At 66.0% G+C, this 164,544-nt stretch carries 168 protein-coding genes, 1 tRNA gene, 1 other RNA gene, 1 pseudogene and 1 riboswitch (1 of these 172 cut by a window edge); of the genes and pseudogenes, 87 read left to right on the top strand and 84 right to left on the bottom strand.

The genetic code is table 11. From position 1 onward, the window contains the following. Positions 1 to 275: recombinase family protein (locus tag BUA54_RS13975; protein ID WP_245810681.1), on the bottom strand; the 275-nt coding region annotated here is incomplete at its 3' end. 66 nt (positions 276 to 341) lie between these two features. Between BUA54_RS13975 and BUA54_RS21560 the strand changes: the two are divergent. Together BUA54_RS21560 and BUA54_RS21555 are read left to right on the top strand one after the other, a co-directional pair. Continuing rightward, positions 342 to 843, top strand: a pseudogene (locus BUA54_RS21560) (transposase); the annotation flags it as partial. 64 nt (positions 844 to 907) lie between these two features. After that, positions 908 to 1,117 carry a hypothetical protein gene (locus BUA54_RS21555; RefSeq protein WP_245810680.1) on the top strand — a complete coding sequence of 70 codons (210 nt, stop codon included), beginning with the start codon at positions 908 to 910 and terminating at the stop codon, positions 1,115 to 1,117. Between the two features lie 200 nt (positions 1,118 to 1,317). On the opposite strand, the gene BUA54_RS13965 is transcribed toward BUA54_RS21555, so the two are convergent. The 14 genes from BUA54_RS13965 to BUA54_RS13900 form a co-directional block, all read right to left on the bottom strand. Then, positions 1,318 to 3,744 (bottom strand): ligase-associated DNA damage response DEXH box helicase, encoded by a 2,427-nt coding sequence (locus BUA54_RS13965; protein WP_245810679.1) that lies wholly within the window; start codon positions 3,742 to 3,744, stop codon positions 1,318 to 1,320. Between the two features lie 9 nt (positions 3,745 to 3,753). Then, a complete protein-coding gene (locus BUA54_RS13960) occupies positions 3,754 to 5,064 on the bottom strand; it encodes a P-loop NTPase family protein (protein WP_072857863.1) in 1,311 nt (436 codons plus the stop codon). 119 nt (positions 5,065 to 5,183) lie between these two features. Next, on the bottom strand, positions 5,184 to 5,633 hold the full coding sequence (locus BUA54_RS13955) for a prepilin peptidase (protein WP_425434971.1): 450 nt from the start codon (positions 5,631 to 5,633) through the stop codon (positions 5,184 to 5,186). A 49-nt stretch (positions 5,634 to 5,682) separates the two neighbouring features. Further along, positions 5,683 to 6,528: a tetratricopeptide repeat protein gene (locus BUA54_RS13950; protein WP_072857861.1), complete on the bottom strand. Its 846-nt coding sequence runs from the start codon at positions 6,526 to 6,528 to the stop codon at positions 5,683 to 5,685. Positions 6,529 to 6,555: 27 nt separating this feature from the next. Continuing rightward, positions 6,556 to 7,113 carry a tetratricopeptide repeat protein gene (locus tag BUA54_RS13945; protein ID WP_072857860.1) on the bottom strand — a complete coding sequence of 186 codons (558 nt, stop codon included), beginning with the start codon at positions 7,111 to 7,113 and terminating at the stop codon, positions 6,556 to 6,558. A 4-nt stretch (positions 7,114 to 7,117) separates the two neighbouring features. Then, the gene (locus BUA54_RS13940; RefSeq protein WP_072857859.1) at positions 7,118 to 8,101 is read right to left on the bottom strand and encodes a type II secretion system F family protein; all 984 of its coding nucleotides are present in this window, start codon (positions 8,099 to 8,101) and stop codon (positions 7,118 to 7,120) included. A gap of 9 nt (positions 8,102 to 8,110) precedes the next feature. Then, positions 8,111 to 9,076: a type II secretion system F family protein gene (locus tag BUA54_RS13935; RefSeq protein WP_072857858.1), complete on the bottom strand. Its 966-nt coding sequence runs from the start codon at positions 9,074 to 9,076 to the stop codon at positions 8,111 to 8,113. Positions 9,077 to 9,080: 4 nt separating this feature from the next. Continuing rightward, positions 9,081 to 10,541 (bottom strand): TadA family conjugal transfer-associated ATPase, encoded by a 1,461-nt coding sequence (locus BUA54_RS13930; protein WP_072857857.1) that lies wholly within the window; start codon positions 10,539 to 10,541, stop codon positions 9,081 to 9,083. Between the two features lie 15 nt (positions 10,542 to 10,556). Beyond that, positions 10,557 to 11,804, bottom strand: a complete 1,248-nt coding sequence (locus BUA54_RS13925; RefSeq protein ID WP_072857856.1) for a CpaE/TadZ family protein — start codon at positions 11,802 to 11,804, stop codon at positions 10,557 to 10,559. Positions 11,805 to 12,051: 247 nt separating this feature from the next. Then, a complete protein-coding gene (locus BUA54_RS13920; RefSeq protein ID WP_072857881.1) occupies positions 12,052 to 12,705 on the bottom strand; it encodes an OmpA family protein in 654 nt (217 codons plus the stop codon). Between the two features lie 14 nt (positions 12,706 to 12,719). Next, a complete protein-coding gene (locus BUA54_RS13915) occupies positions 12,720 to 14,141 on the bottom strand; it encodes a type II and III secretion system protein family protein (RefSeq protein WP_072857855.1) in 1,422 nt (473 codons plus the stop codon). 222 nt (positions 14,142 to 14,363) lie between these two features. Further along, the gene (gene cpaB / locus BUA54_RS13910) at positions 14,364 to 15,227 is read right to left on the bottom strand and encodes a Flp pilus assembly protein CpaB (RefSeq protein ID WP_072857854.1); all 864 of its coding nucleotides are present in this window, start codon (positions 15,225 to 15,227) and stop codon (positions 14,364 to 14,366) included. A 72-nt stretch (positions 15,228 to 15,299) separates the two neighbouring features. Further along, complete coding sequence (locus BUA54_RS13905; RefSeq protein WP_072857853.1) at positions 15,300 to 15,482, bottom strand: hypothetical protein; 183 nt, start codon at positions 15,480 to 15,482, stop codon at positions 15,300 to 15,302. Between the two features lie 147 nt (positions 15,483 to 15,629). Continuing rightward, positions 15,630 to 15,839, bottom strand: a complete 210-nt coding sequence (locus tag BUA54_RS13900) for a Flp family type IVb pilin (RefSeq protein WP_072857852.1) — start codon at positions 15,837 to 15,839, stop codon at positions 15,630 to 15,632. A gap of 363 nt (positions 15,840 to 16,202) precedes the next feature. On the opposite strand from BUA54_RS13900, the gene BUA54_RS13895 reads away from it, so the two are divergent. Then, positions 16,203 to 17,024: a lytic transglycosylase domain-containing protein gene (locus BUA54_RS13895; protein WP_072857880.1), complete on the top strand. Its 822-nt coding sequence runs from the start codon at positions 16,203 to 16,205 to the stop codon at positions 17,022 to 17,024. On the opposite strand, the gene BUA54_RS13890 is transcribed toward BUA54_RS13895, so the two are convergent. The 6 genes from BUA54_RS13890 to tldD form a co-directional block, all read right to left on the bottom strand. Further along, positions 17,021 to 17,308 (bottom strand): GNAT family N-acetyltransferase, encoded by a 288-nt coding sequence (locus tag BUA54_RS13890; protein WP_072857851.1) that lies wholly within the window; start codon positions 17,306 to 17,308, stop codon positions 17,021 to 17,023. The genes BUA54_RS13895 and BUA54_RS13890 overlap by 4 nt on opposite strands. Further along, entirely contained in the window at positions 17,298 to 17,927 is a 630-nt protein-coding gene (locus tag BUA54_RS13885) for a 3-oxoacid CoA-transferase subunit B (RefSeq protein ID WP_072857850.1), read from the bottom strand. Before BUA54_RS13885 ends, BUA54_RS13890 begins: the two co-directional genes overlap by 11 nt. Then, on the bottom strand, positions 17,927 to 18,631 hold the full coding sequence (locus BUA54_RS13880; RefSeq protein ID WP_072857849.1) for a CoA transferase subunit A: 705 nt from the start codon (positions 18,629 to 18,631) through the stop codon (positions 17,927 to 17,929). The genes BUA54_RS13885 and BUA54_RS13880 overlap by 1 nt, the downstream gene beginning before the upstream one ends. A 77-nt stretch (positions 18,632 to 18,708) precedes the next feature. Then, positions 18,709 to 21,432 (bottom strand): type I DNA topoisomerase, encoded by a 2,724-nt coding sequence (topA, locus tag BUA54_RS13875; RefSeq protein WP_072857848.1) that lies wholly within the window; start codon positions 21,430 to 21,432, stop codon positions 18,709 to 18,711. Positions 21,433 to 21,587: 155 nt separating this feature from the next. Further along, on the bottom strand, positions 21,588 to 22,712 hold the full coding sequence (gene dprA / locus BUA54_RS13870) for a DNA-processing protein DprA (RefSeq protein ID WP_072857847.1): 1,125 nt from the start codon (positions 22,710 to 22,712) through the stop codon (positions 21,588 to 21,590). A 95-nt stretch (positions 22,713 to 22,807) separates the two neighbouring features. Then, the gene (tldD, locus tag BUA54_RS13865) at positions 22,808 to 24,226 is read right to left on the bottom strand and encodes a metalloprotease TldD (RefSeq protein WP_072857846.1); all 1,419 of its coding nucleotides are present in this window, start codon (positions 24,224 to 24,226) and stop codon (positions 22,808 to 22,810) included. Positions 24,227 to 24,433: 207 nt separating this feature from the next. Here tldD and coxB point away from each other — a divergent pair, with 207 nt between their 5' ends. From coxB to BUA54_RS13810, 11 genes are all read left to right on the top strand, one after another. Beyond that, on the top strand, positions 24,434 to 25,264 hold the full coding sequence (gene coxB, locus BUA54_RS13860) for a cytochrome c oxidase subunit II (protein WP_072857845.1): 831 nt from the start codon (positions 24,434 to 24,436) through the stop codon (positions 25,262 to 25,264). A 94-nt stretch (positions 25,265 to 25,358) separates the two neighbouring features. Then, positions 25,359 to 26,303 (top strand): heme o synthase, encoded by a 945-nt coding sequence (cyoE, locus tag BUA54_RS13855; protein WP_072857844.1) that lies wholly within the window; start codon positions 25,359 to 25,361, stop codon positions 26,301 to 26,303. Position 26,304: 1 nt separating this feature from the next. Further along, positions 26,305 to 26,538: a hypothetical protein gene (locus BUA54_RS13850; RefSeq protein ID WP_072857843.1), complete on the top strand. Its 234-nt coding sequence runs from the start codon at positions 26,305 to 26,307 to the stop codon at positions 26,536 to 26,538. Further along, complete coding sequence (locus BUA54_RS13845; RefSeq protein WP_072857842.1) at positions 26,538 to 27,149, top strand: cytochrome c oxidase assembly protein; 612 nt, start codon at positions 26,538 to 26,540, stop codon at positions 27,147 to 27,149. Before BUA54_RS13850 ends, BUA54_RS13845 begins: the two co-directional genes overlap by 1 nt. 33 nt (positions 27,150 to 27,182) lie before the next feature. Beyond that, a complete protein-coding gene (locus tag BUA54_RS13840; RefSeq protein ID WP_072857841.1) occupies positions 27,183 to 27,983 on the top strand; it encodes a cytochrome c oxidase subunit 3 in 801 nt (266 codons plus the stop codon). Positions 27,984 to 28,109: 126 nt separating this feature from the next. After that, complete coding sequence (locus BUA54_RS13835; protein WP_072857840.1) at positions 28,110 to 28,784, top strand: SURF1 family protein; 675 nt, start codon at positions 28,110 to 28,112, stop codon at positions 28,782 to 28,784. Between the two features lies 1 nt (position 28,785). After that, positions 28,786 to 30,171: a threonine synthase gene (gene thrC / locus BUA54_RS13830; RefSeq protein ID WP_072857839.1), complete on the top strand. Its 1,386-nt coding sequence runs from the start codon at positions 28,786 to 28,788 to the stop codon at positions 30,169 to 30,171. Beyond that, a complete protein-coding gene (locus BUA54_RS13825; protein WP_072857838.1) occupies positions 30,168 to 31,430 on the top strand; it encodes a M16 family metallopeptidase in 1,263 nt (420 codons plus the stop codon). The genes thrC and BUA54_RS13825 overlap by 4 nt, the downstream gene beginning before the upstream one ends. After that, on the top strand, positions 31,430 to 32,014 hold the full coding sequence (locus tag BUA54_RS13820) for a GNAT family N-acetyltransferase (protein ID WP_072857837.1): 585 nt from the start codon (positions 31,430 to 31,432) through the stop codon (positions 32,012 to 32,014). Before BUA54_RS13825 ends, BUA54_RS13820 begins: the two co-directional genes overlap by 1 nt. A 66-nt stretch (positions 32,015 to 32,080) precedes the next feature. Next, a complete protein-coding gene (locus tag BUA54_RS13815) occupies positions 32,081 to 32,974 on the top strand; it encodes an alpha/beta fold hydrolase (RefSeq protein WP_084114409.1) in 894 nt (297 codons plus the stop codon). A 108-nt stretch (positions 32,975 to 33,082) separates the two neighbouring features. After that, positions 33,083 to 34,504: an FAD-binding oxidoreductase gene (locus BUA54_RS13810; protein WP_072857836.1), complete on the top strand. Its 1,422-nt coding sequence runs from the start codon at positions 33,083 to 33,085 to the stop codon at positions 34,502 to 34,504. A 168-nt stretch (positions 34,505 to 34,672) separates the two neighbouring features. Here the strand turns inward: BUA54_RS13810 and BUA54_RS13805 are convergent, their stop codons facing one another. Together BUA54_RS13805 and BUA54_RS13800 are read right to left on the bottom strand one after the other, a co-directional pair. Further along, on the bottom strand, positions 34,673 to 35,203 hold the full coding sequence (locus tag BUA54_RS13805) for an adenine phosphoribosyltransferase (RefSeq protein WP_072857835.1): 531 nt from the start codon (positions 35,201 to 35,203) through the stop codon (positions 34,673 to 34,675). Beyond that, positions 35,200 to 36,075 carry an S-methyl-5'-thioadenosine phosphorylase gene (locus BUA54_RS13800; protein WP_072857834.1) on the bottom strand — a complete coding sequence of 292 codons (876 nt, stop codon included), beginning with the start codon at positions 36,073 to 36,075 and terminating at the stop codon, positions 35,200 to 35,202. The genes BUA54_RS13805 and BUA54_RS13800 overlap by 4 nt, the downstream gene beginning before the upstream one ends. 134 nt (positions 36,076 to 36,209) lie before the next feature. Between BUA54_RS13800 and BUA54_RS13795 the strand changes: the two genes are divergently transcribed. From BUA54_RS13795 to BUA54_RS13780, 4 genes are all read left to right on the top strand, one after another. Continuing rightward, positions 36,210 to 37,826, top strand: a complete 1,617-nt coding sequence (locus BUA54_RS13795; RefSeq protein WP_072857833.1) for a SulP family inorganic anion transporter — start codon at positions 36,210 to 36,212, stop codon at positions 37,824 to 37,826. A gap of 118 nt (positions 37,827 to 37,944) precedes the next feature. After that, positions 37,945 to 38,943, top strand: a complete 999-nt coding sequence (locus BUA54_RS13790) for an ABC transporter substrate-binding protein (RefSeq protein WP_072857832.1) — start codon at positions 37,945 to 37,947, stop codon at positions 38,941 to 38,943. A 3-nt stretch (positions 38,944 to 38,946) separates the two neighbouring features. Further along, positions 38,947 to 39,801: an ABC transporter ATP-binding protein gene (locus tag BUA54_RS13785; RefSeq protein WP_084114407.1), complete on the top strand. Its 855-nt coding sequence runs from the start codon at positions 38,947 to 38,949 to the stop codon at positions 39,799 to 39,801. Continuing rightward, a complete protein-coding gene (locus BUA54_RS13780) occupies positions 39,798 to 40,556 on the top strand; it encodes an ABC transporter permease (RefSeq protein WP_072857831.1) in 759 nt (252 codons plus the stop codon). Before BUA54_RS13785 ends, BUA54_RS13780 begins: the two co-directional genes overlap by 4 nt. 10 nt (positions 40,557 to 40,566) lie before the next feature. Here BUA54_RS13780 and BUA54_RS13775 read toward each other — a convergent pair whose 3' ends face one another. Then, positions 40,567 to 41,187: a flavin reductase family protein gene (locus BUA54_RS13775; protein ID WP_072857830.1), complete on the bottom strand. Its 621-nt coding sequence runs from the start codon at positions 41,185 to 41,187 to the stop codon at positions 40,567 to 40,569. Between the two features lie 80 nt (positions 41,188 to 41,267). Here BUA54_RS13775 and BUA54_RS13770 point away from each other — a divergent pair, with 80 nt between their 5' ends. Together BUA54_RS13770 and BUA54_RS13765 are read left to right on the top strand one after the other, a co-directional pair. Continuing rightward, entirely contained in the window at positions 41,268 to 41,759 is a 492-nt protein-coding gene (locus BUA54_RS13770; RefSeq protein WP_072857829.1) for a GNAT family N-acetyltransferase, read from the top strand. Positions 41,760 to 41,813: 54 nt separating this feature from the next. Continuing rightward, complete coding sequence (locus BUA54_RS13765; protein WP_072857828.1) at positions 41,814 to 42,602, top strand: EcsC family protein; 789 nt, start codon at positions 41,814 to 41,816, stop codon at positions 42,600 to 42,602. Here BUA54_RS13765 and ptsP read toward each other — a convergent pair. Continuing rightward, entirely contained in the window at positions 42,578 to 44,842 is a 2,265-nt protein-coding gene (gene ptsP / locus BUA54_RS13760; RefSeq protein ID WP_072857827.1) for a phosphoenolpyruvate--protein phosphotransferase, read from the bottom strand. The two genes, BUA54_RS13765 and ptsP, sit on opposite strands and share 25 nt — an antisense overlap. Positions 44,843 to 45,030: 188 nt before the next feature. On the opposite strand from ptsP, the gene BUA54_RS13755 reads away from it, so the two are divergent. Then, positions 45,031 to 45,765, top strand: a complete 735-nt coding sequence (locus BUA54_RS13755) for a carbonic anhydrase (RefSeq protein WP_072857826.1) — start codon at positions 45,031 to 45,033, stop codon at positions 45,763 to 45,765. A 46-nt stretch (positions 45,766 to 45,811) separates the two neighbouring features. On the opposite strand, the gene BUA54_RS13750 is transcribed toward BUA54_RS13755, so the two are convergent. The 4 genes from BUA54_RS13750 to BUA54_RS13735 all read right to left on the bottom strand — a co-directional run bounded on the left by BUA54_RS13750 (position 45,812) and on the right by BUA54_RS13735 (position 48,796). After that, positions 45,812 to 47,050 (bottom strand): aspartate kinase, encoded by a 1,239-nt coding sequence (locus tag BUA54_RS13750; protein ID WP_072857825.1) that lies wholly within the window; start codon positions 47,048 to 47,050, stop codon positions 45,812 to 45,814. A 149-nt stretch (positions 47,051 to 47,199) separates the two neighbouring features. Beyond that, positions 47,200 to 47,844, bottom strand: a complete 645-nt coding sequence (locus BUA54_RS13745; protein ID WP_072857824.1) for an SDR family oxidoreductase — start codon at positions 47,842 to 47,844, stop codon at positions 47,200 to 47,202. Between the two features lie 12 nt (positions 47,845 to 47,856). After that, positions 47,857 to 48,243: a DUF1178 family protein gene (locus BUA54_RS13740; RefSeq protein WP_072857823.1), complete on the bottom strand. Its 387-nt coding sequence runs from the start codon at positions 48,241 to 48,243 to the stop codon at positions 47,857 to 47,859. Positions 48,244 to 48,304: 61 nt separating this feature from the next. Beyond that, complete coding sequence (locus tag BUA54_RS13735) at positions 48,305 to 48,796, bottom strand: NUDIX hydrolase (protein ID WP_072857822.1); 492 nt, start codon at positions 48,794 to 48,796, stop codon at positions 48,305 to 48,307. A gap of 28 nt (positions 48,797 to 48,824) precedes the next feature. Here BUA54_RS13735 and BUA54_RS13730 point away from each other — a divergent pair, with 28 nt between their 5' ends. From BUA54_RS13730 to modC, 3 genes are all read left to right on the top strand, one after another. Beyond that, entirely contained in the window at positions 48,825 to 49,973 is a 1,149-nt protein-coding gene (locus tag BUA54_RS13730) for an acetoin utilization protein AcuC (RefSeq protein ID WP_245810677.1), read from the top strand. A 114-nt stretch (positions 49,974 to 50,087) separates the two neighbouring features. Continuing rightward, on the top strand, positions 50,088 to 50,780 hold the full coding sequence (modB, locus tag BUA54_RS13725; protein WP_072857820.1) for a molybdate ABC transporter permease subunit: 693 nt from the start codon (positions 50,088 to 50,090) through the stop codon (positions 50,778 to 50,780). Then, complete coding sequence (gene modC, locus BUA54_RS13720; RefSeq protein ID WP_072857819.1) at positions 50,777 to 51,826, top strand: molybdenum ABC transporter ATP-binding protein; 1,050 nt, start codon at positions 50,777 to 50,779, stop codon at positions 51,824 to 51,826. Before modB ends, modC begins: the two co-directional genes overlap by 4 nt. Here the strand turns inward: modC and BUA54_RS13715 are convergent. From BUA54_RS13715 to BUA54_RS13705, 3 genes are all read right to left on the bottom strand, one after another. Further along, entirely contained in the window at positions 51,823 to 52,926 is a 1,104-nt protein-coding gene (locus tag BUA54_RS13715; RefSeq protein ID WP_072857818.1) for a THUMP domain-containing class I SAM-dependent RNA methyltransferase, read from the bottom strand. The two genes, modC and BUA54_RS13715, sit on opposite strands and share 4 nt — an antisense overlap. A gap of 57 nt (positions 52,927 to 52,983) precedes the next feature. Next, positions 52,984 to 54,636 (bottom strand): amidohydrolase, encoded by a 1,653-nt coding sequence (locus BUA54_RS13710; RefSeq protein ID WP_178352750.1) that lies wholly within the window; start codon positions 54,634 to 54,636, stop codon positions 52,984 to 52,986. A gap of 112 nt (positions 54,637 to 54,748) precedes the next feature. Continuing rightward, positions 54,749 to 57,247 carry a sensor domain-containing protein gene (locus BUA54_RS13705; RefSeq protein ID WP_143155426.1) on the bottom strand — a complete coding sequence of 833 codons (2,499 nt, stop codon included), beginning with the start codon at positions 57,245 to 57,247 and terminating at the stop codon, positions 54,749 to 54,751. A 497-nt stretch (positions 57,248 to 57,744) separates the two neighbouring features. On the opposite strand from BUA54_RS13705, the gene BUA54_RS13700 reads away from it, so the two are divergent. Beyond that, on the top strand, positions 57,745 to 58,497 hold the full coding sequence (locus tag BUA54_RS13700; RefSeq protein ID WP_072857815.1) for an NYN domain-containing protein: 753 nt from the start codon (positions 57,745 to 57,747) through the stop codon (positions 58,495 to 58,497). 59 nt (positions 58,498 to 58,556) lie between these two features. Then, positions 58,557 to 59,534 carry an iron exporter MbfA gene (mbfA, locus tag BUA54_RS13695; RefSeq protein WP_072857814.1) on the top strand — a complete coding sequence of 326 codons (978 nt, stop codon included), beginning with the start codon at positions 58,557 to 58,559 and terminating at the stop codon, positions 59,532 to 59,534. 86 nt (positions 59,535 to 59,620) lie between these two features. Here mbfA and BUA54_RS13690 read toward each other — a convergent pair whose 3' ends face one another. The 5 genes from BUA54_RS13690 to BUA54_RS13670 form a co-directional block, all read right to left on the bottom strand. Next, positions 59,621 to 60,199 carry a GNAT family N-acetyltransferase gene (locus tag BUA54_RS13690; RefSeq protein WP_072857813.1) on the bottom strand — a complete coding sequence of 193 codons (579 nt, stop codon included), beginning with the start codon at positions 60,197 to 60,199 and terminating at the stop codon, positions 59,621 to 59,623. After that, a complete protein-coding gene (locus BUA54_RS13685; protein ID WP_072857812.1) occupies positions 60,196 to 62,292 on the bottom strand; it encodes a molybdenum cofactor synthesis domain-containing protein in 2,097 nt (698 codons plus the stop codon). Before BUA54_RS13685 ends, BUA54_RS13690 begins: the two co-directional genes overlap by 4 nt. Continuing rightward, complete coding sequence (mobB, locus tag BUA54_RS13680) at positions 62,289 to 62,792, bottom strand: molybdopterin-guanine dinucleotide biosynthesis protein B (protein ID WP_072857811.1); 504 nt, start codon at positions 62,790 to 62,792, stop codon at positions 62,289 to 62,291. Before mobB ends, BUA54_RS13685 begins: the two co-directional genes overlap by 4 nt. Beyond that, positions 62,789 to 63,370 carry a molybdenum cofactor guanylyltransferase MobA gene (mobA, locus tag BUA54_RS13675; RefSeq protein ID WP_072857810.1) on the bottom strand — a complete coding sequence of 194 codons (582 nt, stop codon included), beginning with the start codon at positions 63,368 to 63,370 and terminating at the stop codon, positions 62,789 to 62,791. The genes mobB and mobA overlap by 4 nt, the downstream gene beginning before the upstream one ends. A gap of 151 nt (positions 63,371 to 63,521) precedes the next feature. After that, positions 63,522 to 64,400 (bottom strand): formate dehydrogenase accessory sulfurtransferase FdhD, encoded by an 879-nt coding sequence (locus tag BUA54_RS13670; RefSeq protein ID WP_072857809.1) that lies wholly within the window; start codon positions 64,398 to 64,400, stop codon positions 63,522 to 63,524. A gap of 62 nt (positions 64,401 to 64,462) precedes the next feature. Here BUA54_RS13670 and BUA54_RS13665 point away from each other — a divergent pair, with 62 nt between their 5' ends. Further along, entirely contained in the window at positions 64,463 to 65,158 is a 696-nt protein-coding gene (locus tag BUA54_RS13665) for an AzlC family ABC transporter permease (RefSeq protein ID WP_072857808.1), read from the top strand. Beyond that, on the top strand, positions 65,155 to 65,490 hold the full coding sequence (locus tag BUA54_RS13660; RefSeq protein ID WP_072857807.1) for an AzlD domain-containing protein: 336 nt from the start codon (positions 65,155 to 65,157) through the stop codon (positions 65,488 to 65,490). The genes BUA54_RS13665 and BUA54_RS13660 overlap by 4 nt, the downstream gene beginning before the upstream one ends. Before the next feature lie 18 nt (positions 65,491 to 65,508). On the opposite strand, the gene BUA54_RS13655 is transcribed toward BUA54_RS13660, so the two are convergent. From BUA54_RS13655 to BUA54_RS13640, 4 genes are all read right to left on the bottom strand, one after another. Then, complete coding sequence (locus BUA54_RS13655) at positions 65,509 to 66,123, bottom strand: hypothetical protein (RefSeq protein WP_072857806.1); 615 nt, start codon at positions 66,121 to 66,123, stop codon at positions 65,509 to 65,511. Beyond that, on the bottom strand, positions 66,123 to 66,257 hold the full coding sequence (locus BUA54_RS13650; RefSeq protein ID WP_072857805.1) for an aa3-type cytochrome c oxidase subunit IV: 135 nt from the start codon (positions 66,255 to 66,257) through the stop codon (positions 66,123 to 66,125). Before BUA54_RS13650 ends, BUA54_RS13655 begins: the two co-directional genes overlap by 1 nt. Positions 66,258 to 66,476: 219 nt before the next feature. Continuing rightward, on the bottom strand, positions 66,477 to 67,502 hold the full coding sequence (locus BUA54_RS13645; protein ID WP_245810675.1) for an MBL fold metallo-hydrolase: 1,026 nt from the start codon (positions 67,500 to 67,502) through the stop codon (positions 66,477 to 66,479). A gap of 170 nt (positions 67,503 to 67,672) precedes the next feature. After that, positions 67,673 to 69,376, bottom strand: coding sequence for an acyl-CoA dehydrogenase (locus tag BUA54_RS13640; RefSeq protein WP_072857803.1), 1,704 nt, complete (start codon positions 69,374 to 69,376; stop codon positions 67,673 to 67,675). Positions 69,377 to 69,456: 80 nt separating this feature from the next. Between BUA54_RS13640 and BUA54_RS13635 the strand changes: the two genes are divergently transcribed. Both BUA54_RS13635 and BUA54_RS13630 read left to right on the top strand, forming a co-directional pair. Next, on the top strand, positions 69,457 to 70,425 hold the full coding sequence (locus BUA54_RS13635; protein ID WP_072857802.1) for an L-threonylcarbamoyladenylate synthase: 969 nt from the start codon (positions 69,457 to 69,459) through the stop codon (positions 70,423 to 70,425). Positions 70,426 to 70,468: 43 nt separating this feature from the next. Continuing rightward, positions 70,469 to 71,407 carry a cation diffusion facilitator family transporter gene (locus tag BUA54_RS13630; protein WP_072857801.1) on the top strand — a complete coding sequence of 313 codons (939 nt, stop codon included), beginning with the start codon at positions 70,469 to 70,471 and terminating at the stop codon, positions 71,405 to 71,407. Between the two features lie 155 nt (positions 71,408 to 71,562). On the opposite strand, the gene BUA54_RS13625 is transcribed toward BUA54_RS13630, so the two are convergent. The 3 genes from BUA54_RS13625 to ubiA form a co-directional block, all read right to left on the bottom strand. Next, positions 71,563 to 71,889: a hypothetical protein gene (locus BUA54_RS13625; RefSeq protein ID WP_072857800.1), complete on the bottom strand. Its 327-nt coding sequence runs from the start codon at positions 71,887 to 71,889 to the stop codon at positions 71,563 to 71,565. Positions 71,890 to 71,906: 17 nt separating this feature from the next. Beyond that, entirely contained in the window at positions 71,907 to 73,799 is a 1,893-nt protein-coding gene (locus BUA54_RS13620) for an OmpA family protein (protein ID WP_072857799.1), read from the bottom strand. Positions 73,800 to 73,866: 67 nt separating this feature from the next. Beyond that, the gene (gene ubiA / locus BUA54_RS13615; protein WP_084114405.1) at positions 73,867 to 74,838 is read right to left on the bottom strand and encodes a 4-hydroxybenzoate octaprenyltransferase; all 972 of its coding nucleotides are present in this window, start codon (positions 74,836 to 74,838) and stop codon (positions 73,867 to 73,869) included. 11 nt (positions 74,839 to 74,849) lie between these two features. On the opposite strand from ubiA, the gene BUA54_RS13610 reads away from it, so the two are divergent. The 4 genes from BUA54_RS13610 to BUA54_RS13595 all read left to right on the top strand — a co-directional run bounded on the left by BUA54_RS13610 (position 74,850) and on the right by BUA54_RS13595 (position 78,402). Further along, complete coding sequence (locus tag BUA54_RS13610; RefSeq protein WP_072857798.1) at positions 74,850 to 75,566, top strand: 16S rRNA (uracil(1498)-N(3))-methyltransferase; 717 nt, start codon at positions 74,850 to 74,852, stop codon at positions 75,564 to 75,566. Between the two features lie 67 nt (positions 75,567 to 75,633). Beyond that, positions 75,634 to 76,461 carry a GNAT family N-acetyltransferase gene (locus BUA54_RS13605; RefSeq protein WP_072857797.1) on the top strand — a complete coding sequence of 276 codons (828 nt, stop codon included), beginning with the start codon at positions 75,634 to 75,636 and terminating at the stop codon, positions 76,459 to 76,461. After that, entirely contained in the window at positions 76,454 to 76,972 is a 519-nt protein-coding gene (locus tag BUA54_RS13600) for a hypothetical protein (protein ID WP_072857796.1), read from the top strand. Before BUA54_RS13605 ends, BUA54_RS13600 begins: the two co-directional genes overlap by 8 nt. A 59-nt stretch (positions 76,973 to 77,031) precedes the next feature. Then, positions 77,032 to 78,402 carry a glutamate--cysteine ligase gene (locus BUA54_RS13595; RefSeq protein WP_072857795.1) on the top strand — a complete coding sequence of 457 codons (1,371 nt, stop codon included), beginning with the start codon at positions 77,032 to 77,034 and terminating at the stop codon, positions 78,400 to 78,402. A 153-nt stretch (positions 78,403 to 78,555) separates the two neighbouring features. Here the strand turns inward: BUA54_RS13595 and BUA54_RS13590 are convergent, their stop codons facing one another. Next, entirely contained in the window at positions 78,556 to 78,699 is a 144-nt protein-coding gene (locus BUA54_RS13590; RefSeq protein WP_425434969.1) for a hypothetical protein, read from the bottom strand. A gap of 204 nt (positions 78,700 to 78,903) precedes the next feature. On the opposite strand from BUA54_RS13590, the gene BUA54_RS13585 reads away from it, so the two are divergent. Then, complete coding sequence (locus BUA54_RS13585) at positions 78,904 to 82,416, top strand: chemotaxis protein CheB (RefSeq protein WP_072857794.1); 3,513 nt, start codon at positions 78,904 to 78,906, stop codon at positions 82,414 to 82,416. Beyond that, a complete protein-coding gene (locus BUA54_RS13580; protein ID WP_072857793.1) occupies positions 82,416 to 82,784 on the top strand; it encodes a response regulator in 369 nt (122 codons plus the stop codon). Before BUA54_RS13585 ends, BUA54_RS13580 begins: the two co-directional genes overlap by 1 nt. Positions 82,785 to 82,828: 44 nt before the next feature. Here the strand turns inward: BUA54_RS13580 and BUA54_RS13575 are convergent, their stop codons facing one another. The 3 genes from BUA54_RS13575 to BUA54_RS13565 are packed head-to-tail and all read right to left on the bottom strand — an operon-like array spanning position 82,829 to position 87,208. Continuing rightward, positions 82,829 to 84,886: an NADH:flavin oxidoreductase gene (locus BUA54_RS13575; RefSeq protein ID WP_072857792.1), complete on the bottom strand. Its 2,058-nt coding sequence runs from the start codon at positions 84,884 to 84,886 to the stop codon at positions 82,829 to 82,831. Positions 84,887 to 84,896: 10 nt separating this feature from the next. Further along, positions 84,897 to 85,949, bottom strand: coding sequence for a flavin reductase family protein (locus tag BUA54_RS13570; RefSeq protein WP_072857791.1), 1,053 nt, complete (start codon positions 85,947 to 85,949; stop codon positions 84,897 to 84,899). Beyond that, positions 85,946 to 87,208, bottom strand: coding sequence for an aromatic ring-hydroxylating oxygenase subunit alpha (locus BUA54_RS13565; protein WP_072857877.1), 1,263 nt, complete (start codon positions 87,206 to 87,208; stop codon positions 85,946 to 85,948). The genes BUA54_RS13570 and BUA54_RS13565 overlap by 4 nt, the downstream gene beginning before the upstream one ends. A 257-nt stretch (positions 87,209 to 87,465) precedes the next feature. Here BUA54_RS13565 and BUA54_RS13560 point away from each other — a divergent pair, with 257 nt between their 5' ends. The 3 genes from BUA54_RS13560 to BUA54_RS13550 all read left to right on the top strand — a co-directional run bounded on the left by BUA54_RS13560 (position 87,466) and on the right by BUA54_RS13550 (position 89,760). Continuing rightward, positions 87,466 to 88,353 (top strand): polysaccharide deacetylase family protein, encoded by an 888-nt coding sequence (locus BUA54_RS13560; protein WP_072857790.1) that lies wholly within the window; start codon positions 87,466 to 87,468, stop codon positions 88,351 to 88,353. A 135-nt stretch (positions 88,354 to 88,488) separates the two neighbouring features. Then, entirely contained in the window at positions 88,489 to 89,301 is an 813-nt protein-coding gene (gene modA / locus BUA54_RS13555; protein ID WP_072857789.1) for a molybdate ABC transporter substrate-binding protein, read from the top strand. Positions 89,302 to 89,340: 39 nt separating this feature from the next. Beyond that, complete coding sequence (locus tag BUA54_RS13550; protein WP_072857788.1) at positions 89,341 to 89,760, top strand: PPC domain-containing DNA-binding protein; 420 nt, start codon at positions 89,341 to 89,343, stop codon at positions 89,758 to 89,760. Between the two features lie 19 nt (positions 89,761 to 89,779). Here BUA54_RS13550 and BUA54_RS13545 read toward each other — a convergent pair. After that, positions 89,780 to 89,856 (bottom strand) — tRNA-Arg (locus BUA54_RS13545). Between the two features lie 172 nt (positions 89,857 to 90,028). Between BUA54_RS13545 and BUA54_RS13540 the strand changes: the two genes are divergently transcribed. The 5 genes from BUA54_RS13540 (at position 90,029) to BUA54_RS13520 (ending at position 96,069) form a co-directional block, all read left to right on the top strand. Next, positions 90,029 to 90,877, top strand: a complete 849-nt coding sequence (locus BUA54_RS13540; RefSeq protein WP_072857787.1) for a putative selenate ABC transporter substrate-binding protein — start codon at positions 90,029 to 90,031, stop codon at positions 90,875 to 90,877. Beyond that, positions 90,877 to 91,536: an ATP-binding cassette domain-containing protein gene (locus tag BUA54_RS13535; protein ID WP_072857786.1), complete on the top strand. Its 660-nt coding sequence runs from the start codon at positions 90,877 to 90,879 to the stop codon at positions 91,534 to 91,536. The genes BUA54_RS13540 and BUA54_RS13535 overlap by 1 nt, the downstream gene beginning before the upstream one ends. After that, positions 91,533 to 93,005, top strand: a complete 1,473-nt coding sequence (locus tag BUA54_RS13530; RefSeq protein ID WP_072857785.1) for a PhnE/PtxC family ABC transporter permease — start codon at positions 91,533 to 91,535, stop codon at positions 93,003 to 93,005. Before BUA54_RS13535 ends, BUA54_RS13530 begins: the two co-directional genes overlap by 4 nt. 219 nt (positions 93,006 to 93,224) lie before the next feature. Then, positions 93,225 to 95,516, top strand: coding sequence for a catalase/peroxidase HPI (katG, locus tag BUA54_RS13525; protein ID WP_072857784.1), 2,292 nt, complete (start codon positions 93,225 to 93,227; stop codon positions 95,514 to 95,516). A 157-nt stretch (positions 95,517 to 95,673) separates the two neighbouring features. Further along, positions 95,674 to 96,069, top strand: a complete 396-nt coding sequence (locus BUA54_RS13520) for a (R)-mandelonitrile lyase (protein WP_072857783.1) — start codon at positions 95,674 to 95,676, stop codon at positions 96,067 to 96,069. Positions 96,070 to 96,198: 129 nt separating this feature from the next. Here the strand turns inward: BUA54_RS13520 and BUA54_RS13515 are convergent, their stop codons facing one another. From BUA54_RS13515 to BUA54_RS13495, 5 genes are all read right to left on the bottom strand, one after another. After that, positions 96,199 to 97,281, bottom strand: a complete 1,083-nt coding sequence (locus tag BUA54_RS13515; RefSeq protein ID WP_072857782.1) for an alcohol dehydrogenase catalytic domain-containing protein — start codon at positions 97,279 to 97,281, stop codon at positions 96,199 to 96,201. 83 nt (positions 97,282 to 97,364) lie between these two features. Then, on the bottom strand, positions 97,365 to 98,168 hold the full coding sequence (gene pcaD, locus BUA54_RS13510; protein WP_072857781.1) for a 3-oxoadipate enol-lactonase: 804 nt from the start codon (positions 98,166 to 98,168) through the stop codon (positions 97,365 to 97,367). 88 nt (positions 98,169 to 98,256) lie between these two features. Next, a complete protein-coding gene (locus BUA54_RS13505) occupies positions 98,257 to 99,231 on the bottom strand; it encodes a threonine ammonia-lyase (protein ID WP_072857780.1) in 975 nt (324 codons plus the stop codon). Further along, the gene (locus BUA54_RS13500; protein WP_072857779.1) at positions 99,228 to 100,043 is read right to left on the bottom strand and encodes an alpha/beta fold hydrolase; all 816 of its coding nucleotides are present in this window, start codon (positions 100,041 to 100,043) and stop codon (positions 99,228 to 99,230) included. Before BUA54_RS13500 ends, BUA54_RS13505 begins: the two co-directional genes overlap by 4 nt. Next, on the bottom strand, positions 100,043 to 100,720 hold the full coding sequence (locus BUA54_RS13495) for a haloacid dehalogenase type II (RefSeq protein ID WP_072857778.1): 678 nt from the start codon (positions 100,718 to 100,720) through the stop codon (positions 100,043 to 100,045). Before BUA54_RS13495 ends, BUA54_RS13500 begins: the two co-directional genes overlap by 1 nt. Positions 100,721 to 100,838: 118 nt before the next feature. Here BUA54_RS13495 and BUA54_RS13490 point away from each other — a divergent pair, with 118 nt between their 5' ends. Continuing rightward, a complete protein-coding gene (locus tag BUA54_RS13490) occupies positions 100,839 to 101,273 on the top strand; it encodes an FKBP-type peptidyl-prolyl cis-trans isomerase (protein ID WP_072857777.1) in 435 nt (144 codons plus the stop codon). Here BUA54_RS13490 and BUA54_RS13485 read toward each other — a convergent pair. The 3 genes from BUA54_RS13485 to BUA54_RS13475 all read right to left on the bottom strand — a co-directional run bounded on the left by BUA54_RS13485 (position 101,270) and on the right by BUA54_RS13475 (position 103,867). After that, positions 101,270 to 101,683 carry a VOC family protein gene (locus BUA54_RS13485; RefSeq protein ID WP_072857776.1) on the bottom strand — a complete coding sequence of 138 codons (414 nt, stop codon included), beginning with the start codon at positions 101,681 to 101,683 and terminating at the stop codon, positions 101,270 to 101,272. The genes BUA54_RS13490 and BUA54_RS13485 overlap by 4 nt on opposite strands. Positions 101,684 to 101,845: 162 nt before the next feature. Then, positions 101,846 to 102,631 carry an enoyl-ACP reductase FabI gene (locus BUA54_RS13480; RefSeq protein ID WP_072857775.1) on the bottom strand — a complete coding sequence of 262 codons (786 nt, stop codon included), beginning with the start codon at positions 102,629 to 102,631 and terminating at the stop codon, positions 101,846 to 101,848. 6 nt (positions 102,632 to 102,637) lie between these two features. Then, positions 102,638 to 103,867 carry a beta-ketoacyl synthase N-terminal-like domain-containing protein gene (locus BUA54_RS13475; protein WP_072857774.1) on the bottom strand — a complete coding sequence of 410 codons (1,230 nt, stop codon included), beginning with the start codon at positions 103,865 to 103,867 and terminating at the stop codon, positions 102,638 to 102,640. Between the two features lie 213 nt (positions 103,868 to 104,080). On the opposite strand from BUA54_RS13475, the gene BUA54_RS13470 reads away from it, so the two are divergent. Beyond that, a complete protein-coding gene (locus BUA54_RS13470) occupies positions 104,081 to 104,764 on the top strand; it encodes a glutathione S-transferase family protein (RefSeq protein ID WP_072857773.1) in 684 nt (227 codons plus the stop codon). 64 nt (positions 104,765 to 104,828) lie between these two features. Here the strand turns inward: BUA54_RS13470 and fabA are convergent, their stop codons facing one another. Next, the gene (gene fabA, locus BUA54_RS13465) at positions 104,829 to 105,338 is read right to left on the bottom strand and encodes a bifunctional 3-hydroxydecanoyl-ACP dehydratase/trans-2-decenoyl-ACP isomerase (protein ID WP_072857772.1); all 510 of its coding nucleotides are present in this window, start codon (positions 105,336 to 105,338) and stop codon (positions 104,829 to 104,831) included. Positions 105,339 to 105,515: 177 nt separating this feature from the next. On the opposite strand from fabA, the gene irr reads away from it, so the two are divergent. Next, on the top strand, positions 105,516 to 105,950 hold the full coding sequence (irr, locus tag BUA54_RS13460; protein WP_072857771.1) for a Fur family transcriptional regulator Irr: 435 nt from the start codon (positions 105,516 to 105,518) through the stop codon (positions 105,948 to 105,950). 107 nt (positions 105,951 to 106,057) lie between these two features. Further along, positions 106,058 to 106,519: an REP-associated tyrosine transposase gene (locus tag BUA54_RS13455; protein WP_072857770.1), complete on the top strand. Its 462-nt coding sequence runs from the start codon at positions 106,058 to 106,060 to the stop codon at positions 106,517 to 106,519. Between the two features lie 48 nt (positions 106,520 to 106,567). Here BUA54_RS13455 and BUA54_RS13450 read toward each other — a convergent pair whose 3' ends face one another. Beyond that, positions 106,568 to 107,431 (bottom strand): hypothetical protein, encoded by an 864-nt coding sequence (locus BUA54_RS13450; protein WP_072857769.1) that lies wholly within the window; start codon positions 107,429 to 107,431, stop codon positions 106,568 to 106,570. Between the two features lie 119 nt (positions 107,432 to 107,550). Here BUA54_RS13450 and miaB point away from each other — a divergent pair, with 119 nt between their 5' ends. The 19 genes from miaB (at position 107,551) to trpB (ending at position 125,299) form a co-directional block, all read left to right on the top strand. Then, on the top strand, positions 107,551 to 108,861 hold the full coding sequence (miaB, locus tag BUA54_RS13445; RefSeq protein ID WP_072857768.1) for a tRNA (N6-isopentenyl adenosine(37)-C2)-methylthiotransferase MiaB: 1,311 nt from the start codon (positions 107,551 to 107,553) through the stop codon (positions 108,859 to 108,861). A 256-nt stretch (positions 108,862 to 109,117) separates the two neighbouring features. Then, positions 109,118 to 109,618: an OmpA family protein gene (locus BUA54_RS13440; protein WP_072857767.1), complete on the top strand. Its 501-nt coding sequence runs from the start codon at positions 109,118 to 109,120 to the stop codon at positions 109,616 to 109,618. Between the two features lie 12 nt (positions 109,619 to 109,630). Next, on the top strand, positions 109,631 to 109,957 hold the full coding sequence (locus BUA54_RS13435) for a hypothetical protein (protein ID WP_072857766.1): 327 nt from the start codon (positions 109,631 to 109,633) through the stop codon (positions 109,955 to 109,957). Between the two features lie 145 nt (positions 109,958 to 110,102). Further along, positions 110,103 to 111,116 carry a PhoH family protein gene (locus tag BUA54_RS13430; protein ID WP_072857765.1) on the top strand — a complete coding sequence of 338 codons (1,014 nt, stop codon included), beginning with the start codon at positions 110,103 to 110,105 and terminating at the stop codon, positions 111,114 to 111,116. Continuing rightward, positions 111,113 to 111,919 carry an ORF6N domain-containing protein gene (locus BUA54_RS13425; RefSeq protein ID WP_072857764.1) on the top strand — a complete coding sequence of 269 codons (807 nt, stop codon included), beginning with the start codon at positions 111,113 to 111,115 and terminating at the stop codon, positions 111,917 to 111,919. The genes BUA54_RS13430 and BUA54_RS13425 overlap by 4 nt, the downstream gene beginning before the upstream one ends. After that, on the top strand, positions 111,916 to 112,407 hold the full coding sequence (gene ybeY, locus BUA54_RS13420; RefSeq protein ID WP_072857763.1) for an rRNA maturation RNase YbeY: 492 nt from the start codon (positions 111,916 to 111,918) through the stop codon (positions 112,405 to 112,407). The genes BUA54_RS13425 and ybeY overlap by 4 nt, the downstream gene beginning before the upstream one ends. A 31-nt stretch (positions 112,408 to 112,438) precedes the next feature. Next, entirely contained in the window at positions 112,439 to 113,332 is an 894-nt protein-coding gene (locus BUA54_RS13415; RefSeq protein WP_072857762.1) for a hemolysin family protein, read from the top strand. A 12-nt stretch (positions 113,333 to 113,344) separates the two neighbouring features. Further along, a complete protein-coding gene (gene lnt, locus BUA54_RS13410; RefSeq protein ID WP_072857761.1) occupies positions 113,345 to 114,844 on the top strand; it encodes an apolipoprotein N-acyltransferase in 1,500 nt (499 codons plus the stop codon). Between the two features lie 32 nt (positions 114,845 to 114,876). Continuing rightward, positions 114,877 to 114,926, top strand: a riboswitch (SAM-SAH riboswitch). A 7-nt stretch (positions 114,927 to 114,933) separates the two neighbouring features. Beyond that, positions 114,934 to 116,115: a methionine adenosyltransferase gene (gene metK / locus BUA54_RS13405; protein ID WP_072857760.1), complete on the top strand. Its 1,182-nt coding sequence runs from the start codon at positions 114,934 to 114,936 to the stop codon at positions 116,113 to 116,115. Between the two features lie 95 nt (positions 116,116 to 116,210). Continuing rightward, positions 116,211 to 116,927 (top strand): tRNA (guanine(46)-N(7))-methyltransferase TrmB, encoded by a 717-nt coding sequence (gene trmB / locus BUA54_RS13400; RefSeq protein WP_072857759.1) that lies wholly within the window; start codon positions 116,211 to 116,213, stop codon positions 116,925 to 116,927. Positions 116,928 to 117,048: 121 nt separating this feature from the next. Beyond that, complete coding sequence (gene aroA, locus BUA54_RS13395; RefSeq protein ID WP_072857758.1) at positions 117,049 to 118,401, top strand: 3-phosphoshikimate 1-carboxyvinyltransferase; 1,353 nt, start codon at positions 117,049 to 117,051, stop codon at positions 118,399 to 118,401. Further along, a complete protein-coding gene (locus BUA54_RS13390; protein ID WP_072857757.1) occupies positions 118,398 to 119,006 on the top strand; it encodes a (d)CMP kinase in 609 nt (202 codons plus the stop codon). The genes aroA and BUA54_RS13390 overlap by 4 nt, the downstream gene beginning before the upstream one ends. Positions 119,007 to 119,163: 157 nt before the next feature. Beyond that, positions 119,164 to 119,682, top strand: coding sequence for a glutathione peroxidase (locus BUA54_RS13385; protein ID WP_072857756.1), 519 nt, complete (start codon positions 119,164 to 119,166; stop codon positions 119,680 to 119,682). Positions 119,683 to 119,863: 181 nt separating this feature from the next. Continuing rightward, positions 119,864 to 120,496, top strand: a complete 633-nt coding sequence (locus BUA54_RS13380) for an NAD(P)H-dependent oxidoreductase (RefSeq protein ID WP_072857755.1) — start codon at positions 119,864 to 119,866, stop codon at positions 120,494 to 120,496. Between the two features lie 214 nt (positions 120,497 to 120,710). Beyond that, positions 120,711 to 122,390 carry a 30S ribosomal protein S1 gene (gene rpsA, locus BUA54_RS13375; RefSeq protein ID WP_072857754.1) on the top strand — a complete coding sequence of 560 codons (1,680 nt, stop codon included), beginning with the start codon at positions 120,711 to 120,713 and terminating at the stop codon, positions 122,388 to 122,390. Positions 122,391 to 122,676: 286 nt separating this feature from the next. Continuing rightward, positions 122,677 to 122,958, top strand: a complete 282-nt coding sequence (ihfB, locus tag BUA54_RS13370; RefSeq protein WP_072857753.1) for an integration host factor subunit beta — start codon at positions 122,677 to 122,679, stop codon at positions 122,956 to 122,958. A gap of 36 nt (positions 122,959 to 122,994) precedes the next feature. Then, positions 122,995 to 123,363 carry a LapA family protein gene (locus BUA54_RS13365; protein ID WP_072857752.1) on the top strand — a complete coding sequence of 123 codons (369 nt, stop codon included), beginning with the start codon at positions 122,995 to 122,997 and terminating at the stop codon, positions 123,361 to 123,363. Positions 123,364 to 123,366: 3 nt separating this feature from the next. Beyond that, the gene (locus tag BUA54_RS13360) at positions 123,367 to 124,008 is read left to right on the top strand and encodes a phosphoribosylanthranilate isomerase (protein ID WP_072857751.1); all 642 of its coding nucleotides are present in this window, start codon (positions 123,367 to 123,369) and stop codon (positions 124,006 to 124,008) included. A gap of 64 nt (positions 124,009 to 124,072) precedes the next feature. After that, positions 124,073 to 125,299: a tryptophan synthase subunit beta gene (gene trpB, locus BUA54_RS13355; RefSeq protein WP_072857750.1), complete on the top strand. Its 1,227-nt coding sequence runs from the start codon at positions 124,073 to 124,075 to the stop codon at positions 125,297 to 125,299. A 15-nt stretch (positions 125,300 to 125,314) separates the two neighbouring features. Here the strand turns inward: trpB and BUA54_RS13350 are convergent, their stop codons facing one another. From BUA54_RS13350 to BUA54_RS13330, 5 genes are all read right to left on the bottom strand, one after another. Beyond that, a complete protein-coding gene (locus tag BUA54_RS13350; RefSeq protein WP_072857749.1) occupies positions 125,315 to 125,971 on the bottom strand; it encodes a DUF4893 domain-containing protein in 657 nt (218 codons plus the stop codon). Continuing rightward, a complete protein-coding gene (locus tag BUA54_RS13345) occupies positions 125,968 to 126,342 on the bottom strand; it encodes a DUF2237 family protein (RefSeq protein WP_072857876.1) in 375 nt (124 codons plus the stop codon). Before BUA54_RS13345 ends, BUA54_RS13350 begins: the two co-directional genes overlap by 4 nt. Positions 126,343 to 126,381: 39 nt before the next feature. After that, a complete protein-coding gene (locus BUA54_RS13340) occupies positions 126,382 to 127,410 on the bottom strand; it encodes a DUF2332 domain-containing protein (protein ID WP_072857875.1) in 1,029 nt (342 codons plus the stop codon). A 5-nt stretch (positions 127,411 to 127,415) separates the two neighbouring features. After that, a complete protein-coding gene (gene pth, locus BUA54_RS13335; RefSeq protein ID WP_072857748.1) occupies positions 127,416 to 128,087 on the bottom strand; it encodes an aminoacyl-tRNA hydrolase in 672 nt (223 codons plus the stop codon). A 75-nt stretch (positions 128,088 to 128,162) separates the two neighbouring features. Beyond that, positions 128,163 to 128,831, bottom strand: coding sequence for a 50S ribosomal protein L25/general stress protein Ctc (locus BUA54_RS13330; RefSeq protein WP_072857747.1), 669 nt, complete (start codon positions 128,829 to 128,831; stop codon positions 128,163 to 128,165). A 153-nt stretch (positions 128,832 to 128,984) separates the two neighbouring features. Here BUA54_RS13330 and BUA54_RS13325 point away from each other — a divergent pair, with 153 nt between their 5' ends. Further along, positions 128,985 to 129,608 carry a YdeI/OmpD-associated family protein gene (locus BUA54_RS13325; protein WP_218588283.1) on the top strand — a complete coding sequence of 208 codons (624 nt, stop codon included), beginning with the start codon at positions 128,985 to 128,987 and terminating at the stop codon, positions 129,606 to 129,608. Here the strand turns inward: BUA54_RS13325 and BUA54_RS13320 are convergent. The 12 genes from BUA54_RS13320 to BUA54_RS13265 all read right to left on the bottom strand — a co-directional run bounded on the left by BUA54_RS13320 (position 129,605) and on the right by BUA54_RS13265 (position 141,121). Beyond that, positions 129,605 to 131,485, bottom strand: coding sequence for an alpha-amylase family glycosyl hydrolase (locus BUA54_RS13320; RefSeq protein WP_072857746.1), 1,881 nt, complete (start codon positions 131,483 to 131,485; stop codon positions 129,605 to 129,607). The two genes, BUA54_RS13325 and BUA54_RS13320, sit on opposite strands and share 4 nt — an antisense overlap. A gap of 159 nt (positions 131,486 to 131,644) precedes the next feature. After that, on the bottom strand, positions 131,645 to 132,808 hold the full coding sequence (locus BUA54_RS13315) for an alpha-hydroxy acid oxidase (RefSeq protein ID WP_072857745.1): 1,164 nt from the start codon (positions 132,806 to 132,808) through the stop codon (positions 131,645 to 131,647). A 61-nt stretch (positions 132,809 to 132,869) separates the two neighbouring features. Next, on the bottom strand, positions 132,870 to 133,307 hold the full coding sequence (gene dtd, locus BUA54_RS13310; RefSeq protein WP_072857744.1) for a D-aminoacyl-tRNA deacylase: 438 nt from the start codon (positions 133,305 to 133,307) through the stop codon (positions 132,870 to 132,872). Position 133,308: 1 nt separating this feature from the next. Further along, complete coding sequence (locus tag BUA54_RS13305; protein ID WP_072857743.1) at positions 133,309 to 134,214, bottom strand: carbohydrate kinase family protein; 906 nt, start codon at positions 134,212 to 134,214, stop codon at positions 133,309 to 133,311. 13 nt (positions 134,215 to 134,227) lie between these two features. Beyond that, a complete protein-coding gene (locus BUA54_RS13300) occupies positions 134,228 to 135,328 on the bottom strand; it encodes a TFIIB-type zinc finger domain-containing protein (protein WP_072857742.1) in 1,101 nt (366 codons plus the stop codon). A 69-nt stretch (positions 135,329 to 135,397) separates the two neighbouring features. Further along, positions 135,398 to 135,817 carry a cytochrome b gene (locus BUA54_RS13295; protein WP_072857741.1) on the bottom strand — a complete coding sequence of 140 codons (420 nt, stop codon included), beginning with the start codon at positions 135,815 to 135,817 and terminating at the stop codon, positions 135,398 to 135,400. Between the two features lie 15 nt (positions 135,818 to 135,832). Continuing rightward, positions 135,833 to 136,939 carry an SPFH domain-containing protein gene (locus BUA54_RS13290; RefSeq protein WP_072857740.1) on the bottom strand — a complete coding sequence of 369 codons (1,107 nt, stop codon included), beginning with the start codon at positions 136,937 to 136,939 and terminating at the stop codon, positions 135,833 to 135,835. A gap of 22 nt (positions 136,940 to 136,961) precedes the next feature. Beyond that, on the bottom strand, positions 136,962 to 137,927 hold the full coding sequence (locus BUA54_RS13285) for a DUF2927 domain-containing protein (protein WP_072857739.1): 966 nt from the start codon (positions 137,925 to 137,927) through the stop codon (positions 136,962 to 136,964). A 3-nt stretch (positions 137,928 to 137,930) separates the two neighbouring features. Next, the gene (locus BUA54_RS13280; RefSeq protein WP_072857738.1) at positions 137,931 to 139,100 is read right to left on the bottom strand and encodes a toxic anion resistance protein; all 1,170 of its coding nucleotides are present in this window, start codon (positions 139,098 to 139,100) and stop codon (positions 137,931 to 137,933) included. Between the two features lie 9 nt (positions 139,101 to 139,109). Further along, on the bottom strand, positions 139,110 to 139,976 hold the full coding sequence (locus tag BUA54_RS13275) for a 5-bromo-4-chloroindolyl phosphate hydrolysis family protein (RefSeq protein WP_072857737.1): 867 nt from the start codon (positions 139,974 to 139,976) through the stop codon (positions 139,110 to 139,112). Continuing rightward, a complete protein-coding gene (locus BUA54_RS13270; protein ID WP_072857736.1) occupies positions 139,976 to 140,182 on the bottom strand; it encodes a hypothetical protein in 207 nt (68 codons plus the stop codon). Before BUA54_RS13270 ends, BUA54_RS13275 begins: the two co-directional genes overlap by 1 nt. An 87-nt stretch (positions 140,183 to 140,269) precedes the next feature. Then, positions 140,270 to 141,121 carry a pseudouridine synthase gene (locus BUA54_RS13265; protein ID WP_084114400.1) on the bottom strand — a complete coding sequence of 284 codons (852 nt, stop codon included), beginning with the start codon at positions 141,119 to 141,121 and terminating at the stop codon, positions 140,270 to 140,272. Positions 141,122 to 141,185: 64 nt separating this feature from the next. Here BUA54_RS13265 and BUA54_RS13260 point away from each other — a divergent pair, with 64 nt between their 5' ends. After that, positions 141,186 to 141,632 carry a nucleoside deaminase gene (locus tag BUA54_RS13260; RefSeq protein ID WP_072857734.1) on the top strand — a complete coding sequence of 149 codons (447 nt, stop codon included), beginning with the start codon at positions 141,186 to 141,188 and terminating at the stop codon, positions 141,630 to 141,632. A 52-nt stretch (positions 141,633 to 141,684) separates the two neighbouring features. On the opposite strand, the gene BUA54_RS13255 is transcribed toward BUA54_RS13260, so the two are convergent. Beyond that, a complete protein-coding gene (locus BUA54_RS13255) occupies positions 141,685 to 142,374 on the bottom strand; it encodes a metal-dependent hydrolase (protein ID WP_072857733.1) in 690 nt (229 codons plus the stop codon). A 198-nt stretch (positions 142,375 to 142,572) separates the two neighbouring features. Between BUA54_RS13255 and gatC the strand changes: the two genes are divergently transcribed. The 6 genes from gatC to rpmG all read left to right on the top strand — a co-directional run bounded on the left by gatC (position 142,573) and on the right by rpmG (position 146,533). Continuing rightward, complete coding sequence (gatC, locus tag BUA54_RS13250; protein ID WP_072857873.1) at positions 142,573 to 142,860, top strand: Asp-tRNA(Asn)/Glu-tRNA(Gln) amidotransferase subunit GatC; 288 nt, start codon at positions 142,573 to 142,575, stop codon at positions 142,858 to 142,860. Continuing rightward, positions 142,860 to 144,341, top strand: coding sequence for an Asp-tRNA(Asn)/Glu-tRNA(Gln) amidotransferase subunit GatA (gene gatA / locus BUA54_RS13245; RefSeq protein WP_072857871.1), 1,482 nt, complete (start codon positions 142,860 to 142,862; stop codon positions 144,339 to 144,341). The genes gatC and gatA overlap by 1 nt, the downstream gene beginning before the upstream one ends. A gap of 33 nt (positions 144,342 to 144,374) precedes the next feature. After that, positions 144,375 to 145,145, top strand: coding sequence for a hypothetical protein (locus tag BUA54_RS13240; protein ID WP_072857732.1), 771 nt, complete (start codon positions 144,375 to 144,377; stop codon positions 145,143 to 145,145). A 65-nt stretch (positions 145,146 to 145,210) separates the two neighbouring features. Beyond that, positions 145,211 to 145,828 carry an N-acetylmuramoyl-L-alanine amidase gene (locus BUA54_RS13235; protein WP_483869215.1) on the top strand — a complete coding sequence of 206 codons (618 nt, stop codon included), beginning with the start codon at positions 145,211 to 145,213 and terminating at the stop codon, positions 145,826 to 145,828. A gap of 12 nt (positions 145,829 to 145,840) precedes the next feature. Beyond that, positions 145,841 to 146,231, top strand: an RNA gene (gene rnpB, locus BUA54_RS13230) — RNase P RNA component class A. Between the two features lie 134 nt (positions 146,232 to 146,365). Then, on the top strand, positions 146,366 to 146,533 hold the full coding sequence (gene rpmG, locus BUA54_RS13225; protein WP_072857731.1) for a 50S ribosomal protein L33: 168 nt from the start codon (positions 146,366 to 146,368) through the stop codon (positions 146,531 to 146,533). A 55-nt stretch (positions 146,534 to 146,588) separates the two neighbouring features. Here the strand turns inward: rpmG and BUA54_RS13220 are convergent, their stop codons facing one another. From BUA54_RS13220 to BUA54_RS13210, 3 genes are all read right to left on the bottom strand, one after another. After that, the gene (locus tag BUA54_RS13220; RefSeq protein WP_072857730.1) at positions 146,589 to 147,473 is read right to left on the bottom strand and encodes a DMT family transporter; all 885 of its coding nucleotides are present in this window, start codon (positions 147,471 to 147,473) and stop codon (positions 146,589 to 146,591) included. A 116-nt stretch (positions 147,474 to 147,589) separates the two neighbouring features. Then, entirely contained in the window at positions 147,590 to 148,360 is a 771-nt protein-coding gene (locus BUA54_RS13215; RefSeq protein WP_072857729.1) for a Bax inhibitor-1/YccA family protein, read from the bottom strand. 134 nt (positions 148,361 to 148,494) lie between these two features. Then, complete coding sequence (locus BUA54_RS13210; RefSeq protein ID WP_072857728.1) at positions 148,495 to 149,466, bottom strand: NADPH:quinone oxidoreductase family protein; 972 nt, start codon at positions 149,464 to 149,466, stop codon at positions 148,495 to 148,497. A gap of 302 nt (positions 149,467 to 149,768) precedes the next feature. On the opposite strand from BUA54_RS13210, the gene BUA54_RS13205 reads away from it, so the two are divergent. The 4 genes from BUA54_RS13205 (at position 149,769) to BUA54_RS13190 (ending at position 152,992) form a co-directional block, all read left to right on the top strand. After that, on the top strand, positions 149,769 to 150,140 hold the full coding sequence (locus BUA54_RS13205) for a helix-turn-helix domain-containing protein (RefSeq protein WP_072857727.1): 372 nt from the start codon (positions 149,769 to 149,771) through the stop codon (positions 150,138 to 150,140). 93 nt (positions 150,141 to 150,233) lie between these two features. Then, on the top strand, positions 150,234 to 151,064 hold the full coding sequence (locus BUA54_RS13200) for an inositol monophosphatase family protein (protein WP_072857726.1): 831 nt from the start codon (positions 150,234 to 150,236) through the stop codon (positions 151,062 to 151,064). Beyond that, entirely contained in the window at positions 151,057 to 152,391 is a 1,335-nt protein-coding gene (locus tag BUA54_RS13195; protein ID WP_072857725.1) for an 8-oxoguanine deaminase, read from the top strand. Before BUA54_RS13200 ends, BUA54_RS13195 begins: the two co-directional genes overlap by 8 nt. Before the next feature lie 58 nt (positions 152,392 to 152,449). Continuing rightward, positions 152,450 to 152,992: a CAP domain-containing protein gene (locus tag BUA54_RS13190; RefSeq protein ID WP_072857724.1), complete on the top strand. Its 543-nt coding sequence runs from the start codon at positions 152,450 to 152,452 to the stop codon at positions 152,990 to 152,992. Here the strand turns inward: BUA54_RS13190 and guaD are convergent. Further along, on the bottom strand, positions 152,908 to 154,278 hold the full coding sequence (guaD, locus tag BUA54_RS13185) for a guanine deaminase (protein ID WP_084114398.1): 1,371 nt from the start codon (positions 154,276 to 154,278) through the stop codon (positions 152,908 to 152,910). The genes BUA54_RS13190 and guaD overlap by 85 nt on opposite strands. Positions 154,279 to 154,386: 108 nt before the next feature. On the opposite strand from guaD, the gene mgtE reads away from it, so the two are divergent. The 6 genes from mgtE (at position 154,387) to BUA54_RS13155 (ending at position 160,754) form a co-directional block, all read left to right on the top strand. Next, positions 154,387 to 155,775 (top strand): magnesium transporter, encoded by a 1,389-nt coding sequence (gene mgtE, locus BUA54_RS13180; protein WP_072857723.1) that lies wholly within the window; start codon positions 154,387 to 154,389, stop codon positions 155,773 to 155,775. After that, positions 155,763 to 156,323 (top strand): 5-formyltetrahydrofolate cyclo-ligase, encoded by a 561-nt coding sequence (locus BUA54_RS13175; RefSeq protein ID WP_072857722.1) that lies wholly within the window; start codon positions 155,763 to 155,765, stop codon positions 156,321 to 156,323. The genes mgtE and BUA54_RS13175 overlap by 13 nt, the downstream gene beginning before the upstream one ends. 73 nt (positions 156,324 to 156,396) lie before the next feature. Beyond that, positions 156,397 to 157,215, top strand: coding sequence for a TIGR00282 family metallophosphoesterase (locus BUA54_RS13170; RefSeq protein WP_072857721.1), 819 nt, complete (start codon positions 156,397 to 156,399; stop codon positions 157,213 to 157,215). Continuing rightward, complete coding sequence (locus BUA54_RS13165; RefSeq protein WP_245810670.1) at positions 157,212 to 158,138, top strand: DMT family transporter; 927 nt, start codon at positions 157,212 to 157,214, stop codon at positions 158,136 to 158,138. Before BUA54_RS13170 ends, BUA54_RS13165 begins: the two co-directional genes overlap by 4 nt. A gap of 10 nt (positions 158,139 to 158,148) precedes the next feature. Then, on the top strand, positions 158,149 to 159,927 hold the full coding sequence (locus BUA54_RS13160) for an SLC13 family permease (RefSeq protein WP_072857720.1): 1,779 nt from the start codon (positions 158,149 to 158,151) through the stop codon (positions 159,925 to 159,927). Positions 159,928 to 160,004: 77 nt separating this feature from the next. Continuing rightward, complete coding sequence (locus BUA54_RS13155; protein WP_072857719.1) at positions 160,005 to 160,754, top strand: YebC/PmpR family DNA-binding transcriptional regulator; 750 nt, start codon at positions 160,005 to 160,007, stop codon at positions 160,752 to 160,754. Between the two features lie 59 nt (positions 160,755 to 160,813). On the opposite strand, the gene choV is transcribed toward BUA54_RS13155, so the two are convergent. The 3 genes from choV to choX form a co-directional block, all read right to left on the bottom strand. Continuing rightward, positions 160,814 to 161,842 carry a choline ABC transporter ATP-binding protein gene (gene choV / locus BUA54_RS13150; RefSeq protein ID WP_072857718.1) on the bottom strand — a complete coding sequence of 343 codons (1,029 nt, stop codon included), beginning with the start codon at positions 161,840 to 161,842 and terminating at the stop codon, positions 160,814 to 160,816. Next, positions 161,839 to 162,672, bottom strand: a complete 834-nt coding sequence (gene choW, locus BUA54_RS13145; protein ID WP_072857717.1) for a choline ABC transporter permease subunit — start codon at positions 162,670 to 162,672, stop codon at positions 161,839 to 161,841. The genes choV and choW overlap by 4 nt, the downstream gene beginning before the upstream one ends. A 92-nt stretch (positions 162,673 to 162,764) precedes the next feature. Beyond that, entirely contained in the window at positions 162,765 to 163,685 is a 921-nt protein-coding gene (gene choX, locus BUA54_RS13140; protein WP_143155430.1) for a choline ABC transporter substrate-binding protein, read from the bottom strand. A gap of 80 nt (positions 163,686 to 163,765) precedes the next feature. Between choX and betI the strand changes: the two genes are divergently transcribed. Next, positions 163,766 to 164,323, top strand: coding sequence for a transcriptional regulator BetI (betI, locus tag BUA54_RS13135; RefSeq protein WP_072857715.1), 558 nt, complete (start codon positions 163,766 to 163,768; stop codon positions 164,321 to 164,323). Then, positions 164,320 to 164,544: the 5' end (the start) of a choline-sulfatase gene (gene betC / locus BUA54_RS13130; RefSeq protein ID WP_072857714.1), read on the top strand. Its footprint extends 1,278 nt past the window's final position; 225 of the gene's 1,503 nt are visible here — the first part of the coding sequence; its start codon is at positions 164,320 to 164,322; the stop codon falls past the right edge of the window. The genes betI and betC overlap by 4 nt, the downstream gene beginning before the upstream one ends.

Below are 164,544 nucleotides of genomic sequence, written 5' to 3'. Positions count from 1 at the left end.
AGCCCGGTCTCCGGGTCGCGCTTGAACGTGTTCCGGCCGTAGACGATGACCCCGACGTAGGTCTCGTTGCGCAGCATGCCGTCGCGCTTCTTGGCGTTGCCGCGAATGGTGCTGTCGTTCCAGCCCGCGCCGGACGGGGAGGGAATCCCTTCCGCGTTCAGATCCGCTGCGATCTTGCGGGGCGACAGGCCGTCCGCATAGTCCGCAAAGATGCGGCGCACGACAGCGGCCTGGTCCGGATCGATCTCGCGGTTCAGCCCACTCGTGCCGGGCACAATGCGGTATCTTGCTAAGAAAATTCTACGGTCCCATCCCCTTGGTTTTGGGGAGGATTACCCGTGGACATCATTTACCTGCCGATGCGCCGCGGGTTCCTCTATCTGGTCGCGATCATGGACTGGCATACCCGGATGGTTCTGTCGTGGCGGATATCGAACACGCTCGACACCGACTTCTGCGTCCTTCTGCGTCGAGGCACTGAATGAGGCCATCTATCGGTTCGGGCCTCCTGACATCATGAATAGCGACCAGGGATCGCAGTTCACGTCGTTCGCTTGGACAGACCGCCTGCTGCGGTCGGGCGTGCGCATCTCGATGGATGGGGAGGGTCGCTACCTGGACAACAACTTCATCGAACGCCTGTGGCGGACGCTGAAATACGAGTGCGTCTAGCTGCACGCTTGGGAGACCGGGTCACAGGCCCGCGTTGGTGTTCGGCGATGGATGGAGTATTACAATCGCCGCCGCCCGCACAAAGCCTTTGGCGGACAACCACCAGCAGTGGTCTACTCGCTGGAAATCGAAGCAACGCAACCCGATCAGCAGGAACAGATCAGAGCTTAAAAAGCGCCAGATCCTGTCCAAGGAATGGGGAGCACCTCACTCCGCCAAAGCCGGCCAAGTCCAGGTGACCGAATTGCCGACGCGGGACGAAATGGCGACAGGAAAGTTTCATCAGATTACCTACGCCTGTCAGCGAGGTGCTGGATGCTTCGACGAGCTGTTCAACGACGTTATTGACGGCAGGGTCCAAGCTCTTTGCCGTTCCGATAAAATTGGCATCGGTGCTATTGTAGTTGATAACCGCTCATTGGCTTCGATAGAGAAATTCGCCTGAATATCGTAAAATTCGTAGACACCAAGCTCGCCTTGGCGGGCTTTTTTTCGTCTTGATTCAGTCCGCGGAATCTTACGTCGATTTCAGTGGGATCTTTGTCGGGACTTCTACTCGGATGAAAATAAGTCACTGTTTCAAATCGCATTTTCGAGCTCTTCCGAGTCAACTTCGCCCCGATTTACAGACGGCCCGAGGACAGGTCAGAGGGCCGAAAGGCCGGCATCTTCCATCAGTCGCGCGGCGGCATCTTCCATCAGGCGTTCGCGCCCGGCGCCGGCAATCGGCACGCGACCGGCTTCCAGCAGCATCGGTGCGGCGAGGGGGCTGACGCGGGGGAGGATGACGTGGTCGACGCGGCCCGCGGTGCGGGTCAGCATCTCCTCTACCCGGCCGAAATCGACGAGGCCGCGCAGCGCCTCTTCTCGCGTGACCTGCATGATCAGGTGGTCGGGGTCGTATTTGGCGAGGGTGTCGTAGAGGATGTCGGAGGAAAAGGTCGCCTGCCGTCCGGACTTGCGGGCCTGCGGCAGGTTGCGCTGAATCAGCCCCGCAATGGTGGCGGAGGCGCGGAAGGTCCGCTTCATCACGGCGTTCCCGGCCAGCCAGTCGGCAAAGCCGTCGTGCAGGGCGCCGGCGTCGAAGAGCGGGCCGGGATCCTCGACCGGGGTCAACCCCCAGACCAGCGTGGCGTAGTCGGTGGAGACGAAGCCGAGGGGATCGAGGCCCAGCTCCTCCATCCGCTTGGTCAGCAGCAGGCCGAGGGTCTGCTGCGCGTTGCGACCCGCGAAGCCGTAGAAGCAGGTATGCGCGCGGCCGTCGTGGGGGAAGGATTCGACGAGAATGCGGTCGGCTTCGGGCAGTTTCGACCACTCGCGTTGCAGGTGCAGCCATTCTGCGGTGTGCATCGGCAGGTCGGGCCAGTCGTCCTGCAGGAACATGCGCAGGATGCGTTGCGACAATTGGGTGGAGGTGGCGAATTTCGTGCCCATGAAGGTTGCGATCCGGGGCGGCTTGTCGGCGCGGCGTGTGACCTCGACCGACATCTCGCGCAGGCTTTCGTAGCGGACGATCTCTCCGCCGATCAGGAAGGTGTCGCCGGGGGTGAGGGTAGCGGCGAAAGCCTCCTCGATCTCGCCCAGCGGCTTGAAGCCGCCTTTCAGGCGCACCTTCAGCGTGTCGGTGTCCTGGATGGTGCCGATGTTCATGCGCAGGTCGCGGGTGGCGCGGGGGTCGCGCAGGTGCCAGAGGCCGTCGCGCAGTTGCAGACGCTTCCAGCGATCGTAGGCGGCGAGTGCGTAGCCGCCGGTGGCGCAGAAATCGAGGCAGGCGTCGAAGCTGTCGCGGGTGAGGGTGCTGTAGGCACCGACGGTGCGCACCTCTTCGTACAGATCGTCGGCGGAGAAGGGCCCGGCGCAGGCCCGGATCAGGATGTGCTGGCACAGCACGTCACGGGGGCCGGGGCCGGGCGGGTCGCCGTCGAGTTCGTGGTCGCGGGCGGCCTGCAGGGCGGCGACGCATTCGACGACCTCGAACCGGTTGGCGGGGACAAGCAGTGCCTTTGACGGCGCGTTGTAGCGGTGGTTGGCGCGGCCGATGCGCTGGATCAGGCGCTTGACGTTCTTGGGCGCACCGACCTGGATGACCAGATCGACGTCGCCCCAGTCGATGCCGAGGTCGAGCGAGCCGGTGCAGACGATGGCGCGCAAGGACCCTGCGACCATCGCGGCTTCCACCCTCTGCCGCTGGTCGCGGTCGAGGCTGCCATGATGGATGCCGATCGGCAGGTCGGTGTCGTTGGCGAGCCAGAGGTTGTGAAAGAAGATTTCGGCCTGCGCCCGCGTGTTGTGAAAGATCAGCGTCGTCTTGTGCTGCTTGACCTGCTCGATGACCGCGGGGATCGCGTATTTTGCGCCGCCGCCGGCCCAGGGCGGACGTTCCTCCGTCACGAGCATCGAGATGTCGGGGTTCGGACCGGGATCGGCGTAGAGGATGTCGCAGGGGTCGGGGTGGCAGGCGAGGCCGCTGGCGATGCGGCCGGGGTTCTCGACCGTGGCCGAGAGGCCGACGCGGCGCAGCCCCGGGGCCATGGCCTGCACTCGACTGAGGGCCAGCATCAGCTGATCGCCGCGCTTGGATTCGGCCAGCGCGTGAATCTCGTCGACGATGATCCGTTGCACGCCGGCGAACATGCGCGGCGCATCCTCGTAGGAGGTCAGCAGGGCGAGGCTTTCCGGCGTCGTCAGCAGGATATGCGGCGGGTCGGCGCGTTGGCGTTTTTTTTGCGTGGCGGTGGTGTCGCCGGTGCGGTCCTCGATCCGGATCGGAAGGCCCATGTCGGTAACGGGTGTCGTCAGATTGCGTCGGATGTCGGCGGCCAGCGCCTTGAGCGGCGAAACGTAGAGGGTATGTAGGCCCTGGTGTGACCCGTCCGCCAGTTCCGCCAGCGTCGGCAGGAACCCGGCCAGCGTCTTGCCGCCGCCGGTCGGCGCGATCAGCAGCAGGGCAGGGGCATCGCTGCGATCCAGCATCGCTTGCTGGTGGGGGTGGATGGACCAGCCGCGTGCGGCAAACCATTCGCTGATGACGGGGGGCAGGTCCATGCGGGTGATGTGGGTCGAAACCCGCATCGGGTCAAGTCAGCGGACGATGTCCTCGTCCGTGACGAACATGTTGGCCCATGCGCGGTCCATCATATCCGGCGTCATCTGATAGGGTATCCCCTCGAACTCGCAGATTGCGATCATCTGGTCGATCAGGAACACAGGCTGATAGTTGGCATAGACGTTGTCGATCGTGGGGTAGAGGTTCTGCAGCAGGTGGACGAGCGTGCCCTCGTCGAGGGGAATCTTCTTCTTGCGGGCGACGAGGGCGAAGATCTTGAGGAAGTCGTCCTGGCTCGGCCCGTCGATCTTGATCTTGTAGAAGATGCGGCGCAGGGCGGCCTGATCGAAGATCTGGTTGGGGTGGAAGTTGGTGGAGAATATGACGAGCGTGTCGAACGGCACCTCGAACTTCTCTCCTGACTGCAGGGCGAGGATGTCCTTCGATTCCTCCAACGGGACGATCCAGCGGTTCACGAGGCTTTGCGGCGGTTCCGCCTGCCGGCCAAGGTCGTCGACGATGAAGATGCCGCCCGTGGATTTCATCTGCAGCGGCGCCTGATAGGTCCGCGCGACAGGGTTGTAGACGAGGTCCAGCATGTCGAGCGAGAGTTCGCCCCCGGTGATGACGGTGGGCCGTTCGCAGCGGACGTAGCGGGTGTCGAAGCGACCGGTGGTGCGGCGCAGGGAGTTGGGATCCTGTTCCTCGTCCTCTGCCGCGGCGTGGACGATGGGGTCGTAGACGGTGATGACCTGCCCCGCATATTCGATGGCACGGGGGACGTAGATCTTGTCCCCCAGCGCATCGCGTATCCCGTTGGAGATCGAGGATTTGCCGTTGCCCGGCGGGCCGTACATCAGGATCGAGCGCCCCGACGACACGGCCGGGCCGAGGTTGGAGATCAGCGCGGGCGGCAGGATCAGATGGCCCATCGCGGTCGTCAGCTGGTCGCGGGTGATCTGGATGTTGCGGATCGACTGCCGCTTGATCTGGTCGCGGTAGACGTCGAGGGGCACCGGCATCGGGCCAAAGTATTCGGACTGGGCCAACGCTTCGTTCGCGCGCTTGCGGCCGGCGTCGGTGAGCTGATAGCCCATTTCCGTGCTGCCCGTGGACGACAGGCTGCCGGTCGCTTCGACCAGAAGCTGGCTGCGGGCGATGTCCATCAGTTCCTGCGTCACGTTGACCGGCAGGCAGATCGACTTGGCCAGTCGCGTCACCAGCGTCAGATTCATGCGGAACATGGTCTTGATCAGGATGTCGCGCATCATCGGCAGCGGCAGGGCCATGCCGTCGAGGGATCGGGGGCTGGGCGGGGCCAGGACCCCCGAGCTTTGCATGTTCAAAATGATCGCCCCCTGACAGCCAGCAATTGGCGGAGCCCGGTCCCCGCCAGTTGCCGCTATGCCGGATGTTTATGGCGAAATGATGGACGACGGGTTTCGACCCCTCGGCGCCCCCCCGTTCAGATCCCGCCGTGCGCCGCCAGCGCCAGATAGGCGACGAGGGTCATCGACAGGGGAAGCCCCATGGGAAAACGGCGGCCAGAGGTCCAGCTGGCCCAGTCCGGGGCCAGCCGGCGCAGGGGCGTCAGCCGCGCGATGCGGTGCAACGCCCAGCCGAGCAGAAGCGACAGGCCGAAGAGGTAGAGGACAATGCCGGCGTCCGCCAGCGCGATCATCGGCGCAGCGGCGGCCGCGAATTTCGCATCGCCCGCGCCAACGCCGCCGATGGCGTTCAGCGCGATGCCGATGACCAGCACGACGGCCAGATGCGCATAGCCCCAGAGGTAGTCCTGAAGCGGCAGGGCCAGCAGGCCAAGCACGGCGTAGCCTGCGAACAGCGTCGCGACGGCGGCATTGGTGATCTTCATCCGCGACAGGTCGGTATAGGCGACCCAAAGCCCGACCGGCACGGCGATGAGCAGGAACCACCACGCGGCGGACGCGGGCAGGGCCATGGGATCAGGCCTCTTCCAGCGCGCGCAGGGACCGGGCCGCTTCCTCGAAGTGCTGCGGGTGGGTGTCGATGGCGTCGCGCAACAGGCCCTTGCCGGTGCTGACGTCGTTCTGCTTGATCGCCGTCAGTGCCATCGTGTAAAGCAGCTGCGCCCGTTCGGTCTGGTTCATCGGGATCACCGGCAGGTCATACTTGCGCTGCGCGCCGCGCGCCATGACAAGGTTGTTCTTGGCGGTAAACAGGGTGCTGTCCTGCCGCAGGGCGTCGATGAACAGACGTTCCGCCCCCGGGTAGTCGCCGCGCGTCAGCTTGGAATAGCCCCAGTTGTTCAGGGTGCTTGCGGGCGTCGTCGTCAGGCCCACGGCGGTCTGGTAGAAGCTGTCGGACTTGGCCCATTGCTGCTTGCTGTCGGCGATCATCGCCTCGAGCTTGTAGCGGTTGTAGGTCTCGTGGGTGGGCGGAATCGTGTTCAGGGTGGCGGCGGCGTTGTCCCACTGGTTCGACCGGATCTGCGCATCGGCCAGATCGACGCGGTCGTCGAGTGTCGATGACGGATTGGCGACGACGGTCTGCCAAGCGGCCACCGCCTCTGTCGCGCGGCTGCCGCGGATCAGGGATTTCGCCAGACCGCGCTGCAGGTCGACGCGGCCCGGATCGTTGGCCAGCGCGCCGGTAAAGTATTTCACGGCCTCGTCCGGATCGCCCACGGTCATCATCACGTCGTTCAGATTCGAGCCTTCGATCGAGTTGATGTCCTGCATCGCGCGCTGCACCTCGGCGTCGCCGTTGCGGCTGCCACAGGCGGACAGGGCCAGCGTGCCGGCCAGACAAAGAATGACGGTATGGCGCATCGGTGTGCGTCCTTTCCTGCTGCTGCCTCAGAGCGGTTCGATGGTGTCCCCATCGGCACGCCGGACCAGTTCAAGGTTCTGGTTCTCTTGCGCAGGATCGTAGATAAGGGCGTCGCGTTTGGATAGCGCCAAGCGCAGGTTCTCTCTGATCTGGTCGGAATTCCCGTTGTCCGTGGCATATGCGCGACGGAAAACCTCTGCCGCTTCGCCGAAATCGCCCTTTTCCATCAGCAGAACGCCAAGGTTGTTCCAGGCGGGGGCGAAATCCGGCGCCTCTTTTGCGGCGCGGCGCAGCAGGCTTTCGGCCTGTCCCAGACGCCCCAGCCGCAGGTTTGCGGACCCCAGCGCCGACAGGGTGTCGACGTTCAGTCCCTGCTGGGCGGCGGCGCGGGTGTAGGCGTCCAGCGCCAGTTCGTATTCGCCGGCCGCCATCAGGCGATGGCCCACGATCAGGCCGTCGGTGTCCGCCTTGCCAGCCAGACCGGGTGCGTAGACGCCATCGCCATCAGCAAGATGGCCGCCCGTCGAACAGGCGGCCAGTGCAAGGACGAGGGCGACAGCAAGGCCGTGGCCGGGTGGGTTCATCAGTTCAGTTTCCGCTGCCCATCATCTGGGTGATGCCATAGATCGAGGGTCCGATCAGGATCAACAAAAGCGGCGGCACCGTCAACATCATCGTGGCCAGCGTCATCTTGGTGGGCAGCTTGTTCGCGGCCTCTTCCGCCCGCATCACGCGCTTGTCGCGCATCTCTGCCGCATAGACGCGGAGGGCCTCTGCGATCGAGGTGCCGAACTGCTGGCTTTGGATCAGGACTGTCGTGAAGCTGGAGATGTCCTGCACCCCGCAGCGTTCGGACATGTCGCGCAGGACCGCCTCCTTGCCCTTGCCGGCCTTCATCTCCTGGCTGACGGTCTCGAATTCCAGCGCGAGGTCGGGAAAGCCTGCCTTCAACTCTCGCGCGACCCGCAGGATCGACTGGTCGAGCGATTGGCCGGCCTCGACGCAGACCAGCATCATGTCGAGGCTGTCGGGAAAGCCGTTCGTGATCGCCTCCTTGCGGGCGGCGACGCGGCGCGTCACCCAGTATTTCGGCAGCATGTAACCGACGACGCCGGGCGTCAGCAGCATGATCATCAGATCCTGTGAGGACAGGTCCTGCACCTGCATCTTCAGCAGCGCGTAGAGCCCGCCGAGTGCCAGGCCGAGGATGCCGAGGGCGAATTGCGAGAAGTGGAAGATCCGCACGGCGTTCTTGGACTTGTAGCCGGCCCGCAACAGCTTGAGCTTGGCGGCGGTGTATTCTTCCGCGTCCTGCGGTTCGAGGAAGTTGGCGTATTTTTCCAGCTTGTCCTTGCGGCTGGGGGCGCGCAGGCGTTCGGTCTTTTCGCTGGCCTTGGCGGCGGGGGCGCGGACCGAAGCCTTCAGCCGGTCCAGCGGATCGTCCGGCCGCTTCAGCACCGTGGGCAGGGTGACGAGGATCATGACCACGCCGAGAAAGCCCAACAGCAGGATGCCGCCGAAGGGGCCAAGCATGTCGGTGATCATCGTGTTGAGGTCCTGGAAGATATTCATGACGGGGTCCTAGACCTTGATGTTCACGAGGGCGCGCATGACGATGAGGTTCAGGATCAGGAACCCTGCCACGACCAGACAGGCCGGAATGAAGATCGGCTTGTCCATCACGTCGTCAAAGTAGTTCGGCTGGATCATGTTGATCACGACGAGGGCGCCGATGGGAAAGCCGGACAGAAGCTTGCCGGACCATTTCGCTTCTGCCGTGATCGCCTTGACGCGGCGGAACAGGCGGAACCGGGACCGGATGACCTTGGCCAGACCGTCGAGAATCTCTGCCAGATTGCCGCCGGAGGTTTGCTGGATCGTCACCGCCACGGCGAGGAAGCGCAGATCCTGCATGTCGAGGCGTTCGGCCATCGCCTTCAGCGTCTCGCCCATGTCGCGGCCATAGGCGGCCTCGTCGGAGATGACGCCCATCTCGGTTCCGAGCGGGTCGGCGATTTCCTTGGCCACGATCTGCACGGCAGAGGAAAACGGATGACCCACGCGCAGGGAGCGCACCATCAGTTCCACCGCCTCTGGCAGCTGTTCCTCCAACAGGGCCATGCGCTTGCTGGCCTTGCCGCTGATCCAGACGTAGACGCCACCGATGCCCATGCCGACGGCGATCACGGTGCGCGTCGGCAGGGCGACGGCGGTCATCAACGTCAGCGCCGCGAAGGCCAGCACGCTGACGCCCGCCATGACCATCAGCAGCTGCGGCGGGGTGAAGGCGATGTTCGCGCGCTGAGCCTTGGCGGCGAGAATGGAATAGAGCGGGATGCTTTGCGACTTCATGTGCTGCGTCATCTCCTTGCGGAGTTGTTCCAGCACCTGTTCGCGGTTGCCGCCTTTTTCCAGCAGCTCCAGCCGGCGGTTCACCTTGCCGTTCTGACTGATCGACTTGCCGAAGAGCACCAGATAGGCGCCCTGCACCAGCGCGATGACGGCGGCGAAGATGACGATGTAGATGATCGGCTGTGCGGAAATCATAGTGTTACTCCGCAACGAGGGGTTCGAAGATCTGCGGCGGCAGATCGTAGCCCCACAGTTTGAAGCGGTCCGAGAAGTGGCTGCGCACCCCCGTCGCCGTGAAATGCCCGATGATCTTGTTGTCGGGCGTCAGGCCGACGCGTTGGAACTTGAAGATTTCCTGCATCGAGATGACGTCGCCTTCCATCCCCGTGATTTCGGTGATCGAGGTCATGCGACGCGAACCGTCCTGCAGGCGCGACGCCTGCACGATCAGGTTCACGGCCGAGGAGATCTGGCTGCGCATCGCCTTGATCGGCATTTCGATCCCCGCCATCGCGATCATGTTTTCCAGACGCGACACCCCGTCGCGGGCCGAGTTGGCGTGGATCGTCGTCATGGATCCGTCGTGGCCGGTGTTCATCGCCTGCAGCATGTCGATCACTTCCTCGCCGCGCGTCTCGCCGACGATGATGCGGTCGGGACGCATCCGCAGCGCGTTCTTGAGGCAATCGCGCTGGGTGACGGCACCCTTGCCTTCGACGTTGGGCGGACGGCTTTCCATGCGGCCGACGTGGGTCTGCTGCAGCTGAAGTTCGGCGGTATCCTCGATCGTGAGGATGCGTTCGTCGTTGGCGATGAAAGACGACAGGGCGTTCAGCGTCGTCGTCTTTCCCGAACCCGTCCCGCCCGAGACGATGACATTCAGACGGGTCGCGACGGCGGCTTGCAGATATGCGGCCATCTCTTCTGAGAAGGCGCCGAAACGCACCAGATCTTCGATGGCGAGCTTGTCCTTTTTGAACTTCCGGATCGAGACGAGGCTGCCGTCCACGGCAATCGGACCGACCATGGCGTTGAAGCGCGAGCCGTCCGCCAGACGGGCGTCGACGTAGGGATTGCTTTCGTCGACGCGACGACCGACGGCGGACACGATCTTGTCAATGATCCGCAGCAGGTGCTTTTCGTCCTTGAAGGTGATGTCGGTCAGTTCCAGTTTGCCGTTGCGTTCGACGAAGATCTGCCGCGGGCCGTTCACGAGGATGTCGTTGACCGTGTCGTCCTTCAGCAACACCTCGAGCGGGCCAAGGCCCGTCACTTCGAAGAAGAGATCCTGCGCCAGCGCGCTGCGCTCGTCCCGGTTCAGGACAATGCCCATCTCTTCCAGCGTTTCGTTGGCGATGGCGTTGATTTCGTTGCGCAGGTCCGTCTCGCTCGCGTTTTCGAGCGCGGCGAGGTTCAGGTTGTCGAGCAGGGCCTTGTGCAGTTCAAGCTTGATCTCGCCCAGACGCTCCTTGCGCTTCTTGTCGCGGTCGGCGGGCGCAACCTCTGCGGCGCGGTTTGGCATTGCCTTCAGAAGCGACTTGCGCGGCGGTTCCTCGACGGCGGGGACGGCGGCGATGGCGGGCTTGGCGGCGGGCTGGGCGCCGGGTCGGGGGGCTGCAACAGCAGAGCCGGGAGCCGGCTTCTTGTACTTGGAAAACATGGCGAACCCTTTCCCTTAACCCCTGGCTTCCGCGTTCTCGGCCTGATTAACGGCGTGGACCGAGGCTGCGAGCTTGGCGATGTCCTTGCGCATGGCGTTCTTGGGCGCGTTCACCGCCAGCGGGGCGCCATGATCGCCGGCCTGCGCCACCTGCTTGCCGCCCTCGGACAACTGCACCTCGATCGAGATGCCGAGGCTTTCCGCCAGACGCTTGACCCGCGCCTTGCCCGACAGGTCCGTGAAGCCCGGTGCGCGGTTCAGCACGAAGCGCAACTTGTCGAAGGGCAGGTCTTCGGATTGCAGCGCCCGCTTCAGGCGCAACGTGTTCTGCGCCGACCGCATGTCGAGCTCTAGCGTGGCGAAGTAGACATGCGCCGCCTCGAGCACGGTCTGGGACCATTCGACCATCGTCGACGGCATGTCGATGATGACATAGTCGAAGTTGGTCCGCGCCATTTCCATCACGCGGCTTACATCGGCGGCGGTGATCAGGTCGAGGGGGATCATATCGGTCGGTGCGGTCAGCACGTGCAGTTTCTGGTCGTAGGACAGCAGCGCCTGCATGAAGGACGTGCTGTCCATTGATTCCGTGTCGGACAGCAGTTCCAGCACCGCCTCTCGGCGGGGCAGGTCAAGATAGGTCGAGGCGGTGCCGAACTGCAGGTCGAAATCCAGCAGGCAGACGCGCGGCGGCGCGGTCTTGTCCGCCATGACCAGTTCCCAGGCGAGGTTGACGGCCAGCGTGGTGGCACCGGTGCCGCCGGCCATGCCGTGCACCGCAATGACGACGCCGTCGTGTGTCCCGGTCGCCTTGAGCTTGTTCTGCAGTTCCGGCGCGACGGGCATTTCCGCCGCGGGTGTCAGCACCCGTTCAATGGCATTGGCCAGCTCGTTTTCCGGTAGCGGGTAGGGGACGAATTCGTCGCCACCCTCGCGCAGAAGCTGGTGCAGGGCGCCGGGGCTGACGTCCTCTGTGATCAGGATGACCTTGATGTCGCGACGCTTGGCCGCACCGATGATCGAGGCGATCTGTTCAAGGTTGTCCTCGTCGGCGTGGTCCATGGCCACGGCCAGAAACTCCAGTTCCGCCGCTTCGGGCTGCCGCAGGAAGGTCAGCGCATCCGTGAAGCTGAGGTCGCCCCAGCGTTCGCCAAGGGCTGCTTCCATGTCTTCGATCAGCAGATCGAAGATCTGCACGTCACGGCTGACGGTGCAGGCGATCAGGGCCGGGCTTTCGGATTTCAGAACTGCGTTGCTACTCATACCGACGTCCTTTGCATGGGGGCGCCGCGCGGGTGAGGTCAGGGACCCGCGAGGGGCCCGTCGCAATCACCCGGTGCTTTCGCCCTGCCTGCATCCTGCAGAACAGGGCTCGCCCGTTGCTGCGGTTGTGCCGTCTAATCGTGTCCAGATTGGGACGAAATCCGCGTGATTGTGCGATATGGCACAACGGTGGGGACGATAAGGCCGGACTGTCGATGCACACCGCACGATGCGCATCGCAATCGCGTTACTCGCCTCCCGCGGTCGACGTCACGGTGGCCGAGATGTTCGGTGCAGGAACGGCGCTGGCGATATATTCGCGGAAGATCACCTGCGCATACTTGCCGTTCAGCAGCATCGGCGAGCCCTTCACGAAGCCGGACACTTCTGTCACGGCACGTCGGTTCTGGCGTTCGGGGGCGGCGGTTGGAATGACCGGGCGCGTCTCTCCGTAGGACACCAACGCCTCGAGCCGGGAACGGCTGATGCCCTGACTGGCAAGGTAGGCGACGACGGCGTTGGCGCGGGCGAGGCCCAGCCGCTTGTTGTAGGCAGCCGAACCGACCAGGTCGGTGAAGCCGTAGACCCGGAAGCGAATTTCCGGGAACTGGCGGATCCAGTTTGCCTGCGTCGCCAGCACGGTCTGCGCGGTTGCGTCCAGTTGGGCGGAGTTGAAGGCGAAGTTCACGGTGCTGTCGACCTCTGCCGCGAAGCGTGCCCCGAGGGCCGAGGTGGCACCGGCGGCATCGGTCATAGCCTGAGCGTTCAACGCGGTCGCGCTGCCGAACGCGGGGTCGAGATAGGCCGCACCGGCGCTTGCCGACACATTCGGCGTGCCCGCCTCTTGGGCGCAGCCCATCAGGGACAGGGCGGCGGCTGTCGTCGTCACAATGGTCTTCATCGCGCCTGCTCCCGTCATTCCATCACATAGCCGTAGGAGCCGCTGAAGTCCTGTCTTGCGACTTCACCCGCGCCGCCGGCCTTGGGCGCGTTGGAGGCGGCAACGCGACCAAAAAGGAACAGGTCCTTCTCTGACGGCGGCTGAACGCGGTCCGTAGGCAGGGCCAGCGCCTGCCCGCGGGTCGGCGTGACGAGGTGCGGTGTCACGATGATGACCAGTTCGGTCTGTCGGCGGCTGTATTCGACGCTGCGGAACAGGGCGCCCAGCACGGGGACATCGCCCAGCCACGGCACCTGACCGTTCAGGTCGGTGAAATCGTCGGACAGCAGGCCCGCGATGGCGAAGCTCTCGCCGTCGCGCATCTCGACCGTGGTCGAGGTTTCCCGCCGCTTGAAGGCGTTCACGGTAAAGCCGTTCGAGGTGAAGCCGTTGGCCGGATCGATGGATGACACCGCCGCCATCAGTTCGAGATTGATGATGTCGCCGTCGACGACACGGGGCACGAAGGTCAGTTCCACACCAAAGGGCTTGAATTCGACAGAGATCTGGCCGCCGTCCTGCGCGACCGGGACGGGATATTCGCCACCGGCGAGGAACTTCGCTTCTTGCCCCGACAGGGCCGTCAGGTTGGGTTCGGCCAGCGTGCGCACGACGCCGCGGGATTCCAGTGCTTCAAGCAGGATGCCAACCTCCAGCCCGCCGGCATTGAAGCCGAAGAGAAAGGCGCCGTTGTTGGCGTTCGTGGCGGGGACCGACCCGTTGAAGGTGTTGCCGATGGCGCCGGACGAGACAAGATTGCCGGTGCCGCCGGTCGTGCCGAGGTTGCCGTTCAGCGTCGTGCCCTGCGCCGCGACGGAGGAGGACAGCGACTTGCTGACGCTGCGCTGCATTTCCGCGAAGCGGACCTTCAGCATGACCTGCTGGGTGCCGCCGACGCTCATCAGGTTGGACACGCGTTCCGGCGCGTAACGCTCTGCCAGTTCCAGCGCCCGGTCCAGACGGGCAGTGCTGCTGACGGTGCCCGACAGCACGATGCCGTTATTGGCGGTGCGGACTTCGATCGGTTCGCCCGGCAGGATCTGTTCCAGACGTTCCTTGAATTCCGCGATGTCGGGCGTGACCTGCACCTCGACGTTGCTGATCAGGCGGCCGTCGGCGCCGAGGATCGTCATCGTCGTGCGCCCCGGCTCCTTGCCCAGCAGATAGATCGTCCGGTCCGACAGCGAAGAGATGTCGGCAATCCCGGGATTGGCGATCGAGATTTCAGTGAAGGGTTCGTCGCTTTCGACTACGATCGCGCGGTTCATCGGAACGGCGAGGGGGGCGGATGCGGACCCGGTGACAACGCGAAGGGTCTCGGCCCCGGCCGGTGCTGCCGTCGCAAGGGCGAGCATCAGGCTCGCCAGGGCGGCCTTCATGAATCTGTCATAGCTCATTGTGACCTGCCTCTCCGATCACGCGTCAGCGGAAATTGTTTCCGTCATTGTGCCCACCATGACCCGGCCCCGCGATCATTGCAAGAATCAATGGTTTGCGGGGCGGGCTTGATGTGGGTATCGGGCAACAGGTCGCAATTTTTGCGGGGTGCCCCACGGCATCGGGCCGGCGTTACCACCGGCCCTGAAACCCTTGTACCTTATGGTGCGGACTGATCTGGATCAGTTCGTGCAGGCGATTTCCATCTGCACCTTCTCGGTCCCGCGACGCACGGTGGTGTAGCAGCTTTTCGGGGCGGCGGGGGCTTCGGCGGGAACCTCTGCCACCACGACGGGGGCCTCGGGCGCCTTGGGCAGGGTGATCGCCTGCTCGCCATCCGCCACCACGTTCTGCGCCGAGTCTGATCCGACCAGCGACAGGCTCAGCTTGCCTTCGGATTGCGCTTGGGCCAGTCGGGCCACGTCGTCGGCGCTGACCTGAACGGTCACAGTGCTGGGGATCGCAGTGTCGATCTTGTTGCGGTCTGTGCTCTGGTCGATGGCGATCAGCTCAATGGAGCTACCGATTAGATGCGTCTCGTCCGCGGCGTTCGGGCTGACCTTGCCGGTCCAGTAGATGTCCACGCGGTTGCCGGGTCGCAGGAAGCCAGATACGGCGGTGGAGGCGTCGACGCGGATCGTGAAAGCGCGCATCATCGGCCGCAGTTGCTGCGTGATGCTGGCGATCTGACCGGGTGCAGTGACGTTCGAGGCCAAGACGACCTCGTTCACCTCCATCGGGCGCAGCACGCTGCGGGACTGGTCCAGACCTTCTGGAAAGAGGTCTTCCTTCGTGGCGAAGGTGCCTTGCGGGAGAAAGGATTTGGCATACTTGACGACGACGATATCGTCGGTAGACAGGGTGTCGCCGAAGGCAAGCGGTTTCGACACTGCCAAGACATCAACGGTTTCGACCACCTGCGCTGTGCGGGCCCGTTCGGCGAGCAGGGCGCTTTCGGTGTCGGCCACATAGCCCTTGACCATGTAGACAGCAAAGCCTGCTAGTGCAATGCCAAGGGCCAGGACCAAACTAAAAACTAAGCGCATTAATTTATTCCTGATGATAAAGCGGAGTGAAATCCGGCGAAGCTACCGAGCCGGACGTGGATTTAGACAGCCTTATGGATATGTTGCTGCTATAGCCAAACTATCTGCGATTTCATTCGATTTATTTTCTACGCTCGGTTTTACTGCAAGACCTGCCATAAGTCCTAGGCCGACAACCGCGGCCGTCAGAACCACCCAATCGACGGTCACGGCACCATCGTCAGATTTCAAGAAATATGTTAAAATATCCTGCATGGTCTATTCCTTTGCCGTCCCTTTGCCGTCGGTTTCGGCATGGCATTAAGAGCATGTTGTGGCGAACAAATGGTCATCTTGGACAGCGGTTGAATGTGATCGGCCGCGTCACACTGTGACGCGGCCGACGAGATCAGTCGTGATTAATTATGAGCCGCCGTTCGTACCGGTAGCGGTAGAGGTGGAGTCCGTTTTCGTCATCTCAGACGCGATCACACCAGTCTTCGCGGTGATGGCGGTTTTCATTTGCGTGCCGACCAGCAGGCCCAGCGCGACGATGGCGGCGGTCAGGACGACCCAGTCGACGGTCACGGCACCGTCTTCGTCGTTGCGGAAGTTTTTGATGAAGTTCAGCATGTGTGTTCCCTCCTCAGGGTATCGCTTGCATTAGCATCCCTCGCCGGATCGTCACGTGCCGGCCTCGTCATGGCCCGCTCCCCGTCTTGGATGGACTCATATAGCCGTCCGATTGCGTCGTAAGTTTGGCCTGATTCGTTCGATTTTGCGTGCGGCGGGCCATTTGTCCCGATACGTCCCAAGGTATTGAGCAAACGGATTTATTCGCTTTGGTGCAGGTCAAGACGAGCGGCCCGGCGTTGCGCGTTTGCGTCGAATGGCGACGAAATTTGCGGATTGTGCACGGAGACGTGGTCCTGCCGCCTTCAACCTGACACGATCACTGCAAACAAGGTGTCGAGCAGGACCCGGACGATGATCACGATGACCAGAGGACTGGCGGCGGTCGGGCTTTGTCTGTGGGCCGTGTCGGCGCAGGCCGAGGATCGGCTGCAGCCGGACTTCACCTTCAAGCGGATCGGCGTGCCCCGGTCGCAGGGCGCGCGCATCACGGTGCAGGTCGATCCCACGGCGACGCCGGCCACATTGCGCCCGAGCCGACCGAAGCCCGTAGCGACGCCGGACGGGGCGATCGCCATCGCACCGCAACCGTCCGGCCTTGACTGGTTCTGGTCGACGATCTCTCCCGATCTGGCGGCGACCGGGCCGGGGCGGCTGCAGCAGGCGTTGGGCGTCATCGCGGAACCGCCGAGCGGCAAGGCGGTGCCGACGCCGCGGCTGCAGACGCTGCAGGACATCGCCGCCCTGCATGGGATCGAGATCCTCAAGGCGACCGTCGGCACCAAGGTCAGCCCGGCGCTGGTGCTGGCGCTGATCAGCGTGGAAAGCGCCGGCAATGCGCAGGCGGTCAGCCGTTCCGGCGCGCAGGGGCTGATGCAGCTGATGCCCGACACCGCCGCGCGATTCAGCGTGGCCGACAGCATGTCGCCCGCGCAGAACATCAGGGGCGGGGTGGCCTACCTTGACTGGCTGATGAACAAGTTCAACGACGATCCGATTCTTGTGCTGGCCGGCTACAATGCGGGCGAGGGATCGGTGCGTGACGCGAAGGGCGTGCCGCCCTTTCCGGAAACCCGCGGCTATGTGCCGAAGGTGCTGGCCGCCTTCGCCGTGGCGAGGGGCCTGTGCCTGACGCCGCCGGAACTGGTGTCCGACGGCTGCGTCTTTGCGGTCAACCGGTCCTAGACCGCGAAGACGTCCGCCCATTCGGGGTGCTTGCGCCGCTGCGCGTTCACAAAGGGGCAAAGCGGCACGATCCGGTAGCCCCGCGCGCGGGCATCGGCGATGAAGGCTTCGAGCATCTTCAGCCCGATGCCCTGACCCTCGTGTCCGGAGGCCACTTCGGTGTGGTCGGCGATGACCTGATCCGGCGAAAGGATGGAATAGGTCAGTTCGCTGATGCCGTCCCCGTGGTCGATGAACCAGCGGCCCTTGCTGCCGCTGGTCTCGTGCCCGACCTCAGGCGACAATCGTCGCCTCCGTCGCGTCGCGCAGCTCCTGCTCGCTCACGCCGTCGGCGGTTTCGACGATGCGCAAGCCACCCTCGACGACATCGAGCACGCCGAGGTTGGTGATGATCCGGTCCACCACGCCCGCCCCGGTCAGGGGCAGGGTGCAGGACTTCAGCACCTTCGACTCGCCGTGCTTGTTGGCGTGGTCCATGACAACGACCACACGTTGCACGCCGGCGACGAGGTCCATGGCGCCGCCCATGCCCTTGACCAGCTTGCCGGGGATCATCCAGTTCGCGAGATCGCCGTTTTCGGCCACTTCCATCGCGCCAAGGATCGCCATCGCGATCTTGCCGCCGCGGATCATGCCGAAAGAGGTCGCGGAATCGAAGAACGCGGTCTGCGGCAGTTCTGTGATCGTCTGCTTGCCGGCGTTGATGAGGTCGGCATCCTCTTCGCCCTCGATCGGGAAGGCGCCCATGCCCAGCATGCCGTTTTCGGACTGCAACGTCACCTCGACCCCGTCGGGGATGTAGTTGCTGACCATGGTCGGGATGCCGATGCCAAGGTTGACGTACCAGCCGTCCTGCAGTTCCTGCGCGGCCCGTGCCGCCATCTGGTTGCGATCCCAAGGCATTATGCGGACTCCTTCTTGCGGGTGGTGCGCTGTTCGATGCGCTTTTCGTGCTCGCCCTGAATGATGCGGTGGACGTAGACGCCGGGCAGGTGGATCTCGTCGCCGCCGAGGCTGCCGGTCGGGACGATCTCCTCGACCTCTGCCACGCAGACGCGGCCACACATGGCGGCGGGCGGGTTGAAGTTGCGGGCCGTCTTGCGGAAGACGAGGTTGCCGGTCGCATCGGCCTTCCACGCCTTCACGATGGACAGTTCAGCGACGATACCGCGTTCGAGGATATAGGTCTGGCCGTCGAAATCCTTGTGCTCCTTGCCCTCTGCGATCTGGGTGCCGACGCCGGTCTTGGTGTAGAAGCCCGGAATGCCGGCACCGCCGGCGCGCATCCGCTCCGCCAGCGTGCCTTGCGGGTTGAACTCGACCTCCAGCTCTCCTGCCAGATACTGGCGCATAAATTCGGCGTTTTCACCGACGTAGGAAGATATCATCTTCTTGACCTGCTTGGTCTGCAACAGGATGCCGATGCCGAAATCGTCCACGCCCGCGTTGTTGGACGCGAATGTCAGACCCTTGACGCCGGAGTCCTTGATGGCGGCCAGCAGCAGCTCGGGGATGCCACACAGGCCAAAGCCCCCCGCAGCGATCAGCATGTCATCGGTCAGCAGACCGTCCAGCGCCTCGGCGGCAGAGCCATAGACTTTCTTCATCTCGCACCCTCAAAAATGAATTGCCCGGCGAGCCTGCAAGGCGCACCGGGCAATGTCAATCTGATGAGGCCGCGCGTCTATTCGAAGACGTCGCCATCGCTGTCATCGGGGGCCGCAGACCCGGCCTTGGCCTTCGCCGCGGTTTTCCTGGGCGCAGCCTTTCTGGCTGTGGTCGCCTTGGCGGCCGGTTTCTTGGCCGCGGTCTTCGTGGCGGTCTTTGCAGTCCCGGTCGCCTTCTTGGCAGCAGTCTTCTTCGGCGCGGCCTTTTTCTTGGCACCGGGCTTCGGCTTCCCGGCTTTGGCGGCGCGTTCATCCAGCAGATCGACCGCCTGCGCGAGCGTCAGGTCGTCCGGTGCGACGGTGTCGGGGATCGTCGCGTTCAGCTTGTCCCATTTCACGTAGGGCCCGTATTTGCCGTCGTAGATGTTGACGGGGCCACCGGCCTGCGGGTGTTCGCCCAGCTCGCGCAACGGCGTCGCCGCCTTGCCGCGCGACCCCCGGCTGGCGACCTTTTCGGCCAGCAATTGCACGGCGTGATTCATGCCGACGGTCCAGACATCCTCCAGCCCCTCGAGGTTGGCATTCGTGCCGCCCCGGTCCGAGGTCGTCTCGGCGTGTTTCAGGTAGGGGCCGTAGCGTCCGATGTTGGCCCAGACGTTCACGCCGTCCTCCGGGTGGGGGCCGATCAGGCGGGGCAGGGCGAGCAGGCGGACGGCCTGTTCCAGCGTGACCTCCTCCGGCTCCCACGCGGCGGGCACGGACTGGCGCGGCGGCTTCGGCTGTTCCTCGGTCGCGGCACCACGCTGGGCGAAGGGACCGAAACGGCCCTTGAAGATGCGTATCTCGTCGCCCTGATCCTCGCCCAGCAGCTTGCCGTCGGGCGGGATCGCGGACTTCTCGGCCTCGGGATCGGGTGGGCCGAAGGGGCGGGTGTAGCGGCATTCGGGGTAGTTCGAACAACCGATGAAGGCCCCGCCGGAACGTGCGGTGCGCATCGACAGACGCCCCTCGCCGCAGTTCGGGCAGAGGCGCGGGTCGGTGCCGTCGCCGGGATCGGGGAAGAGGTGCGGTTCCAGCACCTCGTTGATCTTGTCCAATACCTCGCCGATGCGCAGGTCGGCGGTTTCGGCGATGGCGGCGGAAAAATCGCGCCAGAACCGTTCGAGCAGCTTCTTGTAGTCCGCGTCGCCGGCGCTGACCTTGTCGAGCTGATCCTCGAGATCGGCGGTGAAGTCGTATTCGACGTAGCGGTGGAAGTAGTTCGACAGGAACGCCGTCACCAGCCGCCCCTTGTCCTGCGGGATCAGGCGATTCTTGTCCTTCTCGACGTAGCCGCGATCCTGGATCGTCGTGACGATGCTGGCATAGGTCGACGGCCGGCCGATGCCGAGCTCTTCCATCCGCTTGACCAGCGTCGCCTCGGTGTAGCGGGGCGGGGGCTGGGTGAAGTGCTGTTCGCTGTCCACCGACTGCTTCTTCGCCGCCTCGCCCTGTTCGATCTGCGGCAGGCGCTTGCTGTCCTCGTCCTCGGTGTCGTCGCGGCCTTCCTCGTAGACGCGCAGGAAGCCGTCGAAAAGCATGACCTGACCGTTGGCGCGCAGCATGACCTGCCCGTCCTTGGACCCGACGTCGACGGTCGTCCGCTCCATCCGGGCCGCTTCCATCTGGCTGGCCAGTGTCCGCTTCCAGATCAGATCGTAGAGCTTGCGCTGGTCTGCGTCCTTGATGTCGGCCTGGCTCGCATCGACCATCATGTCGGTCGGGCGGACGCATTCGTGCGCCTCCTGCGCGTTCTTGGCCTTGTTCTTGTAGACGCGCGGGTCCTTCGGGACGTATTTGTCGCCGAACTTCGCCTTGATCGCGTCGCGCGCGCCGGTCACCGCCTCTGGCGCCATGTCGATGCCGTCGGTCCGCATGTAGGTGATGAGGCCGGATTCATAGAGCCGCTGCGCCACGCTCATGCACTGCTTGGCGCCCATCCCGAACTTGCGGCTTGCCTCCTGCTGGAGGGTGGATGTCATGAACGGCGGGCTGGGGTTGCGCGATGCGGGCTTGGCTTCGACGTTCTGGACGGTCAGATCGCGGCTGTTGATCGCCTGCACGGCCATTTCCGCCTGCGTGGCGTTCGACAGGTCGAACTTGTCCAGCCGCTTGCCGCCCAGCACGGTCAGGCGCGCCTCGTATTCGGCGCCGCGCGGGTTCTGCAGGATCGCCCGGACCGTCCAGTATTCCTGATTGCGGAAGGCCTCGATCTCCATCTCGCGCTCGACGATCAGGCGCAGACAGACCGATTGCACGCGGCCGGCAGACTTTGCCCCCGGCAGCTTGCGCCATAGCACCGGAGAGAGGTTGAAGCCGACGAGGTAGTCCAGCGCGCGGCGGGCGAGGTACGCGTCGACCAACGGCTTGTCGACCTGCCGCGGCGCCTTCATCGCCTCCGTCACAGCGGATTTGGTGATCGCGTTGAAGACGACGCGGCTGGCGGTCTGGATCTTCAGGCCGCGCTTGTTGTTCAGTTCCTCCTGCAGATGCCAGGAGATCGCCTCGCCCTCTCGGTCAGGGTCGGTGGCGAGGATCAGGTTGGGGTCTTCCTTCAGTGCGTCGACGATCGCCTTGATGTGTTTCTTGCTGTCGCTAGCGACCTCCCAGATCATGGTAAAGTCGTCGTCGGGCAGGACGGATCCATTCTTGGGCGGCAGGTCGCGGACGTGGCCGTAGGATGCCAGCACGGTGTAGTCGCTGCCCAGATACTTGTTGATCGTCTTGGCTTTCGCCGGGGATTCGACAACGACGACGGGCATGGGGAAACCTTGCTTTGACTGGGGTGCGCACTGGCCGCGCAACATGGGCGGCTTGGCCCTAAGTTGTCAATGCGGGCTTCGTTCGCCAGTCCGAAGATCGGCGGTTTCCTTCAAGTAATTGCTATCGCACATAAAAATTTTTGAAAGATGCACCGTCAACTGACACGGGACAGCAGACCGCCCGCCGATCGTGCGATCCGTCCGTCGAGTTCGAGGTCGATCAGGACCGGTGCGACGAGCGGCGCCGGGCTTCCCAGATCGCGGATCAGCTGGTCTTCCGCCACCGGCGCGGACCCGAGGCGATCGAGGATCTGACTGTGCAGGGCCGCAGACTCTTGCAGGGTGCGGCGGGGGGCGGGGGGATGGTCCGGCAAGGTCAGCGGCGGCGCGACCCGCGCGGGCAGGGTGCCCAAAGCCTCGATCACGTCGGCGGCGGAGCGGACGAGCAGTGCGCCGTCCCGGATCAGCATGTTGCAGCCAGCGGCGCGGGCGTCGAACGGGTGGCCGGGCACCGCCAGCACGTCCCGGTGCTGGTCCAGCGCGTTCCGGGCCGTTATGAGGCTGCCGGACTTGGCCGCAGCCTCGACCACGATGACGGCGCGGGACAGGCCGGCGATGATGCGGTTGCGCGCGGGAAAGTGCCGCGCCTGCGGTTGCAGCCCCATCGGCATTTCCGACAGGCGCAGACCCTGCACCGCGATTCGGTGGGCGAGGTCGGCGTTTTCGGCCGGGTAGATCACGTCGACGCCGCCGGCGAGAACGGCGACGGTGCCGCCGGCCAAAGCGGCATCGTGGGCGGCGGCATCGATGCCCCGGGCAAGTCCCGAGACGACGACGAAGCCCGCAGCCGTAAGGTCGGCCGCCATCGCCCGTGCCATGCGCGTGCCGAGCGATGACGCATTGCGCGCGCCCACCATGGCGATCATCGGACGCGACAGCAGGTCGGTCCGGCCAAGGCCCCAGAGCAGGGGCGGCGCGTCCGTAAGGTCGTCGATCCCCGACGGCCAGTCCGGATCGCCCTGCAGCAGCAGCCGGGCGCCTGCGGCATGACCGGCCTTCATCTCTGCCGCGACGACACCCGGCGGACAGACCTCGTAATCGGTGACGCCGGCGGCGGCGGCGATGGCGGGCAGCGCGGCCAGGGCCGCGGCGGCGGACCCGTGTTCGGCGATCAGCCGGCGATAGGTCGTGGGGCCGACGCGCCGGGACCGCAACAGGCGAAGGTTCTGAAGCCGCGGGTCATCCCGGGGGGGTACGTTGGGGAGCGGGTGAGACGCCACTTTCAATCCGAACCTTCGCCTAGCTGCAGAAGCAGACTAGAATCGAAAGCGTTAACGGAAGCTGAATCAATGTCGGGGAGGGCACGTGCAGGGCGTCAGGCCGAACCGCCGACCGTCAGGCCGCCGATCAGCAGGCTGGGCTGGCCGACGCCGACAGGCACCCACTGGCCGGCCTTGCCGCAGTTGCCGATGCCGGGATCGAGCGCCAGATCGTTGCCGATTCCGCGGATCTTTCGCAGCGCCGTCGCCCCGTCGCCGATCAGCGTGGCCCCCTTGATGGGGCGACCGACGACGCCGTCCTTCACGCGGTAGGCTTCGGTGCAGGAAAACACGAACTTGCCGTTCGTGATGTCGACCTGACCGCCGCCGAATCCCACGGCGTAGATCCCGTCCCTGAGGTCGGCCACGAGGCTTTCGGGCGCCGTATCGCCCGCCAGCATGTAGGTGTTCGTCATCCGCGGCATCGGCGCATGGGCGTAGGATTCGCGGCGCCCGTTGCCGGTCGGTGCGACGCCCATCAGGCGCGCGTTCTGGCGGTCCTGCATGTAGCCGGTCAGCACGCCGTCCTCGATCAGCACGTTGCGGGCCGATGGCGTGCCTTCGTCGTCGACGGTGATCGACCCGCGGCGATCCGGAATCGTGCCGTCGTCCAGCACGGTGACGCCCTTCGCCGCGATCTGCTGGCCCATCAGGCCGGCAAAGGCACTGGACCCCTTGCGGTTGAAATCGCCCTCCAGCCCATGGCCGATCGCCTCGTGCAACAGGATGCCGGGCCAGCCGGGGCCGAGGACGACGTCCATCACGCCGGCGGGGGCGGGCTCTGCTTCGAGGTTGACGAGGGCGATGCGCAGCGCCTCGCGGGCGACGCCCTGCCAGTGCGCCGTCTCGATCAGTCCGATCAGGGAGGCGCGCCCTCCGCCGCCCATGCTGCCGCTTTCGCGTTGGCCATTCTGTTCGACGATGATGCTGATGTTGATGCGGCTCATCGGGCGGATGTCTGTGACAAGCGTGCCTTCGGGGCGCAGGATCACGACCTCTTGCTGGGATGCGGCGAGCGAGGCGCTGACCTGCACGACCCGGGGGTCGAGATCGCGGGCGAAGGAATCGATCTGGCGCAGCAGATCGATCTTGGCCGGAAAGCTCGCCTCGGCCACCGGGTCGACATCGCTGTAAAGCTTGAGGTTCGTGCCCTGCGGGCCCTCTGCCAACGTTCCGCCGCCGTCGCCCACGGCCAGCCGCGCGGTGCCGACCGCGCGGCGCAGGGCGGCCTCGTCGATCGTGGTGGCATGGGCATAGCCCGCCCGCTCGCCGCAGACGGCGCGCAGACCGAAACCTTCGGAGGCGTCGTAGCCTGCAGTCCTTACCCGGCCATCGTCAAGCAGCAGGCTTTCCGAACGCCTGCGTTCGATGAAGAGCTCTCCGTCGTCGGCGCCGAACGTCGCCTCGCGCAGCAGGGCGAGGGCCGTGTCCTGATCGAGATGCGTGTCGAAGGGGCGAAAGCGGTCGTCTGTCATGGAGGGCATCCTAGGATCGGGACGTTATGACCACGCAGCCGCGCCAAAGCGTCCCTTTGCCGCAATCGTGGTTCTTGAGTTGTCCTTCAGGATATGGGACACGCACGGCAGGATACAACGGGATTGTGCGGCGGCCGCCATGGCACCGACGTCGCACCGTCGTCACGCCGCAGGGCAAAACCCGGCGCGATATCATAAGGGAATGACATGCGATTGAGCAATTTCGCCAAGACGGCCTGGGCCACCACCTGTCTGACACTGGCCGGTGCCGCGGCCCGCGCGCAGGACGTGAACGTGGAACTGCCCGTGATCGGCGCGCCGCACCAGGGCGGAATCGGCTTTCAGGAAGCGGCGACCAGCATCGCGCGCGACGTGCACTGGCTGGATGGCATGCTGCTGTGGATCATCACGGCGATCGTGCTGTTCGTGACCGGCCTGATGATCTGGGTCTTCATCAAGTTCAACCGCAAGTCCAACCCCAATCCCGCCGGCTTCACCCACAACAGCCCGCTGGAAATCGCCTGGACCGTGGTGCCGATCATCGTCCTGGTCTTCATCGGTGCATTTTCCCTTCCGGTGCTGTTCAACCAGCAGGAAATTCCGGAAGGTGACATCACCATCAAGGTGACGGGCTACCAGTGGTACTGGGGCTACGAATACGTCGACGACGGCGTGGCGTTCGAAAGCTTCATGCTCGCCCCCGAGGAACTGGCCGACTATGGCTATTCCGACGACCTGTACAAGCTGGCGACAAACCAGCCGATCGTCCTGCCGGTCGGCAAGACCGTCGTGATGCAATTGACCGGCGCCGACGTGATCCACTCTTGGACGGTGCCCGCCTTCGGCGTGAAGCAGGACGCCGTGCCGGGCCGTCTGGCGCAGCTGTGGTTCAACCCCGACAAGGAAGGCATCTACTTCGGTCAATGCTCCGAACTTTGCGGCAAGGACCATGCCTTCATGCCGATCACGGTGAAGGTCGTCAGCCAGGAGGCCTACGATGCCTGGCTGGAAGAGGCGAAGGTCCAGAACGGCGTCTGATTGCCGCGCGGTCCGCAGGGACGTCCGAACCATTGTCCGACCCGGCTGACGCCGGGTCGCGACATCTTTTTCAGAGCTGCCGAAGGCGCCAACCATGTCCGACATGAGCCTGCACGAAACCACACCGGATACCGTCTACGAGGCGCAGATGGGCGATTACTTCGCCCTGCTGAAACCGCGCGTGATGTCGCTGGTGGTGTTCACGGCCCTGGTCGGCCTGCTGGTTGCGCCCGTGCCCGTGCACCCCTTCATCGGCTTCGTCGCGATCCTGTGCATCGCGGTCGGGGCAGGGGCGTCGGGCGCGCTGAACATGTGGTGGGATGCCGACATCGACGCCGCCATGCGCCGGACGGCGAAGCGCCCGATTCCCGACGGTCGGGTCCAGCCGGGCGAGGCGCTGGGTCTGGGCCTTGCGCTGTCCTTCTTCGCGATCCTGCTGCTGGGGCTGGCGACGAATGCCGTGGCGACGGGACTGTTGGCCTTTACCATCTTCTTCTACGCCGTGATCTATTCGATGTGGCTGAAGCGGGCGACGCCGCAGAACATCGTGATCGGCGGCGCCGCAGGCGCATTTCCCCCGATGATCGGCTGGGCCGTCGCCACGGGCGGGGTCAGCATCGAATCGGTGCTGATGTTCGGGCTGATCTTCATGTGGACGCCGCCGCACTTCTGGGCGCTGGCCCTGTTCGTCAAGACCGACTACGGCGACGCCGGCGTGCCGATGCTGACCGAAACCCACGGTCGCCGCGTCACCCGCAACCATGTCCTCGCCTATTGCCTGCCGCTTGTGGCCGTGGCGCTGGGCCTGGGCTTCACCTCCATCGGCGGACCGGTCTATCTGGCCGTCGCCGTGGTCTTCAATGCCTGGTTCCTGAAGGGCTGCTACGACATCTGGCGCCGGGACGAGGCACAGGCCGAGGCGGACAAGTACAAGGTCGAGATCAAGACCTTCAAGGTTTCGCTCTACTACCTCTTCGCGCATTTCGGCGCCCTCCTGATCGAGGCCGCGCTGCGCGCCAATCACATCGGGGGCCTTTGACATGGCAATTCAGGTCGAACACGAGATCCATACCCGCCGCCGGGGCCGTAACATCGGTGTGGGTCTGTTGCTGCTGGGGTTCATTGCCATCGTCTTTGGCCTGACCGTGGTGAAGGTCCTGCAACTGGGTGACCTGCGCAGTTTCGAGACCTTCGATCATGTCGTCCGCCCCCAGATCCTGCCGGAAAACCTGCCCGAGACAGCCCCCGAGGCCGCACCGGAGGGCACGAACTGATGCTGTTCCCGCGTCTGAAGGGTCCAAACCGCACGCTGGCTCAACTCGTCGGCGTCGTTCTGGTGATGGGCGGGCTCGCCTGGGCCTCCGTGCCGTTCTATTCGTGGTTCTGCAAGGTGACGGGCTTCGGCGGCATCACCAACGTGGCAGAGGCGGGGTCCGACACGATCCTCGACCAGACCATCAAGATCCGCTTCGACGCCTCGACCGACCGCGAGATGCCGTGGACCTTCAAGCCCGTTCAGCGCGAGATGACGCTGCGCATCGGCGAGACCGGGCTCGCCTTCTACGAGGCGCACAACCCGACCGATCGCGTCATCGCGGGGCAGGCGGCCTACAACGTGACGCCCTACGAGGCTGGCGGCTTCTTCGACAAGATCGATTGCTTCTGCTTTACCGAACAGGTCCTGCAACCGGGAGAGACGGTGCAGATGCCGGTCAGTTTCTACGTCGACCCGGCCATCGTGGACGACCGGGACGCGAAATACGCCCATACGATCACACTCGGTTATACTTTCTATGAAATCGATTTGCCCGAAGGCAGCCAGCAGGCCGCTGTCGATGCTAATCTTTTGACAACCGATCCCGCCCCCGCCATAGACAGCAACTAGCGACAGCGACCAGCCTCAGGGAAAATTCGAGACATGGCCCACGAAAAGAACCACGACTTCCATATCCTTCCGCCGTCCATCTGGCCGTTTGCCGGCGCGCTGGGTGGTTTCATCATGCTGTTCGGCGCGGTGCTCTGGATGCACGACCACGGGCCCTATGCCTTTTTCGTGGGTCTGGCACTGGTGCTGTACACGATGTACGCGTGGTGGTCCGAAGTCGTGACCGAAAGCCAGGTCGGCGATCACACGCCCGCCGTGCGGATCGGCCTGCGCTACGGCTTCATCATGTTCATCATGTCCGAAGTCATGTTCTTCGCCGCGTGGTTCTGGTCGTTCTTCAAGAACGCGATGTATCCGCTGGGGCCGAACTATCCGGCCGTCGATGGCGTCTGGCCGCCCGTCGGGATCGAGACCTTCGACCCCTGGCACCTGCCTCTGATCAATACGCTGATCCTGCTGTGTTCCGGTGCTGCGGCAACCTGGGCGCACCACGCGCTGGTGCACGAAAACAACCGTCAGGACATGAAGTGGGGCCTGATGCTGGCCGTGGCGCTGGGCGCGCTCTTCACCCTCTTTCAAGCCTACGAATACTCCCACGCGGCCTTTGGCCTTGCGGGCAACGTCTATGGCGCGAACTTCTTTATGGCGACGGGCTTTCACGGCTTCCACGTCATCATCGGCACGATCTTCCTGCTGGTCTGCCTGTTCCGCGTCTATGCCGGACACTTCACCCCTGAAAAGCACGTCGGGTTCGAGGCCGCGGCCTGGTACTGGCACTTCGTCGACGTTGTGTGGCTGTTCCTCTTCGCCTCCGTCTACATCTGGGGTGGCTGAACGGCCCGGCATGACATCATGAAAAGGCGGCCCCGACGGGCCGCCTTTTTTGTGCCTGCCCGCACCTTCACCCCGTCCGGCAAACCGGATAAGGCAACGTGGTCTGACCAGAGGTTGATCCCGCCCATGCTGCGCCGCATCTTCTTTCCCCTGTTGATGGGCGTCGTCGGCTGCGGCGTGCTGATCGCGCTGGGCGTCTGGCAGGTGCAGCGGCTGGCGTGGAAGACAGAGATCTTAGACCAGATCACCGCGACCATCGTGGCGCCGCCGGTCCCGCTGCCGGATGACGCTGACCCGGTGGCGGACGAATACCTGCCCGTCGTCGCGACGGGACATATCACGGGGCAAACACTCTCGGTCCTTGTCAGCACGGCAGAGAACGGGGCGGGCTACCGTACGATCACCGGGTTCCGCACGGACGACGGTCACAAGATCGTCGTCGATCTGGGATTTCTGAGCCTCGACGACCGCGGCGCCGCATTGCCCACGGGCGACCTGACCGTCACCGGCAACCTGCTGTGGCCGGACGAGGCAGACAGCTGGACGCCGGCGCCGGACGAGAAGACGGGGATCTGGTTTGCCCGCGACCTGCCGGCGATGGCAGAGGTCCTGCAGGCGGAACCGCTGCTGCTAGTGGCCCGCCGCATCTTGCCCGAGAGTCCGACAGTGCCGATGCCCGTCGGGACCGAAGGTATCCCGAACGATCACCTCGGCTATGCCATCACATGGTTCATGCTGGCCATCGGCTGGGCGCTGATGACCGGACTGCTGATCCATCGCACGACCAGAAAGGACGCCTGACATGCGCTACATCTCCACTCGCGGACGGGCCCCGGTGCTGTCCTTCGAGGACACGATGCTGACCGGCCTCGCACGCGACGGCGGCCTCTATGTCCCGGAAAGCATCCCGTCGCTGACCGCGGATCAGATCGCCGCGATGGCGGGGCAAAGCTACGAGGAGGTGGCATTCACCGTCATGCGCCCCTTTATCGGCGACACCTTCACCGATGCGGAATTCCGTGACCTCATCGCCAAGGCCTACGCGGGTTTCGGCCACGCGGCCCGGGCGCCTTTGGTGCAGCTTGATGCGAACCATTTCCTGCTGGAGCTGTTCCACGGCCCGACGCTGGCGTTCAAGGACTTTGCCATGCAGCTGATCGGTCAGATGTTCCAGGCGGCCCTTGCCCGGTCCGGCAGTCGCGTGACCATCGTGGGCGCCACCTCTGGCGATACCGGGTCGGCGGCGATCGAGGCGTTCCGCGGGCTGGATGCGGTCGATGTTTTCATCCTCTACCCGCATGGCCGCGTCAGCGAGGTGCAACGGCGCCAGATGACGACGCCGACCGAATCCAATGTCCACGCCATTGCGGTGGACGGTGACTTCGACGGCTGTCAGGCTCTGGTCAAGGACATGTTCAACGACTTCGCCTTCCGCGAGGAGGTGCGGCTCGCGGGCGTGAACTCGATCAACTGGGGCCGGGTGCTGGCGCAGGTCGTCTATTACTTCACGGCCGCCGTCAGCCTTGGGGCCCCGCACCGCACCGTCAGCTTTACCGTGCCGACCGGAAATTTCGGAGACATCTTCGCCGGTTACATCGCGAAGCGGATGGGCCTGCCGATCGATCAACTGATCGTTGCGACCAATTCCAACGACATCCTGCACCGGACACTGGAAACCGGAGCCTATACCAAGGACAGCGTTACGCCGACCATCAGCCCGTCGATGGACATTCAGGTCTCGTCGAACTTCGAACGCGCGCTCTTTTACGCCTATGGGCAGGACGGCGCCGCCGTTGCGGACCAGATGGACGACCTGAAGCGGGGCGGTTTCACCGTCAGTCAGGGCGCCATCGACGCGCTGAGAGAGACCTACGCCTCTGGCCGGGTGTCAGAGCAGGAGACGTCCGACACCATTGCCCGCTATCTGGCGCAACATGGCGAATTGCTGTGTCCCCACACCGCGGTCGGCGTGCATGTCGGCGAAAGGCACCTGGGTCCGGTGCCGATGGTCACGCTCGCCACCGCGCACCCGGCGAAGTTTCCGGCAGCGGTGGAGCGGGCGACCGGCATCCACCCCCCCTTGCCCCCGCGCATGGCGGACCTGTATGACCGCCCGGAACGGATCACGCGCAGCGTCCACGACCTCGCGGCGATTCAAGGCATCATCAAGGACCGGATCAAGATTTGACCATCGAACTGCACACGTTGTCCAACGGCTTTCGCGTCGTCACCGAACACATGCCGGGGCTGGCCAGCGCGTCCGTCGGGATCTGGGTGAACGCCGGCGGCCGGCACGAGGAAGAAACCCAGAACGGCATCGCGCATTTTCTGGAGCATATGGCCTTCAAGGGCACAGAAACCCGCACCTCCCTGCAGATCGCCGAGGCGATCGAAGACGTGGGCGGCTATATCAATGCCTACACCAGCCGCGAGGCCACGGCCTATTACGCGCGCGTACTGGAATCGGATGTGGGCCTCGGGCTCGACGTGATCGCGGACATCCTGCTGAACCCCCTGTTCGAGGACCACGAGATCGAGACCGAGCGCGGTGTGATCCTGCAGGAGATCGGTCAGGCGCTGGACACGCCCGACGACATCATCTTCGACTGGCTGCAGGAGGTCGCCTATCCGGACCAGCCCATTGGCCGCACCATCCTCGGCCCCGAGGAACGGGTCGAGAAGTTCACGCGCGACGACCTGACCGGCTTCGTCGGCACGCATTATGGCCCGAACCAGATGATCCTTGCCGCCGCCGGGGCCGTCGATCACGACGCGCTGGTGGCGCAGGCGGAAAAGCTCTTTGGCCACCTGCCGGCACGGCCCCGCGACGGGCTGATCAAGCCCGCGCGTTTCGTCGGCGGAGAGCGGCGCGAGACCAAGAAGCTGGAGCAGGTGCATTTCGCGCTGGCCTTCGAGGGGCCGGACTACCGCGACCCCGCGATCTACACCGCGCAGATCTATGCCACCGCCCTTGGCGGCGGCATGTCGTCCCGCCTGTTCCAGGAAATCCGTGAAAAGCGCGGGCTGTGCTACACGATCTTCGCGCAGGCCGGGGCCTTCGAGGATACCGGGCTCACCACGATCTACGCCGGCACCAGTGCTGAGGAGATCGAGGAACTGGCCAACGTCACGATGGACGAGATGAAGCGTGCCGCCGACGACATGACGGCGGCAGAGGTTGCGCGGGCGCGGGCCCAGATGAAGGCCGGGTTGCTGATGGGGCTGGAAAGCCCGTCGAACCGGGCGGAACGCCTCGCCCGGCTGCTGGCGATCTGGGATCGCATCCCGAGCGTGGCCGAGACGGTGGAGAGCATCGACGCCGTCACCACCGGCGACGTCAAGGATTTCGCGACGCGCACGGCGCAAGCCGGTGCCGCCCTGACGCTTTACGGTCCGGCCGAAGCGGCCCCGACGCTGGAGGCGCTGCGCGCGCGTCTGGTCGCCTGATGCTGGGACGGGGGCGCAAGGTCCGGCTGGAAACGGAACGCCTGACCCTGCGCCTGCCGCTGCACGCGGACTACCGCCCCTGGTGCGCCCTGCGGCAGGACAGCCGCGACTTCCTTCAGCCGTGGGAGCCGACCTGGGCACCGGACCACTTCAGCCGCAAGTCCTTTACCAACAGGGTCTATTGGTCGCAGCGGTCTGTCCAGACCGGTAGCGGCGTTCCGCTGTTCATGATCCGGCGCAGCGACAGCGCCCTGGTGGGCGCGATCACGCTGGATCATATCCGCCGGGGGCCGGCACAGTCGGCGACCACGGGCTACTGGATTGGCCAGCCTTTCGCGCGCCAGGGTTACATGCGCGAGGCGATCAAGGCGCTGGTGCACTACGCCTTCACCACGCTCGACCTCAGCCGGATCGAAGCGGGGTGCCTGCCGGAAAACACGCCTTCGCGCCGGTTGCTGGAAAGTTGCGGCTACAAGTACGAGGGTGTGGCGCAGAGCTATCTGCAGATCGACGGGCGCTGGCGTAACCACGTGCTCTTTGCCAACCTGCGCAGCGACCGGCGCGGGCGCACGGACGTGGGCTAGGCCGACCGCCACCGATGGCGCAGGCCGCGCCTTGACGGGGCAGTCCGTTCACTGAAGGTATCGCACATGCGTTTTGTCCTCGTTCTCATGCTTTGTGCCGGGTGCAGTCCGGCCCTGATGAAGACCCGCGGTGCGGAGGATCCGATGATCTATGACCGGGCCCGGGTGGAGCGCGCGGACCGTGTCGCGATCTTCATCCCCGGCGCGCTGTCGTCCATCGCCGTCTTCAAGGAGACGGCCGACTGGGAGGACGAGGGTTTTGCCCGCGCCTTCTATCGCTACCCCGGTCTGGACGGTCTGCCGGTGGATCACCGGCTGGACCCCGCCACGGCGGCGGCCGAGGTGGCGGCCTTCGCCAATACGCTGGAGGCCAGCGAGGTGACGCTGGTCGGCTATTCCACCGGCGCGCTGATCGCGCTGCAGGCCGCCCCCCGGATCGATCCCTCGCATCATGTCCGTGTCGCCGCCATGTCGCCTGCGGTGGAACACGCGGGCGGGCTGCGCACCATCCTGCGCGGCGCGCGGGACATGGGGCGTGCCATGGTGGCGACGCGGTCCGTCGCCAAGGCAAAGGTCTGGCCGCGGTTCTGGGCAGGCCTGCTGTTTGGTCCCGATGCACTGGAGGCGCCGACGCCATCGCCCGAACTGCAGGCGGCCGTTGTCGCCGGATCGAAGATCAGCACGCCGCTCAGCACGCAGACCGCCATCGCCCATACGCTGGCATTGCCCGGTTGGCGGTTGCCGGACGACCTCGATCTGACCGGTATTCCGGTCAGCTTCTTCATCGGTCTCAACGATCCCGTGTTCTCTACCTTGCAGACCACCGATTTTTCTAGAAAAATCGGGGGCGTCCCGATCCTTGGATACCCGGGGCAGGGGCATCTGCTGTTCTTCACGCGACCGGACGTCTTTGACGACATCAAGGATTTCGCCCTCGGCCGCCCGCCGCGCCTGCGTTGACTGGGGCGCCGATTTTTCTAGAAAAATCGGAAGCTTCCTGACAGGCGGTTTGCGCTGGACAGCCCTATGGGCAGGCTTACCATCGCATCGACCCAAGCAGGAGACGTCATGTATACCGCCGCCACGACCGATACCCTGGCCGACCTGCGGGCCGTCCTTCCGGACGACAGCTTTCGCACCGATACCAACCCCTACCTGACAGAGCCGCGCGGGCGGTTTGCCGGGTCCGGGATCGTCGTGGCGCCGCGCGATACGGCAGAGGTGGCGCGGATCCTTGGCTATTGCAACGCGCGGCGTATCGGCGTCGTGCCCTACGGCGGCGGCACGGGGCTGGTCGGCGGGCAGTTGATGAACGGCGGTGCCGCACCGCTGGTGCTGTCGCTGGAGAGGATGACCGCGATCCGCGCCACCTATCCCAGCGAGTCGGTGCTGGTGGCCGAGGCGGGTGCGATCCTCGCCGATGTGCAGCGCGCGGCTGAGGACATCGGTCGCCTGTTTCCGCTGTCGCTGGCCTCCGAAGGGTCGGCGCGGATCGGGGGGCTGCTGTCGACGAATGCCGGCGGCGTCAATGTCCTGCGTTACGGCAATGCCCGCGCCCAGTGCCTCGGGCTGGAGGTGGTCCGTCCTGACGGAACGGTCTGGAACGGGCTCAGCCGCCTGCGCAAGGACAATACCGGCTATGACCTGCGGGACCTGATGATCGGGGCCGAAGGGACGCTGGGTATCATGACCGCCGCCGCATTGCGCCTCGTGCCGAAACCTGCGGGGGTGGGGGCCGCAATGCTGGCGGTGCCGTCGCCCGCTGCGGCGCTGGATCTGCTGGCGCTGGCGCAGGACCGTCTCGGCGACGGCGTCTCTGCCTTCGAGCTGATCCACCGGCAGGGCCTTGATTTCCTGACCGAGGTGGGGCCGGATTTTCGGGCGCCTTTTGCGCAGACACCCGAGTGGATGGTGCTGATCGACATCGGCCTGCCTGCCGGGCTGGAACCCGATGCGGCGCTGGAAACGGTGTTCGAGGCGGCGGCGGAGGCCGGTCTGGTCACTGACGGAATCATCGCACGCTCGGGGGCCGACCGCGATGCCCTGTGGCACATCCGTGAAAGCATCCCGGAGGCGAACCGACGGATCGGGTCCGTATCATCGCAGGACATTTCCTTGCCACTGAGCCAGGTGCCCGCATTCATCGCGCAGGCGGGCCCCCAGCTGGCGCGGATCGGTGACTTTCGGATCAACTGTTTCGGCCATCTGGGCGACGGGAACCTGCACTACAACGTCTTTCCGCTGAAGGGCGAGACGCGGACCGATCACGACGACAAGCGGGCGGCGGTCAAGACCTGCCTGCACGACCTGACCGACGCTCTTGGCGGGTCGGTCAGTGCGGAGCACGGGATCGGACGACTGAAGGTCGGGGACCTCGAACGCTACGGCGATCCCGCGAAGCTTGCGATGATGCGGGCGATCAAGGACGCCCTCGACCCCAACGGCATCATGAATCCCGGTGCAGTGTTGCGGAATTTAACCGATGATTAGGCTTTATCGCGTTTAAGCGTTGGCGGAGAGGCGGCGAAAGGCCAATCCCACCGGGTCAGAAGACCTCTTGCTGCGGCCCTCGAAGGGGCTTGCCGGAAAATCCGGCGCAGCGATCTGACGCTCCGGTCGCGGCGGCGCGGGCCCGAACGGCCCTGGCCGCCGCAACCCTCAGTGGCCGTCGTAGGCACAAAGGGCATGGACATCCATCCCCAGCTCTTCCAGTTTCGCACGCCCGCCAAGTTCAGGCAGGTCGATGATGAAGGCGCAGCCGGTCACGACGGCGCCCAGACGTTCGATCAGCTTGATGCCGGCCTCGGCCGTGCCGCCCGTGGCCAGCAGGTCGTCGACCATCAGGACGCGTTCGCCCGGCTGCAGGGCGTCGTCATGGATTTCGACCACCGCCTCGCCGTATTCCAGCGTGTAGGCCTGTTCGATGGTCTTTGCCGGCAGTTTGCCCTTCTTGCGGATCGGCACGAAGCCGACGGACAACTGGTGAGCGATGGCACCGCCGAGGATGAAGCCGCGTGCTTCCAGCCCGACGACGCGATCGATGGGCTGGCCGGCGTAGGGGTGCAGCAGCTGGTCGATCGCCATGCGAAACCCGCGCGGATCGGCGAAGAGCGTCGTCACGTCGCGGAACATGATCCCTTCGTGCGGGAAATCGGGGATCGTGCGGATATAGTCCTGAACGGTTTTCATGTGGGGTCCTTCGGTATCAGAACGCGGCCCGCGACCGCGTCCAATTTGGCTGTCAGCGCGGGGTCGCGCTGGTCGGGAGAGGTCATGACGGCATGGGTCAGGGCGGTTGCGCAGCCGGCGGTGCACCTCCGGGGCAGGGACCGTGCCAGCGCGACGACCAAGTCGCGCGCCTTGGTGCCGTTGCCCTGCAGCGTCCGGATCACGTCGGCCACGTCGACCGCGCCGTGGTCCGGGTGCCAGCTGTCGTAATCGGTGATCATCGCGACGGAGGCGTAGTGCAGCTCCGCCTCGCGGGCCAGCTTTGCCTCTGGCATGTTGGTCATGCCGATCACGTCGCAGCCCCAGGCGCGATACATCAGGCTTTCGGCGCGGGTGGAAAACTGCGGGCCTTCCATCGCAAGGTAGGTGCCGCCGTCGTGCATGGTAATCCCGGCGCCACGCCCGGCCGTGACGCAGGCGGCGGAGAGATCGGGGCAGACCGGATCGGCGAGGCTGACATGCGCGACGCAGCCGGTGCCGAAGAAGGACTTTTCTCGTGCGAAGGTGCGGTCGATAAACTGGTCCACAACGACGAAATCACCGGGGGCCATATCCTCGCGGAACGATCCACAGGCGCTGATGCTGACAAGGTGGGTGACGCCCAGACGCTTCATCGCGTCGATATTGGCGCGGTCGGGGACGGTGGTCGGCGCGTGGACATGGCCGCGGCCGTGGCGCGGTAAAAAGGCCAGCGGCACCCCGTCGAGGGTGCCGGTCAGGATGGCGTCCGAGGGCACGCCCCAGGGGCTTTCGACCGTCGTCCAGCTAGCATCCGAAAGGCCCGGAATGTCGTAGAGGCCCGATCCGCCGATGATGCCAAATCTGCCGTCCATGCCGCCTCCGTCTGCATCATCGCTTTGTGACGTCTGCCGCGCCGGGGTGCAACCGTTCTGCACAGGGCAGGGGTGACATTCGACCCCGGCTGGCTTAGGGGCCGCGGGTACAGATGATGTAACAGGATAATTCAATGGCCAAACGCGCCCTTCTGGCGAATTTCGCCGACAGCATCGCCCTTACCGACCCCAGCGCGCCCTTGAACGCAGGCCGGTTGCGGATCGAGTTGCTGTCCGGGTTGACCGTGGCCCTTGCACTCGTACCGGAAGCCGTGGCCTTTGCCTTCGTCGCGGGCGTGCCGCCGCTGGTCGGGCTTTACGCGGCCTTCATCGTCGGACTGGTTACGGCATTGATCGGCGGGCGGCCCGGCATGATCTCGGGGGCAACGGGTGCGCTTGCGGTCGTGATGGTAAGCCTTGTGGCTCAGCATGGCGTCGAATACCTGTTCGCGACGGTCGTTCTGATGGGGCTGATCCAGATCGTCGTGGGGGTGATGCGCTGGGGCAAGTTCATCCGCCTTGTGCCGCATCCGGTGATGCTTGGCTTCGTCAACGGGCTTGCCATCGTGATCTTCCTTGCACAGTTGGGCCAGTTCAAGGTGCCGGGGGGCGAGGTTTCGGGCCACGGCGTCGGTGGCGGTGTCTGGCTGTCGGGGCCACCGCTGATCTGGATGCTGGCGCTGACCGCGCTGACCATGTTCATCATCTGGGCCGCGCCCAAGGTCACCAACCTGATCCCGGCCCCATTGGCGGGCATCGGCATCGTCGCGGCCATCGTCATCGTCTTCGGCATCGACGTGCCGGTGGTCGGCGACCTCGCGTCGATCGAGGGCACGCTGCCGCCGTTCCACCTGCCGATGGTGCCCCTGACGTGGGAGACATTTCAGATCATCGCGCCCTACGCCGTGATCCTGGCCGCCATCGGGCTGATCGAGAGCCTGCTGACGCTGAACCTCGTGTCAGAGATGACGAACCAGCGCGGCGGGGCCAGTCAGGAGTGCATCGCGCAGGGCGTGGCCAATACCGTCACCGGCTTTTTCGGCGGGATGGGCGGCTGTGCCATGATCGGGCAGAGCATGATCAACGTGAAATCCGGCGGGCGCACGCGGGTCGCGGGGATCGCGGCGGCACTGTTTCTGCTGGCCTTCATCCTCTTCGCTTCGGGCCTTATCGCGCAGATCCCGCTGGCGGCGCTGGTGGGCGTGATGTTCATGGTGGTGATCGGGACCTTCGCCTGGAACAGCTTCAGCATCCTGCGCAAGGTGCCGCGGACCGATGCGGTGGTCATCGTGCTTGTCACGGCCGTCACCGTCGTTACGGACCTCGCGACCGCCGTGCTGGTCGGCGTCGTCGTCTCGGCACTCGCCTATGCCTGGAACAATGCGACCCGCATCCATGCCAGAACCGATACCACGCCCGATGGCGCCAAGGTCTACAAGGTGCAGGGGCCGCTGTTCTTCGGCTCTGCCGAAGGCTTCAACGAGTTGTTCGAGGTCGACACCGACCCGTCGCTGGTCATCGTCGATTTCGCGGGCAGCCGGGTGGTCGATCAGTCGGCACTGGCTGCCATCGAGGCCGTTGCCGGCAAGTACGAGGCGGCCGGCAAATCGATCCAGTTGCGCCACCTGTCGCGGGATTGTCACCGGCTGCTGTCGCGGGCCGGGCACCTGATGGTCGACAGTGACGACGACCCAGACTACGCGCTGGCGGTGGACTATGGCGTGCGGACGGGGGTACTGGGCGGTCACTGATGCCTTGAAAGCAGGCAGTTGCATGAAGGCGGGGCGACGGCATTCGTTTCCGACTCGCCAAACCGGGTGCGCGCTTCGATACTTGTCGTGAACAACGCATCGACGAGGACCCGCCACCATGTTCTATCGCACCCTTGCCGCCACCGTCCTGCTGGCCTCTGCCGCGCAGGCACAGACCGATTTGCCCTTCGCGCTCGACTGGAAATTCGAGGGGCCGGCCGCACCCTATTTCGCCGCCGTCGACAACGGTCATTTCGCGGAAGCGGGTTTGAACGTGACGATCGAGGCGGGGAACGGCTCGCTCGACGCCATTCCCAAGGTCGCGACCGGGGCCTTCCCCGTGGGCTTCGCCGACATCAACAGCCTGATCAAGTTCCTTGACCAGAACCCCGGTGCGCCGGTGATTGCGGCGATGATGATCTACGACAAGCCGCCCTTCGCCGTGATCGGGCGAAAATCTCTCGGCATCAGCGATCCGCAGTCGCTGGAGGGCAAGACGCTGGGCGCCCCGCCGCCCGACGGAGCCTGGGCGCAGTTTCCGATCTTCGCGGCCGAGAACGGGCTCGATATGGACGCGATCACCGTTGAACCGGTCGGCTTTCCAACGCGAGAGCCGATGCTGGCCGAGGGCAATGTCGCCGCGATCACCGGCTTTTCCTTTACATCCACCCTGAACGCCGAACGCCTTGGCGTGCCGGCGGATGACCTCGTGACGCTGCTGATGGCCGACTACGGCGTCGACCTTTACGGCAATGCGGTCATCGTGAACACGGAATACGCGGCGGCGAATCCGGTGGTCATCAAGGGCTTTCTGAAGGCCATTGCCGCAGGCTGGACCGATGCCATCGCCGACCCCGCCGCCGTCATCCCGATGCTGATGAAGCGAAACCCGGCGGCGGATGCGACGCTGGAACAGCGCCGGCTGGAACTGTCGATCCGCGACAATGTGGATACGGACTGGGTCAAGGCGAACGGCTTCGGCATCATCGATCAGGCACGGCTGGAAAGCAGCCTCGACCAGATCGCGACGACCTACGACTTCGTCATGCCGCCGGACCCGGCCGTGTATTTCACGAGCGACTACCTGCCGGAGGGCGGCTTCACGCTGGCGGACTAGGGTTTGGACAACCTTATAAACATCAAGGGGGTGCGGCATGCCTACCACACCGCCACAGGCCCGTTGCCGGTGCTGGACGGGCTGGACGTGCAGGTACCCGAGGGCGGCTTCGTCGCTGTCGTCGGGCCGTCGGGCTGTGGCAAGTCCACGCTGACCCGGCTGATCGCAGGCCTGCTGATCCCTGACGAGGGCACGGTGCAGGTGCACGGCAGCCGCATCACCGGCCCGCGCAGCAACGTCGGGATGGCGTTCCAGAACCCGGTGCTGCTGGAATGGCGCACGATCCTCGAAAACGTCATGCTGCCGTTGGAGATCGTGCCGACGAAACTGAGCAAGGCCGAAGGCCAGGCGCGTGCCCGCAAGCTGCTGGCGCTGGTGGGGCTCGAAGGGTTCGAGGCGAAGCGCCCCTCGGAACTCTCTGGCGGCATGAAGCAGCGCGCATCGCTCTGCCGCGCGCTGATCCACAAACCGGAGGTGCTGATCCTCGACGAACCGTTCGGTGCGCTCGATGCCTTCACGCGCGAAGACCTGTGGCAGACGATGCACAAGGTAAAGGCCGAGGAGCCGTTTACCGGCGTGCTCATCACCCACGACCTGCGCGAGTCGATCTTCCTGGCCGATCAGGTGGTCGTGCTGTCGGGTCGTCCCGCCAGGACGCAGTTCGTCATGGACATTCCCGGGACTGGTCTGCGGACTCTGGACGATCTTTATACGCCAGTTGCCGCCGAACGCCTGAACGTTCTCCGCCACCAGATCGAGGTCGCGCAGGGTCGGGTGCCCGCGGCCGCTGTCGGGCCTGACCTGCCGGAAGGTCCCGGAAGACCGGCCAACGAAACCGTCACGGGGCCGCTGTCATGAAGTCGCGCCAGATCCTCGTCCCGCTCGCGGCCGTGGCGATCTTCCTGATCCTGTGGGAGGCGCTGGTCTTGGTGATGGGGTGGCCGAACTACAAGATGGCCAGCCCTTCCGACCTGATCCCGGCCTACGAAAAATACTGGTCCCTGTTCCTTGTCATGGGTTGGCAGACGCTGTGGCGCACCATCGTGGGGCTGGTGCTGGCGGTCATCTTCGGTGTGGCGCTGGGCATGGTCATGGGCTTCTCGCGCACGATGCGCGATGCGCTCTACCCGCTGCTGGTGGGCTTCAACGCGGTGCCCAAGGCGACGGTGGTGCCCATCGTCGCGCTGATGTTCGTCGGATGGCACGATTTCAACACGGTGCTGATCGCCTTCATCATCAGCTTCTTTCCCATTGCCGTGTCGGTGAGCATCGGGCTGAGTACACTGGAACCTGAATACCGCGACATCCTGCGGTCGCTCGGCGCCTCGCAAAGTCAGGTCTTTTGGAAAATTGCGCTGCCAAAGACCCTGCCGGAGTTCTTCGGCGCGCTGAAGGTCGCGGTCACGCTGGCCTTCATCGGCACCAACCTGATGGAGATCGTCTCGCCGCACGGCCGCGGCCTCGGAGCGCTGTTCGATTCGGGCAAGACAAACTCGGATTACCCGCTGATGTTCGCGGTGCTGATCGCCTTGGCGTTCCTTGGCATCGTGCTCTACTACGTCGTCGTCGCGCTGGAGAAGATTTTTGCCGGCTGGGCCGACCGGACGGTCTAAGGCCCCCGACCTAGGTCTCGCCCGGCCGCTTCAGGCTGTAGACTTCGGTCACAGTGGCGAAGTCGCGGTAGCCAAGGCGCGAGACCGGGTTGAACGACAGCACGTCGAAGATGCCGTCCTTGATGCAGTCGTCGGACAGGCGGATGCCGGTGACCTCGCCCAGCACCATGAGGTTGTGCTCGCCCTCCAGCGTGACGATCTGGGTCATCCGGCATTCCAGAGTGGCGGGGCAGGCGGCGACGAAGCCGCAGTCGATGGTCTCGCACTGGGCCTTGTCCAGCCCGGTCAGGTCGAATTCGTCCGTTTCCTTTTCCCAAGGACCAGAGCTTTGGTTCATCGCGTCGCGCAGGGCGTGGCTGACCACATTGACCGCGAAGACACCCGTCTGCCGGATGTTGGCCACGGAATCCTTCGTGCCATCGCGGTCGGGCTTCGCCCCGGTGCTGGCGAACATGACCTGCGGCGGAAAGTAACTGACGGCGTTGAAGAACGAATAGGGTGCCAGATTGTCCGAACCGTCCGACCCGCGCGTGGAAATCCAGCCGATGGGGCGGGGGGTCACGATGGCGTTGAACGGGTTGTGCGGCAGGCCGTGGCCGGCCCCCGTCTTGCGGTCTGGGCGATAGAACATGTGTGCGGTCCCTTTTATCCGGTCGGTCCAACAGCTAGCGTGCGGCAACGCGCCGGACCAGACGAAAGACACGCCCCGCCATGGATATCACGACCGCACGGGAAAAGCCCGATGACTGGTGGGAGGTCGAGGCGCTTTACGATACCTGTTTTGCGCCCGGGCGCACGGCGCTGTCGTCCTACCGCCTGCGCGACGGCGTCGATCCCATCGCGCAGCTTTGCCTTGTGGCGCGGGACGGTCAGGGACAGATCGCGGGCGCCATCCGCAACTGGCCGGTGCGGGTCGGCGACGCGCAGGTGATCCTGCTGGGCCCCGTCGCGGTCCACCCGACCCATCAGGGCGAGGGCATTGCCGCCCTGCTGATCTGGCGCTGTCTGGAGGTCGCGGCAAAGGCCGGATGGCCCCGCATCATGCTGGTGGGCGACGCGCCCTACTACGGTCGCTTCGGCTTTACGAAGCTCGAGGGTGTCACGATGCCGCCGCCCACGAACCCCGACCGGGTGCTGGGCATTGCCCTGCGCAAGGGAGGCTGGGACGGCGTGGCCGGTGACGTGGTGCGGGCTCACGATTGAAAACGGCGTCGCATCGCATATCTTGAGGGGCATGCACACCACAGCGGGCCCGTCATGACACAGACCGACTCTTCGATCGCCGACCTGTTGCCGCTGACGCCGGAGGATCATGCGCAGATCGCCGCATTGGCCAAGCGGCAGCGCCGCGCCAATGGTCTGCTGATGCGGGCGATCAATTTCGTCGGCACGCAGGTCGAGGACACGTTGAAGCTGCTGCCAAAGGGAGCCCGCAGCCAGATTGACGCCGCTGCCCGCAGTGCGCTGACCCAAAGCTACGAAGTCGCGTCGCGGTCCCGCGCCGGTGCGCTGGGGCAGGCGGTCAATACCGATCGCATGCACAAGGTGATGGCGACGCTGTCAGGTGCGATCGGCGGCTTTGGCGGGCTGCCGACGGCGCTGGCGGAACTGCCAGTGGCAACCACGATGATCTTTCGCGCGGTCCAGGGCGTTGCGGCGCAGTATGGCGAGGATCCGACGGACCCAGAGACGCGGCTGCAGGCACTGGCTGTCTTTGGGGCCGGCGGCGATGCGAAGGACGGGATCGATACGTCGTTCATCGGTGCGCGGCTCGGCCTGTCGGGCGCGGCCGTCCAGACGTTGATCGGCAAGGTCGCGCCCCGCTTCGCCACCGTCCTGACGCAGAAGCTGGCGTCGCAGGCGGTGCCCCTGTTGGGCGCCGCGGCGGGGGCCAGCACGAACTTCGCCTTCACGCAGTATTACGTCGAAATGGCTCATGTCCATTTCGGCCTGCGCCGCATGGCAAGACTGCATGGCGAGGATGCAGTCCTCGACGTCTTCCACGCGGCTTTGCTTGGCAGTCAGGTCCCCGTGCGCGACGCTTGATGGTTATCCACCAGCCAGGCGTTGATGAATTCCCGGATGTCCTGTTCGCCGGCGGCCAGCGCCTCTGACACGGCGGCGCCTGCCTTGCCCAGATCCACCTGACGCAGCAGGTGCTTGACCGGCCCGACGGAAGCGGGACGCATGGACAGGCTGCGGAATCCGATGGCGGCCAGTACAAGCGCCTCAAGCGGGCGGCCGGCGTCCTCGCCGCAAAAGGACAGCGCGGTGCCCAAGGCGTCGCAGCGTGCCACGATGGTCTGCAGGAACGACAGGAAGCTGCCGTTCAGCATGTCGTAGCGGCGGCGGACCAGCTCGTTTTCCCTGTCTGCGGCGTAAAAGAACTGTTTCAGATCGTTCCCACCGACAGAGATGAAGTCGACCTCTCGGAAGAACGCATCGGGGGCATAGGCCAGCGAAGGCGTCTCCAGCATCGCGCCGACCTCCAGCTTGGACGGCAGCGGGTTGCCGAGCCGCTCCTCCCGCGCAATCGCCTTGTCGAGTTCTGCCCGCGCCGCGCGAAATTCGCCGTGCAGCGTGACGAAGGGAAACATGACCGCAAGCGGCCCGCCGTTGGCGGCACGGATCAGGGCCTGCAGTTGCATCCGCAGGATTCCGGGCTTGTCGAGGCCGACGCGGATCGCGCGCCAGCCCATCGCGGGGTTGGGCTCTTCGATCGCCTTCATGTAGGGCAGCACCTTGTCCGACCCGATGTCCAGAGTGCGAAACGCCACGCGCTTGCCCCCTGCGGCATCGATCACCCGGGCATAAAGCGCCGAAAGCTCCTGCCGCTTGGGCATCTGGCTGCGGATCAAGAACTGCAGTTCGGTCCGGAACAGGCCGACGCCCTCTGCGCCAGAGGATGGCAGCGACGGCAGGTCCGCCATCAGGCCCGCGTTCATGTGCAGGGCCACGACGGTGCCGCACAGGGACTGGGCCGGCAGTTCGCGCAGGCTGGCATAGCGTTCCTGCGCCCGTGTCTGCATCGCCAGCTTGTCGGCAAAGGCGTTCTTGACGCTGTCGTCGGGGCGCAGGTGCACGACGCCCTGTTCACCGTCCACGAGGATCGCGTCGCCGTTGAGCGCCTCTGTCGTGATGCCCTTAGCATTGATGACCAGCGGAATGGCCCAGGCGCGGGCGACGACGGTGGCATGACTGCCGACGGAGCCTTCCTCCAGCACGATGCCCCGTAGGGTCTTGCCGTAGTCCAAGAGTTCGCCCGGCCCGATGTTCTTGGCGATCAGGATCGGGTTCTCTGGCATCTCTGCCCCGGTGTTCTTGCCCTGACCGGTCAGGATGCGCAGCAGTCGGTTCGACAGATCGTCGAGATCGTGCAATCGGTCGCGCATGTAGGCATCTTCCGCCTGACCCAGCCGCGACCGCGCCAGCGATTGCTCCTTTTCGACCGCCGCCTCGGCCGACAGGCCCGTGGTCACGTCAGCCTCCATCCGGCGCATCCAGCTGCGCGAATTGGCGAACATGCGGTAGGCCTCGAAGACTTCCACCTGATCGGCCGACATCGCCCGGTTGGACGACAGCAGGTCGTCGACGGTCGTGCGCAAGGTGTCCACCGCGGCCCGCAGACGCTCCAGCTCCGTCTCCGGATCGTCGGAAATGGGATTGGTCACGACCACTCGCGGTTCGTGCAGATAGACATTGCCGGCACTCGCGCCCTCTTGGCCGATCATGCCGCGGAACATCACCGGCTGCTGGTGGCGGGCCGACAGGGCTGCGCCCTCGCCCACGAAGGCGCCGAGTTCCGTCATCTCGGCCAGCACCATGGCCACGACTTCCAGTGCATAGACCTCGTCAGGCGTGAATGCGCGGGCGTCCTTCGACTGCACGACCAGAACGCCAAGCGCATCGCCCAGCCGCTGGATCGGCACGCCGCAGAACGAGGAATACCGTTCCTCGCCGGTTTCCGGCATGTAGCGAAATCCCTTGGCCGAGGGCGCATCGGCGGTGTTGACCACCTGACGGGTGCGCGCGACGCGGCCGACGAGGCCTTCGCCGAGGCGCATCCGGGTCTGGTGCACCGATTCCGCCTGCAGACCTTCAGTCGCGCAAAGCTCCAGCGTATCCGCGTCGCGGAACAGGTAGATAGAGCAGACCTCGGTCAGCATCGAGGTCGCGATCAGTTCCACGATCCGGTCGAGGCGTTCCTGACCAGCCGAATCCTCTGCAAGTGCCCGGCGCAGACGCCCCAGCAGCTTGCGGCTCTCGGTTTCGATCTTTTCGGACATGCTTCCCCCGGGGCGTGGTCGTCCCCCACCCTTAGGCGGTTTTGCGGCGAAAGGGGAGTGCGAATGCTGTGCCACGTCCTCGCGAACGCACTCTGCGGTTGTATCTGCCGTTGGATGTGCGGCTTTTAAGCGGATGTTTACGGCATCGCGTCCAGATAGGGCAGAACCGCGTCTGAAGGAGGCAACCGATGATCAAAAGTGTTTGGCAGCTGACCCTTGCCCTCGTCCTCTCTACCTCGGCCGCTTTGGCCGAGGGGTGGAGTTACGAAGGTGAAAACGGGCCCGACCACTGGGCCGCGTTGTCGGCAGACAACGCGATCTGCGCAACCGGCATGTTCCAGTCGCCCTTCGACATCGTCGCCGATATCGACGCCGATCTGGCAGAGCTCGATATCCACTACGGCCAGATGCCGGTGTCCGTGACCAACAACGGCCATACGCTCGTCGTCGCGGGCGGGGCGGACGATCATGTCCGAATCGGCGATACCGACTACCGCCTGTTGCAGTTTCATTTCCACACGCCCAGCGAATACCTGATCGACGGTCGCAGTTTCCCGATGGAGGTGCACTTCGTCCATCAGTCCGAAGACGGCCGTTTCGCGGTGATCGGCGCCATGATCGACGAGGGACCGGCCAATCCGGCGATTGCGCAGCTGTGGAACGTGGCCCCCTACGACCACGACACGACGGGCAGCGGCGAAGCGGTGATCTCGATCCGCGATCTGCTGCCCAGCAACCAAAGCTACATGCGGTTCATGGGCTCGCTGACCACGCCGCCCTGCACGGAGGGAATCAACTGGCACATGCTGATGACGCCGATCACGGCCTCGGCCGAACAGATCGCCGCCTTCCGGTCTGCCTTCCCCCACAACAACCGTCCGATCCAGCCCCGCAACGGGCGGCTGGTCGTGGCGGAACGCTAGCTCAGGTTCGCCTGGGACATCCGACCGGCGCAGCCCGACGCAAGGTTCAGGCCGCCTTCTCGAGGCCGAAGGCGTCGTGCAAGGCCTGCACTGCCAGTTCCATGTACTTGCGATCGATCAGGACGCTGATCTTGATCTCTGACGTGGTGATGACCTTGATGTTGACGCCCTCGTCGCGCAGCACGGCGAACATCTTGGCCGCCACGCCGGCGTGGCTGCGCATCCCGATCCCGACGATGCTGACCTTTGCGACACCCTCGTCGGCCACCAGATCGTGGAAGTTGATCGTGCCGGCCGCCTTTGCGTCCTCCATCGCCTTCTGGGCGCGCATCACCTGATCCACGGGGCAGGAGAAGGTCATGTCCGTCCGCCCTTCCTCCGAGATGTTCTGAACGATCATGTCGACGTTCACCCCCGATTCCGCCAGCGGGCCGAAGATCGCGGCGGCGATGCCGGGCCGGTCGGCGACCGAGATCAGCGTCATCTTCGCCTCGTCACGGGAATAGGCCACACCGGCCACGACATTGCTTTCCATGATGTCCTCCTCGGCGCACACCAGCGTGCCCGCATTATCCGATGGTTCCTCGAACGACGACAAGACCCGCAGCTTGACGCCGAAGCGCATGGCGAGTTCGACCGAACGGGTCTGCAGCACCTTCGCCCCGAGAGATGCCAGTTCCAGCATCTCCTCGAAGGCGATGCGATCGAGCCTGCGTGCCTTGCGCACGATCCGGGGGTCGGTCGTATAGACACCGTCGACGTCCGTGTAGATGTCGCAGCGTTCTGCGCCGAAGGCCGCGGCGAAGGCGACGGCGGTCGTATCCGACCCGCCCCGGCCCAGCGTCGTGATGCGGCCCTCGGGGCTGATGCCCTGAAAGCCCGCGACGACGGCGACCTTCATCCCTTCGGCGAACTTCGCGCCGATGTTGTCGGTCGGGATCGCGTCGATGCGGGCATTTGCATGGGCCGACGTCGTCTGGACCGGCACCTGCCAGCCCTGCCAGCTGCGTGCGGGGATGTCCATTTCCTGCAACCGCAGCGCCATGAGGCCCGCCGTCACGTTCTCGCCGCTCGCGGTTACCGCGTCGTATTCGCGCGCGTCGTAAAGGGGCGAGGTCTCGTTCACCCAACCCACAAGCTCGTTGGTCTTGCCTGACATGGCCGAGACGACGACGATCACGTCGTAGCCGTTCGCCACCTCCAGTGCCACGCGCTTCGACGCGCGGGCGATCCGGTCGATGTTGGCGACGGATGTGCCGCCGAATTTCATCACGAGTATGGGCATCACGCATCCCTTGCAATTCTGCGCCGCCCTTTACGCGACGCAAGGCGCAAGGGCAATGCCGCCCAAGGCGGCGTCCCGCCTTCTTCTGGTCGCAAATACCTCGAGGGGCCGCGGCACGCGGCGGGGGCAGAGCCGCCTCCCACAGTTACCTAGAAGGGATGGTCCTGCCCGTCCCATGTCTTGAAGCAGCCCGTGGTGGCCAGCGACAGGTCGTCGAACCGGGCGAGCAGTCCACCCGCGGCCTGTTCCGGCGTGATCGCGGCGGCGCTGCCGCCCATGTCGGTCTGCACCCAGCCCGGATGATAGATGCCAACTGCAACGCCGTCACGCTTCAGATCGACGGCAAGGTTGCGCCCCAGGTTCAGCACGGCGGCCTTGGATGCGCGGTAGATGTAGGATCCGCCCGGGGCCTTGGTGTCAGAGGCCATCTGACTGGAGATGATGGCGATCTTGCCCTTCGCGGCCTTCAGGTTCGGCAAAAGCGCCTGAATCGTCAGGAAGACGCCCGTCACGTTGACCGCAAAGGCCTGCGCCCACAGATCTGCGGTCAGATCCTCCAGCGCGATGCCCTTTTCGGGATAGACGCCCGCGTTGCAGACCAGCAGGTCGAGCGGAGTGTCGCCGAAATCCTTCGCCATCTGGTGCACCGATCCCGGATTGGCCACGTCCAGCCGCAGCATGTCCGCCCCAGGGCCGTCGCGATGCGTGCCGGTCACGGCCTCGCTACGGTCGCGAAGGGCCTGAAACATGGCAAGGCCGATGCCCCGGCTGGCGCCGGTGATGAGGGTGGTCATGAAGGGCTTCTCCTAATTGGTGCGCCGGCGCGGCATGAAGGGCAGCGGCAGCACGGGGATGTCGTCGGCGATCAGCGCGCGCACCTGCGCCCCGTTCGCCTGCCCGATGATCGGGCGGTCAGGCGCATCGCCATCGTGAATGGCACGCGCCTCTGCGGCGAAACGGTCGCCTACGTCTTCGGATGTCGCCTCTACATGCGCGCGCAGCCGCTCGAGCGCGGAAGGTTCCGCGCGATCGGTCGCGACGGAGGGCGTCATGACGGATTTCGTCACCTGCGGCGATCCGCAGGTGGCGCAGGACAGATGGCCTTGGTCCGCCAGTGCCTCGAAAGCGGCGGCGGACCTGAACCAGCTATCGAAGCGGTGCGAATTTTCGCAGGTCAATGTGTAACGGATCAAGGATGCACGTCCGGTAAAGTCTGTGCAAAATATAGGCGAGACGGCCCCGGTTGCAACGGCCCTAAAGTCCACTGGGATCGAAGTGTTCGACGATCCGGCGCAATGCCGGTTCGGCGAGTCTGTTCGCGGCCTCTTGCAGCGGAAACCATTTGCGCCGGCGCTCGCGGCGTTCCGGCCAATCGCTCGACACTTGGGTGACTTCCAGCGGATAGACCATGACGACGACGGGCGTGGTCCGCTTCGACAGCGGTTTGACGTAGGAATAGACGCCGAGGCAGCGGTCGACCGGGCGGCCCGTCAGGCCCGCTTCCTCCCAGGCCTCGGTCGCGGCGGCTTCTGCCGGCGTCTGCTTGTGCATCGGCCAGCCCTTGGGGACGATCCAGCGTTTCGTCCGACGCGAGGTGATCAGGCAGATCTCGACCTTACCGTCGGCCGCGCGACGCCAGCACAGGGCGGCGAACTGGCCCCGCACGTCGGTCTTGCCGCCGCGCAGCTTCAGCGGCAACTGTCCAGACGGCGCGGGCCGGCGGGCGGGGGTGGTGTCGTCGGCCAAAGGTCTTACATCCCGAGATATGAACCTCGTGGTCCCATACCCCCATGACGTCCGCAAGACGGAACCTGTGTTCATCGGGTCCGAGATCTATCGCCATTCGTCTTATGGACCGTTCCACCCGCTGCGGGTGCCGCGGGTCAGCACGGTCATGGATCTGTGCCGCGCGATGGGCTGGATCGGGCCGGGGCAGTACCTGACCTCGCCGCGCGCCAAGCCTGCCGCGCTGCTGTCGTTCCATACGCCCGCCTATATCGCCGCGCTGCAACGGGCCGAAGCGGCGCAGGCCGTGACCGAGACGGACCGGCTGCGCCACGGCCTTGGCACCTCGAACAACCCGGTCTTTCCCGAGATGTACCGCCGCCCGGCCACCTCTGCCGGCGCGGCCCTGCTGGCGGGAGAGTTGCTGCGCCGCCCGGGCACGGTCTTTACCCCCGCGGGCGGCACGCATCACGGCTTCCCCGACCGGGCCGGGGGCTTCTGCTACCTCAACGACCCGGTGCTGGGCATCCAGTCGCTGCGCCGCAACGGGGTGGCACGGATCGCCTACCTCGACATCGACGCCCACCATTGCGACGGGGTGGATCATGCCTTTCGCGCCGATCCCGACACGCTGCTGATCTCGACCCACGAGGCCGGGCGCTGGCCCCGCACCGGGCCGCTGGAGGATGCGGGGGCGGGCAATGTCTTCAACGTGCCGCTGGTGCCGGGGGCCTGCGACGACGACATGGCGCTTGTGCGCGATCGGGTGATCCTGCCGGCGCTTGCGGCCTTCCGCCCCGATGCCGTCGTGCTGCAGTGCGGGGCCGATGCGGTGCAGGAGGATCCGCAGTCCCGCCTGTCGCTGTCGAACAACGCTCATTGGGCGATCCTGCGGGCGATCCGGGGGCTGGCCCCGCGCCTGATGGTGCTGGGCGGCGGCGGGTACAATCCGTGGAGCGTCGGCCGCCTGTGGTCCGGCAACTGGGCAATCCTGAACGATCTGCCGATCCCCACCGTGCTGCCGCCGGCCGCGCAGGCAGTGCTGGGCGCCCTGCGGTGGGAGGGACAGCGGCGGGTGACGGTGCCGCCACCGCACTGGATCACGACCCTGCGCGATACGCCCCGCACCGGTCCCGTGCACGATGCGACACGGGCGGCTTGCGACCATCTGTCGGCGCGCCTTGTCGCCTGGGCCTGATGCGGCCTTGCGGTGCGGCGACGCAGGCGGGATAGTCCGCGCCATGACAGACACGCCAGACAAGCTTGGGCCCGAAAGGGCCGTTCGTCGCTGTGACCCGCGGGGCCCGTTCTGATGGGTGCGCTCGATGCCGTCGCCTGGGCCGCTGTCATGCTTTCATTGCGCGTGGCGGTCGTCGCGACCATCATCAGCCTGCCCTTCGCGGTGGTGGTCGCATGGCTGCTGGCGCGCAAGCGGTTCTGGGGCAGGGGGCTGCTGAATGGCCTCGTGCATCTACCGCTGGTGCTGCCGCCGGTCGTCACCGGTTACCTGTTGCTGCTGGCCTTCGGCACGCAGGGACCGATCGGCAGCGTGTTGCGCGATGCCTTCGGCATTACGCTGGCCTTTCGCTGGACCGGTGCCGTTCTGGCAGCGGCGATCATGGCCTTTCCGCTGACCGTCCGCGCGATCCGGCTGGGGTTCGAGGCGGTGCCACCGGGGTTGGAGGATGCGGCCTCGACCCTGGGGGCATCGCGTGTCCGCGTCTTTGCCACCGTCACATTGCCGCTGATCGGCCCCGCGGTCTTGGCGGGGGCGGTGCTCGGCTTTGCCAAGGCGCTGGGCGAATTCGGTGCCACAATCACTTTCGTCGCGGCGATTCCGGGGCAGACGCAGACCATCCCCTCGGCCATCTACGGTCTGCTGCAGGTACCGGGAGAGGACGGGGCGGTGGTGTCACTGGTGGTGATCTCGATCGTGCTGGCGATGACGACGCTGGCGCTGGCCGAATGGCTGTCCCAACGCCTGACCGCGCGGTTGGGCGCATGATCGACATTGCCGTCATGCGCCGTCTGGGCGACTTCACGCTGGATGCGGCGTTCGCGGCGCCGCACGGCGTCACAGCCATCTTCGGCCGGTCGGGGTCTGGCAAGTCGTCGCTGATCAACTGCATCGCCGGACTGATGCGCCCCGATGCGGGCCACGTGCGGATCGGTGGCATGGACCTGACGCAAACGCCCGTCCATCGCCGGCGCATCGGCTATGTCTTCCAGGATGCACGGCTTTTCCCGCATCTCGATGTGGCACGCAACCTCAGCTACGGTGGCACCCACGACCGCGACGCGGTGATCGAGATGCTGGGCCTCGACGATCTGCTGCACCGTCGTCCCGCGACCCTGTCGGGCGGAGAGAAGTCGCGCGTCGCCATCGGGCGGGCGCTGATGTCGAACCCGCAACTGCTGCTGATGGACGAACCCCTCGCCGCGCTGGATGCCGACCGCAAGGCAGAGGTGCTGCATTACCTCGAACGCCTCTGTGCCGCGACACGTGTGCCAGTTATCTATGTCAGCCACGCGATGTCAGAGGTCGCGCGTCTGGCCACGACGCTCGTGCTGATGGAAGCGGGCCGCGTCACCCGCTTTGGCCCGCTCGACCACATCCTGTCCGACCCCGCCGCCGTGCCGCTGGTCGGTGTGCGCGATGCGGGGGCGGTGCTGACAGGCACCGTGCGCGGGCTGAACGCAGCCGATGGGCTGACCGAGGTCGCATTGTCCGCCGGGCGACTGGTGCTGCCCGGGCGGCTGGGCCGCCATGGCGACCGCATCCGACTGCGGATCCCGGCGCAGGACGTGATCCTGTCCCTGCAGGCGCCGCAGGGGTTGTCGGCGCTGAATGTGCTGACCTGCCACATCGCCGCGATCGAGGTCGGACACGGCCCCGGCGTGGCCGTGTCCCTTAACAGCGGCAGCGACCGGCTGCTCGCCCGGATCACCCGGCGGTCCGCCGCCCGGATGGGGCTGGTGGTGGGGCAGGAGGTGCATGCGATCATCAAGGCGACCGCGGTCGCCGCGCAGGACATCGGCGGCGCGGCCTAGAGCGGGTCGGTCCTGAACAGCGTTACCCGCAGGCCGCCATGAGGCACCTGCAGGCGGTCAGGCGTGAAGGGCAGGCCGGTCGCCTTGGCCAGCCCCGGTTCGCTGGTGACGAGGCCGACGCGCCAGCCGCGAAAACGGTCCTTCAGCGTGGCCCCGAGCGCACCGTAGAGCGGGAACAGCAGGTTGCGGTTGCCGATCCGGGCGCCGTAGGGCGGGTTGACGATGACCAGACCCGGCGGACCGGGGGGGCGGGGCAGGTCGCTGATCGCGTGGTGGGCGAAGGTCACGATATCGCCGACACCGGCGCGTTCCGCGTTCGCGGTCGCATTGCGCACCGCCCCGGTGTCCCGGTCGGAGCCATAGAAGCGCAGATCGGTGTCGCGCGGCGTGGTGGCCATGGCGGCGAAGGCGTCCGGATCGTAGCTGGCCAACTGCATGAAGGCGAAATCGCGGCTGCGGCCCGGTTGCAGGGCGCGTGCGATCTCTGCCGCCTCGATCACGAAGGTGCCGGAGCCGCACATCGGGTCGACGACCGGTTCGCTGCCGTCATAGCCGCAGTGGGCAAGGAACAGCGACGCCAGCGTTTCGCGCATCGGGGCCTTGCCGACGGCTTCCTTGTGGCCGCGCTTGTGCAGGCTCTCTCCGCTGGTGTCGACGGACAGGGTCACGGTGTTGTCGAAGATCCGGACCTTCAGCGTCACGGGGGCATCGGCGGCAATGGCGATGCCGGCCTCCTCGCGCAGGGCGGTCTCGATCCGCTGCTGGGCGGCACCGGCGTGGTAGATCCTGGACTTGTGGCAGGACACCTCGACCCGGACGGGTATGTCGCGGCGCAGGGTGTCGGTCCACGGAAACTTGCGCGACCGCTTGTCGAGCTGCGCCAGATGGAACGCGAGGAAGCTGCCGAAGCGGGCGAGGATGTGACCGGCGCCGCGCAGCTCCAGATTGGCGCGCCAGACCTCTGGCCAGCCGCCCGGAAAGGTGACGCCGCCGGGCACGGCTTGCGCACCGGCGAAGCCCGCGGCCTGCACCTGCTGCAGCAGAAGCGGTTCCAGACCCGGCGGGGCGGTGGCGAAGATCTCGAATGCGGTTTCGGTCATCGCCGCGCTTTAGCCGGTTTCGGCTGGCGATGCATCCGCAAACCGCGTTGCAGACGGTCAGAGGCTGTCGGCCCCGTACGTGATCCGCCCGCCGCAGACGGTCAGCGCCACCCGGGCCGCATCCGGTGATTCCGCCAGACCGTCGAGTGATCCGTCGATCAGGACGAGGTCGGCATCCAGACCGGCGGCCAGCGTGCCGCGACGGACTGCGCTGAAATCGGCGTAGGCGCCGCCACGGGTACAGGCCAGCAGGCAGTCATCAAGGCTGATGCGCTGGTCCGGCATGCCGTCCGCCCAAGGCTGCCGCGACAGGCAGGCATGAATTCCGAGCAGCGGATCGATGGGCGAAACCGGCCAGTCGCTGCCGAAGGCGAGCGGCACCCCACGGTCCTTCAGCATCCGCCACGGAAAGGCGGTTGGCCAGCGGTCGCGCCCCATGATGGACACCGTAGGCTGCAGCGGCAGTCCCGCTGCACCGGGGGGATGCAGTGGCTGCATCGATGCGGTGATGCCAAGCGGGGCGAGGCGGTCCAGATCCTGCGGTGTGATCGCCTCGATATGTTCGATCCGGTGGCGGGAATCGCGCGGGCCGTTGGCCCGGCGCGCGGCGGCATAGCCGTCGATGGCCGCACGTACCGCACCGTCGCCCACCGCATGGGTCGCGATCTGCAGCCCGCGCGCATCCGCCGCGATGCAGATGGCGTCGAAGGTGTCCTGCGGGATCAGCGGCTGAGACCGAAAACCGGGCCGGTTCGGATAATCGCTGGTCGTGAGGGCGGTCCATGTATCCCAGACGCCGTCCAGAAACATCTTCACCCGGTCGAAGCGCAGCCAGCCCGGCACCTCGGATCCGAAATCGTCCAGCATGGCCAGTCCCGCCGGCCCGTCGGAGGCGACGAGGCGCAGGGGTAGGCTGACGCGGACGGGCAGGTCGCCCGCCAGTGCGAGGTCGCGCAGCAGCCCGGCCTGATAGGCGTTGCCATCCATATTCACGGCGCTGGTGATCCCGTGCGCGGCGCAGTAGCCCGCCGCCTGTCGGATCACCTCGCAGTCATAGCTGCGATCGGACTCTGCCACCGGCCCTGCCGGGCGATAGTCGAGACCATCACGCCCCTGCAGCCGCGAGAGCATGTTGACCCGGTTCATGGCCGCAAATTCCCGCAACTCTCCCGTCGCCAGCCCATCGGGGCCCATCACGACCTCCGCCTCTGGCCCGACGTCGGCACCGTGAAGGACGCCGGCCTGTGCCAGCGCTGCGGTATTGGCCCAGGTGCAATGCAGGTCCGCCGACATCAGGCTGATCGGGCGGTCGGGGCTGATCCGGTCGAGGATGTGACGGTCCGGCCGCGTGCCCTCGCCGAAAACGGTGTAGTGCACCGAGAAGGCCTGAATCAGATCGTCGCCGGGTCGGTCGGTGGCGGCTCTTGCAAAGGTCTCGGCCACCGCGTCGAAACCAAAGGTTGTCCCGAGGTCGAGCATGGTCAGCGTGGCGCCGCCCATGAAGAGATGCAGGTGGCTTTCCACAAAGCCGGGCATCAGTTCCATGCCCCGCGCATCGATGACCCGCGTTGCGGGACCGGCAAGCGCCCCGACGGCGGCATCGTCGCCCAGAGCGATGACGATCCCGTCGCGCCATGCAACGGCGGTGGTGCCGGGGGCGGCAATGACCGCGCGGGTGCGGGCATTCACGATCAGAATGTCGGCGGTCATGGTTACGCTCCGCTTGGGACTGGCCGGCATCCTGCCGGAAATGGGGGGGCTGTCCAGACGTCGCGGATAATCGCGGGCGTGTGGTCCAGGTCAGCACCCGGTTCACGGCCTGTCAGCGAGAGATCAGCAGGTCCGGCACCTGCCCGGGCGGGACCGGCCGGGCGAGGGCATAGCCCTGCAGAATGTCGCACTTCAGATCCTGAAGAATCCTGACATGATCCGCGCTCTCGACCCCTTCGGCGACCACGTCGATATGCAGCATCCGTCCGATCCGGATGATCGTTTCCAACAGGGCGCGGCGCTGGGGCGAGGTCACGATCGGCTGCACCAGCGCACGGTCGATCTTCAGCCGGCGCGGCGCGATCCGCAGCAGGCTGATGATCGAGGCATGGCCCGAACCGAAGTCGTCAATCTCGATTTCGATACCGAGGTCGGCCAGCATTGCCAGATTTTTGTCGATGGTCGCGTCGGCACCGTCCAGAAAGACCGATTCGAGCAGTTCGAAGACGATCGTGCCCGGAACGATCTGCAACGCCCGCAGCGACGGACCCAGCTGCGGATCAGTCAGGCGCTCGGCCGAGATGTTGACCGACACATGCGGCACGTCGAGGCCGGCAGACGCCCAGGCGCGGGTGTCGCGCAGCACCTGCCGCAGCACGGCATCGTCGAGGCGCGCCATCAGCCCCATGTCGGAAGCGATCCCGAGGAAGTGGTCAGGCATGATCAGCCCGTGCTGCGGGCATTGCCAGCGCACGAGCGCCTCGAGACCGGTCATCTTCAGGCTACGCGCATCGAACTGCGGCTGGTAATGGCAGATGATCTGATCCTGTGCAAAAGCGACGGACAGCGCATCCTCCAGCCGCTTGCGGTGAGCCGACTCCTCCATCATTCCGGGGTGGTAGAAGCGGCAGGTGGCGCGGCCGTCCGTCTTGGCATGGTAAAGCGCCATGTCGGCGATGATGAAGAGGTTGCCGCGCGCCGCGTCGCCGGGGGCGGTACGAGCGATCCCGATGCTCATGTCGGTCCTGATCTGTGCAGCGTGATAGGCGAAGGGCACAGCAAGGGCCGTGGTGATGCGATCGGCGATGCCCTGCAGGACATCCTCCGCCGGCGCATCGACGAAGAGGGTCACGAATTCGTCGCCACCGGCCCGCGCGACGAGGGCACCCGGCGGCATGTGGTCCCGCAGGATCGTCGCGACGTGGCGCAGGGCGACGTCACCGGCGTCGTGGCCGAGGCTGTCGTTGATCTGCTTGAAACGGTCGATGTCGAAATGCATCGCCGCGAGCGGTGTCTCCGGCGCCGTCGCAAGGGCGTTCGCAAAGACCTCGTCAAGGCTGCGACGGTTGGCGAGCCCGGTCAGCGCATCGTGACGGCTTTCGTATTCCAGCTGGCTGCGGGCCTGTTCGAGCGCCCGTGTCTTGCGATACTCCGGCGTCAGGTCGAAATCGACGCCGACATAGGTGCCGCCGCCTTCGGGCGAGGGCAGGAACTTGCCCCGTGTCCGGATATAGCGCTCGGAACCGTCGTCCGTCAGCACCCGGTAGTCATAGGCGATGTCCTCGCGCGCGCGCAGGCGGGCAGCGTTGTAGGCAATGACGCCCTGCCTGTCGTCGGGGTGTATCAGGTCGCTCCAGTGCGGACCGGTCCGTTCGACCGCATCCGCCGTCACGCCCAGCATGGCGGCGGCGCGGGCGTCCCAGGCGGTGCGGCCGCTGTCGATGTCGAATTCCCACTGGCCCATCTCGGCCACTTCCATGGCCAGCGCGAGCCGTTCCGCCAGACGGGTGCGTTCCTGTTCTACCGCCTTGATTTCGGTGATGTCCGTGTCGGTGCCGATGATATGGACCGGAAAGCCGGCCGCATCCCGCCGCATGACGCGCCCCCGGCTGAGGATCCAGATCCAGTGCCCCGCCGCGTGCCGCTGGCGGAAGGTGTAGTTGACGATGTCGGTCAGGCCGGATTCCTGCAGGTGCAGCTGCTCGCGAACTTTCTGGATGTCGTCGCGGTGAATGGTCAGCAGCCAGTCCTCGGTCGATTCCGGGGCCGTCGCGTCCGGTGCGAGGCCGCGCATGGTGCGCCAGGATTCCGACAGGTAATGGCGGTTGCGTTCGAAGTCGTGATCCCAGACGCCTTGGCTCGCGCTCAGCACGGCGGTCTTCCAGCGCAGTTCGGTTTCCGCGAGGACATCGAATCTGCGCCCTGCCGCAACTGCGGCATCATCGGTCTGCGGCAGATCCGGTCCGATGTGCTGGTAAAGAAAGCCGACGACCTTGGCGTAATCGTCCGGCACCGGCTTTACGATCCATGAGGCCGGGCCTGCGGCCTGCTGCAGGTTCACCGTCCAGTCCGGTGCGGTAGCCCTGCCGGAAAGGGTGTCGCGGACCCAGTTCCGCAACCCGTCCAGATCGGTCCCGTCCGTGAAATCCGACACCGGCCTGCCCCGTAACGTCGCGGCATCCGATGTGGCCATCAGGGATTCCGCGGCGGGGCTGACGGACACGATCTCTCCGTTCAGGTCGACGAGAAGGGTCGGCGCGATCAGGCCGCCGATCAGGCTGTCCGCCAAACCGCTGAACAAGAAATCGGACTTGAAATTCAACTCGATCACCAAGAGACATGCCCCGCGAGGGACGCTCGCACTGCGTCAGGTCTTGCATGAACAAGTCAAGGAAATATGTGGTCCGACCTGCGGATCGTTCGCGACGCGGGCGGGAGGATTCAAGGTCTTCGCCGCGACATTTGCGGCCCTGCCATTGTCGCTTTGCGACGTTATTGCCGGTAGCGGTGTATCGCGCGTGACGAACCTGCGCGATGGGGTTGCGCGAGTGGCGGTGCAATACCTTGACGGCGATCGCATTTTCCGCGGCTCGTCGTGTTCGGCCTGCGCGCACCGCACCGCAATGTCCGCTGCCGGCAGGTGCGCACGGCGATCACCGGACCGTCTTGATACGGTGCGGCATGGCGGCACCCTCTCCATCCCGTGTCGCGGCTTTGCAACAGTGGCTGTGTGGTCCCCTTAGGCGATGCGCCGAGGCTGCGGTGCGTCCGGGCTGGTCGGTCACCTCTGGCTGCGGTAGGTCAGGGGGCAACCTGAAAGGACATGACATGCCCGAACAACGCCCCCTGCTGGCCGTGCTGATCGACGCCGACAACACTTCGCCGAAGTTCGCCGCCGCGATCTTCGAGGAGGTGGCGAGTTTCGGCGAGGCAAGCGTGCGCCGCATCTACGGCGATTTCGCCAGCCCGCAACTGGGCGGCTGGAACAAGATCCTGCTGGAGCACGGGCTGAACCCGCAGCAAAGCCCGGCCTATACGACCGGCAAGAATTCCAGCGACATCGCGCTGGTGATCGACGCGATGGACCTGCTGCACACCGGGCGTTTTCAGGGCTTCGTGCTGGTCAGTTCCGACAGCGATTTCACCTCGCTTGCCAGCCGGATCCGCGAACAGGGGCTGGACGTTTACGGCATTGGCCAGAAGAAGACGCCGGACGCCTTCCGCCGGGCCTGCAAGCGGTTCATCTTCGTCGAGAACCTCGGGGCCGACACGGTCGACCCGACGTCGCAGGCCCCCGGCGAAGCGACCGCGCCCCGCGCGCCTCAGTCGACGGAGAGCAACACCAAAGAGCAGCCAAGCAAGGTCGTGCCGCTGGTGATTTCTGCCATGAACAGCATCGATCCCGACGGTGACTGGTATTCGTTGGGCCAGCTGGGGCAGTATCTGGTCAGCGCAAATCCGGAATTCGATCCGCGCACCTACGGCAGCGCCAAGCTGTCGGACCTGCTGCGCAAGTCCGGCCGCTTCGAGGTGACTCAGCGGCAGGGCGGCAACCATCTGGATGTGCGACGGCTCGACTAGTCCTTGCCACGGCGGCAATTCCGCTTAGTTTGGAATCATTCTAAAAAGGATGCGCCAAGATGATTCCGGGTTTCGCCAACCGCCGCCGTTTCTCCGACCTGACAGAGCAGGAGGTGCTGGCGCTCGCGATCTCGTCCGAGGAGGACGACGGTCGGATCTATCGCAGCTACGCCGAGATGCTGCGCGGCGATTATCCCGCTTCTGCCGCAGTCTTCGATGGCATGGCCGCGGAAGAGGACGAACACCGCAGGCGACTGATCGACCTGCACCGGCAGCGGTTCGGCGAGGTGATTCCGCTGATCCGGCGCGAACACGTCTCGGGCTTCTACGCCCGCCGCCCGGTGTGGCTGACGCAAAACCTCGGCCTCGAGCGGATCCGAGAGGAGGCGGGCCAGATGGAGCGGGACGCGGCGCGATTCTATCACGCGGCGGCGCAGGCGACCTCGGATGCAGGCACGCGCAGGCTTCTGGGTGATCTGGCGCAGGCCGAGAGCGGTCATGTGGAGCGGGCGGACCAGTTGATCGAACACAACCTCGGCCCCGCGGCGAAAACCGAGGAGGAGGCCGCCGCCCACCGGCAGTTCGTGCTGACATGGGTGCAGCCGGGACTGGCGGGGCTGATGGACGGATCGGTCAGCACGCTGGCTCCGATCTTTGCCACCGCCTTCGCCACGCAGAACACGCATACGACATTCCTTGTGGGCCTTGCAGCGAGCATCGGCGCCGGCATTTCGATGGGTTTCACCGAAGCGGCTTCTGACGACGGCCAGATCTCGGGCCGAGGGTCGCCGATCAAGCGCGGTATCGCGGCCGGCGTGATGACCACGTTGGGCGGTTTGGGTCATGCGCTGCCCTACCTGATCCCCGATTTCTGGACTGCGACGACCATCGCGATGATCGTGGTCTTCGTGGAACTTTGGGCGATCGCCTGGATTCAGAACCGCTATATGCAGACGCCGTTCCTGCGGGCGGCGTTTCAGGTTGTCGTCGGCGGTGCACTGGTGTTCGGCGCCGGCGCGCTGATCGGGGCGGGGTAGCCGATTTTTCCAGAAAAATCGGAACAGAGGGGGGCCAGCCCCCCGGCCTGCGGCCACCCCCCGAGGTATTTTCGACGAGAAGAAGTTCAGACCGGGCGGACCATCGTGATCGTCCGCCGAAATCCGAAGATGTGCCTTAGGGGGCCGATCGAGGTTTCCTTCTCGATCTCGAAGCCGAGGCGGGTGTAGAGAGCCTGCGCGCGCGGGTTGGTGTCGACGACGTCGAGGCGCAGCCCGGGGTAGCCGCGGCGACGCGCCTCCTGCGAGAGGGCGTCGATCAGGGCGGTGCCGACGCCGTGGCCGCGGGCGGGGGCCGCGACCGCAAGACCGTCGGTCAGCATGCGACGGTTCTCCGTGTCGCGGGCCAGCAGGGACAGCAGGGCGCTGCGCCACAACGCCCCTGCCAAGCCGTAGAAGCGGACGAGATCCCGCAGGCCGCCCGCGACGAAAGCGCCGCGGTGGGTCTTGAAACCGGCGATGCCGATCAGGGTGCCGCCGGCATCGGTGGCGCTGATGACGTGTCCGGGGTCGACGACCTGCGCGATGAAGGCGAGGGCCCGGTCCTCCGGCCCGAGGACCCGGTGCAGCTTGCCGCCGAAGGCCTGCCAGTAGAGGCGCGCGGCGTCCGCGGTCTGGCCAGGCGGCAGGCCGGAGGAGACGATCACAGGCCGAAGCTTCCGAACGGCAGATAGGTGACGGGGGTGCCGGGGCCGATCTCTGCCGCTTCGTCCGGCAGGGCGACGAGGCCACTGGCCCAGCTGAGTCCGCTGACCCGGCCGGAGCCTTCGGAACCGAAGACCTCTGCCGCACCATTGGCGATGCGGGCGCGGAGGTATTCCCGGCGGCCGGCCTTCTTTGATTTCGTGAAGGCGGCAGGCACATCGAAGCCCTGCGGCACCGGCCAGTCGCCGCCGGCGAGAACCGCCAGCGCCGGATGGGCGAAGACCAGGGCGCAGACCTGTGCGGCGACCGGATTTCCCGGCAGGCCAAAGACCGGTCTGCCCTGCCAGAGCCCCAGCGCCAGCGGGCGGCCCGGCTTCATCGCGATACGCCAGAGGGCGAGGCTTCCGGTTCCCTGCAGCAGGGCGGACATGTGATCCTCGTCCCCGGCCGAAGCGCCGCCCGAGGTCAGGATCGCGTCGCAACGGGTGGCTGCGTCGTCGAGGATATTTTGCAGGGTCTGCCGATCGTCGGGGGCGATGCCGAGGTCGACGGGGGTGTGTCCCCAGTACGCGATATCGGACAGCAGCATGGCGCGGTTGGCGTCGAAGATCTGACCGTGGGTGGCCGGCTGGCCGGGCGCCCGGAGTTCGTTGCCGGTGGACAGAACGCCGACGCGCAGCGGCCTGTGGACCGTGACCGTGGCGGTGCCGCAGGCCGCCAATGTGGCGAGGTCGGCGGGGGTCAGGCGGCGGCGGACGGGCAGGACGACGTCGCCTGCGCCCATGTCCTCGCCCGCACGGCGGGCGTTGGCGCGCTGCTTCAGGGGACCGTGCAGGGCGATGTGGGTCGGGCTGGACGTCGTGTCCTCTTGCAGGACAACGGTATCGGTGCCGGCGGGGATGTTGGCGCCGGTGAGGATGCGGAGTGCGTGGCCCGGCGGGACGGTACCGGAGAATGGCTGACCGGCGGCGGCGCGGCCGGGGTGCAGGGGAAGGGTGTGGGGGCCGGCAGGCAGGGGGCCTGCGAAGGCATAACCGTCGACGGCGGCATTGTCATGGGGCGGGTGGCTGCGCGCGGCGGTCACCGGGACGGAGAGGATACGTCCGGCGGCCTGCATAAGGGGGATCGTCTCGGTGCCGGTAATGGGGGCGAGGTGGGCGCGCAGGTGGGCAAGAGCCTCGTCCACCGGCGTCCAGTGTGCGCCCTGAGGCATGGCGAAGCAGTCGTTGCGCAGGGGCGGCGGGGTCAGGGCCGGCCGGGCCGCGCGTGCCAGCAGGTCGGCGTGGCCGAGGCCGAGCACCCAGCCCTCGGGCGTGGGGTCTTGGTCGAGCACGCGATCCCACTCGGACGGCGTGAGCGCCGAGAAGGCACGCGCGTAGAGCGCCACCTGCGCCGCGTCCCGGATCGGATGGTCTGTCAGCAGTGTCGTGGGCAGCAGGGAGAAGTAGCTCTCTGCCAGCACCAGCGGCGTGTCGGGGGGCTGGAATGGCCAGACCGAGAGGGCGGGGCCGAAGTGGCGGCGCAGGCGGGAGAGCGTGGGGAACCCCATGATGACCTGACCGCCGACGGCGCCCGCGCCGGAGAGTTGCCAGGGCGAGAAGGCGCCCGGCGCGGCACGGTCGGTGGCACGGTGCTCGGGCAGGCCGTAACCTGCGCGGTCGCGGCCCTTGCGCGGCAGATGGTCGACGTCGTGATGGGGGCGCCCGTTGCCCCAGAACGGGCCGGTGCCGGGGAACATGGCGTTGATCTGCCCGGCAAGAGCGAAGCGGTTGTTGGCCGCGGGGCTGTCCTCCACGCGGTCGGCGAACCAGTCCCAGAGGACCAACGGGTCGTCGGTGCCGGTCAGGCGTTCCGCGAAACCGGTCGGGTAGGCAAAGCAGAGGTCGAAGGCGGCGAGGGTGCGGCGGCCCGCGGCCAGTTCGGCTGCGAGGGTGTCGCGCAGATAGGTTTCGGCAACCTGCCGGTTGCGGTGATAGACCGGGGCCTCGGCCGTTCCTGCGCGGGCGATGCATGTCCAGATCGCGTCGCGCTTGGGGGTGGCGCCGCGGTCATGGCCGCCGGACCAGTCGACCATGATGACGCTATCGACGATCATGCGCGGTCCGGCAGGCCGACCTGCCGCAGGATGAAGTCTGCAATGGCGACGGTGTCGTCGAGGTGGAACTGCGGGCGGTCCAGGGTGAGGGGGGTGTCGGTGGCGACGGCGCGGATACTGGGGTCGTCCGGCGCGATCAGTGGATTGCCGGTGGCGGCGCGGTGGGCCTCGATCTTGGGGTGGGTGTCGCGCTTGTAGCCTTCGACGAGGATCAGGTCGACGGGGTCGAGTTGCGCGAGGAGATCGGAAAGGGGTGGTTCCGGCGCATCGCGCAGTTCTGTCATCAGCGCCCAGCGGGTGCGGGAGGCGAGCAGGACCTGAGACGCCCCCGCGGTGCGGTGGCGGTGGCTGTCCTTGCCGGGCTGGTCCACGTCGAAGCTGTGGTGCGCGTGTTTCAGAGTGGAGACGGTGAAGCCGCGGGAGGCGATGTCGGTCACGAGCCGTTCCATAAGGCCGGTCTTGCCCGCGTTCTTCCAGCCGGTGACGCCGAAAATCCTCACAGCATGGCCCTCGCCGTCACGAGGTCGTCGGGCGTGTTCACGTTGAAGAAGGCGGCATCGTCGGGGAACGCGGCGGTGCCGGCGCCGTGGGCGCGGGTGAACTGGACGATCTTGCGCAGGCCGTCGTTCAGGGCCGTGCGGAGTGCATCGCGCAGGGCGACGGGCCAGAGGCCGAAGGTCGGCTGGCGGCCGCCGGGGGAGGCGGCGAGGGCGAAGCCTGACCCTCCGCCCGCCAGAAGGAGTTGCGGGACGAGATCGCAGGGCAGGAAGGGCGTGTCCGCGGCGGCGGTGACGATATGCGTCGCCCCGAGAGACGCGGCCCAGTCGAGGCCCGCGAGGGTGCCGGCGAGGGGGCCGGGGTGATCCGGCAGGCCGTCGGGAAGGACGGGCAGGTTCAGGTGTGCAAGGCGTGCGGGGTCGCCGTTGGCGTTGAGCGCGACGCGGTCGACCTGCGGGGCGAGGCGGTCGAGGACATGGCCGAGGATGGTGGTGTCCCCGAGGGGCAGCAGGCCCTTGTCGCCGCCGCCCATGCGGGTCGCGCGCCCGCCCATCAGGATCAGTCCGTGGGGCTGGATCATGGGGCCGCCGTGCGGCGCTGTTTGCGCGATGCGCAAAGGCGCCCCGCCCGCCGTCCCGCGTGCACTGAGCCCCTGGCAGCTGTGGAGGGAGCGCTGCCCCCGCAGTGCCTCCGATCGGGCGAAGGGTGAGCGGCGTGTGTCGTGTGATCCGTCATTCGGCGGCTTTCCGTCCCTGCCGACGCGCCTCGTCCGGCACGCTGGCAGGGTCCATGTCGCGGATCAGGCGGTGATCGCCGGCGAGGCAGATGAATCGCTGGCCTTTCATCCGGCCGACGAGCGTGAGGCCGACCTGCTGCGCGATCTCGACCCCCCAAGCGGTGAAACCGGAGCGGGAGACGAGGGTGGGGATGCCCATCAGCGCGGTCTTGATGACCATCTCCGATGTCAGCCGGCCGGTCGTGTAGAGCAGCTTGTCGTCGGCGGTGATGCCTTCCGCGAACATCCAGCCAGCGATCTTGTCCACCGCGTTGTGGCGGCCGACGTCCTCCATGTAGACGAGGGGGCGTTCACCCTGACAAAGCACCGTGCCGTGGATGGCGCCCGCCTCGAGGTAGAGTGAGGGCGTGCGATTGATGGTGGCGGCGAGCGCGTAGAGATCGGACGTCCTGACCGGGGTCTGCGGCAGCTTCAGACCCGTGAGTCCCGCCATCATGTCGCCGAAGACCGTGCCGACGGCGCAGCCGGAGGTGCGGGTCTTCTTCTGCAGCTTCGCTTCGTGGTCCGAATCGACTTCGGTGCGCACCACGACGACCTCGAGTTCCGCGTCGTAATCGACGGCCGTGACGACGTCGCTGTCCGACAGCATGCCTTGATTGCGCAGGAAGCCCAGCGCCAGATAGGCCGGGTAGTCGCCGATCGTCATCGCCGTGACGATTTCGCGGCTGTTGAGGTAGATGGTCAGCGGGCGTTCTTCCACCACGCGCAGGTCCACCGCGCGCCCGGTCTGATCGGTGCCGGTGACGGCACGGGTCAGGCGCGGCAGGTCCGGTTGCGGGGCGATGGTATAGGGCGTGTCGGTGAGGGTGGCCAATTGTCAATCCCCGGGCACAAGGTTAGGCATTGCGCGATCAACACCAGACCTAGGCCAAAGCCATGACCTCTGCCACAACGAAATCCGTCTATTGGGAGGGGGTCCGGGCCGGTGCGCCCTTCGTGATCGTGGTGGTGCCGTTCTCGCTGCTGTTCGGCGTGGCTGCGACGGATGCGGGCCTGACGCTGGGGCAGGCGATGGGGTTCAGCGTGCTGGTCATTGCCGGCGCCTCGCAGTTCGCGGCCCTGCAGATGATGGTCGATCAGGCCGGTATCGCGCTGGTCCTGCTGGCGGCGCTGGCCGTGAACCTGCGGATGGCGATGTATTCCGCGGCCCTCGTGCCGGCGCTGGGGCAGGCGCCCCTGTGGCAGCGGGCCTGCGTCGCCTACCTGCTGTTCGACCAGACCTATCTGGCGAGCGTGAAGGCCTATGAGGAGCGGCCCGCCATGGGCGTGCGCGCGCGGATCGCCTATTTCTTCGGCGTGGCGACACCGATCACGCCGATCTGGTGCGGCATGACGGCGGTGGGGGTGCTGGTCGGGGCGACGATCCCGCCGGCCATGGCGCTCGACTTCGCGCTGCCGATCACCTTTCTCGCCATGGTGGCGCCGATGCTGCGGACGCTGGCGCATGTTGCGGCGGCCTTCACCTCGGTCGTGGTGGCGCTGGCGCTGAGCGGATTGCCTTCCGGCTTCGGCCTGCTGATCGCAGCGGCCTGCGCCATGGTCGTCGGCGTACTGGTGGAGGACCGGACATGAGCTATAGCACCGCAGAGATCTGGGGCATCATCGCTGCCCTGGCGGTGGCGACCTTTCTGATCCGGTTCTCGTTCCTCGGGCTGATCGGAAACCGGCCGATGCCGCCGATCGTGTTGCGCCTGCTGCGCTATACGCCTGTGGCGGTACTGCCGGGGCTGGTGGCGCCATTGGTGCTGTGGCCGGCGGCGACCGGTGGACATCCCGATGCCGTCAGGCTTGTCGCCGCCGCCGTCGCGCTGGCGGTCGGGCTTTGGACCCGGCAGGTGATCTGGGCAATCCTTGCAGGCTTTGCCGCGCTCTACATCGGACTGTTCCTGTCCGGCGCGTTCTGAGCGCCGCACCGCCGCGCCTCAGCGCAGCTGCATCTCGATTTCCGCGAGCGCCAGCGCCTTGTTGTCCGGGTCGTTTTCGCGCCATTCGCGCGTCGTGACGCCGGGCAGTCGGCCGAAGGCATCGGCCAGCGTGTTGGGGAAGAAGGTCTGCGGCAGGGACGACAGGCCCGGCAGCTTTCGTAGCAGTCCGGAGGTTGCGCTGGTGCAAAATGACCGTGCCACGGGGCCATTGGCGAGGGCCAGTTGCAACGCCTGTTCGGCCACCGCGTCGCTGACCGGAAGGGTCTGGCCCAGCACGTAGTAGGTCTCTCGCGCGTGGTAGCTGATGTAGTAGGCCTCGACCTCGGGCGTAACGCCGAAGAGGACATCATTGCGTTCCGCGATGGTGCTGTGACGGAAGCTGCCGGCAGGGTCGAAGATGATCCTCTCGCCGGGCGCGTCGATCAGCAGGCTGGTGTGCGCGCCGCCGCCGGAGGACACGCTGCGCATCGTGAACAGCCGCAGGACCCGCGGACCGGGACCGGCAAAGCGCTTGGCCGCGATCATGTCCGGTGGGGATGAGGTCTGCGGTGCCGCGCAGGCGGCCATCGCCGCCAGCGGCAGGCCGCAGACGAACGCGCGACGCGAGATCATCAGCCGTTTGCGAGCGCGAGCAGGATCAGCAGGACGACGATCGCGACGGCGCCGCGGGACACGAACCAGATGAAGCTGTCGAAGGTCTTTTCCTGTACGGTGATGTCCATTTCGCCGTGCTTGTGGTCTGCCATCTGCATCGTCCTTGTCTGATGTGTCGGCCCCGTCCTAGCCGATCCCCGACGGTCTGTCACGCCCCCGCGGATCGCCCGGGTTGCGTCAGTTTGCCCTCCGCAGCGGGGGCGGTCCGGAGGCTGCTGTCAGGCCGGAGGCCCGCGATGGCATCGTGCGTGATCGACTTTGACACGGCGCTCGGCGCGAGGGCGAATCGCCGGGCCGGGGGCGGCCCGGCGTCAGGAGACGGCCTGATAATACCAAGCGTCGTCGGCGCCCCTGCTGCGGGTGGCGCGTCCGGTCTGGTGGAGGTGGTTCAGGTGGGCCACTGCCTCTGCAATCGCCAGACCATAGGTTTCCGGGCCGATGGCGCGCTTGAATAGCGGGGCGAAGCAGTCGCCGGCGGTCCGCGGCGTCGCGATATGGTCCTGCAGGCGGTCGAGGGCGGCATCGTGATTCTCGATCATCTGGGTCAGCCGCAGGGGCAGACCGGTGTAGGGCAACTTGTGGCCGCCGAGGACCAGCTGGTCCGGTCGTGCGTGGGGCTGGAAGCGGCGGCAGCTGTCGATCCAGTCGCCGACGGGGTCCGCCCCGGGTTCTGTGGGATATACGCCGAGATTCGGGCTGATCGAGAGGAGCAACTGGTCGCCGCCGATCACGAGGTGATCGTCCCGTGACCAGAATGTCGCGTGTTCGGGCGCGTGGCCCTCGCCCATGCGGATGTCCCAGATGCGTCCACCGATGCGGATCGTGTCGCTTTCGACCAGCCGGGTGTAGCCCGGCGGCAGGGGGTGGACGCAGTCGGAGAAGTTGAAAGGTCGTTCCCGCTGCCGGCGTACGAGCGTTTCGGGGTCCATGCCGGCGGATCGCCAGAAGGCGATCTGCGCCGGGGTCGCCCGGTCCTGGGTGTCGAGGGTCAGCATCCGTGCCATGAGCCAGGCCGTTCGCGTCATCAGAAGTTCCGCGCCACGGGCCATGAACCAGCCGGCGAGGCCGACATGGTCCGGGTGGTGATGAGTCACGATCAGGCGGGTGACGGGCTTGCCCGCGAGGGGACCGTCCATCAGGTCCTGCCAGTGTGCCCGCGTGGTGCGGCTGTCGAAGCCCGTATCGACGACGGTCCAGCCGTCACCTTCGTCGAAGGCGTAGATGTTCACGTGATCCAGCGCCATCGGAAGGGGCAGGCGCATCCAGAGCACGTCTGGGGCCACGGTAATGACGTCACCCGGGGCGGGCGGATCGGGAAAAGGGGTGGTGATCTTCATGTGCATGGCCTGACGCATCGGGGGCGCAGGGGCAAGGGGGGACGGTGGACAACGCTGTTGCCCGCTGCGCGGTCAAGGCGCCCCGCCCACCGTCCCCGACGACCCTCAAGCTGCCTGATCTGCGCGGCCCGCACGGTCCGGGCGGCGAGGCGGGACATGGGAGCGTCCCGTCAGGCCGCGAGATCGTCCGGGGAGATCTCCAGCAGGTTGTCGGCGCCCTCGCGGACCTGGGTCAGGAGGCCCGTGACCTCTGGCAGGAGACGCCTGATGTAGAATGTCGCGAGGCGTGCCCGGCCGCTGTCGCCGTGGATGGCGGCAGCGAGGTGGGCATGGCCCCCGAGGACGCGGGCGAAGGCGGCGAGGTAGGGCACGGCCCCGGCGAACCGTTGCTGCAGGTCGGTCTGCGCCACCAGCCAGTCGGTCGTTTCGCGCAGATCCTCTGCCGCTTGCCAGACGGCCTCTGCCAGATCGGCATGGGTGGCCCGCGCGCCTTCGGCGCCGGTCTGGATTTCCTCGATCAGCAGGCGGGCGGCCTCTCCGCCGTCCATCAGCTTGCGGGCCACGAGGTCTATCGCCTGAATGCCATTGGTCCCCTCGTAGATCGCCGTGACGCGGACGTCGCGCAGGTACTGGGCGGCGCCCGTCTCCTCGACGAAACCCATGCCGCCGTGGACCTGCACCCCGGTCGAGGCGACCTTGATGCCGGTATCGGTGCCGAAGGCCTTGGCGATCGGTGTGAGAAAGGCCGCGCGGGCACGCCAGGCGGCGTCGTCCGTGGCGGTCGTCATGTCGATGGCGCAGGCACACATCAGGGCGATGGCACGGGCGGCAAAGATGTCGGCCTTCATCTCTGCCAGCATCCGGCGCACGTCGGCATGTTCGATAATCGACCCGCTGCCGCCGGCCTTGCCCTGACGCCGGTCCTGCGCGTAGGCCAGCGCATGCTGGTAGGCCCCTTCGGCCACGCCGATGCCCTGCGTTCCGACGCCGAGGCGGGCGTTGTTCATCATGGTAAACATCGCCGCCATGCCGCCATTCTCCGGCCCGACCATCCAGCCGGTGGCGCCGGCGTAGTCCATGACCGCCGTGGGACTGCCGTGCAGGCCGAGCTTGTGTTCGAGGCTGACGACCCGCAGGTCGTTGGCCCTGCCGGGATTGCCGTCTGCGTCTGGAATGAATTTCGGCACGAGGAAGAGGCTGATCCCCTTGGTCCCCGGCACGCCGTCCGGCAGGCGGGCGAGGACGAGGTGGCAGACGTTGTCGGTGAAGTCGTTGTCGGCCCAGGAGATGTAGATCTTCTGGCCCGTGATCGCATAGGTGCCGTCGCCGTTATCCTCTGCCTTCGTGCGCAGGGCGCCGACGTCGGACCCGGCCTGCGGCTCGGTCAGGTTCATCGTGCCGCACCATTCGCCCGAGATGAGCTTCGGGATGTATAGGTCGCGCAGCGCGTCGCTGGCATGATGTTCCAGCGCCTCGATCTGGCCTTGGGTCATCAGGGGGTTGAGTTGCAGCGACAGGCAGGCTGCCGACATCATGTCGTTGACGGCGGTGGTCAGCGCCATCGGCAGGCCCATGCCGCCATTGTCCGGACTGGCGGACATGCCGATCCAGCCGCCCTCGGCGATGGCCCTGTAGCCATCGGCGAAACCGGGGGAGGTCCGCACGATGCCGTTTTCGAGGCGCGCGGGATGCAGGTCACCGGCGCGGTTCAGGGGGGCCAGCACCTCCTCGCACATCTTCGCGGCCTCGGTCAGGATCGCGTCGGTCATGTCCGGCGTGGCCTCTGCGAACCGGTCCGTCGCGGTCACGGCCTTGAAACCGGCCAGATGGTCGAGCAGGAAACGGAAATCGGCGACGGGGGCACGGTACGGCATCAAGGCTCCTCCTCGGGTCTGCTTGGCATTGCGGGCGTGCTGCGTTAAGCACGCGCGATCCTGACCAAGGTAGCCGCCCCATGCAATCGCGCAATGACAACGCCACGTCAGAGACGATCCTGCTGCCGGCGGATGCGGCGGGGCTGACCCGCGCGGCAGAGGTGCTGGGGGCGGGTGGCCTGATCGCCTTTCCGACGGAGACCGTCTACGGCCTTGGAGCCGATGCCCGGCAATCGGATGCGGTCGCAGGGATCTATGCAGCCAAGGGGCGTCCCAGCTTCAACCCGCTGATCGTCCACGTCGCCGATCTTGCGGCGGCAGAGGCGCTGGTGACATTCACCCCGCGGGCCCGCCAGCTGGCGCAGGCGTTCTGGCCTGGCGCCCTGACTTTGGTGCTGCCGTTGCGGGCGGGGGCGGGTGTGTCGTCGCTGGTGACCGCGGGTCTGTCGACGCTGGCAGTGCGGGTGCCGGCGCATCCAATCGCGCAATGCTTGCTGCGCGCCTTCGGCGGACCCGTCGCAGCGCCGAGCGCCAATCCATCGGGACGGATCAGCCCCACGACAGCGGCGCATGTGCTGACGGGACTCGGTGGCCGGATCGCCGGTGTGGTCGACGGGGGACCCTGCGGGGTCGGGGTCGAGTCCACGATCCTCGACCTGACGGGCAAGCCGGTGCTGCTGCGCGCCGGAGGCATACCGGCAGAGGCGCTGGAGGCCGCGATTGGTGCGTCGCTCGATCGTTCGTCTGAGACAGGTGCCATTACAGCGCCCGGCATGATGGCCAGCCATTATGCGCCGCGGGGCACCATGCGGCTGAATGCGACCGCGGCGCGACCGGGTGAGATCCTGCTGGGGTTCGGTGAGGTGCAGGGCGACCTGAGCCTGTCGCGCGCCGGCGATCTGCGGGAGGCGGCGGCGAATCTGTTCGACTGTCTGCACCGGCTGGACGCAATGGCCGCCACAGCGATCGCCGTGGCCCCGGTCCCTGCGCACGGGCTTGGGGCTGCCATCAACGACCGTCTGTCGCGGGCTGCCGCACCACGGGACTGAACCCGAGGCCGTCGACCCGCGTTGTCACGTAAAGGGGACCTTCATGGCCGGACATCATCATCACGTCGACCCAAGCGCGGGTGATCGCCGGATCGCCGCCGCAGTGGGGGTCAACCTGCTGTTGACCGTGGCGCAGATCGTCGGCGGCATCCTGTCGGGCAGCCTCGCGCTGATCGCCGACGCGATCCACAACCTGTCAGACGCGCTGGCGCTGGTCATCGCCTTCGGGGCGCGCAAGATCGCCCGCAGGCCTGCCGACAAGGCGATGACCTTCGGCTATGCCCGGGCAGAGGTCGTGGCGGCGCTGATCAACTATACGACCTTGATCGTGATCGGCGTCTGGCTGGTCTACGAAGGCGTATCGCGCCTGATCTCGCCCGAGGGCGTCGACGGCTGGCTGGTGATCTGGATCGCGGCGATCGCGCTGGTGATCGACCTGATCACGGCGGCGCTGACCTATGCAATGAGCAAGGACAGCATGAATATCCGCGCCGCCTTTCTGCACAACGTCAGCGACGCGCTGGGTTCGGTCGGGGTGATCGTGGCGGGCGTGCTGATCCTGACCTTCGGCTGGACCTGGGTCGACCCGGTCGTGACGCTGGCTATCGCGGGCTACATCCTGTGGCAATCGCTGACGGAGATCGGTCCCGTGATCCGGCTGTTGATGTTGGGCAGCCCCGTCGAATCGGACGCGGATGCCATCGTCGCGGACATGCGCGCCGTGGATGGCGTGCAGGACGTCCACCACGTGCACCTGTGGATGATCGACGAAGGCCGCAACGCAGTCGATGCCCATGTCGTCGTCACCGAGGGTGACTGGGACCGGGCGGATGCGGTGAAGGACGCGGTGCGGTTGGCCCTGAAAGGGCACGACATCTCTCATGCCACGCTGGAAATCGAGTGCAGTCGCCATGCCTGCCATGACCGGCAGCTTTTCGGCGAGAAGACCGCGGTGCATGCGGCGCACAATCACAGTCACTAAGGCTGGAATGGCAGACCGGACTCCGGTCCGGCTTCAGACTTCGCCAGCATTGATCCGACATTTGCTGGCGGCGCGGGCTTTCCGGTATCGCGAGGCGTGCGGTGCAGGGCGGCCACTCCGAATTTTCTAGAAAATTCGGCAGCGCGGAACGCCGGTCAGCCGGCGCTTTGGCGCTCGATGTAGGCGCGATATTCCTCCGCCTCGCGGCGGGCGTCACGCAGACCGTCCATCGCGGCCCGCAGTTCGGCTTCGGTCTGGGACAGCTGGTTGGTGATCTCGGCCTCGCGCTGCTGCAGGTAGGTGATGGCCTCGTCGCGGGTTTCCTCGGCCTCGTGCAGGGCCTGTGCCATGCGGTCCAGTTCGCCGATTTCAGCCTTGGTCACGCGGGTCGCGCGGTTGACCAGCCAGCTGGCGAACCAGCCCATCACGAAGGCGGCGAAGAGGATGATCGCCGTGGCGACGATGAATTCGGTACGGTTCACGGCTCTGTCCTGCTCTGTTATTCGGTGGTCTCGGTCGCCGCATCCGGCGCGGCCTCAGTCTCGGTCGCGGCCTCCACCTCTTCAAGGGCCGTCGGCTCCTCGACCGTCTGGATCAGCGAAAAGGCAATGCGGCGGTTGGCTTCGCGGCCTTCGGGCGTGCCGTTGTCGGCGATGGGATCGGCCTCGCCGTAGCCCACGGAATCGAAGGTGCCGACGGCGACCCTGCGGATGCGCAGCGCATTCAGCACGGCATCGGCGCGGGTCTTGGACAGAGCCTGGTTCATGTCCTCGCCGCCCTGGCTGTCGGTGTACCCGGCGATGCGCATCTGGATGTCGGGGCAGCGTTGCAGGATTTCGGCGATATCGTCCAGCACCGGCTGGCTGTCCGAGGTCAGGGTGGCGGAACCGGGGTCGAACAGGATCTTGCGCCCGTCGGTGACGGTGCCGATGTTGGCGATGCATTCCTCCGGTGTGGGCAGACCCGCGATGGGATCCAGTTCCTTCACATAGGTGATGTCGAGGTCGGCTTCCGCCTCGGGCCCGAGCTTGTCGATCAGCAGGTTCGTGACGATGGCCGGCGCCTTGGTGTCGCCGGTGTTGCCGGTGACGGCGATCCGGTCGGGGGTCACGTTCACCACGCCGTTCGCCAGCTGCGCCAGTGCCTCGATCCCCGCCAGCACGCGGACGTTCCAATCCTGCGGTAGATCCGCGACGACCCTTGTCCCCATGGTGACGTTGGCCGCGCCGAACTTCGCGGCAGCGTAATTCTGGGCCGTGGTGTTGGCCAGATCGTCGGTCACGCGTCCGCGCAGTTGAACGTTGCCCTCGGGGCTGCGCGTGGCGGTGAAGGTCGGTGGGCCCCCTGCCGTGGCTTCGGGCTTGCGGGGCAGATCGACGGTGAGCGCGTAGACATCGGGCAGGGCGTTTTCCAGCACGCCGGCGACGCGGTCGAAGGTATCCTGATCGGTATCCTCTGTCCCGACGAGGGTGACGTCCGTATCGGCCAGCGTCACCGTCCCGCCGCCGATGTCGGCGACGGCCTTGATCGCCAGCGCCACCGCGGTGCCCCATGTCCGCGAGGGCACGCCGAGCGCCTGCACGCAGGTCGACCGGCCCGTGAAGCCCGCGTCGGTCGCGGCGGCCATGATCTTCTGCTCGGTCTCGAGGCTGTCGACGGCGCAGGCGGCGAAACGGGCGCCATCCGCATCGATGGTGAAGCGCGTCGTGTAGGGAGAGATGACCGGCCGCGGCGCAGTGATCCGCACCGTGCGCTTCACACCGTCGGGCACGTTGCGGGCCAGTGCTGTCTCGAAGTTTGCCTTCTGTGCGGCGCTGTCGGCGATCGCGCTGATCGTGACTCGGTCGGCGCCGACCGAAATCTTGGACCGCGGCAACTGGGCGAGGGCGCGCAGGGCATAGGACATCGCATCGCGCCACCGTGGCGGGACGGGATAGTCCGCGGTTTCCAGCAGGTCCGTGACCGCTGCGCCCTTGGCGATCTCTGTAATCCGGGCATCGAGGGCATCGCGGTCCGTCTCTGTCGGGATCAGGCCGATGATCGAGATGCCGGTGTCGCCCCGCAGGATCTCGACTGCAAATTCCGGCGCCGCGATGTCGGCGCTGTCGGCCACGGTCATGTTGTCGATCACGCGGCTGGCATCCACGACACGGCCCGCGGCAGAGATCGCACGGAACCGGCTCGCCTCCGTCGGGGCCTGCCCTTCGAGGATGACCTGCAGGCCGTCGGCCAGCACACTGGCCCAAGGCATGTCGCCGTCGACCAGATCCTCCTGCACGGACACGACGGACACGTCCTCGACGACGGCGACGGTGGCTTGGGCGGCAAGGGTGCAGGCGACGGCGGCGATCAGGAAAACGCCGATGCGTGCGAACAGGTGTGACAGACGCATGGAAGAATCCTCGGGCTGAGTCTGGCGGTTAGTTAAGCGGCGCGGCCGGGCGTGGCAATCGAAGGGGTCATAACAGAAGCGCGCAGGCGAAAAACGGCAAGGGCAGGAGACCGGCATCGCGGTTCGACCGGAACAGGCGCAGCAGCACGGCGCTGTCGTCCGGGGCGAGGCGGGTCAGCTGCCATGTCAGGTGCCAGGCCAGCGCCCAGGGTCCCAGCAGCGCCACCAGCAGGCACGGCAGCGACCGGTCGAGGCCTGCGCCGATCACCGCCAGCGCCATCAGCGCCAGTGTGACCACGAGGAACGCCCGCAGCCAGCGCGGGCTGTCGTCGCCGAAAAGACGGGCCGTCGATTTCACGCCGATCAGGGCGTCGTCCTCGGTATCCTGATGGGCATAGATCGTGTCGTAGAACAGCGTCCAGCTGATACCGCCTAGATAGAGCACGACCGCAGGCCACCCGAGCGACCCGGTATGAGCGGTCCACAGAAGCAGCGCACCCCAGTTGAAGGCAAGACCCAGAAAGACCTGCGGCCACCACGTGAACCGCTTGGCGAAGGGATAGATCGCGACCGGGATCAGTGCTGCAATGCCAAGCGCGATGGCCGCTGGCGGAAAGGTCAGCAGGATCGCGAAGGCGATGCCGCACTGCACGATCATCCAGGCCAGCGCCTGCCTGACGCTCACCTGACCGCTCGGGATCGGCCGCGAGCGCGTCCGCGCCACGCTGCCGTCGATATGCCGGTCGGTGATGTCGTTCCAGGTGCAGCCGGCGCCCCGCATCAGGGCGGCACCGATCGCCGAGCCCACGATCAGCCAGACATCGAACCACGTGAAGCTGTCTGTTGCGAGCGCGGCAAGGGCCACCGCCCACCAGCAGGGCAGCAGAAGCAGCCATGTCCCGATTGGCCGGTCGAGGCGCGACAGTCGCAGGTAGGGCTGCCAGGCGGCGGGCGCGCGGGTGTCGACCCAGTTACCGGCGGAATCGGCCACCTGACCTTTCGCCGATGGCGCCTCTGGCATCCCGGTGGTCTGGGTCATATGTCTGGTCCATGGCTTCCAAAGTTCGCCTTTTTGTAGAGCACCCGCTGGGGGAAGGGCAAACGGTTCCGCTGGACCGGGACAGGGCCATGTATCTCTTTGCCGTGATGCGGCTGACCGTCGGCGACGTGCTGACCCTGATCAACGGGCGCGACGGCGCCTGGGACGCGGTGGTGATCGAAGGATCGAAGCGCGGCGGGACGCTGCGGGTTGACCGGCAGACCGGCCCTCATATCGCGCCGCCGGATCTGTGGCTGATGTTCGCACCGATCAAGAAGGTCCGGACCGATTTCATCGTCGAAAAAGCGGTGGAACTCGGCGTGGCCCGCATTCTGCCGGTGGTGACGGATCATACCAACGAAAAGGCGCGTCAGGACAAGCTGCAGGCCCACGCGGTCGAGGCGGCGGAGCAATGCGGCGGCACCTTCGTGCCGCAGGTGGCGGAGGTCGCGCGGTTGTCCGCCGTGCTGGACAGCTGGGACGACCGGCGGATCCTGTTCTGCGACGAGAGGCTCGCGGGCGCGACTGCGCTGCTGGACGGACTCGCGCCAGGTCCGTGGGCCGTGCTGATCGGGCCGGAAGGCGGCTTTTCCCCCGACGAACGCGACCGGCTGCACGCCATGCCGCAGGCGCAGGCCGTGAGCCTCGGTCCGCGCATCCTGCGGGCGGATACGGCCGCGGTGGCGGCGTTGACGCTATGGCAGGCCAGGTTGGGGGATTGGCGATGATGGAACATCGAAGCCGATTTTTCGACGAAAAATCGGAGACGCCCCGGGCTGGCGTTAGGCGGTCAAGATGCAGCGTGTGAGCCTGCAGGATCTGCCACGGGTCCGGACCCTGCTTGAAGCGGCGCCGCATCTGGCGATGTTCCCGTTGGGCAACCTCGACCGCTATGGCCTCGACGGGGAGGCACCGCGGGCGCCGATGATCTGGACGGACGGTGCCGCCGTGCTGTGCGTCACGCGCGAGGGCATGGTGATGGTGACGGGCGCGCCTGACGCCGCGCCCGCGATGGCCCGCGTGCTGGCGGGGCGCAGGGTGCGCGGGATCATGGGCGCGCGGGACATCGCCCGTGCGGTGCAACGGGCCGCCGGCCTTGGCCGCGCGGCGGCCAAGCTGGACGAGGACGAACCGCAGTTCCTGCTTTCGCTCGACAGGCTTCTTGTCCCCGACGGTCCCGGTGATCTGATCCCGCTGGCGGACGCGCCGCGGGACATGATGGCGCGCTGGCGCGTGGCCTACGACGTCGAGGCGCTGGGTGACACCGAAGCCGCGGCATCGGCGCGGGGCAGCACGGTCCTTGACACCTATCTGGTCGAAGACAGCCACCGGGTCCTGATCGTGGACGGCCAGCCGGTGGCGATGACCGGATTCAACACGACTTTGCCGGCCATCGTTCAGGTCGGTGGCGTCTATACGCCGCCCGACCTGCGCGGGCGCGGTCATGCACGCCGCGCGGTGGCGCTGCATCTGGTGCAGGCGCGCAGGGCCGGGGTGGCGCGGGCGACGCTCTTCGCTTCGGGTGCGGCGGCGGTCCGGGCGTATGAGGCGATCGGGTTCGAACGGGTCGGCGACTGGACTTTGCTGCTGTTCACGGATGACGGGGTGACGGTCGATGGCTGAGTTTCTGCGACCCGCGGCGCGGGCGGCGCTGTGGCGCTGGCGCGAGGTGCTGGTGGCAGGCGCCCTGGCCGCATTAGGGCTGTGGTGGGCGGTGGAGAGCATGGGAATCGTAAGATGGCTGGGCGTGACGCTGGTCGCGATCGCCGCCGGCGCAGGCATTGCCGGGGTGCAGCGGGCGCGGTTCCGACAGGACGGGCAGGGGCCCGGCATCGTCATGCTGGACGAACGGCGGCTTGTCTATATGGGACCTCTGACCGGCGGCGCGATGGATGTGGCGGACATGACGCGCCTGGAGCTGGAGCCCGCCGCCATGCCCGCGCCGCACTGGGTGCTGACGGGTGTCGGTGGTCAGGATCTGGCGATCCCTGTGAATGCCGAAGGGGCGGAGGCGCTGTTTGACGTCTTCGCCGCCCTGCCCGGCATTCGCAGCCGGGCGGTGCTCGAAGTGCTGGAACGCACACCGGGTGCGCGCGTCACGGTCTGGGAAAAGACGCGGACCCTCTTGCATTGACGGCCCGTTCGGGTCACGCCAGATAAGCTGTTGAAACCGACCTTGCAGAAGGCTGCCCCATGTCGATTCCCCAAACCGGTGGCGGCCCCATCGAAAGCCACGCGCAACTGGCAGAAATGCTGTCGAAGGGCTGCAAGCCCAAGGACAAATGGCGCATCGGGACCGAGCACGAGAAGTTCGGCTACATCAAGGCGAACCACCTGCCGCTGCCCTACGATGGCGACATCGGCATCAAGGCGATGCTGGAGGGCATGGCACAGAGGTTCGGCTGGGACCGGGTGGAAGAGGGCGGCAAGATCATCGGCCTGACCAAGGACGGCGCAAACGTCAGCCTGGAGCCGGGTGGACAACTGGAACTGTCCGGCGCCCCGCTGGAGACGATCCATCAGACCTGCGACGAGGTGAACCTGCATCTGGCGCAGGTGAAGGAGATCGCGGACGAGTTGGGAGCGGGCTTCATCGGGCTGGGCGCGGCGCCCGAGTGGACGCACGATCAGATGCCGCTGATGCCCAAGGGCCGCTACAAGCTGATGGACGCCTACATGGGCACCGTCGGGACACACGGGACGCAGATGATGCGCAGGACCTGCACGGTGCAGGTGAACCTCGATTTCAGTTCCGAAGCGGACATGGTGCAGAAGCTGCGGGTCGCCATTGCGCTGCAGCCGGTGGCGACGGCGCTCTTTGCCAACTCGCCGTTCTTCGAGGGCAAGCCGAACGGTCACAAGTCATGGCGCAGCCGGGTGTGGCGCGGGCTCGACAATTCCCGCACCGGCATGCTGCCCTGGGTCTTTGAGGACGGGATGGGCTTCGAGCGCTGGGTGGACTGGGTACTCGATGTGCCGATGTATTTCGTCTACCGCGACGGGAAATACATCGACGCGCTGGGCCAGTCGTTCCGTGATTTCCTGAAAGGTGAACTGCCCGCCCTGCCGGGCGAGAAGCCGCTGCTGTCAGACTGGGCCGACCACCTCACCACGGTCTTTCCCGAGGCGCGGATCAAGCAGTTCATCGAGATGCGGGGCGCCGACGGCGGTCCGTGGCGCAGGCTTTGCGCGCTTCCTGCCTTCTGGGTCGGTCTGACCTACGATCAGGGCGCGCTCGATGCGGCCTGGGACCTGTGCAAGGACTGGACGGCAGAGCAGCGGCAGGCCCTGCTGGTGGCCGCCTCGGTCGATGGCCTGCAGGCGAAGGTCGACGGCATCGACATGCATGCGCTGGCGCGGTCCTGCGTGGACATCGCCCACGCGGGCCTGAAGGCACGGGCGAAGCCGGGGGCCGGTGGCCTCGTGTCGGATGAGACGCATTTCCTGAACGCCCTGCAGGAAAGTGTCGAAACCGGGCAGGTGCCCGCTGATGAACTGCTGGCCAAGTACCATGGCGAGTGGAACGGCGACTTGAGCCGGATCTACCCGGAATACTCCTACTGAAGCCTGCGCCGCGTCGCCGAACTCTACGCGGCGCGGCGACGCGGTGTTGCAGCTGACACAGGACCTGAGCTGGCCGAAGGATCGCGCCCGATTGCTCCGCACAAGCGAGAGAAAGAACGCTTCAATATCTCCGACTGTGCGCAATCAGGGTGCTCAAAGACCCTTGACCGGCAGCTTCAGCACCACGTTACCGTACTTGTCACGCGGCACCTCGCCCGCGCGCATGTTCACCTGCGGCGACGGGATGATCGGCTTTGGTACAGCCAGCGTCGCGTCACGCTCGGTGCGGAATTTCACGAAGTCCTTTCTTGTGGCGCCATTGCCCACCTGGATGCTGTGGGTCCCCGTTGATCGACAGTGATACCCGATCCGACGCCCCGGGGGCGGCGGCCCCTTCCCAACACGCGATTCATAACTTCGAAAGAAAAATTAATTTTGGGGGGACATACACGCATTGCGATTATACGGTCACCCTAACTGACCAGATAAAGATAATCATTCGTGCCAACGCGTTCCACAGTTCCCATCGTCGGTATCGGCGCCTCTGCAGGCGGGCTGGAAGCCCTGCTGGCGATGGTCGGTCACATCGGCCTGCGGACCGGCGCGGCCTATGTCATTGTCCAGCACCTGTCACCCACGCAGAAGTCGATCCTGCACGAACTGCTGCAGGACCATGTCGATGTGCCGGTCGCGCAGATCAGGGACGGCGATCCGATCCTGCCGGATCACATCTACGTCGTGCCGCCCGGCATGGTTTGCGACATCAGGGATGACCGCCTGCACCTGACCGCGCGCAGCCCCGAAGAGGCGCCGCATCGCCCGATCGACATGTTCTTCGACGCCATGGCGCGGGAAAGGGGACGCGATGCCTATTGCGTGGTCCTGTCCGGCACGGGCAACGATGGTTCTTCCGGGCTGCGGACGGTCAAGGCGAACGGCGGCTATGCCTTTGTGCAGGAAAGCACCGGCGCGCGGTTTCCGGGGATGCCTGACAGCGCGATCTCGACCGGGCTGGTGGATTTCATCCTGCCGATCGAACGCATCGCCACGCAACTGGCAGAGATCATCAACCACCGCCAGCGACTGTCCCGAGACAGCATCGCGCCCGACATCAAGCTTGCGATCGAGAAGGCGCTGCCGCGCTTCACCAAGCTTCTGTCGGACCGTGTCGGCCACGACTTCTCGTCCTACAAGCCCGGCACCCTGATCCGGCGGATCGAGCGTCGGATGACGATGCTGCGTCTGACAAATGTGGACGACTTTCTGGACATACTCGCGGACGAGAGCGAGGCACACCTGCTGTCGCAAGAATTCCTGATCGGAGTCACGCAATTCTTCCGCGACCCTGCCGCCTTTGACGCGCTGCGGCAGACCGTCATCCCGACGCTGCTGGACACGACGGACGCAGCCCTGCGCGTCTGGGTCCCCGGCTGTTCTACCGGAGAGGAAGCCTATTCCATCGCCATCCTGTTTCTGGAGGAGATGGCCGCCCGGCGGGACCGGCGGGTCCTGCAGGTGTTCGGCACGGACATCGACACCGCGGCCCTGACGGCCGCGCGCTATGGCCGGTTTTCGACCGGTGCGGTGTCGAGTCTCGACCCGGCGCTGCTGGACAAGTATTTCGTTGAGGAACTTGACGAATATCGTGCGGTGCCAAGGCTGCGGGAGGCCTGCATCTTTGCACCGCACAACATCATCCAGGACCCGCCGTTTTCGCGGATCGACCTGATTTCCTGCCGTAACCTGCTGATCTATCTGTCGTCGGACCTGCAAAAGCAGGTCATTCCGCGGTTCCATTTCGCCCTGCGCGACCGGGGCTACCTGTTCCTTGGCCCGTCCGAGGGGTTGTCGGGCGAAGACAACCTGTTCAGCTTCGTCGACAAGCCGAACCGGATCTTCGAAAAGAACGACACGGCCAGAACCAGCTATTCGGCCTTGCTTGAAATGCCGCGCCGGGCGCTGACGCAGGTCACGACACTGCCCCGGGCACCGCAGCCCGTCAGCATCAGCCGCGAGTTGTCGCGCGAGGCCGGCGTGGAGCGCGAATTCCTGCGCAACCACGCCGCGCCCTTCGCCCTGCTGTCGGCACTTGGAGAGGTTGTCTACCTGTCGCAGCGGATGACCACGCTGGTGCAGCCGTCAAGCGGCACGCCCTCGACGTCGATCGATGCCTTCCTGATGCCGGACCTGCGCATGCCTGTGCGGTCCGCACTGCAGCGCTGCGTGGAATCAGGTGAGGCGCAGAGCGAGGAGAACGTCGTGGTCCCAGCAGACGGCGGGCCCCGCATCTTCGATATCCGGATCGGCCCCGCCGGGGGCGATTACATCCTGACCGTGACGGAGGCCCGCGCGATCGAGGCCGGGCGCATCGGCGATGTGCTCGAACGGCGAGAGGCGATCGACCGGGATATTCTGGAAACGGAAGTCGTCCAGTTGCGCAAGCAGCTGGCCCGGACCTTGCAAGAGACGGAAACGTCCGGCGAGGAACTCAAAAGCTTCAACGAAGAGCTGATGAGCATGAACGAGGAACTGCAGTCCTCCAACGAGGAACTCGAGACCTCGCGCGAGGAGCTGCAGTCGATCAACGAAGAGCTCGAGACCGTCAACGCCGAGCTGCAGGAGAACAACCGCCAGCTGACGCGCGCGAATTCCGACCTCAAGAACCTTTTCGAATCGACCGATCTGGCCGCCCTGTTTCTGGACCGCGATTTCTGCGTCAGGAACTTCACGCCCAGCGTGACAAAGTTGTTCGGCATCCGCATCCGGGATATCGGGCGCCCGATATCGGATCTGGCATCACGGATCGAATATCCCGAGCTGCAGGAAGATGCCGAACGGGTGGACGAAACCCAGACGTCGCTTGAGCGTGAGGTCGTCATACAGGCCACGCAGGAGACCTACATCCTGCGCATCAAGCCGTACCGCACCACGGACAACCTGCTGGACGGCTACGTGCTGTCCTTCGTCGACATCACGCAGCGCAAGAACTACGAGGTGACGCTGAAGCGGAACGAGAGAGCGCTGGAACGGCAGTATGCCGAGCTGGAGAACCTCTACGACACGACGCCAGTGGGCCTCGCGCTGGTCGACAGCGAAATGCGCTGGGTGCGGATCAACGATACGCTGGCCCGCATCAACGGTTTCCCGGCAGAAGATCACATTGGCAAGTCGTTCATGGAACTTCTGCCGGAACTGGCGGAAACCCTGGCGCCGCCTTACCGAGAGGTGTTCGAGACCGGAAAGCCGGTTCAGGGATTGGAAATCGTAGGCCAGACCCATGCCTCTCCCGGAGAAACGCGCCACTGGATCGGCGATTTTTATCCGGTGTGGCAGGGGCGCGATGTCTTTGCGGTCGGTGTCTGCGTGCGCGAGGTGACGGAGCAGGCCCGAATGGTCGAACGCATCCGCACCCAGAATACCCAGCAGAAGACGCTGCTGGCCGAGTTGCAGCACCGGGTCAAGAACACGCTCGCCACGGTCAGCTCGATCTCGAAACTGCTGCTGCAGGGGATTCAGAACCCGTCGGAATACCAAAGCCGTCTGGAAGAGCGACTGGCGGCCATGTCGCGGACCCACGACCTGCTGACTGACGGCGACTGGAAGCTGACGACCTATTCGCAGATCCTCGCCAACGAAACCCTGCCCTATCCGCAGGGAGAGCGTGTCACCATGCGTGGTCCCGACTTGCCGCTGGTGCCGCGCATCGCCACCTCGCTTGGCATGGCAACGCACGAACTGGTCACGAATGCGGTGAAATACGGCGCCCTGTCCGTCGATGCGGGCCGTGTCGAAGTGCGGACCATCCATGACGCCAGCGGCGACGACAACCGCGCCCATATCATCTGGAAGGAACTGGGCGGTCCAGCGATCGCGACACCGCCGGACCGGCAGGGCTTTGGCAGCATCGTCTTGCAGCGGGTCCTGAAAAGCGATCTGAATGCAACCATCGCCGTCGACTACGAGCCGGACGGCCTGCGCTACGAAATCATCTTCGATCTGGAAGAGACCATCTGATGCAATCTCCCGTCCTCATCCTGGAAGACGAGGCCCTCATCGCCCTCGATATCGAATACACGCTTGATACCGGGGGCTATGCTCCGATCGTCGTGTGTAATGGGGTAGAGGAGGCGCTGAAACAGATCGACTTCGCTTTGCCGCGTTTCGCGTTCCTTGACCTGAACCTCGGACATGGGGAAACCAGCCTGCCTGTCGCGCGGCTTCTGAAGGACCGGCAAGTGCCCTTCGTCTTCCTGACGGGCTACACGCGGGCGACGGTCGATCTGCCGGATGATCTGGGGCAGGTGTCGCGCATGTCCAAGCCTTTCAAGAGCACCGATCTGATCGAATGGGCCCGGGACCTGGCGGAAGAGGTGTCGGACTGACCGAAGCTGGTCGCTGACCGCCGGCCAGTCCGAAGCCGACTTATTCAGAGATCCTTGACCAGACGCAATGCGTCGTAGATCGCCGCATGGGTGTTGCGTGACGCTACCGCGTCGCCGATCCGGAACAGCTGATAGGCACCGTCGCTGCGGACAGAGATCGTCTGGGCGCGCCCGGCGATCAGTGCCGCATGATCGACCGCGCCATCATTGACCGAACCTGGACGCAGGGCGTGATACAGCTCGTCGAGGGGGAGTGTGCCGTAGTTCAGCACGACCTGATCGTATTCCGTATGGGTCACGCGTTCGGAATAATCGGTGCCGATCGCGACGCGCAGCCGATTGCCCAGGCGTTCCACCCCCAGCATCCGCTGCGTCACGGTGAAGGTGACGTCGTCGTGCTGCAGCGCCTTCATGTAGGGCACGAGGTTCATTGCCATGACCTCGGGCGCGAAAGTGCGGTCGGGTGTCATAATCTCGACCTTCGCGCCGGCCAGCAGCGCGACCTCGGCGGCCTGAAGTCCTGCGTGATCGCCCGCCTCGTCGTAGATCAGGACGCTGCCGGCAGGTTTTACATCACCGGACAGGATATCCCAGCTCGTGACGACCAAAGCCTGTTCGTGCGATGTTTCGTACAGCTGACGATGCGCCATGCCACCAGTCGCCACGATGACGACATCGGGGTTCAGGGCGGTGACGTCATCTTCTTCGGCGTAGGTGTTGAAGTGGAACGTCACGCCCATGGCCGTGCACTGCGCCATGCGCCAGTCGATGATGCCCATCAGCTCACCGCGCCGCGGCGTGCGGGCGGTCAGGCGGATCTGGCCACCGGGTGCATCGGCGGCCTCGAACACCGTAACGGCGTGACCGCGGGCGGCGGCGACACGCGCGGCCTCCAGCCCCGCAGGGCCGGCACCGACGACCACAATGCGGCGAGGCGTCGGGGCGGGCGCGATGTCGTGGGGCATCGTCTCCTCCCGCCCCGTGGCGGCGTTGTGGATGCACAGCGCCATGCCACCCTGATAGATGCGGTCGAGGCAGTAGTTCGCCCCGGTGCACGGCCGGATGTCATCTTCGCGCCCCTGTTCGATTTTCTGCACGATATGCGGGTCGGCCATGTGGGCGCGGGTCATGCCCACCATGTCGAGCAGCCCATCCGCGATGGCGTGCCGCGCGGTGGCGACATCCTGGATGCGGGAGGCATGGAAGGTCGGCAGCCCGGTCGCCGCACGGATCTGGCCGGCGAAATCCAGATGCGGCGCGCTGCGCATGCCGCCGACGGGGATCATCTGCGTCATCGCGGGATCGGTGTGGATGCGGCCCCGGTTCACGTTGAAGAAATCCACCATCCCGCTGTCCCGCAGCAGGGTGGCGATCTGCACGCCCTCGGCGGCGGTGATCCCGCCTGCCTGCATCTCGTCGGCCGTGCCGCGGATGCCGACGATGAAGTCGGGGCCAGTGCGCTTGCGTACCTCGGCCAGCACGTCGAGGGTGAAGCGGACGCGGTTCTCGATGCTGTCCGCACCGTAGGGACCGGTCAGGGTATTGGTCAGCGGCGACCAGAAACTGTCAAGCAGGTGGCCACCGGCATAGAGCTCGATTCCGTCCATGCCGCCGGCCTGCATCCGCTCTGCCGCGTCGGCGAAGTCGGTGATGATGCGGGCGATGTCCCAATCCTCCATCACCTTGGGAAAGGCGCGGTGGGCGGGTTCGCGGTGCGGGCCGGGGCTGACGGCGGGCAGCCAGTCGCCCTTTGACCATGTCGTGCGGCGCCCAAGGTGCGTCAGCTGGATCATCACCGCGCAGCCGTGTTCGTGGACGGCATCGGTCAGTTCGCGCACCCACGGCACGACCTCGTCGCGGTAGGCCAGCACGTTGTTGAAGACCGGCGGGCTGTCGCGGCTGACGGCAGCAGAGCCTGCCGTCATCGCCAGTGCCACGCCGCCCTTGGCCCGTTCCGCGTGGTAGGCACGGTAACGGCCCTTCGGCATCCCGTCCTCGGGGTAGGCGGGTTCATGGCTCGTGGTCAGGATCCGGTTCTTCAGCGTCAAATGCTTCAACTGGAAGGGCTGCAGCAGCGGATCGGTAGTGGCGCCGTCTTTCATTCGGGTCTTCCTAACAGTCGAGGACGATATCCGTCAGCGGGCGGCTGACGCAGGGCAGGATGAAGCCGCGGTCGATTTCGCGTTGGCGGATGCCGCCCTCGTGGGCCATCGTGACTTCACCGCTATGCTTGAACGTCTTGCAGGTGCCACACATGCCCCGCGCGCAGGACGAAGGTAGCGGCAGTCCTGCCGCCTTCACCGCGCCGAGGATGGTCGAGGTTTCAGGACAGGCAAAGCTCTTGCCGGACTTGGCGAAGGTCACGGTGCGCTGGCGCGTCTCTGCCGTGGGCGTGATCTCTGCCAGTGGAGAGCTGAAGTCGAAGCTTTCCTCGCCGTAGTTGTCGGCGGACACGCCGGCGGCGCGGGCGGCGGTGCGCACCATTTCCATGAAGGGTTGCGGTCCGCAGCACAGCACGGTGCGGTCCGCCATGTCAGGGATCAATCGGGCCAACAGGTCTGCATCCGGCCGTGTGGCGCCGGGTGTCCGTGTCGTGACGGGAATATGCACCAGCCCCGGCAAGCGACGGCTTAGCACGGCGATGTCATCCGCAGCGATCATGTCCGCATGATCGGGCGAAACCTGCACAAGGACAGCATCGAAGGCGATGCCGCGATCCGCCGCCGTGCGCAGCATCGAAAGCATCGGCGTCACACCGCTGCCCGCCGCGATCAATGCGTAGCGACCGCCGGGCCACGACACCGGGCCGAAGCGACCAGAGGGACCGAAGGCCTCGATCGTTGCGCCCGGCCGCAGGTTGTCGTGCAGATCGCCGGACGCGGCGCCGGACTGGCGCTTCACCGTGATCTCGATCCCGCCGTCCCGTGCCGCAGAAGACGCGATGGTATAGCAGCGCTCGACCGTGCCGGACGGCGTCGGAATGCGGAAGGTCATGAACTGGCCGGGATCGTGTTCGATCCGGCTGCCGTCGGCGGGGGCCAGAAGGAAGGTGCGGACATCCGGGGTTTCGTCCCAGACGGCCCGGCAGACCAGCGTCGCCCAAGCCTCGGGCGGAAAGCGCCGCCGCCGCCGGGTGCCCCAGTCGGCCGGATCGACGGCGATCATGCCCCGCTGCCCGCGGTCATGCGGCTGACATACCACGTCGCGAATTCGTCCAGCGCGCGTTCGGTGAAGCGCGAGTAGGGGCCGGGCCGGTAGCCGGGGGACATCGCACCCCGATGGGCCAGCGCCACCAGATGCGCGTCCTCGGCATTGGTCTGTTTCCAGACGGCGGTCAGGTTCTCGAGGTCGTAATCCTCGCCCTCCACCGCGTCGCGGTTCACCAGCCATCTCGTTCGCACCAGCGTCCGGTCCGGCGCCACCGGGAAGGCGGTGAAGATCACCGCGTGGTCCGACATCACGTGGTTCCACGAATTGATCCCCCACAGGTGCACATCACCCATCCCCGGGCGGTCGGTGTCTCCCAGTGGCACGCCGACCGCGGCGCGGGTGTCGGGCGTCTGGCTTTCGCCCAGCCCGGCGATGATCAGCCGCTGAGTGCGAAAGTTCGTGGGCCAGCCGACGGTATGTTCGACGGCCGCATGCGGCAGGCCCTGCGCATCCCAGATCGCGCCGTGCCGGGCGTAGGCATCCAACAGGCCGTTCGCCTCGGCCCGCTCCGTCTCTGTCAGGTTCGCGGGATCATAGCCGAAGTCCGCGGCGTGAAAGGACAGGGACAGTTGCGGATGGTTCGACGCGCAGTGATAGCACTCGCGATTGTTCTCCATCGTCAGCTTCCAGTTGCCCTCCTCGATCACGTCCTGCTCGAACGCGATCTTGGCGTTGCGCAGGTCATAGGGTGCCAGCCGCGGCTCCATCACCGCCGCAAGTTCCGCGATGTCGGCGGGCGGATCGTCGGACAGGCAGGCATAGAGAATGCCGCCCACGTCGCGCAGCGCCACGGGCTTCAGATGGTGCAGGTCGCGGGCAAAGTCGACGCCCATGTGCGGGGCGAGCGCCAGTGCGCCATCGAGGTCATAGGTCCATTGGTGGTAGGGACACACAAGCTTGCCTACGACGGATCGGCCCGGCGGCACCAGCCGTGCCCCGCGATGAGAGCAGACGTTGTGGAAGGCGCGCAAGGCGTCGTCGTCGTCGCGCAGGATCAGGATCGAGGCCGGACCGATGTCTACCGCCATCACGTCGCCGGCTTCTGCCACATCGCAGGCGACCCCGACGGCGATCCAGTGCCGCCCGAAGATCGTGGCGCAATCCGCATCGAAGGCCGCGCGGGAGGTGTAAAGTTCTGCCGGCAAGGTGTGCCCGGGCTGACGCGCGGCCAGCAGGGCCATGACGGGGGACAGGGTGGAACGGTCGTCTAGCATGGCGGTGGCCCTCTGGTTCGGATCCGTTATTGCCGCATTCCGCAGGGGCGAGGCGTCGAAATGCGACGGGCCGGTGTCGTTTCCGCCGCTGTCCTGTCTGCTGTCACCGAAGGAAGCCGTGAACGTGCACGCAAGCATGGCTGACAGGGCCTTCTGTCCTATCCTATTCATTCAGGGATCGCAGACAGCACAGCGCTATGCTTCGTGAAAGGATGAAAGACCATGACCGTTAATACGCCAGCGTTTCCGGGGGACGCATGACCCTCGCGTCGCACGACCGATACGACTACAGCGCCGTGACGGACCGGCCCGCCTTTCTATGGCCAGAGGGCCGGAGGCTGGCGGTCTATCTGGGCGTGAACTTCGAACATTTCGCCTTCGGCGAGGGCCGGGGCGCGCAGATCGGCCATGCCGAGCCACCGCCCGACGTGTTGAACTACGGATGGCGCGACTACGGCAATCGGGTCGGCGCGTGGCGGTTGATCGACCTGCTGGATGCGCTGGACCTGCCGGCCACGGTCCTGCCCAACAGCGCGATGTACGACTATGCGCCAGACCTCATGGCCGCACACCACGCACGGGGGGACGAGATCGCGGGACACGGGCGGACCAATTCCGAAAGTCAGAGCGACATGTCCGAAGGCGAGGAGGCCGCGATGATCGCGGAGGCGACCGCGAAGATCGCCGCCGGAGCCGGCATGCGGCCCAAGGGCTGGCTAAGTCCCTGGATCGCGGAAACGGAGGTTACGCCGGACCTGCTGGTGGAGGCGGGCTACAGCTACACGATGAACTGGTGCATGGACGACCAGCCCGTCTGGATGCGCACCCGGTCCGGCCCTCTGCTGGCAATGCCCTACGGGCAGGAGATCAACGACATCCCTGCGATCGTCGGACGCAAGACCGGGGCCGCGGAATTCGCCGACATGATCATCGACAACTTCGACGAACTGCTGGACCAGAGTGAAGGCCAATCGCTGGTCTTCGGAATCGCGCTGCATCCCTATATCGTCGGCCAGCCGTTCCGCCTGCGCCAGCTGCGGCGTGCGCTGAGGCATATTGCGCGGCATCGCGACCGCGTCTGGCTGACCACGGCGGGCGAGATCGCGGAAGCCTTTGCCGGACAGGTTCCGCCAGATCGGAGCTGAGCGACTGAGGGACTGGTGAGGCGCAGAGCACGGCAAAACCTGCCTGCGTGCGACGTCCGCCAGAATCGGCACTTGCACCGCAGGCACGGGCCGCGCGATCCTTGCCAGATCAAGAAGACTCATCAGGACTTTGCCATGCCGTCGTTTCGTTCGTTCGGTCCCGCCGCCGCGACCCGTCTAGCGCTGATTATGGCTTGCGTCATGGCGGCAACGACCGTCCGTGCCGCGGCGGACGACATCACGGTCTTTGCCGCCGCCAGTCTGAAGACCGCGATGGATACCATTGCCGCCGACTGGACCGCGGCCACGGGTCTTACCGCCGCCGTGTCGCTGGGCGGAAGCTCGGAACTCGCGCGGCAGATCCAGCAGGGTGCGCCCGCCGACGTCTTCGTCTCCGCCAACCCGGAGTGGATGGACTTGCTCGAAGCCGATGGCCTCGTGGTCTCGGGCTCGCGGTTCGATCTTCTGGGCAACCGCCTCGTGCTGATCGCGCATGACCGGGACGCGGCACCGGTCGACATCGCACCGGGATTCGATCTGGCGGGTTTGCTGGGCGAGGATCGCCTTGCGATGGCGATGGTGGATGCCGTGCCGGCCGGCATCTATGGCAAGGCGGCGTTGACCGGCCTCGGGGTCTGGGACGCCGTCGCGCCACATGTCGCGCAGGCCAGCAACGTGCGTGCGGCCCTTGCCTACGTCGCGGCTGGTGAGGCGCCGTTCGGCATCGTCTACGCCACCGATGCGGTGGCAGAGGATCGGGTCAGCGTCGTCGGCACCTTTCCCGAGACGTCCCACCCGGCGATCGTCTACCCGGCCGCAGCATTGACGACAGGTGACAGTTCGCTTGCCGCCGACTTCTTGACCTACCTGCGGGGCGACGCGGCGCGCGACGTCTTCCTGCAGCAGGGTTTTACGGTGCTGACCAGCAAAACGGCGGGCCGCAACTGATACCGCCGGCGCGGCAGGGTAAAAGAAGGATGGTCTGACATGAACTGGCACGCCTCCGATGGCCGTTTCATGGCGGTCCGCCTGAAGCCCGGCGCGAACCTGATCGAAGGCCTGCGAAACATCTTTGCTGAAAGCGCGGCCACGGCCATGGCGGTCGTCAGTTGCGTCGGCAGCCTGACGCAGGTCGACCTGCGGTTCGCCGACCGCCCCGAGGCGACGCGCCTTCGCGGGCGGTTCGAGATCCTGTCGCTGACAGGCACCATGGATGCAGCGCACCAGCATCTGCACCTGAGCGTGGCGGATGAACACGGACAGGTGCGCGGCGGCCATCTGATGGCGTCTGGCAGCGTTGTCTACACCACCGCCGAACTCGTCGTCGCCGTCCTGCCCGGCCTGCACTTCGCCCGCAGGCCCTGCGCCCTGTCCGGCTATGACGAGTTGACCATCGCACCGGTGTGACGTCTCGGGCATACAATGTTGGCGATCCCGGGAGGACTCGAACCCCCAACATCCTGATTAGAAGTCAGGTGCTCTATCCGGTTGAGCTACGGGACCGGTAGGGTCTGATACCCGGTCGAAAATTGCGGTGCAATGCCCCCCTGCGGCCCAAGGCCCTGCCGGGTGCCGCCTCGAGGTCGTCCGCGTGTCCGGAATCGGCGCGGAAGGCATGGTCACGGGCACGGCCTTGCGCTAAGCCGATGGCGAAAAATATCAGGAGTTTCTGAAGATGCGTAAATATCTCGCATGCCTGCTTGCGATCACGGCGGGCCAGTCCGCCGCAGCCCAGACGCTTTATTTCTCGGCCATTCCCGATGACGACGAATCGCGGCTGGTCGAACGTTTCGGCGCGGTGGCGGACTATCTGTCAGAAACACTCGACGTCGACGTGCAGTACGTCCCGGTGAAAAGCTATGCCGCCGCCGTCACCGCCTTTGCCAACGACCAGATCCAGCTGGGCTGGTTCGGCGGTCTGTCCGGCGTGCAGGCGCGCATCGCGGTGCCGGATTCTCATGCCATCGCGCAGGGGGCAGAGGACGAGACCTTCGTCACCTATTTCATCGCCAACAATGACACGGGCCTGACCGAAGGCACGGCATTTCCCGATCTGGCGGGACGCTCCTTTACCTTCGGGGCAGAGACATCGACCTCCGGTCGCCTGATGCCGGAATACTGGATCCGAGAGAAGACTGGCAAGGCACCGTCCGACCTGTTCAGTGCTGTCGGATTTTCCGGCGATCACGGGCAGACCCTGCGGCTGGTCGCTTCCGGCGCCTACGAAGTCGGTGCACTGAACTATTCGGTCTACGACACCGCCGTCGCCGACGGTGCGCCCGAGGCCGCGGCCACCACCGTGATCTGGCAGACGCCGCCCTATCCAGATTACAACTGGACGATCCGCGGCGACGTCGATGACCGCTTTGGCGAAGGCTTTGCCGAAAAGGTGCAGGCGGCGCTGATCGGCATGGACGATCCGGACCTGCTGGCCTCTTTCCCGCGCAGTGCCTTCATTCCCGCCGATGACGCGCTTTACCAGCCCATCGTGGACACGGCGCAGGCGCTGGACCTGATCGACTGATGACGGCACCGCTTGTCGCGCTGACGGACCAGACGCTGGGCTGGGGCGGGCAGGCGGTGCTGCGGGGGGTGACCCTGCAGGTCGCGCCCGGCGAGCGCATCGTGCTTCTGGGACGCAGCGGTGTCGGCAAAAGCACGCTGCTGGCCACCCTGCACGACCGGCTGACCAAGCGCACCGCGCTGGTGCCGCAAGACCACGGGCTGGTCGGAAGTCTGTCGGTCTTCCACAACGTCTGGATGGGCGTGCTGGACGACCACGGCACCGCGGGCAACCTGCGCTGCCTGCTGTGGCCGCGCCGGTCTGAAAGGTCGCGGGTCGAGGGCATCCTCGATGTCGTCGGCTTGGCGGGCATGGGGCGCCACCGGGTGTCCCGACTGTCCGGCGGCCAGCGGCAGCGGGTGGCGCTGGCCCGGGCCCTGCTGCGCGGTGGAGAGGTCGTGCTGGGCGACGAGCCTGTGACAGCGCTGGACCCGGCGCAGGGCGCGGCCCTGCTGGACCACCTGGGCGGGCGGTTCGCGACGTCCATCCTTGCGCTGCACGATGTGGATCAGGCGCTGCGCGTCGCCACACGGATCGTCGGCCTGCGGGCGGGTGGCATCGCCATCGACGCGCCCGCGACAGAGCTTACCGAGGCCGATCTGCTGGCGCTTTACCGATGATCCGCCGCCGCGACGTGCTGGCCGGCTTCGCGCTGGCGACAGTGGCGGCGCTGTGGCTTGCGGACCTGCAGGCCACGCGGCCCGACCCCTGGATGACGCTGGCGGCCATCGGACACGGCTTGCTGCATCCGGATTTCAGCGATCCCGCCGGCATGCTCGGGGCCGCGGCGCTGACCGTGGCATTCGCGTTCTGCGGCGTGGCGCTTGGCGCCGTGACGGGCCTGCTGATGGCGCCGTTCTACGGCGCGACGCCGGTCCGTCTCGCCTGCATCTGCCTGCGTGCGGTGCACGAACTGTTCTGGGCGCTGCTGCTGTTCAGCGTGACCGGCCTGTCGCCGCTGACCGGGGTGCTGGCGATCGGGCTGCCCTATGCCGGGATCTTCGCCAAGGTCTTCTCCGAATACCTTGATGACGCACTAGCCGCCGCGCGATTGCCGCGGGCCGTCCCGCGGCTGACCCAATTGCTGTGGGTGCGCCTGCCGCAGGCCCTGCCGCAGATGCGGACGTATACGCTCTACCGGCTGGAATGCGGGCTGCGTTCGTCCGCAGTGCTGGGCTTCATCGGCCTCCCCACGCTGGGGTTCCAGCTCGAGACGGCCTTCAAGCAGGCGCAGTACGGACAGGCCGTGGCGGTGCTGGCACTATTCCTTGCACTGATCCTGCCATTGCGGATCTGGATGATCTGGCGGTTGGCGCCAGTCTTTCTGCTCGCCTCTGTCGCGGCACTGATGACCATCGTCGTGCCGCCGATGGGGGATGGCGCGGTGCTCCGCTTTCTGGCGGACATCGTGCCGGCCCCCCTGCGCAGCGGGGCGGACTGGGGTGGCTGGCTGGACAAGGTCTTCGTCGCGCAGGCGCTGCCCGGATCCGTCGCGACGCTAATCCTGTCACAGATTGCCCTAGCCGGGGCGGCCGTGCTGGCCGCGCTGGCCTTTCCGGCCATCGTGCCGGGCGTGGTGGGCCGGGCAGGGGCGCTGGTAGGACATGCCGTGCTGGTCGTTCTGCGATCCATCCCGGACTACATGCTGGCTTTCGTGCTGCTGCAGATCCTCGGGCCTTCGATGCTGCCTGCGGCACTGGCGCTCGGGCTGCATAACGGCGCCATCATCGCCCATTTGCTGGGCAGAGAGGCGCGGGGCCTGCCGCAGCGTCCCGACGCGCCGCGTGGCCTGACGCTCTGGGCATGGGACCTGTTGCCGCGCCTGACAGCCTCGTTCTGGGCGCTGTGCCTGTATCGGTGGGAGATCATTCTGCGCGACAGCGCGATCATGGGCCTGCTGGGCATCGGAACCCTCGGCTTCTACATCCAGAGCAATGTGCAGACCCTGAGAATGGACCGGGTGGTGGCATTGCTGGTGGTTTCGGTCCTGCTGACACTGGCGGTCGATACCCTGTCGCGCCGGCTGCGCCGCGCAATGCAGGACGGACCCGTCCTGCGGATCGAGGCCTCTCGCACATTGGCTTCGTAGGCGGTCCGGAACCGGGCCTCGCGGCAGGACCGACCGTCGGACATTGTGTCGCGCCGGCAGGGCATTGGCGCCCGCGCGATGGCATCGGATCGCACGATGGGTTAGCGGGATCGTCAACTGCCGCGACGCTTTGCCGGGTTACGTTTTCCGGCGATCCGGCTAAAGCGGGTGCAGTAGGGTCCGACCCGAAAGCTAAACAGAGATCAGGAAAGCGACATCATGAAAGATCATGCAGCAACACAGGGCGCATGTCCCTTCCGCGGCACCCGCATCGGCGGCGCCCTGGGGTCCGAACCGCAACTGGACCATTGGTGGCCGAACCGTCTGAAGGTCGATCTGCTGCATCAGGACCCGCCCTTCGCCAATCCGCTGAAGGACGAGGACTACGCGTCGCGGTTCCTCGAACTCGACCTCGATGCGATCAAGGCGGACATCAAGGAATTCCTGACCACCTCGGTCGAATGGTGGCCCTCCGACTATCACAACTACGGCCCGCAGATGGTGCGGATGGCCTGGCACTCGGCCGGGACCTACCGGATCGCTGACGGTCGCGGCGGCGCTGCGCAGGGCATGCAGCGTTTCGCGCCGATCAACAGCTGGTGGGACAACGGCAATACCGACAAGTCGCGACGCCTTCTGGCACCGATCAAGATGAAGTACGGGTCCAAGATCAGCTGGGCCGACCTGATGGTCCTGACCGGGAACTGCGCGCTCGAGATCATGAACTTTCCGACATTCGGGTTCGCCGGCGGCCGCATCGACGCATGGGAAGCCGACAAGGCGACCTACTGGGGTCCGGAAGGCTGGAACGGCAAGCGTCCGTCAGAGGCGCCTGCCCAGCAGCTGGAAGGTCACCCCGACCAGATGGTCAACCGCGGCATCCGTTGGAAGGGTGACGTGAAGGAAGAGTATTACGACCTCGAGAACCCCCTTGCTGCGACCAACCAGTCGCTGATCTACGTCGATCCCGAAGGTCCGAACGGCAACGGCGTGCCGATGGACAGCGCCCGCGACATCCGCGAGACCTTCTCTCGCATGGCGATGAACGACGAGGAAACCGTTGCCCTGATCGCCGGTGGCCACGCCTTCGGCAAGTCCCACGGCATGACGCCGGCGGATCAGATCGGCAGTGCGCCCGAAGGCGCGCCGATGGCGGCGATGGGCTTTGGCTGGCACAACCCGCGTGGCAACGGCAACGGGGCCGACACGATGACCAACGGTATCGAGGGGTCGTGGACGCCGAACCCGACGACGTGGGACAATGACTACCTGACCAACCTGTTCAAGTTCGAATGGCAGCAGACGACATCGCCCGCCGGCGCGACGCAGTGGACGCCGATCGATCCGAACGCGCCCAAGACGCCGGACGCGCACGTGCCCGGACAGATGAACGACCTGATGATGATGACCTCTGACATCGCCCTGAAGGTCGATCCGAAATACCGGGAGGTCTGCGAGAAGTTCCTGAACGACTTCGACTACTTTACCGAGGCGTTCAGCAAGGCGTGGTACAAGCTTGTGCACCGCGACATGGGGCCGAAGGTCCGCTATCTCGGCAAGGAAGTGCCTGCGGAAGAGTTCCTGTGGCAGGATCCGATCCCGCGCAACGACGGCTACAGCCTGTCGGACGCCGATGTCGCCACCCTGAAGGACCGTATCCTTGCCACCGGGCTTTCGGTGCAGGAACTGGTGTCGACCGCCTGGGCCTCCGCGTCCACCTTCCGCAAGTCCGACAACCGTGGCGGCGCCAACGGCGCCCGCCTGCGGCTGGAGCCGCAGCGCAGCTGGGAGGTCAACAATCCCGACCGTCTGGGCCGTGTGCTGGACGTGCTGGAGGGCGTAAAGGCGGACTTCGGTCGCGTGTCCATGGCCGACCTGATCGTGCTGGCGGGTTGCGCCGGTGTCGAGAAGGCCGCGCGTGACGCGGGTGTCGAGGTGACCGTGCCGTTCGTCGGTGGCCGCATGGACACCACACAGGAGCTGACGGACGTGGAACAGGTGAACTGGCTGCAGCCTGTCGTCGACGGTTTCCGCAACTACATCAACGAGTCCGTCGGCTATCACGTGGCGCCGGAGCACCTGTTTCTTGACAAGGCGCATCTGCTGGGCCTGACCGCCCCGGAGTGGACCGCCATCACGGGGGGCCTGAAGGTGCTGGCCGGAAACTACGACGGCGCCTCTGCCGGCGTCTTCACCGACCGCCCCGGCGTGTTGACCAACGATTTCTTCAAGACGTTGTGCAGCATGGACTACACGTGGGAACCGCAGGGGGAGGACGAGATGACGTTCGCCCTCGTGACGCGCGAGGGCGGTGAGTCGCGCTATACCGCGACCCGCTGCGATCTGGTCTTCGGCGCCAACGCGCAGCTGCGTCAGGTGGCCGAAGTCTATGCCGCCGACGACGGTCACGCCCGTCTGGTCAAGGACTTCGTGAAGGCGTGGCACAAGGTGATGATGCTCGACCGGTTCGATGTGCCGGCAGAGCGCGCGAAGGCCGTCGCCGTCTGCTGATAAGGTGGCGTGACAGGAAAACCGGCCCCGCGGGGCCGGTTTTTTCATGCGCCCCGCGTGCTGGCGGGGCTTTGATCCTGCGAATCCGATCCTGCGCAGGGTTTACAATCCGCTGCTGCGGTGCCGATGATGCTGGACGTTGCGAAGGGACAGGACCATGAAGATCACGCCGCATGCCGATTTGCCCATCAAGACCGCCGACCCTGCGTGGTTTACCGGCGCTGTCACGATGTCGCCGCTGTTCCACGACGAGGCACCGTCACGGGCTGCCGGTGCCGAGGTTACGTTCCAGCCCGGCGCCCGCACCCACTGGCATACCCATCCGCTGGGACAGGTGCTGATCGTCACGGCGGGCGAGGGCCGCGTGCAGCGCGACGGCGGACCCGTGACGGCGATCCACGCGGGCGACGTGGTGCGCTTCGATCCCGATGAACGGCACTGGCACGGCGCCGCCCCCGACAGCGCGATGACTCATATCGCGATCCACGAGGCGGTGGACGGCAGCGCCGTTACCTGGGGCGACCCCGTGACGGATGCGGACTACGCCGGATAGCACCGCCATGCGACGGGTCGGGCGACCAGTGTCGTAGTGATGACGGAGCCTTCGGCAGGCGTTTACTGACCAGGTAAATGCGGAACGCGGCGCGTCGGTGCGATCCGTTCCCATCGGGGGCCGGGCGGTTCAGTCGAAGAGGATGACGTTGCGCTTCGCGGCACCGGTGCGGGTGTCGGCGATCGCATCGTTGATCTGGTCCAGCGACCATGTCCGACTGATCAATTCGTCGAGCTTCAGCCGGTCCTGACGGTAAAGATCGACGAGCCAGGGGATATCGCGGGCGATGACGACGTCGCCCATCTTCGACCCGATCATGCCCTGACCGGTGGCGGCGATCATCACCGGCTCGTAGCTGGATGTGGCCCCGGAATGCGGCATGCCCACCATGATGAGCCTGCCACCCATCGCGAGGTATTGCGGCGCCGTGTCATAGGCGGGGATCGCGCCGACGGTGACGATGACGACGTCGGCCCCCTTGCCGAGCGCCTTCTTGGCGGCGCGCCACGGCTTTTCGTCCGTCGCAAGCACGCCGTCGGTGGCGCCGAAGTCGCGGGCGATGGCCAGCTTGTCCTCTGTCATGTCGACGGCGACGATGCGGCGGGCGCCGGCGATCCGGGCGCCCTGAATCGCGTTCAGGCCGACGCCGCCGGCCCCGATCACCACGACATCCTGACCCGCGCGCAGCCCGGCGGCATTGACCACGGCACCGACGCCCGTGATGACGCCGCAGGCCAACAGCGCCGCGGCGGCGAGGTCCATGTCCGCCGGCAGCTTCACCACCTGGCTCTGGTCCACGACCACACGCTCTGCGAAGGCGCCGCTGTCCATCGCCTGCACGATGGGCCCGCCGTCCAGCGTCGTCAGCGGGCCGTCGTGCTGCGGCGGTGCCGCGCACAGCACCGGCCTGCCGCTGCCGCAGGTGGGGCAGGTGCCGCAGGCGCGGATCAGGGTCACGACGACAGGATCGCCGACGGCGACACCGCGGATGCCTGCCCCGACGGCGGACACATGGCCCGCAGCCTCGTGACCGAAGATCGCAGGCAACTTGCCGCCCCAGGCGCCGTCGGCGAAATGGATGTCCGAATGGCAGATGGCGCAGGCTTTCAAGGTGACCTCGACTTCGCCCATGTCGGGGGCGCGCAGGTTCACGGTCTCGATCTGCAGGGGGGCGCCATGGGCATGGCAGACGGCAGCCTTGATCTGGGTCATCGGTTTCTCGCGCTTTGTGTCCTGAGGCATCCTGTGCCGTGCCCGCGGGGCCTGCAACCCCTGTCGCGGGTCGGGCGGCATGCTTACGCGACGGTGCCCGTCCGCGTCAGGAAGTCCGTCAACAATCGGGCATAGGCCTCGGGTTGTTCGACGCAGGGCAGGTGCCCCGCGCGGCGAATGATATGAAAGCTGCTGCCGGGGATCAGGTCGACGGTCTCTCGGACGAGGTCCGGCGGTGTGGACCCGTCCTCGCTGCCCGCGATGCCCATGGTGGGCAGGCGCAGCCCGCTGGTGGGCGTCATGAAATCGGTGCCGGAGATTGCGGCGCAAACGCCCGTGTAGCCCTTCACCGGCGTCGCCTCCAGCATCGCCTGCCACGGGGCCATCGCCGGGGTGCCGTAGAAGTCGCGACCGAACCATCGCTGCATGACACTGTCGGCGACCGGCCCCATGCCGTCGCGGGTCACGGCGGCGATCCGGTCGGACCAGAGCTTCGGATTGCCGATCTTGGCCGCCGTGTTTGACAGGACCATGGCGCGCACGATGTCCATGCGCTTGACCGCCAGCCCCTGCGCGATCATGCCGCCGACGCTGAGCCCCACGAAGACGCAGTTGCGGACCTGCAGGTGATCACAGACAGCCTCTGCGTCGGAAACGAGCTGTCCCATGGCGTAGGGCGCGTCAGGGCAGTCGGACTGTCCGTGCCCGCGCTTGTCCCACCGCACATAGCGCAGGCCTTGCGGCAGCAGATCCATGATCGGATCCCACAGATGCAGCGTGGTCCCGAGAGAGTTGGCGAAGACGACCGTGGGGGCATCCGCGCTGTCGGCGCCGTCCGTGCGGGCGTGCAGCGTGATGCCGTCGCGGGTGATGCGGTGTTCTGTCATGGTGGCCTCCTGTCGCGATACCGCAGACAGACCCGCTATGGGCCGCGCGGTCAAGCGGTGACGGGCGGCCGGCCCCCCTTCTGCGGAACTAGCCCGGATACCGCCGGATCGCATCGGCGAAAAGGTCCGGGTCCACGTTGCCGCCGGTCGTGATGGCGATCACGGCGTCACCCTGCGCGGCATCGGGATGGAACAGGGCCGCGGCAAGGGCCGCGGCGCCCCCCGGCTCCACCACGATGCGCAGGCGGTGGAAGGCCAGCGCCAGGGCGCGCAGGCAGTCTTCGTCGCTGACTGCGATGCCCGGACCGCACAGCGCCTGCATGATCGGGAAGGTCAGCTCTCCCGGTTGCGGCGTCACGATGGCGTCGCAGATCGATCCTTCGGCGCGGGCGTTGCGCTGGATCGTCCCGGTGGCAAGGCTGCGGGTCGCATCGTCGAACCCCTCCGGCTCGCAGGGGCGGGCGCGCAGGCCGGGTGCCTCGGCCTGCAGGGCCAGCGCCACACCGGACGTGAGGCCGCCACCGCCGCAACAGACCAGCACGTCAGCCTGCGTAACGCCCGACTCATGCGCCTGCGCCGCGATTTCCAGCCCGCAGGTGCCTTGTCCGGCGATGACCTGCGGGTCGTCGTAGGGGCGGATCAGGGTCAGGCCGCGATCCGTTGCAAGGCGGTCGCCGATCGCCTCTCGGCTTTCGGTGGCGCGATCATAGAGCACGACCTCCGCCCCCAGCGCACGGGTGTTCGCGATCTTCACCGCCGGCGCATTCGACGGCATGATGATGACGGCGGGTGCACCGTGCATCCGCGCCGCCAGCGCCACGCCCTGCGCATGGTTGCCGGAAGAGAACGCGATGACACCGGCGTGCCGCTGCGCGTCCGTCAGGGCAGAGACTGCTGACCAGCCGCCGCGGAACTTGAAGCTGCCGGTGTGCTGCAGGCATTCGGCCTTGACCAGCACCCGACGCCCCGCGATCTCGTCGAGGAAAGGCGACGACAGCATCGGCGTCCGCCGGACGTGACCGTCGAGGCGGTCGGCAGCTGCACGGATCATGTCGATATTCATTGCATCGCCTCCAGCCAGCGCGTCAGGGCATCGGTTGCCTGTCGTTCGTCGAGGAAGGGGACGTGGCCCCGGTCCGGCACCTCGGCAAAGATGCCGTCGGGGCGGCGGCGCTGCATCTCGGCCCATGTCGCCACGGACAGCAAGTCGCTGTTCGCTCCCCGGATCGCGGCCAGCGGCAGGCCGGCGGTCGCGTCAAAGATCGGCCACAGGTCCGGCATGCCGGTCTTGCCATCGCCCAGCGTCGTCGCGAGCGCCGGATCGTAGCGGATCACGAGGCCGTCGTCGGTCTGTTCATAGTGCTGCGCGACCTCTGCCAGCCAGCGGTCCAGCGGCACGCCCTTGAAGGCAGCCCATGTGCGCGCGCGGAAGTCCGCCGCCTCGGCATGGGTCTTCTGCGGCGGGTTGTGCCCGACGTATCCGGTGATGACCTTCAGCCCCGCCGGGTCGATGACCGGGCCGATGTCGTTCAGCGCCACGCCCAGCAGCCGGTGGTGTGCCGTGGCGGCCAGCATCATCGCGATCAGACCTCCGCGGGACGTGCCGAGGACTGCGGCCTTGTCGAGCCCAAGATGATCCAGCAGGGCCAGTGCATCGGCAGCCTCGGTCGGCACGGTGTAAGTTGCGGGCGCGGCCCAGTCTGACCGACCCCGACCGCGATAGTCCAGTCGGATCAGCCGGCAGGACAGGTGCGGCGCAACATGATCGAAATCCGTTCCGTTGCGCGTCAGCCCCGCCAGCGCGAGGACCGGAAGCCCGTCGCCGGCTTCTTCGTAATAGAGGGACGTGCCGTCGGGGGCGTCGAAACGGGGCATCAGATGATCTCCGGTAGTCTGGAAAGGTCGGGCATGATGTGCTCCGGTCGGGCATAGAGCCGGTCGACCGGCGCATCGCTGCGATTCGCCCAGACCGTGTGAAAGCCGTAACCGGCGCCCCCCGCCGCGTCCCACCCGTTGGACGAGACGAACAGCACCTCGTCGCGCCGGCAACCGAACCGCTTGCCCACCATGTCGTAGACAAGCGTATGCGGCTTGAAGATGCCGACGTCCTCGACCGACAGGGCATCGTCCAGCAGGTCGGTCAGTCCGGCCAGCGTGATCGCCGCCCGCAGCATGTCGGGCGCGCCGTTCGACAGGATCGCCGTCTGCAGGCCGCGGGTCTTCAGCGTCCGCAGCATCTGCGGCACCTCCGGGTAGGCCTCAAGCTCCCAATAGAGCGCCAGAAGACGTTTGCGCAGGTCCGCATCGTCCAGCCCTGCGGCCTCCATCGCCCAATCGAGACCGTCCTGCGTCACTTGCCAGAAGTCGCAGTGCCGGTCGGCAATGGCCCGCAGCCAGCTGTATTCCAGCTGCTTTTGCCGCCAGTCGCGGGCCAGCTGCGGCCAGACGGCGGCCAGCCTGTCCTGCCCGGGTTCTTCGGCGGCGCGGCGGGCTGCGGAATTGACGTCGAACAGCGTGCCGTAGGCGTCGAAGATGCAGGTCGTGATGGTCATGAAGGCCTCTTGGTATGCGCGCCGACAGTGGCACGACGCGGCGGCGGGGGCAAAGCGGTTTGCATCCCGGCTGTTGATTCGTTACCTTCGGCGGGATTTTGAAACGAAAGGACGCAACATGACGACTGCAAAACAGGGCGACACGGTCCGCATCCACTACAAGGGCACCCTCGACGACGGGACGGTCTTCGACACATCCGAAGGGCGCGACCCCCTCGAATTCGAGGTCGGCTCCGGCACGATTATCCCCGGTCTCGACGCCGCGATCCCCGGCATGACGGTGGGTGACGCGAAAACCGTGAACGTGCCCGCCGATCAGGCCTATGGCCCGGTCAACGATCAGGCGCGTCAGGCCATCCCGCGCACCGACATTCCCGCGGACATCCCCGTCGAGGTCGGCACGCAACTGCAGATGCAGACGCCGCAGGGACAGGTCGTGCCGGTGACCGTGGCCGACGTCAGCGAGAAGGAAGTCACGCTCGATGCGAACCATCCGCTGGCAGGCAAGGACCTGACCTTCGCCATTCAGATGGTCGAGATCAAGGCAGCCTAAGCCGGCTGGCCCTCGACGGCCGCGGGGTTCATCCAGAAGGGTTCGAACACGTGGCCGTCGGGATCGCGGATCGTGCGGGCATACATGAAGCCATCGATGTCCTGCACCTTCCCGGTATCGCTGCCGCCATGGGCGACAGCCGCTGCAACCACCGCATCGACACCTGCGCGATCGTCGCAGGTCAGTGCGAACATGGCGCCGGTCGTGGCCAGCGTGTCGGCGATCGGCTGCGGTGAGAATCCGCCGAACTTTTCATGTTCGAGGATCATGACGTAGATCGCATCGGAAATGACGACGCAGGCCGAGGTTTCATCGGAAAACTGCGGGTTGATGTTGAACCCCAGGCCTTCGTACAACGCGCGGCTTCGCGCGAGGCTGGTGATCGGCAGGTTGACGAAGATCATGCGCATGGGAACCCTCCCGTGATAGCGTGACCTAGGGGTATCACGACTTTCGTCTAGTCGGAAATACCTTGGCGGAAGTCCGCGCCCTGTGCGGACGGGGGGCTTGGCCCCCGCCAAATTTTCTAGAAAATTTGGAGACTCCGATTTTTCCAGAAAAATCGGCTGGCGCTACAGATGGTCCGGCTGCGGCATACCCAGAACATGGAACCCGCCGTCGACCCGGATGATTTCGCCGTTGGTGAACCTGCCGACATCGGATGCGAGGTAGACCGCCGTGCCGCCGACCGCCTCCAGCGTCGCGTTGGATCGGGCTGGCGTATTCTGTTCTGTATGCTTGAAGGTGCGGCGCGCGCCGGCGATGGCCGACCCGGCAAGGGTCTTCATCGGGCCGGGGCTGATCGCGTTCACCCGGATGCCCTGCGGACCGAGGTCGTTGGCAAGATAGCGCACCGCCGATTCCAGCGCTGCCTTGGCGACCCCCATCACGTTGTAGAAGGGGGTGACGCGATTGCTGCCCTGATAGGTCAGCGTCAGGATCGTCCCGCCCTCCGGCATCAGCTCTGACGCGCGTTTCGCCACGTCGATCAGAGAATAGCAGGAGATCGTCATCGAATTCTTGAAATTGGCCCGCGTCGTGTTGATGAAGCGCCCCGCCAGTTCCGACTTGTCCGAATAGGCGATGGCATGGACCACGAAGTCGAGGCTGCCCCAGCGTTCCTTCAGGGTGGCGAAGGCCGCATCCATGCTGTCGTCGTCGGTCACGTCGACATCGATCATGATGTCCGACCCGACGCTTTCCGCCAATGGCGACAACCGCTTGCCGAACGCCTCGCCCTGATAGGTAAAGGCCAGTTCCGCGCCCGCCGCCGACATCGCCTTTGCGATGCCCCATGCGATGGACCGGTCGTTCGCGACGCCCATGATCAGCCCGCGTTTGCCATTCAGTTCGATCATGTCACCTTACCCCTTGAACCGCGACAGCAGCATCGACCCGTTGGTCCCGCCAAATCCGAAAGAATTCGTCATGATCGTGTCCAGATCCGCATTGTCGACGCGCACCGTCGCGATCTCCGCCGGGTCCAGCGCCTCGTCCAGAGTCTCTACGTTGATCGAGGGCGCGATGAAGTCGTCCTGCAGCATCAGCAGGCAGTAAATCGCCTCCTGCGCGCCGGTGGCGCCCTGGCTATGACCGGTCATCGACTTGGTCGAACTGATCGGCGGCGTGCTGCCCTGTCCGAACACCCGGCGTACCGCCTCAACCTCTCCGACGTCCCCGACCGGCGTGCTGGTCCCGTGGGCGTTGATGTAACTGATCTTTCGCCCGTCTGGCAGGGTGGTCAGCGCCTGTCGCATCGCCCGTTCGCCGCCTTCGCCAGAGGGTGCGACCATGTCCGCCCCGTCGGAGGTGGCGGAAAACCCGGTCACTTCCGCGTAAATCTTTGCGCCGCGGGCCAGAGCGCCTTCCAGCGACTCCAGCACGACGATCCCGCCGCCGCCTGCGATGACGAAGCCGTCGCGGCCCGCGTCGAAGGCGCGCGATGCCTTGGTCGGCGTGTCGTTGTACTTGCTGCTCATCGCGCCCATCGCGTCGAAGAGGCAGGACAGCGTCCAGTCCAACTCCTCTCCGCCGCCGGCGAACATGATGTCCTGCGTGCCAAGCGCCACCTGCTGGGCCGCCATGCCGATGCAGTGCAGCGAGGTGGAGCAGGCGGAGGTGATCGAGAAGTTCATGCCCTTGATCCGGTGCGCCGTCGCGAGGTTGGCGCTGATTGTCGAGGACATGGTCTTGGGCACCGCAAAGGGTCCGATTCGCTTCGTGGCGCCGGTGGACAGCACCGACTGATGGGCTGTGAACATGGCCGAGGTCGACGGCCCGCCAGAGCCTGCGATGACTCCGGTCATCGGGCTCACTATCTGGTCTTCGGTCAGTCCGGCATCGGCGATCGCCTGCGTCATCGCGATATGGGCATAGGCGGCCCCCGGTCCCATGAATCGCAGCGTTCGCTTGTCGACATGGTCGGACACGTCGATCTTCAGCGTGCCGGCGACGCGGCTGCGAAAGCCATGTTCCGCCATTTCGGGCGAGGCCTCGATCCCGCTGGTCCCGGCCTTCAGGGCGGCTGTGACTTCCTCGGCGTTGTTCCCGATCGGCGAGACGATGCCCAGCCCGGTGATGACGACGCGACGCATGGGCGCACTCCTTCGGTTGTTGGACCCTGTTTAGGCCAGTGGGGGGATGCGCCGCAACCATATAGGGCCGCGGCACGGAATGCAGGGCGCAGATTTTGGGGTGCACACGGCGCTTTCGCGCTAGATGAAGGGTGCGTCCACCACTGGCGAATTTCTTTGCCGGGCAGTGTCAGCGATCCTAATGTGTGGTGAACGCTTCATACGGGTCCCCTCATGGTTCTTCGCCTGCACGCCCACCCATTGTCATCTTCCTGTCATAAGGTGCTCACCGCCCTCTACGAAGCCGGTACGGAGTTCGAGCAGGTCCTCGTCGATTTCGGCAACCCGGAATCACACGCCGCTTTCGTGGCGCTTTGGCCCGTCGGCAAGATGCCGGTGCTGCACGACGTGGACCGCGACGCCACCGTGGCGGAAACATCGATCATTATCGAATACCTCGATACCCACTACCCGGGGCTGCATCCTCTGCTGCCAGCAGATCCCGATGCGCAGTTGCAGGCGCGGCTGTGGGACCGGATCTTCGACCTTTACGTGCATCACCCGATGCAGCGGCTTGTGGCGAACCACATGCGCCCCGACACCGAGAAGGATATCCGCGGTGCCGCGGAGGACGAGGCGCGGATCGGTGCGACCTACGATATGATCGAGGCGCACATGGCCGGTCGGCATTGGGCCGCGGCAGAGACTTTCTCGCTCGCCGATTGCGCCGCGGCCCCGGCGCTGTTCTACGCCGGGATCATCGTGCCTTTCGGGAACAGGCCAAATCTGACGGCATATTTCGAGCGCCTGCTGGCCCGCCCGTCCTATCGACGCGCTCTTGTCGAGGCACAGCCGTGGTATCAATATTATCCGTACCGCGACCGGATACCGGACCGGTTTCTTGCCCTGAAGCTGTAGGTCTGTCGATCAGGGACGCTTCGCGCACTGACAAGCAAGGACAGAGAGCCGCGACAGCGACCGTTCAGCTTTCGCTGAGCGCGACCTTCATGTCCTTGACCTGATAGATCACGTCACCGTCCGCCTCGACGATGCCGTCGGCCACGCCCATCGTCAGGCGACGCGTCTGGACGGCCTTCGTAAAGTCGATCTTGTAGGTCAGCAGCTTGCGATCCGGGCGGACCATGCCGGTCAGCTTCACCTCGCCGACGCCAAGCGCGTAGCCGCGCCCCTGCCAGCCGCGCCAGCCCAGGTTGAAACCCGTCAGCTGCCACAAACCGTCAAGGCCGAGGCAGCCGGGCATGATCGGGTTGCCGGGAAAGTGGCAGTCGAAGAACCACAGGTCCGGCGTGATGTCGAATTCCGCCACGACGTGCCCCTTGCCATGGGCGCCGCCATCGCCAGAGATATCGGTGATACGGTCCATCATCAGCATCGGCGGCGCGGGCAGCTGTGCGTTGCCCGGCCCGAAGAGTTCGCCGCGGGCGCAGGCCAGCAGGGCGTCTTTGTCGAAATGCGTAGGGAAATCGGCCATGGCGGTCCTTCTGATCCGGGTCCGGGGCCTTGTGGGGCCGCCGGCTTTGCTGCGCGCGACCTCTAGCACCGGCGGCTTCGTTCGTGCAAGCCTGCCGCCCCCGCCGCCGCCGCGTTGCGGGGCCCCGGCGGGGAAAAGCCATTGATCCACGGCCCGTCCATCCCATATGTATGCGACATGACCGATTTCGCCACGCTCTCATCCGACGCGACCGATCACGGCAGCCGCTGGCTGGCGGCCGCCGGTCTGCGCCCGACACGGCAGCGTCTGACTCTTGCCGCGCTACTGATCGGCGACGGCATGGATCGTCATGCGACGGCAGAGGGGCTTTTCGCCGCCGCCGCCCTGCGCGACGAACGCGTGTCGCTTGCCACTGTCTACAATACCCTGCGCGCCTTCTGCGACGCAGGGCTGCTGCGCGAGATCACGGTCGATGGCGCCAAGAGCTATTTCGACACGGACATGGGTGATCACCCCCATTTCTATTGGGAAGACACCGCCGAGCTGACGGACGCGCCGCGCGAGGCGCTTGAAATCCGGCGCCTGCCGCATGCGCCGGAGGGGGCCGAGGTGGTGGCCGTCGACGTCGTGATCCGCCTGCGCCGCGTCTGACGGGCCTCTTGAACGGCGTTATCGTGTTAATCGCGCATTAACCCTTTTGCATGCAGGGTCGTGTCATGATGCAGACATACCCTTCGCCGACACCGGCCCCTCGATCGATGTTCTTTACCGTTCGGCTTCGCGATGAAGGTGCCGATCTGCTCGTCCGGCATGTCGAGATCCTGCGCCTCGCCGTGCGGCTTTGCCAGTTCAGGTATCCGTTCGCCATCGACGACGCTGTCATCCTGCCGAACCGGTTGCACATGATCTGGTCCCTGCCGCCCGACGATCAGGACTACACGAAGCGGTGGAAGGCGATCAAGGCGACCTTTGCCCAGCATCTGCCCCCAGACGCGACGCACGGTGGACCGCAAGGCAGCATCTGGCAGCGCCGGTTCTGGGAACAGCCGATCGAGACGCGCGAGGCGTTGAAGGAATGTCGAGAGATGATCCGCATGGCGCCTGTGCAGGCCGGGCTGGTCGATGATCCTTCCGTCTGGCCCTACAGCCGCGATGCACGCCTGACGGCCCAGTTCCGCCGCCCCTCCGGTGCGCCGGTCCTTCGCCTCGTCAAGGACTGACCGGGGCAAGGCAGGGGCGGCCCTTGCAGCGCGGGGCGGGAGTCCCGATCAGAACCACTGCCCCGGCTCCATCAGCCCCAGTTCCAGCAATTGCTGGGAGTGCCAGCGGAAAGGCGCGGTATTGAGCCACCGGAAGGTTTTGATATGCGGGGCCGATCCGGCATTGCGGCGCAAGGCCTTGGCCGTCCGGAAAGAGCAGAGGCTGGCCGTCAGGCTGTTGTGCCAAGGGCAGGCAAACGTGTTGTATTCGGGGTCCGAAAAGGTGTGATCCGGCCTTAGCTGCAGGCCAGGCCGGGCACGAAAGAGGGCGACGCGGTCGATCCGGCGTCGTGGCGGCGGGACATGCTCTTCGAACCGCCAGCGCAGGCCGCCGAAGAAATCCAGCTGCCGGTCCAGCAGGGCGCCGTTCTCGTCCTTGCGGGCCAGCGCGTAATAGCCCGACTTGTCCAGATGCGCGTCCGTCAGGCTGACCGCCGTTGGATGCGCGTCCAGATCCCCGGCGTAAAGGTCCACGACGAAGGTCAGCAGGCTGTCACGCCGCTCCTCGGTGGAAAATGCCAGCATCTCGCCCACGGTTCGCGTCTCGCAGAAGGGATAGAACAAATATTCCGAGTTGTAGGCGTAATGAATCCACTGCCCCGGGGCGGCGGCGATCACGCCATTGATCACATCCTCCAGCGCGCCGGGGATCAGCATGTCGTGATGCACCCGAATGACCGGTTCTGCCAGATCGTCCGCGACCGCAATGTCCGGCGCACCGACGGCGACGACGCGGTGGAAGCCGCAGTTGATGACGTGCCGCAGGGTGCTGTCGACCTCGACCTGATCCTCGATCAGGATCAACGCGAGCGGACCCTTGGCCAGCAGGCCGCGGCCGTTGGCCAGAAAGTCGCGCAGGCTGGGAAAGGTCATGGCAGGGGCGTCCGGATCGGGTCGCGCGCACGCTCCGCGAAATTGCATCGCATTGCAAGCCCGGCCCCTGCGGGATAAGGACAGGGCCGTCCCTTTCCCGTCAGTCAGGCTGCCTTATCATGACCGCGCCCCGTAAGCTTTTCGTCAAGACCTATGGCTGCCAGATGAATGTCTACGACTCCGAACGGATGACCGAGGCACTGGGGGGCGAGGGCTACGTTGCCACGGACAAGGCCGATGACGCGGACATGATCCTGTTGAACACCTGCCACATCCGCGAAAAGGCGGCAGAGAAGGTCTATTCCGAGCTTGGGCGTCTGCGGGCTTTAAAGGACATCAATCCCGACCTGAAGATCGGTGTCGCCGGCTGCGTGGCGCAGGCCGAGGGGGAAGAGATCATGCGCCGCGCGCCGCTGGTCGATCTGGTGGTCGGACCGCAAAGCTATCACCGTCTGCCGGCGATGGACCGGGCCGTCCGGGCGGGAGAGCGCGCCCTCGACACCGATTTTCCGCTCGACGACAAGTTCGACACGCTGACCGACCGCCCCAAGGCCCGCCGCGCGCCCGCGGCCTTTCTGACGGTGCAGGAAGGCTGCGACAAGTTCTGCGCCTTCTGCGTCGTGCCCTACACCCGCGGGGCAGAGGTCAGCCGCCCCGCCGACCGCGTGCTGCGCGAGGCGCGCGATCTGGTCGAGGCGGGCGTCGTCGAGATCACGCTGCTGGGGCAGAACGTGAATGCCTATCACGGTCACGACGGCGGGCTTGCCGGTCTGATCCGCGATCTTGCGAAGATCGACGGGCTGGAGCGGATCCGCTTCACCACCAGCCATCCCAATGACATGGATGACGCGCTGATCGCCGCGCACGGTGACTGCGAAAAGCTGATGCCCTACCTGCACCTGCCGGTGCAGTCGGGGTCGGATCGGATGCTGAAGGCGATGAACCGCAAGCACACCGCCGAACAATATCTGAAGCTGGTCGAACGCATCCGTGCCGCGCGGCCGGACCTTCTGCTGTCGTCGGACTTCATCGTTGGATTCCCGGGAGAGACCGATGCCGATTTCGAGGCGACCATGGATCTGATCCGGGCTGTCGAATTCGGGCAGGCCTATTCGTTCAAATACTCCACCCGCCCCGGCACGCCCGCCGCGGAAAAGCCACAATTGCCGGAGGGGGTGATGGCAGAGCGTCTGGCCCGGTTGCAGGCTTTGCTGACGCAGCAGCAGCACGCCATTCAGGACGGCATGGTCGGCCGGACGGTCAAGGTATTGTTCGAAAAGCCGGGCCGCATCGCCGGGCAGATGATTGGCAAGTCTGACTATTTGCACGCCGTCCATGCCGTGGCCCCGGCCGCTGCGGTGGGGCAGGTCCTGCCGGTCAGAATCACCAGCGCGGGACCGAACTCGCTTGGCGGCGAGCTGATCGCCTGACGTGCACCCGTGCCGACCTGCGTTGCGGGCCGCGCGGCAATTCCTGCCAGTTACGGTGATTGTTTCCGGCCAAACTACAATATGTGGTGTTTTTTTCTTTCGGTTGTGGTGTAGCTTGCTAAGGTCCGATGTATTGAGTGTTATCGCATCGACCTCGCATCCCCGGGGTGCGCCGTTCAATCAAGAGGAATTCGCCGTGGCTACCACACCGTCCCATTTTGCAAGGACCGCATTTGCGGGCGTTCTGGCTTTGACCATGGCCGCAGGGTCCGCCGTGTCTGCCCAGCAGACCAGCCGGCCCGAGATCTACGAACCGACCATCTGGATCGATCCCGACGGCTGCGAACACTGGGCGATGGACGACGGCGCCGAAGGCTTCATGTCGCCGCACCGCCGTCGCGACGGCAGTGCCGTCTGCCACCGGTCAGAGATCTGCGGTGTCTTCCCCACCGACCAACTGTTCGCGACCGACAGGTATGCCCTCAGCGCGCAGGCCCGTGCGACACTCGCGAACTTCTTTCAGTCGGCAAATGCCTTCGGGTTCCTGATCTACGGACACACGGACAGCCGCGCCTCTGACGAGTACAACATCCGCCTGTCGAACAACCGGGCCGCCTCTGTCGCCAGCGTGGCGCAGGGCATCGGCGCGCGCGTCGTGGACATCAAGGGCTTCGGAGAGCGGATGCCCCGCGCCACGAATGACACCGCCGCCGGGATGCAGCAGAACCGCCGCGTCGAAATCTACTGCATCCGCTGAAGGGGACCTGACATGAACACGATGAAACTGCTCGGCCTTCTGGGTGCCGGTCTGGCGCTGACCGCCTGCGATCAGGCCGTCGGGCCGAACAAGGGCTATGACCGCGGCATCAACGCCCACCACTTGTCCACCATGGTCGCCGGCATCTGGGTCGATCCCGAAGGCTGCGATCACTGGATCATCGACGACGGCCTCGAAGGCTATCTGTCCGAACGTCTGACACCCGATGGCCGCCCGGTCTGTTCTGGCGTCGCGCCGCCCAACACGGTCGTGGGGCCGTTCAAGTCCGGGTCGCCGATCTACGACCCGACACGACCCGATGACTTCCCCCCCGCCTGATCCCTTTAAGAAGCCGCAGATCACCTCTGCGGCTTCTTTCTTGGGCGGGTCCCGGTCAAATGCCGCGCAATGTCACCCCGAGGGTTGTCATTGACCGCCCCGGTCGCCACTTTGGACCCAACGACGCTTCACCCCGGAGACTTGATTGCCCACAGGCGCGCTGACCCCCACCGCTGAAAATGTTTCGGAATCCGTTCTGGAATTTCCCGACAACTTCCTGCTGATCGACCTGTGCGGCCAGTACGACCGCAACCTGACCGCCATCGAAAGCGCGCTGGGTGTGCAGGTGCTGCGCCGGGGCAACCGGCTGGAAGTGATCGGCGAAGAGGTGCCGCGCAAGGATGCGCTCGATATCCTGAAGGCGCTTTATCAGCGGCTGGAGGCCGGCAAGACGCTGGAACCGGGGGATATCGACCGCGAATTGCGGATGCACCCGGACGAAAGCCTGATGACCGGCGAGCAGAAAGAACTGTTCAAGGGCGAACTGGCCAACCGGGTCGAGATCAAGACCCGCAAGAAGCTGGTGGAGCCCCGGACGGAGGCGCAGAAGGCTTATGTCCGCGCGTTGTTCGAGAACGAGCTTTGCTTCGGCATCGGGCCTGCGGGTACCGGCAAGACCTACCTTGCCGTGGCCGTGGCCGTGAACCATTTCATCAGTGGCAACGTCGACCGGATCATCCTGTCGCGCCCCGCCGTCGAGGCGGGCGAGAAGCTGGGCTACCTGCCGGGCGACATGAAGGACAAGGTCGATCCCTACATGCAGCCGCTGTACGACGCGCTGAACGACTTCTTCCCGGCCAAGCAGGTGCAGAAGCTGATTGAGGAGAAGCGGATCGAGATCGCACCGCTGGCCTTCATGCGGGGCCGCACGCTGGCCAATGCCGCCGTCGTGCTGGACGAGGCGCAGAACGCCACGACCATGCAGATGAAGATGTTCCTGACCCGCCTTGGCGAGGGGTCCCGCATGGCAATCACCGGCGACCGTACGCAGATCGACCTGCCGCGCGGCGTCAATTCCGGCCTGTGGGAGGCGGAGCGCCTTCTCAAGAACATCCCCAAGATCAGCTTCAACTACTTCACCTCCAAGGACGTCGTGCGGCACCCGCTGGTCGCCCGCATCATCGAGGCCTACGAGGCGGACGCGGAAAAGTCGGGATGACGGACGACCTTGCGGCGGGCGTGGCGCGGGCGATCTTTCGCCTGCGTGGCGTGGCCGTCATTCTTGATGCGGACGTCGCCGCGATCTTCGGGCGCACGACCTCTGCGGTGAACCAGCACCGCAGCCGCAACGCCGGGCGGTTCCTCGACGACTACGCCTTTCAGCTGACGCCAGACGAATGGGACGACTTGAAATCACAGAATGTGATTTCAAGTGCCCATGGCGGGCGGCGGGGCAGGCCATGGGCCTATTCCGAACAGGGCTTCATCATGCTGGCCACGGGTTTTCGCGGGCCCGAGGCGGACCGCATCGCGCGCACCGTGGCGGAAACCTTTGTCGCCTACCGGCGCGGAGAGTTACCGATGGAACGGGTGTTCGACAAGTCGGACAAGGGCTTGCGCAATTCCCTGCGCAGCCAGTTGTCGGACATGCTGTCCGCCATCGCATCAATGCCGATGCCCGGCGGATCAACGGTTCTGGAGGAACTCGACCAGACCACGCAGGCCGCGCTGGGCCGCGTGCGGGCGTGGATGGATCAGCCGGGCAAGCAGAACACGAAACTGGATGCGGAAATCGCAAAGCTCGCTGCCGATACGCAAAGGGCCTACGCCGAAGTGCGGCGCACGGATGCGGAAACGGCGAACCTCTGGGCGGATACGGTGCTGAAACGACTCGACGCGGTGCGGCAGTTGCGCCTGATGGTGCAGCAGATCGAACGTGACGACCTCAGCGGTCTGCTGGATGAAAGCTTCGGTCAGGCGGTTCCGCTGGCGGTGCTGCCGTTGAAGGACGATGACCGATGACCGTCGATTGCCTGATCGAGGACGACCGCTGGGACGCGCTCGACCTTGCTGCGCTGGCCGAAGCCGCGTCGGACGCGGCGCTCTCCGAGCTCGGGCTGGAACCCTCGGTCTGGGAGATCAGCCTAATGGGCTGCGACGACGCGCGCATAGCGGCGCTGAACGCGGATTTCCGCGGCAAGCCGACACCCACAAACGTGCTTTCATGGCCATCGGACGAACGCGGCGTCGCGGTGGCCGGCGAAATGCCGCTGGCACCCGATCCCGCCGACCCGGAACTCGGGGATATTGCCATCGCGTACCAGACCTGCGAAGCGGAAGCGCGCGCGGCGGACAAGCCGCTGGCGGACCATGTCACGCATCTGATCGTCCACGCGACGCTTCATCTGCTGGGCTTCGATCACGACCGCGAAGCCGATGCCACCCTGATGGAGGGGCTGGAGGCGCAGATACTTGGCAAGATGGGTCTGGATGATCCATACCGGACATGACGCCGCAAGGCACAACATAGGCAGGGAGACGATGGGCGATACCGACGACGGGTCCAGAGGGGCAGCGCAGGGCGCGCAGTCCGAAGAGGCACCAGACCAGAGCGACGAACAGAAAGGCAATTTCTTCAGCCGGCTGTTCGAAGCGTTGTCACCCAACGGTGAAGGCGACGACGACGGCAACGATAGCGCGCGACCGGCCCCGCCGACGATTCCGATGCCCGGCATGCTGAACCTGCGGCGGATGCGGGTCGAGGATGTTTCCGTTCCCAAGGCCGATATCGTGGCCGCCCCCGTCACCACCAGCAAGGACGACCTCGTGGCCACCTTTCGCGACAGCGGCCTGACGCGTCTGCCGGTCTACGACGGCACGCTGGACACGCCGATGGGCTTCGTGAACCTCAAGGATTTCGCGCTGAAGTACGGGTTCGAGGGCGACGCGATGGCCTTCGACCTGCGTGCATTGCTGCGGCCGCTGCTGTTCGTGCCGCCCTCCATGACGCTTGGCATCCTGCTGCAGAAGATGCAGGCGGACCGCACCCACATGGCGCTGGTGATCGACGAATACGGCGGCACAGACGGGCTGGTCACGATCGAGGATCTGATCGAGCAGGTCGTCGGCGCCATCGAGGACGAGCATGACGTCGACGAGGTGAAGAGCTTCTCGCTGGAAAGCCCCGGGGTCTACATCGCGCAGGCCAAGACCGCGCTGGAGGATTTCGAGGCCGAGATCGGCATGGACCTGACCCGCCACGAGGATATCGACGAGGAGGAGATCGACAGCCTCGGCGGGCTTGTGATGATGCTGTCGGGCCACGTGCCAGTCCGCGGAGAGGTGATCATCCACCCCGACGGACCGGAGTTCGAGGTGCTCGACGCCGACCCGCGCCGGATCAAGCGGCTGCGCGTGCGCCTGTCGCAGGCATGACCCGGGGCTGACATGACACCACTGACGGATCGCCTGTGGCGGCTGGGCCGCTGGCCGCGCGCCTTTGCGCTGGTGCTGCTGGGCGTCGTCGTCGCGCTGGGCATGGCGCCGCTTGACTGGTGGTGGATCGCCGTCCCGGCATGGGCCGTCGTGCTGGCAGTCCTGACGACCGAGCCCGCGCTGCGGTCCGCCCTCTGGGCGGCCTTGCTGATCGGTCTGGGCTATTTCGGCCTCACCCTGCGCTGGCTGGTCGATCCGTTCCTCGTGGATGCCGCGACATGGGGCTGGGCCGCGCCGCTGGCGGTCAGCCTGATGGCGCTGCGCGAAAGCCTGTTCTGGGTCGCCGGCACGCTGGTCGCGCGGCTGATCGCGCCGCAGCGCCTGTCGGCGCTGGTCCTGTGCCTGACATTGGCAGAGGCGCTGCGCGGCTATCTCTTTACCGGCTTTCCCTGGGCGCTGATCGGTCACGTCCTGATCCCGACGCCCTGGGCGCAACTGGCGGCCTTCGGCGGGCCGCACCTGCTGACACTGCTGGCGCTGACCGTGGCGGCGGGGCTGGTCTGGATGGCGCAACGGCGCTGGACAGGGGCCATTCCGCTGATCGTGGCAGCCGCCGCGGCCCCTCTGCTGGTGCCGGGGCCGGACCCGGTCAATCCCGACGCGCCGGTGATCCGCATCGTGCAGCCGAACGCGCCGCAGGACCAGAAATGGGACCCGACCCAGAACCTGATCTTCTTCCAGCGCATGATCGCCTATACGCAGGCCGCGCCGCGCCCCGCGCTGATCGTCTGGCCGGAAACCGCCGTGCCCGACCTGCTGGACTATGCCCAGCCGGAGCTCGAGGCGATTTCGGAGGCGGCGCAAGGCACGCCGCTGGTCACCGGCATCAACCGCAGCCAGAACGGGCTTTACTACAATTCCCTGATCCTGCTGGGCCGGATGGGGCTGGTGGAGCAGACGTACGACAAGGCGCATCTGGTGCCCTTCGGGGAATATACCCCGTTCGGTGAACTGCTGAAGCAGTTCGGCGTGCACGGCATCGCCACCTCCGAAGGCGGCGGCTTTGCCAAGGGGCCCGTGCCGCAGCCGCTGATCGATCTGCCGGGCATCGGCAAGGCCCGCGCGCTGATCTGCTACGAAGGCATCTTTGCCGAGGAGATCGCGACACCGGAACGTCCCCGCCTGTTGATGATGATCACCAACGACGCGTGGTTCGGCAAGGGGGCGGGGCCGACGCAGCACCTGTTGCAGGCTCGTCTGCGTGCGATCGAGCAGGGGTTGCCGATGGTGCGGTCGGCCAACACCGGAATCAGCGCGATGATCGACGCGCGGGGCCGGGTCAGGGCAATGATCCCGCTCGACCGGGCGGGCTATGTCGACGCCCCCCTGCCGCCGGCGCGGGCCGCAACCCTCTACGTGCGCTGGGGCGACTGGCCCGTGATGATTTTCGTTGTGCTGGGTCTGATCCTGATCGCCCTGCGCAACCGTCGGATGCGGCACGAATTGCGTTGACCCCGATGGGCGGCCTGCGTAACCAAGCCCTTGACCCGCCACAACGGCTTCCTGACGTGGCGGAGTATTTTTGACTGGAGCACATCCCCATGGCACGACAAGACTACATATTCACCTCTGAATCCGTGTCGGAGGGGCATCCTGACAAGGTCTGCGACCGCATCTCCGACAGCATCCTCGACGCCTTTCTGACCGAAGAGCCGGAGGCCCGCGTCGCCTGCGAGACCTTCGCCACCACCAACCGCGTCGTCATCGGCGGAGAGGTCGGGCTGAGCACGCTGGACAAGACGCATGCCTTCCTGACCGGTGTGCCGGACATCGCCCGCGCCGCGATCAGGGACATCGGCTACGAGCAGGACAAGTTCCACCACGCCACCTGCGAAATCACCAACCTGCTGCACGAACAGTCCGCCCACATCAAGCAGGGCGTCGATGCCGGCGACAACAAGCCGGAAGGGGCCGGCGATCAGGGCATCATGTTCGGCTTCGCCACGCGCGAGACGCCCGACCTGATGCCAGCACCCATCCAGTATGCCCACGCGATCCTGCGCCGTCTGGCAGAGGTGCGCAAATCGGGCGCCGAACCCACCCTGCGCCCCGACGCAAAAAGCCAGATCAGCCTGCGCTACGCGGGCGGCAAGCCGGTCGAGGCGACATCGATCGTCCTGTCCACCCAGCACGCGGATGAGACCCAGTCGAGCGCGGACATCCGCGCCATCGTGGAGCCCTACATCCGCGAGGTCCTGCCGGACGGCTTCATCACCGATGCGACCGAATGGTGGGTGAACCCTACGGGGACCTTCGTCATCGGCGGCCCGGACGGCGATGCCGGCCTGACCGGGCGCAAGATCATCGTGGACACCTACGGCGGCGCCGCGCCCCACGGCGGCGGCGCGTTCTCCGGCAAGGATCCGACCAAGGTCGACCGTTCCGCCGCCTATGTGGCGCGCTATCTGGCGAAGAACGTCGTAGCCTCCGGCATGGCGGACAAATGCACGCTGCAGCTGTCCTATGCCATCGGCATCGCGCAGCCGCTGTCGGTCTACGTCGATCTGCACGACACCGGCGATGTCGACCCGGCGGCGGTGGAAAAGGCGATCCGCCAGACCATCGACCTGACGCCGCAGGGCATCCGCACCCACCTTGGCCTGAACCGCCCGATCTATGCCCGCACCGCGGCCTATGGCCACTTCGGCCGGGCGCCGGAGGCCGATGGCGGCTTCAGCTGGGAGCGGACGGACCTCGTGGATGCGCTGACACGCGCTGTCTGATGCGACCCCTGCGGGGGGCGGGCGGTCTGGCCCGCCCCCCGCAGCGCAGTCAAGGCATGGTTGCAGGGCGGGGCGTCTGACGCTAAAGCGCGCCCATGCAGAATGACAGACATCCCTCCGGCGCCCCGTGGCGCAACTTCTACGGTCGGTTCCGCGGCAAGACGATCCGGTCGAGCCAGAAGGACTATCTCGACAACGATCTCGACGCCCTGTCGCCGGGCCCCGTCGGTTGGGACGTGAATCCGGACCGGGTGCCTCTCGATCCGGCAACCATCCTCGGAGGTCGGCCGCTCTGGCTTGAAATCGGTTTTGGGGCCGGAGAGCACATGGTCGCGATGGCGCAACGCTATCCGGACATCGGCCTGATCGGCTGCGAGCCCTTCATCAACGGCGTGGCGATGCTGCTGGGCAAGATCCGCAGGGCTGAAGTGTCGAACCTCGCGGTCCATCCCGGCGACGTGCGCGATCTCTTCGATGTCCTGCCGGAGGGCTGCATCGAGAAGGCGTTCCTCAACTACCCGGACCCCTGGCCCAAGACCCGCCACCACCGGCGGCGGTTCGTGACGGCAGAGCATCTCGATCCGCTGTATCGTGTGCTGAGGCCCGGTGCGGCGTTTCGCGTGGCGACGGACATACCCGACTACGTCCGCCAGACGCTGGCCGAGGTACCGAAGGCGGGCTTCGTCCTGCAGACGGAGCTGCCGGACGGCATGGGCGTCCCCTGGGACGACTGGATTTCGACCCGCTACGAGATGAAGGCGCTGCGCGAGGGGCGCCGGCCGCACTACCTGACCTTCCGCAAGCCTGCGTGACGCCGTGCGGCGCTGTTGGCCCGTGCCGGGCCAAGGCGCCCCGCCCGCCGTCCCCAGAGGTCTCGACCCGGACCGGCGGCTGCGCTAAAGCGATCCCAGCATCCACGAAGGAAACCACCCTATGTCCGGCCATGGCACCCCCGTTCCGATGACGTCCCGCGCCTGCGGGCCGCTGACCGGTGTCGCGGAGGTGCCGGGCGACAAGTCGATCTCTCACCGGTCGTTGATCCTGGGGGCGCTGAGCGTCGGCGAGACGCGGATCACCGGCCTGCTGGAGGGTGACGACGTCCTTGACACGGCCCGTGCCATGCGCGCCTTCGGGGCGACCGTCACCGATCACGGCGGCGGCGCGTGGAGTGTGCAGGGCGTCGGCGTGGGCGGATTTGCGGAGCCGTCCGGCGTGATCGACTGCGGCAACTCCGGCACCGGCGTCAGGCTGATCATGGGCGCGATGGCCACCACGGGGATCACCGCGACGTTCACGGGGGATGCATCCCTTTGCGGTCGGCCCATGGGGCGCGTCACCGATCCGCTGGCGCTGTTTGGCTGCCGCGCCCACGGGCGGCAGGGCGGACGGCTGCCGATGACGCTGGTCGGCGCGGCGGATCCGGTACCGGTGCGATACGTCGTGCCGGTCCCGTCTGCACAGGTGAAGTCCGCAGTGCTGCTGGCCGGCCTGAATGCCCCGGGCGAAACCGTCGTGATCGAGCGCGAGGCGACGCGCGACCATACGGAGCGGATGCTGGCGGGCTTCGGCGCCGAGATCGATGTCGAACAGACCGACGAAGGCCGGGTCATCACCCTGCAGGGCCGCCCGGAGTTGCAGGCGCAGGTCATCGCGGTGCCCCGCGACCCCAGCAGCGCCGCCTTTCCGGTCTGTGCCGCGCTGATCGTGCCGGGGTCCGACGTGCTGGTGCCGGGCATCGGCCTCAACCCGACCCGTGCGGGTCTCTTCACGACACTGCGTGAGATGGGCGCCGATCTGACCTACGAGAATGAGCGCGAGGAGGGCGGCGAGCCGGTCGCCGACCTGCGGGCGCGGTTCTCGCCCGATCTGCACGGCGTCGTCGTCCCGCCCGCACGGGCGGCCAGCATGATCGATGAATACCCGGTGCTGTCCGTGGTGGCTGCCTTCGCGCAAGGCAAGACCGAGATGCGCGGCGTAAAGGAGCTGCGCGTCAAGGAAAGTGACCGGATCGACGCGATGGCCAAGGGCCTGCGCGCCGCAGGGGTGACGGTCGACGAAGGCGAGGACTGGTGGGTCGTGACCGGCCTCGGTCATGGTCAGGTCCCGGGCGGCAACACCGCCGAGAGCCGGCTCGATCACCGCATCGCAATGGCCTTCATGGTCATGGGCATGGCCACACAGCAACCCGTCAGCGTCGATGACGGCAGTCCCATCACCACATCCTTCCCTATTTTCGGCCCCCTCATGGCCAGTCTTGGCGCCCTTATCGACGGGTCAAAGGCATGAACTTTACCGTCGCCATCGATGGGCCGGCGGCAGCTGGCAAGGGCACCCTTGCGCGGGCGCTGGCGGCGCACTTCGGCTTCGCCTATCTCGATACGGGCCTGCTGTACCGCGCGGTTGGGGCAGGGGTGCTGGCAGGCGGGACGCCGATTGCCGTGGCGCGCGCACTGGACCCCGCCGATCTGGAAAACGACGCCCTGCGGACACAGGCGGTGGCCGATGCAGCCAGCCAGGTCGCCGTCATACCAGAGGTGCGTGCGGCGCTGGTCGCGTTTCAGCGCGACTTCGCCCGCCGTGACGGCGGCGTCGTCCTCGACGGACGCGACATTGGCACGGTGATCTGCCCCGACGCGGCGGTGAAGCTCTTCGTCACCGCCAGCCCGGACGTCCGGGCCGAGCGCCGATATCTGGAACTCGTCGCGCGCGGCATCACCGCCGACCGCACCGCCATCCTGGCAGAGGTGCTGGCCCGCGACGCCCGGGATCAGGACCGCGCCACGGCACCGCTCGTCGCGGCCGCCGATGCGACCCTCATCGACACGTCGGACCTTTCGGCGGAAGCTGCGGCGCGTCAGGCGATCGCGGTGGTGGAAACCCGCAGGCTCTGACCCGGCTGCCTTTCTTCAGTCGAAGAGATATCGCGGAGGACAGGAGCTGTGACCTCCTCGGTCCGGCCATGTCCCGAAGCAACCTGCGACGAACGACCCGCTTTCCTTCGCGCCGACCGGCGCTAGAATTGGGGTATGGTCAAAACATGAGGGTGCCATGCGATTGACGATGTCTGTGGTGCTGATGTGCGTCGCCGGGCCGCTTTGGGCGGCGTCGGATGCGGTGACGTTCCCGTCCATCGACGGCGGCACCCTGTCACTCGACGACTGGAAGGGGCAGCCGATCCTTGTCGTGAACACCGCGTCGATGTGCGGCTACACCCCGCAGTTCACGGCCTTGCAGGATCTGTACGACACCTATCGCGACCGCGGCCTCGTGGTGCTGGCGGTGCCGTCCGACGACTTCAACCAGGAACTCGGCACGGCTGCAGAGGTGAAGGATTTCTGCGAGATCCAGTATGGCATCGACCTGCCGATGACGGACATCACGCATGTGCGTGGCGACGCGGCGCATCCGTTCTACAAGGCGGTGGCCGCCAGCACCGGCTTCGCTCCGGGCTGGAATTTCAACAAGATCCTGCTGGACGGGCAGGGCAAGGTGGTGGGGACATGGGGCTCTCCCGTTGGCCCGATGTCGCAGGCCATCACCGCCCCGGTCGAGGCGTTGCTGAACTAGACCCGACCAAACGTAGATATTGCCGGCACATCTCTGAGGCCATCTGCTGATCGCCGGTACCGGGTGCAGCGTCGCACAGGCGGTGTGCGGCGCCGGGCTCTTTCGATCCGTCTGGGGGCCTTTAAGTGGGTGTCAGCGCCGCCCGCAGCGGGCGGCAATGACACTCAGAAAGAGACCTCACATGTTGAACGACCTGCTGAACTGGCGCTACGCCACCAAGAAGATGGACGCGGACAGATCCGTGCCGGAGGACAAGGTCGAGGCGATCCTCGACGCGATACGGCTGGCGCCGACCTCCAGCGGGTTGCAGCCCTTCGAGGTGCTGGTCATCACCGACCGGGACATCCGCGAAAGGCTGAAGGACGCCGCCTACGGTCAGGAACAGCTCGTCGACGGCAGCCACCTTCTCGTATTCGCGGCCTGGGACACCTATACCGACGCCCGGATCGACATGGTCCGCGACGAGACGGGTGCGGCCCGCGGCGGCGTGACCGAACGCCTGATGGACTACTACAAGACGCTGAAGGGCAACTACACCGCCCGCGACGCCGAGGTAAACTTTCAGCATGCGGCGCGTCAGGCCTATATTGCGCTTGGCGTGGCGATGGTCGCCGCGGCGGAACAGCAGGTCGATGCCACACCGATGGAAGGCTTCGATCCCGACACCTTCGATGCGGTGCTGGGCCTGCGCGACAAGGGCCTGCGGTCCGTGGTGATCCTGCCTCTGGGCTACCGCGCGACAGAGGGTGATTGGCTGAAGGACGCGCCGAAGGTGCGCCGCGATCGCGACCGGCTTTTCACGCGAATCGATTGACCCCCGCGGGGCTTGCGATAGCCGGCCCCACAGGATATAAAAACCGTGCTGAAGCGCCGAGACAGGTGCGGGCATGAGACTCGAGCAGGGTCGGTATTGCACCGGCCCTGTTGTTTTATGTTCGACTCGTCGCCGATGCCAAACCGCAATCCAAAGACCGGCGGAGACAACCGCTCGGCCCGTATAAAGCTCAAGATTAGGAAAACAGCGCCACATGGCAAGCAACACAAGCATGGAAGAATTCGAAGCCCTTCTGAACGAAAGCTTCGAAATCGATACGCCCGCAGAGGGCTCGGTCGTCAAGGGCAAGGTCATCGCGATCGAAGCCGGTCAGGCCATCATCGACGTCGGCTACAAGATGGAAGGCCGCATCGATCTCAAGGAATTTGCGGAACCCGGCGAAGAGCCCAACATCAAGGTTGGCGACGAAGTCGAAGTGTTCCTGCGTCAGGTGGAAAACGCCCGTGGCGAAGCCGTCATTTCCCGTGAAATGGCCCGTCGCGAAGAAGCGTGGGACCGTCTGGAAAAAGCCTACGCCGACGAAGAACGTGTCGATGGCGCGATCTTTGGCCGCGTGAAGGGTGGCTTCACCGTCGATCTGGGCGGCGCGGTTGCGTTCCTGCCCGGCTCTCAGGTTGACGTCCGCCCCGTGCGCGATGCCGGCCCGCTGATGGGTCTCAAGCAGCCGTTCCAGATCCTGAAGATGGACCGCCGCCGGGGCAACATCGTCGTGTCGCGCCGTGCCATCCTCGAAGAATCCCGTGCCGAACAGCGTGCCGAAGTCATCGGCAACCTGACCGAAGGTCAGGAAGTCGACGGCGTGGTCAAGAACATCACCGAATACGGTGCGTTCGTTGATCTGGGCGGTGTCGATGGCCTGCTGCACGTCACCGACATGGCATGGCGCCGTGTGAACCACCCGTCCGAGATCCTCTCGATCGGCGAGACGATCAAGGTGCAGGTCATCAAGATCAACAAGGAAACCCACCGCATCAGCCTTGGCATGAAGCAGCTGCAGGCCGATCCGTGGGATGCCGTCGAACAGAAGTACACGCTTGAATCCACCCATACGGGCCGCGTGACCAACATCACGGACTACGGCGCATTCGTGGAACTGGAACCGGGCGTCGAAGGTCTGGTCCACGTGTCCGAGATGTCCTGGACCAAGAAGAACGTCCACCCCGGCAAGATCGTCTCGACCTCTCAGGAAGTCGAAGTGATGGTGCTGGAGATCGACTCTGCCAAGCGTCGCGTCTCGCTCGGTCTCAAGCAGACCCAGCGCAACCCGTGGGAGGTGTTCGCTGAAACGCACCCCGAGGGCACCGAGGTCGAAGGCGAGGTCAAGAACATCACCGAATTCGGTCTGTTCATCGGCCTGCCGGGCGACATCGACGGCATGGTCCACCTGTCCGACCTGACCTGGGACGGCCGTGGCGAGGACGTCATCGGCGACTTCCGCAAGGGCGACATTGTCAAGGCCAAGGTCTCCGAAGTCGACGTCGAGAAGGAGCGCATCTCGCTCTCGATCAAGGCGCTGGACGGTGATCCGTTTGCCGACGCCATCGGCGGCGTGAAGCGCGGCTCGATCATCACGGTCGAAGTGACCAAGATCGAGGACGGCGGCATCGAGGTCGAATACGAGGGCATGAAGAGCTTCATCCGTCGCTCCGACCTGTCCCGTGACCGGGCCGAGCAGCGCCCCGAGCGGTTCGGCGTGGGCGACAAGGTCGACGTGCGCGTGACCAACATCGACTCCAAGACCCGCAAGCTGGGCCTTTCGATCAAGGCGCGCGAGATTGCGGAAGAGAAGGAAGCCATCGACCAGTACGGCTCCTCCGACTCCGGCGCGTCGCTGGGCGATATCCTCGGCGCCGCTTTGAAGGGCGACAACTGATCACGCTGTTCTGACGAACGGAAACGATTTAGGGCCCCGCCGGAGCAATCCTGCGGGGCCTTTTCGCGTCGAATCGCGCAATCGGCGGGGCGGGGGACTGCGCCGTGCATCGGCCGCCTGCGGGCGTCGACCCTCGTCGGCGGCAGATGGTTCGATTTATGCAATCGAGGCGGCGGCTTTTTGCACAATCACGGCGCCGCGACCTATTTCGTGAACCGCCGTTCCACCCTATAGTCCGGCAAGGGCGTGACTGCCCGTTCTGCTGTTTAGGCCTGCGGGGTTTCCTATGATTCGTTCCGAACTGATCCAGAAGATTGCAGAGGATAATCCCCATCTGTTCCAGCGCGATGTCGAGCGGATCGTCAGCACCATCTTCGACGAAATCACCGGCGCACTGGTGCGGGGCGATCGTGTGGAACTGCGCGGTTTCGGCGCGTTCTCCGTCAAGAAGCGTGACGGGCGCACCGGACGGAACCCGCGGACGGGCGAAGCGGTTGAAGTGGAAGAGAAACATGTGCCATTCTTCAAGACGGGCAAGCTGTTGCGCGACCGTCTGAATGGCGCTTAACCTTCGCCCAACCGACCCAACAAGGATCACGCCCCGATGAAAACTCTGAAATACGTCTTCTGGGCCATCGTGGCTGTGCTGCTGGTGCTGGTGGGTCTGGCCAACCGCGACGCAACGACGCTGCAGGCGATGCCTACGGCCTTCGCGAACCTTTTCAACATTTCGCCGGAAATCACGCTGCCGCTGTTCATCGTCATCTTCCTGTCGGTCGGTGCCGGCATGCTGCTGGGGCTGATTTGGGAATGGATCCGCGAATACCCCGAGCGGGTCGAAGCACGCGCGCGGGCGCGTGAGATCGACAGCCTGCGCAAGGAAGTGGCGCAGCTGCGTCTTGCTGCTGGCAGCCCGAAGAAAGGTGACGATGTCATCGCGCTTCTCGACTCGCCCAACCGTCGGATCGCCTGATCCTTGCCCGTTCGTATCAAGATCTGCGGCTTGCGCACCGCGCAAGACGTCGCCGCAGCCGTTGCCTGCGGTGCGGATGACATCGGTCTGGTATTCTTCGACCGCTCGCCGCGTCACCTGACGCTCGACGACGCGGCCGAATTGGCCCTGACCGTGCCGGTCGGGATCCGCAAGGTGGCGCTGACCGTGGACGCTGACGATGCCACGCTCGACGCACTTCTGGCGCGTGTTCCAATTGATCTGCTGCAGTTGCACGGCCACGAAACCCCGGACCGTGTGCAAGAGATCAGGCAGGGCACCGGGATTCCCGTGATGAAGGCCGTCGGCATCGCCGAGGCCGCGGACCTCGACGAGCTGGACGCCTACATGGCCGTGTGCGAGCAGGTGCTGGTCGATGCCAAGCCGCCACGCGGCGGCGTCCTGCCCGGGGGCAACGGTCTGGCGTTCGACTGGACGCTGCTGGAAGGGCGATCGTGGCCGGTGCCATGGATGCTGGCCGGCGGCCTGCGGCCGTCCAACGTGGCAGAGGCGATCCGCCTGACCGGGGCACCGCAGGTCGATGTCTCGTCCGGCGTCGAAAGCGCGCCGGGCGTGAAGGATCCTGACATGATCCGCGACTTCTGCGCCGCCGTCCGCGGCGTCTGACCGCCTTTACCCGGCGACGTGCCGGGTCTACTGCTATTGCGACACTTTTCACGGGGGACCGACGATGCCTGACGATCTTTTCAACAGCTTCATGAACGGCCCCGACGAAAAGGGCCGCTTCGGCAATTACGGCGGCCGTTTCGTGTCCGAAACGCTGATGCCACTGATCCTGTCTCTGGAAGAGGAATACGAGAAGGCCAAGACCGACGACAGCTTCTGGGCAGAGATGCACGATCTGTGGACCCACTACGTCGGCCGTCCCAGCCCCCTTTACTTTGCCGAACGGCTGACTGACCACCTCGGCGGTGCCAAGGTCTATATGAAGCGTGATGAACTGAACCATACCGGCGCGCACAAGATCAACAACGTGTTGGGGCAGATCATCCTTGCCCGCCGCATGGGCAAGACCCGGATCATCGCCGAGACAGGCGCTGGCCAGCATGGCGTCGCGACCGCCACCGTCTGCGCGAAGTTCGGCCTGCAATGCGTTGTTTACATGGGCGCACATGACGTCGAGCGCCAGGCGCCGAACGTCTTTCGGATGCGCCTTCTGGGGGCAGAGGTGATTCCCGTCACGTCCGGCCGCGGCACGCTGAAGGACGCAATGAACGACGCGCTGCGTGACTGGGTCACGAACGTGCGCGATACATTCTACTGCATCGGCACCGTAGCGGGGCCGCACCCCTATCCAGCGATGGTCCGCGACTTCCAGTCGATCATCGGCAAGGAAGTGCGCGATCAGATGCACGAGGCCGAGGGCCGTCTGCCCGATACGCTGATCGCCGCCATCGGCGGCGGATCGAATGCGATGGGGCTGTTCTTCCCCTTCCTCGACGACAAGAGTGTCAACATCATCGGGGTCGAGGCTGGCGGCAAGGGCGTCAACGCCAAGATGGAGCATTGCGCCTCCCTCACCGGCGGACGCCCGGGCGTGCTGCATGGCAACCGCACCTACCTTCTGCAGGACGACGACGGCCAGATCCTCGAGGGATTCAGCATCTCCGCCGGTCTCGACTATCCCGGCATCGGGCCGGAACACGCCTGGCTGCATGACATCGGCCGGGCGCAATATGTCTCGATCACGGATGTCGAGGCGCTGGAGGCGTTCCAGCTGTCCTGCGCGCTGGAAGGGATCATTCCTGCGCTGGAACCGTCGCACGCGCTGGCACACGTGATGAAGATCGCGCCCACGCTGCCGAAGGATCACCTGCTGGTGATGAACATGTGCGGTCGCGGCGACAAGGACATCTTCACCGTGGCCAAGCACCTCGGCTTCGACATGAAGATCTGAATCGACCGCTGCGGTCTAGCCGTCCGTCGGTGTCGGCGCGTCCGGCACCGTATCCGCCGGGATGTCAGGCGCCGGTTCTGCCGCAGGTCTGCGCCGCAGGTCGAGGATGTCGAGGTCGGATTCGAGCACCGGCTGCGGCATCAGGATGCGAACCCGGTCCGGCCCGACCTGCTCCGCGGCTCCCACGACGGGCCAGATCGTGCCGTCACCGCCCGCATCGGGCGGGAGGTCGGCGTAGGGCACCGGTGGCGTGTCCGCGACGTAACCGGTCCCGGTCAGCACCATTCTGCCATCCAGCAAGGATATCCGCCCGGTCAGGCGCTGCGATCCCGTGACCTTGTCCAGCGTGAACCCGCTTCCGTCCGGGGCGATCGTGCAGTCGAAGGGCGCGTAGACGACAAGCGGGTTCAGATTGCCGCCCAGCTTGAACATCCGACAGCTCCAGTCGCCCGGCAGCGTGGTTTCCAACGGTGCGACCGGTTGCCCCGACAGCACCTCCTGCAGCATATCGACATCGCCCAGACGGCCCCCGGCGAAAGCCTGCAGCAGGGCGGGCCCGACGGTGGCCTCGAAGGCATCAAGCCGTGCCCGATCCGCAGGGCGCAGCGCGACGTCCTGCGCCGTGGCCGGTCCGGGCAGACACAGGACTGCAAGGCAGGCGGCGCGGATCATTCCCGCGTGGCGTAGCGGCGCAGCACGTCCACCGGCACGATTTCCAGCGCCCGGACGTGGGTGGCGTGCAGGCTGACCTGCGGCGCGCAGCCTTCGTCATGGGCCTGCAGGAACCTGCTAGCGCACAGACACCAGCTGTCGCCCGGCTGCAGCCCCGCAAACCCGAATTCGGGCCGCGGTGTCGACAGATCGTTGCCGACGTATTTCGAGTAGGCCAGGAATTCCGCCGTCATCACGGCGCAGACCGTATGGCTGCCCTGATCGGCGGCGCAGGTGTCGCAGGCCCCGTTGCGAAAGAACCCGGTCATGGGCGCCGTGGAACAGGGTTGCAGCGTGCTGCCGAGGACGTTGAAGGAGGGGTCTTTTTCCATACCCCGGACCATAACGTGCCGGGCTTCGGTGCGAAAGGGTCAGTCGGGGGCGGTCCAGTCGATCCAGCGCCCGTGGAAGTCCATCCGCGCCAGCTGCACGGTGATGTCCCCCGGCCAAATCCGCAGGGTCAGCGCCGCACCCGGCGCATCGGTGCCGTCCGCCTCCATCCCCAGCCAGGCCAGCGGGTTGTAGGCGGTGGCAGCCGCACCGGCGGCCGCGATCCTGTCACGCCCCATGGCCTGCCGTTCGAAAGGAAAATACTGCCAGGCGATGGTGTGGTAGATCAGATGAAGCTGCCCCGGCACGTGGGTCAGGCGCGGGGTAAGGCCGTCGATCGCGTCCGCGCGGATCACCGGCCCGGTGGCAACCTTCATCGCCGCGCGGGTCAGGTCCATCCGGTGGGGCTGATCGGCCCAAAGGTAGGCTTGAAGCCGCAGGGCATCGTCCGGGACTGCGGGATTCAAAGGGTTCAGGTCAAAACCCGTGCGCTCGACGATCTGCGGGGCAGAGTCCGGCGGCAGCGGTCCCGTCCACGTGGGGGTCAGCGTCAACGCGGGCACCTGCGGTCCGAGGGTCTTGCCTGGCAATGCCAGCGCGAAATGGTCGAACATCAGGTTCAGCCCGCCGCTGGCGCCGAGTTCCGTCAGGCGGAAGGGCAAGGGGTGGCGGGCATGCAGCCAATGCGCCGCTGCGATGATCCCGCCAGCCCGTCGTACCTCGTTCGTCTGGGGCGGGCTGTCGATGAAGCGGTCGATTTCCGCAGCATGATCGGTCAGCGCGGCACCGACCGCGCGCCAAAGGTCCTCGTCGCTGACGTCATGCGGCGGATAGGCCAGCATCAGCGCGGCATCGCCTTTCAGGCGCAGGGCGTGCAGTGCGCCGCACAGGCGCAGAGGCACTGCGTCGGCCCGGTGTGACGGGTTTCCCGGCCAGGAAAAGATGCGATCTCGGATAGGGCCCGCCGGCCACTCCCGCGTGGCCAGAAGGGTGCAGAGGCGGGCAAGGAACGGCGAATCCAGATTGGCGCAGTGGGCGGCCTGCGCCGTGAAGGCCTGAACAACAGCCACCGGCGTCACCGGAAGCGGTCCCGGAGCTTTTCCATCGCGCTGCGCGTATCATCCGGTTCCGGCGCGGCCTCCGGTATCGGTTTTGCGGTCTTCGTGGTCGATGATCGCGCCGGCGCCGTGCGCAGGGCGATGGCATTCAGGAAACGATCGCCGTGGCCTGACACTAGCTCTGCAATGCCGTCCGAGATGCCGCGCAATTCGTCGTCCAGCCAGTCCTGATCGGCCTTGGAGAAGTCGTGCAGCACGTAGCCCGGCACCCGGTCCTTGTGCCCCGGATGGCCGACACCCAGCCGCACGCGGTCATAGTCCGGCCCGATGTGGGCATGGATCGACCGCAGCCCGTTGTGGCCGGCGTGGCCGCCGCCGGTCTTCAGCCTGACCTTGCCGGGGGCAAGATCGATCTCGTCATGAAAGACGACGACCTCGGCGGGGGCGACCTTGTGAAAGGCGCAGGCTGCCTGCACCGACCGTCCCGAATCGTTCATGAACGTGGTGGGCTTAAGAAGCAGGACCTTGTCGCTGCCGAACCGGCCCTCGGCAAGCTCGCCGTTGAACTTGGCGCGCCAGGGGCCGAAGCCGTGATCGGACGCGATCCGGTCAAGTGCCATGAATCCGATGTTGTGACGGTGACCCGCATATTGCGAGCCGGGATTGCCGAGGCCTACGAGAAGTTTCATGCACCCCAGATAGCCCGCACGCGGCACCGCGAAAAGGGCCGGATATGAAAAGGGGCCCCGCAGGGCCCCGATCCATCAGTTCTCTTCGTTCTCGGGATCGGCCGGCGGGCCCATCTCGGTCGTCGGGACCTCGTCCACCGCGACATCCTCGTCGTCGTCGGCTGCGATCGTCTTGGGCGCCGCGATGTTGGCGATGACGAAGTCGCGGTCGCTGATGACCGGCTTGATGTCGCCCGGCAGCGCGATGTCGCTGAAGTGGATGACGTCGCCCATCTTGCGGCCCGCCAGATCGACGGTGATGTGGTCCGGAATGTCACCGGCCAGCACGTTCATCTCGACTTCGTTACGGACCACGGTCAGCGTGCCGCCGCCGGATTTCAGCGCCTTGCACTCTTCCTCGTTGATGAACTCGACGGGGATGAAGATGTCGACGCGGCTCGTGCGCTTCAGGCGCATGAAATCGACGTGCGTCGGCAGGTCCTTGACCACGTGGCGCTGGACACCGCGGCAGATGATCCGCACGTCGTCATGGCCGTCGACCTTCAGGTTGAAGAGCGTCGACATGAAGCGGCCCTTGCGCAGGCGCGTCAGCAGTTTGTTGAAATCGAGGTTGATGGGCAGCGGATCGGCGCCCCCACCGTAAACGATTCCCGGAACCATTCCGTTACGACGAGCTGTGCGGGCGGCCCCCTTGCCTGTCCCCGCGCGAACCTCGGCGTGCAGATCAGGGATCTTGTCAGCCATTGGTAATTCTCCGATTGTAGTGGGACCGCCCTCCAAGGGTGTGCGGCCCGATGAAGTCGCCCCTATAGGGCCAGTCGCGCGGTTTTGGAAGGGGGCATCGCAGGGTTTCGCGCGGATCGCGGTGACGGTCCGTCGTCGGGCAGGACGTTCGCCATGATGATCACGGATGTCGAGGATTACTTCACGCAAGGTTGCGGTCGCTGTGACCGCTTCGCGACGCCGGACTGTTCCGCGCGCCGATGGATCGAAGGTCTGAACGATCTGCGTCGCATCTGTCGCGACACGGGGTTGAAGGAGACGGTGAAGTGGGCGCATCCCTGCTATGTGCACGCCGGACGCAACATCGCGCTGATCGGCGCGTTCCGCGAGGATTTTCGACTGAACTTCATGAACCCGGCGCTTTTGGACGACACGGCGGGGGTGCTGGAAAGGCAGGGCGACAACAGCCAGACCGCCGGATCGCTGAAGTTCACCGACAGCGCGCAGGTGGCCGAGAGGGAACCGATCATCCGTGACTACCTTGGACAGTTGATGCGCCACGCAGAGGCCGGGACGAAACCCGAGAAGATACCGGTCAGCTTTACGCTGCCGGACGAACTTGTTGCCACGCTCGACGACGACCCCGAGATGGCAGAGGCCTTCGTCCGCCTGACGCCGGGACGCCAGCGGTCATGGGTGCTGCATCTGGAAAGCACAAAGGTGCCGGCCACCCGCGTCGCGCGGATTGCGAAGGGGCGCGACAGGATCCTTGCGGGCAAGGGCGCGCAGGAACGCTAGCGCAGCCAGAGGCAGCCGTAGGGCGGCACGGTGATTTGGGCGTCGCCGATCTGCGGGACCTCGCCCGTCAGCAGGTCGATCCCGCCGCCGTCCAGTCCCGTGTCTGCCGCCGAAAGCGACTGCGGGTAAGCGGTGAAGTTGGCGACGCAGGTGACGGTGCGATCGTCGCCAAGACGCTGCCAGACGAAAAGCGCCCGGTTGCCCGTCTCGACCACCCGGGTCGGCACGTCACCCGCCAGCTGCGGGGTCGCCTTGCGTGTGGCCATGATGTGTTTCAGGTCGGCGCGGATGCGGGCGGCGGGGCCAGTCCCGGCCTCGGCCGCCTTCCAATCCATCACGGGCCGTTGCATCCAGCGTCCGTCGTCAGCCAGCGCCGGATCTATTAGGTAGGAATGATCGTTCGTCATGCCGATCTCGTCCCCCATGTAGATCAGGGGGATGCCGCCGTAGCTTGCGATCAGCGCGTGACCCAGCCGGATGCGGGCGACGGCCGCCGTGATCAGGGCCGTGTCCTGCGCTTCCATCGCCTGTTCCAGCCCGGCAAGGCTGGCAAAGCTGCCGTTGGTGCGCCGGTCGCCGGTCTCCTCGTTCACCTGAAAGTCGGCCCCGCGGGCCCAGCTACCCGGAAAGCTGCCATTGTAGAAATCCGACAGATACGCCCGGTGGGCCCTCGCCTCCATATTCGGGATATGGGCCGTATCCTCTGGCGTGATCGCCCAGCCGATGTCGTCGTGGCAGCGGATGTAGGGGGCGAAGGACGCGCGGCGGAAGCTTTCGGGGAAATGGGTCTTCAGCACATGGGTCATCAGCCGCGTGTCGCCGGAGGCGAGCGAGGACCAGAACTGCACCATCAGGTTGTTGTGGTAGGCCAGCTGGCTGACCTTGCCCGCATGGGTCCCGGTGCCGAGGTAGGGCACGAGATCCGAGGGGCCCACGATCGCCTCAGCCTTGCAGATCACCGCCGGGGCACTGATGCGGATCGACTGGGTCAGCAGCTGCAGCAGGTCGTGAACCTCGGGCAGGTTCTGGCAACCGGTGCCCATCCTCTTCCACATGAAGGCCACGGCGTCGAGGCGGAAGACCTCCACCCCCTGGTTGGCGAGGAAGAGGATGGTGTCGAGGACGGCGAGGAAGACCTCCGGGTTTTCCCAGTTCAGGTCCCACTGGTATTCGTTGAAGGTCGTCCAGACCCATTTGCCCATGTCTGGGTAGAAGGTGAAGTTGCCGGGGGCCTGGGCAGGAAAGATCTCGACCAGCGTTTCCTCGTATTGTCTTGGCAGGGTGTCGTCGTCGAACATGCGATAGAAGGCCTGGTAGACCGGATCGCCGGCACGGGCCCTTTGCGCCCAGTCGTGTTCCTTGGCCGTGTGGTTCAGCACCATGTCTATGACCGGACTGATGCCGGCGGCGCGGAACTTCAGCATTGCCTGCTGGAAATCCGCCATGGTGCCAAGCTTGGGGTCGATCTCTCGATAGTCCATCACCGCGTAGCCGCCGTCGTTGGCGCCGGGGCGTGGCTTCAAGCAGGGCATCATGTGGGCATAGGTGACGCCAAAGTCCTGCAGATAGGGGATGCGGGCGGGCAGATCCGTCATCCTGCCGGCGAACCTGTCGATGTAGAAGACGTAGGCGACCATTTTCTCGGACAGGAACCAGTCGGGGTCCAGGTCGCGCTTCAGGTCGAGCAGGCGCAGGTCGGCGGGGCGGTCCTGCCAGCGGGTTTGCAGCAATGCCTTCAACCGGTCGAGGAAAACCTCCGCGTCGATCGTGTCGCCATAGAGCCTGCGGATTGGTCCCGTCAGGTCCCGACGGCCGCGGTCCCAGCGCAGCGCGAAAAGCTCGTCGTCGGTGATCGTCTTGCGCGGCGTGCGGGCCATGCTGTCCTCCTGTCTTTCGACTATGGCGGGCCTGCGCGCCACGGCAAGGGTGGGATGCGGGGGCGAGGGCGGGACGCCTCCCGCGGGGGAGTATTTGGGAAAAAGCGAGGATGGGCGATGATCGTCCTAGTCGGGTGCGCGCGCCAGGAAGGGGGGGCGTCAGGCCCAGTCGCCCTCGAAGTCCCTGGGCACCAGCAGGATATCGCGGTTCACGTCGGCGATGTCGCGCTTGCCGCAGAGCGCCATGGTCAGGTCCATTTCCCTTTGCAGGATCTCCAGAGCGGTGGTGACGCCCTTCTGGCCCATGGCCCCCAGCCCGTAGATGTAGGCCCGGCCGATCATCACACCGTGCGCCCCCAACGCGCGGGCCTTCAGGATGTCCTGGCCGGAGCGGATCCCCGAATCCATCAGCACCTCGACCCGGTCGCCGACGGCGGCGACGATGGCGGGCAGCATCCGGATTGCCGACAGCGCGCCGTCGAGCTGCCGCCCGCCGTGGTTCGATACGACGATGGCATCGCAGCCGAGGTCGGCCGCCTTCTTCGCATCCTCCACGTCGAGGATGCCTTTCAGGATCAACTTGCCGCCCCACTTCTCCTTCAGCCGGGCGACCATGTCCCAGTCGAGCTTCGGCTCGAACTGCTCGGCCGTCCAGGACGACAGGGACGACATGTCGGTGGCGGATTTCGCGTGACCCACGATGTTGCCGAAGTTGCGGTTCCTGGTCTGCAGCATCTCCCATCCCCAGGACCACTTGGTGGCGAGGTTCAGGATCGTCTTCGGCGTCAGCTTCGGCGGGGCCGAGAGGCCGTTCTTGAGATCCTTGTGCCGCTGCCCCAGCAATTGTAGGTCGAGCGTCAGCACCAGCGCGTCGCAGCCCGCATTCTTCGCCCGCTGGATGATGTTGTCCACGAATTCCTCGTCGCGCATGACGTAAAGCTGGAACCAGAACGGGGCCTTCGTCGCCTTGGCCACATCCTCGATCGAGCAGATCGACATGGTGGACAGCGTATAGGGCACGCCGAAATCGCGAGCGGCGCGGGCGGCCTTGATCTCGCCGTCCGCATTCTGCATCCCCGTCATGCCGACGGGGGCAAGGGCGACGGGGATCGTCACGTCCTGCCCGATCATGGTGCTGCGCAGGGTGCGGTCCGACATGTCGACGGCGATGCGCTGGCGCAGGCGCAGCTTGTCGAAGTCGGAGGTGTTCTCGCGGAAGGTCTGTTCGGTCCAGCTGCCGCTTTCGCAGTAGTCGAAGAACATCTTGGGCGCGCGGCGGCGGTGCATCCGCTTGAGGTCGTCGATGGTCGTGATCACGGGCATGGGGCGCCACCTGTCTGAATGGGTCGGCCTACCTTGCCGGTTGCGGCACAGGGGTGCAATCCTAGACCTCGAGCATCAGCGTCACGGGTCCGTCGTTGACGAGGCTGACCGCCATGTCGGCGCCGAACTGCCCCGTGGCGGTCGCGATGCCCAGCTTGCCCACCTCTGCGACGAACGTCTCGTAGGCGGCTCGTCCTTCGTCCGGCGGGGCGGCAGACGAAAACCCGGGACGGTTGCCACGGCTGGTGTCGCCGGCGAGGGTGAACTGCGAGACGATCAGCGCGCTGCGGTGGGTGTCCAGCAGCGACAGGTTCATCTTGCCCGCGTCGTCCTTGAAGATGCGTAGCCTGGCGATCTTTGCGGCCATCTTCGCGGGCGCATCGGGCGCATCGCCACCCATGGCGCAGATCAGGATCAGCAGGCCGGGGCCAGTCTCGCCCACCATATCGCCGTCGATGGCGACGGAGGCCGCGCTGACCCGCTGGATGAGGGCGCGCATCCTAGAGCTCGTGAGCCCAGGGTGGGTTGGCCCCGGCGCGGGCGACGGTGATCGCGGCAGCCTTTGCCCCCAGCTCGGCGGCGCTGCGCAACTGGTTATCGGTCGCGCCCGCGACGCCGGCCTTGGTCAGCAGACCGGCGCGGTCCAGACCGGCCAGGAAGCCCGCGTTGAAAGTGTCGCCGGCGCCGACCGTATCCACGACCTGCGCCCGCTGCGCGGCGACGTCGAAGCGGCCACGCCGGGTGATGATGGTCACGCCGTCGGCACCGCGGGTCAGCAGCACGACCTGCGTGGCTTCGTTGTCCAGCAGCCCGGCGCCGTCGCTGTCGCCGGTCAGCCACTGCAGATCCTCGTCCGAGATCTTCACCACGTCGGCCACCGCCAGCATCGCATTCAGGCGGGCGCGATAAGCGTTTTCATCGGTGATGAAGCCTGGGCGGATGTTGGGGTCGATCATCGTCAGTTTCGCTGGTGCTTCGCGCAGCATCAGCGCCTTGTAGGCCTCGCCGCAGGGCTCGACGACAAGGCTTATGCCACCGAAGAACAGGGCGTCGGCGGTGACGTCGGGCAGATCGGCGGGGGTCAGCATCCGGCCCGCCGTGTTTTCATCGTAGAAGGCATAGCTGGCGTGGCCGTCAGTCAGCCGCACGAAAGCAAGAGTGGTGGGCCGGTCCGAGACATGCGCCGGGCCGCTGTCGACCTTGCTGTCGGCCAGAACGCTGCGCAGCTGCTCTCCGAAGAGGTCCGACGACAGGCCGCTGAAGAACTGGACCGGCGCGCCCAGCCGTCCCAGCGCGATCGCCGTATTGAAGACGGCACCGCCGGCGTAGGGGGCAAAGGCCGCCTCTCCTGCCGGTGTGTCGCGCGGCAGCATGTCGATCAGCGCCTCGCCGCAACAGATGATCATGTGCCGGTCTCCCTCATTGGCTCATCGCGTAGAAATAACCGACCGTTAGCGCAATCACCAGCCCGAGGAGGACGGCGAAGCCGATCTTCCATTTGGAGTAAGGCCTCTCGCCCTGCACACGCCCGGTCCGGCCGTTGACGACGAAGCGGTAGGTCTGCCCATTGTACTTGTAGGCGGCCAGCCAGACCGGCAGCAGGATATGTTTGAAGGTCACGGCGGAAACCTGCGTCTGCACGTCCGTCACCCGCTGCTCGTCGCCGCCGATATCGAAACGCACGTCGCGCAGGATCATCCGGTCCATGTAACCGCGTGCCTCGGCAAAGCCGTCCTGCAGCTCGACCTGATAGCCTTCAGCCCGGAAACCGGCGAGGTATTGCGGCTGGTAAGGCTCCAGTTCCGACAGGTCCCAGGGTTCCAGCCCGTCGGTATACTGCTTTGGCAGGCTGTGGGACGCGAGGACCAGCACATCGTCGAAGAACCGCTGCACGCGGCCCGACACGCCGCGCCAGCGGGTATGGCGCTGCTGGACCGTGTGCGGCTTGCCGTCACGCATGACGGTGTGGGTGGTGTAGTAATAGGTGCCGCGCTGGCCGGTGTAGGCGCTTTGGGTCTGGGCGTCGAAGGTCCAGTAGGGCACGTAGATGCCGTCCATCGCCCGGCCCTTGCGGGCATAATCGGTCAGACCGTTCGGCGCGAACCACAGGCTGCCCAGCCAGTCGGTCATCGCGTCCCGCGCGCGGGACTGGTCCAGCGCAAAGGGAAGAAGGCCGCGCGGCTTGATATGGCGGTGGGTGCCGGTACCGGTGACGACCGGCGTCGCGCAGAAGGGGCATTCGGCGGCGTGGGTGTCACCCTGCAGCTCGAACTGTGCGCCGCAGTTGGGGCAGGACTGGACACGGGTCTCCTCGATCTCGGCCTCGGGCAGGGCGGCGTTCAGGGCCTGCCGAAAATCCAGCTCGGCCACGGTGGCGAAGGGACCCGCCGCATTGCCGATCGACTCGGTATTGCCGCAATGGTCGCATACCAACTGGCCTGCCGCCGGATCGAAGCGCAGGTCCGATCCGCAGGTGTCGCAGGGGAAACGGTGTTCGGTCTGGGCGGCGTCGGTCGGCATCGGGCCCTCGGGCTGGGGGGACGGTCAGCCCAAGGGATAGCGGGGGGCCGCGCGGGACACCAGCACCGTTCAGGCGGTGGCGCCGCGGGTCATGCGCCGCAGTGTGCCGTCCTTCAGCGCATAGTGATGGTAAAGCGCCACGAGTGCATGGCCCAGCGCCACGATCATCAGGCCATTGGCGACGACCGCATGGGGATCGCCGAGCGCCCCGATCTTGAAGTACCAGGTAAGCGCCCCCAACACCGGGACGAGAAGCATCAGCAGATACAGCAGCCGATGCCCCCAGATGCCCGCCCTGTGCAGCAATGGCGGCGTGTCGTTGACCGGCGCGGGGGCGCCTTGGGTGCGGCGCACGATCATGCGGATCAGCACCAGCAGCAGCACGGCCGTGCCCAGCCAGACGTGCCAGGTGTTACCCTCGAATCCCGTCTGATCCTGTCGAAACCGGGTGCGCAGGGCGCGACCAGCGTCAGCACAGGACCGTCGCAACCGTCCAACGAAAACTCAGGCGCCCGGGGGCGGGGGCGGCATCACGGTGAACAGCTGCGCCAGCTCCGTGTCGACCGCGGGTTTCCATCCGTCCTGTCCCTGCGTCCAGACCATGCTGTCGCGGGACAGACCGCCGTCGGTGACTTTGCGGCCCATCGCGGCCTTCGAGAACGGGCCGGACACCTGACCCGCATCGGCGATATGCCAGACCTTCTCGGTCACGGGCGGCGGTGGCGGTGCCGCGACCGGAACTGCCTGCGGCGCCGGACCCCATGGTCCGCCCTGCATCATGTTGCCCATCTGCATGCCAAGACCGGCACCCATGCCCATGCCCATCGCCTGACCGGCAGCGCTGCCGGGTTGGGTCATCGCCTCTGCCGCCTTCCACTTCATGTGGTCGTCGAGGTTGCCCGTGATCCCGCGCGACGTGCGGGCGTCGAGCGCCTTCTCGACCTCCGCCGGCAGGCTCACGTTCTCGATGTAAAGCTCGGGAATGTCGATGCCGTAGGCGGTCATGGTGGCGTCGATGGCCTTGGCGACCAGATCGCCTAGATCCTTCGTGTTCGCCGCCATGTCGAGCGCCGGGATCCCCGAGGCCGCGATGGCGCGGGAGAATTCCTGCACGATCACGTTGCGGACCTGAAAGCTGATCTCGTCCGCGGTGAATTCGCCGTCCGTGCCCACGATCTCGCGCATGAAGATAGCCGGATCGCTGACCTTCATCGCATAGGTGCCGTAGGCGCGCAGGCGGATCAGCCCGAACTCCGGGTCGCGCAGCATGATCGGGTTCTTGGTGCCCCACTTCAGGTCGGTGAACCGCGTCGTGTTGATGAAGTAGATTTCCGACTTGAACGGGCTCTGGAACCCGTGGTCCCAGTGCTGCAGCGACGTCATGATCGGCATGTTGTTGGTTTCCAGCATGTACATGCCGGGGGTGAAGACATCGGCGAGCTGTCCTTCGTGGACGAAGACCGCGGCCTGTCCCTCGCGCACCGTCAGCTTGGCGCCGTACTTGATCTCGTGGCCCTGCCGCTCGAACCGCCAGACCATGGTGTCGCGGGTATCGTCGGTCCATGCGATGACGTCGATGAACTGGCCGGACAGGAAATCGAGAATACCCATGGTCGTGCCTCCTTTGAATGTGTCAGCTGTTGCCGCCTACCAGCTCCGTCGCGATCTGGCGGGCGATGGGGGCGGCTTCGGCGGCGGTCATGCCGGTGGTGAAACGCTTGTCGTAAAGCATCTTCAGCAGCAGTTCGTCGTGGTTCGTCAGCAGCCCGAATTCCTCGTCGTCGTTGAAGATCGAGGGACGGGCCTGAGGGCTGTCGTTGGCCAGACCAAGGCCCTGCGACAACTCCTCGTGGATGCAGGACGTCGTCAGCAGGTCCGGATGCTCCGCACGGATGACGGCGATGGCCTTGGCATAGCTGCTCGATCCGCCTTCGGAAAAGGCGATGACGATGCACAGCTGATCGCGCGGCAGGTTCATGATGGCGCGCAGGCTGCTGCCGCCGATGCCCGGCACCAGTTCGCGCAGACGCGCTTCGTACCCGGCGCGGTCGTCTTCAGACAGGAAGAGGACGTGATAGTTCGGATTGCTGTCCGTCATGCGGATCGGCAGGCCGGAAATCCGCGACAGCCGCGCCGCGTAGGCTGTCACGCTGGTCCGGTCACGGTCGCGCTGCGCCGCCGGTACCGAGGCGCCGAACTCCACGGACATGCGGACCGGCTGGTCCCAGCGCCGCAACTTCGATTCCGTCGCCTCGGCGCGCAGCATGTCACCGTCGCTGACGTATTCATCGTAAAGCGCGATGCGGATGAAATCGCGCGCCAGCATGGTGTCGGTAAAGGGCGTGTCGGGTCCACCTCCATCGCCGCGCAGCAGGCCCTGCGCCAGCAGGTCGTTCTGAAGGCGCCGGTAATAGATGCGCAGCGCCTCGCTTTCCGCGCTCGGCACCGGCACTTCGTCCGGCGGCGGGGTCACGACGCGGCTGACCGGGCGCGCCACGATGGACGGCGCGACGGGCGCCACCACCGGTGGCGGCGGTGCGGCGCAGGCCGACAGGCCCAGCAGGGCCGCGACCGGCAGCGACAGGGCCCGACGGACCATGGTTCAGGCGGTCCCCGCCGGAGTGGTTCGCGACTTCGCGGCGGACAGGGTGGCCTTCAGGTCGCCCTCCATCCGCTGAAGCTCTTCCTCCGCGGCGGCTCGCTTGCGCTTGCCTTCGTCCGCGATGGCAAGGCTTTCGTCGATGGTGGCGATCAGATCGGCGTTCGCCGCCTGAATCGCCGCGATGTCGAAGGCGCCGCGCTCGACCTCCGTCCGGATCGCGGTATTCGAATCCCGCAGGTTCTTGGCATTGGCACGCAGCAGGTCGTTGGTCAGATCACTCGCCTCGCGCACGGCGCCCGCCGCCTCTGCCGACCGCTGGATCGTCAGCGCCTGCGCCAGCTGGTTCTCCCACAGCGGCACGGTGTTCAGCAGGGTAGAGTTGATCTTGGTGACAAGACTCTTGTCGTTTTCCTGCACAAGCCGGATCGAGGGCAGGGACTGCATCGTCACCTGTCGCGTCAGCTTCAGGTCATGGACGCGCCGTTCCAGATCATCGCGCGCGGTGCGCAGGTCGCGCAGCTCCTGCGCTTCCATGACACCGTCGCCCTCGGACGAGGCGGCGGCCTCGCGTTCCTTGGCGGGGATCTCCTCGGCATCGATGCGGGCCAGACGCGCTTCGCCTGCGGCAATGTAAAGACCCAGCTCGTCGTAGAACGCCAATGTCTTCGCATACAGTCGGTCGAGGGATTCGATATCCTTCATCAGCGTCGTCTCGTGCCCCAGCAGGTCGTCGGTGATCTTGTCGATCTGGGTCTGCACATCCTCGAACCGCGCCACGAACTTCGACAGGGGGGTGGCACGCCCCAGCAGCTTGTCGAACCACCCGCGCTTGGCTTCGGGGTTCAACTCGTTCGCCGAAAAGCCGCGGATCGTGCTGACGATACTGCGCAGGGAATCGCCCGCCGGCCCCACGTCCTTGTTGCGTACGCCGGCCAGCATGTCCTGAGAGATTTGCTGCAGGCCCGACTGCGCCGCCGTGCCGAACTTCACGATGGAATTGGTATCGGTCAGGTCGATCTCCGCCATGCGGCGGGTGATCGCCTCGCTGGTGGACCGGTCGGCGGTTTCCAGTGTCACCGCATCGCCGGCAGGTTCCGGCAGCACCACTGCGGTCATGCGCTCGACCTCGGCAAGGGTCGCCTGTGCGCGGTCGCGGGTCTTGTCGGCCATTGTCCTGTCCTACTCGTCTGCGATGCCGTCCCGCGCCAACCGGTCGCGAAGCACCTTGATTTCGATATCCATATCACTGCGGTCATCACGTAACAAACGTGTCGTGTGGGCGGCAAAGTTCCGATCCAGATCGTCCAGCAGCGCCATGTAGTCATCGCGCGCATCCGGTGCGTCACCGCGCAGCGCGACATCGGCGTATTTCTCCGTCGCGTCGCGGGCACCCTGCAGATAGACGCCCAGATACTTCCGCGCGCCGGTCAGATCGCGCGGATCTTCCTCGACCGTATCGATCATGCGGCGCGCCGTCGTCTGGAAGGCGGCAACGCGGGCCTGCAGGGGCCGGTCGTCCAGTCGGGAGGCCTGCGACGACATCGCGGTCAACAGCGCCTCCGCTTCCTCGACCACGCGCGCGACGCGGTCCTGCTGGAAGGCATCGACGCCGGCCGCCCGCTTGTCCTGCATCGGATCGATGCCGAAGGCCGCCAGATGCGCCAGCATCGCCACGAGGCCGTAGACCACGCAGCCGACAGGGCCGGCCCCCGTGACTGTCGCCAGCGCCACACCGGCGCCAGTCAGCAGCGCAGCGAGGATCTTGCGCGGCACAGGCGGGCGACGTGCCACCGTGCGCGCCCGCCACGCCGCATCCGCCCGCAGCCCACCGCGCAGCAGCCAGGCGCCCAGGCCCAAAGCCACCGCACCCGCCAGCCCCGTTGCCAGCAGCGCGGGGCCGCCCGTCAGGGACCTGAACAGCAGGATGACCGGCGGCAACAGCATCAGGTTCGCCCGCGCGCCCACCGGATCGACCACCGGCCGCGTGCCCGCATCCGGCACGGCGGTGGCACCGGGGCTGTATTTGCCGCCGTAGGGTTTCGCCATCAGCCCGCTCCGACCAGACCGGTGCTGACACCCAGCAACAGCAGGATCATGAAGCCGAAGGAAATCATGCGCACCGGCCCCGGCAGGCCCGTCACCGGCGTCGCCGCGTGCTCTGAATCGCTCAGATTACGAAGGGCCGCCAGTGCCGCCATCGCGGCCAGCGCCAGACCTGTCAGCAGGGCGAAGAAAAGGATCAGTCGTGCCATGTCGCAGTCGTCTCTCGTTCCGGATCGTCAGGGACAAGGTAGGTGCGACCGCACCGCATTGCGAGCGTCCATCCTGCCGATATTAGCTCACCGGGGACCGCGCTTCGGTCCGGCGGGCTTGCCCGGACCCTTGCGGGCAGGGGCGGCGCCTTCGGATTTCATCACACGCGTGATCGGCTTGCGCGCCTTCGCCTTCTGCGGGGCCGGCGTCTCCAGCCCAAGCTGCTCGCGCAGGACACGGCCCTTGACCTCCTCCACCGCGCCGGGCTCCAGCTTGCCCAGCTGGAACGGGCCGTAGCTGACGCGGATCAAGCGGTTCACGGTGGCGTTCACCGCCTCCATCGCGCGGCGGATCTCGCGGTTCTTGCCTTCACGGATGCTGATCGTCAGCCAGGCGTTGGCGCCCTGCTGCCGGTCGAAGGTCACGATCATCGGCTGATACTTCACGCCATCGACGGTGATTCCCTTGCGCAATTCGTCCAGCCGCGCCTCTGACACCGATCCGTTGATCCGCACGCGGTAGCGGCGCAGCCAGCCGGTCGATGGCAGCTCCAGCTTGCGCTTGATCCCGCCGTCGTTTGTCAGCAGCAGAAGCCCTTCGGAATTGATGTCGAGCCGCCCCACCGACATCACCCGCGGCATGTCATCGGGCAAGGCGTCGAAGACCGTCTCGCGGTCCTTTTCGTCCCTGGCCGAGGTCACGAGGCCCGCCGGCTTGTGATAGAGCCAGAGGCGCGCCGCCTCCGGCTGGCCGACAGGCTTGCCGTCGACGACGATGCGGTCGCGGTCGGTCACGTTCAGGGCGGGGCTGGTGATGGTCTTGCCGTTCACCGACACGCGCCCTTCCTCGATCATGCGTTCGGCGTCGCGACGCGACGCGATGCCGGCGCGCGACAGGACTTTGGCGATTCGGTCGCCGTCAGGGGGGGTATCGGTCATGCCCTTCGCATAGCCCCTTTCGTGGGGGCTTGCCAGAGCGGGGCAGGTCCGGGCATCAGGGGCCATGACATTCCGCAGTTTCATGCAGTTGGCGCTGGCAGAGGCGCAGGCCGCGGGTGGCCGCGGCGAGGTGCCGGTCGGCGCTGTCGTCGTCGGCCCGGACGGCGTCCTGGCCCGCGCCGGCAACCGCACACGAGAGCTGCACGACCCCACGGCCCACGCGGAGGTTCTGGCGATCCGCGCCGCCTGCGCCGCCCTCGGGCAGGAGAGGCTGGCCGGCTGCGATCTTTACGTCACCCTCGAACCGTGCCCGATGTGCGCCGCGGCCATCGCCAACGCGCGCATCGCGCGGCTCTACTACGGCGCCGCCGATCCGAAATCCGGTGGCGTCGCCCAGGGGCCGCGCATCTTCGCGCAGCCCCAGTGCCATCATGTACCGCAGGTCTACGACGGCATCGACGCCACCGCGTCAGAGGCGCTGCTGAAGACATTCTTCGCGCAACGCCGCTGACGATTTTTCTCGAAAAATCGCATGCTCCGAATTTTCTGGAAAATTCGGCGACCTAGAGGCTGACGGTCTCCATCACCGCCGGCGTCCTGACATCGACACCGGGCAGGCCGTCAATCAGGATTTGTGCGTCTTGCGCCAGCGCCGGGAAGGTCTTGTAGTGACAGGGGATCACCGTCCCGAACTTGAAATAGCGCTTCGCCGCATAGGCCGCCCGCGCCATGTCCATCGTGTAATGCCCGCCGGCGCAGAGGATGCCGATGTCCGGTTTGTGCAGGTCGCCCATCCATTCCATGTCGGCCATGATGTCCGTATCGCCGGACAGATAGATCGTGTGACCCTCGCCGGCGATCATGTAGCCCGCCTCGTGCCCGGCATAGCGCGGGCCGTCGTCGGTGCCGATAGAGGACGAATGCGTCGCGTTCACCATCGTCACCTTGGCGCCGTTCAGATCGACGGTACCGCCCTTGTTGAATTCGACCGTCTCGATCCCGTCGCCGCCCAGCAGGCCGCACAGCTCCGGGATGCCGACCAGCGTGGCGCCGGTCTCGCGTGCGATCGCACCCGCGTTGGCGGCATGGTCGCCGTGGCCATGGGTCAGCACGACATGGGTCGCACCTTTCAGCGCATCGTCGCGCCGGTCTTGCGGGAACGATGGATTGCCCTCCAGCCAGGGGTCGATCAGCAGGATGGCGTCCTCGATCTCGATGCGAAAGCTGGCATGGCCGAGCCAGATGATGTTCATGGGACTTCTCCGAAAAAGGGATCGGGCGACCCGGACCGGGCCGCCCCGTGTCCGTTGTTGTAGGGCGCGCCGCCGCGCCGTCCCGCGGAATTCCATACGCGGCGCCATTACATCCCGCGCGGGCAGACGGTTGTAGCCGCGGCAAGGCCGGGGTAAATGCGGGCGCAACAACCCCGCAACGATCCGATCGGAGTGCGCATGGCCATCGATACAGACACCGCCCGCCGCGTGGCGAAACTAGCCCGCATCAAGGTCGAGGACGAGGCTCTGCCCGCACTGGCGCAGGAATTCAGCGCGATCCTGGGCTTCATCGAGCAGTTGAACGAGGTCGATGTCGACGGCATCGACCCCATGACCAGCGTCACGCCGCAGCGGCTCTATCGTCGCGACGATGTCGTGAATGACGGCGATCAGCAGGCGCGGGTGCTGGCCAATGCCCCCGACGCCCGAGAGGGATTCTTTGCCGTGCCGAAAGTGGTGGAATGATGACCGACCTGACCAAGCTGACCATTGCCGCCGCCCGCGACGCCCTGCGCAAGGGCGAGGTCACGAGTGCCGAACTGACCACCGCCTGCCTGACCGCGATCGACGCGGCGGACGCGCTGAACGCCTTCGTCCACAAGACGCCGGATGTGGCGCAGGCTCAGTCCGCGGCTGCAGATCAGCGCCTTCAGGCGGGCGATGCGCCCGACCTGTGCGGCATCCCTCTGGGGATCAAGGACCTTTTCTGTACCAAGGGCGTGCCGAGCCAGGCCGCCAGTCGCATCCTCGAAGGATTCCGGCCGGAATACGAATCCACCGTGACGACGCAGCTCTTCGATGCGGGCGCGGTCATGCTGGGCAAGCTCAACATGGACGAATTCGCCATGGGCTCGTCGAACGAAACCTCTGTCTACGGCGACGCCGTGAACCCGTGGAAGGTCGACGACCGCAAGCTGACGCCAGGCGGCTCCTCCGGCGGCTCTGCGAGCGCCGTGGCTGCCGATCTTTGCCTCGGGGCCACCGGCACCGACACCGGCGGATCGATCCGCCAGCCCGCCGCCTTCACCGGCATCACCGGCATCAAGCCGACCTATGGCCGCGTCAGCCGCTGGGGCATCGTGGCCTTCGCCTCGTCGCTCGATCAGGCCGGCCCGATGACCAAGGACGTGCGCGACAGCGCGATCCTGCTGCGCGCCATGTCGGGCTTCGATCCGAAGGACAGCACCTCTGCCGACATCGCCGTCCCGGATTTCGAGGCCGCGCTGACCGGCGACATCCGCGGCAAGGTCATCGGCATCCCCAGGGAATACCGCATGGACGGGATGCCGGCGGAGATCGAGAAGCTCTGGTCCGACGGCACCGCCATGCTGAAGGACGCAGGCGCAGAGATCCGCGACATCACCCTGCCGCATACGAAATACGCGCTGCCCGCCTATTACGTCATCGCCCCGGCAGAGGCATCGTCGAACCTTGCCCGCTACGACGGCGTCCGCTTCGGGCATCGCGCCAGGATCGCGCAGGGCGACGGCATCACAGAGATGTACGAGAAGACCCGCGCCGAAGGCTTCGGGCCGGAAGTGCAGCGCCGCGTCATGGTCGGGACCTACGTGCTGTCCGCGGGCTTCTACGACGCCTACTACAACCGCGCCCGCAAGGTCCGCGCGCTGATCAAGCGCGATTTCGACCAGGTTTTCGCCGACGGCGTCGATGCGATCCTGACGCCCGCCACCCCCTCCGCCGCCTTCGGGCTGGGAGAGATGGCGGATGCGGACCCGATCAAGATGTATCTCAACGACGTCTTCACGGTCACGGTCAATCTGGCAGGCCTGCCGGGCATCGCGGTGCCGACAGGAACCGACGCCACCGGTCTGCCGCTCGGCCTCCAGCTGATCGGACGGCCATGGGAAGAAGGCGATCTGCTGAACGTCGCGTATTCACTTGAACGTGCAGCCGGTTTTGTCGCAAAGCCGGACCGTTGGTGGTAACACCGCCTTAACCTCTGCAAAGGGCTTTCTGCCGTGATCCGTTCCGTCGTCCTTCTGTCCCTTCTGACCGCTGCGGCCTGCGCGCCGAAAGTGCCCGACAGCGGGCGCCCCGCGGCGATTGCCGCAGCCCAGCGCGAACAGGCCGCCCGCGACGCGGAACGCGCCAGCCAGACCGCGACCTTCGCACCGCCCGCACCGGTGCAGGCGGCCAGCCTGCCGCAGCCGGATGCCGGGCCCGCGCCTGTCGTCGCCACGTCCGAACTGGCGGCACTGGGCATCGGCGGCGGGCCGGTGGGTCTGGCACAGGATCAGGCGATGCAGCAGCCGCTCGACACTTCCGGCGATATCCTGCGCGTGCAAGGGGTAGAGGCGTCGCCCGCCAACGCGGCACCGATCATTCCGAACAATCCCGGCCTGTCGGACGAACAGTCGTTCGAGGCCGTGTCCAACCGGGAAAGCATCGAGAGCGATGCCGAGCGCCGGGCGCGGCAGGCGGCCGCCCGTCAGATCGTGATGCCGTCGGCCCTGCCGGAGCGTCCCTCCGATACCGGCCCGAACATCGTGCAATATGCCCTGAACGCCCCAAACAAGATGGGGCAGGAGTGGTATTCTCGCTCGATCTTCGCCGGCAAGGGCAAGTTCGAGCGCAACTGTGCCGCCTACAACTCCCCCGACGCCGCCCAGCGCGATTTCCTTGCGCGCGGCGGGCCCGAGAAGGATCCCCGCGGTCTCGATCCCGATGGCGACGGCTTTGCCTGCGGCTGGGACCCGGCGCCCTTCCTGCTGGCGGCGGGCGGCAACTGATCCTGACCGACCGCACCTCGCCCAATCAGGGGCCCCGCCGCGACGAGGCGCGGCCCGATCTGGTCGTGATCCATTACACCGCCATGCGGACGGCCGCCGCCGCCTGCGACACGCTGTGCAATCCTGACACGCAGGTCTCGGCCCACTACCTGATTGCCGAGGACGGTTGCGTGCTGAACCTCGTCCCGGAGGAGATGCGGGCATGGCATGCGGGGGCAGGGCAGTGGGGCGACGTCACCGACGTCAACAGCCGGTCCATCGGCATCGAACTGGCCAATCCCGGCCATTGTCCCTTTGCCGCATCGCAGATGGACGCACTCTGCGACCTGCTGGATGGCATCCGGGACCGCTGGGCGATCCTGCCGGAGCGGATCATCGGCCATTCCGACATGGCACCGGGGCGCAAGATCGATCCCGGCGCACGTTTCGACTGGCGCAGGCTGGCGCGGCTGGGTCTTTCGGTCTGGCCCTCTTCGGTTGCTGACGCGCCCTCATCGGATATGTTCATCCCGCTGATGCGGAGCGTCGGCTATACCGCCGACGTGGCCGACGAGGTGCTGCTCTCTGCCTTCCGCATGCGGTTCCGGCCCCGCGCGACGGGGCCCTTGTGTCCGGCGGACATGGCGCTGATCGCCGATCTGGCGGAACGCTTTCCCGTTGACGCTTCGCCCGCCACCGCTTAGGCGATGGCCCGTGCGGATGGCTGGACGGTCGCGGGCGGCAACGCTCGAGGAAAGTCCGGACTCCATGACGGCAACGGTGCCGGGTAACACCCGGCGGGGGCAACCCCAGGGAAAGCGCCACAGAGAAGAGACTACCCTGCGTGCAGGGGAAAGGTGAAACGGTGGGGTAAGAGCCCACCGCGCGACCGGCAACGGAAGCGGCACGGCAAGCCCCACCGGGAGCAATGCCAAATAGGGGCCTTGCGCCGGTGTGATCCAGCGATGGATATCCCGGCAGGGACGCCTGACCCGAAAGGCCCGGGTTGGCAGCTAGAGGGTCGTCGGCAACGGCGGCTTTAGATGAATGATCGTCCAGCCGCCGCAAGGCGGTGGACAGAATCCGGCTTACAGGCCATCCGCACATGACCTGCCGGTGACACGACGGGCCGCCGCAACGACGGCTTTTGTGGTTGACTCGGGCCCGCCGGTGGTTAGAAGGCAGACTTCAAGAGATTTGATGCGCAGCACGCATTCCGCGCCGCGAACAGGAGACGACACATGGCGAAGCCAACCACCATCAAGATCCGCCTGAACTCCAGCGCGGGCACCGGGCACTTCTACGTCACCAAGAAGAACGCCCGCACCATGACCGAGAAGATGGTCATCAAGAAATACGATCCCGTCGTGCGCAAGCACGTCGAATACAAGGAAGGCAAGATCAAGTAATTGATCCGACCCCGATCCTTTCGCTGGGCCTCGCATCTGCGGGGCCTTTTGCGTTTCAGCGTCGGCCGCCGCGCCACATGATGAACAGGCCCGACAGCACGATCAGCCCTGACCCCATCCATATCGCGGGACCGGGGGATTCGCCGAACAGCGCGACGCCCAGCGTGACGCCGAACAGCAGCCGGGTATAGCGGAACGGCGTCACGGCAGAGACGTCACCGCTGCGCATCGCTTTCATTAGACTGGCGTATGCCATGGTGCCCGCGGTGACCGCGCCCAGCAGGAACAGCGCTGCCGGAGGAGTCGGCACCAGAAAGGCCGATCCGTCCCAAAGGGCAAAGATCACGCCGGCCACGACGATGGCGGCAAAGCCGGTGATCCCAAGGCGCAGCGTCCCTACCGTGACCGGTGCCGCGCGGCTGGCAAGGTCTCGCCCCGCAAAGCCGATCATGCCCGCGACGGCAAGGATCGACACCGCAGAGAACCCTTCCGTTCCCGGCCTGACGATGACCACGACGCCGGCCAGACCGATCAGGATCGCGGTCCAGCGCCGCCAGCCCACCCGTTCCCCGAACAACAGCGCAGCGCCCGCCACGACGACCAGCGGCGTCGCCTGCAGGATCACCGTCGCGACCGACAGCGGGATCATGGCGATGGCAAGGGTATAGAACAGGCGACCCGTCACTTCGAACACCACGCGGATGCGCATGGGGCGGGACAGGATGTCGGGCACGAAAAGTGGCAGGCTCTGGGCCCGCACCAGCGCGGCAAAGACCAGCGCGCCGCCAAGGCCGAATAGCACCAGCACCTCGCCCACCGGCAATATCTGCGCCGCCGCCTTGATGAATGTATCCTCGACCGCGAACAGCGCCATGGCGAGGACCATGAACGCACTGCCGATCAGGTCTGCGCGGCGGGCGGCTTTCGTCATTGCGGTCATCGGTCGGGTCCAGGGTCAGGCGATCTTGGCTCGATGCCTGCGCCGAACGACGGGGATTGGCAACGAAAAAGGCCGGTCGCGGGGACCGGCCTTGATGCCTTGAACTTTTGTGCGGCTTATTCGCGGTTGCCGAACAGTTGCAGCATGAACATGAACATGTTGATGAAGTCGAGGTAGAGGTTCAGCGCCCCCATGATCGCCGACTTGCCCAGCCACTCCGCATCGCCATGGGCGGCGTGCGAGATGTAGTCGGTCTTGATCTTCTGCGTGTCATAGGCGGTCAGGCCCGCGAAGATCAGCACGCCGATGGCCGAGATCGCCAGTTGCACGACGGGCGAACCGAGGAAGATGTTCACGATCGAGGCGACGATCAGACCGATCACGCCCATGATCAGGAAGCTGCCCCAGCCGCTGATGTCCTTCTTCGTGGTGTAGCCGTAAAGCGACAGGCCCGCAAAGGACACGGCGGTGATCAGGAAGACCTGAATGATCGAGAAGCCGGTATAGACCGCGAAGATCCACGACAGCGACAGGCCCATCAGCGCCGCGAAGGCGTAGAAGAACGTCTGCGCGCCGGCGACCGACAACTTGTTGATCATGGCTCCCATGGCGAACACCATCGCGAGCGGCGCGAACATGACGACCCATTTCAGCGGGCTGGTGTACAGCAGGACGCCGAAGTCGGTCAGGTAGGTATTGGCACCGATCTGTGCGCCGGTCGGCACGGGGGACAGGGCAAGGCCCGAGATCGCCCATGCGGCAGCCGCCGTGATCAGCATGCCGACCGACATGATGCCGTAGACCTTGTTCATATGGGCGCGCAGCCCTTCGTCGATTGCCGCGCCACGGACAGTGCCCGTGGTCCGGATCGTTTGATATTCAGCCATCAGGACCTCCGTTAGAAAAATGCGCGCCAGTCGTCCGACGCTTGCGCCCAATATCGGGACGGATGCCTTGCATATCAAGAGGCCGCCGCATGCCGAAGACCGCTTGCCGCATCATCTTTCGGGTGCCGCAAGGGTCACGGCGTGATGACGACCTTCCCGGTCGCCGCGCGCGATGCGATAAGGTCGAGCCCCTCCTGCGCGCGGTCCAGCGGCAGAACCTCGCTGATGTGGGGATGCAGGAGCCCCTGTGCGTACCATTTCATCAATTCCGCAAGACTTTCGGTCAGCGCCTCCGGGTGGAACTTCAGGTAGCCGCCCCAATAAAATCCGATCACGGAAATATTCTTGACCAGTAGAATGTTGGCCGGGATCTGCGGCACTGTGCCGCTGGCAAAGCCGATCGCGATCACGCGCGCCTCCGGATTGCAGACGGACAGGGTCGCCATGAAGGCATCGCCGCCGACCGGGTCGTAGACCACGTCGACGCCACCGATTCCGGCGCAGAGCGCCTTCAGACGGGCCTTCAGGTCGCCATCGGTGGAATCGATCAGGTAGTCGGCGCCGGCCTTGCGGGCGACCTCCAGCTTGTCGGCGCCGCGGGCGACCGCGATCACAGTGGCCCCCAGTGCCTTGCCGATCTCGACCGCGGTCAGCCCGACGCCACCCGCCGCGCCCAGCACCAGAAGGGTCTCGCGCCGCCGCAGGCCCGCCCGCCGGGTCAGTGCGAGGTGAGAGGTGCCGTAGGCCACCTGGAACCCGGCCGCGACCGTATCCGGCATGTCGTCTGGCACCGGCCGGCAGAGGACCGCCGGAAAGACGCCCGTTTCCGCCATGCCGCCCCGACCACCGAAGACGCAGACGCGGGTCCCCACGGGGGGTGTCGTCACCCCGTCGCCCAGAGCCGTCACCGTGCCGCAGACCTCCATCCCGAGGGTAAAGGGCAGGGGCGGCGTGTCCTGATATTTTCCTTGCGCCATCAGCATGTCCGCGAAATTGATGCCGCAGGCTCCGATCCGCAGCGCGACCTCACCCGGTCCGGGGACGGGGACGGGACAGGTCACGATCTGCGGTGGAGCGGTGAAGGATTGAACCTGAAACGCGCGCATGGGATGAGCAACCTTTCGCCATGGAAATTTCGCCTTATCCGGCCGAAACGGCTTTCATTTGTCAAGTTATCCCCTTAAGCACCTGACCAAGCGTCAGATTTGGCCTTTTGGCTAATGGTGCCGCGGCAAAACTGTCCTTTAGTCAAGGCAATGACGTGCAACCGTTGCGTGTTTCGATTACAATGGGATACCCCATGGCACCAGATATTGGTAGCTACGTTCGACACCATCGGGTCCGTTCGAAGGCGCGCGTTCCGTCAATGTCGTTAACGAGCCTCCCTTTTATTGCAAGGATACGATAGATGAAGCACGAAGTAGACGTTCACGTCGGCAAGCGGATCCGTCAGCGGCGCTGGATGAACGGCACGACCCAGCAGCAGCTGGCAGAGGCCGTCGGCATCAAGTTTCAGCAGATCCAGAAGTACGAGACCGGGATGAACCGCGTCAGTGCCTCTCGGCTGTGGGATATCGCGAACGTCCTCGGCGTACCCGTCGCATTCTTCTTCGAAGGGCTCGACAACGGCGTCGCCACGGCGCCCAAGACCGGCGACCTGCCGGGCGACATCCTCGCCGACAAGGAGGCGCTGGATCTGCTGCGCTCCTACTATGCGATCCCCGAACACCAGCGCCGCCGGCTCTTTGACCTGGCCCGGGTATTGAGCGAAGCCGCCTGACCGGGGCGAACCGTGGCACGCCAGGGTTGCGCGCCGCGGTTCGCCGTTTCCATTCGACCCGGAAGGCGCTAACGTCGGGCCGGACTGGTACAGATGGCCGCACGGGCCGGGGACGCTGACGTGAACGACGAACTGAAGGCGGATCTGGTCCGCGTCGCCCATCTTGTAGCGGATGCCGCACGACCCGAAACCCTGCGCCTGTTCCGCACCGCCGGCCTGATGGCGGACGACAAGGGACAGGATCGCTTTGACCCCGTCACCGCCGCCGACCGGGCGGCAGAGGCCGCGATGCGCGCGGTCATCAGTCGCGAACGCCCTTCCGACGGCATTCTTGGCGAGGAGATGGGCGCTACCGACGGCAGCAGCGGCCTGACATGGGTCCTCGACCCGATAGACGGCACCCGCGGCTTTTTGTGCGGCACGCCGACATGGGGGGTTCTGGTGTCCGTCGCGGATGCCACGGGACCGCTGTTCGGGCTGATCGACCAGCCCTTCATCGGGGAACGCTTCATCGGCGGCTTCGGTCAGGCCGAGGTGCGCGGCCCGCACGGGGCCCGTCCACTCGCGACACGCCCCGGCCGCCCGCTCGACAGTGCGATCGTGCTGACCACCTTTCCCGAGGTCGGCACCGACATCGAGGGCCGCGCCTTTCACGCCGTTGCGTCGCGCATGCAGCTGACCCGCTACGGCATGGACTGCTACGGCTATGCCCTGCTGGCGGCCGGCCAGGTCGATCTGGTGATCGAGGCCGGGCTGCAGCCCTATGACGTCCATGCCCCGATCTGCGTCGTGCAGGCGGCGGGCGGCATCGTGACGGACTGGCGGGGCGGACCTGCGCATCACGGCGGGCGGGTGATCGCCGCCGCGAACGGCGACATCCACGCACAGGCGCTGTTGATCCTGCGGGACGTGGTCGATGCCTGAGACACTGCTGCGCGGCGCCGATGTCGTCGTCACCATGGACGATGCGGGGACCGAACTGGCGCGGGCCGACATCCTGATCCGCGACGGCGTCATCGCGGCGGTAGGGCAGGGGTTGGCCACCACCGGCACGGTGCACGATATGGCCGGCTGCGTCGTGACGCCGGGTCTGATCAACACCCACCACCACCTCTATCAGTCGCTGACCCGTGCCGTGCCCGGCGCGCAGGACGCGCTGTTGTTCGGCTGGCTGCGCACGCTCTACCCGATCTGGGCCCGCTTCGGACCGGAGGAGATGTTCTCCTCGGCCCTGACCGGCCTCGTCGAACTGGCGCTGTCGGGCTGCACGCTCACGTCCGACCACCTCTACCTTTACCCCAATGGCGCGCGGCTGGACGACACCATCGCCGCCGCGACAGAGGTCGGTCTGCGGTTTCACCCCACCCGCGGGTCGATGAGCATCGGCGAATCCGCAGGTGGCCTGCCTCCCGACAGCCTGGTAGAGGCGGAATCTAAGATCCTGAAGGACAGCATCCGGGTCATCGACGCCTTCCACGATCCCCGCCCGGGCGCCATGGTGCGCGTGGGTCTGGCACCCTGTTCGCCCTTTTCGGTCAGCCGCGAGCTGATGCGCGACACGGCCCTCTTGGCCCGCGACAAGGGTGTCATGCTGCACACCCACCTGGCAGAGAATGACGAGGACGTCGCCTATTCGCTGGCCCGTTTCGGCTGCCGCCCCGGACAATACGCGGAAGATCTGGGGTGGACCGGGGCGGACGTCTGGCACGCCCATTGCGTGAAACTCGACGCAGGCGAGATCGACCTCTTCGCGCGCAGCCGCACGGGGATCAGTCATTGCCCCTGCTCGAACTGCCGGCTCGGTTCCGGCATCGCGCCGGTCCGGCGGATGCGGGATGCGGGCGTCAATGTCGGCCTTGGCGTCGACGGATCGGCCAGCAACGACAGCGGAAACCTGATATCTGAGGCGCGTCAGGCCATGTTGCTGAGCCGCGTGGCTTACGGTGCCGACAGCATGAGCGCACGCGCCGCCCTGCGGCTGGCCACGCGCGGCGGTGCCGCCGTGCTGGGCCGTGACGATCTGGGGCAGATCACCGTAGGCAAGCGTGCCGATCTGGCGGTCTGGGACGTGTCCGGTATCGACAGCGCAGGCAGCTGGGATGCCGCGGCATTGGTCCTTGCCGGACCGACCCACGTGCGCGACCTCTTTGTCGAGGGTCGGCAGGTCGTGGCGCAGGGGCGGATGACGACGGTGGAGACCGGGGCGCTGGCGGCCCGGCAGCGGCGGCTGGCGCTGGCACTCGCCGGTTGACAGCGGCCCCCTGTTGCGGCGCTTATGAAACCAGACCCCAGCATGACAGGTGCCCTCGATGTCAATTCGCGCTTTTGCCCTCTCCACCCTTGCGGCCGGATTCCTGTCGGCCTGCGTTCCGGTGCCGATCCCGATCGTCGTGCCGCTCAGCCCCGCGGGCCAGCCCATCGACGGCCAGCCGGTCGTGCGGCTGGGCCAGACGCCGCCGCAATCCGCGACGGTCGACGCGACCCTGAACAAGGCGCGGACGGATGCGGGCGCCGGGCCGCTCGTGTCCAACAGCGGCCTCGACCGGGTTGCCGCGCAATATGCGGCGGACCTGGCACAGGGGGACAAGCTGATGATGGGCACCCCCACCGGCGCAAAGGCCACAGCGCGGATCAAGGCTGCGGGCGTGTCCGACTGCCCGGCGGGCGAGGTGATCTCGCAGGGCTTCCCCTCCGACTCCGCCGCGATCACCTCTTGGCTGTCGAACGCGGACCAGCGCAAGACCCTGCTGAACCCGCGCTATGCGAACTACGGCTTCGGCCACGCCGCCGACCGGTCCGGGCGCGGCGCCGACGTCTGGGTCGTGGTCCTGCTGATGCCTTGCGTTCCCTGACGCAAGACCCTGCGGCCCGCGACCCACGTGTCGCGGACCGCCCGATCGTCGCCCATCATGATCGTCGGGAACACAGCGTCCCAGATATCGCCAGCCTGTGCCGCGCGCTGCGCGATCGCGGGGGTGGAGGCGAGGTCGAGCACAACCAGATCCGCCGCGGCCCCCGCACCCAGATGGCCGATCCGGCCACCCATGTGCAGGCTGCGTGCCGAACCTTCGGTCGCCAGCCACAGCAGCTGCGCCGGGTGCAGTGCCGTGCCCCGCAACTGGCCGATCTCGTAGGCGGCGGCCATCGTCCGCAGCATCGAAAAGCTGGATCCACCCCCCGTGTCCGTCGCCAGCCCGATCCGCAGGCCCCGCGCCGCCAGCCCCGCCATGTCGAACAGCCCCGATCCGATGAAGGTGTTCGACGTCGGGCAATGCACGACGGCGGCCGCTACCTCCTGCAGCCGCTCGGTCTCGCGCGGTTCCAGATGGATCGCGTGACCATAAAGGCCGCGCGCCCCGAGCAATCCGAAAGCCTCGTAGGTGTCGAGGTAGTCGCGCGCCTGCGGAAACAGACCGCGCACCCAGTCGATCTCCGGCAACTGCTCTGACAGATGCGTCTGCATCAGGACCTCGGGCCGCTCGGCCCAGAGCGCCCCGAGCGCCGCCAGTTGGTCCGGCGTCGATGTGGGCGAGAACCGCGGCGTGATGGCATAGGTCGCGCGCCCCCGCCCGTGCCAGCGGTCCAGCAGGGCCTTGCTGTCGTCGTAGGCCGTTCGTGCCGTATCCCGCAGCCCCTCGGGCGCGTTGCGGTCCATGCAGGTCTTGCCGCCGACGACGGCCATGCCGCGGGCCTCTGCCGCCGCGAACCACGCGTCGACGCTGCCCGGATGGATCGTGCAGAAGCTGCACACCGTTGTCGTGCCATGCGCCAGAGCAAGATCCAGCGTGGTGTCCGCGACCTGCCGGGCATAATCCGCGTCCGCCAGCCGCATCTCCTGCGGGAAGGTATAGGTGTTCAGCCAGTCGATCAGCTGCTTGCCCCATGACGCGATCATCGGCGTCTGGGAATAGTGCATGTGCGCATCGACGAAGCCCGCGGTAATCAGCGAGTCGCCGTAGTCCGTGACCGCGGCATCCGGGTGATCGGACCGCAGCGCGGCGCCCGGGCCGGTCGTGACGATCCGGCCGTCCTGCACCAGCACGCCGCCCGCGCTGTCGTGCCGCACAGCCCCCTGCCAGTCGTGCATCGCATTGCCGTCGAAAGCCAGCGTCTGGCCAAGAAGAAGATGTTTTTCCATGCGCGCACCTTATGGTTCCGCGCCCGCGTCCACAATCGGCCGCAACGCGGTTGTGGTGGGCCATGGACCGTCTATGTTGCCCCTCGCAACACATCCCGGGGGACCGCCATGACCGACGACCAGACGATCCCCGACGTCGCCGACGCCGACGACGAAGCCTTCGGCATCACCGACCGCGTCGTCAGCGACGTCCTGCAGGCGATCGACGACCGCAATGTCGAGGATATCTCGGCGCTTCTCGAACCGCTGCACCCCGCGGACATCGCCCACCTGATCGAGTTGATCGACGACCGGCAGCGGCGCGAGCTGCTGACCTTGTGGAAAGGGGGCCTCGACGGCGAGATCCTGTCGGAACTCGACGAGCGCCTGCGCGAGGAGATCATCGCCTCTCTGGCCCCTGCCGAACTGGCCGACGCCGTGCGCGATCTGGACAGCGACGATGTGGTGGACCTCGTCGAATACCTCGACGAGGAACAGCAGGAGGCGGTGCTCGACGCCCTCGACCCCGGCGACCGGGTCGTGGTGGAACAGTCGCTGTCCTACCCCGAGGAATCCGCCGGCCGCCACATGCAGGTGGAGCTGGTGCGCGCGCCGGAACACTGGACTGTAGGCGACACCATCGACTTCCTGCGGTCCGACGTGGTGCTGCCGGACCAGTTCTACCACATCATCCTCGTCGATCCGCGGCTCAAGGCGGTGGGCTACGTCACGCTGGGCCGCGTCCTCAGCCATCCGCGCGGCACGAAACTGCGCGACATCATGGAAGACACCTTCCGCACCTTCCATGTCGAACAGGACGTGGAGGAAGTCGCCCAGGCGATCAACCACTACCACATGATCACCGCCCCCGTCGTGGATGACGACGACCGCATCGTCGGCGTCATCACCATCGACGACGCCATGGCCTTCCTCGAAGAGGAAGCCGAGGAGGATCTTCTGCGCCTCGCCGGTGTGGGCGAGGGGTCGCTGTCCGACCGGGTGATCGAGACGACAAAGCAGCGTCTGCCGTGGCTGGCGGTGAACCTCTTTACCGCGATCATGGCCTCTTTGGTGATCTCGCTCTTCGAGGGGACGATCTCCTCCCTCGTGGCCCTTGCCGTGCTGATGCCCATCGTGGCGTCTATGGGCGGCAACGCCGGCACCCAAAGCCTGACCGTCGCCGTGCGCGCGCTGGCCACCCGCGATCTGACCGGATCGAACGTCTGGCGCGTCATCCGGCGTGAGGTGCTGGTGGGCCTGATCAACGGCATGCTCTTTGCCGTCGTCATGGGCATCGTCGGCGTGGTCTGGTTCGGCTCGCCGATGCTGGGCATCGTGATCGGCTGCGCCATGGTCATCAACATGGTCGTCGCGGGTCTGGCAGGCACCGGCGTGCCCATCGTGCTGGAGCGCATGGGCGTGGACCCGGCGCTTGCCTCCGGCGCCTTCGTCACCACGGTCACGGATATCGTCGGCTTCTTCGCCTTCCTCGGACTCGCGGCGATATGGCTTCTCTGACCGACGCGAAGGCCGCCGCCCGCAAGGCGGCGCTGGGCCGGCGCGCCGTGGCCCATGCCGCGAGCGGCCCGCAGGCGGGTCATCTGACTGCGGTGCTGGCCAATTATCGCGGCCTGCCGCTCGCCGGCTATCTGCCGATGCGGACAGAGATCGACCCGCTGCCCGCAATGGCAGAGGCGGCGGCCCACGGCCCGGTCGGCGTACCCGTGATCCACGGCGCCGGCCTGCCGCTGAGCTTCCGAACATGGACGCCGGATGGGGCCATCGTGCCCGGCACCTTCGGCACCGCAGTCCCGGCGGACGGGACGGCAATGGTGCCCCGGATCCTGATCGTGCCCCTCGTCGCCTTCGATGCCCGTGGCGGACGCCTCGGCTACGGCGGCGGGTTCTACGACCGCACGCTCGAGGCGCTGCGGCGCACCGGCCCCGTGCTGGCGATCGGCTATGCCTTCGCTGCGCAAGAGGCCGCGGCCCTGCCGCTGGAGCCCACGGATCAGCCACTTGACATGATCGTCACCGAAAGCGGCGTTTGCGACCGCTGGCGCTAGCCGATTTTTCTAGAAAAATCGGAGACCGAAAAATCTTCTAGAAGATTTTTCGCCCAGCCCCTAACAGGGGGCCATGAAAATATTGTTCCTGGGCGACGTCATGGGACGCGCCGGCCGCAGCGCCATCACCGACCATCTGACCCGTCTGCGGACCGACTGGAAGCTCGATTTCGTCGTCGTGAACGGCGAGAATGCCACCAACGGGGCGGGACTGTCGCCGGACCATGCGAAGGGTATCCTCGACGCCGGCGCCGATGTCGTCACCTTGGGCGACCATGCCTTCGACCAGAAGGACATGCTCAGCTTCATCGAGAAAGAGCCGCGCATCATCCGGCCGCTGAACTTCTCGAAATCGGCACCGGGTGCCGGGGCACGCGTCTTTACCGACGCCCGCGGACGCCGCGTGCTGGTCGCGCAGGCGCTGGGCCAGGTCTTCATGAAGCGGCCCTTCGATGATCCCTTCTCGGCCCTCGATGCAGTGCTGAAGCAGTATCCCATGGGCGGTCAGGTGCAGGCCTCGCTGGTCGACATCCACTGCGAGGCGACGTCCGAGAAGATGGCCGTCGGTCATTTCTGCGACGGCCGCGTCAGCATCGTCGTCGGCACCCATACCCATGTGCCCACCGCCGATGCCATGGTCCTGCCCGGCGGCACGGCGTTCCAGTCCGACGCGGGCATGTGCGGCGATTACGACAGCGTCATCGGCATGGACAAGGCAGAGCCCCTGCGCCGTTTCATCACCGGCATGCCCAAGGGCCGCTTTACCCCGGGCGAGGGCGAGGCGACGCTGTCCGGCCTGTATGTCGAGACCGACGACCGCACCGGGCGGGCCGTGACCTGCACCATGGTGCGGCAGGGCGGGCGCCTGTCCCCGTCAGGTCCCGCCACGTGAACGAACGCCTGCGGCTGACACTGCTGCTGATGGCCCTCGGCGCGGGCTGGGGGATGACCCAACCACTGACCAAGATCACGGTCTCCGGGGGCTATCAGCCCCTCGGCCTCGTCTTCTGGCAACTTGCGATCGGGGCGGTCGTCCTCGGGGCGCTGCTGTGGCGCAGGCTGGGCCGGATTCCCGTGGTGCCGTCCGCCCTCATGGTCTGGCTCTTCATTGCGGTGATGGGCACCGTGCTGCCCAATTCCGCCAGCTTCCGCGCCGCCGCCACTCTGCCGTCGGGCATCATGTCCATCGTCATCGCCTCGGTCCCGATGTTCGCCTTTCCCATCGCGCTGGTCCTCGGCGTCGATCGATTCTCGGCCCCGCGTCTGGCGGGGCTCCTGCTGGGCCTCGGTGGTGTCGCGCTGATCGCGCTGCCGCAGGCGGCGCTGCCGGACAGGGCGATGGTCGCGGTCTTGCCGCTCGCCCTCGTCGCGCCCTTCTGCTACGCGGTCGAGGCGAACGGCGTCGCCCGCTGGGGCACGGCCGGGCTCGACCCGGTGCAGGTGCTCTTCGGTGCCAGCGTCACCGGTGCGCTGATCGCCGGACCGCTGGCCTGGGCCACGGGCCAGTTCTTCGTCCCCCATCCGCCATTCGTCCTGCAGGACGCCACGCTGCTGGCCGCCGCGCTGATCAATATCGTGGTCTATACCACCTATGTCTGGCTGGTCGGCCGCGCCGGGGCGACCTTCGCGGGGCAGGTGGCCTACCTCGTCACCGGCTTCGGCGTGCTCTGGGCCATGCTGCTGCTGGGCGAGCGCTATTCCCTCTGGGTCTGGGCGGCGCTGGCGCTGATGGCGGCTGGCCTGACCCTCGTCAGACCCCGTGACCCTGTTGCGCCCGCCGTCGCAAACGGCGAAAGTGGCACGCCGTCAACCTGAAAGACCCGCGATGATCGACCTTGCCATCCTGACGCAGCATCAGGCCATCGTCACGCTGGCGGTGCTGGCCGTGATGTTCGCGCTCTTCATGAGAGAGACCTTCCCGACCGAGGTCGTGGCGATGCTGGGCGCGGCCTTCCTGCTGTTCACCGGCATCCTGCCCTATGCCGCCGCGGTCGATGTGCTGTCGAACGCGGCGCCTTGGACCATCGCCATGATGTTCATCATCATGGGCGCGCTGGTGCGGACGGGTGCGCTCGACTACGTCACGCAACTGGCCGAGCGCGCGGCCAAGCGGAACCCCAGGCAGGCGATCGGTGGCGTCATGGGCTTCGTCGTCTCCGCCTCGGCCTTCGTGAACAACACGCCCGTCGTCGTGGTGATGCTGCCGGTCTTCGTCCAGATGGCGCGCACCCTGAAGATGTCGGCCTCCAAGCTGTTGATCCCCCTGTCTTACGGGTCCATCGTCGGTGGCACGCTGACGCTGATCGGTACATCGACCAACCTCGTGGTCGACGGGGTGGCGCGGCAATCTGGTCTGGAACCCTTCGGCATCTTCGAGGTGACGCCGATCGGCCTCGTGATCGCGGTCTGGACGATGGGCTACCTGATCCTCTTCGGCAACCGCCTGCTGCCGGACCGCGCCAGCATGGCGACCATGTTGTCGGACCGGTCCAAGATGCGCTTCTTCACAGAGGCGGTGATTCCGCCCGACAGCAACCTGATCGGCCGCGAGGTGCTGACTGTCCAGCTCTTCAAGCGCGAGGGCGTGCGCCTGATCGACGTGATCCGCGGCGATGCCTCGCTGCGGCGCGACCTCGAAAGCGTCACGCTCGAGGTCGGGGACCGCGTCGTGCTGCGTACCGCGATGACCGAACTGCTGTCGCTGCAGGCGACGCGGGAACTGCGCCGCGTCGATCAGGTCTCGGCGGTAGAGACGTCGACGGTCGAGGTGCTGATTTCTCCCGAATGTCGGATGGTGGGCCGCAGCCTCGGCGCCATGCGCCTGCGGCGCCGCTACGGCGTCTACACCCTTGCCGTCCACCGCCGCGACCGCAATATCGGCCGCCAGCTCGACGATCTGGTGGTCAAGGTCGGCGATACCCTTCTGCTGGAAGGCGCGCCCGAAGATATCGCACGTCTCGCCGCCGACATGAACCTTGCCGACGTGTCCAAACCTTCCGCCCGGGCCTACCGCCGCAGCCACGCGCCCATCGCCATCTGCGTCATGCTGGCGGTGGTGGTGCTGGCGGCCTTCGACGTGGCGCCGATCCTGCAGCTGTCCTTCCTCGGCGCCGTCGTCGTCCTGATGACCGGCTGCATCGACGCGGACGAGGCCTTCTCCTCCATCGACGGGCACCTGCTGGCGCTGATCTTCGCGATGCTGGCGGTGGGCGCGGCACTGGAGGAATCGGGCGCCGTCGAGATCATCGCGGGCTCTCTTGCGCCCTACATGACCGTGCTGCCGCCCTACGTCGTGGTCTTCGCGGTTTACGCCCTGTCGATGATCCTGACGGAGCTGGTGTCCAACAACGCCGTCGCGGTCGTCATGACACCCATCGCGATCGGCCTCGCCTCGGCCCTGTCCGTCGACCCGCGCCCGCTGGTGATCGCGGTGATGATGGCGGCCTCGGCCAGCTTCTCGACGCCAATCGGCTACCAGACCAACACCCTTGTCTACGGGCCCGGCGGCTACAAGTTCGCCGACTTCCTGCGGATCGGCGTGCCGTTGAACCTGTCGCTTGCGGTCATCTGTTCGCTGGTCATTCCGATCATCTATCCGCTGTAAGCCGCAGGCTTGCGGGGCAGGGGGTGCCTGCGCTATAGCAGCCCGCAATCACGGACAGAGCAAGAAGGATCAACGCCATGGCCGGGCATTCCAAATGGGCGAACATCCAGCACCGCAAGGGGCGTCAGGACAAGCTGCGCGCCAAGCTGTTCTCCAAGATGAGCAAGGAAATCACCGTCGCCGCCAAGATGGGTGATCCGGACCCGGACAAGAACCCGCGCCTGCGTCTCGCGGTGAAGGAGGCCAAGCAGTCCTCTGTCCCCAAGGAAGTGATCGAACGCGCGATCAACAAGGCCGTGGGTGGCGACGCCGAGAGCTACGACGAGATCCGCTACGAAGGCTATGGCCCCAACGGCGTCGCGATCATCGTCGAGGCCATGACCGACAACCGCAACCGCACCGCGTCCAACGTCCGCTCCACCTTCACCAAGAACGGCGGCAACCTGGGCGAGACCGGCAGCGTCGGCTTCATGTTCGACCGCAAGGGTCAGATCGTCTATCCGGCCTCCGTCGGTGACGAGGATACGGTGATGATGGCCGCGATCGAGGCGGGTGCCGAGGACGTCCAGTCCGACGGCGACAACCACGTGGTCTATTGCGCACCGACCGACCTGAACGAGGTGTCGACTGCCTTGGAAGAGGCGCTGGGTGAGGCGGAAAGTACCAAGCTGATCTGGCTGCCCAACATGCAGACCGAGATGGACCTCGAAGGGCTGACGAAGCTGATGAAGCTGGTCGAAACGCTGGAGGACGACGACGACGTCCAGAACGTGACGACGAACGTCGAAGCCTCCGACGACGTCATGGCCGCCTACGCCGCGAGCTGAACGCCGGATTTTCGCGGAAAATCCGGCGTGTCCGATTTTTCGAGAAAAATCCCCCCGGCTCAGCCGGCGGTCGGTTTGTGTCGACCGCCGAGGCGTGCCAGCAGCGAGGCCTGCGTGATCTGACCGATCGCCCTGTCGCCCTCCATCACCACCAGTGTCTGGCCCGGCGCGATCCGGTCGATGATCGCCTGCACCGGCGTTTCCGCGGTGACCTGCTCTCCGGTCGCGTCACCCGCGGTCATCACGTCGCGTGCCGTCAGCACGCCCAGCGGGTTCATGTGGGCCACGAATTCCGCCACGTAGTCGTTCGCCGGATTGGTGAAGATGTCCCGCGGCGTGCCGACCTGGACGATTCGCCCGCCTTCCATGATCGCGATCCGGTTGCCGATCTTGAAAGCCTCGTCCAGATCGTGGCTGACGAAGACGATGGTCCGGCCCCGGTCTTTCTGCAGGTCCAGCAGTTCGTCCTGCAGCCGCGTGCGGATCAGGGGATCGAGCGCGCTGAAGGGCTCGTCCATCAGCAGGATCGGCGCGTCGGTGGTGAAGGCGCGTGCAAGTCCCACCCGCTGCTGCATGCCGCCGGACAGCTCGCCCACCAGCGCATCGGCGCGGTCCGCCAGACCGACCAGCTTCAGCTCCTCCTCGACCCGGGCGCGTCGCCTGGATGCCGACTGTCCCCCCAGTTCAAGGCCGAGGCCCACGTTGTCGCGCACCGTGCGCCACGGTAGCAGGCCGAACTGCTGGAACACCATGGCGACGTCGTGCAGGCGCAGGTTGCGAAGGGTCTTCCTGTCCGCCTGCGTCACCGACCGCATGCCGTCGCCCGTCTTGACGCGAACGTCGCCGCGCGCCACCGGGTTCAGGCCGTTGACAGCCCGCAGCAGCGTCGACTTGCCGGACCCGGACAGCCCCATCAGCACGAGGATCTCGCCCTCCTCGACGGTCAGGGAACAGTCATGGACGCCCAGCACCTGACCGCAGGCCGCCCGGATCTCGGGCCGTTCCATGCCCTTGTCCATCAGGGGCAGCGCGCTGTCCGGATCGTCACCGAAGACGATCGAGACGTTGTCGAACTCCACGGCGCTCATTTGCGGGTCACCCGCAGCGTGCGGTCAAGCATGATGGCCACCACGACGATGATGAAGCCGGATTCGAAACCCAGCGAGGTGTTCACCTGTCCCAATGCGCGCAGCACCGGCACGCCGAGGCCGTTCGCCCCCACGAGGGCGGCGATCACGACCATCGACAGCGACAGCATGATCGTCTGGTTCAGCCCCGCCATGATCTGCGGCGTGGCAGAGGGCAGCTCCACCTTCCACAACAGCTGATTGCCGGTCGCACCGAAGGACTGCGCTGCCTCGACCAGAGAGGTCGGCGTGCGCGAGATCCCGAGGTGCGTCTGCCGGATCGAGGCAGGCAGGACGAAGACGACGGTGGCGATCAGCCCCGGGACGGTCCCGATGCCGAAGAACACGATGGCGGGGATCAGATAGACGAAGGTCGGCAGGGTCTGCATCAGGTCCAGCACCGGCACGACGGACCGGTAAAGCCGCGGCCGGTGGGCCAGCGCGATCCCGATCGGCACCCCGATCCCCATGCAGACAAGGCAGGACGACAGCACGAGCGCCATGCTCTGCATCGTCTCTTTCCAGTAGTTCTGGTTGAGGATGAAGAGAAACCCGACCAGCACGAGCAGGCAGGTCTTCCAGTTGCGCTGCAGCGCGTAGGTCAGCGCCACGAAGGCGGCGATGACGATGTATTCGTTGGGGGCCAGCAGGATGTATTCGACCCAGTCGATGATCCATTCCATCACGGTGGCGAGCCCGTCGAAGAACCACCCCATGTGGTCCTGCATCCAGTCGAAGACGGCTTCCGCCGCATCTCCTACCGGGATCTTGTGGTCGGTAATCCAGGCCATGCCAGTCCTTTGACAACAGTGGGGAACAGATCGGGTCGCATGCGTCCCGCGCCTGCCTCGAGGACAGGCGCGGGACGTTCGCGCAGCCGGTTTCAGTAGCCGAAGGCCTCGCTCACGGCGGCCGCTCCGTCGCCACCGTCGACGGTGGTCACGCCGTCGACCCAGGCCATGACCGCGTCCTTGTTGCCCTTCATCCACTCCAGCGTGGCGGCGTCGGGGTCCATCCCGTCATCGAGGATCTGACCCATGATGCCGTTCTCCATCGGCAGGGTGAAGGCGAGGTTCGACAGAAGCTTGCCCACGTTCGGGCATTCCGCGGCATAGCCCTCGCGTGTCACGGTATCCACGACACCTTCCTCGCCAAAGAAATCCTCGCCGCCCGGCAGGTACTTCAGTTCGAAGTTGGCGTTCATCGGATGCGGTTCCCAGCCCAGGAACACGACGTCCTGTTGCTTGTCGTACAGGCGGCGCACCTGCGCCAGCATCCCCTGTTCAGAGGATTCGACGACCTCCATGCCTTCCAGACCGGAATCGGCCTTCTCGGTCAGCGACACGAGGTAGCCGTTGCCCTCGTTGCCCGGCTCGATCCCGTAGATCTTGCCGTCGAGGTCGTCCTTGAATGTGTTGATGTCGGCGTAGGTCTTCAGACCCTTCTCGTAGGTATAGGCCGGCACGGCCAGCGTGTACTTGGTGCCGGTCAGGTTGGTCGCGACCTTCTCGATCTCGCCACTTTCGATATAGGGGCCGATGGCGGCGGCCTGTGCCGGCATCCAGTTGCCCAGGAACACGTCCACGTCGTCGGATTCGAGCGAGGCGAAGGTCACGGGCACCGAAAGGATCTTCACGTCGGTCTCGTAGCCGAGCGCGTTCAGCACCTGCTTCGTGGCTGAGGTGGTCGTGGTGATGTCGGTCCAGCCCACGTCGGACATGGTTACGGTGGAGCAGGCATCCTGTGCCACGGCGGGCATTGCGGCGCAGATCGCCAGCACGGACAGGGTGGTCTTCAGGGTCATCATGGTCTCCCGGTTGGTTTTATTGATTGATCAGTCAATTAAGAACAGGTTAGACACTCGGGGCAAGGAGAAAATTTCTTATGCCCAAGATTGGGATGGAACCTATACGCCGCGCGGCCCTAGTGAAAGCCACGATTGCGGAAGTCGGACGGGCAGGGTCTCTGGACGTCTCCGTCAGCCGAATCGCCCGCAGTGCAGGCATGTCCTCGGCGCTCGCGCACCACTATTTCGGCAACAAGGACCAGATCTTCGTCGCCGCCATGCGGCAGATCCTCGACGACTACCGGGGCGAGGTGCTGCGCGCGCTGGCTGCCGGGTCGGACCGCGCCACCGCCATCGTCACCGCGAGTTTCGCGGCTTCCAGCTTTGCGCCTGCGACCGTCAGCGCCTGGATGACCTTCTACGTGCAGGCGCAGCGCAACCCGCAGGCCCTGCGGCTGCTGTCGCTCTACCAGCGGCGCCTGCGGTCCAACCTGACCCACGCCCTGCGCGGCACCGTCGACGATCCGGTCGCCGCCGCCGACACGCTCGCCGCCCTGATCGACGGCTTCTACATCCGCGCGGCGCTTGCCGCGCCCGATGCGGATGCCGTCGGCAAGGTCCTGAAGACGCTGCACATTTTGCGAGGCACTGCATGAAGCCGAATATCCTGATCCTGATGGTCGACCAGCTGAACGGCACGCTTTTCCCGGACGGGCCCGCTGAATGGCTGCACGCACCGAACCTGCGAAAGCTCGCCGCCCGCAGCACCCGGTTCCGCGACGCCTATACCGCCTCGCCGCTCTGCGCGCCGGCGCGGGCGTCCTTCATGACCGGCCAGCTGCCCAGCCGCACCGGCGTCTACGACAACGCCGCCGAA

This window comes from Loktanella atrilutea, assembly GCF_900128995.1.
Taxonomy (GTDB): Bacteria; Pseudomonadota; Alphaproteobacteria; order Rhodobacterales; family Rhodobacteraceae; genus Loktanella; species Loktanella atrilutea.
Note: the sequence above shows the minus strand (reverse complement) of the source record. Positions and strands in the feature narration are given on the sequence as shown.

Excerpts from the sequence above, each read along its gene's own strand:
- BUA54_RS13965 (WP_245810679.1), bottom strand. The coding sequence starts at position 3,744 with ATGCGGGTTTCGACCCACATCACCCGCATGGACCTGCCCCCCGTCATC.
- BUA54_RS13950 (WP_072857861.1), bottom strand. The coding sequence starts at position 6,528 with ATGCGCCATACCGTCATTCTTTGTCTGGCCGGCACGCTGGCCCTGTCC.
- BUA54_RS13945 (WP_072857860.1), bottom strand. The coding sequence starts at position 7,113 with ATGAACCCACCCGGCCACGGCCTTGCTGTCGCCCTCGTCCTTGCACTG.
- BUA54_RS13940 (WP_072857859.1), bottom strand. The coding sequence starts at position 8,101 with ATGAATATCTTCCAGGACCTCAACACGATGATCACCGACATGCTTGGC.
- BUA54_RS13935 (WP_072857858.1), bottom strand. The coding sequence starts at position 9,076 with ATGATTTCCGCACAGCCGATCATCTACATCGTCATCTTCGCCGCCGTC.
- BUA54_RS13930 (WP_072857857.1), bottom strand. The coding sequence starts at position 10,541 with ATGTTTTCCAAGTACAAGAAGCCGGCTCCCGGCTCTGCTGTTGCAGCC.
- BUA54_RS13925 (WP_072857856.1), bottom strand. The coding sequence starts at position 11,804 with ATGAGTAGCAACGCAGTTCTGAAATCCGAAAGCCCGGCCCTGATCGCC.
- BUA54_RS13920 (WP_072857881.1), bottom strand. The coding sequence starts at position 12,705 with ATGAAGACCATTGTGACGACGACAGCCGCCGCCCTGTCCCTGATGGGC.
- BUA54_RS13915 (WP_072857855.1), bottom strand. The coding sequence starts at position 14,141 with ATGAGCTATGACAGATTCATGAAGGCCGCCCTGGCGAGCCTGATGCTC.
- cpaB (WP_072857854.1), bottom strand. The coding sequence starts at position 15,227 with ATGCGCTTAGTTTTTAGTTTGGTCCTGGCCCTTGGCATTGCACTAGCA.
- BUA54_RS13905 (WP_072857853.1), bottom strand. The coding sequence starts at position 15,482 with ATGCAGGATATTTTAACATATTTCTTGAAATCTGACGATGGTGCCGTG.
- BUA54_RS13900 (WP_072857852.1), bottom strand. The coding sequence starts at position 15,839 with ATGCTGAACTTCATCAAAAACTTCCGCAACGACGAAGACGGTGCCGTG.
- BUA54_RS13895 (WP_072857880.1), top strand. The coding sequence starts at position 16,203 with ATGACCAGAGGACTGGCGGCGGTCGGGCTTTGTCTGTGGGCCGTGTCG.
- BUA54_RS13885 (WP_072857850.1), bottom strand. The coding sequence starts at position 17,927 with ATGCCTTGGGATCGCAACCAGATGGCGGCACGGGCCGCGCAGGAACTG.
- BUA54_RS13880 (WP_072857849.1), bottom strand. The coding sequence starts at position 18,631 with ATGAAGAAAGTCTATGGCTCTGCCGCCGAGGCGCTGGACGGTCTGCTG.
- topA (WP_072857848.1), bottom strand. The coding sequence starts at position 21,432 with ATGCCCGTCGTCGTTGTCGAATCCCCGGCGAAAGCCAAGACGATCAAC.
- tldD (WP_072857846.1), bottom strand. The coding sequence starts at position 24,226 with ATGACAGACGACCGCTTTCGCCCCTTCGACACGCATCTCGATCAGGAC.
- coxB (WP_072857845.1), top strand. The coding sequence starts at position 24,434 with ATGCGATTGAGCAATTTCGCCAAGACGGCCTGGGCCACCACCTGTCTG.
- cyoE (WP_072857844.1), top strand. The coding sequence starts at position 25,359 with ATGTCCGACATGAGCCTGCACGAAACCACACCGGATACCGTCTACGAG.
- BUA54_RS13850 (WP_072857843.1), top strand. The coding sequence starts at position 26,305 with ATGGCAATTCAGGTCGAACACGAGATCCATACCCGCCGCCGGGGCCGT.
- BUA54_RS13845 (WP_072857842.1), top strand. The coding sequence starts at position 26,538 with ATGCTGTTCCCGCGTCTGAAGGGTCCAAACCGCACGCTGGCTCAACTC.
- BUA54_RS13840 (WP_072857841.1), top strand. The coding sequence starts at position 27,183 with ATGGCCCACGAAAAGAACCACGACTTCCATATCCTTCCGCCGTCCATC.
- BUA54_RS13835 (WP_072857840.1), top strand. The coding sequence starts at position 28,110 with ATGCTGCGCCGCATCTTCTTTCCCCTGTTGATGGGCGTCGTCGGCTGC.
- thrC (WP_072857839.1), top strand. The coding sequence starts at position 28,786 with ATGCGCTACATCTCCACTCGCGGACGGGCCCCGGTGCTGTCCTTCGAG.
- BUA54_RS13820 (WP_072857837.1), top strand. The coding sequence starts at position 31,430 with ATGCTGGGACGGGGGCGCAAGGTCCGGCTGGAAACGGAACGCCTGACC.
- BUA54_RS13815 (WP_084114409.1), top strand. The coding sequence starts at position 32,081 with ATGCGTTTTGTCCTCGTTCTCATGCTTTGTGCCGGGTGCAGTCCGGCC.
- BUA54_RS13810 (WP_072857836.1), top strand. The coding sequence starts at position 33,083 with ATGTATACCGCCGCCACGACCGATACCCTGGCCGACCTGCGGGCCGTC.
- BUA54_RS13805 (WP_072857835.1), bottom strand. The coding sequence starts at position 35,203 with ATGAAAACCGTTCAGGACTATATCCGCACGATCCCCGATTTCCCGCAC.
- BUA54_RS13800 (WP_072857834.1), bottom strand. The coding sequence starts at position 36,075 with ATGGACGGCAGATTTGGCATCATCGGCGGATCGGGCCTCTACGACATT.
- BUA54_RS13795 (WP_072857833.1), top strand. The coding sequence starts at position 36,210 with ATGGCCAAACGCGCCCTTCTGGCGAATTTCGCCGACAGCATCGCCCTT.
- BUA54_RS13790 (WP_072857832.1), top strand. The coding sequence starts at position 37,945 with ATGTTCTATCGCACCCTTGCCGCCACCGTCCTGCTGGCCTCTGCCGCG.
- BUA54_RS13780 (WP_072857831.1), top strand. The coding sequence starts at position 39,798 with ATGAAGTCGCGCCAGATCCTCGTCCCGCTCGCGGCCGTGGCGATCTTC.
- BUA54_RS13775 (WP_072857830.1), bottom strand. The coding sequence starts at position 41,187 with ATGTTCTATCGCCCAGACCGCAAGACGGGGGCCGGCCACGGCCTGCCG.
- BUA54_RS13770 (WP_072857829.1), top strand. The coding sequence starts at position 41,268 with ATGGATATCACGACCGCACGGGAAAAGCCCGATGACTGGTGGGAGGTC.
- BUA54_RS13765 (WP_072857828.1), top strand. The coding sequence starts at position 41,814 with ATGACACAGACCGACTCTTCGATCGCCGACCTGTTGCCGCTGACGCCG.
- ptsP (WP_072857827.1), bottom strand. The coding sequence starts at position 44,842 with ATGTCCGAAAAGATCGAAACCGAGAGCCGCAAGCTGCTGGGGCGTCTG.
- BUA54_RS13755 (WP_072857826.1), top strand. The coding sequence starts at position 45,031 with ATGATCAAAAGTGTTTGGCAGCTGACCCTTGCCCTCGTCCTCTCTACC.
- BUA54_RS13750 (WP_072857825.1), bottom strand. The coding sequence starts at position 47,050 with ATGCCCATACTCGTGATGAAATTCGGCGGCACATCCGTCGCCAACATC.
- BUA54_RS13745 (WP_072857824.1), bottom strand. The coding sequence starts at position 47,844 with ATGACCACCCTCATCACCGGCGCCAGCCGGGGCATCGGCCTTGCCATG.
- modB (WP_072857820.1), top strand. The coding sequence starts at position 50,088 with ATGGGTGCGCTCGATGCCGTCGCCTGGGCCGCTGTCATGCTTTCATTG.
- modC (WP_072857819.1), top strand. The coding sequence starts at position 50,777 with ATGATCGACATTGCCGTCATGCGCCGTCTGGGCGACTTCACGCTGGAT.
- BUA54_RS13715 (WP_072857818.1), bottom strand. The coding sequence starts at position 52,926 with ATGACCGAAACCGCATTCGAGATCTTCGCCACCGCCCCGCCGGGTCTG.
- BUA54_RS13710 (WP_178352750.1), bottom strand. The coding sequence starts at position 54,636 with ATGACCGCCGACATTCTGATCGTGAATGCCCGCACCCGCGCGGTCATT.
- BUA54_RS13700 (WP_072857815.1), top strand. The coding sequence starts at position 57,745 with ATGCCCGAACAACGCCCCCTGCTGGCCGTGCTGATCGACGCCGACAAC.
- mbfA (WP_072857814.1), top strand. The coding sequence starts at position 58,557 with ATGATTCCGGGTTTCGCCAACCGCCGCCGTTTCTCCGACCTGACAGAG.
- BUA54_RS13685 (WP_072857812.1), bottom strand. The coding sequence starts at position 62,292 with ATGATCGTCGATAGCGTCATCATGGTCGACTGGTCCGGCGGCCATGAC.
- mobA (WP_072857810.1), bottom strand. The coding sequence starts at position 63,370 with ATGATCCAGCCCCACGGACTGATCCTGATGGGCGGGCGCGCGACCCGC.
- BUA54_RS13665 (WP_072857808.1), top strand. The coding sequence starts at position 64,463 with ATGACCTCTGCCACAACGAAATCCGTCTATTGGGAGGGGGTCCGGGCC.
- BUA54_RS13660 (WP_072857807.1), top strand. The coding sequence starts at position 65,155 with ATGAGCTATAGCACCGCAGAGATCTGGGGCATCATCGCTGCCCTGGCG.
- BUA54_RS13655 (WP_072857806.1), bottom strand. The coding sequence starts at position 66,123 with ATGATCTCGCGTCGCGCGTTCGTCTGCGGCCTGCCGCTGGCGGCGATG.
- BUA54_RS13650 (WP_072857805.1), bottom strand. The coding sequence starts at position 66,257 with ATGGCAGACCACAAGCACGGCGAAATGGACATCACCGTACAGGAAAAG.
- BUA54_RS13645 (WP_245810675.1), bottom strand. The coding sequence starts at position 67,502 with ATGAAGATCACCACCCCTTTTCCCGATCCGCCCGCCCCGGGTGACGTC.
- BUA54_RS13640 (WP_072857803.1), bottom strand. The coding sequence starts at position 69,376 with ATGCCGTACCGTGCCCCCGTCGCCGATTTCCGTTTCCTGCTCGACCAT.
- BUA54_RS13635 (WP_072857802.1), top strand. The coding sequence starts at position 69,457 with ATGCAATCGCGCAATGACAACGCCACGTCAGAGACGATCCTGCTGCCG.
- BUA54_RS13630 (WP_072857801.1), top strand. The coding sequence starts at position 70,469 with ATGGCCGGACATCATCATCACGTCGACCCAAGCGCGGGTGATCGCCGG.
- BUA54_RS13620 (WP_072857799.1), bottom strand. The coding sequence starts at position 73,799 with ATGCGTCTGTCACACCTGTTCGCACGCATCGGCGTTTTCCTGATCGCC.
- ubiA (WP_084114405.1), bottom strand. The coding sequence starts at position 74,838 with ATGACCCAGACCACCGGGATGCCAGAGGCGCCATCGGCGAAAGGTCAG.
- BUA54_RS13610 (WP_072857798.1), top strand. The coding sequence starts at position 74,850 with ATGGCTTCCAAAGTTCGCCTTTTTGTAGAGCACCCGCTGGGGGAAGGG.
- BUA54_RS13605 (WP_072857797.1), top strand. The coding sequence starts at position 75,634 with ATGCAGCGTGTGAGCCTGCAGGATCTGCCACGGGTCCGGACCCTGCTT.
- BUA54_RS13600 (WP_072857796.1), top strand. The coding sequence starts at position 76,454 with ATGGCTGAGTTTCTGCGACCCGCGGCGCGGGCGGCGCTGTGGCGCTGG.
- BUA54_RS13595 (WP_072857795.1), top strand. The coding sequence starts at position 77,032 with ATGTCGATTCCCCAAACCGGTGGCGGCCCCATCGAAAGCCACGCGCAA.
- BUA54_RS13580 (WP_072857793.1), top strand. The coding sequence starts at position 82,416 with ATGCAATCTCCCGTCCTCATCCTGGAAGACGAGGCCCTCATCGCCCTC.
- BUA54_RS13575 (WP_072857792.1), bottom strand. The coding sequence starts at position 84,886 with ATGAAAGACGGCGCCACTACCGATCCGCTGCTGCAGCCCTTCCAGTTG.
- BUA54_RS13570 (WP_072857791.1), bottom strand. The coding sequence starts at position 85,949 with ATGATCGCCGTCGATCCGGCCGACTGGGGCACCCGGCGGCGGCGGCGC.
- BUA54_RS13565 (WP_072857877.1), bottom strand. The coding sequence starts at position 87,208 with ATGCTAGACGACCGTTCCACCCTGTCCCCCGTCATGGCCCTGCTGGCC.
- BUA54_RS13560 (WP_072857790.1), top strand. The coding sequence starts at position 87,466 with ATGACCCTCGCGTCGCACGACCGATACGACTACAGCGCCGTGACGGAC.
- modA (WP_072857789.1), top strand. The coding sequence starts at position 88,489 with ATGCCGTCGTTTCGTTCGTTCGGTCCCGCCGCCGCGACCCGTCTAGCG.
- BUA54_RS13550 (WP_072857788.1), top strand. The coding sequence starts at position 89,341 with ATGAACTGGCACGCCTCCGATGGCCGTTTCATGGCGGTCCGCCTGAAG.
- BUA54_RS13540 (WP_072857787.1), top strand. The coding sequence starts at position 90,029 with ATGCGTAAATATCTCGCATGCCTGCTTGCGATCACGGCGGGCCAGTCC.
- BUA54_RS13535 (WP_072857786.1), top strand. The coding sequence starts at position 90,877 with ATGACGGCACCGCTTGTCGCGCTGACGGACCAGACGCTGGGCTGGGGC.
- BUA54_RS13530 (WP_072857785.1), top strand. The coding sequence starts at position 91,533 with ATGATCCGCCGCCGCGACGTGCTGGCCGGCTTCGCGCTGGCGACAGTG.
- katG (WP_072857784.1), top strand. The coding sequence starts at position 93,225 with ATGAAAGATCATGCAGCAACACAGGGCGCATGTCCCTTCCGCGGCACC.
- BUA54_RS13520 (WP_072857783.1), top strand. The coding sequence starts at position 95,674 with ATGAAGATCACGCCGCATGCCGATTTGCCCATCAAGACCGCCGACCCT.
- BUA54_RS13515 (WP_072857782.1), bottom strand. The coding sequence starts at position 97,281 with ATGACCCAGATCAAGGCTGCCGTCTGCCATGCCCATGGCGCCCCCCTG.
- pcaD (WP_072857781.1), bottom strand. The coding sequence starts at position 98,168 with ATGACAGAACACCGCATCACCCGCGACGGCATCACGCTGCACGCCCGC.
- BUA54_RS13505 (WP_072857780.1), bottom strand. The coding sequence starts at position 99,231 with ATGAATATCGACATGATCCGTGCAGCTGCCGACCGCCTCGACGGTCAC.
- BUA54_RS13500 (WP_072857779.1), bottom strand. The coding sequence starts at position 100,043 with ATGCCCCGTTTCGACGCCCCCGACGGCACGTCCCTCTATTACGAAGAA.
- BUA54_RS13495 (WP_072857778.1), bottom strand. The coding sequence starts at position 100,720 with ATGACCATCACGACCTGCATCTTCGACGCCTACGGCACGCTGTTCGAC.
- BUA54_RS13490 (WP_072857777.1), top strand. The coding sequence starts at position 100,839 with ATGACGACTGCAAAACAGGGCGACACGGTCCGCATCCACTACAAGGGC.
- BUA54_RS13485 (WP_072857776.1), bottom strand. The coding sequence starts at position 101,683 with ATGCGCATGATCTTCGTCAACCTGCCGATCACCAGCCTCGCGCGAAGC.
- BUA54_RS13480 (WP_072857775.1), bottom strand. The coding sequence starts at position 102,631 with ATGATCGAACTGAATGGCAAACGCGGGCTGATCATGGGCGTCGCGAAC.
- BUA54_RS13475 (WP_072857774.1), bottom strand. The coding sequence starts at position 103,867 with ATGCGTCGCGTCGTCATCACCGGGCTGGGCATCGTCTCGCCGATCGGG.
- BUA54_RS13470 (WP_072857773.1), top strand. The coding sequence starts at position 104,081 with ATGGTTCTTCGCCTGCACGCCCACCCATTGTCATCTTCCTGTCATAAG.
- fabA (WP_072857772.1), bottom strand. The coding sequence starts at position 105,338 with ATGGCCGATTTCCCTACGCATTTCGACAAAGACGCCCTGCTGGCCTGC.
- irr (WP_072857771.1), top strand. The coding sequence starts at position 105,516 with ATGACCGATTTCGCCACGCTCTCATCCGACGCGACCGATCACGGCAGC.
- BUA54_RS13455 (WP_072857770.1), top strand. The coding sequence starts at position 106,058 with ATGTTCTTTACCGTTCGGCTTCGCGATGAAGGTGCCGATCTGCTCGTC.
- BUA54_RS13450 (WP_072857769.1), bottom strand. The coding sequence starts at position 107,431 with ATGACCTTTCCCAGCCTGCGCGACTTTCTGGCCAACGGCCGCGGCCTG.
- miaB (WP_072857768.1), top strand. The coding sequence starts at position 107,551 with ATGACCGCGCCCCGTAAGCTTTTCGTCAAGACCTATGGCTGCCAGATG.
- BUA54_RS13440 (WP_072857767.1), top strand. The coding sequence starts at position 109,118 with ATGGCCGCAGGGTCCGCCGTGTCTGCCCAGCAGACCAGCCGGCCCGAG.
- BUA54_RS13435 (WP_072857766.1), top strand. The coding sequence starts at position 109,631 with ATGAACACGATGAAACTGCTCGGCCTTCTGGGTGCCGGTCTGGCGCTG.
- BUA54_RS13425 (WP_072857764.1), top strand. The coding sequence starts at position 111,113 with ATGACGGACGACCTTGCGGCGGGCGTGGCGCGGGCGATCTTTCGCCTG.
- ybeY (WP_072857763.1), top strand. The coding sequence starts at position 111,916 with ATGACCGTCGATTGCCTGATCGAGGACGACCGCTGGGACGCGCTCGAC.
- BUA54_RS13415 (WP_072857762.1), top strand. The coding sequence starts at position 112,439 with ATGGGCGATACCGACGACGGGTCCAGAGGGGCAGCGCAGGGCGCGCAG.
- lnt (WP_072857761.1), top strand. The coding sequence starts at position 113,345 with ATGACACCACTGACGGATCGCCTGTGGCGGCTGGGCCGCTGGCCGCGC.
- metK (WP_072857760.1), top strand. The coding sequence starts at position 114,934 with ATGGCACGACAAGACTACATATTCACCTCTGAATCCGTGTCGGAGGGG.
- trmB (WP_072857759.1), top strand. The coding sequence starts at position 116,211 with ATGCAGAATGACAGACATCCCTCCGGCGCCCCGTGGCGCAACTTCTAC.
- aroA (WP_072857758.1), top strand. The coding sequence starts at position 117,049 with ATGTCCGGCCATGGCACCCCCGTTCCGATGACGTCCCGCGCCTGCGGG.
- BUA54_RS13390 (WP_072857757.1), top strand. The coding sequence starts at position 118,398 with ATGAACTTTACCGTCGCCATCGATGGGCCGGCGGCAGCTGGCAAGGGC.
- BUA54_RS13385 (WP_072857756.1), top strand. The coding sequence starts at position 119,164 with ATGCGATTGACGATGTCTGTGGTGCTGATGTGCGTCGCCGGGCCGCTT.
- BUA54_RS13380 (WP_072857755.1), top strand. The coding sequence starts at position 119,864 with ATGTTGAACGACCTGCTGAACTGGCGCTACGCCACCAAGAAGATGGAC.
- rpsA (WP_072857754.1), top strand. The coding sequence starts at position 120,711 with ATGGCAAGCAACACAAGCATGGAAGAATTCGAAGCCCTTCTGAACGAA.
- ihfB (WP_072857753.1), top strand. The coding sequence starts at position 122,677 with ATGATTCGTTCCGAACTGATCCAGAAGATTGCAGAGGATAATCCCCAT.
- BUA54_RS13365 (WP_072857752.1), top strand. The coding sequence starts at position 122,995 with ATGAAAACTCTGAAATACGTCTTCTGGGCCATCGTGGCTGTGCTGCTG.
- trpB (WP_072857750.1), top strand. The coding sequence starts at position 124,073 with ATGCCTGACGATCTTTTCAACAGCTTCATGAACGGCCCCGACGAAAAG.
- BUA54_RS13350 (WP_072857749.1), bottom strand. The coding sequence starts at position 125,971 with ATGATCCGCGCCGCCTGCCTTGCAGTCCTGTGTCTGCCCGGACCGGCC.
- BUA54_RS13345 (WP_072857876.1), bottom strand. The coding sequence starts at position 126,342 with ATGGAAAAAGACCCCTCCTTCAACGTCCTCGGCAGCACGCTGCAACCC.
- pth (WP_072857748.1), bottom strand. The coding sequence starts at position 128,087 with ATGAAACTTCTCGTAGGCCTCGGCAATCCCGGCTCGCAATATGCGGGT.
- BUA54_RS13330 (WP_072857747.1), bottom strand. The coding sequence starts at position 128,831 with ATGGCTGACAAGATCCCTGATCTGCACGCCGAGGTTCGCGCGGGGACA.
- BUA54_RS13325 (WP_218588283.1), top strand. The coding sequence starts at position 128,985 with ATGATGATCACGGATGTCGAGGATTACTTCACGCAAGGTTGCGGTCGC.
- BUA54_RS13320 (WP_072857746.1), bottom strand. The coding sequence starts at position 131,485 with ATGGCCCGCACGCCGCGCAAGACGATCACCGACGACGAGCTTTTCGCG.
- BUA54_RS13315 (WP_072857745.1), bottom strand. The coding sequence starts at position 132,808 with ATGCCCGTGATCACGACCATCGACGACCTCAAGCGGATGCACCGCCGC.
- dtd (WP_072857744.1), bottom strand. The coding sequence starts at position 133,307 with ATGCGCGCCCTCATCCAGCGGGTCAGCGCGGCCTCCGTCGCCATCGAC.
- BUA54_RS13305 (WP_072857743.1), bottom strand. The coding sequence starts at position 134,214 with ATGATCATCTGTTGCGGCGAGGCGCTGATCGACATGCTGCCGCGCGAC.
- BUA54_RS13300 (WP_072857742.1), bottom strand. The coding sequence starts at position 135,328 with ATGCCGACCGACGCCGCCCAGACCGAACACCGTTTCCCCTGCGACACC.
- BUA54_RS13290 (WP_072857740.1), bottom strand. The coding sequence starts at position 136,939 with ATGGGTATTCTCGATTTCCTGTCCGGCCAGTTCATCGACGTCATCGCA.
- BUA54_RS13285 (WP_072857739.1), bottom strand. The coding sequence starts at position 137,927 with ATGGTCCGTCGGGCCCTGTCGCTGCCGGTCGCGGCCCTGCTGGGCCTG.
- BUA54_RS13280 (WP_072857738.1), bottom strand. The coding sequence starts at position 139,100 with ATGGCCGACAAGACCCGCGACCGCGCACAGGCGACCCTTGCCGAGGTC.
- BUA54_RS13275 (WP_072857737.1), bottom strand. The coding sequence starts at position 139,976 with ATGGCGAAACCCTACGGCGGCAAATACAGCCCCGGTGCCACCGCCGTG.
- BUA54_RS13270 (WP_072857736.1), bottom strand. The coding sequence starts at position 140,182 with ATGGCACGACTGATCCTTTTCTTCGCCCTGCTGACAGGTCTGGCGCTG.
- BUA54_RS13265 (WP_084114400.1), bottom strand. The coding sequence starts at position 141,121 with ATGACCGATACCCCCCCTGACGGCGACCGAATCGCCAAAGTCCTGTCG.
- BUA54_RS13260 (WP_072857734.1), top strand. The coding sequence starts at position 141,186 with ATGACATTCCGCAGTTTCATGCAGTTGGCGCTGGCAGAGGCGCAGGCC.
- BUA54_RS13255 (WP_072857733.1), bottom strand. The coding sequence starts at position 142,374 with ATGAACATCATCTGGCTCGGCCATGCCAGCTTTCGCATCGAGATCGAG.
- gatC (WP_072857873.1), top strand. The coding sequence starts at position 142,573 with ATGGCCATCGATACAGACACCGCCCGCCGCGTGGCGAAACTAGCCCGC.
- gatA (WP_072857871.1), top strand. The coding sequence starts at position 142,860 with ATGACCGACCTGACCAAGCTGACCATTGCCGCCGCCCGCGACGCCCTG.
- rpmG (WP_072857731.1), top strand. The coding sequence starts at position 146,366 with ATGGCGAAGCCAACCACCATCAAGATCCGCCTGAACTCCAGCGCGGGC.
- BUA54_RS13220 (WP_072857730.1), bottom strand. The coding sequence starts at position 147,473 with ATGACCGCAATGACGAAAGCCGCCCGCCGCGCAGACCTGATCGGCAGT.
- BUA54_RS13215 (WP_072857729.1), bottom strand. The coding sequence starts at position 148,360 with ATGGCTGAATATCAAACGATCCGGACCACGGGCACTGTCCGTGGCGCG.
- BUA54_RS13210 (WP_072857728.1), bottom strand. The coding sequence starts at position 149,466 with ATGCGCGCGTTTCAGGTTCAATCCTTCACCGCTCCACCGCAGATCGTG.
- BUA54_RS13205 (WP_072857727.1), top strand. The coding sequence starts at position 149,769 with ATGAAGCACGAAGTAGACGTTCACGTCGGCAAGCGGATCCGTCAGCGG.
- BUA54_RS13200 (WP_072857726.1), top strand. The coding sequence starts at position 150,234 with ATGGCCGCACGGGCCGGGGACGCTGACGTGAACGACGAACTGAAGGCG.
- BUA54_RS13195 (WP_072857725.1), top strand. The coding sequence starts at position 151,057 with ATGCCTGAGACACTGCTGCGCGGCGCCGATGTCGTCGTCACCATGGAC.
- BUA54_RS13190 (WP_072857724.1), top strand. The coding sequence starts at position 152,450 with ATGTCAATTCGCGCTTTTGCCCTCTCCACCCTTGCGGCCGGATTCCTG.
- guaD (WP_084114398.1), bottom strand. The coding sequence starts at position 154,278 with ATGGAAAAACATCTTCTTCTTGGCCAGACGCTGGCTTTCGACGGCAAT.
- mgtE (WP_072857723.1), top strand. The coding sequence starts at position 154,387 with ATGACCGACGACCAGACGATCCCCGACGTCGCCGACGCCGACGACGAA.
- BUA54_RS13175 (WP_072857722.1), top strand. The coding sequence starts at position 155,763 with ATGGCTTCTCTGACCGACGCGAAGGCCGCCGCCCGCAAGGCGGCGCTG.
- BUA54_RS13170 (WP_072857721.1), top strand. The coding sequence starts at position 156,397 with ATGAAAATATTGTTCCTGGGCGACGTCATGGGACGCGCCGGCCGCAGC.
- BUA54_RS13160 (WP_072857720.1), top strand. The coding sequence starts at position 158,149 with ATGATCGACCTTGCCATCCTGACGCAGCATCAGGCCATCGTCACGCTG.
- BUA54_RS13155 (WP_072857719.1), top strand. The coding sequence starts at position 160,005 with ATGGCCGGGCATTCCAAATGGGCGAACATCCAGCACCGCAAGGGGCGT.
- choV (WP_072857718.1), bottom strand. The coding sequence starts at position 161,842 with ATGAGCGCCGTGGAGTTCGACAACGTCTCGATCGTCTTCGGTGACGAT.
- choW (WP_072857717.1), bottom strand. The coding sequence starts at position 162,672 with ATGGCCTGGATTACCGACCACAAGATCCCGGTAGGAGATGCGGCGGAA.
- choX (WP_143155430.1), bottom strand. The coding sequence starts at position 163,685 with ATGACCCTGAAGACCACCCTGTCCGTGCTGGCGATCTGCGCCGCAATG.
- betI (WP_072857715.1), top strand. The coding sequence starts at position 163,766 with ATGCCCAAGATTGGGATGGAACCTATACGCCGCGCGGCCCTAGTGAAA.